This window comes from Bacteroides uniformis, from assembly GCF_025147485.1.
GTDB lineage: Bacteria > Bacteroidota > Bacteroidia > Bacteroidales > Bacteroidaceae > Bacteroides > Bacteroides uniformis.
The window spans coordinates 3,964,679-4,195,364 of the sequence record NZ_CP102263.1; the positions used below are offsets into that span (position 1 = coordinate 3,964,679).

General features: G+C 45.8%; 197 protein-coding genes, 3 tRNA genes, 1 other RNA gene and 5 pseudogenes (2 of these 206 cut by a window edge). 56 read left to right on the forward strand and 150 right to left on the reverse strand.

Annotated elements, in window-relative coordinates; all coding sequences use genetic code 11:
- Positions 1 to 200, reverse strand: partial view of a glucosaminidase domain-containing protein gene (locus NQ510_RS16070; RefSeq protein ID WP_005831167.1) — the beginning only. The gene continues 724 nt to the left of window position 1, outside the view; only the first 200 of its 924 coding nucleotides appear in the window; the start codon lies at positions 198 to 200; its stop codon lies off the left edge, out of view.
- Between the two features lie 101 nt (positions 201 to 301).
- Between NQ510_RS16070 and cdd the strand changes: the two genes are divergently transcribed.
- From cdd to NQ510_RS16105, 7 genes are all read left to right on the forward strand, one after another.
- Complete coding sequence (gene cdd / locus NQ510_RS16075; RefSeq protein WP_005831168.1) at positions 302 to 784, forward strand: cytidine deaminase; 483 nt, start codon at positions 302 to 304, stop codon at positions 782 to 784.
- A 357-nt stretch (positions 785 to 1,141) separates the two neighbouring features.
- The gene (locus tag NQ510_RS16080; protein WP_005831169.1) at positions 1,142 to 2,776 is read left to right on the forward strand and encodes an ABC-F family ATP-binding cassette domain-containing protein; all 1,635 of its coding nucleotides are present in this window, start codon (positions 1,142 to 1,144) and stop codon (positions 2,774 to 2,776) included.
- A gap of 105 nt (positions 2,777 to 2,881) precedes the next feature.
- Complete coding sequence (locus NQ510_RS16085) at positions 2,882 to 3,421, forward strand: flavodoxin family protein (RefSeq protein ID WP_022400806.1); 540 nt, start codon at positions 2,882 to 2,884, stop codon at positions 3,419 to 3,421.
- Between the two features lie 32 nt (positions 3,422 to 3,453).
- The gene (locus tag NQ510_RS16090; RefSeq protein ID WP_005831171.1) at positions 3,454 to 4,950 is read left to right on the forward strand and encodes a 4Fe-4S dicluster domain-containing protein; all 1,497 of its coding nucleotides are present in this window, start codon (positions 3,454 to 3,456) and stop codon (positions 4,948 to 4,950) included.
- A gap of 48 nt (positions 4,951 to 4,998) precedes the next feature.
- The gene (locus NQ510_RS16095) at positions 4,999 to 6,402 is read left to right on the forward strand and encodes an aldo/keto reductase (protein ID WP_005831172.1); all 1,404 of its coding nucleotides are present in this window, start codon (positions 4,999 to 5,001) and stop codon (positions 6,400 to 6,402) included.
- A 98-nt stretch (positions 6,403 to 6,500) separates the two neighbouring features.
- On the forward strand, positions 6,501 to 8,426 hold the full coding sequence (locus NQ510_RS16100; RefSeq protein WP_005831173.1) for a TonB-dependent receptor: 1,926 nt from the start codon (positions 6,501 to 6,503) through the stop codon (positions 8,424 to 8,426).
- A 14-nt stretch (positions 8,427 to 8,440) separates the two neighbouring features.
- Positions 8,441 to 8,950: a hypothetical protein gene (locus tag NQ510_RS16105; protein WP_005831174.1), complete on the forward strand. Its 510-nt coding sequence runs from the start codon at positions 8,441 to 8,443 to the stop codon at positions 8,948 to 8,950.
- A gap of 25 nt (positions 8,951 to 8,975) precedes the next feature.
- On the opposite strand, the gene NQ510_RS16110 is transcribed toward NQ510_RS16105, so the two are convergent.
- Positions 8,976 to 10,427 carry a vWA domain-containing protein gene (locus NQ510_RS16110; RefSeq protein WP_008664761.1) on the reverse strand — a complete coding sequence of 484 codons (1,452 nt, stop codon included), beginning with the start codon at positions 10,425 to 10,427 and terminating at the stop codon, positions 8,976 to 8,978.
- A 22-nt stretch (positions 10,428 to 10,449) separates the two neighbouring features.
- Positions 10,450 to 12,003: an AAA family ATPase gene (locus tag NQ510_RS16115; RefSeq protein WP_034526058.1), complete on the reverse strand. Its 1,554-nt coding sequence runs from the start codon at positions 12,001 to 12,003 to the stop codon at positions 10,450 to 10,452.
- Positions 12,004 to 12,531: 528 nt separating this feature from the next.
- Here NQ510_RS16115 and NQ510_RS16120 point away from each other — a divergent pair.
- Positions 12,532 to 13,170 carry an HU family DNA-binding protein gene (locus NQ510_RS16120; protein WP_005832241.1) on the forward strand — a complete coding sequence of 213 codons (639 nt, stop codon included), beginning with the start codon at positions 12,532 to 12,534 and terminating at the stop codon, positions 13,168 to 13,170.
- A gap of 105 nt (positions 13,171 to 13,275) precedes the next feature.
- Entirely contained in the window at positions 13,276 to 14,082 is an 807-nt protein-coding gene (gene nudC, locus NQ510_RS16125; RefSeq protein ID WP_016274387.1) for an NAD(+) diphosphatase, read from the forward strand.
- A 290-nt stretch (positions 14,083 to 14,372) separates the two neighbouring features.
- Here the strand turns inward: nudC and NQ510_RS16130 are convergent, their stop codons facing one another.
- From NQ510_RS16130 to NQ510_RS16140, 3 genes are all read right to left on the reverse strand, one after another.
- Positions 14,373 to 16,115 (reverse strand): phospho-sugar mutase, encoded by a 1,743-nt coding sequence (locus NQ510_RS16130; RefSeq protein WP_005831188.1) that lies wholly within the window; start codon positions 16,113 to 16,115, stop codon positions 14,373 to 14,375.
- Between the two features lie 81 nt (positions 16,116 to 16,196).
- Positions 16,197 to 17,840, reverse strand: coding sequence for a C69 family dipeptidase (locus NQ510_RS16135; protein WP_005831190.1), 1,644 nt, complete (start codon positions 17,838 to 17,840; stop codon positions 16,197 to 16,199).
- A gap of 36 nt (positions 17,841 to 17,876) precedes the next feature.
- Positions 17,877 to 19,544, reverse strand: a complete 1,668-nt coding sequence (locus tag NQ510_RS16140) for a M23 family metallopeptidase (protein WP_005831192.1) — start codon at positions 19,542 to 19,544, stop codon at positions 17,877 to 17,879.
- 198 nt (positions 19,545 to 19,742) lie between these two features.
- Between NQ510_RS16140 and ald the strand changes: the two genes are divergently transcribed.
- Positions 19,743 to 20,849 carry an alanine dehydrogenase gene (gene ald / locus NQ510_RS16145; protein WP_005831193.1) on the forward strand — a complete coding sequence of 369 codons (1,107 nt, stop codon included), beginning with the start codon at positions 19,743 to 19,745 and terminating at the stop codon, positions 20,847 to 20,849.
- 83 nt (positions 20,850 to 20,932) lie between these two features.
- Here ald and NQ510_RS16150 read toward each other — a convergent pair whose 3' ends face one another.
- The gene (locus NQ510_RS16150; protein ID WP_005831195.1) at positions 20,933 to 22,156 is read right to left on the reverse strand and encodes an MFS transporter; all 1,224 of its coding nucleotides are present in this window, start codon (positions 22,154 to 22,156) and stop codon (positions 20,933 to 20,935) included.
- Positions 22,157 to 22,358: 202 nt separating this feature from the next.
- Here NQ510_RS16150 and NQ510_RS16155 point away from each other — a divergent pair, with 202 nt between their 5' ends.
- The 4 genes from NQ510_RS16155 to gadC all read left to right on the forward strand — a co-directional run bounded on the left by NQ510_RS16155 (position 22,359) and on the right by gadC (position 27,426).
- Positions 22,359 to 23,795, forward strand: a complete 1,437-nt coding sequence (locus NQ510_RS16155) for a glutamate decarboxylase (RefSeq protein ID WP_005831197.1) — start codon at positions 22,359 to 22,361, stop codon at positions 23,793 to 23,795.
- Between the two features lie 122 nt (positions 23,796 to 23,917).
- The gene (glsA, locus tag NQ510_RS16160; RefSeq protein ID WP_005831199.1) at positions 23,918 to 24,883 is read left to right on the forward strand and encodes a glutaminase A; all 966 of its coding nucleotides are present in this window, start codon (positions 23,918 to 23,920) and stop codon (positions 24,881 to 24,883) included.
- A 109-nt stretch (positions 24,884 to 24,992) separates the two neighbouring features.
- Entirely contained in the window at positions 24,993 to 25,736 is a 744-nt protein-coding gene (locus NQ510_RS16165) for a potassium channel family protein (protein ID WP_005832258.1), read from the forward strand.
- A gap of 103 nt (positions 25,737 to 25,839) precedes the next feature.
- A complete protein-coding gene (gene gadC, locus NQ510_RS16170) occupies positions 25,840 to 27,426 on the forward strand; it encodes a putative glutamine/gamma-aminobutyrate antiporter GadC (protein ID WP_005831203.1) in 1,587 nt (528 codons plus the stop codon).
- A 93-nt stretch (positions 27,427 to 27,519) separates the two neighbouring features.
- Here gadC and NQ510_RS16175 read toward each other — a convergent pair whose 3' ends face one another.
- The 9 genes from NQ510_RS16175 to NQ510_RS16215 form a co-directional block, all read right to left on the reverse strand.
- Positions 27,520 to 28,470, reverse strand: coding sequence for an NAD(P)H-dependent flavin oxidoreductase (locus NQ510_RS16175; RefSeq protein ID WP_005831206.1), 951 nt, complete (start codon positions 28,468 to 28,470; stop codon positions 27,520 to 27,522).
- Between the two features lie 78 nt (positions 28,471 to 28,548).
- Entirely contained in the window at positions 28,549 to 29,211 is a 663-nt protein-coding gene (locus NQ510_RS16180; protein WP_008664780.1) for a DUF4858 domain-containing protein, read from the reverse strand.
- Between the two features lie 48 nt (positions 29,212 to 29,259).
- Positions 29,260 to 29,817: a DUF4943 family protein gene (locus NQ510_RS16185; protein ID WP_005831209.1), complete on the reverse strand. Its 558-nt coding sequence runs from the start codon at positions 29,815 to 29,817 to the stop codon at positions 29,260 to 29,262.
- Between the two features lie 19 nt (positions 29,818 to 29,836).
- The gene (locus tag NQ510_RS16190; RefSeq protein WP_005831212.1) at positions 29,837 to 30,937 is read right to left on the reverse strand and encodes a porin family protein; all 1,101 of its coding nucleotides are present in this window, start codon (positions 30,935 to 30,937) and stop codon (positions 29,837 to 29,839) included.
- Complete coding sequence (locus tag NQ510_RS16195) at positions 30,924 to 31,532, reverse strand: RNA polymerase sigma factor (protein WP_005831214.1); 609 nt, start codon at positions 31,530 to 31,532, stop codon at positions 30,924 to 30,926. Before NQ510_RS16195 ends, NQ510_RS16190 begins: the two co-directional genes overlap by 14 nt.
- 50 nt (positions 31,533 to 31,582) lie before the next feature.
- A complete protein-coding gene (locus NQ510_RS16200; protein WP_005831216.1) occupies positions 31,583 to 32,287 on the reverse strand; it encodes a hypothetical protein in 705 nt (234 codons plus the stop codon).
- A 6-nt stretch (positions 32,288 to 32,293) separates the two neighbouring features.
- Positions 32,294 to 33,004 carry a hypothetical protein gene (locus NQ510_RS16205; protein WP_005831218.1) on the reverse strand — a complete coding sequence of 237 codons (711 nt, stop codon included), beginning with the start codon at positions 33,002 to 33,004 and terminating at the stop codon, positions 32,294 to 32,296.
- A 230-nt stretch (positions 33,005 to 33,234) separates the two neighbouring features.
- Positions 33,235 to 34,083, reverse strand: coding sequence for a carboxylating nicotinate-nucleotide diphosphorylase (gene nadC / locus NQ510_RS16210; protein ID WP_005831220.1), 849 nt, complete (start codon positions 34,081 to 34,083; stop codon positions 33,235 to 33,237).
- The gene (locus tag NQ510_RS16215; RefSeq protein WP_005831222.1) at positions 34,076 to 34,468 is read right to left on the reverse strand and encodes a DUF4783 domain-containing protein; all 393 of its coding nucleotides are present in this window, start codon (positions 34,466 to 34,468) and stop codon (positions 34,076 to 34,078) included. The genes nadC and NQ510_RS16215 overlap by 8 nt, the downstream gene beginning before the upstream one ends.
- Positions 34,469 to 34,562: 94 nt before the next feature.
- Here NQ510_RS16215 and rlmH point away from each other — a divergent pair, with 94 nt between their 5' ends.
- Complete coding sequence (gene rlmH, locus NQ510_RS16220; RefSeq protein WP_005831223.1) at positions 34,563 to 35,036, forward strand: 23S rRNA (pseudouridine(1915)-N(3))-methyltransferase RlmH; 474 nt, start codon at positions 34,563 to 34,565, stop codon at positions 35,034 to 35,036.
- Between the two features lie 6 nt (positions 35,037 to 35,042).
- Here the strand turns inward: rlmH and NQ510_RS16225 are convergent, their stop codons facing one another.
- The 29 genes from NQ510_RS16225 to NQ510_RS16365 form a co-directional block, all read right to left on the reverse strand.
- Complete coding sequence (locus NQ510_RS16225; RefSeq protein ID WP_005831224.1) at positions 35,043 to 37,952, reverse strand: bifunctional fucokinase/fucose-1-phosphate guanylyltransferase; 2,910 nt, start codon at positions 37,950 to 37,952, stop codon at positions 35,043 to 35,045.
- A 159-nt stretch (positions 37,953 to 38,111) separates the two neighbouring features.
- Complete coding sequence (locus tag NQ510_RS16230; RefSeq protein ID WP_005831225.1) at positions 38,112 to 38,699, reverse strand: sugar transferase; 588 nt, start codon at positions 38,697 to 38,699, stop codon at positions 38,112 to 38,114.
- Positions 38,699 to 39,919, reverse strand: coding sequence for a DegT/DnrJ/EryC1/StrS family aminotransferase (locus NQ510_RS16235; protein ID WP_005831226.1), 1,221 nt, complete (start codon positions 39,917 to 39,919; stop codon positions 38,699 to 38,701). Before NQ510_RS16235 ends, NQ510_RS16230 begins: the two co-directional genes overlap by 1 nt.
- A 30-nt stretch (positions 39,920 to 39,949) precedes the next feature.
- Positions 39,950 to 42,850 (reverse strand): FAD-binding and (Fe-S)-binding domain-containing protein, encoded by a 2,901-nt coding sequence (locus NQ510_RS16240; protein WP_005831228.1) that lies wholly within the window; start codon positions 42,848 to 42,850, stop codon positions 39,950 to 39,952.
- Between the two features lie 25 nt (positions 42,851 to 42,875).
- Positions 42,876 to 43,946, reverse strand: a complete 1,071-nt coding sequence (gene wecB, locus NQ510_RS16245; protein ID WP_005831231.1) for a non-hydrolyzing UDP-N-acetylglucosamine 2-epimerase — start codon at positions 43,944 to 43,946, stop codon at positions 42,876 to 42,878.
- Positions 43,943 to 45,169 (reverse strand): glycosyltransferase family 4 protein, encoded by a 1,227-nt coding sequence (locus tag NQ510_RS16250; protein ID WP_005831233.1) that lies wholly within the window; start codon positions 45,167 to 45,169, stop codon positions 43,943 to 43,945. Before NQ510_RS16250 ends, wecB (NQ510_RS16245) begins: the two co-directional genes overlap by 4 nt.
- The gene (locus NQ510_RS16255) at positions 45,166 to 46,383 is read right to left on the reverse strand and encodes a glycosyltransferase (protein ID WP_005831235.1); all 1,218 of its coding nucleotides are present in this window, start codon (positions 46,381 to 46,383) and stop codon (positions 45,166 to 45,168) included. The genes NQ510_RS16250 and NQ510_RS16255 overlap by 4 nt, the downstream gene beginning before the upstream one ends.
- 23 nt (positions 46,384 to 46,406) lie before the next feature.
- On the reverse strand, positions 46,407 to 47,501 hold the full coding sequence (locus tag NQ510_RS16260) for a glycosyltransferase (protein ID WP_005831239.1): 1,095 nt from the start codon (positions 47,499 to 47,501) through the stop codon (positions 46,407 to 46,409).
- The gene (locus NQ510_RS16265; protein ID WP_005831241.1) at positions 47,477 to 48,934 is read right to left on the reverse strand and encodes an O-antigen polysaccharide polymerase Wzy family protein; all 1,458 of its coding nucleotides are present in this window, start codon (positions 48,932 to 48,934) and stop codon (positions 47,477 to 47,479) included. The genes NQ510_RS16260 and NQ510_RS16265 overlap by 25 nt, the downstream gene beginning before the upstream one ends.
- Positions 48,935 to 48,938: 4 nt before the next feature.
- Positions 48,939 to 50,207, reverse strand: coding sequence for an oligosaccharide flippase family protein (locus NQ510_RS16270; RefSeq protein WP_008664796.1), 1,269 nt, complete (start codon positions 50,205 to 50,207; stop codon positions 48,939 to 48,941).
- On the reverse strand, positions 50,200 to 51,858 hold the full coding sequence (locus tag NQ510_RS16275) for an asparagine synthase-related protein (RefSeq protein ID WP_117878504.1): 1,659 nt from the start codon (positions 51,856 to 51,858) through the stop codon (positions 50,200 to 50,202). The genes NQ510_RS16270 and NQ510_RS16275 overlap by 8 nt, the downstream gene beginning before the upstream one ends.
- Positions 51,859 to 51,887: 29 nt before the next feature.
- Positions 51,888 to 53,120 (reverse strand): glycosyltransferase, encoded by a 1,233-nt coding sequence (locus tag NQ510_RS16280; protein ID WP_005831256.1) that lies wholly within the window; start codon positions 53,118 to 53,120, stop codon positions 51,888 to 51,890.
- 472 nt (positions 53,121 to 53,592) lie between these two features.
- Positions 53,593 to 54,075, reverse strand: a complete 483-nt coding sequence (locus NQ510_RS16285; protein WP_005831258.1) for a hypothetical protein — start codon at positions 54,073 to 54,075, stop codon at positions 53,593 to 53,595.
- Positions 54,072 to 54,641, reverse strand: coding sequence for a Panacea domain-containing protein (locus NQ510_RS16290; RefSeq protein ID WP_005831259.1), 570 nt, complete (start codon positions 54,639 to 54,641; stop codon positions 54,072 to 54,074). Before NQ510_RS16290 ends, NQ510_RS16285 begins: the two co-directional genes overlap by 4 nt.
- Positions 54,642 to 54,721: 80 nt before the next feature.
- Positions 54,722 to 56,011, reverse strand: a complete 1,290-nt coding sequence (locus NQ510_RS16295) for a nucleotide sugar dehydrogenase (protein WP_005831261.1) — start codon at positions 56,009 to 56,011, stop codon at positions 54,722 to 54,724.
- A gap of 44 nt (positions 56,012 to 56,055) precedes the next feature.
- Positions 56,056 to 56,628: an acyltransferase gene (locus NQ510_RS16300; RefSeq protein ID WP_005831263.1), complete on the reverse strand. Its 573-nt coding sequence runs from the start codon at positions 56,626 to 56,628 to the stop codon at positions 56,056 to 56,058.
- An 8-nt stretch (positions 56,629 to 56,636) separates the two neighbouring features.
- Complete coding sequence (locus NQ510_RS16305; RefSeq protein WP_005831265.1) at positions 56,637 to 57,773, reverse strand: DegT/DnrJ/EryC1/StrS family aminotransferase; 1,137 nt, start codon at positions 57,771 to 57,773, stop codon at positions 56,637 to 56,639.
- 18 nt (positions 57,774 to 57,791) lie between these two features.
- Positions 57,792 to 58,757: a Gfo/Idh/MocA family oxidoreductase gene (locus tag NQ510_RS16310; protein ID WP_005831267.1), complete on the reverse strand. Its 966-nt coding sequence runs from the start codon at positions 58,755 to 58,757 to the stop codon at positions 57,792 to 57,794.
- 44 nt (positions 58,758 to 58,801) lie between these two features.
- Positions 58,802 to 59,287: a UpxZ family transcription anti-terminator antagonist gene (locus NQ510_RS16315; RefSeq protein WP_005831269.1), complete on the reverse strand. Its 486-nt coding sequence runs from the start codon at positions 59,285 to 59,287 to the stop codon at positions 58,802 to 58,804.
- Positions 59,288 to 59,361: 74 nt separating this feature from the next.
- On the reverse strand, positions 59,362 to 59,898 hold the full coding sequence (locus tag NQ510_RS16320; protein ID WP_034526121.1) for a UpxY family transcription antiterminator: 537 nt from the start codon (positions 59,896 to 59,898) through the stop codon (positions 59,362 to 59,364).
- 595 nt (positions 59,899 to 60,493) lie between these two features.
- Positions 60,494 to 60,850 (reverse strand): MarR family transcriptional regulator, encoded by a 357-nt coding sequence (locus NQ510_RS16325; RefSeq protein WP_005831273.1) that lies wholly within the window; start codon positions 60,848 to 60,850, stop codon positions 60,494 to 60,496.
- Between the two features lie 11 nt (positions 60,851 to 60,861).
- On the reverse strand, positions 60,862 to 63,336 hold the full coding sequence (locus tag NQ510_RS16330) for an FAD-dependent oxidoreductase (protein ID WP_034526071.1): 2,475 nt from the start codon (positions 63,334 to 63,336) through the stop codon (positions 60,862 to 60,864).
- Positions 63,337 to 63,514: 178 nt separating this feature from the next.
- The gene (locus tag NQ510_RS16335) at positions 63,515 to 64,729 is read right to left on the reverse strand and encodes a clostripain-related cysteine peptidase (protein WP_005831277.1); all 1,215 of its coding nucleotides are present in this window, start codon (positions 64,727 to 64,729) and stop codon (positions 63,515 to 63,517) included.
- 10 nt (positions 64,730 to 64,739) lie between these two features.
- Complete coding sequence (locus NQ510_RS16340) at positions 64,740 to 65,138, reverse strand: hypothetical protein (protein ID WP_005831279.1); 399 nt, start codon at positions 65,136 to 65,138, stop codon at positions 64,740 to 64,742.
- A 120-nt stretch (positions 65,139 to 65,258) separates the two neighbouring features.
- Positions 65,259 to 66,119: a sigma-70 family RNA polymerase sigma factor gene (locus tag NQ510_RS16345; RefSeq protein ID WP_002561589.1), complete on the reverse strand. Its 861-nt coding sequence runs from the start codon at positions 66,117 to 66,119 to the stop codon at positions 65,259 to 65,261.
- A 192-nt stretch (positions 66,120 to 66,311) separates the two neighbouring features.
- Positions 66,312 to 67,841 carry a Do family serine endopeptidase gene (locus NQ510_RS16350; RefSeq protein ID WP_005831283.1) on the reverse strand — a complete coding sequence of 510 codons (1,530 nt, stop codon included), beginning with the start codon at positions 67,839 to 67,841 and terminating at the stop codon, positions 66,312 to 66,314.
- Between the two features lie 347 nt (positions 67,842 to 68,188).
- Positions 68,189 to 69,523 carry a transglutaminase-like domain-containing protein gene (locus NQ510_RS16355; protein WP_005831285.1) on the reverse strand — a complete coding sequence of 445 codons (1,335 nt, stop codon included), beginning with the start codon at positions 69,521 to 69,523 and terminating at the stop codon, positions 68,189 to 68,191.
- Complete coding sequence (locus tag NQ510_RS16360; RefSeq protein ID WP_005831287.1) at positions 69,520 to 70,692, reverse strand: dipeptide epimerase; 1,173 nt, start codon at positions 70,690 to 70,692, stop codon at positions 69,520 to 69,522. Before NQ510_RS16360 ends, NQ510_RS16355 begins: the two co-directional genes overlap by 4 nt.
- A 131-nt stretch (positions 70,693 to 70,823) precedes the next feature.
- The gene (locus NQ510_RS16365) at positions 70,824 to 72,029 is read right to left on the reverse strand and encodes a C40 family peptidase (RefSeq protein ID WP_008664811.1); all 1,206 of its coding nucleotides are present in this window, start codon (positions 72,027 to 72,029) and stop codon (positions 70,824 to 70,826) included.
- A gap of 200 nt (positions 72,030 to 72,229) precedes the next feature.
- Here NQ510_RS16365 and rnpB point away from each other — a divergent pair.
- Positions 72,230 to 72,643, forward strand: an RNA gene (gene rnpB, locus NQ510_RS16370) — RNase P RNA component class A.
- A 30-nt stretch (positions 72,644 to 72,673) separates the two neighbouring features.
- Positions 72,674 to 73,993, forward strand: coding sequence for a YihY/virulence factor BrkB family protein (locus NQ510_RS16375; protein WP_008664813.1), 1,320 nt, complete (start codon positions 72,674 to 72,676; stop codon positions 73,991 to 73,993).
- 136 nt (positions 73,994 to 74,129) lie between these two features.
- On the opposite strand, the pseudogene NQ510_RS16380 reads toward NQ510_RS16375, so the two are convergent.
- From NQ510_RS16380 to pstC, 6 genes and pseudogenes are all read right to left on the reverse strand, one after another.
- Positions 74,130 to 74,210, reverse strand: a pseudogene (locus NQ510_RS16380) (nitroreductase family protein); the annotation flags it as partial.
- A gap of 12 nt (positions 74,211 to 74,222) precedes the next feature.
- On the reverse strand, positions 74,223 to 74,825 hold the full coding sequence (locus NQ510_RS16385; RefSeq protein ID WP_005831295.1) for a riboflavin synthase: 603 nt from the start codon (positions 74,823 to 74,825) through the stop codon (positions 74,223 to 74,225).
- A 352-nt stretch (positions 74,826 to 75,177) separates the two neighbouring features.
- Entirely contained in the window at positions 75,178 to 75,873 is a 696-nt protein-coding gene (phoU, locus tag NQ510_RS16390) for a phosphate signaling complex protein PhoU (protein ID WP_005831301.1), read from the reverse strand.
- A 60-nt stretch (positions 75,874 to 75,933) separates the two neighbouring features.
- Positions 75,934 to 76,689: a phosphate ABC transporter ATP-binding protein PstB gene (gene pstB, locus NQ510_RS16395; protein WP_005831304.1), complete on the reverse strand. Its 756-nt coding sequence runs from the start codon at positions 76,687 to 76,689 to the stop codon at positions 75,934 to 75,936.
- 17 nt (positions 76,690 to 76,706) lie between these two features.
- On the reverse strand, positions 76,707 to 77,567 hold the full coding sequence (gene pstA / locus NQ510_RS16400) for a phosphate ABC transporter permease PstA (RefSeq protein WP_005831306.1): 861 nt from the start codon (positions 77,565 to 77,567) through the stop codon (positions 76,707 to 76,709).
- A gap of 12 nt (positions 77,568 to 77,579) precedes the next feature.
- On the reverse strand, positions 77,580 to 78,764 hold the full coding sequence (gene pstC / locus NQ510_RS16405) for a phosphate ABC transporter permease subunit PstC (RefSeq protein WP_005831308.1): 1,185 nt from the start codon (positions 78,762 to 78,764) through the stop codon (positions 77,580 to 77,582).
- A gap of 191 nt (positions 78,765 to 78,955) precedes the next feature.
- Between pstC and NQ510_RS16410 the strand changes: the two genes are divergently transcribed.
- The 4 genes from NQ510_RS16410 to NQ510_RS16425 all read left to right on the forward strand — a co-directional run bounded on the left by NQ510_RS16410 (position 78,956) and on the right by NQ510_RS16425 (position 83,672).
- Positions 78,956 to 79,774 (forward strand): PstS family phosphate ABC transporter substrate-binding protein, encoded by an 819-nt coding sequence (locus NQ510_RS16410; protein WP_005831310.1) that lies wholly within the window; start codon positions 78,956 to 78,958, stop codon positions 79,772 to 79,774.
- A 74-nt stretch (positions 79,775 to 79,848) separates the two neighbouring features.
- Entirely contained in the window at positions 79,849 to 81,588 is a 1,740-nt protein-coding gene (locus tag NQ510_RS16415) for a glutamine--tRNA ligase/YqeY domain fusion protein (RefSeq protein WP_005831312.1), read from the forward strand.
- Positions 81,589 to 81,592: 4 nt separating this feature from the next.
- Positions 81,593 to 83,005, forward strand: a complete 1,413-nt coding sequence (locus tag NQ510_RS16420) for a tetratricopeptide repeat protein (protein ID WP_005831314.1) — start codon at positions 81,593 to 81,595, stop codon at positions 83,003 to 83,005.
- 28 nt (positions 83,006 to 83,033) lie between these two features.
- Positions 83,034 to 83,672, forward strand: coding sequence for a DedA family protein (locus NQ510_RS16425; RefSeq protein ID WP_005831315.1), 639 nt, complete (start codon positions 83,034 to 83,036; stop codon positions 83,670 to 83,672).
- Between the two features lie 90 nt (positions 83,673 to 83,762).
- Here the strand turns inward: NQ510_RS16425 and tpx are convergent, their stop codons facing one another.
- A complete protein-coding gene (gene tpx, locus NQ510_RS16430; protein ID WP_005831317.1) occupies positions 83,763 to 84,263 on the reverse strand; it encodes a thiol peroxidase in 501 nt (166 codons plus the stop codon).
- A gap of 126 nt (positions 84,264 to 84,389) precedes the next feature.
- On the opposite strand from tpx, the gene NQ510_RS16435 reads away from it, so the two are divergent.
- On the forward strand, positions 84,390 to 84,989 hold the full coding sequence (locus tag NQ510_RS16435) for an HdeD family acid-resistance protein (protein ID WP_005831320.1): 600 nt from the start codon (positions 84,390 to 84,392) through the stop codon (positions 84,987 to 84,989).
- A 63-nt stretch (positions 84,990 to 85,052) separates the two neighbouring features.
- Here NQ510_RS16435 and NQ510_RS16440 read toward each other — a convergent pair whose 3' ends face one another.
- The 19 genes from NQ510_RS16440 to NQ510_RS16530 all read right to left on the reverse strand — a co-directional run bounded on the left by NQ510_RS16440 (position 85,053) and on the right by NQ510_RS16530 (position 104,602).
- Complete coding sequence (locus NQ510_RS16440) at positions 85,053 to 85,646, reverse strand: master DNA invertase Mpi family serine-type recombinase (RefSeq protein ID WP_005831322.1); 594 nt, start codon at positions 85,644 to 85,646, stop codon at positions 85,053 to 85,055.
- Between the two features lie 229 nt (positions 85,647 to 85,875).
- Positions 85,876 to 87,117: a DegT/DnrJ/EryC1/StrS family aminotransferase gene (locus NQ510_RS16445; RefSeq protein ID WP_005831324.1), complete on the reverse strand. Its 1,242-nt coding sequence runs from the start codon at positions 87,115 to 87,117 to the stop codon at positions 85,876 to 85,878.
- A 143-nt stretch (positions 87,118 to 87,260) separates the two neighbouring features.
- Positions 87,261 to 87,899: an acetyltransferase gene (locus NQ510_RS16450; RefSeq protein WP_016274357.1), complete on the reverse strand. Its 639-nt coding sequence runs from the start codon at positions 87,897 to 87,899 to the stop codon at positions 87,261 to 87,263.
- 11 nt (positions 87,900 to 87,910) lie between these two features.
- A complete protein-coding gene (locus tag NQ510_RS16455; RefSeq protein ID WP_005831328.1) occupies positions 87,911 to 88,519 on the reverse strand; it encodes a sugar transferase in 609 nt (202 codons plus the stop codon).
- Positions 88,520 to 88,523: 4 nt separating this feature from the next.
- A complete protein-coding gene (locus NQ510_RS16460) occupies positions 88,524 to 89,726 on the reverse strand; it encodes a glycosyltransferase family 4 protein (protein WP_016274356.1) in 1,203 nt (400 codons plus the stop codon).
- 8 nt (positions 89,727 to 89,734) lie between these two features.
- Complete coding sequence (wecB, locus tag NQ510_RS16465; protein ID WP_005831331.1) at positions 89,735 to 90,919, reverse strand: non-hydrolyzing UDP-N-acetylglucosamine 2-epimerase; 1,185 nt, start codon at positions 90,917 to 90,919, stop codon at positions 89,735 to 89,737.
- 25 nt (positions 90,920 to 90,944) lie between these two features.
- Entirely contained in the window at positions 90,945 to 92,093 is a 1,149-nt protein-coding gene (locus NQ510_RS16470; RefSeq protein ID WP_005831333.1) for a capsular polysaccharide biosynthesis protein CapF, read from the reverse strand.
- Positions 92,094 to 92,138: 45 nt separating this feature from the next.
- Positions 92,139 to 93,212 carry a polysaccharide biosynthesis protein gene (locus NQ510_RS16475; RefSeq protein WP_005831335.1) on the reverse strand — a complete coding sequence of 358 codons (1,074 nt, stop codon included), beginning with the start codon at positions 93,210 to 93,212 and terminating at the stop codon, positions 92,139 to 92,141.
- 6 nt (positions 93,213 to 93,218) lie between these two features.
- Entirely contained in the window at positions 93,219 to 94,244 is a 1,026-nt protein-coding gene (locus tag NQ510_RS16480; RefSeq protein WP_005831337.1) for a glycosyltransferase family 4 protein, read from the reverse strand.
- A 3-nt stretch (positions 94,245 to 94,247) separates the two neighbouring features.
- Positions 94,248 to 95,444 carry a glycosyltransferase family 4 protein gene (locus tag NQ510_RS16485; RefSeq protein ID WP_016274353.1) on the reverse strand — a complete coding sequence of 399 codons (1,197 nt, stop codon included), beginning with the start codon at positions 95,442 to 95,444 and terminating at the stop codon, positions 94,248 to 94,250.
- A gap of 28 nt (positions 95,445 to 95,472) precedes the next feature.
- Positions 95,473 to 96,612: an O-antigen ligase family protein gene (locus NQ510_RS16490; protein WP_016274352.1), complete on the reverse strand. Its 1,140-nt coding sequence runs from the start codon at positions 96,610 to 96,612 to the stop codon at positions 95,473 to 95,475.
- Between the two features lie 80 nt (positions 96,613 to 96,692).
- Positions 96,693 to 97,382, reverse strand: coding sequence for a polysaccharide deacetylase family protein (locus tag NQ510_RS16495; protein ID WP_005831343.1), 690 nt, complete (start codon positions 97,380 to 97,382; stop codon positions 96,693 to 96,695).
- On the reverse strand, positions 97,369 to 98,535 hold the full coding sequence (locus NQ510_RS16500; RefSeq protein WP_005831345.1) for a glycosyltransferase family protein: 1,167 nt from the start codon (positions 98,533 to 98,535) through the stop codon (positions 97,369 to 97,371). The genes NQ510_RS16495 and NQ510_RS16500 overlap by 14 nt, the downstream gene beginning before the upstream one ends.
- 17 nt (positions 98,536 to 98,552) lie before the next feature.
- Complete coding sequence (locus NQ510_RS16505) at positions 98,553 to 99,566, reverse strand: glycosyltransferase (RefSeq protein ID WP_005831348.1); 1,014 nt, start codon at positions 99,564 to 99,566, stop codon at positions 98,553 to 98,555.
- 8 nt (positions 99,567 to 99,574) lie between these two features.
- Entirely contained in the window at positions 99,575 to 100,888 is a 1,314-nt protein-coding gene (locus NQ510_RS16510; protein ID WP_005831349.1) for a UDP-glucose dehydrogenase family protein, read from the reverse strand.
- A gap of 33 nt (positions 100,889 to 100,921) precedes the next feature.
- A complete protein-coding gene (locus NQ510_RS16515) occupies positions 100,922 to 101,860 on the reverse strand; it encodes an ATP-grasp fold amidoligase family protein (RefSeq protein WP_005831351.1) in 939 nt (312 codons plus the stop codon).
- A gap of 159 nt (positions 101,861 to 102,019) precedes the next feature.
- Positions 102,020 to 103,366, reverse strand: a complete 1,347-nt coding sequence (locus NQ510_RS16520; protein ID WP_259817211.1) for an MATE family efflux transporter — start codon at positions 103,364 to 103,366, stop codon at positions 102,020 to 102,022.
- 174 nt (positions 103,367 to 103,540) lie between these two features.
- Positions 103,541 to 104,023 carry a UpxZ family transcription anti-terminator antagonist gene (locus NQ510_RS16525; protein WP_005831355.1) on the reverse strand — a complete coding sequence of 161 codons (483 nt, stop codon included), beginning with the start codon at positions 104,021 to 104,023 and terminating at the stop codon, positions 103,541 to 103,543.
- Positions 104,024 to 104,068: 45 nt separating this feature from the next.
- Positions 104,069 to 104,602, reverse strand: coding sequence for a UpxY family transcription antiterminator (locus tag NQ510_RS16530; protein ID WP_034526078.1), 534 nt, complete (start codon positions 104,600 to 104,602; stop codon positions 104,069 to 104,071).
- Positions 104,603 to 106,008: 1,406 nt separating this feature from the next.
- Between NQ510_RS16530 and NQ510_RS16535 the strand changes: the two genes are divergently transcribed.
- The 3 genes from NQ510_RS16535 (at position 106,009) to NQ510_RS16545 (ending at position 108,214) form a co-directional block, all read left to right on the forward strand.
- Positions 106,009 to 106,473 (forward strand): DUF4494 domain-containing protein, encoded by a 465-nt coding sequence (locus tag NQ510_RS16535; protein ID WP_005831367.1) that lies wholly within the window; start codon positions 106,009 to 106,011, stop codon positions 106,471 to 106,473.
- Positions 106,474 to 106,552: 79 nt separating this feature from the next.
- Positions 106,553 to 107,218, forward strand: coding sequence for a YggS family pyridoxal phosphate-dependent enzyme (locus NQ510_RS16540; RefSeq protein WP_005831368.1), 666 nt, complete (start codon positions 106,553 to 106,555; stop codon positions 107,216 to 107,218).
- Between the two features lie 18 nt (positions 107,219 to 107,236).
- Entirely contained in the window at positions 107,237 to 108,214 is a 978-nt protein-coding gene (locus NQ510_RS16545) for a dihydroorotate dehydrogenase-like protein (RefSeq protein WP_005831370.1), read from the forward strand.
- Between the two features lie 94 nt (positions 108,215 to 108,308).
- Here NQ510_RS16545 and NQ510_RS16550 read toward each other — a convergent pair whose 3' ends face one another.
- Together NQ510_RS16550 and NQ510_RS16555 are read right to left on the reverse strand one after the other, a co-directional pair.
- Entirely contained in the window at positions 108,309 to 110,213 is a 1,905-nt protein-coding gene (locus NQ510_RS16550) for a polysaccharide biosynthesis protein (protein WP_005831372.1), read from the reverse strand.
- A 184-nt stretch (positions 110,214 to 110,397) separates the two neighbouring features.
- Entirely contained in the window at positions 110,398 to 111,723 is a 1,326-nt protein-coding gene (locus tag NQ510_RS16555; protein ID WP_005831374.1) for a PhoH family protein, read from the reverse strand.
- Between the two features lie 168 nt (positions 111,724 to 111,891).
- Between NQ510_RS16555 and NQ510_RS16560 the strand changes: the two genes are divergently transcribed.
- Positions 111,892 to 113,145, forward strand: coding sequence for a bifunctional folylpolyglutamate synthase/dihydrofolate synthase (locus tag NQ510_RS16560; RefSeq protein WP_005831378.1), 1,254 nt, complete (start codon positions 111,892 to 111,894; stop codon positions 113,143 to 113,145).
- Here NQ510_RS16560 and NQ510_RS16565 read toward each other — a convergent pair.
- From NQ510_RS16565 to dnaN, 7 genes are all read right to left on the reverse strand, one after another.
- Positions 113,113 to 113,487, reverse strand: coding sequence for a RidA family protein (locus NQ510_RS16565; protein ID WP_005831379.1), 375 nt, complete (start codon positions 113,485 to 113,487; stop codon positions 113,113 to 113,115). The two genes, NQ510_RS16560 and NQ510_RS16565, sit on opposite strands and share 33 nt — an antisense overlap.
- A gap of 225 nt (positions 113,488 to 113,712) precedes the next feature.
- A complete protein-coding gene (locus tag NQ510_RS16570) occupies positions 113,713 to 115,416 on the reverse strand; it encodes a tetratricopeptide repeat protein (protein WP_005831381.1) in 1,704 nt (567 codons plus the stop codon).
- A gap of 3 nt (positions 115,417 to 115,419) precedes the next feature.
- Positions 115,420 to 116,160, reverse strand: coding sequence for a 23S rRNA (guanosine(2251)-2'-O)-methyltransferase RlmB (gene rlmB, locus NQ510_RS16575; protein WP_005831382.1), 741 nt, complete (start codon positions 116,158 to 116,160; stop codon positions 115,420 to 115,422).
- A gap of 28 nt (positions 116,161 to 116,188) precedes the next feature.
- Positions 116,189 to 117,859: a DNA repair protein RecN gene (gene recN / locus NQ510_RS16580; protein WP_005831383.1), complete on the reverse strand. Its 1,671-nt coding sequence runs from the start codon at positions 117,857 to 117,859 to the stop codon at positions 116,189 to 116,191.
- 25 nt (positions 117,860 to 117,884) lie between these two features.
- Entirely contained in the window at positions 117,885 to 119,114 is a 1,230-nt protein-coding gene (coaBC, locus tag NQ510_RS16585; RefSeq protein WP_005831384.1) for a bifunctional phosphopantothenoylcysteine decarboxylase/phosphopantothenate--cysteine ligase CoaBC, read from the reverse strand.
- A complete protein-coding gene (locus NQ510_RS16590; protein WP_005831385.1) occupies positions 119,115 to 119,885 on the reverse strand; it encodes a 3'-5' exonuclease in 771 nt (256 codons plus the stop codon). It lies immediately after the preceding gene.
- Between the two features lie 138 nt (positions 119,886 to 120,023).
- Positions 120,024 to 121,148, reverse strand: a complete 1,125-nt coding sequence (gene dnaN, locus NQ510_RS16595) for a DNA polymerase III subunit beta (protein ID WP_005831387.1) — start codon at positions 121,146 to 121,148, stop codon at positions 120,024 to 120,026.
- A 187-nt stretch (positions 121,149 to 121,335) separates the two neighbouring features.
- Between dnaN and NQ510_RS16600 the strand changes: the two genes are divergently transcribed.
- The gene (locus tag NQ510_RS16600; RefSeq protein ID WP_005831391.1) at positions 121,336 to 121,704 is read left to right on the forward strand and encodes a DUF3127 domain-containing protein; all 369 of its coding nucleotides are present in this window, start codon (positions 121,336 to 121,338) and stop codon (positions 121,702 to 121,704) included.
- A 167-nt stretch (positions 121,705 to 121,871) separates the two neighbouring features.
- On the opposite strand, the gene NQ510_RS16605 is transcribed toward NQ510_RS16600, so the two are convergent.
- The 5 genes from NQ510_RS16605 to NQ510_RS16625 all read right to left on the reverse strand — a co-directional run bounded on the left by NQ510_RS16605 (position 121,872) and on the right by NQ510_RS16625 (position 127,245).
- Positions 121,872 to 123,506 (reverse strand): DUF3352 domain-containing protein, encoded by a 1,635-nt coding sequence (locus NQ510_RS16605; RefSeq protein WP_005831393.1) that lies wholly within the window; start codon positions 123,504 to 123,506, stop codon positions 121,872 to 121,874.
- A gap of 72 nt (positions 123,507 to 123,578) precedes the next feature.
- Positions 123,579 to 124,346: an MBL fold metallo-hydrolase gene (locus NQ510_RS16610; RefSeq protein ID WP_005832365.1), complete on the reverse strand. Its 768-nt coding sequence runs from the start codon at positions 124,344 to 124,346 to the stop codon at positions 123,579 to 123,581.
- A 70-nt stretch (positions 124,347 to 124,416) separates the two neighbouring features.
- Positions 124,417 to 125,403 carry a UDP-N-acetylmuramate dehydrogenase gene (gene murB / locus NQ510_RS16615; protein ID WP_005831398.1) on the reverse strand — a complete coding sequence of 329 codons (987 nt, stop codon included), beginning with the start codon at positions 125,401 to 125,403 and terminating at the stop codon, positions 124,417 to 124,419.
- Positions 125,404 to 125,419: 16 nt separating this feature from the next.
- Positions 125,420 to 126,268 carry a DUF4348 domain-containing protein gene (locus NQ510_RS16620; protein ID WP_005831399.1) on the reverse strand — a complete coding sequence of 283 codons (849 nt, stop codon included), beginning with the start codon at positions 126,266 to 126,268 and terminating at the stop codon, positions 125,420 to 125,422.
- A gap of 20 nt (positions 126,269 to 126,288) precedes the next feature.
- Positions 126,289 to 127,245 (reverse strand): NAD-dependent epimerase/dehydratase family protein, encoded by a 957-nt coding sequence (locus tag NQ510_RS16625; protein WP_005831407.1) that lies wholly within the window; start codon positions 127,243 to 127,245, stop codon positions 126,289 to 126,291.
- Positions 127,246 to 127,398: 153 nt separating this feature from the next.
- Between NQ510_RS16625 and kbl the strand changes: the two genes are divergently transcribed.
- Positions 127,399 to 128,586 carry a glycine C-acetyltransferase gene (gene kbl / locus NQ510_RS16630; RefSeq protein WP_005831412.1) on the forward strand — a complete coding sequence of 396 codons (1,188 nt, stop codon included), beginning with the start codon at positions 127,399 to 127,401 and terminating at the stop codon, positions 128,584 to 128,586.
- Positions 128,587 to 128,783: 197 nt separating this feature from the next.
- Here the strand turns inward: kbl and NQ510_RS16635 are convergent, their stop codons facing one another.
- The 9 genes from NQ510_RS16635 to purU all read right to left on the reverse strand — a co-directional run bounded on the left by NQ510_RS16635 (position 128,784) and on the right by purU (position 136,709).
- Positions 128,784 to 129,266: a ferritin gene (locus tag NQ510_RS16635; protein ID WP_005831414.1), complete on the reverse strand. Its 483-nt coding sequence runs from the start codon at positions 129,264 to 129,266 to the stop codon at positions 128,784 to 128,786.
- 142 nt (positions 129,267 to 129,408) lie between these two features.
- Positions 129,409 to 130,569: a diaminopimelate decarboxylase gene (gene lysA, locus NQ510_RS16640; RefSeq protein ID WP_005831416.1), complete on the reverse strand. Its 1,161-nt coding sequence runs from the start codon at positions 130,567 to 130,569 to the stop codon at positions 129,409 to 129,411.
- Between the two features lie 153 nt (positions 130,570 to 130,722).
- Positions 130,723 to 132,042 (reverse strand): aspartate kinase, encoded by a 1,320-nt coding sequence (locus NQ510_RS16645; RefSeq protein ID WP_005831418.1) that lies wholly within the window; start codon positions 132,040 to 132,042, stop codon positions 130,723 to 130,725.
- Positions 132,043 to 132,165: 123 nt separating this feature from the next.
- Entirely contained in the window at positions 132,166 to 132,873 is a 708-nt protein-coding gene (locus NQ510_RS16650) for a cell division ATP-binding protein FtsE (RefSeq protein ID WP_005831420.1), read from the reverse strand.
- A 23-nt stretch (positions 132,874 to 132,896) separates the two neighbouring features.
- Complete coding sequence (gene hisIE, locus NQ510_RS16655) at positions 132,897 to 133,502, reverse strand: bifunctional phosphoribosyl-AMP cyclohydrolase/phosphoribosyl-ATP diphosphatase HisIE (RefSeq protein ID WP_005831422.1); 606 nt, start codon at positions 133,500 to 133,502, stop codon at positions 132,897 to 132,899.
- 121 nt (positions 133,503 to 133,623) lie between these two features.
- Positions 133,624 to 134,379 (reverse strand): imidazole glycerol phosphate synthase subunit HisF, encoded by a 756-nt coding sequence (gene hisF / locus NQ510_RS16660; protein WP_005831425.1) that lies wholly within the window; start codon positions 134,377 to 134,379, stop codon positions 133,624 to 133,626.
- A gap of 49 nt (positions 134,380 to 134,428) precedes the next feature.
- Positions 134,429 to 135,151: a 1-(5-phosphoribosyl)-5-[(5-phosphoribosylamino)methylideneamino]imidazole-4-carboxamide isomerase gene (hisA, locus tag NQ510_RS16665; protein WP_005831427.1), complete on the reverse strand. Its 723-nt coding sequence runs from the start codon at positions 135,149 to 135,151 to the stop codon at positions 134,429 to 134,431.
- A gap of 20 nt (positions 135,152 to 135,171) precedes the next feature.
- Positions 135,172 to 135,762 carry an imidazole glycerol phosphate synthase subunit HisH gene (hisH, locus tag NQ510_RS16670; protein ID WP_008664882.1) on the reverse strand — a complete coding sequence of 197 codons (591 nt, stop codon included), beginning with the start codon at positions 135,760 to 135,762 and terminating at the stop codon, positions 135,172 to 135,174.
- A gap of 89 nt (positions 135,763 to 135,851) precedes the next feature.
- A complete protein-coding gene (gene purU / locus NQ510_RS16675) occupies positions 135,852 to 136,709 on the reverse strand; it encodes a formyltetrahydrofolate deformylase (protein ID WP_005831431.1) in 858 nt (285 codons plus the stop codon).
- Positions 136,710 to 137,068: 359 nt separating this feature from the next.
- Here purU and NQ510_RS16680 point away from each other — a divergent pair.
- Positions 137,069 to 137,142 (forward strand) — tRNA-Asp (locus tag NQ510_RS16680).
- A gap of 233 nt (positions 137,143 to 137,375) precedes the next feature.
- Here NQ510_RS16680 and istB read toward each other — a convergent pair.
- The 14 genes and pseudogenes from istB to NQ510_RS16750 form a co-directional block, all read right to left on the reverse strand.
- A complete protein-coding gene (gene istB, locus NQ510_RS16685) occupies positions 137,376 to 138,158 on the reverse strand; it encodes an IS21-like element helper ATPase IstB (protein ID WP_005824105.1) in 783 nt (260 codons plus the stop codon).
- Positions 138,145 to 139,726: pseudogene (istA, locus tag NQ510_RS16690) on the reverse strand (IS21 family transposase). Before istA ends, istB begins: the two are co-directional and overlap by 14 nt.
- A gap of 116 nt (positions 139,727 to 139,842) precedes the next feature.
- Entirely contained in the window at positions 139,843 to 140,448 is a 606-nt protein-coding gene (locus tag NQ510_RS16695; protein ID WP_005831435.1) for a ketopantoate reductase family protein, read from the reverse strand.
- Complete coding sequence (locus tag NQ510_RS16700; RefSeq protein WP_005831436.1) at positions 140,445 to 141,290, reverse strand: helix-turn-helix domain-containing protein; 846 nt, start codon at positions 141,288 to 141,290, stop codon at positions 140,445 to 140,447. Before NQ510_RS16700 ends, NQ510_RS16695 begins: the two co-directional genes overlap by 4 nt.
- A 975-nt stretch (positions 141,291 to 142,265) precedes the next feature.
- Positions 142,266 to 142,689, reverse strand: a pseudogene (locus NQ510_RS16705) (GNAT family N-acetyltransferase).
- A gap of 64 nt (positions 142,690 to 142,753) precedes the next feature.
- Positions 142,754 to 143,328, reverse strand: a pseudogene (locus tag NQ510_RS16710) (Crp/Fnr family transcriptional regulator).
- Between the two features lie 44 nt (positions 143,329 to 143,372).
- A complete protein-coding gene (locus tag NQ510_RS16715; RefSeq protein WP_005831449.1) occupies positions 143,373 to 144,155 on the reverse strand; it encodes a Cof-type HAD-IIB family hydrolase in 783 nt (260 codons plus the stop codon).
- 44 nt (positions 144,156 to 144,199) lie between these two features.
- Positions 144,200 to 145,099, reverse strand: coding sequence for a helix-turn-helix domain-containing protein (locus NQ510_RS16720; protein ID WP_005831452.1), 900 nt, complete (start codon positions 145,097 to 145,099; stop codon positions 144,200 to 144,202).
- Between the two features lie 156 nt (positions 145,100 to 145,255).
- Positions 145,256 to 146,566: a DUF58 domain-containing protein gene (locus tag NQ510_RS16725; RefSeq protein ID WP_005831453.1), complete on the reverse strand. Its 1,311-nt coding sequence runs from the start codon at positions 146,564 to 146,566 to the stop codon at positions 145,256 to 145,258.
- On the reverse strand, positions 146,563 to 147,537 hold the full coding sequence (locus tag NQ510_RS16730; protein WP_005831454.1) for an AAA family ATPase: 975 nt from the start codon (positions 147,535 to 147,537) through the stop codon (positions 146,563 to 146,565). Before NQ510_RS16730 ends, NQ510_RS16725 begins: the two co-directional genes overlap by 4 nt.
- Positions 147,538 to 147,548: 11 nt before the next feature.
- Positions 147,549 to 148,772 (reverse strand): DUF4350 domain-containing protein, encoded by a 1,224-nt coding sequence (locus tag NQ510_RS16735; RefSeq protein ID WP_005831455.1) that lies wholly within the window; start codon positions 148,770 to 148,772, stop codon positions 147,549 to 147,551.
- Positions 148,769 to 149,383: a DUF4129 domain-containing protein gene (locus tag NQ510_RS16740; RefSeq protein ID WP_005831457.1), complete on the reverse strand. Its 615-nt coding sequence runs from the start codon at positions 149,381 to 149,383 to the stop codon at positions 148,769 to 148,771. Before NQ510_RS16740 ends, NQ510_RS16735 begins: the two co-directional genes overlap by 4 nt.
- Before the next feature lie 9 nt (positions 149,384 to 149,392).
- Entirely contained in the window at positions 149,393 to 150,337 is a 945-nt protein-coding gene (locus NQ510_RS16745) for a hypothetical protein (protein ID WP_005831459.1), read from the reverse strand.
- Positions 150,318 to 151,281, reverse strand: a pseudogene (locus tag NQ510_RS16750) (stage II sporulation protein M). The gene NQ510_RS16745 and the pseudogene NQ510_RS16750 overlap by 20 nt, the downstream one beginning before the upstream one ends.
- A 100-nt stretch (positions 151,282 to 151,381) precedes the next feature.
- Between NQ510_RS16750 and NQ510_RS16755 the strand changes: the two are divergent.
- Positions 151,382 to 152,107, forward strand: coding sequence for an RDD family protein (locus NQ510_RS16755; protein WP_005831462.1), 726 nt, complete (start codon positions 151,382 to 151,384; stop codon positions 152,105 to 152,107).
- Positions 152,108 to 152,232: 125 nt separating this feature from the next.
- Positions 152,233 to 152,808 (forward strand): DUF4251 domain-containing protein, encoded by a 576-nt coding sequence (locus NQ510_RS16760; protein WP_005831464.1) that lies wholly within the window; start codon positions 152,233 to 152,235, stop codon positions 152,806 to 152,808.
- Between the two features lie 179 nt (positions 152,809 to 152,987).
- Here the strand turns inward: NQ510_RS16760 and NQ510_RS16765 are convergent, their stop codons facing one another.
- Both NQ510_RS16765 and NQ510_RS16770 read right to left on the reverse strand, forming a co-directional pair.
- Entirely contained in the window at positions 152,988 to 153,821 is an 834-nt protein-coding gene (locus tag NQ510_RS16765) for a DNA-formamidopyrimidine glycosylase family protein (protein WP_005831466.1), read from the reverse strand.
- A gap of 79 nt (positions 153,822 to 153,900) precedes the next feature.
- Complete coding sequence (locus NQ510_RS16770; protein ID WP_005831468.1) at positions 153,901 to 154,959, reverse strand: MBL fold metallo-hydrolase; 1,059 nt, start codon at positions 154,957 to 154,959, stop codon at positions 153,901 to 153,903.
- 144 nt (positions 154,960 to 155,103) lie between these two features.
- Here NQ510_RS16770 and NQ510_RS16775 point away from each other — a divergent pair, with 144 nt between their 5' ends.
- Positions 155,104 to 155,979 carry a PfkB family carbohydrate kinase gene (locus NQ510_RS16775; RefSeq protein WP_008664898.1) on the forward strand — a complete coding sequence of 292 codons (876 nt, stop codon included), beginning with the start codon at positions 155,104 to 155,106 and terminating at the stop codon, positions 155,977 to 155,979.
- Positions 155,980 to 155,996: 17 nt separating this feature from the next.
- Here the strand turns inward: NQ510_RS16775 and hcp are convergent, their stop codons facing one another.
- Positions 155,997 to 157,646 (reverse strand): hydroxylamine reductase, encoded by a 1,650-nt coding sequence (gene hcp / locus NQ510_RS16780; RefSeq protein WP_034526125.1) that lies wholly within the window; start codon positions 157,644 to 157,646, stop codon positions 155,997 to 155,999.
- A gap of 183 nt (positions 157,647 to 157,829) precedes the next feature.
- Here hcp and NQ510_RS16785 point away from each other — a divergent pair, with 183 nt between their 5' ends.
- Positions 157,830 to 158,468, forward strand: coding sequence for a Crp/Fnr family transcriptional regulator (locus tag NQ510_RS16785; protein ID WP_005831474.1), 639 nt, complete (start codon positions 157,830 to 157,832; stop codon positions 158,466 to 158,468).
- A 52-nt stretch (positions 158,469 to 158,520) separates the two neighbouring features.
- Positions 158,521 to 159,210, forward strand: coding sequence for a Crp/Fnr family transcriptional regulator (locus NQ510_RS16790; protein WP_005831477.1), 690 nt, complete (start codon positions 158,521 to 158,523; stop codon positions 159,208 to 159,210).
- Position 159,211: 1 nt separating this feature from the next.
- Here NQ510_RS16790 and NQ510_RS16795 read toward each other — a convergent pair whose 3' ends face one another.
- The 8 genes from NQ510_RS16795 to NQ510_RS16830 form a co-directional block, all read right to left on the reverse strand.
- A complete protein-coding gene (locus NQ510_RS16795) occupies positions 159,212 to 160,492 on the reverse strand; it encodes an alginate export family protein (RefSeq protein ID WP_005831479.1) in 1,281 nt (426 codons plus the stop codon).
- A gap of 7 nt (positions 160,493 to 160,499) precedes the next feature.
- A complete protein-coding gene (locus tag NQ510_RS16800) occupies positions 160,500 to 161,291 on the reverse strand; it encodes a cytochrome c biogenesis protein (protein WP_005831481.1) in 792 nt (263 codons plus the stop codon).
- Positions 161,288 to 162,532 (reverse strand): cytochrome c biogenesis protein ResB, encoded by a 1,245-nt coding sequence (locus NQ510_RS16805; RefSeq protein WP_005831483.1) that lies wholly within the window; start codon positions 162,530 to 162,532, stop codon positions 161,288 to 161,290. Before NQ510_RS16805 ends, NQ510_RS16800 begins: the two co-directional genes overlap by 4 nt.
- A 31-nt stretch (positions 162,533 to 162,563) precedes the next feature.
- On the reverse strand, positions 162,564 to 164,045 hold the full coding sequence (nrfA, locus tag NQ510_RS16810) for an ammonia-forming cytochrome c nitrite reductase (RefSeq protein ID WP_005831485.1): 1,482 nt from the start codon (positions 164,043 to 164,045) through the stop codon (positions 162,564 to 162,566).
- Between the two features lie 21 nt (positions 164,046 to 164,066).
- Positions 164,067 to 164,657, reverse strand: a complete 591-nt coding sequence (nrfH, locus tag NQ510_RS16815) for a cytochrome c nitrite reductase small subunit (RefSeq protein WP_005831487.1) — start codon at positions 164,655 to 164,657, stop codon at positions 164,067 to 164,069.
- A gap of 197 nt (positions 164,658 to 164,854) precedes the next feature.
- Positions 164,855 to 166,048 (reverse strand): PepSY-associated TM helix domain-containing protein, encoded by a 1,194-nt coding sequence (locus NQ510_RS16820; protein WP_005831491.1) that lies wholly within the window; start codon positions 166,046 to 166,048, stop codon positions 164,855 to 164,857.
- Positions 166,049 to 166,055: 7 nt separating this feature from the next.
- A complete protein-coding gene (locus tag NQ510_RS16825) occupies positions 166,056 to 167,459 on the reverse strand; it encodes a DUF4374 domain-containing protein (protein WP_005831492.1) in 1,404 nt (467 codons plus the stop codon).
- Positions 167,460 to 167,502: 43 nt separating this feature from the next.
- Positions 167,503 to 169,809 (reverse strand): TonB-dependent receptor, encoded by a 2,307-nt coding sequence (locus tag NQ510_RS16830; protein ID WP_009038190.1) that lies wholly within the window; start codon positions 169,807 to 169,809, stop codon positions 167,503 to 167,505.
- A 364-nt stretch (positions 169,810 to 170,173) separates the two neighbouring features.
- Here NQ510_RS16830 and eno point away from each other — a divergent pair, with 364 nt between their 5' ends.
- Positions 170,174 to 171,454: a phosphopyruvate hydratase gene (gene eno, locus NQ510_RS16835; RefSeq protein WP_005831501.1), complete on the forward strand. Its 1,281-nt coding sequence runs from the start codon at positions 170,174 to 170,176 to the stop codon at positions 171,452 to 171,454.
- A 355-nt stretch (positions 171,455 to 171,809) separates the two neighbouring features.
- Here the strand turns inward: eno and queF are convergent, their stop codons facing one another.
- The 3 genes from queF to NQ510_RS16850 all read right to left on the reverse strand — a co-directional run bounded on the left by queF (position 171,810) and on the right by NQ510_RS16850 (position 173,746).
- Positions 171,810 to 172,265 (reverse strand): preQ(1) synthase, encoded by a 456-nt coding sequence (gene queF / locus NQ510_RS16840; RefSeq protein WP_005831502.1) that lies wholly within the window; start codon positions 172,263 to 172,265, stop codon positions 171,810 to 171,812.
- A gap of 31 nt (positions 172,266 to 172,296) precedes the next feature.
- Entirely contained in the window at positions 172,297 to 172,953 is a 657-nt protein-coding gene (gene queC, locus NQ510_RS16845; protein WP_005831503.1) for a 7-cyano-7-deazaguanine synthase QueC, read from the reverse strand.
- Positions 172,954 to 173,065: 112 nt separating this feature from the next.
- Positions 173,066 to 173,746, reverse strand: coding sequence for a queuosine precursor transporter (locus NQ510_RS16850; protein ID WP_005831504.1), 681 nt, complete (start codon positions 173,744 to 173,746; stop codon positions 173,066 to 173,068).
- A 622-nt stretch (positions 173,747 to 174,368) separates the two neighbouring features.
- Between NQ510_RS16850 and NQ510_RS16855 the strand changes: the two genes are divergently transcribed.
- The 5 genes from NQ510_RS16855 (at position 174,369) to NQ510_RS16875 (ending at position 182,968) form a co-directional block, all read left to right on the forward strand.
- Positions 174,369 to 177,602, forward strand: coding sequence for a SusC/RagA family TonB-linked outer membrane protein (locus tag NQ510_RS16855; RefSeq protein ID WP_005831507.1), 3,234 nt, complete (start codon positions 174,369 to 174,371; stop codon positions 177,600 to 177,602).
- Between the two features lie 15 nt (positions 177,603 to 177,617).
- The gene (locus NQ510_RS16860) at positions 177,618 to 179,408 is read left to right on the forward strand and encodes a RagB/SusD family nutrient uptake outer membrane protein (protein ID WP_005831509.1); all 1,791 of its coding nucleotides are present in this window, start codon (positions 177,618 to 177,620) and stop codon (positions 179,406 to 179,408) included.
- A 27-nt stretch (positions 179,409 to 179,435) separates the two neighbouring features.
- Positions 179,436 to 180,371, forward strand: a complete 936-nt coding sequence (locus tag NQ510_RS16865; RefSeq protein WP_016274291.1) for a hypothetical protein — start codon at positions 179,436 to 179,438, stop codon at positions 180,369 to 180,371.
- A gap of 12 nt (positions 180,372 to 180,383) precedes the next feature.
- Entirely contained in the window at positions 180,384 to 181,511 is a 1,128-nt protein-coding gene (locus NQ510_RS16870; protein WP_005831514.1) for a glycosyl hydrolase family 18 protein, read from the forward strand.
- A 176-nt stretch (positions 181,512 to 181,687) separates the two neighbouring features.
- The gene (locus tag NQ510_RS16875; protein WP_005831518.1) at positions 181,688 to 182,968 is read left to right on the forward strand and encodes a hypothetical protein; all 1,281 of its coding nucleotides are present in this window, start codon (positions 181,688 to 181,690) and stop codon (positions 182,966 to 182,968) included.
- 80 nt (positions 182,969 to 183,048) lie between these two features.
- On the opposite strand, the gene NQ510_RS16880 is transcribed toward NQ510_RS16875, so the two are convergent.
- Positions 183,049 to 184,374, reverse strand: coding sequence for an OmpP1/FadL family transporter (locus tag NQ510_RS16880; protein WP_005831520.1), 1,326 nt, complete (start codon positions 184,372 to 184,374; stop codon positions 183,049 to 183,051).
- Between the two features lie 235 nt (positions 184,375 to 184,609).
- Here NQ510_RS16880 and NQ510_RS16885 point away from each other — a divergent pair, with 235 nt between their 5' ends.
- The 7 genes from NQ510_RS16885 to NQ510_RS16915 all read left to right on the forward strand — a co-directional run bounded on the left by NQ510_RS16885 (position 184,610) and on the right by NQ510_RS16915 (position 189,793).
- Entirely contained in the window at positions 184,610 to 185,611 is a 1,002-nt protein-coding gene (locus NQ510_RS16885) for a 2-hydroxyacid dehydrogenase (protein ID WP_005831522.1), read from the forward strand.
- Between the two features lie 99 nt (positions 185,612 to 185,710).
- Entirely contained in the window at positions 185,711 to 186,415 is a 705-nt protein-coding gene (locus NQ510_RS16890) for a pirin family protein (RefSeq protein ID WP_005831524.1), read from the forward strand.
- 82 nt (positions 186,416 to 186,497) lie between these two features.
- Complete coding sequence (locus tag NQ510_RS16895) at positions 186,498 to 187,232, forward strand: MBL fold metallo-hydrolase (protein ID WP_005831526.1); 735 nt, start codon at positions 186,498 to 186,500, stop codon at positions 187,230 to 187,232.
- 39 nt (positions 187,233 to 187,271) lie between these two features.
- Positions 187,272 to 188,417 carry a DUF4468 domain-containing protein gene (locus tag NQ510_RS16900; RefSeq protein ID WP_005831527.1) on the forward strand — a complete coding sequence of 382 codons (1,146 nt, stop codon included), beginning with the start codon at positions 187,272 to 187,274 and terminating at the stop codon, positions 188,415 to 188,417.
- 49 nt (positions 188,418 to 188,466) lie between these two features.
- Complete coding sequence (locus tag NQ510_RS16905) at positions 188,467 to 188,844, forward strand: VOC family protein (protein ID WP_005831529.1); 378 nt, start codon at positions 188,467 to 188,469, stop codon at positions 188,842 to 188,844.
- A 29-nt stretch (positions 188,845 to 188,873) separates the two neighbouring features.
- Positions 188,874 to 189,059, forward strand: a complete 186-nt coding sequence (locus tag NQ510_RS16910) for a hypothetical protein (protein WP_008664928.1) — start codon at positions 188,874 to 188,876, stop codon at positions 189,057 to 189,059.
- Positions 189,056 to 189,793, forward strand: coding sequence for a class I SAM-dependent methyltransferase (locus NQ510_RS16915; RefSeq protein WP_005831533.1), 738 nt, complete (start codon positions 189,056 to 189,058; stop codon positions 189,791 to 189,793). The genes NQ510_RS16910 and NQ510_RS16915 overlap by 4 nt, the downstream gene beginning before the upstream one ends.
- Positions 189,794 to 189,867: 74 nt before the next feature.
- Here NQ510_RS16915 and NQ510_RS16920 read toward each other — a convergent pair whose 3' ends face one another.
- From NQ510_RS16920 to feoB, 4 genes are all read right to left on the reverse strand, one after another.
- Entirely contained in the window at positions 189,868 to 190,404 is a 537-nt protein-coding gene (locus NQ510_RS16920) for a TlpA family protein disulfide reductase (RefSeq protein WP_005831535.1), read from the reverse strand.
- A 129-nt stretch (positions 190,405 to 190,533) separates the two neighbouring features.
- Positions 190,534 to 190,605: transfer RNA gene (locus NQ510_RS16925), tRNA-Cys, on the reverse strand.
- 68 nt (positions 190,606 to 190,673) lie between these two features.
- Entirely contained in the window at positions 190,674 to 190,889 is a 216-nt protein-coding gene (locus NQ510_RS16930; protein WP_369739527.1) for a hypothetical protein, read from the reverse strand.
- Positions 190,889 to 193,360, reverse strand: coding sequence for a ferrous iron transport protein B (gene feoB / locus NQ510_RS16935; protein WP_034526129.1), 2,472 nt, complete (start codon positions 193,358 to 193,360; stop codon positions 190,889 to 190,891). The genes NQ510_RS16930 and feoB overlap by 1 nt, the downstream gene beginning before the upstream one ends.
- 346 nt (positions 193,361 to 193,706) lie before the next feature.
- On the opposite strand from feoB, the gene tilS reads away from it, so the two are divergent.
- Complete coding sequence (gene tilS / locus NQ510_RS16940; RefSeq protein WP_005831546.1) at positions 193,707 to 194,975, forward strand: tRNA lysidine(34) synthetase TilS; 1,269 nt, start codon at positions 193,707 to 193,709, stop codon at positions 194,973 to 194,975.
- A 3-nt stretch (positions 194,976 to 194,978) separates the two neighbouring features.
- On the opposite strand, the gene NQ510_RS16945 is transcribed toward tilS, so the two are convergent.
- Complete coding sequence (locus NQ510_RS16945) at positions 194,979 to 195,812, reverse strand: 4Fe-4S binding protein (RefSeq protein ID WP_034526131.1); 834 nt, start codon at positions 195,810 to 195,812, stop codon at positions 194,979 to 194,981.
- Positions 195,813 to 196,104: 292 nt separating this feature from the next.
- Between NQ510_RS16945 and rho the strand changes: the two genes are divergently transcribed.
- The 7 genes from rho (at position 196,105) to NQ510_RS16980 (ending at position 205,631) form a co-directional block, all read left to right on the forward strand.
- Entirely contained in the window at positions 196,105 to 198,150 is a 2,046-nt protein-coding gene (gene rho / locus NQ510_RS16950; RefSeq protein WP_005831553.1) for a transcription termination factor Rho, read from the forward strand.
- A gap of 133 nt (positions 198,151 to 198,283) precedes the next feature.
- On the forward strand, positions 198,284 to 199,750 hold the full coding sequence (locus tag NQ510_RS16955; RefSeq protein WP_005831557.1) for a sulfatase family protein: 1,467 nt from the start codon (positions 198,284 to 198,286) through the stop codon (positions 199,748 to 199,750).
- Between the two features lie 193 nt (positions 199,751 to 199,943).
- A complete protein-coding gene (ffh, locus tag NQ510_RS16960) occupies positions 199,944 to 201,266 on the forward strand; it encodes a signal recognition particle protein (protein WP_005831559.1) in 1,323 nt (440 codons plus the stop codon).
- A gap of 11 nt (positions 201,267 to 201,277) precedes the next feature.
- Complete coding sequence (gene folD, locus NQ510_RS16965; protein ID WP_005831560.1) at positions 201,278 to 202,159, forward strand: bifunctional methylenetetrahydrofolate dehydrogenase/methenyltetrahydrofolate cyclohydrolase FolD; 882 nt, start codon at positions 201,278 to 201,280, stop codon at positions 202,157 to 202,159.
- 7 nt (positions 202,160 to 202,166) lie between these two features.
- A complete protein-coding gene (locus NQ510_RS16970; protein WP_005831561.1) occupies positions 202,167 to 203,312 on the forward strand; it encodes a CapA family protein in 1,146 nt (381 codons plus the stop codon).
- 90 nt (positions 203,313 to 203,402) lie between these two features.
- Positions 203,403 to 203,476, forward strand: a tRNA-His gene (locus tag NQ510_RS16975).
- Between the two features lie 460 nt (positions 203,477 to 203,936).
- Positions 203,937 to 205,631, forward strand: coding sequence for a B12-binding domain-containing radical SAM protein (locus NQ510_RS16980; RefSeq protein ID WP_005831566.1), 1,695 nt, complete (start codon positions 203,937 to 203,939; stop codon positions 205,629 to 205,631).
- A gap of 61 nt (positions 205,632 to 205,692) precedes the next feature.
- On the opposite strand, the gene NQ510_RS16985 is transcribed toward NQ510_RS16980, so the two are convergent.
- Both NQ510_RS16985 and NQ510_RS16990 read right to left on the reverse strand, forming a co-directional pair.
- Entirely contained in the window at positions 205,693 to 207,195 is a 1,503-nt protein-coding gene (locus NQ510_RS16985; protein WP_005831568.1) for a glutamine synthetase family protein, read from the reverse strand.
- 141 nt (positions 207,196 to 207,336) lie between these two features.
- Entirely contained in the window at positions 207,337 to 208,338 is a 1,002-nt protein-coding gene (locus tag NQ510_RS16990) for a beta-ketoacyl-ACP synthase III (protein ID WP_005831570.1), read from the reverse strand.
- A 306-nt stretch (positions 208,339 to 208,644) separates the two neighbouring features.
- Here NQ510_RS16990 and NQ510_RS16995 point away from each other — a divergent pair, with 306 nt between their 5' ends.
- Positions 208,645 to 210,558, forward strand: coding sequence for an LruC domain-containing protein (locus NQ510_RS16995; protein ID WP_005831574.1), 1,914 nt, complete (start codon positions 208,645 to 208,647; stop codon positions 210,556 to 210,558).
- 38 nt (positions 210,559 to 210,596) lie between these two features.
- On the opposite strand, the gene NQ510_RS17000 is transcribed toward NQ510_RS16995, so the two are convergent.
- The 20 genes from NQ510_RS17000 to NQ510_RS17095 form a co-directional block, all read right to left on the reverse strand.
- Entirely contained in the window at positions 210,597 to 211,229 is a 633-nt protein-coding gene (locus NQ510_RS17000) for a helix-turn-helix domain-containing protein (protein ID WP_005831576.1), read from the reverse strand.
- A 41-nt stretch (positions 211,230 to 211,270) separates the two neighbouring features.
- Positions 211,271 to 212,146, reverse strand: a complete 876-nt coding sequence (locus tag NQ510_RS17005; protein ID WP_005831578.1) for a helix-turn-helix domain-containing protein — start codon at positions 212,144 to 212,146, stop codon at positions 211,271 to 211,273.
- 402 nt (positions 212,147 to 212,548) lie between these two features.
- The gene (locus NQ510_RS17010) at positions 212,549 to 212,839 is read right to left on the reverse strand and encodes a helix-turn-helix domain-containing protein (protein WP_005831582.1); all 291 of its coding nucleotides are present in this window, start codon (positions 212,837 to 212,839) and stop codon (positions 212,549 to 212,551) included.
- A gap of 3 nt (positions 212,840 to 212,842) precedes the next feature.
- Entirely contained in the window at positions 212,843 to 212,998 is a 156-nt protein-coding gene (locus NQ510_RS17015; RefSeq protein ID WP_005831584.1) for a helix-turn-helix domain-containing protein, read from the reverse strand.
- A 143-nt stretch (positions 212,999 to 213,141) separates the two neighbouring features.
- The gene (locus tag NQ510_RS17020; protein WP_005831588.1) at positions 213,142 to 213,369 is read right to left on the reverse strand and encodes a hypothetical protein; all 228 of its coding nucleotides are present in this window, start codon (positions 213,367 to 213,369) and stop codon (positions 213,142 to 213,144) included.
- 6 nt (positions 213,370 to 213,375) lie between these two features.
- On the reverse strand, positions 213,376 to 214,098 hold the full coding sequence (locus tag NQ510_RS17025) for a DUF6047 family protein (RefSeq protein WP_171035088.1): 723 nt from the start codon (positions 214,096 to 214,098) through the stop codon (positions 213,376 to 213,378).
- A gap of 57 nt (positions 214,099 to 214,155) precedes the next feature.
- A complete protein-coding gene (locus NQ510_RS17030) occupies positions 214,156 to 214,485 on the reverse strand; it encodes a hypothetical protein (protein ID WP_005831592.1) in 330 nt (109 codons plus the stop codon).
- 11 nt (positions 214,486 to 214,496) lie between these two features.
- Positions 214,497 to 215,213, reverse strand: coding sequence for a DUF6047 family protein (locus NQ510_RS17035; RefSeq protein ID WP_005831594.1), 717 nt, complete (start codon positions 215,211 to 215,213; stop codon positions 214,497 to 214,499).
- On the reverse strand, positions 215,214 to 215,390 hold the full coding sequence (locus tag NQ510_RS17040) for a hypothetical protein (RefSeq protein WP_005831596.1): 177 nt from the start codon (positions 215,388 to 215,390) through the stop codon (positions 215,214 to 215,216). It abuts the gene before it with no gap.
- Between the two features lie 5 nt (positions 215,391 to 215,395).
- On the reverse strand, positions 215,396 to 216,430 hold the full coding sequence (locus NQ510_RS17045) for a DUF6047 family protein (RefSeq protein WP_005831598.1): 1,035 nt from the start codon (positions 216,428 to 216,430) through the stop codon (positions 215,396 to 215,398).
- Positions 216,431 to 216,541: 111 nt separating this feature from the next.
- Positions 216,542 to 216,745, reverse strand: coding sequence for a hypothetical protein (locus NQ510_RS17050; protein WP_005831600.1), 204 nt, complete (start codon positions 216,743 to 216,745; stop codon positions 216,542 to 216,544).
- 110 nt (positions 216,746 to 216,855) lie between these two features.
- Positions 216,856 to 217,485 carry an RteC domain-containing protein gene (locus NQ510_RS17055; RefSeq protein WP_011965502.1) on the reverse strand — a complete coding sequence of 210 codons (630 nt, stop codon included), beginning with the start codon at positions 217,483 to 217,485 and terminating at the stop codon, positions 216,856 to 216,858.
- 195 nt (positions 217,486 to 217,680) lie between these two features.
- Entirely contained in the window at positions 217,681 to 218,976 is a 1,296-nt protein-coding gene (locus NQ510_RS17060; protein WP_005831606.1) for a sigma-54-dependent transcriptional regulator, read from the reverse strand.
- Positions 218,948 to 221,314: an ATP-binding response regulator gene (locus tag NQ510_RS17065; RefSeq protein ID WP_005831608.1), complete on the reverse strand. Its 2,367-nt coding sequence runs from the start codon at positions 221,312 to 221,314 to the stop codon at positions 218,948 to 218,950. Before NQ510_RS17065 ends, NQ510_RS17060 begins: the two co-directional genes overlap by 29 nt.
- A gap of 169 nt (positions 221,315 to 221,483) precedes the next feature.
- Positions 221,484 to 222,299 (reverse strand): SDR family oxidoreductase, encoded by an 816-nt coding sequence (locus NQ510_RS17070; protein ID WP_011965499.1) that lies wholly within the window; start codon positions 222,297 to 222,299, stop codon positions 221,484 to 221,486.
- A 43-nt stretch (positions 222,300 to 222,342) separates the two neighbouring features.
- Positions 222,343 to 223,530 (reverse strand): mannonate dehydratase, encoded by a 1,188-nt coding sequence (gene uxuA / locus NQ510_RS17075; RefSeq protein WP_005831612.1) that lies wholly within the window; start codon positions 223,528 to 223,530, stop codon positions 222,343 to 222,345.
- A gap of 15 nt (positions 223,531 to 223,545) precedes the next feature.
- The gene (locus NQ510_RS17080; RefSeq protein WP_005831613.1) at positions 223,546 to 225,888 is read right to left on the reverse strand and encodes a glycosyl hydrolase 115 family protein; all 2,343 of its coding nucleotides are present in this window, start codon (positions 225,886 to 225,888) and stop codon (positions 223,546 to 223,548) included.
- Positions 225,889 to 225,893: 5 nt separating this feature from the next.
- Positions 225,894 to 228,287 (reverse strand): sugar-binding domain-containing protein, encoded by a 2,394-nt coding sequence (locus tag NQ510_RS17085; RefSeq protein ID WP_005831615.1) that lies wholly within the window; start codon positions 228,285 to 228,287, stop codon positions 225,894 to 225,896.
- Positions 228,288 to 228,292: 5 nt separating this feature from the next.
- On the reverse strand, positions 228,293 to 229,819 hold the full coding sequence (locus NQ510_RS17090) for a glycoside hydrolase family 30 protein (RefSeq protein ID WP_005831617.1): 1,527 nt from the start codon (positions 229,817 to 229,819) through the stop codon (positions 228,293 to 228,295).
- A 76-nt stretch (positions 229,820 to 229,895) separates the two neighbouring features.
- Positions 229,896 to 230,686 carry the 3' portion of a family 43 glycosylhydrolase gene (locus tag NQ510_RS17095; protein ID WP_167320996.1) on the reverse strand. It continues 2,029 nt past the right edge of the window, so only the last 791 of its 2,820 coding nucleotides appear in the window; the start codon falls outside the window, past its right edge; it ends in the stop codon at positions 229,896 to 229,898.

Below are 230,686 nucleotides of genomic sequence, written 5' to 3' on the forward strand. Positions count from 1 at the left end.
TATCCGGCACCGCTCTCCAACAGCCCTTGGGCCAGCGTGATGCTGGCAGGTATCTTATGACGTTGCATCTGCTCCACGGCAAGGGGAGCATACTGTTTGATATACTCATTGTAGCGGGCATTCCGGCGTTGTGCCTGCACTGTTGTTATGGAAATAAAAAGAAATGCTATGATAGCAGTCAGTCTGAAAATCCGTTTCATGCTTAAAATGTTGAGTTCTGCACAAAAGTCCGTAAAAGAATTGAAATAACCAATCTCTTTTCTATCTTTGTAACATTAATTACAATATAACCCTTTGCCTTATGAAAGAATTAAATATCGAAATCGCCGTCAAGATATACGACTATGAAGAACTGGATGCCGCCGACCGCGAACTGATGGATGCCGCCCGCGAGGCTACCAACCGCAGCTATGCCCCTTACTCCCACTTCTCGGTAGGAGCTGCAGCCAGACTGGCAAACGGTATTGTAGTGACCGGCACCAACCAGGAAAACGCCGCCTATCCTTCCGGGCTGTGTGCAGAACGCACCACCCTATTCTATGCCAACTCCCAACATCCCGACCAGGCAGTGACCACCCTCGCCATTGCCGCACGCAACGAGCACAACGAGTTCCTGGAGTCTCCCATTCCTCCCTGCGGCGCCTGCCGGCAAGTGATGCTCGAAACGGAAAAGCGCTTCAAGCATCCCATGAGGGTGTTGCTATATGGCAAAAAGGGAATCTACGAGCTGAAGAATGTGGGAGAATTACTGCCACTCTCGTTCGATGCTTCGGCCATGAAGTAACAGAACCAATAAAGTACTAACATCGTGTCTGCAGGAAGTTAATTTCTTGCAAACACGATATTAACTTCTTGCCGACACGATATTAATATCACAAAAAACCTTTGTTATTCAGTGGAAATCATTACCTTTGCACCCATTAACCAATTAATTCCACCGATGAGAATATCCGACTAAAGACAGCACATTCCGGTAAACATCACTATCAACATGCTTTTTCAGACTGAACGCTGAGCATCACCTATATAGATGTTTAGCCAATACTGTGTTTGTCTGTACCCTCCCCTTCGAGAATTTCAATTTCGGGGAATGCTTGCATCTCCCCTATCATTCTTACTTCTAAAAACACAGTAGAAACTTATGAGCTTTATCATTAAAGACCTTAGCTATATCCATGCAGATAAGGAAATCTTGTTTTCACACCTCCACTTGAGTATCAACTCCGGAGATAAAATAGCCCTGACCAGAAATAACGGTTGCGGCAAGTCTACCCTCATGCGTATTTTGGTAGGAGACTTGTCTCCAAGTTCGGGAACGGTGCTACGCCCCGAACATCTGTACTACGTGCCCCAGCACTTCGGACAATACGACCGGCAGACAATAGCACAAGCTTTGGGAATCAGCCACAAGCTATCTGCCCTGCATGCCATCCTAAGCGGTGACGCTACCGAAAAGCACTTCAATACGCTCAATGATGACTGGAACGTGGAAGAACGCGCCCAGACTTCTCTCGACAGCTGGGGACTGGACGGTATCCCACTCTCCCGTCCGATGGAAGGACTTAGCGGCGGCGAAAAGACCCGCATCTTCCTGGCAGGCATGGAGTTGCACAACCCAACAGCCATCCTGCTGGACGAACCGACCAACTATCTGGACGCGGATGGACGGGAACGTCTGTATAACTTGATACGACGGACATCGGCTACCGTGCTCGTCATCAGTCACGACCGCACGCTACTGAATCAGTTGCCTGCCATCTGCGAACTCTCCTCCCAGGGATTGACGTATTACAGCGGAAACTACGACTTCTACAAAAAACAGAAGGCCCTGCAACAGAAAGCCCTTACCCAACAACTGGAAGAGAAGCAGAAAGCCCTGCGCCTTGCACGCAAAGTGGCACGCGAAGTAGAAGAACGGAAGTCCAAACAGAATGTGCGGGGAGAAAAAAACTCCATTAAAAAGGGGATTCCCCGCATCATGATAGGAGCACTGAAAAACAATGCGGAAAACAGCAGCAGCAGACTCAGCAGCATTCATACGGAGAAAACGGAAAAATTGCAGGCAGAAATGTCAGGCATCAAAAGTTCACTGCCACAGACAGACAAACTGAAAACAGACTTCAATGCCTCTCATCTGCATGTGGGGAAAGTTCTGGTCAAGGCAAAGGACGTCAACTTTCATTATCCCAGCCTCGCGGCTTCTCCTATGGAGACAACCCGTCCGGAGGCAGTAAAGGAGCTCTGGTCTTCCTCCCTCACCTTCCAGTTGAGAAGCGGCGACCGCCTCAGCTTGAAAGGAAAAAACGGCAGTGGAAAAACAACCCTGCTGAAACTCATCATGGGCGAATTGCACCCCACCGACGGAGTGATGGAGCGTGCCGGCTTCACCTCCGTCTATCTGGACCAAGAATACTCCCTCGTCCGTAATGAGCGCAGCGTACTCCAACAAGCAGAAGCTTTCAACCACCGCCACCTGCCGGAACATGAAGTGAAAACCATCCTCAACCGTTACCTCTTTCCCCGCGACGTGTGGAACAAGCCGTGCGGCAAACTGAGTGGCGGCGAAAAGATGCGCCTCTCCTTCTGCTGCCTGATGATTGCCGACAATACCCCGGATATGTTCATTCTGGACGAACCCACCAACAATCTGGACATCGAGAGTATAGAAATAATAACGGCAACGATACGCGACTACGCCGGCACCGTAATTGCCATCAGCCACGACCGGGAGTTTCTGAAAGACACCGGCATCGAACGGGAGATACTTTTGGAATGAATCAGTAATTTAGGTAACAACAACCGTAATTTGTATACTGCCATTCTCATAAAACCTGCCTATTTTTGCAGCACGTAATCATTTACTAACTAACGAACAACGAATATGAGCAAAAAAGTATTAATCCTCTCCTCCAGTCCCCGCAGGAATGGAAACTCCGACCTCTTGTGCAATGAATTCATGCGCGGTGCCGCAGAGGCCGGACATCAAGTAGAAAAGATTTTCCTGAAAGACAAGCACATCAACTACTGCACGGGATGCAGCGTATGCAGCATGTACGGCAAACCCTGCCCGCAAAAGGACGATGCCGCCGAAGTGGTGGAAAAGATGATTGCCGCCGACGTCATCGTCATGGCAACCCCCGTCTACTTCTACACCATGAGCGCGCAGATGAAGACACTGATTGACCGTTGTTGCGCACGCTACCTTGAAATAAAGGACAAGGAGTTCTACTTCATCATCGCCGCCGCCGAAGAAAGTGTCCCCATGATGGAGCGTACCATCGATGGTTTCCGTGGCTTCCTCGACTGCCTGGAAGAGCCCAAAGAATGCGGCACCATTTATGGCGTGGGTGCCTGGAAGGTGGGCGAGATAAACGACAAGCCTTCCATGCACGAAGCCTACGAGATGGGAAAAAAGGTATAAAGAACGAATACTAATCGCTATACAATACATTTATGCTACGTACCATCAGACTGACCCTTGCCGTCATCTTCTTCGCACTCATCACGCTGTTGTTCCTCGACTTCACGGGAACACTGCATGCCTGGTTCGGATGGATGGCGAAGATACAATTCCTGCCGGCCGTGCTGGCACTGAACATCGGTGTAGTACTGTTTCTTGCAGTGCTGACCTTGGTATTCGGACGCATCTACTGCTCCGTCATCTGCCCGTTGGGAGTATTCCAGGACATTGTTTCCTGGCTCTCCGCCAAACGGAAGAAAAACCGTTTCCGCTACTCGTCCGCACTGAAATGGCTACGCTACGGTGTGCTGGGAGTATTCGTACTTGCCATTATCGGCGGACTGAACTCTTTTGTCGTGCTGCTGGCCCCTTACAGCTCATACGGGCGCATCGTTTCCAGCCTTTTCTCCCCACTCTACCAGTGGGCAAACAACGGACTGGCCTACCTGGCCGAACGTGCTGACAGCTATGCCTTCTATGAAACGGATGTATGGATGAAGAGTCTCCCTACCCTGCTGATTGCCACGGTCACTCTGGTGGTCCTCATCGTGCTGGCATGGCGAGGTGGACGTACCTATTGCAACACCATCTGTCCGGTAGGTACAGTGCTTGGCTTCCTCTCGAAGTATTCCTTGCTGAAACCGGTGATTGACACAAAGAAGTGCAACAGTTGCGGACTTTGTGCCCGCAACTGCAAGGCATCGTGCATCAACATCAAAGCACACGAAATAGATTACAGCCGTTGCGTGGCATGTATGGACTGTATCAACAAGTGCAGGAAAGGTGCCATCACTTACACACGCCGCAAGCCGGCCTCCGCTGCAGTCTCCCAGGAAACCTCCGTGGCACCGGAGCAGGTAAACGACGCCCGCCGCGCATTTCTCTCTACAACTGCCGTGTTTGCTGCTACGGCAGCCCTCAAGGCGCAGGAGAAGAAAGTGGACGGTGGACTGGCTGTCATCGAGGACAAAAAAATCCCCGAGCGCGCCACTCCCATCACTCCTCCGGGCTCACTGAGCGCCCGCCACTTTGCACAACACTGCACAGCCTGCCAGCTCTGCGTATCGGTATGCCCCAACCAAGTGCTCCGTCCTTCTTCGGACTTGACAAAACTGATGCAGCCGGAAATGTCCTACGAACGCGGTTACTGCCGCCCCGAATGCGCCAAGTGTGCGGAGGTGTGTCCTACCGATGCCATCCATCTGACGAGCCTCGCCGAGAAATCGGCCGTCCAAATCGGTCATGCCGTATGGATTAAGGAGAATTGCATCTGCATCACAGACAAGATGGAATGTGGGAACTGTACCCGCCATTGTCCGGCCGGTGCCATACAGATGGTTCCTTCAGACCCGGAAGACGAAGCCTCCATCAAGATACCGGTAGTCAACGCCGAACGCTGTATCGGATGCGGAGCATGCGAGAACCTTTGTCCGTCGCGTCCGTTCAGTGCCATTTATGTGGAAGGCCATGTGATGCACAGAACTGTCTGAAGCAACTTTATCACCCTAATATCCATTTATAATTTCAGTCCTATCACAATGAAAGAAGACAATAAGAACAAGATAAACCGCCGCGATTTCTTCAAACTCGCCGGTGCAGGAACGCTTGCCTCGGCAGCAGCCCTATACGGCTGTTCGGGCAACAAGAACAACGGGGAAAGCGAATCGGCCGCACTGGGCGAGATACCAACCGGCAAGATGACCTATCGTACCAACCCCAACACGGGCGACCGGGTTTCTCTGCTGGGATACGGATGCATGCGATGGCCCACCCGGAAACGCGCCGATGGGAATGGAGACGAAATAGACCAGGAAGCCGTGAACGACCTGATAGACTATGCCATTGCTCACGGAGTGAACTATTTCGACACCTCTCCCGCCTATGTGCAAGGTCTGTCGGAGCGCGCCACAGGCATTGCCTTAAAACGCCATCCACGGGAGAAATTCTTCCTTGCCACAAAGCTGTCCAACTTCAGTCCCAGCACGCACAGCCGCGAAGAGTCCCTTGCCATGTATCACCGCTCCTTCCGCGACCTGCAAGTGGACTACATCGACTACCTCCTGCTGCACGGCATCGGCATGGGCGGCATGGAAGCCCTCCGTTCCCGCTATCTGGACAACGGCATGCTGGACTTCCTGCTGAAAGAGCGCGAAGTCGGACGCATCCGCAACCTCGGATTCTCCTATCATGGAGACATCGAAGTCTTTGACTACCTGCTCTCCCGCCACGACGAACTGAAATGGGACTTCGTACAAATCCAACTGAACTACGTGGACTGGCGACATGCCAAAGAAGTGAATACCCGCAACACGGATGCCGAATACCTATATGCCGAGCTGGTGAAGCGCAACATTCCCGCCGTTATCATGGAGCCGCTGCTGGGCGGACGCCTATCCCGCCTGAACGACCACTTGATGGCACGTCTGAAACAACGCCGCCCGCAAGAGAGCGTGGCTTCCTGGGCCTTCCGATTTGCAGGTACTTTCCCCGATGTGCTGACCGTACTGAGCGGAATGACGTACATGGAGCATCTGCAAGACAACCTGCGTACCTTCTCCCCGCTTGTTCCATGTACGGAAGAGGAGTTTACCCTACTGGAAGATACCGCCCAGCGAATGCTGCAATACCCCACCGTGCCGTGCAACGACTGCAAATACTGTATGCCGTGCCCCTATGGGCTGGATATTCCAGCCATCCTGCTGCACTACAACCGCTGCATCAACGAGGGCAACGTGCCGCAGAACAGCCAAGACGAGAATTACCGCGAGGCACGCCGCGCCTTCCTGATAGGCTATGACCGCAGTGTTCCCCGTCTCCGCCAAGCCAACCGTTGCACCGGTTGCGGCCAATGCAACCCGCACTGTCCGCAAGGCATCGACATCCCGGCGAAACTGCAGGAAATAGACCGGTTTGTGGAAGCACTGAAGCAGGAAACCCTTTAACGGAGTTATCTTCCACATCCGTTTTCATTTCGAGGATTACCAATCATATACAGATTCTTCTTTTTGTATAACTTTGCAGAAAGAACCATAGATAAACGATGAATAAAAAGATTTTAACGGCTATTTTAATAAGTATTGCCCTGCCAGGGGGCATGCTGTCCGCACCTGCCGACAGCCTCCGGCTGAAAAGCTACAAGCTTGATGAAGTCGTGGTGACCGGGACAAGAAATGAAACAGACATCCGCCACCTGCCAATGACCATCTCCGTAGTGGGCCGCCAGCAACTGGAACAGACCTACCAGCCCTCCATCCTGCCTGCACTGACCGAGCAGGTGCCCGGACTTTTCACCACAAGCCGCGGCATCATGGGCTACGGCGTATCCACGGGAGCCGCAGGAGGCATGAGCCTGCGCGGCATAGGCGCCGGGGTGAATGCCGCCGGAGGACCTACAACCAGCCTGCTGGTGCTGATAGACGGACACCCGCAATACATGGGCTTGATGGGGCATCCCATCGCCGACGCCTACCAGAGCATGATGGCCGAACGGGTGGAAGTGCTGCGCGGTCCCGCCTCCGTCCTCTACGGGTCCAATGCAATGGGCGGGGTTATCAACATCGTCACCCGCAAGATGCAGGAGGACGGGGTGAAAACCAATGCGCAGATAGGATACGGTTCCTACAATACCCTGCAGACGGAAGTCTCCAACCGCGTGAGGAAAGGGCGTTTCAGCAGCGTGGTGACCGGCTCGTACAACCGTACCGACGGACACCGTGACGACATGGAGTTTGAGCAGTATGGCGGCTATGCCAAACTGGGATACGACTTCAGCGACACCTGGAAGCTGTGGGGCGACGTGAACATCACCCGCTTCAACGCCTCCAATCCCGGCGAAGCCGACAATCCGTATATAGACAACGACTCGCGCATCACACGCGGCATGACCTCCTTCGCACTGGAAAATCGTTACGACTGTACTTCCGGCGCCGTGAGCTTCTTCTATAACTGGGGCCGGCACAGAATTAATGACGGCTACCATCCCGGAGGAGAGCCCCAGAAGTCGCACTTCAACTCCAAGGACCGGATGCTGGGCATATCGTGGTATCAAAGCGCCACGCTCTTCACCGGCAACCGCCTGACCGTAGGTTTCGATTACCAGCACTTCGGCGGAGAGTCCTGGAACAAGGTTGTCGCCATCGACGAGGCAAAACCCGGACAGCAGATTGGTGACCGCATCCCCGGCGTGGACAAGCAGATGGATGAATTTGCAGGCTATGTGGATTTCAGGCAGGACATCAACAGTTGGCTTTCACTGGACGCCGGTGTCCGCATAGACCACCATTCGCACGTAGGCACGGAATGGATTCCCCAAGGGGGACTGGCTTTCCATCTGCCGCGGCAGGCAGAACTGAAAGCAATGGTGAGCAAAGGATTCCGTAACCCCACCATCCGGGAGATGTACATGTTCCCTCCACAGAACCCCGATTTGAAAGCGGAGAGCCTGATGAACTATGAACTCTCCTTTACGGGGCAGCTTTTGGGAGGGCCCATGTCCTATGGGGTGAACCTCTACTACATCAACGGGGACAACATCATCATGACGGACCCTGCCCTGCGCAAGAACGTCAACTCCGGCGAGATAGAGAACTGGGGTGTGGAAACCAACCTCGGATACCGCATCAACCGCCACTGGCAGATGAATGCCAATTATAGCTGGCTGCACATGGAGAATCCGGTACTGGCGGCTCCCGAGCACAAACTCTATGCCGGTGCGGACTTTACGCAAGGACGTTGGGGCCTATCTACCGGTATACAATACGTGAAGGGTCTCCATACCTCGGTCACCCCGGGTAAGGAGAAGCAGGAAAGCTTCGTACTCTGGAACCTGCGTGCCAACTACCGTCTGTGCAGTTTTGCCGACGTCTTCGTCAAGGGTGAAAACCTGCTGGCACAACGCTATGAAATCAATGCAGGCTTCCCCATGCCGAAAGCTACGGTGATGGGAGGCGTAAATATCAACTTTTAATACATTACAACTACATGGAAACAAAAACAGTTAAACTCTACTCGCTGGATTACAATAATGTGAAGACGTATCTGGCAGCCTCGCTATTCATTCTTGGCAATCTGGCTCTTCCCCAGCTCTTTCATCTCATTCCCCAGGGAGGGATAACCTGGCTTCCAATCTATTTCTTCACGCTGGTGGGCGCTTATAAATTCGGATGGAAAGTGGGGTTGCTGACAGCCGTCCTGTCGCCCGTCCTCAACTCCCTGCTATTCGGAATGCCACTTCCCGCAGCACTTTCCGCCATTCTGTTGAAGTCTGTATTACTGGCTGTGGCGGCGGGCTGGGCAGCACACCGTTTCCAGCGCATTTCCCTGCCTATCCTGCTGGCAGTAGTTCTTTTCTATCAGGTAGCAGGTACTTTGGGAGAATGGGCCATGGTGGGCAGCTTCTTCCGGGCTGTACAAGATTTCCGTATCGGCGTGCCGGGAATGGGATTGCAAGTGGCAGGCGGATATTTACTGCTGAAATATAGCCTTCAATAAGCACGCTTTCAGGGCAAACCTTATTTCAGTAATTCCGCAAAGGGGTGTATTCCGCCCGATAGATGCGGTCGAAGAACGGCGTCCACTCATTGTCCGTGATGCCAATCTGCAGACCGTAGAAGTGTGTACCGGCTTCCCGACAGCGACGAATCTCCTCCATAAAGGCAGGTGAAGAGTGAGGAATCTTGAAGTCGCTGACCCAAAGCACATCGGCATTCATATACTCCTTGCCTTCTTTGAGCAGGCGGAACGTGGCTTCCAGCATGCGGGTGGCATCCGTATCCCCGCAAGCTGTCTTTGAGAAGAATTCGAGCAGCCTTGCCCGTTCCTTCCTTACGTCAATCGGCTGGATGGAGACGGAAAAAGCTATCAGAAAGCAGTTCCGCCGTTGACGGTCGGCTATCTCCAGGAGCTTTATCAGCAGGGAGTGGGCAATCTTCTCCGGCTTGCCGGCCATGCTTCCCGAGGTGTCTAGACAGACAATCATCGGACCTTTGGGACGGGCAGGCTTGGTTTCGATGCGCCGGGCAGGCTGCATGATTTCCGATTTATAGCGGAAGGTCTGGAGCTTGCGGGTGAGGTATTTGTAGACGAACAAATCTTCCAGTTCGCTGTCTGCCGAATGGGCAAGCTCAATGGGAAGCAGGGCATTGAGGTCGTTGCCGGTACTGATGCCCAGGATGTCACATTTGGAGGAGTGCTCCATTTTGTAGACGTTTCCCTCGGCAACGCGGATTTGCTCACGTCCTTCGTCGTCTGCCATACGCCCCATCTTGCGGGCCACTTTCACTATCTCGGGGCAAGAGCGCTGGATGCGCACGATTTTCCGTATACGCTCAAAGTCGACAGTATTCCACAAGCCGCTCATCATGCCCCAGGTCTGGAAGAATTCGTCCTTATCCACCCGGTTCTGGCGGATGTACTCGGGGATGTCTTTCAGATTGGAACGGAGCCTGCGCTCGAGGGCATCTTTGCGGAAAGCAATCTCTTTCTCCTTTTCTTCGTGCATCTTCAGTTGGAAGGCGTCTTCCCAGTCGTCCACCATTTTCTCCCAGACTTCATCGTCCGCATATCCTCCTTCTGTACCGAAGTGGCTGCGGTAGAAACGGGAGTCGAAGCCGTACTCCCGGTATTTGTCGGAAATCTGCTGGAGCAAGGCTTGCCAGCCGTCTTTCCGCTTTGCCATGGACCATTCCAGCACGAGCTTCATCCCGGTCCGTTCCGACTGGCTTTTCCGGAGGTGGTACCTCTCCTTCTCCAAGTTCAATTGGATGAACTGAATCATGGTGTCGTAAAAGATACGTGCACAGACCTCATCGCCCAGCACCTGCACCTTGACCATGGAGTCGTTCATCACAGAGAGTAGATAGGCATACAAGGGCTCGGTATCCGTCTCTGCGCACTCTCCGGTGGCAACGAAACGGTCCAGTGCCTGCACATAGAAGGCGGTGTCATATCGGGTGACGGTGGTGTTCATCTTCTTCTTGGTTACTGGAGGATTATTCGTCTCCATATCTCAGTTTGCGCATGTCCACACGCGCCCAGGCTATTTCCTTGCGGACGATGGAGACGTATTGAGCTACGCTCTTTTTGTCTTCTTCGGAGACGAAAAGGTTGTCGGACAAATCTCTTACCAGGCGGTCTATGCTGGTGGCGGCGGCGTCCAGTTCCGTCTCGTAGTCACGGTCGGTGACGGAGAGGTTTCCCAGCCAGAGTTGTTGCTCCTCACCTCGTTGCAGACGCCGCATGGGGAAGCGCACACCGTTGATGTAGAGATGCTTGTCGTCGCGGTAGAGGGTGACGCGTTCGGTGCCTTCCTCTTTCACGGCGCCGGTGTCGGCAAAGGCGCGGATGATGGTACGCTTGGGATTGATGGGGTCGGCATACATTACGCCCAAGGTGGGGGCATCTTTGGCGCTGTACTCCTTCAGATTTTTGTAGTCCACGATAAAGATGTAGGTGTTGCCCGTACCATGTTTCTCCACCTGGTAGTAGAAGTGTTCCGTTATCAGCAGGTCATCGTCCCTACGGTCGCCGGCAAGGCGGGCTTTGTCGAGGGCTTCGCGCACACGGCTGACTTTCAAATCGGATTTCAGCGAGGAGGCGATACCAGCAATCTGTTTTGTGTGGGACACGAATAAGGCACGGATAACGATGTCACGGATGGCAACGCTCTCATCAGGCTCACTCCATAGGCAGTGGTAGACGGGAAGCAGGTCGGTCATGGAGACTTCCGTGCGGCCGTGGACGAAGGCGGAGGTCTTGAGCAGCTTCACGATGTTTTTCCAGCGGCGGTCGCTGACGTAGACATTGCGGCGCAGGTCGGAGTCTTGCATCTCTACGCTTGTCAGTCCGTGGCGAATGGCTGTGATGCAGGAAAGAACATCGAGAGGCAAGGTTACGCGGCGTATCTCAGCTTGCCATTCGGCATACTCGCGGTCGGAGATTTGCCATTCGCAGGCAGTCGTTTCCGGATGGTCGGCAGAATCGTCCAGCAGCATTTTGTAGAAAGACTCTTCCTGCTTGACGCAGGTGCAGAGAATGCGGATAAGGAAGCGGTCCCATAGGGCTTCCAGTCCCTCGCCTTGAGCGGGCAGTTCGTTACTGGCAGCTACGAGCAGTTTGAGGGGGAGATGCAGTTCCTTGTCGCCGTTGCGGAAAAGTTTCTCGTTGATGACGGTCAGCAGAGTGTTCTGTATGGCAGGGCCTGCTTTCCATATTTCGTCCAGAAACACGACATCGGCTGTGGGCAGATAGCCGTCGATGGCACGTTCATACTTGTCGGATTCTTTCAGTCGGCTAATGCTGACAGAACCGAAAATCTCGTCGGGCGTAGAGAAGCGGGACATCAGGTATTCAAAGGCACGGGCATCTGTAAAAGCCGACTTTAGCCGCCTGGCTACCATTGACTTGGCTACTCCCGGAGGTCCCAGGAGCAGAATGCTCTCGCCTGCCAGAGCTGCCAGCAGGGAGAGGTTTATTTCAGTTTCTTTTTCGTATACTCCCCGGTTCATTTCGGAAAGGAGGAGACGAATGCGTTGGGTTATTTCCACAATATGATTTATTTATAGTCAGTACTCATGTATAAAGAAAAGTGTGTAAAGATACAAAATAGTAGGGAAATCAGAGAGAGTCTTATTAAGATTCACTATCTTTGGAAAACAAATACACACAGACACGCACACACGTTGTGATTTGCTTTCATTTCCTATATCTATTACCATTTCTACCTGGAGACAAATTGTCCCCAGGTAAGTGACCAGTCCTTCATCGGGTCAGTCCCTATTATTGGGGATTTAACAATCCCCCCTCTTTTGCCGAAAACTAAAACTTTCCTCCCCAAACACTACCCTTCGTATCACAATATTTTATACCTTTGTTCACTAAGAAATAATCGTCCCATACCCATTTCTGTTTCGTCCGACAGCTGTCGGACGATAATTAAACAACTGTTGGACGATAATGCAACAGTTGTCGGACGATTAGTTTTTAGGAAGAGGAAAATTAATCCGCTTAGCGACAAAAATAATTCCCCGAAGCGACGAGAACTGTTTATCGCTATAAACAAAAATAAATATCTTATGAGCGCGTATTACGACCTTTACGAAACGCCTTCGCCCGACGGGAAAGAAGACAAGAAATCACTCCATGCACGTATCTGCCCGAAAAGGACTTATACCCAAAAGGAGTTTGTGGAACATATCGCAACTTTCCAACATCTGCCCAAGAATGTGATAGGGGCAGCATTGGATGCCTGCATTGACGAGTTGTGCGACCTCCTTGCCAACGGAAACATCGTGGAGCTGGGAGAACTCGGATTCTTCAGCACTTCACTGAAATGTTTGCGCGAGACCGACGACGAGAAAAAGAAAATCCGCTCCGAATCCGTCCAATTCCAAAACGTACACCTGCGCATCAGCAGCACGTTCCGCAACAACATCAAGAAGAAAATGACGTTGGAACGTGTACACTCCACTACCAAGAAATCGAAAAAAGTAGTAGAGACCACCGAAGAAACAAGAAAAGCCGAACTGGAACTGTTCCTCAAGCAGAATGTATGTATCAACAAGAACGAATACATCCAGCTAAGCGGACTAACCAGACATGCCGCCATAGACGAACTGAACAACTTCATCCGGCAAGGGTTCCTGCGCCGCCGCGGAATGGGAAGGTCAACGGTCTATGTGCGACAAGAAAAAGACACAGCAAACGAAATTTAGGGGGGCAAGCACAGAGACACAGAGACATAGAAATTAATTTGAAAAGAATCTCTGTGCCTTTGTATTTTCGTGTTCATCCCCCCCAAAATAATAAAACAACAAACAATGGAAAAATCAACAGAACCCCAACCCTCCACGCAGTGGTTCGTCTTCTTCAAAGACCAACTGCTGCTGAAAAAAGGATATACAGACAAAGGAGAAATAAAATACAGCGTACCCGTCAGTATAGAGCCTCCTCTGACACCGGAAGCCGGAAGTAATATACACGAAGTGTTCCCCCCCAACGGCAAGCAAGTACGTGCATTCGCCTTGGAACAGCCCGTGGCCGAAACCGACGAATGGGTCATGATAGGCCTGCGCGCATCGTACGACTACATCTCGCCGGACGAGTACCGTTCTGCAGGAAAGGCCTTCCAGATACTCTATTGGGACGAGCACAGCCACTTCTGCCCCGTGTGTGGTACCGCCATGGAGCACCAGACCCCCATCATGAAGAAGTGTCCCAACTGCGGCAATGAGATGTACCCTCCCGTTTCCACCGCCATCATCGTACTGATACGCAAAGGAGACGAAATCCTGCTGGTGCATGCCCGGAACTTCCGAGGAACCTTCTACGGACTGGTGGCAGGCTTCCTCGAAGCCGGCGAGACACTGGAAGAATGTGTGGAACGGGAAGTTTTTGAGGAAACGGGGCTGAAGGTAAAGAACATCACCTACTTCAGCAACCAGCCCTGGCCCTACCCCAGCGGATTGATGGTGGGTTTCATTGCCGACTACGAAAGCGGGGAGATAAAACTGCAGGAAGATGAGCTGACCGCTGCCGCCTTCTATTCCAAAGACAACCTGCCCGAAATTCCACGAAAACTGAGTATCGCAAGAAGGCTGATAGACTGGTGGATGGAGAACAATTAAAAATTAAAGAATTAAAAAGAGGGGGGGAAGAAATTTTAAAAAGCAGATTGCGGAAAACACACACTCACAAACGAACAACTACGAATGAAACGACTCTCATTCACATCAACCAATCGGTGTGTAACCGCAATCTGCCTATACTTAACTTCCCTGCAAACGTTTTGTTCATCAACCATCGGGTTTAAGTCTTTATTTAAGTTTTCTTTCAACACAGAAGCAAAAGGAAGAGGCGCAGCCCTCACGGGTTACGCCTCTCCGAACACTATATACACATTTTTTCCTCTTTCCTATCAAATGCCGAGTGACTTGCGCACTGCCTCCACTTTCTTCTCAGCTTCGGCATCGGCGCTGGTATAGCATTTCGGACAACCCATCTCGCCCTTCACCTCGATATAGAACTTAATCTTCGGTTCCGTACCGGAAGGACGGACAGAAATCTTCGTGCCGTCTACAGTGAAATATTGAAGTACATTGGAAGTCTCGGGCATATCCAGCTTGCTTACGTTGCCCTGGGCATCAGTAAGTTCCAGCGTCTTGTAATCCTTAATCAGACTGACAGCCGAACCGCCGATTTCCTTCGGAGGATTGGCACGGAAGTTATCCATCATCGCCTTGATTTCCTCGGCACCGCTCTTACCCGGTTTCACCACATTCACGGTGGTTTCCTTTGAGAATCCATATTCTACATAGATTTCCATCAATACGTCATAGAGCGTCTTACCCTGGTCTTTGGCCCAAGCACAGATTTCGGCCAGCAAGGAGCAGGCAGAAACCGCATCTTTATCACGGACAAAGTCTTCGGCCAGGAAGCCATAGCTTTCTTCACCACCACCGATATACTGCTGCTTGCCTTCGCTCAGACGGATTTCGCGAGCAATCCACTTGAAGCCGGTGTAGCAGTCGCGCATTTCAATCTTGTTCTTGTCTGCCACAGCCTTGATGAGTTCAGTGGTCACGATGGTCTTCACGATGAAGTCGTTCGGCTGCATCTTGCCCATTGCAATACGGTTCTTGATGATGTAGTACAAGAAAATGAGACAAGTCTGGTTACCATTAATAAGCACCCACTCGCCCTTATCGTCCTTGCAGGCCATACCGACACGGTCGGCATCCGGGTCACTTGCCATCACGATGTCAGCGTCAATCTTCTTGGCCAGCGCAATGGCCATGGAAAGGGCTTCGGCATTTTCGGGATTCGGAGAAACCACCGTCGGGAAATTGCCGTCCTTCACCATCTGTTCGGGCACGCAGTTGATATTCTCAAATCCCCACTCCTTCAATGAGTCCGGAATGAGCACGCGGCCTGCGCCATGAAGCGGAGTATACACAATGCTGAGGTCTTTCTGGCGACGGATGACTTCGGGGTCGATGGAGATGGAGTGAACCATGTCCAGATAAACCTTATCCACTTCCTTGCCGATAATCTGAATCAAGTCCTTGTTGCCGTTGAACTTGATGTCGGCCACCGTCACCTTATTCACCTCGTCTATGATGGCTGTATCGTGCGGAGCGAGCACCTGCGCACCGTCATCCCAATAAGCCTTGTAGCCGTTGTATTCTCTGGGGTTGTGGCTGGCTGTAATGTTGATACCGCTCTGGCAGCCGAAGTGGCGAATGGCAAATGAAACTTCGGGCGTAGGACGAAGGTCATCAAAAAGATATACCTTGATGCCGTTTGCAGAGAAGATGTCGGCAGAAATCTTTGCGAACTTGTCGCTATTGTTGCGGCAGTCGTGCCCCACAACAACGGAAATATCCTTCTTTCCGGCAAAACATTTGTTCAGATAGTTGGACAAGCCCTGTGTTGCGGCACCTACGGTGTAGATGTTCATGCGGTTTGTACCGGCACCCATGATGCCGCGCAGACCGCCCGTTCCAAATTCCAGGTCTTTGTAAAAACTGTCTATCAATTCGGTTTTATCTGGATTTTCCAACATGCGTTTCACTTCTGCCTGAGTTTCGGCATCATATGCCGGGGTAAGCCATTTTTCGGCTTTCTCAGTCACCTGCTTAATCAGTTCCTGATTTTCCATAAGACTGTTATTGTTTTAAGGGTTAATATAAACTTTTTTGTAAGACACAAATGTAGAAGAATAAGTTCAAATATCCTAATTTTATTCAGGCATTTTATATCTGTCTCCCGTCTGCTTAACATACTCTTCAAGGAACTCCTTCGGGTATCCCGGGCGGATTACGCCTGCCGGCTGGCCGATGGAATTACGTTCGAATTGACCGTTTTTCATACGTTTGACAACGCCGTCATTATACTTTACGACAAGAAACTCGCCAAGACGTTTCCAAGTATCGAAAGTGCTTTGGGCAGTCATGTTCGTATAGTTGGTAAGAAATGCCTTTGCTTTGGCAGGATCTTTTTCCAGCAGTTTGGCAGCAGCAGCCTCAACGCCTTCCTGCGCTTCGTTGAAGGTTGTCTCCAACTCTGTCTGAGTGGCACGCACGTCGCCCATCATCAAGTCATAACGGGGATAAACCATATTGGCCACCCAGTTGAAAATCCAGAAAGCGGAGTTCCAGGAGAAAGTGATGTAATCGGCGCCGTCCACACGGGTGTAGCATACGGGAACCTTGTCCGTACAGCAGTATACGGGCGTAAATACCGTCATGTTGGCATCATCTGTGCCGAACCACAATACTCCACCGATAGGATCGGGCAACTCGGAGCGCATCTGTGCCACGAATACGAAACCGCTCTGCTGGGTGGAGATGGGACGTTCATTGAAGTATTCCTGGTCACCCACCTTGAAAGAGAGTGGAGAAAGGCGGTACGGGGTATGATACGGGCCTGCGCCGAAATCTTTGCTGATGTCGAGAGGAGTACCTTCATAATGGTCGCGCATGGCGTTCTTCACATCCTGCACGGAAACCTTGCGGTTGGGCTTCACAAACAGAGGCATCGGAGTGTCCGTCTCACCCAATATATAAGGCAGGAACTCGTTGCCGCGGTCGGTAAACATATTGAAATAGCTCCATACGCGTGCCTCGCAATAGCGACGGGCACCGAAATCGAGCGGAGCATAGGCATCGGCAAAGCTGAAATCCTTGTTCACACCGTCAAAATAGCCCTTCTCGCGTGCAAAGGAGATGACATCGGGGGAGTACATACAGTTCTCCTTGTCGTTCATGTTGAACTGATGAATGCGGCTCTGGTTGGCATGAGCGGAGATACAATCATCGGGCACGCGGACAGCTACCCATACGGCACCGCGCACACCGGGTCCCTTGCCAATCATCTCCATAATCCATATTTCGTTGGGGTCGGCGATGGTGAAGGACTCGCCACTGCTGTAATAGCCATATTCCTGCACCAGTTCCGTCATCACTTTGATGGCCTCGCGGGCGGTGCGTGAGCGTTGCAGACCGAGGTAAATCAGGCTGCCGTAGTCGATGATGCCGGTGGTATCCACCAGCTCGGGACGTCCGCCGAATGTCGTCTCACCGATAGTGAGCTGGAACTCATTCATGTTGCCAATGACATTGTACGTCTGACGCGCCTGCTCTATCTGCCCAAGGTATTTGCCGGTGTCCCACTCGTGTATGTCAATCAGCGTACCTTTCTTGTGCATACCAGCAGGATAATGATACAACTCGCCGAACAAACCATAAGAATCGGCAGAATAGGAAACAATGGTAGAACCGTCCGCGGAGGCGTTCTTGCCTACGATAAGATTGGTGCAGGCCAGCGCATTCGCCACGGCTGCCACAACAAACAAGACGGAAAGAGTCAGTCTTTTACTTTTCATACTTCTAAATTATAATGTTACTAAATATTTCAGTCTTTACCATACAAAATCAAACTGTTCGGTAGTACGGTTGCCACAGCCATCCGTCACCGTCATCTCCACCACATGCTTGCCGCCTTTCTCCACATATTTCGGGTCGAGCTCGCACACCAGGTTACCACTGATGGAATTGGGCTTTCCAAACAAGGCATACTTCCCGTCAATCGTACCCCGATAGGTGTTGATGCCGGTTTCCTTGTCCTTGGCCTTGAAGATGATTTTTCCCGTACGTCCCCACTGAGCTTGGTTCACGGGAGTTATCACCGGCGGAACCGTATCCACTGCCACGGTATAAGTCCCCAAATCCCGTATACGCACTTTCATGACACCATCCTCATACTTACCGCCGATGCGGTATTTTCCACCGCGCGCCGTTACGCCCGCCACATAATATTTGGTCATATCCTCTACTGGACGCCGGCGCAAGCCGATACGCAAATCGCAGGCATTGTGCATAGGAATACGGGTATCGTTTAGTTGATAGGTGAAAGCGATGTCGCCACTATCAGCCCGCACGGAGTAGTTCAGCAAGACGTTATCGTAGAGCATTCCTTTCGGGATAACCAACTCCAGCCCCGGCTCCTGCAGATAGTTCACCTTGTCCCATTTGAGGGTATATTTCTCACGATGTTCCACCGGAGCAATTATCGTCTTCTGTCCCTGGACTGTAAAGCGGACTTTAGAGGTATTTCCCAGCGCATCGCTCAGTGTATAGACAAATCGGTAAGGGCGTTCTTCGTTGATTTCCACCAGTCCGCGATTGCCGTTGGATGCCTGCAGCATGCGAAGACGGTTGCCCGGCTCTATAAAAGACTTCATGTACTGACCGTGTGTCCACGAATTGATATAGCGGTTCTCCTCATAGGCAAAGCGGTCTATCGTACTGCGGAAGACTTCCTCACCGTCCACTTCGAGAATCACCGTCTTCACGCCATATTTATTCTGCACTCCGTCCATATAGTCGTAGGCACGGATGCCTGCACCAATCAGTCCCCAGGCGGTAATGGGTTTCGTTGGATGTGCCGGAAAAGCCCGTCGCGTCTGCTTGCCCTCCACCACTCCTTTTCCCGGCTGTGGAAACAGCATGATACCTTCGGCACGCGGGGCAGTCTTGTCTTTCACCTTGTTCATGAAGAAAGGCAGCGGGTCGATATATTCGTCCGTAGCCGTCTCTATCATATCCAGATGCAGGTGCGGACCGAAAGAGTATCCGGTGTTTCCGCTCAAAGCTATTATCTGACCGGCCTTCACGGGATATTCATCGGGTTCGGGAGTAATTTCCACCTCCCAACTTTCTTTCTCGTACTGCAAGTCTTCAACCCGGCGGGCCACATCGCCCACAAAGGCACTCAAATGGCGGTTTATCGTCGAATAACCATTGTCATAAGCCACATCGAGCACATAGCCCGAACCGTGGGTAACGCGGATACGCGAAATATATCCGTCGGCCAGAGCGCGTACCGGCTTGCCTATGGTTCCACCGGTCTTGAAATCCAGTCCGCCATGAAAATGGTTGGCACGTATCTCGCCGAAGTTACCGGAGAAAGTGATGGGAAAATCAAAAGGCGGGATGAAGGAGGGCTTGTCTGTACCGGTTTCTTGGGCATAGCCGCTTTGCACACTACCAATAAAGAACAAAAGAGAGAAAAATATAGAATATTTCATATTTTGTACAGTCAATATTATTTTAAATGCATGCAAATATAAAAAGAATAGTTCTCTCTACCTACAGAAAGCTACAATTATCATTGATTAAAACATGCATAAAAATTCTGTTGAAGAACATAGATGCACCGATAACATCCAAGCCGGGAAATCGCTATATTGCGCCATGTTTAACCCCCCAATTAAAACTTTAAGGTTATGATTATCGGAGTACCTAAAGAAATCAAGAACAACGAGAACCGCGTGGGAATGACCCCTGCCGGAGTAGCCGAATTGGTGAAAAAAAGTCATACGGTGTATGTGCAAGCCACAGCAGGCGTAAACAGCGGTTTCTCCGACGATGACTACATCGCCGTAGGTGCAAAGACTTTACCGACCATTGAAGACACGTATGCCGCAGCCGACATGATTGTCAAGGTAAAGGAACCTATTGCACCGGAGTACAAACTGATTAAAAAGGGACAAGTGGTATTCACCTATTTCCACTTTGCAGCCGATAAATTGCTGACCGAAGCCATGATTGAAAGCGGTGCCGTCTGCATCGCCTACGAAACCGTGGAAAAAGAAGACCACTCACTTCCGCTACTTACTCCTATGAGTGAGGTGGCAGGACGCATGGCTACCCAAGTAGGAGCCCGCTTCCTTGAAAAGCCACAAGGCGGCAAGGGAAAACTGATGGGCGGAGTAACGGGCGTACGTCCCGCACGCGTACTTATCCTTGGAGGTGGTATCGTGGGCACCAATGCCGCACAGATAGCTGCCGGAATGGGTGCCGAGGTACTGATTGCCGACATCAACCTTCCCCGCCTGCGCTACCTGAGTGAAGTGATGCCGAAAAACGTAAAGACACTCTATTCTTCCACCCATAACATCAAGATGGAATTGCCGAACATCGACTTGGTAATCGGTTCCGTCCTCATCCCCGGTGACAAGGCCCCACACCTCATCACCAGCGAAATGCTGAAGATGATGAAACCCGGTACGGTACTCGTAGACGTAGCCATCGACCAGGGCGGTTGTTTCGAAACCTCCCACCCCACCACGCACAGCGACCCTACCTACATTGTGGACGGAATTGTACACTACGCCGTTGCCAATATCCCCGGCGCCGTACCCTTCACCTCCACCATGGCACTGACAAATGCCACCCTGCCCTACACTGTTTCCCTGGCATGCAAAGGCTGGAGACAAGCCTGCAAGGACGACCCGGCTCTGGCGCAAGGATTGAACGTAGTGGAAGGCAAAGTAACATACAAAGCTGTAGCCGACGTCTTCGGGCTGAAATATGAGGCGATTGAGTTATAAGTTATAAGTTATAAGTGATGAGTGATTTGTTGGTATTTTCCTTTCAGCATGGTAGCGCAGCACAATTACCAACAAATCACTCATCACTCATAACTCCCCCCCAACAAAGAATCCTTCTTCCTCGCATACTCCCACCACATAGCGAGCAGTGTGATGCAGAGGTTGAAAATAAACGGAAATTCCTTGGAATTAGTGTGGAACAAGGTCTGAAAGAAGTCTGTAATGAACGGGGACAATAGAATCGCCAGATAATTCATTACCATTACAAAGGCCAGTGCCAAAGTTGTTTTTTCCGGTATAGCCGTATCTACTGTCTCGTCATAAATCAGCGGTTGAATGACACCATATCCCAAACCAACCAACATACATCCCGGTATTATCAGCCATTCTTTAGGCGAAATCCATATCAAAAGCAAACCCGCTGCAATGGACAAAAGGCTGTAAAACTTTGTGTGTTTCCCCATCCACTTCACGATATGCCCCAGGAAGAAACCCGGAGCCATAATGGCAAGGAAGAATAAGGAGATCATCAATCCGGAATTTCCGCTGGAGAAGTGATGGGCCTCCATCAAAAAAGGCAAGTCAAAAGTAACCGCCAGCACTACATACGTAGTGACGCCATAAAACAGCATCAACTGTAGCAGATGGCGGACATGGATGCCGTATTTACCGGGAATCGCACGCTTGGATTCCTCCGGAACAACGGTAGCCGTATCTTCTGTTTTCTGCGGCTGACCGGTATCTCCCTTCAAATACCCGACAAGCAGCAGAGAAACCAACGGAAGCAGATATACCACGAAAGGCAAGTGCCAGTTTACCTCTGCCAGATACCCAGTCACCGCCGTTGCCACAACCAGCGTCACATTGGTGATGGCAGAACTGTAACCAAACTGCTTTACCCTATACTCCCCCGTGAAATAACGTGAAACCAAACCGGTAGACAACGGGATTATCAGTCCCGAGCCAATGCCGAGCAAAGCACTGACCACCATCAACTGCCACATTTTGTCCGAAAAAAGATAAAGTACCCCACTGGCGGCAAACATCCAAAGTCCCACTTTCAGCAGACGCACAAAGTCACGTTTCTCGGCCAGCTTGCCCGCCAATAGCACAAAAGGAATTATCAGCAGCGAAGGCAGGGAGGTAAGCATCTGTATATCCAGTTCTGTAGCATATGGAAAAATGGTAGTAAGCTGTCCCAAAATAGGTGATACGGCCAATCCCGGCAAGGAAGTCAATGCAGAGACTGACCAAATGCCGACAAGCGTGATAAGGGGGATTGTACCCCTTCCGGTATTGATTTTCATATAGTAGTATATTAATTAAATGAATAATGTGGGAACAACAAACCTACCTTCAGAATGTTCGTTTTTTAAGATTTTACTACGCTGCCCTTTAATAAACGCCAAATAATGCAAAACCCCGGAACTTTCATCCGCAAACCCCGTTGTTGTGGGAAATTCGACGGGGAAAAGCCCCGCCGCCTAAACCTTTAAAAAACTTATTAATATGGAAGATTTGAATTTCAGAAAAGGAGATGCAAAAACTGAAGTATTCGGTTCAAACCGTATGTTACAACCCTCACCCGTAGAAAAGATTCCCGACGGACCTACTACCCCGGAAATCGCCTATCAGATGGTGAAAGACGAGACCTTCGCCCAAACGCAGCCTCGCTTGAATCTGGCTACATTCGTCACTACCTATATGGACGAATATGCAACCAAGCTGATGAACGAAGCCATCAACATCAACTACATTGACGAGACCGAATATCCGCGCATCGCCGTAATGAACGGTAAATGTATCAACATCGTGGCCAACCTCTGGAACTCTCCTGAAAAAGAAACCTGGAAAACCGGCGCACTTGCCATCGGTTCCTCGGAGGCATGTATGCTGGGTGGTGTGGCAGCCTGGTTGCGCTGGCGCAAGAAACGTCAGGCGCAAGGCAAACCGTTCGACAAACCAAACTTCGTTATTTCAACTGGTTTCCAGGTGGTATGGGAAAAATTCGCCCAATTGTGGCAGATTGAAATGCGTGAAGTGCCTTTGACACTGGACAAGACCACGCTCGACCCCGAAGAAGCCTTGAAGATGTGTGATGAGAACACCATCTGTATCGTGCCTATCCAAGGCGTTACATGGACAGGACTGAACGATGACGTCGAAGCCCTCGACAAAGCCCTCGATGCCTACAATGCGAAGACCGGCTACGACATTCCTATCCACGTAGATGCCGCCAGCGGCGGTTTCATCCTCCCGTTCCTCTATCCCGAAAAGAAATGGGACTTCCGTCTGAAGTGGGTACTCTCCATCAGCGTCAGCGGACACAAATTCGGTCTGGTTTATCCGGGTCTGGGCTGGGTTTGCTGGAAAGGCAAGGAATATCTGCCCGAAGAAATGTCATTCAGCGTAAACTACCTCGGTGCCAACATTACTCAGGTAGGCCTGAACTTCTCCCGTCCTGCCGCACAGATTCTGGGTCAATATTACCAGTTCATCCGTTTGGGATTCCAGGGTTACAAGGAAGTACAGTACAACTCTCTGACCATCGCCAAGTATATCCATGACGAAATCGGCAAGATGGCTCCGTTCGTAAACTATTCCGACGAGGTTGTGAACCCGCTGTTTATCTGGTATTTGAAACCGGAATATGCAAGAGCTGCCAAATGGACTCTGTATGACCTGCAGGACAAGCTGTCACAACACGGTTGGATGGTACCCGCCTATACACTGCCTTCAAAGCTGGAAGACTACGTCGTAATGCGCGTCGTTGTTCGCCAAGGATTCAGCCGCGACATGGCAGACATGCTGCTGGGTGACATCAAGAATGCCATCACGGAGCTGGAGAAACTGGATTACCCGACTCCTACCCGTATGGCACAGGAAAAGAACCTGCCGGTGGAAACCAAAATATTCAACCACGGATGCCGTACTCATAAAAAATAAATTAATTTACGATTAAACGATTTACGATGTACGATTAGAGTTTCTCTTGATACGGACTACGTTTAAAGGAGTAATTTCAATCGTAAATCGTACATCGTCTAATCGTACATCACAACGTGTTTATGGAAAAGAAAATATCAATTTCACAAATAAAGGAGGTTGCCCAAGAAGCCTACAATGAGGTGAAGGGCAGCACAGGAGGCAAGAATGCGGATTATATTCCCTACCTTGCCAACATAGACTCCAAACTATTCGGACTCAGCATCTGCCTGATGAACGGGCAGACCATCAATATAGGTGACACAGACTATCGTTTCGGTATAGAGTCCGTCTCGAAGGTACACACAGCCATCCTTATCCTGCGCCAATACGGTGCGCAGAAAGTGCTGGACATGATAGGTGCCGATGCCACGGGACTACCGTTCAACTCCATCATCGCCATCTTGCTGGAAAACGACCACCCTTCCACTCCATTGGTAAATGCCGGTGCCATTTCCGCCTGTTCCATGGTGCAGCCAGTGGGAAACTCCGACAAAAAATGGGATGCCATTGTACAGAATGTCACTGAGCTGTGCGGCTCTGCCCCACAACTCATCGACGAACTGTACAAATCGGAAACGGCTACCAACTTCAACAACCGCTCCATTGCCTGGCTGCTGAAAAACTACAACCGCATCTACGATGATCCGGATATGGCACTCGACCTCTATACCCGCCAGTGTTCTCTCGGCATCACGGCCCAGCAACTGGGCATTGCCGCAGGAACCATCGCCAATAACGGTGTGAACCCCGTCACCAAACAAACGGTGTTCGAAGCCAGCCTGGCACCGAAAATTACGTCGATGATTTCGACCGTAGGCTTCTACGAGCATTCCGGCGACTGGATGTACACCGCCGGCATACCGGCCAAAAGCGGTGTAGGCGGTGGTGTAATGGCCGTATTGCCCGGTGTCATGGGAGTATCGGCCTTCGCTCCTCCCCTAGACGAAGCGGGAAACTCCGTAAAGGCCCAATCGGCAATCAAGTTCATCATGAACAAGCTCGGCCTGGGTGTGTTCAACGGTGATAACGTAACGATTACAGAATAAGTTTCTCTTTTTAGTTATGAGTTATAGGTTATGAGTTATTTGTTGGTAGGCACCGTAATCAGCAAATGACTTATAACTCATAACTTATGACTTTATAATGGACTTCATCATGAAAATGGCTCTATCAGAATTTGTATTGCGGGAAAAAGGTATCTATGGCATACTGCATGTCATTATATTGATACTGTCGCTATTTTTAGTTATCAGCATCTCTGTCGACACGTTCAAGGGGATCCCCTTTTACGAACAGTCGGTCTACATGAAAGTACAGTTGTGGATATGTGCCCTGTTCCTGGCAGATTTTGTATTGGAATGGTTCCTGGCAGAGAAGAAGGGTCACTACGTGGCCACGCATTTCATTTTCCTGCTGGTAGCTATACCCTATCAAAACATCATTGCCTATATGGGATGGACTTTCTCACCCGAGATAACCTATATGCTGCGTTTCATCCCATTAGTGCGGGGTGGTTACGCCATGGCTATCGTGGTGGGTTGGCTGACGTACAACCGCGCATCGGGACTGTTCGTTTCCTACCTTACCATGTTGCTGGCCACTGTCTATTTTTCCAGTCTGGCCTTTTATGTCATGGAGCATGGTCCCAATCCTTTAGTCAAAGGATATGGAGACGCCTTATGGTGGGCATTTATGGACGTGACGACGGTGGGTTCCAATATCATAGCAGTCACTCCCACCGGACGGGTACTGTCCGTACTGCTGGCTGCGCTGGGCATGATGATGTTCCCTATCTTTACAGTGTATGTAACGAGCCTGGTCGAACGGCGCAATAAGGAAAAAGAAGAGTTCTACAAGAAAGTTGCACAGAAGCCCGCGCCCAAAGCCGACGCTTCCTGAATAGTTAAAACCGGAACTTTCACTTATCCGTTGGGAACAACTCTCCCCAAGTGTTGTTATAGACGCTGATTTTGAATATATTTTTCATCTAAAACCTTAACTTATGGCAAATATTAAACAAACAGTGAAGCTGGGTGTATTTACCCTGGCAATCATGAATGTGACGGCAGTAGTATCCCTACGTGGACTTCCTGCCGAGGCCGTGTACGGAATGAGTTCGGCCTTCTACTACTTATTTGCAGCCATTGTTTTTCTGATTCCGACGTCACTTGTCGCCGCGGAACTGGCTGCCATGTTTCAAGACAAGCAAGGCGGTGTGTTCCGCTGGGTGGGCGAAGCCTACGGAAAAAAACTGGGCTTCCTTGCCATCTGGGTACAATGGATTGAAAGTACAATCTGGTATCCTACCGTATTGACATTCGGTGCCGTATCCATTGCTTTCATCGGCATGAACGACGTACACGACATGTCACTGGCCAACAACAAGTATTACTCACTCGTTGTTGTCCTCATCATCTACTGGCTGGCTACGTTCATCTCCATGAAGGGCATGAGCTGGGTAGGTAAAGTGGCAAAGGTCGGCGGCCTGGTCGGGACTATTATCCCTGCCGCACTGCTGATTATCCTGGGTATTATCTACCTTGCCACCGGCGGACACTCCAACCTGGATTTCCACAGCAGCTTCTTCCCCGACTTGACGAACTTCGACAACGTGGTGCTTGCTGCCAGTATCTTCCTCTTCTATGCCGGTATGGAAATGGGCGGTATCCACGTAAAAGACGTGAACAATCCCTCCAAGAATTATCCGAAGGCAGTGTTCATCGGTGCGGCCATTACGGTTATCATCTTCGTGCTCGGTACTTTCTCACTGGGCATCATCATCCCGGCCAAAGACATCAGTCTGACACAGAGTCTGCTTGTAGGCTTCGATAACTATTTCCATTACATCCGCGCCTCCTGGCTGTCACCGATTATTGCCATCGCTTTGGCATTCGGCGTACTGGCAGGTGTATTGACATGGGTTGCTGGTCCGTCCAAAGGTATCTTTGCCGTAGGAAAAGCAGGCTACATGCCTCCGTTCTTCCAAAAGACAAACAAGCTGGGCGTACAGAAGAATATCCTTTATGTACAAGGCGGTGCAGTAACCGTACTGAGCCTTCTGTTCGTAGTCATGCCTTCCGTACAGAGTTTCTACCAGATTCTATCACAGCTGACTGTAGTCCTCTATCTTATCATGTATATGCTGATGTTCTCCGGAGCCATCGTGCTGCGTTATAAGATGAAGAAGCTGAACCGTCCGTTCCGTATCGGCAAGAATGGCAACGGACTGATGTGGCTCATCGGTGGACTTGGTTTCTGCGGGTCATTGCTGGCATTCGTACTGAGCTTTATCCCACCCAGCCAAATCTCAACAGGCAGCAACACAGTATGGTTCTCCGTGCTCATCATCGGTGCACTGATTGTAGTCATTGCCCCGTTCATTATTTATGCTTCCAAAAAACCGTCCTGGGTTGACCCGAACAGTAGCTTCGAACCATTCCACTGGGAAGAGCAACCCGCTGTGCAGACAGCCGGTAAAAGCGCAACAAATATGGCTACCGGTAGCGCCACTACCAGCAACAATGGCACAAGTAATTCCGCCACAAGTGGAAATATGGCAAAAGACACAACCAATATCCCCAAAGGATAAAAGGTTATAAATTGGAACTAAAAAAGGAATATCCCCGAAATCACCGGGAATATTCCTTTTTTAGTGTTATATGATACCAGAAGACGGGAATAGTCAGAAATCCAATTCCTGCATTCTCTCCCACGCCCTTCTGCTCTCCTCCACCAACTCTTGCATGACCGACGCCACAGACTGCACTCCCTTTCCATGCAGCAAGGCAGATACCTGCCCTATTTCCAGTTCCCCTTCTTCCAAGTCACCTTCAAAAATACCACGTTTGGCACGGCCGCGCCCTAAAAGGATACGAAGTTCTTCCTCTGAAGCTCCCACAGCCTCAGCAGCCTCTACGGCGCTGCGAAAGTTATTGCGCACCAGACGCACCGGAGCCAATTTCTTCAAAAGCAGACGGGTATCCCCTTCTTCCAAATGCAAGCAGTAATCCTTAAATACCTCGTTTGCAGAACTCTCTGCCGTCAAGGCAAAGCGTGTACCAATCTGCACACCTTCCGCACCCAGCACCCGGGCAGCCAGCATGGCCTCACCCGTTGCAATGCCACCGGCGGCAATCAGCGGAAGTGTAGTAACTGCACGTACAGCTGGTATCAGGCACAGGGTGGTAGTCTCCTCCCTCCCATTGTGCCCACCGGCTTCGAAGCCTTCGGCAACTATTGCATCAACACCCGCCTCTTCTGCCTTCACGGCAAAACGCGAGGACGAAACAACATGCACCACCGTGATGCCACGCTCGTGCAACCAACCAGTCCATTTCTTCGGGCTGCCGGCAGATGTAAATACAATCTTCACTCCCTCGTCGGCCACAATCTGCATTATCTCTTCTATCTGGGGATACATCAAGGGAATATTCACACCAAAAGCATGATGCGTAGCCTCACGGCATTTCCTGATATGCTCCCGCAACGTTTCGGGATGCATCGAACCTGCGCCGAGCAAGCCCAGCCCTCCCGCATTGCTTACAGCAGCAGCAAGTCTCCAGCCGCTACACCACACCATACCACCTTGAATTATCGGATATCTTATTCCAAATAGAGAAGTCACTCTGTTCATTATTACTTTTTTTAAAGGTTTACTAATGAAAACAAGAAGAGGAGAAAGAAAGTCCAAAATTTGACAAAAAGTGATAAATTACTGTTGTTCCAAAACAGTTATCGAATCTCCATACGCCTTCAATACTTCCAGCGTACGGGCACGGCGCTTGCGGCCTTTGAAATTCCAAAACTCACGGGTAAAAGGTGTCATCAGGTCTAAACCGGAAATTCCACCGCCACTGGCACCCTGCCAACCGCCCACAGCCATATTATTGGCCCGCTCCGTCACCCGGTAACGCAAACCGGTTGCTTCAATCTGCTCCACCGTCTCACGCGGACCGGCATCAAACGGATGTTTAGCCCAGTTCGTAGGAATCATCAGAATCTTAAGCGCATAGAATTCATCTCCTCGCCAAGTATCCTTGTCTACCTTGATTTTTTTCTGATAAATGGGGTCCCAATTATATTTGGTATTGGCTGTATAAGGACGTAAGGTAAGCACCACTTTTTTCTCGGGCGCTTTCGGCATGACGGGCAATGAATTATCAAAATCCATCCACGACTTGTCCATCACCGCTTTCGGAGTACCCAGAGAATTGTTCATTTCCAATTCCTGCAATACCTCCGGATTCAGTTTTACCTCCCCCTCGCCCTTCAGCAACCGGTTCAGCCTCAACGAGTCCTGAGGGGTCCAGTTTTGGGCATAACAAGGGAAGGCTACTGCACAGAGCAGCCCCATTACAAGTATAAATCTCTTCACCTGACAGTTTGATTACTTAATACCTAATCCTTAATCCCTAAAAACAGGTCACCACCACATATATCCGCTGCCACAAAGCGGTTCGTCATAGCAGGGATCAATCGTCCACATAGTCCGTGGATACTTACGGGTTTCCCACCAGCGGCGGTAGCGCGAAGCGGCATCCAGCACCTCTTCGTCCGAAAGGAAATAGATACCTTCATAATTCTCCGCATCCGTATGTACCATCTTGCATCCCATCGAAGCATTGTTCCCGAGACGGATAGTCTCTACCGTCCACAGGATGCATTCGCCCAAACGCAGCTTGCCACCTGCCGAATAGGATACCGGAGCCAGGGGGAAAGAGGGAATGACCGTCAAGTCCTCGGCATACTTCAGCAATTCCTCTATATCTTCGGAAGTGAACTTGGGCATGTTACTCAATCCATCCGGACTTTGGGTAGAATATTTGCCAGCCTTCAACTGCTTGACAAACAAGTCTACATCCGGATGGTTGTAGTCCAACGTTTCTTTGCTGCAAGAGCTCAAAGAGAGAACAGAAAGAGTAAAGAATACGAGCAGCATAGTCTGCCCGAATATATGTAATTTATTGTATAGAGTCTTCATATTTGTATGGTATTTAAGATTAATAAGTCATGCGCACGCCGCACAACAGATTCAGATTGGTGGGCCGTTCCGTACGCAAGGTTCTTGTCTGCGAGTCCGTATCGAAATGATGGGATACAGACGGCTCTGCAAACAAGGCAAAACGGTTGTTCATTTTATAGCGTACCCCTACTCCGGCAGCAACCGACAACTGTACCGGCTCTGCACCGAAACCATTGTCCGGAGCACCTGCAATGCATTTCTCGGCTGCTCCACCTACCATAGCATAGAAATCCACTTTCGGCGTACTGGCCAGCATCATGTTCAGCCTTACCGGAATTCCCAGCGTATGCAACGTATGGTCACCATCCAAGCAATTATACTGAAGACCGGCTTCCAAGGAGAAATGCTTGTTCAAACAACGTTCCACGCTTACCCCGACCGTGAACGGCATATGGAAATTCCCTTTCGGCAGGGAAGTGCCGATGCCTGCTTTCAATGCCCAATTACGGGGCTTAGATGGCGATACAGCCACAGACTTTGCCGGTTCTTCCTCAGAAGATGGCAGCATTCTATCTATATCAGCATCCTTATGGCCAGGATTTGAATGGTAGTTCCCGTTTCCGGCCGGAGTTCCGTTACTGTAATAACCGTTTCCCGGCTGCTGCTGGTTTCCGTACACCCGTTGGGTAATCCGGATGGAAACATGGACAGACATGGATTCATCCTCATCGGCCTGCGCCGTCAATCCTGCCGGAATGCCGTTGGCGGGATGCTGTGTACCGGACTTTTGTGCCATGGGGTTGGCCTGATGAATAGAGGGAAAACTTTCCTGCACCACATCCCCGTTCAAGTTACCTTCCGGCGTCATGGCCGCCACTTGTGTAAAGGCCTCCTTGATTTCCTCTTTCGGAGAGAAATACCAGAAAGCGGCAGAAGCAGCTCCCAGTACAAATACAACAGAGGCGGCTGCGGCTACGCGGTGAAACCTCGGAGAAAGAAAAAGCGGCCTCCTGCCTTTTGCGGCAACCGGTGACGGCAAGTCACGTTGCAACCCTTCCCAGAAGTCCTCCCGCACTGTCATCTCTGCGCCGGCAAGACGACTGCGGAACAAACCGGTTATTTCATCATTTTCTCTCATATTCAGTATATTCTTTAATTCTTTTTATCAACAAACACTTAGCACGATGCAACTGCGAGGTAGACGAATGCTCTTTGATGTGGAGGATTTCGGCTATTTCCTTGTGCGATTTCTCCTCAAAGACGTATAAGTTGAATACAGTACGGCATCCATCGGGAAGTTCCGCCACGAACGCCATCAGCATTTCTTCGGAAATACGGCCTCCGGTTTCGGCAATGCCTGCTTCATCCGGAATGTCGGGCAATTGTTCCTCATTCACCACCAGTTGGCTGAAACGTTGCTGTTTCCGCAGGTAGTCTATCGCCTGCGTCACCATTACCCTTGTCACCCAGGTACTCAATGCACATTCGCCACGGAAGGTGAAGTGGGTGAAAATTTTGATGAAGCCATCGTGCAATACGTCATGGGCCGCATCGACATCGCCCGTATAGCGGTAACATACCGCCAGCATCTGCTTGGAGTAGAGGGTGTATAATTCCTTTCGGGCGGAATCCTTTCCTGCCCGGCAGCCCTCAATCAGTTCTATCTCATTTTCCAATGTCAGTGCTCGTTTTACGGACGCCTCTTCGCGTCGTTTGTTAGTTAGACGCAGCATTTTTGAAAATGCTGCTGAATTAAATATAAAAAGATGTTAAAGAACGGAGATTACTTATATTTGGCTTTCAATACTTGAATCTGCTTGGCCAGCCTTTCATCCAATTCATCAAATTCATGCCAATACAGAAAACCGGGAACCATGTTGACGTAATTGATAAATTTCTTATACTGCACAAGAAACAAGGCCTGGTCCCGAAGACCGTCGCCACCGTCAAAAACATTCGCCCACTCCCTGGACATGGCAGCACTCATAAGAGCATCTGTTTTCGTTGCATAGTAATCACTGACATCCTTTTGTTTCCTGCCCAACTCAAAATAAGTCTGCAATACATCCTGCAACATACGTTTGTCCGGTATATACTGCATCAATGAAGAACCTTTCAGCACATCCAGCGCATCTGTCCTATAAGAAAATTCATCCATATTATTGAAAAACTTGCCATACTTCCACAGAGTATCTGTCGGTATCTTGGATACATCCATATCATGTTCCCTCAACAACAGACTCATGTGTATGTCAATATCCAACAAGTGCTTTATATTACGGAGCTCCTGCCTATTATATTCCAACTCTTCCGTTACCAACTGCATCGTAGCACGCACTTCCTTTTGGCGGGCATTCTCGGTAATCCGGTCATTTCCCCAGAAAGTGACAATGATGCCCGCAGCCACAATACTGAACTGGCGGAAATAATCACCTATGCGCCAACTTTTTATCTTATGGTTCAACCTGTTAAAGCTTGTCTTTCCCATATCTTTTCATTCTAAATGATACTTTTTCTCAAGCGCTTGTATTGCCTCGTCTATACGTTTTCCCACACGTTCTACATAGTCCGGCGTAAAATAGTTCCGCGCTACCCTGACAAAGTTCCGTACCGACCTGTCCGACAAGTAAATATCCCACGCCTCATATCCTCCACGATTTATCTGGTCCGTCTGTTCATCAGTCAATGCCAAATGGAAAGGAACCATAATTTCGTCCTTCATATCGTAATAGCCATTCATAGTCGCCCTAAATCCATCCAATACCTCATAGATTCCGGTCAACTGCAACAGTAGCTCTTTATCTGAAATCTTCTGCATCAACATGGAGTTTTTAAGTATATCCAATGCATTCTGACTATAATAAAAACTGCGGATATGCCCCATAAGAAAGCGGAACTGTATCAATGAATCTTCTGGTATCGTCCGATGCTTTAAGTCATACTCCACCAATAAGCTGGAAAGACGTTCATCCTCTCTAAACTCTGAAACGATACTCTCATAATTCTCCCGGTTGCTTTTCAGTTCATCCCTAATCAGCGACATGGTGGCTTGAATATCTTTCTTCTCGGAGTTTTGAGTAACCAACTCACTACCGGCAAAGGTAATCAGTACACCAATCACCACAATGGAAGTCTGCCGGATGTAGTCTCCCACTTGCCAACCTTTGACAGTTGTTTTTACTTTATTCCATGTTATGTTTTTCATATCTTCCTACGCTATTATCCATTACTCTGAAACACATCATCCGTTATAGCCAAACGCATCATCTATCCGTCCCCAACAGACCATCTGTTTCACCCCAATACACCATCTGTTTTTTCAGGAGTCATTACTCTGCTGGTTATCAAGAGAAAGCCTCTCATAAGTCTGCCGTAATGCAACATTCTTTATGAGAGGCTTTCCTTATTATTCTGCAATAATGCTTTCCGCCTTTGTCAACATGCTTTAAAGCTCATGTCCAATCCTTTCACAGAGTGCGTCAAAGCTCCTACGGAAATAAAATCCACACCGCATTCGGCATAGTCGCGGAGCGTATCAAACGTGATGCCGCCGGAAGATTCCGTTTCATAGCGGCCGCCTACCATCTCTACGGCCTTCTTTGTCATTGCCGGCGTAAAGTTGTCGAACATGATACGGTCTACACCACCCAAATCGAGCACTTGCTGCAATTCGTCGAAGTTGCGCACTTCTATTTCTATCTTGAGGTCCTTGCCTTTTCCCTTGCAATATTCCTTCGCACGGTTGATGGCCTTGTCGATGCCTCCCGCAAAGTCCACATGGTTGTCTTTCAGCAAAATCATATCGAACAAGCCGATACGGTGGTTTACGCCGCCACCGATTTTCACTGCCATTTTCTCGAGGATACGCATGCCCGGAGTAGTCTTGCGGGTATCAAGTACACGGGTATTCGTACCTTTCAGTTGCTCGGCATACTTATGTGTCATGGTGGCAATGCCACTCATGCGCTGCATGATGTTCAGCATCAGACGCTCCGTTTGCAACAAAGACTGTATCTTGCCTTCCACAATCATGGCCACATCGCCCGGCTTTACGGCTGTACCATCATTAATGAACACTTCCACCTTCATGGTAGGATCGAAACGGCGGAACACCTCCTTTGCTATCTCGATACCGGCCAGGATGCCCGGTTCTTTTATCAACAGTTTGGATTTGCCCATTGCCGTAGCAGGAATGCACGAAAGGGTTGTATGGTCTCCATCGCCTATATCTTCGGCGAAAGCCAGGTCTATCAGCCTGTCAATCAATTCTTCTTCCTTATTCATCTGTTTTATCTATCCTTATTTGATGTATGACATATTTGTTCTGTACTTTTCTGAAGAAACAATTCACCCGAAAGTTTCCATTTGCGGTCATCAAGATACCGATGACGAAACCGGACTCATCGCGCTTCCCCTGATGGTTCACATTAAAACTGCCGACCTTGTGGTTGGAGAAGAAAGCAGCCATTGTGCCCTCTGCCGTCCGCTTATCGGCGTGGGTCGACTTATTCTGAATGATTAAATCGACCTTGTCACCCAGATACTTGTTGAGCTCCTGAGAGTTTCCTTCCTTGAAGGCTCCAATCACTCCCTCGGGAACATTCTGGGCCAGCAGCACAGACGTCCAAATGAAGAGACCGGTCAACAAAAAGATTACCCGTTTTTTCATTTTCACAAGTATTTATGATAGGCAAAGGTAAGCATTTGTCTCAAAATACAATAAAAAAATGCTAAATTTGTGCGCTAATCAAAACAGAACCAGTATGAAAACTACTCTGCTCGTTGTAGGACGAACTGTAGAACAACACTTTATAACAGCCATCAACGACTATGTGCAACGTACCAAGCGTTATCTCTCATTCGAGATGGAAGTCATCCCCGAACTGAAAAACACCAAGAGTCTCTCCATGGAAGTGCAGAAGGAAAAGGAAGGGGAACTGATATTGAAAGCTCTCCAGCCGGGAGATGTGGTCGTACTGCTGGACGAAGGTGGAAAAGAAATGCGCTCCATAGAGTTTGCAGACTATATGAAGCGCAAGATGAATACCGTGAACAAACGGCTGGTATTTATTATCGGAGGCCCTTACGGATTCTCCCCCAAAGTGTACGAAGCGGCACACGAGAAGATGTCCCTCTCACGCATGACCTTTTCCCATCAGATGGTGCGCCTCATCTTTGTGGAGCAACTCTACCGGGCGATGACCATACTGAACGGGGGGCCGTATCATCATGAATGATGAATTTCAGCTCCGCGACACCTGGAATCCCTTATCCGAGAGTGACATTTCTACGAACCTGGCTCTCGGATTCGGTACATTCAGCGTCAAGGTCTCACGGATGCGCAGGGCTGCCTGCGGATCCTTAGCCACCATATACAGATAACCTCCCCCACCGGCTCCCGGCAGTTTATATCCTAAGGTATAGTCTTTTATCTGACAGATGATGTCCTCTACGGCAGGAGGATTTGTTCCACTGTCCAGTGCCTTCTTCTGCATCCATGTCTTGCCTACCAGTGTTCCGAAACTCTTGAAGTCATTCCGTTGAATGGCTTCGGCCATATCCAAGGCATGTGCTTTCATCTCTTCTAATAACCCCAGGTGCAGGGAAGAGTTGAGGAACATGGAGCGTACTATTTCTGCAAGGATGCCCTTGGCTGTACGCGTAATGCCCGTATAATACAGCAGATGGCAATCTCGGTATTCCGGATGGGTAAACAAATGCTCGGGCAACCAGCGTACCAATGGCTGCTGGGCAAATCCAGCCTCCGTCTGCAACAGTTTGATACCTTGCAGTACCCCACCGTATTGGTCTTGCCAACCGCCACCGGTCGTCAGCAACTGTTCCAGGGCAAGCGTACGGCGGCATATTTCGTTCTTATCCCACATCAGTCCGCAAAAGTCACTCAATGAACCCAAGACAGTAGAAGCCAAAATGGAGCTTGTGCCCAGACCGGAACCTGCAGGTATGGCAGAAAGCAATGTAATCTCTATACCTGTGCCGAAGGCTTCCAGTTGTTTTTCCAGCGAAGGATAAGCCGTTTCTGAAAAAGCCGGAACAAACCCGGCCAGCGCCAATGCTGCTTTGGGAATGGAAAAGGGGGAACCTATCATGCAATAGGATTGCAATTCCTCAAAAGTATTCACCACCTCCATGGCTCCCATATCAATGGAGCGCAACACGATGCGATGCTCCGCGCAAGGTTTGATGTACACTTGTAAAGGCGGCTGCCCGTTCAGTTCAATGGCAATATTCACCACACTCCCACCGGCAAACAAGGAGTAAGGCGGAGTGTCCGTCCATCCTCCCGCCATATCTATGCGTACGGGGCTACGCCCCCATACAATCTGGTCACTATACACATTCAGGCGAGGACTGCTCTTGCGTTCATACAAATCAGTCAGCAATCCTTCGCGCAACAAGTTGAATGCGGCCTGCTCATCTGCCTTGAAGTCCCTTCCGTCCAGCTTCTCAATCTGTGCACGCAGCATCCGGTTATGGATACGCTGCATCAGCGAGGCATCTGTCGGCAACACTTCCGGCTTGTCAATGCCGAATTTATGGAATTCACCGGCCACATCCATCAAGTCGAGTTGATAGAATACACTCTTTGCATGGTTGCGTGCCAGCACTTCCCAGTTTCCTTTGCAGAAGCTCTCCCGCTGTGCATACAGCAGACGCAAGTCGGCTTGTGCTGAAATTTCGTCGGCGGACAACCGACGACTTTCCAGCCAGACAGCCTTTCCTTCCGTCAAGCCCGGTTCGGAAACCATCCATCGAAGCACTGTCCCCATCTGCTCTTTATCTTCCACAACCGGGAAGATGGCAGCAGCCTGCAGGTCCTCTTTTCTGCCGGTGATGTCTTCCACCGACAATTCCCGTTCGACCAGCCATTCCGAAAACGACATTCCAAGGAACAGTGTCTTTTCATCCCGAATATCCCCCTTAAAAGTATCGTCAAAACCATAGGGGCGTACTGCCCAGCGCTGGTCGGCAAGCGGAACTATATCAATGCAGATACCGTCTGGAATGGTCAGCCTCCAGTCATTCTTGGGAACACCCGTGATAATCTGCCGTGCCCCCAGCCGCCAAGAAGCCCCAACAAAGCTATTTTCAATCCAAAGACTGTCGTTCTTCGGAGTAAGGGGGAGATGCACTTCTGCATTCTGCACAAAGATGGCCGGATTGGGCTTCAACTTCCGGTGCATAATCTGGCGCTGGTCGTAGACCTTATTCTGTAAGGTGACGGTTGAAGACAACAGTTCGCGGCTTGTTCCATAATGGTAGAATTCGCCTCCGGGCAAAGGCAATATGGCGACGGAGAGGCTATTCAGCTCTTCATCCTCAATACGGGGATGATTTCCTAAGGACAAGCCAAAGTCAGCATACAAGTCATAGTATTTCAAGTCGGAATATGGCGTATCCACGTCCAAAGCCCCATCTGCCTTCTGCGAACGTTTCATCAGCAAGTCAACGGCCCGGTCGCTCAATAGCCAGATGCCGATATCCATTAAAAAGAGATGTGTCTTGGAGAGGTTTTCCAATTCCTCCAGAGAGGGTTTCTGAAGCATGAAGTCCAAGGATTCCGGCTGATTCCGATCCGAGACAAACACACCATGATGTGTAGCGAGCAACGGGTCTACCCACAATCCGTAGCACACCACATCTGCATCGGGAATCTCTTGAAGCGGCTTTTCCGCACGGATATACACATCACCGCTGGCAATCAGCGTACGCAGCCTTTCGGGAGCACGCTCCATAATCTTTTCGTAAAGTGGGAGTTGAAGGGATAATAAATTCTGTCCCAGTTTTTGTCCACGCGCCCAGCGAAACACCGGAATCGGGGTCAATATCTTGCCCGACGGTGCATATCCCGGTAAACGACGGCTTTGTCCTCCGGCATGCAGCAGAATACGCTTCTCTGCTGGAAGGCTTTTCTCTGTTGGAATGCACTTTTCTGTTGGAATACGCTCCTCCGCCAAATACTTCCTATCCCGTTCCTTCTGCCATTCTCTCAAGAGCCAGGTAGTTCCCCCGCCCGAGCCAAGTTTCATTCCCACCGGGTCGGAAGTACAAAACCATTTCGTACGGTCCACATTTTCCAGTTCATAGAATGCCGACACCAGATTAGGCGGCAAAGACAATAATTTCTGCATATCAATTGCTGTATTGCTTACTATTTGACAGCAAAGTAAAACAATATTGGGCAATTGACATAAGTTCTAACAATTTTTTCCGAAAATAATTCCCTTATTTTGTTTTACGAACATAATGAGGAATAAATAACCAGTTTATAACCATGCACAATCGTCTTTTCAATGTATGATACTCCATATGGTCAAAAAGATAATTTTGAAATATTCTTTCACTGACCGATGATTGATATATTTCATATTATACTGTATCTTATCCGGTAAAATCCGTTCTACATACGCTTTATCCGCATCATCAGCCTGCCCAAGTATAGTATTCTCATCAACATATTCTATGGAAGCATAATCTGTTATTCCAGGACGAACAGAAAGTATTTTACGTTGTTCATCCGTATATAGTTCTACATACTTTCGGACTTCCGGACGTGGGCCTACTAAACTCATATCACCTTTCAGTACATTAAATAACTGAGGTAGCTCATCTAATTTATATTTGCGAATAAAATATCCGACCTGAGTAATCCGAGGATCCCGTCCACCTACAGTTATCAAACCTTGCTTATCAGCTCCTATACGCATTGAACGGAACTTATAGACGTAAAAATCCGTCCCTCCACGTCCCACACGTAGTTGTTTATAAAAACCACCACCTTTACTTTCCAATCGGACGGCGAAATATAACACAAGAAATACGGGGAAAAGTAGAATTATTCCCAAAAGAGAAAAGATAAAATCAAGAAAGCGAATCATCACTCAGTACCTGCAACTGTTATATATGCGGCCTTTACAACATTAATAATGAAGTTCAGCTGTTCCTCATCCAGCTGAGGATAAATAGGCAAAGAAATTTCCCCCTTAAAATTCTCATAAGCTTGAGGATAGTTTTTTATGTCATATCCCAAGGATTTGAAAAATGAAAGCATCGGCATCGGAATGAAATGCACATTGACCGCTACTTCCGCCTTGGCTATTTCATCAATCATACGGTCACGCTGTTCTTCCGTAAAATTCTTGATTCTTAATGCGTAGATATGATAGGAGCTTTCCTTTTCACCATCTACCGAAGGAGGAATTATAGCCCAATCGTAATCTGCAAAAGCTTTGGAATAAGTATTGAATACCCTTCTACGTTCCTTCAGAAGAGCAGGATACTCTCGTATCTGAGCCAGTCCGATAGCCGCATTCACATCAGCCATATTTATTTTCATTCCCAACCCCACAATGTCATAACGCCAACCACCGGCTTTCGACTTTGAAAAAGCATCTTTTGTCTGGCAATTCAGACTCATCATATGGAGCTCCTTATAAAGTTCCGCATTGTCAAAGGGAGCAGGCAAATTAAGGCAAATGGCACCACCTTCCGCAGTTGTAACATTCTTCACCGCATGAAGTGAAAATATAGCAATATCCGTTTCACAACCCGTTCTTTGATTCCTACTGTAATATGCTCCCAAAGAATGTGCAGCATCATTCATAACCAAGATACGCCCCAATCGTTCTTGTACTGACGATGTCGGTTGAAACATGCCACGTATATCCGGTTCATTCACCAACTCCATGATGCGCTCATAATCGCAAGGAAATCCTGCAATATCAACCGGGATTATAGCCTTTGTCTTTGAAGTGATGGCATTGCGAATAGCCTCTACTGAAATATTAAAGTCTTTTCCAGAGTCCACCATAACCGGTTTTGCACCAGCGTGGAGTACAGCCAGAGCAGTAGCACTATAGGTATAGGCCGGCACAATCACCTCATCCCCAGAATGAACACCCAGCCAACGAAGCATCATGATAGCTCCCGATGTCCACGAGTTCACACACAGCACTTCTTTTGCATTGGAGAAAAGTTTTATTTCTTCCTCCAATGCTTTTACTTTCGGACCGGAAGTTATCCAGCCGGAACGTAATGAATCAACCACCTCACTGATGACAGTGTCATCAATGTAAGGAGGCGAAAATGGAATTTTCATGATTAATGTATATTTAAATAGGAAAGAATGCTACAAAAGGGCATCATATAAGATTTCTATAGGATGATAAGCTTGCCTGCCTGTACCATCCTTTATCTGTTGCCTGCAACTCGTACCAGGAGCAGAGATACAAATTTCAGTTTCAGCTTGCCTAACAGCAGGAAATAATGACTGCTCTCCTATCTGCATGGACAATGCATAATGTTCTTTCTCATAACCGAAAGCCCCGGCCATGCCACAGCAACCGGAAGGAATTATATCAACCTGATAATTTTCAGGTAAAGCAAGCATCTCCTTGGAAGGTTCAATGGAAGCCAGTGATTTCTGATGACAATGTCCATGCAATTTTATGTGTAAAGGAAAATCTGTAAATTGTTCTTGTGTTATATTTCCCTTATGGATTTCTTTCACAATGAATTCATCATACAATAAACAATTAGCAGCCAGCCTACGGGCATCTTCCCGGGTATTTTCATTGACTAAATCCGGATATTCATCCCGAAAAGCCAATATACATGAAGGTTCTATACCTATTAAAGGAGTTTCTTCAGAAATAATCTCTTTAAGTAAAACTATATTTTTCTCAGCTATGCCTTTAGCCCTTTTCAAGAAGCCTTTAGACAACTCTGTACGTCCACTCTCCACATGCTTAGGGATAATCACCTCATATCCTAAAGTACGCAGCAGTTTTATGAACTTTATGCCAATCCCCACATCCGTGTAATTGGTAAATTCATCTGCAAACAGATACACTTTACCCTTATCATGGGTTTTATTATCCGGATGCTTTATCATCCAGCTCCGCAAAGTCATTTTATAAAGCTTCGGAATAGAGCGTTGAGGAGCAAACTTCAATATCCGTTTAATGAGTGAAGACGTAAATACATTTGAGATTATTGCATTATAGAGCCATGGCGCTGCCATACCCAGCTTTTGCATACTTGTCAGATTGGCAATTAAACGCGAGCGCAATGGAATATGGGCATTGTCATAATGATGTTGCAGGTATTCCGCTTTAAAACGGGCCATATCCACATTCGAAGGGCATTCTGACTTGCAAGCCTTACAAGAAACACAAGTATCCAAAGCGGTCAGAATTTCTTCCTGATTAAAAATATCCTTCTGGAGCGGATGTATCAAAAGTTCACGTAGTGTATTGGCACGAGCACGCGTAGTATTTCTTTCATCTCTTGTAGCGCGATAAGTAGGACACATCGTACCGCCCAATAAGCCTGATTTACGACAATCCCCGGAGCCATTGCACTGTTCGATGGCACACAGCCATCCTTTCTGCCGAGAATAATCAAAATAAGTATCTATTCCTAAATCCCACTGTTCATAACGCAAATTAGCATCCATCGGAGGAGTATCCACAATTTTGCCCATATTGAAAATATGCGGAGAATCCCATATTTCCTTTACCTCCTTCAAAAGACTATAAACTTTATCTCCCAATAATAAAGGAATGAATTCACCACGTAAACGACCATCCCCATGCTCACCACTCAAAGAACCTCTATGTTTCTTTACCAATTCAGCAGTTTTGGTAGCTACCGTACGGAATAACTTCCTATCTTTTTCTTCCTTTAAATTCAAAACTGGACGGAGGTGTAACTCTCCGGTACTGATATGGGCATGATACACACAACTCAAGCCATAACCGTCAAGCATCTTTTTCATATCTGCAATGTATGCAGGAAGACGCTGTGGGGCCACAGCCGTATCTTCTATAACAGATACAGGTTTAGCACTCCCCGGCATTCCGGAAAGTAAGCCCAACCCGGCTTTTCGCAAGCTCCAAACACGACTGATATCCTTCCCATAGACACGTGGGTAATGAGTTCCATAATTATGTGCTCTTAAATCAGCCTCTATTTCGTTAGCCTTCTTATCTACCTCTTCACGGGTATTTTCTGCTAACTCAATAATAAGTATGGCAGCCGGATCTCCCTGAACAAAGAATCTGTTCTTGTTTTGTGATATGTTCCGTTTACTTAATTCCAAAATTGTGCTATCCATCAACTCAATGGCTACAGGATTATGCTTCAATACCACAAGATTGGCAACAAATGCTTCCTCCAAAGTTGAACAATGCACACATACCACAGCTTTTTCTGTTGGTGGCAGAGGTACTAAACGCAATTTTAGCTCAGTAACGAAAGCCAATGTACCTTCTGAACCAGCCAGCAATTTACACAAATTGAATGGTTCCTGACTATTAGAGTCAAAATAATCTGAATGCAATAATTCGTCGATGGCATATCCGGAGTTCCTTCTGCGTAAAGAGGTATCAGGATAGTTATCCACGATTTCTTTCTGATTTTCCTTATCTGACAGCAACGTTATCAGCCGATCATAAATAGAACTTTCCAATGAAGCTCCTGCACGTATGCTATCAACTTCCTTGGGGGATACCCCTTTCAAAAGAGCCTCAGAACCATCACTTAATATGACTTTTGCCTCCAACAGATGATCACGTGTACTGCCATATACCAATGAATGAGAACCACATGAATTATTACCGACCATTCCTCCCAAACAACAACGATTGGATGTGGAGGTTTCAGGACCGAAAAACAGTCCGTATAGTTTACAATAAAGATTTAACTCATCCAATACCACTCCGGGTTGTACCCTAACCCAACGTTCCTCCGGGTTTATTTCCAAAATATGATTCATATATTTGGAAATATCCACTACCAGTCCTTTCCCGACTACCTGCCCCGCAAGAGATGTACCTCCTGCACGGGGAATCAAATTAATATGATTTCTGGAAGCGTAACGTACAATCTCCTGTACATCTGTTTCATCTTTAGGAAATGCTACGGCAAGAGGTGTCTCCCTATATGCAGAAGCATCGGTAGAATAAAGAATACGATGAAGTAAATCTGTCCTTACTTCACCATGAATATGTAAATCTTTAAAATTCATTCAAATAAAGAAGCTAAAAAAGCAATTATAAAAGTTGTAAACTTTCCAAGATTTTATTTCCTGCATCTCCATTTCCATAAAGTCTATTTTCAAACCCCGTTTTAGGAGCATCCACCAACAGAGCATACGTATCTTCTATCATCGCTTGATTGCTTCCTACCAATCTGTTAAATCCATTGTCAACAAGTTCCACCCACTCTGTTTCATCACGCATAGTCACACAATATTTACCAAAGAAATAGGCTTCTTTTTGCAATCCACCACTATCAGTCATTACCAACTCACAATTCTTTAAAAGCCAAACCATCTCCAAATAGCCAACAGGCTGGATAAAGCATATATTAGAACAGGAAAAATCATATCCTATTCCTATCAATTTGGCTTTAGTACGGGGATGCAGCGGCAATACCACCTTACATTTATCAGATATATTTTCTAAAGCCATAAAAATATTCTTCAGACGTCCCAGATTATCCGTATTTTCAGCACGATGTACTGTACATAAAACAAATTTATCCGGTAAGTTGCTGTTTGGTTTTCTGCATTTATCCGCATAAAACAATGCAGCATCTTGCATTACATCTCCATTCTTTACTATTTGGCATCTAATATTGCCATATCCTTCATTGACCAGATTTTCAGTAGCTTTATCAGTTGGACAAAATAGAATGTCACTGATACGGTCTGTCAAGATACGGTTTATCTCTTCCGGCATATCCATATTGAATGAACGTAGTCCCGCTTCTACATGAGCCACCTTGATATGAAGTTTCTTTGCGGCCAATGCACCGGCAAGAGTAGAATTTGTATCTCCATACACTAACACCCAATCCGGTTTCTCTTCTATCAGAACCTCTTCTATTCTCTCCAACATCTGCCCAGTCATAGCACCATGACCCAATCCATTTATGTTTAAATTATAATGCGGTTTAGGTATGCACATCTCTTCAAAAAAGATATCACTCATGTTAGAGTCAAAATGCTGACCTGTATGTACTATAATCTCTGTTACGTCTTTAGAAGCTGCAAAAGCACGACTCACAACCGCAGCTTTTATAAACTGAGGACGTGCCCCAATAATTGTTACTATTTTCATTTCTTTATAAGATTATTCATTATATCGAAAAAACGCTTTCCCAACACTTGATAAGTATGATTCGAGAGAACAAATTTTTTACCATTCTCTCCTAATCTTCTTCTTTCTTCTTCTGGCATGGATTTTAACGCCAAAATAGCCTTACTAATTTCACCGACGTTATCCGGTTCGACATCAATGCCACAATCAGCCTCTCCAACCAAATTGTTCCCGGCATCTATTGCCTGTATAATTGGTTTTGCAGCCATCATATAATCAAACATTTTATTGGGACTTATGCCAAAACGAAATAAAGACTGCTTTTGCAAGCCTATATAAAGCACATCCATTTCTTTCAGCAAATTAGGTATCGCCAATTTATCGATAGTTGGAAGAAAGTAAACATTTACAATTTCTTTCTTATGTGCATATTTTATCAAATTTTCTTTTTCCTGTCCTCCACCGACTAAAACAAGTACCACATTTTGCTCCGCGAGAGACGAAACCGCATCAATCACAGCATACAATGAATTTGCAATACCATGAGCACCGGCAAAACCAACTATAAACTTTCCTTCTTTCTGAAATCTACTCAATAATAAGCCATGTTCTTCCGGAATCCCCTTAGGGTTATTCCAATCAGATAAAACAATGCCATTAGGTACATAATGAAATTTACCTTTTCCCAATCCATGCTCTCTCATGTGCTCCTCAGCCTTAGGTAACATGGAAACGACAGTATCTACATATCTATAACAGTCATTCTCTGCCTTTTGCATAATTTGGATAAAGGGGTGCTTTTTAGAATATCCACCTAGTTCCATGGGGGATAATGGCCATAAATCATGTACTTCATAAATGAGTTTTGCATGATAATGCTTGGCTATTTTATAAGCAGGATAAATATCTAAAGGATAAGTAGAAGACGCTATTACAATGTCAGGTTCAAAATTCCTTAAATACTCTACAAAATAATGGTAAAGTTTGAATACAAACAAAAACATGGAAAAAATCCTTCCTACTCCATTCCCTTTATATCGATTAACCGGAATCCAACAATATTCAACATTATCTACGATTTCTCTATACTCACAAGGTTGTTTTTTTCTTAAATGCGAAAAAGAACCTCCTACAATTCGCACATGATGTCCTGCTTTCTGCCACTCCTTAGCCATATAATAAGGACGAAATTCCATGCCTAAATCAGGACTACCTGCATAATGATTAATAAGAAGAATATTCATAAAGTAATTTGATTATAAAAGCAATGGTAGTTTTTGTCTGCATTAAACTCATTCTGATAACATAAAATAGTAGATATTTTCAGAATATCCATCTTATTCATAATATCCGAAACTGTTTCATTAAAAGCAGCCTGATCAATATTAACTGGTATTAAGACACCAGTTTCATCATTTACTATTTCAGCATTTCCTCCTACATTTGTAGCAATAATAGGAATCCCAAAACTGATAGCTTCCATAATTGAAACCGGAATCCCCTCTGATAAACTCATATTAACAAACAAATCAAAATCATTCATCATATACAATTGTTTTACATCCGAATTACTGATATAACCAGTCAATATTACATTCAGGTTTTTCGATTTATTCTCTATTAAAGCCTGTAATTCCCTCAATAATGGTCCGCCCCCAATATGAGTCCAACTGATACAAAGCTGCGGATGAGCTACACAAAAAGAATTTATTCGTTTAAAAATGAAATCCACCCGTTTGACAGCAGTCAAACTTGAGCATGAAATAAAAGAAATATCTGCCACTTTCTTTACTTTCTTATTATACTGTTCTTTTGTCGATACTCCCAAATGACTTAAAAATATCTTTTCAGCATAATTTGGATAACATTTTTGCAAAAATATCTTACCTTCTTTCGCTACACAAAACACTCCTTTTAAATAGGCCAACGCTTCTTTTCTATAAGGAATATAAGAACCTATTTGTCGCTCATAAACATCATATCTATGAGCACGAGTGTAAAGCACAAAATCTCGATAATACTCATCTTTCTTTATTCTCCAACCTAATCCCAAAGGTGTATGATTAAACCAGTAACTATAAAAAACACTACCTTGTTTAAAAATATATTTATGAGATGATAAAAAAGAGCTTATCCAAAAAGAACCATACAGATACTTAATTCCTTGATAAAATTCATTGGGAGAACGTGGTCTATCTTTAATCCATAACATTTTCCAAAAATGCAGACTAAATAGCATCAAACAAGCGATATATATTTTCTTTATAAAACTCGTATCAGCCAATGAATTACAAATTTCGACATTTGAAGGTACACACCGACAAACCTTCTTTCGATGAAGAGGCAATACGACAATATGTAATCCCAAATTTCCAGCGACGCGCATCTCTTCCTCTATGAAAGTTTCTGAGTTTATTCCATAAGGAAAAGTATTAGTAAACAAATAAACCGTTTTCATCAAGATTCTCAATTAGCATAAACCTATGAATGTAGACTTTCAATCACAGTCAAACATCGTTTTTCCCACGTATGCTCTAAAGCTATTTGTTTTACCTGTTCTCTAAGCAAAACAAGATCTGTCTTATTATCCAGTATAAACAAAAGCTGTTTTTCTATATCTTTTGCCGTATAATTACAAGTATAACCTATTTTTTTTTCAGATATAAAATCTCCTGTCATCGTATGATTAGTTCCTAATAGTGGACAACCATATCCCAATGATTCAAACAATTTATAAGGAACTGCAAAATTTAAATATTCCACAGGATTTATTAATATACAAAACAAATCTGTTTGGGAAAACATTTTTTTAACTTCTTCTTTTGTACCATGCACTATTCGAACATTTAAAGGAAGTATCCCATATTGTGTTTTTTCCCTCTCCCAATCATCTTTCCTACAACATATTGTTAGATGAACTTCAGGAATATTACCAACAGCTTTTACGAATTGTTTCAAGTCATATACTCCTCCAATACCTCCAACATATAACAAACTCAATTTCTTGTCCTTGTGAGTAAGGTTTTCTTGCAAAAAATCAACGTTTAATCCCGATGGTAAAGCAAAAACAGGCATATTCAATTTTATAGGAATATAATCAAGCATCTTTGTTGAGGGAAGATATAATACATCAACCAATTGCTTATATCTCAACAAATCATAGCGATAAAAATATTTGGCGATATTTTTTTTTATAGAGGAGCCATAAAGTTCAAATTTCCAATAAATATCCCGATAAAATAAGCCAATTTTAATTCCGTGTTTTCTACAAAATGAAAAAAAAGAGAAATCTAAAAAGGGGTGAGTAGGACAATGATGCTTTTCAGTCAATAAAGTTGGCATTGTCGAGGATTCGCTATACAAGAAATCATAAGTTACACCTTTTCTAATATTGTGTTTTATTTCTTTTATTCGTTTTTTACGTTGAGAAGCATTTCCTTCAATTAATATGACTTCGTAACCTAATCTTTCAAATGCTTCAATCATCTTGACAGGACGAATTGAACTTGCAGAAGCCCGTTCCCGATTAATTCTCATGGGAATATGAAAAATCATCCTCTGTATACTCTTCTCCATTTCTTTTTATTTTTATAAAACGTTTTCAATATTAAATAAATGAAAACAAGCAAAAATGCATTTCTAAAATTTATAATCGGATATATACAATCCGATACTGATCCACGTGGAGCATATAATAACCCTGAAAACATTAGCATCCCCATCACGGCAATAAAACCACCCTGTCTAAACCATTTATGCAACTGTGACAAAAGGATTCCGAATACAAAATTCACCACAATAATTCCGACATATCCAAAATCAACCCATGCCTCTGCTATATATGAACTTCCCAACCCACCTCCACCTAAAAAACGTTGAGGATCTACCAAATAAGTAATCGTTGCTCCAAAATTATTATTATGATAAACAGCTTCTAATTCCTGTGACTTATAAAAAGGAAACAACCCGAAAAAATTGCTAACAGGATTATGTTTAAGCTCCTGTATAATAGGTCCGAATGTATAACTGATATTCGTTTCAGGATACGTCCCCTCACACTCTTTTGCATAACCGATGACATTTACACTAACCCCTTGACCTTGAAAAAAACTAATTGCCGAATCAAAAATATTTTTTGATTCATGATCTAGCTCATTTCGTATATACCCGAACGCAAGTAAAAAAGAAAGGGCAAAAGGAGTTATTATACCACAAATAATATATTCACGTTTGCCAAACCATACCTTACCACCAGAATTTACCGTATTTCTCAGAATCAAATAAGCAATCAAAAAGCAAAATGCTAAAACGACTCCGTTACGCTGTCCGTACCCTAATGATAAAGTATTAATTAATAGAAATACTAAAAAAGGATATTTCAATTCCCGTTTCGAAGGCATAGTCGATAAATACAAGAAAAAAAACAAATTAAATGAACTACCTATAAACCCAATGAAATGAGGAAGTCTAGAACTGAAATCTGTATAATAACTCAAATAAGAATTAGACAGAACAAACAACATTTTTTCAATATTGATACAACAAGCAGCAACTGCACATACATAAAGAAAAGGCAAAAACAGTTTTTTCCGGAATTTTACAATGTCCGAAGCATACTTAGTCCTTTCTTTTTGCTTAAACCACACAATCCGCTTATCTTGAAACATATAGAATCCAACAAATAAAAAAAATAAACTTAAATACAGGGAAAACAAAATATGATTTATAATCTGCGGAGAACTAAAATTTAATCCTTCTTCTGACTGTAATTCACCGAAAATGGGAGAAATAAACAATCTACTCAATAAAAAAGTAAAAAATGTAACATTAAACAGAGCAAATACATATCGTTTATTTAGGTCTGCTATTGCATAGATCATACTTAATATCCAAACCGAAAATATAGCTCCTAATGAAAAAAGATACACTTGATACAATAAACCTATTACGAAACTGAAAAGCCCGAGAAATAAGAAAAAGAAAAGATATGCCGTTCGTATTCTCCGCATATAATTACTTTGACAACAAATATCTGTACAAATAAAGATTAGACACAAGACCAGACAATAAAAACACCGACAACGTACTTATTGCCGCCCCGATACTTCCCATCCAATATATTAGAACCACATCTGCTATGATATTAAAAAGCCCCATAGCAACCGTAATATAAAAATTCACTTTAATTTTCCCTAAAGAAGCCAATACATTTCCTCCTGGAATCCGCAAAGAGGCTGTAAAGAAATAACCGATCGCCAAAACAATAAATATGGATACGCAGTCCAAATACTCTTTGCCAAAACAAATCTGAACAATCAACTTTGAGAAAAAAATAAGAAAAAGAGAAATACACAAATTTAATCCCAAACAATATTTTAGTAATTTCATATAATGGTTGCGCACCCAATTCTTATCATTTTGATGATTGGCAAAGTAAGGATAAACAAACGTCATTATAGTCGAAGGAATAAACGTCAAAGCAAAAGGGATAAGTGTAGCTGTCTTATAAGATGCTAGAACATTCATATCTTCAGTAATAACCCCAATAAGAAAAACATCAATAATATAAACCAAAAATGATACCCCATTATTGAACATTGAAACTAATGAAAAACGATTAAACTCTGATGCCTCCTCCTTTGTTATTACAACTCTTGCATCACACCATATCCACCCACCTCTTTTTAAATAAACCATTCCTGCCCCAATACAACCTAACAAAGCAATATAAGTAAAAGCAAAAATTCCCTTCACACCTAAAAAATATGCTCCAACTACAGTCCCTCCCATAACCAATACTGTATTCAAAGAAGTATATAAAGAATAAAATTTGTTATTTCGAAGTACTAAATTATAAATTTGGAAAATCTCATAAATAATTGTAAAGACAGGTATAAAAGAAATAATCACAAATAAAATACTTGTAGAAGAATCTTTGACAAATAACAAACCAAATAATCCGATTCCAAAAGCCAATATAATATTTGCGATCACTCCCCTTCTTAAACCGTATTTAAAAAATGCGTACATCAAAGGAGAATTCCTATACACTGAACCATATTGCAACAACCCTGAAACGACTCCCAAACCGTTCAATAACAAAAAAAAAGACAAAATATTTTGGACATAAGCATATACCCCATATTCTCCCTTTGATAAAATGCGGACTAACAAAATAGTTCCTGAAAAAGAAATGATTTTATTAAAGACATTCGCACCAAACATATGCATCAAGCCACGTTGTGCCAAATTCTTAATAAGAATTACCGTATTATTACGCATAAATCTTTCTCGCAGCAAGTATTGTCAAAACCTGTAACTTCTCAATCACACTCCCTTGATTAAAAAGCATCATAGAGTCCGCTTGTAACTTCTTGTATCCATCTAATAAATGAATATGTTCCTCATAATAAGTGTTAACAAAGTTCCTTATTCCAGGATTTGTAGCATACCAAAATTCAAAAGGATTCATATCACGCTTATTATGGCTAAAATGGCGACTTCCAATTATGTGCAAGCCTCTGCGAAATCCCCCTTGAACAAGCTGCATCAATTTCTGAAAAATAAAAAAACGAGTCCTTTGCTTACGAGTAGATTGAATTTTACCCGCCATCGGATATTTTTTATTAATCCATGTCCAATAAAGCCTGTTATATATACGCAAACATTTAGGGATAGAAAAACAAATATCTATAAACTCTGGATCAATAAAAGGAGAAACAGCATATGTATAATTCGAACGAATATAATGAGTTGATAATGCACCTTGAAAACCACGAAGATAAAGAGACATCAATTCATGGCCCTCATATCCCGAAACATTTATATCTTCACATGAAACCCTATTGGAATATTTAATTCCATTCACATCTATTGTATCTTCGCGTAAGGATTTTAAATATCCTCCTCCTACAATCAAATCCCCCAATTGCCCTGTATGTTCTAAACCCAAGACTCTAAAATTCAAAAATTTCAAAAACTGATTTCCCCCGGTAATTCCCGCATAATATCCCATGCCAAAATTCTTTTTCGTAACTTCCTCCACTTCTCGCACAAACGAAGCTTCATCCAAATACTTTACATAAAATTGGTTACCCAAAAAGTGGGCAACATCTTTTGCATATTGGCAATCCAGACTAGTTGATTGTGAATAACAGATATTAACAATATTTCTATAACCCATATCATGAGCAACCCAAGTTGTCATTCGAGAATCTAAACCACCACTTAAATCCACCAAATGATATTTATATCCATACTCCGTATCTTTGTCAAAACAACGTTTAACAGCCTTTCTGAAACCTTGATCAATTAACTCTATCGCCTCGTTCATTCCCATATCTATTTTTACTTTATAGGAAAAACGATGCCATTCCTTGATATTCATTCCTTTCTCACTCACAAACAAATACTTTCCAGCTCTCACCCTCTTCACCTCTTTTAAGAATGTAGAATCATCTACCATATAACCGAAAGAAAGCAATTGGTAAGCGGCTTTATCCGAAAACGAATATACCATTCCATTCCGCTTTAACTCTTCATATACCAAGTTAAATTTATTACTAACTACAACATTACCATCCACTCCTACATAATAAAAAGGAGCACTATCACCCGTCTGATTTCCCCAAACAATAAGCACTCCAGTTTCTTTATTACGATAAAATCCATTGAATGGGCCTATAAATTCTTTAAAAAAAGTAAATTCATCTTTTTTTAATAATAAAAAAAGTAAATCCTCAAGAGTTGTAACCTTATATTTTGCGAACAGCTCCGACTTATTTAAAATCACCCCATCAGAAACAATAGTAATCTTCTCGTTATCACAATAAAACTTATCATCCTTAAATCTATCATCAAAATTTACCTTCACCCGGACAATTCCATTTTTTCCCGACAACATAAACATCCAACCTATCGTCTGCTTTTCCATCTCTATATATCTTTATAAAGTCCTTAAAGTCAAAACAACTCATTCAATATTCGCACAAATTTGCTATAATTCACAGAAGAATTATATCTTTCTTCCCACATTTCTCTAGCATGTTTTCTTAAAGTCTGATAATCATTATCTACCATACAAGCAATAGATTTCAAACAAACACTCAAATCTCTATTCAAGAAATCTTTATTCAGTAATAAACCATTATACCCATTTTCTACAATTTCTCCCACTCCACCCACGTTGGTCGCAATCACAGGAATGCCAAAAGATGAAGCCTCCATAATAGAAACAGGAATACCTTCTGATTCACTAACATTCACAAAAATATGATAAGAGTTTTCCTTATATAATTTATAAATATCTGTAGATGTCAATTCCCCCAGCAAATTTACTTTTATATTCTTAGGTAGTTTTTCTATATCTAATTCCAACCTCTCTTTTAATGCTCCTCCACCAATATGTGTCCATTCAATATTTATATCAACTATTTGTTGCAATGTTTCTAATATCCTATGAACCCTCTTGACTGGCACAATCCAAGAACAAGATACCAATCGAAGTGTTCCTTCCAAATGTACATTACTTTTAATTCCATAATCAAAAGTGCCCAAACGAGAAACTTCTAGTTTACAACTCTTAGAAATAAAAATATTACCTTTTAAATAATCCAAGCCATGCTTAGATATTGGAAATATAACATCCAGGTAACTTGATAAATAGAATCTCAAAGGTAAATAATTAGAGATATACCTATCTGCATATAAATCATACCCATGACACCGAGCTACTGCTCTTGCTGAAAACTTTTTCTTAAAACGAACTGCAGCATAAGCTCCATGATGCAGCCAATAACTATAACAGACCGTATCATGTCCTTCAATTTTATTAGATATATTCTTTGTTAGAAAAATAAACACCCTTTCACCTAAACCAATAAATGCAATCAAAGAATGCAGTCTCGAAAAAAAATAATTTCTTTCTTTTAGCAAAAATAGTAATTCTTCATAAAAGACTTGCCTGAGAAGAGAACGTAGATACCAGATTATTTTATTACATCTACTCAATTTAGGCATTTGATAAATGCTAATATTATTAGGGATGTTCAAAAAGCGCTGTGGACAAACATTATCTATAGAAACAACGTAAACAGGATAAAACTTGCTATAATAGCGAATTTCATTATCTACAAAAGTTTCTCCTTTACCAAAAGGGAAAGAGTTAGTAATTAAAACTAATGCTTTTTTAGCCATTACAAGATAGCAAACTATAGAAAGATAAAATATTAAAATTAGGGGGACGTAATTTAAACTGTGTCAATCTTTGCATTTTTCTTTTTATCAGTAGATTACTACTTGTATTTATATTGATATTCAAGTGTTTATCCGAAGTAAAATATGATTTACTCAATGGATTAAGAACTGACACAGCTTGAATTATGACCTCTATAAATTATAAAGCAAAGCAAAAGTGCCCCCCTTTTTAAATATCACTAGCATTTATTCTGATAATCATTAAGCAGATTCTCATGGTCCCACATCTTTTGTCAAATCCATAAAAAAATCAAATACTCCAAAACAAACATCCTATCTAGTAGGTAGATTTCTCTCAAAGTTTTTCCCTCTCTTCCCGATTAGCTTTGCGCAATGCGAAAAATTCGTCAAGCAACATTAATTTTTCTATGGAACTCATATCAGAATAGTAATCAACAAAGGAAACACATACTTAAAGCAATAATCCAAAACGCCTTAACATTTTAGGCGAAGCATCTTCATAGCTAATCACAGCACCTTTAATCAGTTCGAGGTCATCTTGCATAATGATACCTTTAGCTTTATCGTTCCCAAACAGTTCTTTAAAACGCTTACCAGTAATCGTTTTCAAATCAGAACAATCTACAAAACGATCTTTCTCTTTTAGAAAAGCATATTTCTTTGCAGACAATTGATAGTGCATCTGTTGCCGTCTTAGAGGCAAATTAGGATTTATTTTTGTGTCTATAATAACAACTCCTATGGCATTTCCATCTAAATCATGTCCCAAGACAACAAAATATTTATTGCGGCCATCATCTCCCGGATTCTTACCCTTGATGTTCTCTTCTTTCCCCAAGTGCATTCTGAACACCTCACCAACAGATACATTGGACAGCAACATGCGTTCTACCGTTTCTTGCGGTAAAAGGTCTTCAAAGGTTCCTTTCTTCATCTGCCCTGCAAATAATCGTCAATCTCAGATTGTTCTTTCAGATATTCTACAAATCCGGAAGTTGCGCCTCCTGCCTGAGCCATCAATAGCGGATTCATAGGTGATGCACTCCTTGCATCCCATGCCGTTTGCCAAGCTACATCATGCGAATCTTTGGACAATTGCTTTGCATCCTTCTGCAAATTTTCTTTTATGGAAGCATCCAAACACGCAAGGTCAGCCTTACTCAACTCATCCATATCCGGTTCTTCGGCAGCTCCTATAAAATAGTAACATTCTGCATTTCCCGGTTTTAATGAATCCGCTAATTGCTGCAACAAGGAACCTTTTACAGCATGAGCCGAATTTGTTGCAACCTTCACGGCATCATACAAAAAAGAAGGAACAGGACCACGCTCCAACGCACAGAACGTATCCTTCACCAGATGCTTCCCGTAAGTAGCATAATGTTGGCGCTCCGCAAAATATAGAATTTTGAACAAATGGATGAAATCCAACTCGCCACATTGCTTTAAAATATAGAGAGTAACAGCTTTTAATTTCAACATGTCATCCGTAGTCATCATTATATCCTCCTATTTTTCACCAAAGAGCAAAGTTCACTCCTCTTTTTGTATTTATATCTACCGCAAAGATAGTCTTTTCACTACAAACTCCAATACTTCAACGAATGAATCTTATCTCTATACATTCCTTTAATATCCACAAGCACCGCATGATCGTACGTCATACCCTTGAAGTATTTATCATCCAGATTCTTGTATTCATCATGAGCCACAGCTACAACCACTGCATCATAATTATCTCGCGGTTTTTCCACCAATCGGAAACCGTATTCTTTCTGAACTTCATCACTGTCTGCGTGTGGATCAACCACATCTACATCGCACCCGAAGTCCCTGAGTTCATTAATAATATCAACAACTTTTGAATTACGGATATCCGCTACGTTCTCCTTGAAAGTAACCCCCATCACAAGGACACGGGCACCAAGTACACCCTTGCCTAATGATATCAAACGCTTTACGAGCTTCTTAGCGATATATCCGCCCATACTGTCGTTTATATAACGGCCCGCACTGATTATCTGGCAATGATATTTCAACTCGCTGGCTTTCTGAACCAAATAATAAGGGTCGACGCCGATGCAGTGCCCTCCTACCAAACCCGGATAGAATTTCAAAAAGTTCCATTTGGTTCCGGCAGCTTCCAACACATCGTAAGTATTGATACCTATACGGCTGAAAATAATGGAAAGCTCATTCATCAAGGCAATATTGACATCACGCTGAGTATTCTCAATAATCTTTGCCGCTTCAGCAACTTTTACATTCGGTGCACGATGGACGCCCGGTTTTACTACAAGCTCATATACTTTGGCCACAACATCCAAAGCTTCTGAATCGCAACCAGAAACAATCTTAATCGTGTTGGGCAGAGTATGCACCTTTTCTCCCGGATTGATACGCTCCGGAGAATAGCCGTATTTAAAATCTATGCCGGCTTTCAATCCGCTTACCTCTTCCAAAATGGGAAGGCAGTCGTCTTCCGTACAGCCCGGATAGACCGTAGATTCATAAACTACATAATCACCCGGTTTCAAGGCTTTAGCTACTGAACGGGAAGCACCTAACAACGGGGTCAAATCCGGCTTATTGTATTTGTCAATTGGAGTAGGAACGGCTACAATGAAGAAAGAAGCTTCCTTCAACTTCTCAATAGAGGAAGTAAACTCTATATCTACATTTTCAAAGGCTGAACCATCCAGTTCCCCACAAGGATCAATCCCCTCGCGCATCTTTGCCAAACGTGACTCATTTATATCAAAACCAATTACTGAAATCTTCTTTGCAAATTCCAGAGCAATGGGCAAACCTACATAACCTAAACCGACCAATGCCAGTTTAGCCTCTTTATTTACTAACTTATTATACATAACCTTCAAACAAAATTAAAAATTAAAAATTAAAGAACTAAAAATTAAAGTTTAGCAACCTTACCTTCTTTCAACCGATAACGTTCCTTACTCTCCGGACAAACTGCAACCCCATCTTCATCAAAGTCAAGCCTATGACCGTATTCACTCATCCAACCCATCTGACGGGCAGGATTACCAACCAATAAAGCATAAGCAGGAACAGTTTTAGTAACTACCGCACCGGCACCGATAAATGCGTATTCACCAATATCGTGTCCACAAACGATGGTGGCATTGGCACCAATAGTGGCACCTTTGCCAACATGAGTTTTGGCGTACTCGGATTTACGGTTGACAGCACTACGAGGATTGGTAACATTGGTAAAGACACAAGAAGGACCTAAAAAAACATCATCTTCACACGTCACACCAGTATAGACTGATACATTGTTCTGAACCTTTACATTATTCCCTAATACCACATCTGGAGAAATCACCACATTCTGACCGATATTGCATCTTTCTCCAAGCACACATCCGGACATGATATGACTATAATGCCATATCTTTGTACCCGCACCAATCCGGCAACCATCATCGATGGTTGCTGTTTCATGAGCAAAAAAATCTTGCATAGGTGTATTTATTTAAAGAAATCTTTTATGCTATCAATAACCAAATCCTGCTGCTCAGTAGTCAGTTCGGTGTGAACAGGAAGGGAAAGAACGGAATATGCCAATTTTTCAGCATTATCCAAAGACTCTGCAGCACGTGTTATTTTTTGGAATGCCTCTTGTTGCTGTAAGGGCAACGGATAATAAATCATACTAGGAATACCGGCATCTGCCAAATGCTGTTTCAAGGCATCACGTTTACCATCTAATACCTTCAAAGTATATTGATGATAAACATGAGTACTTTGAGGCAACTCTTCCGGCGTAATGATGCCTCGCACATCCTTCAAATGTGAAGTGTAATATTGTGCCGCTTCACGGCGAGCAAGGCAATATTCATCCAAATGTTTCAATTTGGCGTTCAAAACCGCAGCTTGAACAGTATCCAGACGAGAATTACATCCGATAACCGCATGGTGATACTTTATCCGCTGACCATGATTGGCTATCATACGAAGCTGTTCGGCCAATACATCATCATTGGTAAGGATTGCTCCTCCATCACCATAACAGCCCAAATTTTTTGAAGGGAAAAATGAAGTACATCCTATATGACCAATGGTACCGGTATGTTTCTTAGTGCCATCGGAAAAAGTATATGTAGCACCGATGGCTTGTGCATTGTCCTCCACAACATACAAGTGATGTTTTACAGCAAACTGCATGATAGGCTCCATATCACAAGACTGACCGAAAAGATGTACCGGGATAATAGCCTTTGTCTTCGGGCTTAGCGCCTTTTCCAAATTGGCAGCTGTCACATTAAAAGTGGCATAATCTACATCCACCATCACAGGAATCAAACCTAAAAGGCCAATCACCTCTGCAGAAGCAACATACGTAAATGCAGGCACTATAACCTCATCTCCCGGTTTCAAGCCTAAAGACATCAATGCTATCTGAAGAGCATCTGTCCCGTTACCACAAGTTATTACATGTTTACAACCGGAATAAGTTGCCAGATTGGAAGCGAATTCTTTTACTTGAGGGCCATTAATAAAAGCAGAAGTTTCAATGACTTGCCGAATACCCGTATCCACTTCCTTTTTTATCTTTAAATATTGACCATGAAGGTCAACCATTTGAAGTTTCATATCCATAACCATTTCATTCTCAAGAATTATTTACCACCCAAATGGATGTTTGGCTAAAGGCAGTTTTGCCAAAGGATGGTAGTCACCTTTCAAACCGATGGGTTCTGCATGACGAATATCATACACGATATTGATTGCATTACGTGCATCCTCAATACCAAAACCTTTACCGGCAAGAATATCCTTATAGCTTTCAGTGTGCAATTCCGTAAAACCTTTGCTGAATTCAAATTCTTCACCGTCAATATTGATTGTACGATAAGTAAGCTTCTCCCCTTGTACTGCATTTTCAGGAAGATTGTCTGAATTTATACTTAAAAAATAACGGACACGCGCTCTTTCCAACTCCAGATATCCTGCTGCACGGTCATGTGTATATACATGAACAATATTCTTCTTTACAGGACCAAACACCCATGAAAGCATATCATAAAAATGCACGCCGATATTGGTCGCAATTCCCCCACTCTTGTGTACATCACCTTTCCAGCTTGTATAATACCAATTGCCACGTGAAGTGATATACGTCAAGTCCACATCATAAATTTTATCTTTAGGACCGTTCTCTATTTTCTTCTTCAAATCAATAATAGACTGGTGCAGACGAAGTTGAAGTATTGTATAAATATGGTGTCCGGTTTCTTTCTCCACTTCTTCCAAGGCATCCACATTCCAAGGATTCAAGACCAAGGGCTTTTCGCAAATCACATCAGTCCCCAAACGCAACCCATAACGCATGTGTGCATCATGAAGATAATTAGGAGTACAAATAGAGACATAATCAACTTGCTTGTCAGTACCTTTCAGTTTCGTACAGTGACGGTCAAACAATTCATGTTCGACAAAAAAGGATGCTTCCGGAAAAAAACTATCCATAATCCCAACACTGTCAAATTTATCATAAGCCGCAACCAAGCGGTTTCCGGTGTCCTTGATGGCACGCAGATGACGGGGAGCAATGTAACCCGCCGCTCCAATTAATGCAAAATTTTTCATTGATTATAATTGTAATATTAAGAACCTGATAGATTTGCGGAAATTTATTCTTGCACTTCTTCCCACGGATATTGATTCTCCTCGAAATTTCTCAATTCTTCTATTATTTCCTTCTGTTCATCCGTTAAGTCTGAAATATTCCACGTTTCAATAAGTTGATGTGCTTCATGAGCCAATTCTTCATCATACGTTTCACTATATCCCCATGTCAGTAAACGCATTTTTAATAAAGATGCCGGAAGTTGACTCATAATATTGTAGATACGATCCAAAATAACCTGTTTTTTCCGCTCCTTATCTCCATTATCATAGATAGTGGCATTATACCCCATCAGCAGAGCAAGACACAGATTTCCCTCTTCTTCAATATCAGAGCTTTGTTCGGAAAATAAAGAATCGGAACGGGTCAGAACTTCTTTATTTAAACGACAGAATTCATCAGAATAAATAGGACTACCATTCGTATCCAAATACATAAGTTCATGAGCCATCCGTTGAAGCTCAAGAGCACGGGAAAGTAAAGAATTCATCTTTATATTGATTTTTTATTATTTATCGGGAAGAAAAAATATCTTTCGAGAAGATTAGGATGACAGAGAGTCGCTTAGTCATTAATTGCCTTCAGATAGGATTTGGGTACTTTAATGCTTGCTACTAAAACACCCGTAATGCGGATAACAACATAAGTCTTGTTGGCTTCTGTGGCGATTTCACCTTCAATGCCGCTAAACTCCCCTTTGACAACTGTAACCTTTTTGCCAACGGTAAGAGGTTCATTGTCAAAACAAACACCTTCGGGATTCAAATCCATGACGAACATGAAATCCTGCATTTGTTTATCGGGAACAACCAGCATGGAATGAGTGGAAAAATCCTTCATATAGAAAACCTGAACACCATAAACATTATGTATGTCACAAGCAGACTGTTTGGTGGCATGAATAAAAATCAATCCACGGGCAACCGGAACCACGCTACGCTTCCGACGGTACTTCAACTGTGAGATTACAGTTCGAGTGGGAAGATAACACTCCACATCAATACCTTCCTCCAAATTAAGATTTTCGATACGCTTCTTAACTGCAAATTCTTGTTTGCTTAGTGTACGGGCTGCGAACCAATATTTCTGTGTTTCAACCACTTGGAGAAGTTTAATAAATAATCGGAAGTTTGTTTTGGGGTACGCTTCGCGGTCCGATTGAGTCATTTACTCTTTCGAACCGTATCTGCAGACAAGTGCTTATAAAACGTTGTCACCGAACGAATTAGAAGTAGAAAAGCGTTCAATAGACGTTCGTTTAATGAACGTCTATTTTTAAGAAAATAAGTAGAGGCATAAAAGTTAAAAAGGAACAAAACTTTAAGATGTTAAATATTAGATTTATATTATTGTAAATCAATACATTAATATGAAATAAAAATTACTTTGGAAATATTTTTATTAAACATTTTGTTAGTTCAAAAAATACGGCTTATCTTTGCGTTTATTAAACGAACGTTAAAAAAACTCCTCCAGCATCTCCTCCATCTTTCTGTGTTACAAGCAATTACACAGTTTATTCAAGCAAAACAAAAACAGTATACATGAACAGATACAAACAATTTATAGCATGCAATACACGATACTAACAACATGTCGTGCAAGAAGTTAATAACGTGTCCTACAAAAAACAAATATCGTGTCCGCAGGATATTAACTTCCTGCAAACACGATATTAATTCGCTTTTACACAAAACTATACGAGGCTAACTACCTGCTGCAACAACCCCGACAATTCGAAAGTAGCATTCTTAATATCCGAAATCCGGTTCTTGCCTTCTGTCGTAAGAGAAAAACGCATCTGACGCTTATCTTCCTTACCTATCAGACGGGTAATGAGCTTCTTTCCCTCGACAGAGCGAATGACCTTTGAAGTGTTGGAGGCAGACAAACCCAGTGCCTCGGCTATCTCACTGGAGGTAAGCTTAGGAGTATTGAGCAGCGTGCACAACAGCATTCCTTCATTCAGCGATAAATCATACATCTGCGTAAACTGCACCTCGAACTCGGCAATAGCCCGATAAACATCACGGATTTTACATAAAGTCTCCATATCTTGTCCTCCTATATAAATAAGTTCACATTTGCCTTGTCCGCACGTTCCATATAGGTAGCCACGCCGCCGATGGTTACTTCATCCAGAAGTTCTTCGTGCTGGATGCCCATCATATCCATAGACATCTGGCAAGCAATGAATTCCACTCCCTGCGCCAATGCCTGCGAGCGCAACGACTCCAAAGAATCCACTCCCTTGCGCTTCATCAAGAAGCGCATCATGCGGCTGCCCATGCCAAACATATTCATCTGCGACAACTTCAGTTTCAAAGAGCTGGACGGCAGCATCATGCCGAACATCTTGCCGAAGAAGTCCTTCTGCACACTGGGTTTCTGCACTTTCTTCAAGACGTTCAGTCCCCAGAAGGTGAAGAAAATGGTTACTTTCTGTCCCGTTGCCGCTGCTCCGTTTGCTAGTACGAAGGTTGCCAGCGCTTTGTCCAGGTCGTCACTGAACAGAATCAGCGTCTTTCCCCTACCCCCGGCTGCGGAAACATTGGAAGCAGATGTACAAGCCGGAGCACCTTTCTCGATGACTACCGTATAGCGTCCTTTCTCGTCATGCTTCTCTATCAATTTATTTCCCGTCGTATCACACCAGGCAGAAGCATCGCGTGCAAAACCGGCATCGGTTGCCACAATCTCCACACGCTCGCCCACAGCAATGCTATCCATCGCCTTTTTCACCTGCATGATAGGTCCCGGACATTGCAAACCGCAAGCATTTATCTTCAACGTTTCCTTCTTGGACACTGATGCATCCGCAGGAACATCATCAGTAGCAGCCTCTACCGAAGAAGAAGAAGAGCCGCCGCCTGCCGGAGCAGATGGAGACGGCAGAGGTGCTGTTGCCGTGGAGTAGGTCTTATAACCACCTATCAGATTGCGCACATTGCGATAGCCGCACCCCATCAGGATGCGCAGGGACAGATAACCGCGCAGACCCACAGCACAGAAAAGCACTACCGGCTTGTCTGTAGGTATCTCTGCCAAATGCTCGCGCATTTCGTCCAACGGAATATTGACGGCTCCCGGAATGGTGCCGAAAGAGAATTCCTCGGGCGTACGGGTATCTATCAGCATCACTTTATCCTTCTCTTCCACCAGCTCGCGCCAAGAGATGACGGGCATTGCACCGCTGATAATGTTCGATGCTACATAGCCGCCAATAGCGATGGGGTCTTTGGCCGAGGAGAAAGGAGGCGCATACGTGTGCTCCGTCTCCATCAAATCGTAGACTGTGCCACCCCGCTTGATGAGTCCGGCTATCTGGTCGATTCGCTTGTCCACTCCCTCGTAACCGATACATTGCGCACCATAGAGTTTACCGGTTTTGGGATGGAAAGTCAGTTTCAAGGTCAAAGGTAGGGCATCCGGATAGTAACCGGCATGAGATGCCGAGTGAGTCACCGAGCTTTGATATTCCATGCCCCACTGCTTCAAGCGTTTGGCTGCAAGGCCCGTAGAGGCTACCGTCATGTCGAATACTTTGGCAATGGAGGTGCCGATAGCTCCTTCGTAGGAAACAGTATTGCCAAACACCATATTATCAGCAACGATACGTCCCTGGCGGTTGGCAGGATTTGCCAGATAATTGAGCCAGGGCTTTCCGGTCAGCGGATGAGGATATTCGATGGCATCGCCCACAGCATAGATGTCTTTTTCGGAAGTCTCCAAGTGTTCGTCTACCCAGATACCGCCCATCTCGCCCAGTTTCAAGCCGGCTTGTTGCGCCAATGCAGTGGCAGGACGCACACCGATGGAGAGTAACACCATATCGGCAGGAATGGCCTTTCCGCTTTTCAGGAATACGGTGATTCCGTTGTCCGTACGTTTGAAATGGGTTACTCCTTCTTCCAGATAGAGAGAGACGCCTTTCTGCAACAAATGCTGATGAATAGGTGCCGCCATAGAGAAGTCGATAGGCGCCATCACCTGATTACCCATTTCGACTACAGACACATGAACACCGGCATGATGCAGGTTCTCCGCCATTTCCAATCCGATGAAACCGGCACCTACCACCACGGCGCGTTTCACCTGCTTGTCCGAGATATAAGCCTTGATATGGTCGGTATCTTCTACATTGCGCAACGTGAAGATGCCTTCGGAATTAATGCCTTCCAAGGGGGGCTTCACGGGGTTGGCACCGGGAGAAAGCAAAAGTTTGTCATAGCTTTCGTCGTACTCCTTGCCTTCCACATTGCGTATGGTAACGGTCTTGTTTTTGGGATGGATGGCGATTACTTCATTCTGCACACGCACATCAATGCGGAAGCGCTTGCCGAAAGATTCGGGTGTCTGTACCAACAGCTTCTCGCGCTCTGCTATCACTCCACCTATATAATAAGGTAAACCACAATTAGCATACGAGATGTAAGGGCCTTTCTCCAATAAAAGGATTTCAGCCATTTCGTCCACTCTTCTCAGTCGGGCGGCTGCCGTGGCTCCACCTGCTACACCGCCAATGATTACATATTTCATAATTCTTCGTTTTTTAAGTTTGACGATGCAAAGAAAATAATTATTTTCAATAAAATATAATTTCCAAAGGAAAATATTATTAAAAGACTCATTTTTAATAAGAATAGGCATAAAAAAACGGATTATTACAAGTTTTTACACCTATAATAATCCGTTCAGTATGCAAGTTTTTATAAGCTTACCAACCAAGCCGAGCAAGACCGACAGCACTATACCATAAGGTAGAACGATAAGCGGCATTAGCAGCTTGAGCAGCAGCAGAAGTGGCAGTGGAAGGTATATAATGGCTAACCCCATTTGCCCGCTTCATGGAGAACATACCAACAGACATCGAATAAATCATCGGCGTTTTTTTCCAACAGACAGAAGCTGCATCATATGCTTGCTTCCATTCATCCAAGGCAACTTCATCCACAACGAGTTTTTCCATCATTTCTACGAAATCATAATAGCCTACATAATAAGACGATCCTACTTTACGCTGATCATAATCAAAGACCGATGACCGAAGAACTTCTCTATCTGCTGTCACTCCCGACAAAGCATTTGCTGTAGCAGCAGCTAAGTTCTCAAGCTCAGAAGATTTCAGCACATCTATAGCAGTGCCCATTGTCCAATTGCTATTACTTCCTATTTTTCCAGTATAAATTTCATCATAAGCAGCAAAAGTCCCAATAGCCATTTCTACCGCTGCACCTTTCTGAAATATAAATGGAAACATTCTATCATAGGCAGCACCAGGACCAGGATTCTCAGCAGGGAAACCAATATAGTAATCGCAACAATCACGCAACTCATACGCGACTTCCACCGACTGCATAAAGCAAGCATCAAACATAATAAAATCAAAATGAGGAGCGTTCTGTAATACTAACTTCAAGTCCTCAATATTCATATAATGCCCTCCTCCAGTCTTATCATTTCCTATCCAGCGAGTAGAAGGCAATGGAGTAGGTATCCATCCTTCCCCATGCGACCAATAAATCAAACCATAACTTTCCGCTTTATATAAAGAATTCCCAAACACATCATTGAATACCTCTTGCGTCTCAGCGACTCCGCACGAATTTCTATCTTCGTATTCTTTGACTATTGTTTCAACAACAGTACCACCTTTATTTTCAATTTCAATCAAACGAGGAAATCCCGTATCTATATACACCAATAAATGCATATCAGATGTATTATCAATTGAAGCCATCCCAGCTTTCAATTCCTCCAAATCCCCATCCGTAAAGCTAGCCAATGGATTTATACTATTATCCGCTGCCATATATACCAGCACAGTACGTTTCCCATCAACCGGAGGATCAGGTATCGGGTCATCACCACGACACGCCGACATGAACAAGGGGAAAACGAAGAAAAAAAGAAGATATAGTTTTGTTTTCATACTTGAAATCTTATTCCTGCGGTTTTGCAAATGTGAAAGCCTCAGGCTTCACCACCTGCAAAACCATATTCTTACTCTTTTTATACTTGCCTTTTACCTTTACAGCCTCTTTTTCCAACTTTTTCTTGTTTTCAGCGAAATAAATCATGCAAGTATAATCAGGTTTCTTCAGATTGTACTCCAGATAGTTCTTAAGCTGGTAAGTGTATAAATCACGCTTGGGCAAGAATCCATTCTTATCCAGCTCTACGCTGTCCAATACCTGGATGTCTGTATAATATACGATGGAGTCATTGAAAGAAGCCGCCACCCCAAAAGCATATACAGCCTTTTCCTTATCTTTCATTGTAAAAGCCGAACACAACGCAAAAACCAAAGCTACGGCACAAAGTATACGAACGTATTTCATTGAGTTATGAGTTATAAGTTATGAATTATCAATGGGGCAAAGATATAAAAAAAACCGCACGCCTACTAAAGACGTACGGTTTTTAATTCCTTCTATTTGTCGGAAACTGATATTTCTTATTTATCCCAAATAAGATTTGAGCAATTTACTACGATTACTTTGTCTTAATCTTCTGATTGCTTTTTCCTTAATCTGACGCACACGCTCACGGGTCAAGCCGAATTTGTCGCCGATTTCCTCTAATGTCATTTCCTGCTGTCCGATACCGAAAAACATCTGTATGATTTCTTTTTCCCTATCGGTTAACGTAGAAAGAGCTCTATCAATTTCCCTCGCAAGAGACTCGTTCACCAAAGAGCGGTCAGCCATAGGGGAGTCATCGTTGACCAGTACATCGAGCAAGCTGTTGTCCTCTCCTTCTACAAAAGGTGCGTCCACCGAAATGTGACGGCCGGACACCTTCAGCGTATCAGAGATTTTGTCAACAGGGATTTCCAGTTCATCGGCAAGCTCTTCAGGAGACGGACGACGTTCGTTTTCCTGCTCGAACTTGGAGAAGGCCTTGCTGATTTTATTCAGCGAACCTACCTGGTTCAACGGAAGACGTACAATACGCGACTGCTCTGCCAAAGCCTGCAGAATGGACTGACGTATCCACCATACTGCATAACTGATGAACTTGAAACCACGTGTTTCATCGAACTTTTCGGCAGCCTTGATCAGTCCTAAATTACCCTCGTTAATCAAGTCGGGCAAACTCAAACCTTGGTTTTGGTACTGCTTGGCCACAGATACAACGAAACGCAGATTGGCACGTGTCAATTTCTCCAGTGCAACACGGTCACCCTTGCGGATGCGCTGAGCGAGCTCCACTTCCTCTTCAACAGTAATGAGGTCTTCGCGACCGATTTCCTGCAAATACTTGTCAAGAGAAGCGCTCTCTCTGTTAGTGATACTTTTTGTAATTTTAAGTTGTCTCATTCTTATAATACAGATTTGGGTTGCAAAGGTACGACAAATTATTTTGTTACAATAATTTCATCCCAACTTTTTCACCTTATTTATATCTTATCCTATATAACAAAAAGGATGCCGGTATGTATTGTACCGACACCCCCTTTTTCGCTATTGTTAGCTAATATTACAATCTTCTTACCTAACTATCCCTATTTTTTATTCTTGAGTCAAATCAACGGCATACATTGCACGTTTTCCTGACGGGAACATACCGGTGATGAACAAACCTTGCTCAGGAGACTTTCTTGCCTCTTTCATCGCCTTTTCCAAATCGTCTACCGTCTTCATCGGCACTCCGTTGGCTTTCAGAATGATGAAGCCCTTGCGGATACCTGCATCGGCCATCTTGCCATTGGTAACCCCGGTAACTTCCAGACCGTAACCCAGGTTCAACTGCTTCTTCAGCTCGGAAGATACGGGCTTGAAGGCTGCACCCAAGATTTCCATTCCGGCATCCTTCACTACCTTCGTAGTGCCTTGCTCATTCTTCAGCGTGATTTCGAATTCCTTTTCCTTCTTGTCACGAACCACTGTTACCTTCACTTTGTCGCCCGGACGGTGTTTTGCCAGCATTTCCTGCAAATCCGAGAACTTGTGAATCTTCTTGCCGTTCAATGCTATGATTACATCATTTTCCTTCAAGATGCCGGCAGCGGAACCACCTTCAACAACTTCGGCCACATAGATACCCTCTTTCACACCAAGTTCGTCGGCCTTCTTCTTCAGTTCTTCGGTCCAACGTTCGTCCATCTGCAGGTCTGTGCTCAAATCACTACCCTTGATGCCAAGGAGCGCGCGCTGCACGGTACCAAACTGTTTCAAGTCGGCTACCACCTTTGTCATAATGCTGGTAGGGATGGCAAAACCATAGCCGGAATAAGCACCCGTGGGTGAGTAAAGCATGGCATTGATACCAACCAGCTCGCCTTTGGCATTCACCAACGCACCACCACTATTACCTTGGTTGATGGCAGCATCCGTCTGAATGAAAGACTGGATGTTTGCAGCTTGTCCATTGGAGGCAGAAGAGCCAATGGAACGGGCTTTTGCACTGACGATACCAGCTGTTACGGTAGAGTTCAGGTTGAACGGATTACCTACTGCCAATACCCATTCTCCCACCTTCAACTGGTCGGAGTCACCAACCGGAATTGTCGGAAAGTCATCCCCTTCAATCTTAATCAATGCCAAGTCCGTGCTGGGGTCAGTACCGATGATGCGTCCTTTCAGCTCACGGTCGTCATTCAGTTTCACAGTGATTTCATCAGCACCTTCCACCACGTGATTGTTCGTCACAATATATCCGTCTTTGGAGATGATGACACCCGAACCGAAACCTACACGCGGCTGGGTCTGTATCTGGCGCTGGCGTCCACGACCGTCTCCAAAGAAGAAGTCAAAAATATCCGGCTGTTCTTGTACCGTCTGGGTCTTACTCAACTGAGTGGCACGTATATGCACTACAGCATGGAGCGAACTCTCCGCTGCTTGTGTCAAATCCACAGGCTGGGCATCCGTTGCATGGAAAGCCGCCGGTAGCAGATTATTGGGGTTCTGTTGGAACAACTCGCTGAATGCGGCAGGCTTTTCCTTATTCAGCATCTTATAAGTGGTCAATCCAGCCACTCCAGAGCTCAGGAGCACGATAGCCGCAACTCCAAGGATGTTTTTTGTTGTCTGTTTCATACTATTCTTCCTATTCTTTAAATTGTTAATATTCAAGTTTCGTTTAACATTACGACGTTAAAATAACGACAAAAAACGTTCAGTTATTCCGCTTGTCACTCTTTTTTGTTCTCTTTTAACAGAGGATATTTAGGGCTTAACAGCGGTTAACGGCAAAGACTGACAAATTAGCATTTATGTACGATTGCTGACTGTTAAAGAACTGACAGATAGGGTATAAAAAGACGCATCACCCGTTGCGGCCGAAACGGATGATGCATTTGGGGTAAACAGATGATGCGTTTATACCAAACAGATGATGTGTTCGGGCTGAACGCATCATCTGTTTTTAGAGGGCAGATAGCACCTTAATAATTCAAGTAATCAATGTCCATGTGGTAGCCCCACTGCGGGAAGTAGAGGTTACCTCCCTCCCACTCCACCTCGCCACGCTGGAAGTCGACGGTCTCGCTGCGGGGATACTGCTTTTCGGGCTGTAGCGGCATGCCGTAATCAGTGTTCACAATCATGCGCCAAGAGTCTATACCACCCAGGAAGAAATATTCTTCGTCGGCATTGCGGGCAAAGGCAGGAATGCCGAATGACTGGTCGACAGGCACCCAACCCACACCCTCGAAGTAGACTTCTGCCCAATCGTGCAGATTCCATGCACGGGGATGCATCATGAAGCCGCTCTGGAAATGTGCGGGAATACCACTGATGCGGCAAAGCGTAATGAACAGCAGGCTGACTTGGCCACAGTCTCCGTGACGGTTGTCCAACACATATTCCGGGATATTCTCAATGGTGGAATATTCGCGTGCAGAAGCCCACGGGAAGTTGTCATTCACCCAACGGAAGATACGTTTGGCTTTCAGGTAGGGGTTGGTTTCACCGGCTGTCAATTTGGCAGCAAGTTCGCGCAAGCGCGGGGAAAAGACGATATGCTTCTCACGCTCGGCAGTATATTCCTTATAAAGGGCGGTCGTCGTATCATAGGGCTGCACATCTTCCGGCTTCAGATTATGCCATTCGCCGTTGGCGGTAAACTCAAAGGTTTCGGAGAATACGGTCGGTTCGCCTTCGACAGCACGTTTCTCCATGTACAATGTACTGTGACGGCACTCGGGCGACGAAAAGGTGTATTGCGGTTCGCTGGCCGAAATGAACTTGACATCCTGCTGCCGGGCCTGGTCCTGACGGGGATAGGGTAACCAGCAACGGATGATTTTCCCGGCAGGCACGGCATTGGTATCTACGGTCAACGTGTAGGTGACGCGCATGCGCTTCGGCGCAACAATGGCCTTGCCCTCTTTCTTCACAGCAGAAATGATTTCGGGCAGGTTCTCCATATTCACTTTCTCGCTGCCACTCGGCGAAGTGCCTTCCTTGGCTATCTTGATGTCATAGCAAGTGGAGTCCACACGAAACAGATTAGGTCCGGCATTGCGGAAATAGCGTTTCTCTCCATCCAGCATCATGCACTCCAAAGCTTTGGAGGCTTCCCACTGGCGCATCTGCTCATCGGTCACGTCGGGAATATACTTGCGGATATAGTCCTTCACCTGGGATTCCGTCATACAGAAATCCGTAAGCAGACGTTGGTACAGGTCGTCCTCCCAATTATAGGGCTTGCTCTCGGGCTTCGTGCTGCATGCAGAAGCCATCACAAACAGAGCGACGGTATACAATAGCTTTCTCATAACTTCACCACTCCAATACCCGGCAAATCGGGCAACGTTATCTTACCTTTCACAACCTCCATACCCTTGAAACGGTCGTTCGCAATCAGCAGACTACCGTCCAAGTCGGCAAAGTCCACTGCCGGAGAGAATTGGGAGGCAGCGGTAATGGCACAAGAGGTCTCGGTCATACATCCTACCATCACTTTCATGTCCAATGCACGTGCCAAAGTCACCATCTTCCAGGCTTCGCGCATGCCGGTACACTTCATCAGCTTGATGTTGATGCCCGTAAAGGCACCCTTCAAGCCTGCCACATCCTTCAGACGCTGAATGGACTCATCGGCAAATATGGGCAACGGGCTTTGCTGGGTGACCCATGCAATATCGTCCAGTTGTTCCTTGGGCATCGGTTGCTCTATCATGACAATTCCTTTTTCGTGCAGCCAATGTATCATATCGAGCGCATGATGTTTGTCCTTCCAACCCTGGTTGGCATCAATGGCAATCGGAAGGTCCGTCACCGAACGGATGGTCTCTATCATTTCCTTGTCGTTCTCCCGCCCCAGCTTCACTTTAAGGATATTGAACCGGTCGGCACACTCTTTCGTCTTTTCACGCACCACGTCGGCCGTATCAATACCGATGGTGAAAGTTGTAGAGGGAGTCTTTTCCTTGTCCAAACCCCATATCTTATACCAAGGGGCTTGCAACAGTTTGCCCACAAGGTCGTGCAAGGCGATGTCCACAGCAGTTTTAGCAGCGGAATCCCCTGCCGAGAGGCTGTCTATATAAGCCAGTATATCTTCCAGCTGAAAGGGGTCTGAGAATTGGCCGATAACATCCTGCACCTTCTTCAGAAAAGCCAGTACACTGTCCATCGTGCCTAGTTCGTGTTGCAGGTACGGGGGCATGGAGGCTTCACCATAACCGATAATGCCATCATATTCTATCTCGACTTGAACGTCGGGAGTGGTAGTACGCGAGTAGGTGGCCACTGTAAAGACATGGCGCAATTTCAGTTCATAGGGGAAGAAACGCAGTTTCATTTTGGGGGTTACACCTGCCCTACTGTTCACGTTGAACAAGGAAGGAGCGTCATTTCCTCCGGCAAATACATGATTGATTGCCATGCCTGAGCCGAGTGCGGCAAAAGCGGCGGTTTTCAGGAAATCTCTTCTGTTTGACATAATTGTGTGTGTATTAAATGTGCCAATATGCTAATGGGCTAATGTGCCAATGGGCTGCGCTATGTATATGCTACGTTATGTTTGCACCGTCACGCCGCAGGTCATTGGCATATTGGCACATTAGCACATTATTACATTGAATAAAATGGATTCGTTTCCGTTGTATTGAGCGACGCCTCCTTATTTATATAAGGTAACACGCGCGTAGCGAACAACAGTCTACCGAGGTTGTATTCATCGAACAGCTCGTCGTCGGGGCTGAAGCTATTGACGCGCACATCGCCTTGCGAATGGATGAAACGCTTGTTGCCGATATACATGCCGACATGTACCACACGTTCCTTGCGTTCCGGCGTCGCCTTGCGCCCGAAGAAAATCAAATCGCCCGGCTGGAGGTTACTGAAATCAGGAGTGATATCGATATGCTCGCCCACGTATGCCTGCTGGGAAGCATCCCGCGGAATGATGATGTCGTGCATGAAAAGAACGGTGCGCATGAAGCCGCTACAATCCACCCCTTTGGAGGAAGTGCCAGCCCAAAGATAAGGGATGCCCATCATGCTATGCGCCGTGGCTATAATGCTGGCGGCATCCTGCTTCAAGGTGGCACGCCATTTCTTCTCAGGCATGGAGATGGATTTGGAGATATATCCCTGACGGCCGTCGGGATAAGCCACCTTATAAAAGGCACCTTTTGTCCCCTCCCACTTCAGGCGGTTTCCTGCAGCAACATCAGAGACGGTCTGCGATGCCTGGCTGGGCTGTGAGTAGACAAAGCCATAATGCGAAGTCACCACTATTTTCTCTGCATTGCTCCAAGCGGTCAGCTCTTCCCGCGTGACGGGATGTATGCCTACTCGGTGTACCCATGCAATGTAGTTGTCCGGTGTCTGGATACGGTACCAGCCGTCGCGCTGCAACACCCGCACCGGCATACCCATCAAGCCTTGCGTCATCATTTCTGAAGAGAAATCCGGGGCTACCCGAAGATTGCACACAGACACATTGACAATGCCATACGTCTTGCCTTCAAGTCCGGCCTCATCCGGAAGCACTTGCAGACAATCCATCACCGCATATCCTTTCTTTGCCAAACCATCCAGCAAAGCCGTCTTTGCCTCTGCCGAAGTGGTGACACCACGCAACATCACATTCTTTCCGGAGAAAGAGTAATCCACATCGAACAAAGCCACGCGCTTGTCCGGTGCAAACTTTTGTTTCAAACTGTCAGCGAGTTGCGCCACTTCTGCAGGTATTGTACGGTCACCCACTTCCGAAGCAACAGCAAAAAGCGGGATTAACAGAAATAAAGAAAAAAGAGAGGATAACTTTTTCATTGGCCAAAAGGATTTGGGGGTTATTACTAATAGCAAAGTTACGAATTTATTCCGAAATAGATACATGTTTTTAAGATAATTAAGGGTAAAGAATGAAGAATGAAGGATTCATCCGTACTGCATCCGCACACTGCACAACAAATTCTTCATCCTTCATTCTTCATTCTTCATTAATATTCCGTATCTTTGTACCCTATAAAGCAGTTGGTCGGTCTGTCGCTTGCGCCTCGTGCGTATGAGGAAAGTCCGGGCAACACAGAGCGTCCCACTTCCTAACAGAAAGCTGTCCGTGAGGGTAGAGTAACGTAGAAGAAAATAACCGCCGTCGCCCTTGGGCTACGGTAAGGGTGAGAAGGTGGGGTAAGAGCCTACCAGTCTTGTGGCGACACAAGGGCTGTGCGTCTTGGGAGTTGTAAGGTCATGTAAACCGACGTTATGAGAGTTGCTCGCTCCATGTCGGAGGGTAGACCGCTAAAGCTTGTATGGTGACATGCGGCTCAGATAAATGACAGACACTTCTTTAATGGAGAATGGATAATGAAGAATGGATAATTCCTAATTAGGCTTTTTCAGAAACAGAAGAACAGAACCCGGCTTACAGACTGACTGCTTTTTTATTGACAATGGATAATCGAGATAATAGCATGAACAAGCGTATTGCTGCCCTTTGGAAATTCCTCACCTACGACATCTGGCGTATTACGGAAGATGAAGTCACGCGAACGACCTTTTCCGTATACAATATCATCAAGACGATTTATCTTTGCATCAACCGCTTCACCAAAGACCGGATAGTAAACAAAGCCTCGGCGCTGACTTACAGTACGCTGCTTGCCATCGTGCCTATTCTTGCCATTTTGTTTGCCATAGCCCGCGGTTTCGGATTCGATAATCTGATGGAAAGCCAGATTGTCAACGGTTTCGGCGGTCCTACGGAAACCACGGAAGTCATCCTGCAATTCGTGAATTCGTATTTGTCTCAGACCAAGAGTGGAATATTCATCGGAGTGGGTCTGATTATGTTGCTGTGGACAGTCCTGAATCTAATCAACAATATGGAAATCACCTTCAACCGCATCTGGCAGGTGAAAAAGGCGCGCAGCATGTACCGCAAAATAACGGATTACTTCTCTATGCTTCTGCTGATGCCCATTCTGCTGGTGGTGTCCGGTGGTCTTTCCATCTTCATGAGTACGATGGTGAAGAACCTCGAAGACTTTACCCTGCTGGCTCCCGTCGGCAAGTTTATGGTGCGCCTCATCCCCTTCGTGCTGACCTGGTTCATGTTTACAGCACTGTACGTCTTTATGCCGAATACAAAGGTCAAGCTGAAACACGCACTCATATCCGGTATTCTGGCAGGTACGGCACACCAGGCATTCCAATTCCTTTACATCAGCAGCCAGTTGTGGGTTTCCCGTTACAATGCCATCTATGGTAGTTTTGCCGCCCTTCCGATGTTTCTGCTATGGTTGCAGGTATCCTGGACCATCTGCCTATTCGGTGCCGAACTGACCTACGCCGGACAGAATATCCGGAACTTCAGCTTCGACAAGGATGCGCGCAATATCAGCCGGCGCTACCGCGATTTTATCTCCATCCTGATAATGTCTCTCATAGCCAAGCGCTTTGAACAAGACGTCCAGCCCTATACAGCCGAAGAGATATCCGAAGAGTGCCAGATTCCCATCCGGCTGACACACGAAACCCTTTATGAATTGCAGGAAATCAACCTCCTACATGAAGTGGTGACCGATGAAAAGAGTGAAGACATCGCTTACCAGCCTTCCATGGATATCAACAAAATGAATGTGGCCCTCCTACTGGACAAACTGGACACGCACGGCTCAGAAGATTTCAAAATTGATAAGGAAAATGAATTCAACAACCAATGGGGAGCATTGCTGAAGGCACGGGAGGAATACTACAAGAATGCAAGCAAGGTGCTGCTGAAGGATTTGTAAGCACGCGGAAGTCTTTCCGGAAACTCCGTATCTGCTTTCTTTTTGATTATTTTTTAGACGCGGATGACGCGGATTGGAATATTAAAAAAATCCGCGTCATCTGCGTCATCTGTGTCTAAAAAGTAAATCACCGATATTTCTCAGGCTCCACGGCACGAGTCATATCATAGGCACGGTCACTCTGACGGGATGCCACTAATTGCAGGAAATCGTCCATAGTGCCGTTACCTTATTTATATTGTATCATGCGGCTGATGTACTTACCAATGATATCGAACTCCAGATTCACCACACTGCCCACTTTGAAAGCATGGAAATTGGTATGCTCAAAGGTGTAAGGAATAATGGCCACCTGGAAAGTATCGTCGGTGGGATCGCACACGGTCAGGCTGACACCATTGACCGTTACCGAGCCTTTGTCTACCGTGATGTAGCCGCGCTTTGCCATCTCCTTGTCAAAAGCATACCGGAAAGTAAAGTAATAGCTTCCTTCCGCATCCTTTATATCGATGCAAGTGGCAGTCTGGTCCACATGTCCTTGAACGATATGGCCATCCAGCCGGCCGTTCATCATCATACTACGCTCCACATTCACTTCATCTCCCACCTGCAACAAGCCAAGATTGGAACGGTCCAGCGTTTCCTTCATGGCCGTCACGGTATAGGTATCATCTGTCAGACTGACTACTGTAAGGCAAACACCGTTGTGAGACACACTTTGGTCTATTTTTAATTCACTGACGAATGAACACTTGAAAGTAAAATGTACATTCTCCTGGTCTTTGACCATCGCCACCAATGTGGCACATTCTTCTACTATTCCGGAAAACATGGTTCTATATACTTTTAGGTTATACACGATTTATTATTAATATGCGCAAAGATACAAAAAGCCCTTCGTATAGGTACAAAAAAAAGGAAGCTTTTCACAAAGCCTCCTTTTTCAGTTTTCAATAGGTATTAGTTTTTTTTTAAGGTAAAAAGATTGTTTTCAGGATAACGATGCAAATATAGGCGCTTTTCGTGATACTAACCAAATTAAAAAACATGTCTTATAACATCTTTTTGAAAAATCATTTAAGTTTATTATCATTTCAAAGCATTTTTCTACACCTGCAATCGTTTTCAATGGACAAATATAAGGCTATTTTCCATGAAACACTGAAATTATCCTAAAATTTTGTTTATTTCTTATCATTTAAGTAGTGTTCGTCTGTCTGCCCGCTATGTTTTAACACTTTTGCGTCGATAAAGAACACTATTTCTTCGGCAATATTCGTGATGTGGTCGCCGGAGCGCTCCAACTTGCGGAACACGCTCACCAGGTTCAGACAAGAGAGTGCACTCTCCGGATGCCGGCTGATGTAGTCGGCAAGAATGGCAGTGGCCTCCGCATTGATTTCGTCCAGCATATTGTCCTTTGCAAACACAGCGGTAGCCAATTCTTGGCTCTCCTCCTGAAGTGCCTGCTTGGCAAGCTCGAGCATGGAGAGCACCTGGGCTATCATCTCTTCGAGACGGAGTTGCTTGACCAGCTCAGTGTCCAATGCCGGTTCGTGGCAGTTGAGGGCAAAGCGGGCGATGCCTTCTGCAAAGTCGCCCAGACGCTCCAGGTTCGTATTGATTTTGAGCATGGCAAGCACAAAGCGCAGGTCGATGGCAACGGGGTTGTAAAGGGCAATGATGTCCTCCACGTCGCTGTCTATTTTCAGTTCGAAAGCATTGACGCGACGTTCGCGCACCAATACCTGCTGGGCCAGTTCCCGGTCCAGCGTAAGCACGGCATCACCTGCACGGTCGAGCTGATTATATACCAGGGTCCACATTTCGTCTATTTCCTTTTTCAGCAAGACGAGTTCAGATTCGATAAACTTCACCATAATGTTTCTATTTTAAGATTACTTTTGTACAACTTATTTTTGCTTGTATGGAACAATCCGCTACCCGAAGCGTCCCGTGATGTAGTTCTGCGTCTCCACCTTATCGGGATTCGTAAATATCTTCCGGGTATCTCCAAACTCCACCATCTGCCCCATATAGAAGAAAGCCGTATTATCACTGACACGCGCTGCCTGTTGCATGTTGTGGGTGACGATGACGATAGTGTACTGCTTCTTCAACTCGTGGATAAGCTCTTCCACCTTGGCAGTGGAGATGGGGTCGAGGGCGGATGCCGGCTCATCCATCAGCAGGACTGAAGGAGACACCGCCATGGCACGGGCTATGCAGAGACGTTGCTGCTGACCGCCGGAGAGGGCGTAGGCAGAGACTTTCAGCTTGTCCTTCACCTCGTCCCAAAGAGCGGCGCCTTTCAGGGTTTCTTCCACCCGCTGACGGATGAAGGCGTTATCGGTGATGCCATTCACACGGAGTCCGTAGGCAACGTTCTCGAAGATGCTTTTTGGGAAAGGATTGGGGCGCTGGAACACCATGCCCACGTTCTTGCGGAGTTCATCCACTTGCACTCCTTTTCCATAGATGTCTTGTCCGTCAATGCGTATCTCGCCAGTCAGACGGGTGTCGGGAATCAAATCGTTCATGCGGTTCAGCAGGCGCAGGAAGGTAGACTTTCCACAGCCCGAGGGACCGATGAAGGCTATCACAGACTTCTCCTCAATGTCCATGCTGATGCCTTTCAGGGCATGGAAATCGCCATACCAGAAGTTCACGTCAAGGGTTTCTATCTTGTTCTTCATACCTATTGTATATGTTTTCAATTCGTCTTAATCTTCTTCTCAAAGTATTTCCGCAGGGCGTTCGCCAGCAGGTTCACCAGGAGGATAATGAGTATCAGCACCAGTGCCGTGCCGTAGGCAATGGGAAGCTGCGCTTCCATATCGGTGCCGCTGGTAGAGATGACGTAGAGGTGATAAGGAAGCGCCATGCACTGGTCGAAGATACTTGTAGGCAGCTGTGGCAGGAAGTAGGCGGCACAGGTGAAAAGGATGGGTGCCGTCTCGCCCGAAACACGCCCCAGCGCCAGAATCAGTCCGGTGATGATATTGGGTATCCCCATCGGCAGGATGACATGCCAGATGGTCTGAAGCTTGGTAGCTCCCAACGCGCGGCTTCCCTCACGCATGCTGTCGGGGATGGCTTTCAGCGCTTCTTCCGTGGTGCGGATAACCAAAGGCAGACTTAGCAGACCCAGCGTCAACGAACCTGCCAGGATGCTGTCTCCAAAATCCATATAGTTGACAAACAGCGCCATGCCAAACAGACCGAACACGATAGAAGGGATGCCGCTCAGATTATTCGTCATCATCCGTATGAAGCGTACCACCCAGCCTTTCGGCACATACTCATTCATATAAATACCGCTCATCACTCCCACCGGAAAGGCAAATAAAGCACTGCCCGCCATCAAGCAGAACGTACCTACAATGGCAGGAAGGATTCCACCGGCAGTCATACCGTTGGTAGGAGCCGTAGTGAGGAACTCCCAATTGATAACTCCTATACCTTTATATATAATGAAACCGAGGATAGCAAAAAGAATCCCCACCACACTCAGGCTCAACAGACGGAACAAGCCGAATGCCATGTTTTGCGAAAGATGCTTTCTATTGACCATATCTACCTTCTTTTATTTTCGTCTTGGCGAAACTGCTTCCACCGTGAAATTTATCAATAAACTGATGAAGAACAGCACGACACCCAGTAGGAACAATGCTTCGTAGTGAGGTCCGCCGGCAGGTGCCTCGCCCAGCTCCGCGGCAATCGTTGCCGGAATGGTGCGCAGCGGTTCCAGGATGGTATGGGGAATGACGGCGGCGTTGCCCGTCACCATCAGCACAGCCATCGTCTCGCCCACCGCACGGCCGATGCCCAACACCACTCCGGAGGTGATGCCCGAAATGGAGTAAGGAATCACCACCTTATATATAGTCTGCCATTGCGACGCTCCCAGCGCCAGACTGGCTTCGCGCATGGCACGAGGGCAATTTCTCATCGCATCTTCCGTCACCGTAATGATGGTGGGCAACGCCATAATGGCAAGCACAATGCTGCCCGCCAGCCCGCTCTCGCCTACCGGCAAGTTGAACACCTGCTGCAAAAACGGCACAATGACAATCAAGCCGAAAAAGCCGTAGACCACCGACGGTATGCCACTCAGCAACTCAATGATGGGCTTCAGCAGATTCCTTACCCGGGAATTGGCTACCTCCGACATATAGATTGCCACCGACAGACCAAACGGCAATGCAAAGAGGATGGCAAACAGACTGACCCACAGCGTCCCCGTAATGAGCGGCAAAAAGCCGAACTGCGCAGCAGGTGTTGCCGTGGGAAACCATTCGGCACCGGCAAAGACGTCCTTCACCGAAATGGTGTTGTCTTTCAGCAGATGCACCGAGTCCGGACGGACAATGAACTGCTGCGGTACAAAGGCTATAATGCCAGGCGTACGCTCCACCAGCTCCGTAATACAGGCACCTGCATTTTCGTAGGAAGCGCCCAACTGCTCTTCCGTATAATACAGTGTGATGTCCTCCAAACGGAAAAGGCGGATAGGAAGGTCCTCCCCTCCCACTTCGTTCCAGTTTGTCAGCTCTTCATCAAAAACATTCTTTATCTGTGCCGGAGTCAGTTCGCCCACCCGGTTCTCCTTATTCAAGGCCAATACATACCCTTCTTCTATCACCTTGCTGCTGAACAAGCCCAGCGCTTCGGAAAAGAGGAACACGACGATAAGTACGATGGTAAGACTCGTCACAAAGCCGCTACAAGCCAGTATACCTTCTACAATCTTCTCAAAAATCTTTTTCATGTTGCCTATTGATTTCTGTATGCAAAGGAACGGGCCGGATGTTAAGGCAGTGTGACTAACGTTTGAAAGAAATGTTTCAAAGGTGTTACAAAACTATTACAACGACTCAAAGCACATTCCATGTAACACATTTGTAATATCCATTACCTTAATTTGCATCATGTGTTTACCCAATTTGCATCATGTGTTTTATGAAGACAAGAGAATTACTTCTACTCCTCGCACTGACAGCCACCACCGGCATGCAGGCGCAACGCATCAAAGGCAGCGACACCGTGCTCCCCATAGCGCAGCAGACCGCCGAACGCTTTATGATCTTAAACCCGTCTGCCCGTGTCACCGTGACCGGCGGTGGAACAGGTGTCGGTATTTCAGCCCTGCTGGACCAAACCACGGACATCGCCATGGCTTCACGCGCCATCAAGTTCAGCGAAAAGATGAAAGTCAAAGCTGCCGGAGAAGACTTGGCAGAAGTACCCATCGCCTACGACGCCCTTGCCGTAGTGGTTCACCCCTCCAACCCGGTGAAACAACTGACCCGCCAACAACTGGAAGATATCTTCCGGGGCAAAATCACCAACTGGCAGCAAGTGGGCGGAGACGACCGCAAAATCGTAGTCTACTCCCGAGAGACTTCCTCCGGTACCTACGAGTTCTTCAAGGAAAGTGTACTGAAAAACAAGAACTACATGAGCAGCAGTCTCTCCATGCCTGCCACGGGAGCCATTATCCAATCCGTCAGCCAGACACGCGGTGCCATCGGATATGTGGGCCTAGCCTATGTATCGCCGCGTATCAAGACACTCGCCGTTTCATACGACGGGCAGCATTATGCCGCTCCCACGCTGGAGAATGCCATCAATAAGACTTATCCGATAGTACGCCCGCTATACTATTATTATAACCGAAAAAACGCCTCGATCGTAGCCCCTCTGCTCGATTTCATCTTGTCTGCCGCAGGACAGAAAATCATCAAAGAGAGCGGATATATCCCGGTACATAAAGAATAAATCTTCATTCTTCATTCTTCATTCTTCATTTTTTTACCCTATCTTTGTCCCCACGATACGAAAATAGTAACATTATGGCAGAAATAAAGAGCGAAGAAACAAGCGAAAAAAAGAGCTTGAACTTCATTGAGCAAATAGTAGAAAACGATTTGAAAGAGGGTAAAAACGGGGGAAAAGTACAGACACGCTTCCCGCCCGAACCAAACGGTTACCTCCACATCGGACACGCCAAGGCCATCTGCCTTGATTTCGGTATTGCCGCCGCACACGGCGGTGTCTGCAACCTGCGTTTCGATGACACCAATCCCACCAAAGAAGATGTGGAATACGTAGAGGCCATTAAGGAAGACATCCAATGGCTAGGCTACAAATGGGGTAACGAATATTACGCTTCCGACTATTTCCAGCAATTGTGGGACTTCGCTATCCGCCTCATCAAAGAGGGCAAGGCATACATCGACAAACAGACTTCCGAGCAGATTGCCGCCCAGAAAGGCACCCCCACCCAGCCCGGTGTGGAAAGCCCTTACCGCAACCGCCCCATTGAAGAGACACTGGATTTATTCCAGAAGATGAACAGCGGCGAGATTGAGGAAGGTGCCATGGTGCTCCGTGCCAAGATAGACATGGCAAGCCCCAATATGCACTTCCGCGACCCCATCATCTACCGTGTAGTGAAGCATCCGCACCATCGCACGGGTACCACTTGGAAGGCTTATCCGATGTACGACTTCGCCCACGGACAAAGCGACTTCTTCGAAGGCGTGACACACTCGCTCTGCACACTGGAGTTTGTGCCCCACCGTCCGCTCTACGACCTCTTCGTGGACTGGGTGAAGGAAGGCAAAGACCTCGACGATAACCGCCCCCATCAGTATGAGTTCAACAAACTGAACCTCAGCTATACGCTGATGAGCAAGCGCAACCTGCTGACTCTAGTCAAGGAAGGCTTGGTAAACGGTTGGGACGATCCCCGTATGCCGACCATCTGCGGTTTTCGCCGTCGCGGTTACTCTCCGGAGTCCATCCATAAGTTCATCGACAAGATTGGCTATACCACATACGACGCCCTTAATGAATTCGCCCTGCTGGAAAGCGCCGTGCGCGAGGACCTGAACGACCGTGCCACCCGCGTATCCGCCGTACTGAACCCCGTGAAGCTCATCATCACTAACTATCCCGAAGGACAAGTGGAAGAGATGGAAGCCGTCAACAACCCCGAACATCCCGAAGAAGGCAACCACGTCATCGAATTCAGCCGCGAACTTTGGATGGAGCGCGACGACTTCATGGAAGATGCTCCGAAGAAATATTTCCGCATGACACCGGGACAAGAGGTACGTCTGAAGAACGCGTACATCGTGAAATGCACCGGCTGCAAGAAGAACGACGCCGGTGAAATCACCGAAGTATATTGCGAATACGACCCCGATACCAAGAGCGGTCTGCCCGGAGCCAACCGTAAGGTGAAAGGCACCATCCACTGGGTAAGTTGTGCCCACTGCCTCGAAGCAGAAGTGCGTCTCTACGACCGTCTGTGGAAAGTGGAGAACCCGCGCGATGAGCTTGCCGCCATCCGCGAAGCGAAGAACTGCGACGCACTGACAGCCATGAAAGAGATGATCAACCCCGACTCCCTGAATGTGCTGCCCTGCTGCTACATCGAGAAGTACGCTGCCGGCATGCAGCCCCTCTCCTACCTGCAGTTCCAACGTATCGGTTATTTTAATGTTGACAAAGATTCTACGCCAGAAAAAATGGTATTCAACCGTACTGTAGGTCTGAAAGACGTTTGGGGTAAAATCAATAAATAAGAATATGAGTAAAAAAAACCTGCTGTCCGGAAGAGACAAAGAACTGCAAGAAATGGCAGAACAATATGAAGCAGCCAAAGCAGAGAACAGAACCATCTATCTGGACGCAGACGACTTAGCCGACCTCGCAGACTGGTATGCCGTGCATCATAAATATGCCATGGCTACCGAGGTCGTAGAGTATGGCTTGGGAATACATCCGGATAATACGGCTCTGCTGGTGGAACAGGCATACTTGTTCCTCGACACCCAGCATAAAGAGCAAGCCAAAGATATATTGGAACGGATTGCCGAAGAATCTTCCGAAGTGAAAGTGCTGAAAGCCAACCTACTGTTGGGCGAAGGCAAAGAAGAAGAAGCAGAAGCGATACTCGACAGCATAGACGATAAGGACGACCTGGCCAATATCGTTGATGTATCCTATATGTACATCGACATGGGATTCCCGGAAAAAGCATTGACATGGCTGACGCGCGGACTCGAAAAATATGCCGAAGAAGAAGCCTACCTTGCCGTCACCGGCGATTGTTACTATGCCCAGGGACTGTTTGAAAAAGCCACCTTCTTCTTCAATAAGCTGATTGACAAGAATCCGTATTCGGCTCCTTACTGGTTTGGACTGGCCCGTTGCTACTTTGACCAGCAGATGTTCGACAAAGCAATCGAAGCATGCGACTATGCCACGGTGGCCGATGACGAGTTTGCCGATGCCTACCTGATGAAAGGACATTCCTTCTTCCAATTGGGAAATGAGGAAAGTGCCATGGAGAACTACCTGCAAGCCGAAAAGTTCCATCTCGTCTCCCACGGTTTCATCAACACCTTCATCGGCCTGAACAAAACCTCCAAAGGAGAGTGGAAAGAAGGATACGACTATCTGGAAAAAGCCATAACGGCCGAAGACAGCCATGACTTCGCCTTGCCTTCTCTTTATGCCAATGCAGCCCTATGCCTGCACAAGATGGGAAAGAAACGCAAAGCACACCAGTATTGTAAAAAAGCATACGACCTGGCACCCGAAGAGATAGACCCGTACCTGATTGAGGGACGCATCTACATGGAAGAAGGTGAGTATGAGAAAGGTGTGAAGAGATGGGCCAAAGCCTTAGAGTATGCCCCCTATGCGGATACCTGGCACGAAATAGGCATGTGTAGCATGGAAATAGGACAACTGAGCTATGCCAAGCTGGCCTTTGAACATGTCAAAGAGATGGAGCCGGACTTTGAAGGTATCAACGAAAGGCTGACCTCTCTGTATATGCTGCTCAAAGACAAGGAGAACTTCATGAAGTACAACCAGCTGTGCGAACATCCGTTCAGGCTGGAAGAGTTGGACAAATTGCAACAGATACTACAAGAAGATAACCAGGAAGAGCTGGCCCTAGTGATGAAGAATATTTTCAATGCATTACAATAACAGTAATTATATACCACTAATCTAGCAAATGGAATCAGTAGCCTTTATCCAATGGTGTCTCGACCACCTCAATTACTGGACCATCACTTTATTGATGGCCATTGAAAGTTCGTTTATCCCCTTCCCTTCGGAAGTTGTAGTCCCTCCTGCCGCTTGGAAAGCCGCCAACAATGACAACATGAATATATATCTGGTGGTATTGTTTGCAACCATAGGGGCAAATATCGGAGCCTTGATAAACTACTATCTGGCAAAATGGCTGGGACGCCCCATCATTTACAAGTTTGCCAACAGCCGTTTCGGGCACATGTGCCTCATCGACGAAGCCAAAGTGCAGCATGCGGAAGAATATTTTGACAAGCATGGAGCCGTATCAACCTTTGTCGGCCGCCTGATACCTGCCGTACGCCAGTTGATATCCATCCCTGCCGGTCTGGCACGCATGAAACTGGGAACTTTCTTGCTGTACACTACCCTGGGTGCGGGCCTTTGGAATTCCATCCTGGCTTTCATCGGATATTACTTGTCCACAGTACCCGGCATCGAGAACGAGGAACAGCTGCTTGCCAAAGTAACGGAATACAGCCATGAGATAGGTTATGTATTTATCGGCATCGGTGTACTCATCGTGGCATTCTTCATCTATAAAGGAATGAAGAAGAAATAAAAAAGAAAACGGCATGATAATAAAAAAGCGGTGGACAGCATGATAAATTCTGTCCACCGCTTTTTATTGTTTATCCCAAATCCAAACTTTCTACTTTACAGCTGCAATAGCTTTATCATAATCTGGTTCTTGCGTAATTTCAGGTACCAATTCCGTATAGGCAATCTTACCATCCTTACCGATAACCACTACCGAACGCGCCAGTAGACCTGCAAGCGGTCCGTCTGCCATGCGTACCCCGTAGTTTTCATCAAAATCGGAGAAACGGAAATCAGACAAAGGAATCACATTCTCAATACCCTCCGTTGTACAGAAACGTGCATGTGCAAAAGGTAAATCCTTGGAGATTGCCAACACTACCGTATCGGGCAGGCCGGCAGCCAGTTTGTTGAACTTACGTACAGAAGTAGCGCACACACCAGTGTCAAGGCTGGGGAAAATATTCAAAATAACATTCTTCCCGTTCAGTTCCTTCAAAGAGAATGAAGACAAATCTGTTTTTACCAATTCGAAATCGGGGGCAACAGAGCCCACCTTTATAAATTCACCGATAACCTTTACCGGTTGTCCTTTAAATTTTGTTGTAGCCATAGTTTTATCAAATTATATGTATACATAACAAATTACATACAGAAAAAGTTCACCCGAAACTTTTTTCCAGATAAACTGTTATTCTACGGACGAATTAATGATAATCACTTAAAAAATTAAATTCACATGAAAACTATTTTTGACGAACTTCAGCAGGAAGTAAAGAATTGGTGGATTTCACTCATTCTTGGTATTCTTTATGTAATAGTGGCTATAAGCCTGATGTTCTCCCCTCTCAGCGGGTATGCGGTATTGAGCATTCTGTTCAGCGTCTCCATGTTGTTCAGCGGTCTGCTGGAAATATCCTTTGCAGTAAGTAACCGTAGAAGGGTATCCAGTTGGGGATGGTATCTGGCTGGAGGCATCATCGACATGATTCTGGGATTCTACCTGATAGCCTACCCGATGCTCAGCATGGAAGTCATTCCATTCATCATCGCCTTCTGGCTGATGTTCCGCGGCTTCTCATCCGTAGGCTATGCCATGGACCTCAAAAGATACGGGACAAGAGACTGGGGATGGTATGTTGCTTTCGGTATTCTTGCCGTCATCTGCTCGCTCATCATCTTGTGGCAACCGGCAGTAGGCGCCCTTTACGCCGTGTACATGATTTCGTTTGCATTCCTGATTATAGGTTTCTTCCGTATCATGCTGTCATTTGAGCTGAAAAACCTGCACAAGCGTGGGAAAGAGTGGAAGGAAAAGAAAGAAGTATCAGCCGAATAAGTAGCCCACACGAAGCGTGTCAAAAGGAATCCCACCTTTGACACCTTCGTTTAGCCGAATTGCTCAATAACGTCTCAGAAAACGGAACATCGTAGTCCGTGACACTCCCATCTGCCGGGCAAGTTCGGCACACGACTCTCCTCTTTGGTGCTCCCTCACAAGTTTCCTCTTGTTCGCATAGAGTATCTTCATTTTGGGTGTGTCCCCTTTCTTCCTGCCCAGATGTTTTCCTTCTTTCCTCCGTCGTTCCAAGGCTTCTTTGGTGCGCATGGAAATCAGATTACGCTCTATCTCGGCCATCAGTCCAAAAGCAAATCCCAGCACTTTGCTGTTGATGTCATTCTGAAACACATACCCCTCTTTGGTACTGTACAGCACCACTCCCCTTTTGATGCAGGAGTTAAGAATGGTCATTATCTCCAGCAGTGTCCGGCTAAGCCGCGAAATCTCCGTTATAATCAAGGAGTCTCCCGGTTTCATCCGGTCCAACAAGCCCGCCAGTTTACGCTCTTTGCTACTCACTTTTCCGCTGACCGTCTCCATGTACCATCTGTCGATGCTCAACCCATTCTTTTCCGCGAAGCGTATAATTTCCTCGCGCTGATTCTCTAAAAACTGTTTTTCTGTACTTACTCTTAAATAAGCTACTACTGCCATAATTGATAAACGTTTATTGGTTATTATTCACCACCAAAGAACGGTTATTCAAGTAAGAGTGGCAACACACAACTATGACTCTCTATCACAGAGGATCACATTATGGACATCCCCCAAAGCCAGGGAAGACTTCTCGGTAACCATCTTAAATATGCCTATAAACAAAGAAAACAGCCCCACTGAAGCTGTTTTCTGAAATTAGTTCATAAAAAATTGATACTATGTAGTTTCATAGTATACTCTTCTTCATTTCATTCACTATGTATCTCACATCCTCATCCGTCACATAAGGACCGCTCGGCAAGCAAAGACCACGTTTGAACAAGCCCTCACTGACACCATTCACATAGGCAGGATTAGCCGCATAAACCGGCTGGAGATGCATGGGCTTCCATAAGGGACGGCTCTCGATACCGGCTTTATCCAAGCAAACACGCATGGCCTCCACATTACGGTTGGGCTCGCAAGAGGTATGGGCACTCACCGACTCATGCGTAACACCCGCAGCACCACCCACGGCACCTTTCACAGTCTCACGGTAGGCATCTTCCTCACCCTTCACATGCAGATTCTCGTCAAGCAGTACCGTGTTCAGCCAATAATTGCTGTCATAGCATCCGGAAGGATTCTCATGAAGCGTGATTCCCTCCACATCGGCCAACAGCTCACGATACAGACCGCACAGATGCTTATGGTGCGCTATGTGCTCATCCACCACCGTCATCTGGCCGCGGCCGATACCCGCACAAATGTTACTCATCCTATAATTATAGCCTATACGCTCATGCTGGTAGTAGGGATAGGACTCACGGGCCTGGGTAGCATAGAACATTATCTCACGCTTGGACTCTTCATCCGGGCAAATTAGGGCACCGCCACCGCTGGTGGTTATCATCTTGTTACCATTGAATGAAAGCACACCGTATCTGCCAAAAGTTCCGAGGACTTGCCCGTCAAACTTGCTTCCAAAGCCTTCGGCAGCATCCTCTATGACCGGAATATCATATCTATCTGCCACCGACATGATTTGGTCTGTCTTGTAGGGCATTCCATACAAAGCCACCGGAACAATCGCTTTGGGCTTCCGGCCGGTCTTGTCGATACGCTCCCTGATAGCCTGCTCCAGAAGAACCGGGTCCATGTTCCAGGTATCAGCCTCAGAATCCACGAATACCGGAGTAGCACCGAGGTAGGTCACCGGATGGGAAGAGGCACAAAAGGTAAAGCTCTGTACTATCACTTCGTCGCCCTTCCCCACTCCACAAGCCAGCAGAGCCAAATGCACAGCGGCAGTACCTGCACTTAAGGCCACTACCTTCTTGCCCTGACCCACGAAGCGTTCCAAATCCTGCTCGAAGGCATTCACATTCGGGCCGAGAGGAACAACCCAGTTGGTATCGAAGGCTTCCTGTATGAAGCCCATTTCCTTGCCGCTCATGTGAGCGAGGCAAAGATAAATTCTCTTATCCATAAAAGTATGTGATTAAAAGAAAACGATAAATAGAAAAGTAAGAGTATAAAAAGAAAGGCTATTTACACCATAGGTAATAAGGCACAAATAACCAACGCAACAACTTACCTAATCTCACAACAATCATTAGGAATGCAAATTATCTATTCCTTATATTTTAAAACCTTTGCAGGTATTCCTGCCATTATAGCATTTTGGGGTACATCCTTAATAACTACGGCACCAGCACCAATAAGACAGTTTTCTCCTAATTCATGTACACCAGTCATTATAGTAGCACTAATGCCAATATATGCATATTTATTCGCAATAATTGATGCACCAAAATTCACTCCCGTAGAAAGGAAAGTACCTTCGTGCAATATAGAATGATGAGCAACATTTACTCCCATACTTATCATTACAAAGTTTTCTATTTTTGTGTATGGCATGATATGAGCCCCCAAAAGAATATAAACACCTTTTCCTATTTCAACATTTGGAGATAAGCATACTGTAGAATGAATAAAATTAGGAACCTCATATCCCAGACTTAACGCACGTTTTAATATTTCAACCCGCAATTTATTATTTCCTAAAGGACAATAAACAGCTTCAACATCATATTTATCTTTCAAACATGCAAGAAAATCCAATTCCCCCAACACAGGAATACCACATACCTTTTGGTTGATATACCTAGGATTGTCATCCAAAAAACCTACAATTTCAATACCTGCTTCTTGAAGATAAGCCAAATAGACTTCGCCATAAGTACCTGCACCAATAATAACACTTTTCATATTCATTTCTTTCAATTATGCCCATTAAAAGGCACAGTAGTAGCCTCTCCTTCTCTTGATATTCCTTCCCTAATAAAAACTTTTCTTATTGTAGCAAATGCAATTTGCATATCTAAAGAAAAAGAACAATGATCCACATACCAAACATCCAGTTCAAACTTTTTTGTCCAACTCAAGTTATTTCTTCCATTAATCTGTGCCCAACCAGTTATACCTGGACGTACTTCATGCCTTCTCATCTGCTCTTTAGAATATAAAGGTAAATAATAAGTTCTTAAGGGGCGAGGACCGATCAACGCCATATCACCTTTCAAGACATTGAGCAACTGTGGCAACTCATCTATCGAAGTGGAGCGCACGAAACGTCCCACTTTGGTCAGCCGATTGGCATCCGGTAATAATTTGCCTTCTGCATCCCGCTCATCCGTCATACTTTTAAACTTTATCACACGGAATATTCTTCCATCCTTTCCAGGACGCTCCTGAGTAAAGAATGCTCCTGCACCTTTATTGGCAAAATGCAACCAAATAGTAATAAGTAACAAAATGGGCCAGATAACAACCAATACAATAAAGACCAGAATGAAATCAATCACTCTTTTCAAACCATATTTATACATACTCTCAAAAATGCTTCATTATAGCCTTATAGCTCTTATCCACAGTATAATTCTCACACAAAAATCTATACCCCCTTTCTCCCATCTCTTTCATTCGTTTATCATCCTCTACCATAAACTCAATCATCTCCATAAAAGTATCTATATTCCCATTCTCTGTCCACAGACCGAAACCACTTTCTTCAGCTATCCGTCCGATGTCCGTATTCACATCCGTAGCCATTAACACCGGCATCCTACATTCCAAATACGAAAGCAGACGCGATGGGAAATTGGGTATCGTAAACCGCTTGTCCAGAAATATCAAGCCTACATCACACAAGCTCACCAATTCATCATATTTTGCTTTCGGCAATGCAGCAAGAAGACAAGCGTTTTGGGGCAAGTGCGTATCAAACCATAATTTAACCCTCATATACTCTGTACCACTACCTACAATTACAAAATACGAGTCATCCCGCTTTTTATTCTCCTCAATCACCTTCAATAAAAAATCTATCCCCTGGGGCTTTCCCAAATTACCCCCATAGATGAAAATCCTTTTTGATGCAGGAATATTCAATTCTTTCAGCAGTTCACTCTCTTTCCTATCTCCTTTCAACCTTTCCTGCAACTTCACACTGTTCGGACAGATTTCCACCTTTGCCGCATCAATGGCAGGATTATGCTTCAACACATACTCACAGTTGGCAGGTGACATACAACCGATAAAGTCTGACAATTCATAAAGTTTTTCTTCTTTACTCCTGAACATCCTATAAAGAAAACTTTTCTTGGAAAACATACCCAAATCCACCGCATTCTGCGGAAAAATATCCTTCAGCATCAAATAAGTTTTCGCATTCCAGCGTTTTTTCAAGGTTCGGATTACCTTATTGAAGGTGATGGGAGGAGTGGAATAAAGAATAAGATCGAACTTCACATCCCGCCAGTATTTATTAATGGCATGCAGATACTGGCTTTCCAACAATAAAGTGCCAATCCCCTTCTCCACAATATTCGTTTTCTGGATATTGAGTGTCTTTACCTTCAATATTCTTGCACCGCCGTTCTCCATGACTCCGGTAGGCTGATGGAATCTCCGCTCATAAGGAGATACTATATACATGGCATGCCCGTTCCTGATAAATTCACGCATCAAGTCCGTATAGATGCCACGCTCTTCCAAACCATTGATACGGGATATTGTCAAAAAAAGAATGTTCATCCCAGCAGTCAGAATTTTCTCCAAACCATCTTGTTCACCACCCCCGTATAGCTCTGAATCAACTTCACAACCTTGGCCGATACATTCTCATCCGTATAATTGGGCACCGGCAGACCGTGATCCCCATTCCTATTCATCTCCACGGCAGTATCTACAGCCTGAAGCAAGGATTTCCCGTCAATGCCGGCAAGGACAAAGATACCCTTGTCAAGAGCCTCGGGACGCTCCGTACTGGTACGGATGCATACAGCAGGGAAAGGATGCCCCACAGAAGTGAAGAAACTGCTCTCCTCAGGCAGGGTACCGCTGTCACTCACAACGGCATAGGCGTTCATCTGCAGGCAGTTGTAGTCGTGGAAACCGAGAGGTTCATGCTGAATCACACGTCTGTCAAGTGCAAAGCCGCTTGATTCCAGACGTTTCCTGCTACGGGGATGACAACTGTAAAGTATGGGCATGTCATATTTCTCGGCCATAGCGTTAACCGCGCTGAAAAGGGACAGGAAGTTCTTCTCCGTGTCAATGTTCTCTTCCCGATGCGCGGAGAGCAGGATGTATTTACCTTTCTGGAGATGCAATCTCTGGTGAATATCGCTGGACTCTATTTCCGTCAGGTTCTCATGCAGGACTTCCGCCATGGGCGAACCGGTTACGTATGTACGTTCTTTCGCCACGCCCGAAGCGTTCAGGTATCTGCGGGCATGCTCCGAATAGCAGAGGTTCACATCGGAAATGACGTCCACAATACGGCGGTTGGTCTCCTCAGGCAGGCACTCGTCAAAGCAGCGGTTGCCTGCCTCCATATGGAAGATGGGGATATGCAGACGTTTCGCGCCTATCACGCTCAGGCAGGAGTTCGTGTCTCCCAACACCAGCACGGCATCAGGTTTCACCTGCACCATCAGCTTGTAGCCGGCGTTGATAATATTCCCCATCGTGGCACCGAGGTCATCACCGACGGCATCCATATACACATCGGGGTCTTTCAGCTTCAGGTCACGGAAGAAGACACCGTTCAGGTTATAGTCGTAATTCTGGCCGGTGTGGGCCAGCAGACAGTCAAAATAACTGCGGCATTTGTTGATGACAGCCGCCAGGCGGATGATTTCCGGACGGGTGCCCACTATAATCAGAAGTTTCAGTCTGCCGTTCTCCTGAAACCTGACTTGCGAATAATCCAATTTTATATCCATCTGTTCCTATATTCTTTAACTCGTTTCAGACTTTTTCAGAATAAGTGTCCGGACGTGCCGGGTCGAAACACTCGTTGCACCACATGAAAGTCACCAGGTCTTCCGTTTCCGAAAGGTTGACAATGTTGTGCGTATAACCGGGAATCATCTCCACGACCTCCATCCTCCCGCCGCTTACCTCGAAGCTGACAACCTCCTCCGTACCTATCTTGCGGAGCTGTATCAGACCGTGTCCGCTCACCACCACAAACTTCTCGTTCTTGGTATGGTGCCAGTGCTGGCCTTTCGTAACGCCCGGCTTGGAGATGTTCACCGAGAACTGCCCGCGGTCGGAAGTACGGATAATCTCCGTAAAACTGCCGCGGTCGTCCACATTCATCTTCAGGGGATAGCTGAACCGTTCTTCAGGCAGGTATGAGAGGTATGTGGAATAGAGTTTCTTTGTAAAGGCATCGCTCAAATCCGGAACGGACAAGGTACCGGACATTTGCCTGAAAGACCTTATCAGTTCCACAATGCCGCCCAAGGTAATGGTATGTACTACGGGCACTTCGCAATAATCACCGTTGCGGTGTTCCCTGCCGCTCAGGGCAGAGATAAGCTCGTCCACCACATCGTCTATGTAAACCAGATGCATCACCACCGAAGGGTCGTTTACCCGGATGGGCTGGTCATGGGCGATGTTGTTGCAGAAAGTGGCCACCGCGCTGTTATAGTTGGGGCGGCACCATTTGCCGAAAACATTCGGGAAGCGGTACACCAGTACCTTTGCACCCGTTTCCCTGGAGTACTCGAACAACAGTTGCTCCCCTGCCCGTTTCGATTCACCGTAAGGGTTGTCGAGTGCGGCCTGCGTGGAAGAGGAAATCATTACCGGACAGGTATTGCCGTACTTCTTCAATGTATCAAGCAGCGTGGAGGCGAAGCCGAAGTTCCCTTTCATAAACTCAGACGCATCCTTGGGACGGTTCACGCCCGCCAGATTGAAGACAAAGTCAGCCTGTTTGCAATAGACATCCAGTTCGGCAGGGTCACTGTCCATGTCATACTCGTAAATAGTAAGTTCCTCACCTGCAATGCCGTAATTGCGGGCTTTCCCGTCACGGATGTTGTGCAGCTGGGATACAAGGTTCCGGCCGACAAACCCTCGGGAGCCGGTCACTAAGATTTTCATAAACTAATGGGATTGGATAGGATGGAAAAGTTAACAATGGCTATACTATTCGCTCTTGATTTCCGCGCTCTTCGCCTTTTCCTCCATCCCGAGGTCTTCGCGGATGAAGCGGAGTTTCAAAAGAAGCTTTTTCATGCCCTCCACATCCAGGCGGGCGGTGTTATGGCTGTGATAGTCCTCTATACGGGCAATATCCTCATTGCCTTCCGTGAAGAACTTGTCATAGTTCAGGTCACGGGTGTCGCAGGGAATGCGGTAGTAGTCGCCCATGTCGACAGCCTTTGCCATCTCCTCGCGGGTTACCAGTGTCTCATACAGTTTCTCGCCGTGGCGCGTGCCGATGGTCTTCACCTCCGTCTCAGCGTATTTCGGATCAACCTGCGCGTATGTTTCCTTCAAGGCCTGCGCCAGTACATCCAAGGTAGCGGCAGGAGCCTTCTGCACGAACAGGTCACCGTTATGCCCGTGCTCAAACGCATAGATTACCAGATCCACGGCATCGTCCAGCGTCATCATGAAACGGGTCATGTTGGGGTCCGTTACCGTAATGGGCCTGCCGTTCTTTATCTGCTCCACCCACAAGGGAATTACAGAACCGCGGCTTGCCATCACATTGCCGTAACGGGTACAGCAGATGGTTGTACCGGCTTCCTCACCCAACGCACGGCCCTTGGCTATGGCAACCTTCTCCATCATGGCTTTGCTGATACCCATGGCATTGATGGGGTAAGCCGCCTTGTCGGTAGAAAGCACTACTACGTTTTTCACCCCATGCGCTATGGCTGATTCCAGCACATTGTCCGTACCGATCACATTGGTCTGCACAGCCTGCAACGGGAAGAACTCGCAACTGGGAACCTGCTTCAAGGCGGCGGCAGAAAACACATAATCCACTCCCACCATGGCACCGTCCACAGACTGGCGGTCACGGACATTACCGATATAAAATTTCACTTTCGGATTCTGCAGGTGATGACGCATGTCATCCTGCTTTTTCTCGTCACGGCTGAAAATACGGATCTCTTTAATGTCACTATCAAGAAAGCGACGAAGAACAGCATTACCAAAAGAGCCTGTTCCACCGGTAATCAACAAAATTTTATCTTTAAATCCAGACATAATATCTTATATTAATTCAATCTTATAATTACTTTTATTATCAGTTATAATAGCTTTAAAATCTTCTTTTCTTCTTTGAATATTATAATAGTCTAGTAGCTCATCATTTGAAGTTATTGGAACAAAAGAGGTTAGCTTACTAATTAATTGCGAGAACTCACTATCGAAATCATTGTCTATGTTAAATACAAGTTGCTCTTTATAAATAGGATTAGCCAAACCACCCTTTCCTGAATGAATTAAAATATTACTGGCACATAAAGCCTCTAATGCAGCCAATCCAAAACCTTCATATAATGAAAGTTGAAAATAATATTTGGAACGTTTTAAAAAGGCTATCTTTTCTTCTTCAGATACTTCCCCTATCAATTCTATAGAATCATTCAAACCATATTTATTGATTATAGATTGGATAAAAGCCACTCCTTCCCCTTTCCTTCCTATAATAATAAATCGATAATCAGCAAATGCAGGTATTTTCTTTAATTCAGCAAAAACCTGCAAAGCCTTATCCACCCCCTTCCTTCTCACATTACCTTCATTCCCCATCCATACAATAGAAGTAAATAGATTCTCTTTCGGAATATCAGAGATAAACAGTCTTGTATCAATAGCATGCTCACTATAACTTAACTTCTTCCTCGAGGAAAGGCATTTAACGATATTCTTTAAATCAGATTGTGATACAACTATACAAGAATTAGAAATCCAATAACAGAGTTTAAAAAACAACACTTGAATTCTATAACTGCGAGTAGAAACATAATCTGCATCCAAAGAATCAATACCTCCAGTAAAATAAGTTTTTTTACCCAAGCATTTCGCAAACAATGCAGCAAAAAACGAGTATCGATAAAAATAGGAAAATAAAATATCATATTTCCAAAATAAAAGGCTATCCAATATCCGATTAGACAGCGAAACATCATATCCTAAATCTCCTAACAAAGCAATATCTATCTGATAAAACTTTTGAGTTTTAAATAATTCAAGGGAACCCACACTTGAGTAAAACAAGATTCTTTTTTTCATATTTTAGTGCTGCATTATGAAATTCATTAACCGCTTTGCCTGAATCTCTGAATTTTTATTCTCTAATATGAACTGTCTTGCATGTTTGCCAAATTCATCCAATTCCACTTGTTCTTTATTTCCCCATTCTTTTAAAACAGCAGTAAATGTCTCTCGTGAATTATCTGGTATCAACACCAAATGCTCTTCGTAATCAGCAGGAAGTCCTGGAAGCTTATACATAACCGTTGGCGTCCCTGAAGCCATATATTCCATTGTCTTCGACGGAAAAGAGTACTTGGTAAATTCTGCATCTCCTTTACGAGGATTAACCAATAATGTGGCTTGTTGTTGCATTTCGAATACACGGTTTTGCTCCACAAGTCCCCAATATATTATACGAGAATCATTTTTAGCAGCTACTTCAACAAAAGGTTGATCTAAACCAAAACCGCATATCCATAAAGAAAATTCTTTATCATCAATTTCATTAAACGCTGCTATTAAATCTCGAATACCAAAACGGGTATCCAACTTACCTGTATAAAGAATTACTTTTTTCCTCTTCTTTTGAGAAGTAACTTCTATGGGATTATATACACCTTCCAAAAGATGCCATGGACGAAATCCAACATTTAGCTTATCTTTCATGTGCTCAGTAAGAAGAACGAAAGAGTCAATCTCAGGAACTAATGCATAAATCTGATTAGTAATTTTCTTGCCCAATATCCTACAGAACCAAGATGTATTATCTCCAAAATATTCAGGCAAATCCAAAACAATACAACATACTTCTACATTGGGATATTTATATTTTAAATCAATGGCAGCCTTCAAATAGGGATAAATCACAGAATAAACCAATATTGTAACCTTTTCCTTACTATGTAAATCCAACCATTCAGTAGACTCCTTAATGATAGAACGATAAATGCTGTATTTTTTTATATAAGTAAAATTAAAGAATGCACCATTCACACCTTTCATTGAAGCAAATTCAAATTTTGAACGAGGAAAAAAAGGACTACTGCATCGCATTGGAAAACTCCCTATATCAGGAACATTAACTATATAATTAGGCTTATACTCTAATTTATCATAACCATGCAAAAGTGCTCTCTGAAAGGTTGTTGCACTAACAGATATACGACCTTTGGTTCGTTTATTTATAAGTGGCATTGTAGTAGGTTCACAGAAACAGCCCAAATACAAAACTTTCATAAAATAATTTATAAAGAAATAATTATTTTCAAATATATGATTTAACAAATGTGCCTTTAGAATACTCATTTAAAATGCCGAACAATAGACAGAAAAATGCAAAAAACATTGGAATACCTTCAAGAATAGGTTCAGACACAAACCCGACAAGCATTATAAACGAAAGAAAAGTAAAAGCTAAACGTAATATCGGATTAACAGACTTTAGTTTATAAACTCTAACAAAAGAATAAAGATATTGGCATGTCAAATAAAACAATAACAATAATGGAATGATGCCTGCCACTCTCCCACAGTCAAGCCATAAATTATGTGCATGACCAATTTTATTATTCATATTCATTCCTCCCAATGGATAATCCAACAATTTTGAGCCAACTATCATTAATCTATCAATTCTACCTCCTCCGGTTTCAACTTCATCTGTTTCAAACCGATCAAAGACAATCAATAAATCCCCATATGTCGTATAAATATATGACACAATTCCAATGAGAAAAATTAGAGATATTAACAACAACCTGATTTTTTTTATAGACATACCTTTAAAATTAAATATCAATGACATCAGCATTAATATTAATATAGCCACAATACAAGTTCTACTTTGGACGCGAACTGCACAATACACCGAGAGGAAAGAACCTATTAGAAATAAAAATTTCTTTTTTCTTCCCAATGGAATAAAAATAAACCCTAAGAACGACAAAAGGAACAATAATTTTGTCGTTATTAGCGTTGCAGAAATAAACCCTTCTTCATTATCAATCCCTATTAAAGGAATATTACGCCCCATTCCTATCACAAGAAAACCATTTTCCAATACATCTTTAATTACCGAGACAATAGCTACGGCAGACATAGACAATGCCATAATATACAATAAATTAATTAATGACACATCATCACTTCTCCGTACTAAAAACTTACCTAAAAGATATATAAAGGGGAAATTAATGAAAAAAATAAAAGTCGTAACATACCCAAATCCATCTGAAAATATAAATACAGACAATGCATACAGCATTCCCCACATAAAAAGGACACAAAAGGTTTTATCTATTAATTTATATCCTTTATGAACAAGAAGATAAATAAATGGTAAATAAAACATGTAATATCCATAGCCTGAATAATCTAAAAACATCAAAGCTAATAGTATACTCAAAAAACAATACTTATTCTTATGCAATATCTTCATGTATCATTCCCCAATATCTCACCTGAATTATATTTTCAGAGAATAAATCAATAAATAACTTTACGCGGCAAATAATACCTAAACAACATAGAAAAACATGTCAATGATGTATCTATCGTCCCTACAGCATTCTTATAATCAGTTTTTTGTGTAAAAAAGATACTTCTAAGTCCAATGGTATACAATTTTCCATAAGGATAAGCAAAAAAAAGGATTGCTTTTCCTACTTTTTTCTCAAGCTCTTTCCTTGATAAAAATATTTCCTTCTGCATATTATTTTCATATCGCAATTTTGAATGTGACTGAGTATGAAAGCCTATGGTTACCAAAGGATCCTCACTATACACTTTCAGTTCACTATTCCCAATATATCCCTCTTTTCCAATAAAATTAGTAGTAATATATACGGTAAAAGGGATATTATATCTCTTCAAGAAAGGATAAGCATTCATATATGCATCCATCCAGCCATCATCAAAAGTAATAACAGCTTTTTTCTTTTCCGTCTTTTCATAAATATCATCAATACTTACAATTTGATAATTTATCCTTAATTCATCTATTATTTCTTTAAATCTTTCGACCTTACAAAGACACGCAGGAATCTCATCTAACTCCTCATTCGTAACATGATGGAACATAACAATCACACCTTTTTCGCAAAAAAATGCATTAAACCATACAAAAACTCTTTCTATAATTATGTAGAAGCAAGTAAGTACTTTATTTACAAACATATTTTCTAAATTTTCTTAATATTAGATCTTTGAAATATTGAAGAATCATTGAACGATTGAAACTCCTTAAATAATACTCGGATAAGAACTGAATTGTTCTTATCCCAAATTTATTATCGCTGAACTCTGACATATCATAAAGATAAATACCATTTCCCTCAATCTCTTGCAAAACATTCAACTCAATAGGTCGCAACCTCATACCAAATGTTCTAATTATCTTATAGGGCATATTACGGCAACTCAACAAATAACGGGCCTCATCTATATTTTCACGATTACCATTCAAATCAATGATCACATCTTTAGATGGAAACTTTGACTTCAATAATAAACACTGAGCATAAGTATCATAATGCACTAGATCTCTAAATAATGGTAAAACATATTTTTTTCGTCCGTATATAAGCTCAACCTGATAACTATTGCTTATTTGTCCCTCATTAGTATGTACCCCTACGTCACTAAAGTTAGTAGAAAGTGAAGTGTAAGGATAAATAAAGAATTTATTGGTTAAGATAAGATATGCCTCGAAGTATTTAGACCAAGCCTTATCCCACCCTTTTATTATCGAATAGGTATCTACCTCATCAAAATTACAGTCCCATTTTTCCAGCCATTTACGAAACGGCTTCCACATACTGTAAGTAAACGTTTCTCCCCAAGTAGAAGTTGATTGATAAGCAAAAACATCATGCCCTATATTCAAAAAATAAAGGGGAAGATTATTAAAACCATTGTGTTCATTTCGATATAATGAAATACCAGCAACATTTACATCTTCTCCATAAGCACTCACAGTTTGTTCAATGTAATCATAAAAAAAAGGAGAGACATATAAATCATCTTCCAAAATAGTAACAGATTTAAAGAACTTACTTAAATCACCGCATCTATATATATGTTCTTTCAATCCCCTCTTTTTCTCCTGAATAATCACATATTTGTTCCCATGAGTCCATTCGAAATTTTCTACAAAATCATAAAGTTCTGTACAGTCACTCTTGTCTATACTTACAACTAAGGGAACAGCTATGGAAGCATAATAAGCCTCCTGCAAACTTTTAAGTAATCGTTTTATAGATACAATGCGGTTATAACCTACAACTACAATAGCATTGTGGTTAATTTCACAATCTGGAATCTGTAACATAATTTACAAATGTTTATTCAAGAGGAATATTTAACAAACATAAGTCTATTAAAGAAAAGAAGAAATGGATAATGTGGAATCACCTTAAAAAGGAGAAGAATTATCGCAATTTTGGAAAAACCGGCATGAATGATACTTTTCCAAATATACGGCAACGAAGCAATCTCTTTTATTCGCAAAATACTCTCATTTTTATCTGTTCGTACATGCATAATCTCATTAAACAAACAGCTATACAAATCCAATGCTAAAACTCTATAATATTCGTGATTTGGGAAATTCTCACCATACACCTCTTTTAACAGATTATATTGCTGCATATGTAGATATTTTTTAGACATAGGATAATTATGCATATATTTAGTCATCAAAGAATTTGGATTCACAAACATGTAACAATAAAGAGGCTCATTAATATAAAATAATTTGCGTACATATTTCAGATAAATAGTTGTAAAGCCTACATCCTCACAATACGAAATATCTTCGTTAAAGCGAATATTTTTATCTTTCAATATGGATGTGCGATACAATTTTGTACCAATACAGTTAATAATACTAGTTTTATGAAGTACGCTAAATGGCATTAACCATTGTTCTATAGTATATAGTCCAGACTTCTTGTACAATTTTGTATCAAAAACAAATAGATTTGGTTTACAACACTTATAAGTAAATACAACACAGTCTATATCATTATTTGCATGATAAATATTCAAGCATTTTTGAAGTGTACCCGGCTCTAAAAGATCATCACTATCTACAAATATTAGAAATTCGCCTTGTGCAACTTCTATAGCATGATTTCGAGCCGATGAAACTCCTTGATTAGTCTGATTAAGTACTTTTATACATGAATACTTTTGAGCATAATCATTCAGAATATTCAGACTATTGTCAGTAGAACCATCATTTACCAATAATAACTCTTTTTCTACTTCTTGTGCTAAAAGATTATCAATAGTATTGGAGATAAAAGCAGAAGCATTGTATACCGGAATTATGATACTAATTAAATTACGTTTCAACATACAGTTTATTATTTCCCTATGCAGTAATATTGAATTCCTAATTGCTCCAACTCGTCAGAATCATAAATATTCCTGCCATCTACCACTACACAATTTTTCATACTTTTGACAATAACGCCCCAACTTGGTAAACGAAACTGCTTCCATTCTGTAAGTACCAACAATGCATCGGCGTCAAGTACAGCATCATACATATCATTAGCATATGTAATTGCATCACCAATACGACGTTTACATTCATTCATGGCCACAGGGTCAAACACCTTAATAATACAGCCAGCTTCTAACAACAACTTTATGGTGACAAGTGCAGTGGCCTCACGCATATCATCAGTTTCCGGCTTGAAAGCAAGCCCCCACAAAGCAATAGTCTTTCCTCGCAAATTGTCTCTATAATACTTCTTCAGTTTATTATAAAGAATAGTTTTTTGACTCTCATTCACAGCTACCACAGCTTTTAACACCTGCATCTGATAACCCTTCTTCTCAGCCGTTTTAATAAGTGCTTTCACATCTTTAGGAAAGCAACTACCTCCATAACCACAACCCGGATAGAGAAATTTACTTCCAATACGGCTATCACTGCCAATCCCTTTACGTACCATATTCACATCAGCACCTACTAACTCACAAAGATTCGCTATATCGTTCATAAAAGAGATGCGAGTAGCCAGCATAGAATTTGCTGCATATTTAATCATCTCCGCACTAGATATATCAGTAAAGATAACACGAAAGTTATTAAGCAAAAAAGGACGATAGAGTTTGGTCATCATCTCTTTTGCCTTCTCCGATTCTACCCCCACTACTACACGATCAGGACTCATAAAATCTTTAATAGCTGCACCTTCCTTCAAAAACTCCGGGTTACTAGCCACATCAAACGGTATTTCTACACCACGGCTATCAAGTTCTTCACAAATAACAGCCTTTACTTTCTGAGCTGTACCTACAGGAACGGTAGATTTAGTAACAAGAATAGTATATTTCTTAATATTCTGACCAAATAAACGAGCTACAGATAAGACATATTGGAGATCAGCAGAGCCATCACTATCAGAGGGTGTACCTACAGCACTGAATACAATATCAACATTATCAAGACAAGAAATCAAATCAGTAGTAAAATTTAAACGACCTTCACGATGATTACGAAGTACCATTTCATCCAATCCAGGCTCATAAATAGGTAATTGGCCAGACTGTAATAATTTTATTTTCTCTGCATTTACATCTACACAAGTGACATTTACCCCCATTTCGGCAAAACAAGTCCCTGATACCAAACCTACATAGCCAGTACCAACAATTGCAATATTCATAAAAGCTAAATTAATTTAAGGAATATCTTATCATTATAAATGAATCAAACTACCCATTTCGTCTAGATATTTAGGGGCAATATAGCTCATATATCCCCCTAAAGAAGTAAACGTCATTTCACCAAAATACAATTTGCCATTTGTAATATAAAAATCAATCCGGACTTGATGATGGCCTTTTGACAAAATTTCAGCAGCTTGTAACATATCAGACAAACATGTAGGTTTTTCAATCGTCACACAATCCTGCTTATGACCACCTGACAGCATATCTGGTTTTGGATTCCATTCTAAATCATACCATGCCAAACAACAACCTTTATATAATACTCTGTCAGCACATACCAAAATTGAATAAGGTTTCCCTTCTAAACAAAATACCTTATAATCAACCAAAGAGGTAGAATTAGCATTATCATTCTTTAAATACTCCTCAGCTATAATCTTAGGTTTTATACTATTATAATGAGGTTCTGCGTAAATTGTTCCGAATTTCAATTGAAGCCAAGTATTCAGTTGTTTTCTTACTTCATCCTCATTTATACTATTTTTATTCTTAACAACAATAATAGTACCACAACCATGATTTGTCTTAAGCACAAATGATGTCGGTAATAGGTTGAAATCAATATCACAAGCATCATCCCAAACACCGTAGAGTTCCACTAAAATACTGGAAAGGCCACGCTCTTTCACATAATCTCGTACTAGATATTTATCAGCAAGCTTTGTCCAAACAGAAGTGTCAGAATTGAATTTCAACCAATTGATTTTTTCATTCAAATTTTTCGGAGAACTCCAATTGATTTTTTTGTGAGAAATATTATAATATAATAAAGAAGCAAGTTTTTTTAAGTCACGTTTCCTATAATACTCACATAAATAAACAAAAATCTTGCGACGAATGAGTACAAGAGGATAAAAAATAACCCTCAATACATTCTTAATTTTTTCACAATTTTCATCTTTCATTATTTTTTAATTTTATAAATATTTTCTTTATTATACTCTTTTCGTCTTCTCTCAAACCAAACAGAAAAGCAAAAAATAAAGTTTGAACAGCAGATAAAAATATCAACAAAAATAACCAATTTATAAAATATCTACTAATATAAAAACAAATCAATGCATTTAATATAAAAACAGGAATCCCCCAAAACAAACGTTTCTAAGATACTGCATAATTGAAAGATTTATATTTATATGTAAAAACAAAATACGTCCGACAGCACAAATTGATTCAAACAACACATATACCAACATTACCATTTCGGCTGAGTACCCCATTTTTAAAATAATATAAACTATAGGTAAAGTTAGAATCTTTATAGTATTAATACATATACTATAGACTTTAACATTACCCACAGCTTGATTAGCCACTGCCATATTCATAGTTAACAAATCAATCTGAATAGCCAAAAGAAACATCCTACAAAACATCGTTGTATAATCAGGAACTTCCCTTAGCCAAATAGCAAGCAACTTATCCATAAATATAAATGCAGGTACACTTATCATTGACATCAACAAAAAAGAAAACTTACATGAGATTTCTGCCAATCGAAACATCTTCTGTCTATCACCTGCACCTTCAGCTTTTATTATTTGAGGATTAATAGCTGTAGTTAATGCATTAGATAAAAAATTCAACTGTCCAGCTACTTGATTACCTATTCCATAGGCAGCATTAATCGCAGCTGAATAAAAATTATTCAAAAGTATTGCCACACCTTGCCCACGACCTACAATACAACAAGTCCCATATACATTCCATCCCATAAATGAGAACATCTCTTTAAACAAAGAATATTCAAAAGTTCTAAAATTAAAATGACGGCATTCTTCATATTTCTTTCTGCAATAAATATAATATAATATAAAATTAAATATCACAAGAAATAAAGAGCCACAAGAATACCAAATTAATTTATCAAATGTAACATAAATTAAAGAAACAACAATGGGTACTTTAAGAATGGAATCGACAATCTGTACCATAGATGAATAAACAAGATTCTCATGAGATATAAGAGATGCAAAATATGGAGTACTAACAAGATTAAAAAATAGAGAGCCAATCATTAGATAATATACAACCTTTGCCACAGACAGTCTTTCCATGCTTATATTTAACATATTGGCAAACACAAAATCAGTAGCACAAACTAATAGAACACATATAACCAATCCAAAAAAAAGTTGTATACAAAGACTATTATTAAAGATTTTAATCACCATTGGCATATCATTTTTCCCATGATGATATGAAAGATACCGTATAGTGGTATTAGCTAAATTTATCTGAATAAAAGAAAGCATAGCTATAACTCCTCCTACAAGATTGTATATTCCATAATCTTCTACTCCAAGATTATCAAGTACAACTCTTGAGGTATAAAGCATTATAGCCACTTGTACCACTGTACGCACGTACTGAATACCAGTATTAACAACAACACGCGTAGAAGAATCCATTAAAATACATTATTAATATATGTATAAATAAGTAATTATTAAGCAAAGAACTACTGTTCTTTAACCTTAAATCCTAAATAATCAAGATTACATGAGAAAAGGGTTAGAGTCTGAATTTTACTATTTTTATATACTCGGAAATTATATCACAGTTAACACTAAGTTATACCACTATTACTCAATGATTTCTAAAGGATACGGATTCTCCTCAATATTTTTCAAAATATCTATTACCTTCTTTTGCTCAGTAGATAAATCTAACATATTCCAGTTTTTCATTATGTTATAAGTTTCGCATCGCATGGATTCTTCATAAACCTCACCATAGGTATAAACCAGTAAATGGACCTTAAGCAAAGAAACGGGAAGCTTCTCCAGAACATTATAGATACGCTCTAAAACCACCTGTTTTTTCCGCTCTTTATCTCCATAATCATAAATGGTAGCATTATACCCCATCAAAAGAGCCAAGCACAAATTCGCCTCCTCCTCAACATCGGAACTCTGAGCAGAAAAAAGAGAATCGGACTTAACAAGCACTTCCTTATTCAACCGGCAAAAAGTGTCGGAATAGACCGGCTCACCGTCCATACCAAGATACATCAGCTCATGAGCTGCATGTTGAAGCTCAAGAGCACGGGAAGTTAAATCATTCATTATTATGATATATGATTAAAATATAAGATTATACTTATTTAGAAGTCACCCGATTATTTTCAGATAAGATTTGGGGACTTTGACACTTGCCGTCAAAAGATCTTTAATACGGATAACGACGTATGTTTTATTGGCTTCGATGGCAACCTCACCTTCAATACCGCTGAATTCGCCTTTGATAACTTTTACTTTATGCCCAACAGTAAGAATTTCGCTATTAAGGCTGACACCGTCAGGATTCAGATCCATCACGAACATAAAATCCTCCATTTGCTTATCCGGCACCACCAGCATGGAATGCGTGGAAAGGTCCTTCATATAAAAAAGGGGGACATTATAGATGTTGGATATATCGCAGGCTGTCTGCTTGGTGGAATGAACAAACACCAGATTACGGATTACTGGAACTTCGCTACGCTTACGGCGATACTTCAATTGCGAAATGACAAAACGCGTGGGAAGATAATAGTCAAGGTCCAAATGTTCTTCCGATTTAAGTCGGTCCAGAGATTTCCGGACTGTGAATTCCTGCTTGTCACGGGTGCGGGCTGCAAACCAATATTTCTGTTGTTCAGTCACTTAGGAATTTTCTTTCGAATGAATCAGCTCAGTTCCGGGTGCGCTTCGCGGTTTGAACGAGACATTTTCCCACCCAAACCGTATTGTACACTTTTGCAATGATAATAAGCTATTAAAGAAGATATTAGACCATAGAAATGTCCAATAAACGTTCGTTTAATAAACGTCTATTTTTAAGAAAATAAGTAGAGGTATAAAAGTTAAAAAGGAACAGAACTTTAAGATGTTAAATATTAGATGTATACTACTAAATTTCAATGTATTAAGATGAGACAGAAAACACTTAGGAAATATTTTTATTAAACATTTTGTTAGTTCAAAAAATACAGCTTATCTTTGCGTTCATTAAACGAACGTTTAAAAAACACCTCATCATTTCCAATATATCATTCTACATTCCAACATCTTACCCTCATAAATGCATTATTGAAGTTTCGCAAAGATGCCTGCTGATAAATGGGAATTTATCGCACAAAACGCAAGTGAAATAAAAGCCCACTTCTATAATCTATTATAATCTATGAAAAGAGAGTGAAAGCCCGTGGATTTCTATCTAAAACACAAGCATTCCTTTGCTTTTCACCCTTGCTTGGTCTACTGTTGCATAAGGAATTAATAACGCCTAACGGCCATGAACACCCCTGCTAACGGCCATGAAGCAATCGTTTAACGACCATAAGCAGGGTTGTTCATGGCCGTTAGGCGTCACTAACTCCAAGGCTTTTACAGATGAAGTACGTAACCCACACTTGTTGCGCACAAGGCGCAAACGTATTGTACAGTAACTTAAAAGACATTAGACGGGCATTATTCATAGTCGGGCAAACTCGAAAATGCAGGAAAACTACACCGACCGATTTATGTAACCCACGCGCGGTATTATATTAGAAAATAATAAGTTACGGCAAAACTCAGACGTTTTTGGCAGGTGGAAGCAAATTTTGCTTCCACCTTTTCAGGTTGCTTCCACCGCAGGGTAAATGCCGATGGATAGGGAGATACAGGAGATGGGTGGAAGTGTGGAAGCAAAGCAGATGCAAATTTATGTTTCAGCAACACGCCTTAAGTTTTAAAAAAGATGTAGTACAAAGGCATAAAATATAATAAGTGTTACAAATACACACTTTATGCCCCGACACTCTTGCAAATGTCGAAAAAGTCCGTACCTTTGCAATGTGTTTTTCATAGTATTAGATTTAAGGTTAACAAAGGTTGGAGTACAGCGGTACTCCTTTTTTTATGCCCATACGTACCGTCCCGGTTCTCCAATAAAATTTTCACATAAAATGCAAGGCAACTTTTTATATCCATTTAGTTTTTGGCTATCTTTGCACTGCTTTTGGCGGGCATAGGCACGCATAAAGCAGCTTAACTAACAATAAATCAATAATTAAAAACAGAAAATTATGGCAATGCATACATGGTTTGAATGTAAGATCCGTTACGAGAAAACAATGGAAAATGGAATGAACAAGAAGGTGACCGAACCGTACCTGGTAGATGCCCTCAGTTTTACGGAAGCGGAAGCACGCATCATCGAAGAGATGACGCCGTTCATTTCGGGAGAGTTCACCGTATCGGACATCAAACGTGCCAACTATAGCGAATTGTTCCCCAGCGAAGAGGAAGCTGCCGACCGCTGGTTTAAATGTAAACTGGTTTTCATCACACTGGACGAGAAAAGCGGTGCGGAAAAGAAAACCTCTACCCAGGTATTGGTGCAGGCTGCCGACCTGCGTGATGCAGTGAAGAAACTGGATGAGGGCATGAAAGGCACAATGGCCGACTATCAGATAGCATCTGTAGCGGAAACCGCCATTATGGATGTATATCCGTACAGTGCAGAGCCCGACGACAAACCGGAAGTTTAATTTAAGTTATGAGTTATAAGTTATGAGTTATTATTGCGACCCATAACTTATAACTCATAACTCATAACTCAAAAAAAAGATGATTGCAGAGAATTTAAAACAAGTACTGAGCGAACTGCCTGGAAAGGTACGGCTGGTGGCTGTTTCCAAATTTCACCCCAACGAGGCGATAGAAGAAGCATATCGTGCCGGCCAGCGTGTGTTCGGAGAAAGTAAGGTGCAGGAAATGACTGCCAAATACGAAAGTCTGCCCAAAGACATAGAATGGCATTTCATCGGGCATCTGCAAACAAACAAAATAAAATATATCGTTCCTTACGTAGCGCTGATTCATGGCATAGACTCCTACAAGCTGTTGGCCGAAGTGGACAAGCAGGCTGCCAAAGCCGGAAAAACCGTCAACTGCCTGCTACAGCTGCACATTGCCCGGGAAGAGACCAAGTTTGGATTCAGCTTTGACGAATGCCGGGAAATGCTGGCAGCCGGTGAATGGAGAGAGCTCAAGCATATCCGGATATGCGGATTGATGGGCATGGCCACGAATACGGACAATGACGAACAAATCAAAACTGAGTTTTGTTCTTTAAGTAGCTTCTTCAATGAAGTGAAAGCCAAGTGGTTTGCCGATGCAGAGTCATTCCGGGAACTGTCCATGGGAATGTCTCACGATTACCACGAGGCCATTGCAGCCGGGAGCACCTTGATACGTGTAGGAAGCAAGATTTTTGGAGAAAGAAACTATTAACCATAAAAAATCATTATCATGGCAACATTAGAAACTACTTTTGCAGGGCTGAAACTCAAAAACCCCATTATTGTCAGTAGCTCCGGACTGACGGACAGCGCCGCCAAGAACCAGAAACTATCTGAGGCCGGCGCAGGTGCCATTGTGCTAAAATCACTCTTTGAAGAGCAAATCATGATGGAGGCTGACTGGATGGGAGACCCGAACATGTACCCCGAAGGCAGTGACTACCTTGTAGGATATATCCGCGAACATAAGCTGGGTGAATATCTGAACCTGATTAAGGAAAGCAAAAAGGTTTGCAATATCCCCATCATAGCCAGCATCAACTGCTATCAGAATGCCGACTGGGTGGAATTTGCCACCAAAATAGAAGAAGCTGGTGCAGACGCACTGGAAATCAATATCCTTGCACTGCAGACGGATGTACAGTATACGTATGGAACCTTCGAGCAGCGCCACATCGACATCCTAAGCCACATCAAGAAGACGGTCAAGATACCCGTCATCATGAAGCTGGGTGACAACCTGACCAATCCGATAGCTCTGATAGACCAGCTGTATGCCAACGGTGCCGCCGCAGTAGTGCTGTTCAACCGCTTCTACCAGCCGGACATCAACATTGAGAAAATGATACAAGTATCCGGTAACGTATTCAGCAATGAATCCGATTTGTCTAAAGCCCTGCGCTGGATAGGCATCGCTTCGGCAGCCGTAAACAAGCTGGACTATGCCGCTTCCGGTGGTATTCACTCGCCCGAAGGCGTTGTCAAGGCAATATTGGCAGGTGCTTCGGCCGTAGAGATATGCAGTGTGCTTTATCAGAATTCAGCTACCATCATTGAGGAGTATATCCGTTTCCTCAACTTGTGGATGGACCGCAAAGGTATGGAAACCATCAGCCAGTTCAAAGGTATTCTGAACGTAAACGACCCGAAGGGGGTCAATACCTTCGAACGTACACAGTTCCTGAAATACTTCTCTTCACATGAATGAGACAAAAGACTGACAAGAAGACAATAAAATTGAAAGGGTGATAACACTACAATGACGTTATCACCCTTTCATTTTATACTATACCGCTATCTTTTTATTTCTTCTTATCCAGCGCCTCAAAGCAGGAATTCTTGCTTACGAACTCCGGAACAATATCCTTCATGGCAGCAACAATTTTCATCTGGTCATAGGTGTAACTTACATCAATCAGTTTCTGGATACGCTCCTTCACCTCGTCATAGTCATACTCACGCACCGTAGCAATCATAATCTTCTCATGATAGGTGGGCTTTGTAAGCTCCTTCACATTCAAGAGTTCTTCGTAGAGCTTCTCGCCATGACGGAGACCGGTAAATTCAATCTTCACATCCGTACGTCCAGAAAGGCTGATCATACGCTTGGCAAGGTCCACAATCTTCACCGGCTTACCCATGTCGAAGATGTAGATTTCACCGCCGTTGCCCATACTGCCGGCCTCAAGAACAAGGCGGCAAGCTTCGGGAATGGTCATGAAGTAACGGATTATCTCAGGATGGGTCACCGTCACCGGACCGCCACGCTGAATCTGGTCGCGGAAACGGGGAATGACAGAACCGTTGGAACCCAGCACATTGCCGAAACGCGTAGTGATGAACTGAGTGGCATGGCCTCCCTCCTTCTGCAACTTCTTCGCAAGAGACTGCACATAAATCTCGCAAATACGCTTGGAACAGCCCATCACGTTTGTAGGGTTAACAGCCTTGTCCGTAGAAATCATCACAAACTTCTCGGCACCGTATTTCACGGCAAGATCGGCAACGGTGCGCGTGCCGAATACGTTCACCTGGATGGACTCGGAAACGTTGTCCTCCATCATCGGCACATGCTTGTAGGCGGCCGCATGGAAAATATACTGGGGCTTGAACTCCCTGAAGATATCCTCCATGCGCGTGGCATTGGAGATGTCGGCTATGATGGTCTCGGCATCGATGTCGCGCCAACGGTCCTGAAGTTCCAGACGGATGTCGTGCAGAGGGGTCTCGGCCTGGTCCACTAAAATAAGTTTATAGGGATTGAACGAAGCCACCTGGCGCATGATTTCACTGCCGATGGAGCCGGCGGCGCCCGTAATCATCACACGCTTGCCCTCCAGATGAGAGGCAACCTTATGGATATCTATCTCGATAGGATTGCGCTGAAGCAGGTCCTCAATCTGAATTTCCTTCAACTGTGTGCGGCTCAGCGCCTGACCGTTCCACTCGCTCAAAGGAGGCGCAGTCATCAGTTTGATGTTGTGCACCAGCAGGCGGTCAGCCATGTCGGACTTCTTCAGTTCCTCCATCTTGGCAGGAGAAATGATGATGGTCTGCACATCGCGGTCGTTCAGCACATCAATCAGCGTATCATCGTTGGGGAACACCCTGACACCCATCATCACCTTGTTGATAAGCTCAGGTTCGTCCGCAATGAATCCGCGCAGACGGTAGTGGTTGCGCAGATTGACACGCAATGCCTTGGCAATGTTGACCCCGGCTTCCTTGGCACCGTAAATGAACACATTGGCACTATGGGTGCCGTCGAAGTTCAGCGCCTCGAAGAAAGTCTTGACAATCACACGGGAGCATGCCATCATGGCAAAGCTGATGATATAAGACATGAACAGCACGCTGACCGGAGCCAGGTTGAACTCCAAATAGCTTTCCGTCAGGACGCTCGTTATCATCAGCAGTGCATACGACACCGTCAATGACACAAAAATGCGCATGATATCCACAAAGGAAGAGAAGCGCAACACATTGGAATACGTACGGAAAACACGGAAGAAAATCAAGTTGACAACAACCGTCCATAAAATGGTCTTGTCAATGGTAGAGGATTCCAAAAAAATGCTTCTGAAATCATATCGGAGAGCATAGGCCAACAGACTGGATATGACGATGATAAATACGTCAATTAATAGAATAGTCCATATCGGAAGCACTTTCGCGGAAAGATACCGATGAAAAAAATTTCGCTTCATTTCGCTTGACAGTTTTGTTTTAGGCGAGGCAAAGATACACTATTTTAGTCAAAACGGACAAGAAATCGATAAAAAAATGTTATAATAATTATTTATCGTCTATAAAGAAACTATCCCGCCTCCCTCGTTTTAACAGTTGGAAAGCGGGATGGAAATAATTTTACCCCAGAAAATGCGGTATCCGCTACATCAGATTACTTGCCAACTCGCTCAACTGGCTACGTTCTCCTTTCACCAGATTGACATGGGCAAACAAGTTCTGGTCCCTCATACGGTCTATCATATAAACAAGCCCATTGGACTGACTGTCCAGATAGGGTTGGTCTATCTGCTGAATATCACCGGTAAACACCATTTTTGTGCCTTCACCGGCACGGGTGATGATGGTCTTAATCTCATGCGGAGTCAAGTTTTGGGCTTCATCAATAATACAGTAGGTCTCGCTCAAACTGCGCCCGCGGATAAAGGCTAATGCCTCGATGACCAATTGTTCACTTTTTTGCATATCCTCCAAGCGTTTCACTTCAGAGGAATTGGCAGCGAACTGATGCTTGATTACATTCAAATTATCGAACAAAGGCTGCATGTAAGGAGCCACTTTCTCATTGGCATCACCGGGAAGGAATCCAAGGTCTTTATTGGATAGGGCCACGATGGGACGTGCCAGGAGAATCTGCTTGTAGTCGGTAAGTTTTCCCAATGCGGCGGCCAATGCCAGCAGGGTCTTGCCGGTTCCCGCCTTGCCGGTCAGGGCAACCAACTTGATGTTCGGGTCGTTCAGCACCTCAAAAGCAAAGCTCTGCTCGGCATTGCGCGGCTCAATGCCATAATTCTTTGTCTTGTGGACCCGGCAAATCGAATGGGCAAAGGGATTATAACGCGCAAGCACACTGCTGCGGTCACTCTTCAGCACAAAACATTCGTTGGGACGAATGATGTCCTTAAAATCGAACTCGTTGATGTCCAGTCCTTCTTTGGAAGAATAAATGCGGTCTATCAGCGCAGGGTCAATACCCTCGAACACTTCATTCGACTTTTCGAATATATCCACATTGATTACCTTATCATTGATGTAGTCTTCGCACAGCAGACCGATGGAACGCGCCTTCATGCGCAGATTCACGTCTTTCGTGACAAGGATGGTTTTCATTTTAGGCTTTTTGGTGGAAAGCCAGTCCACTACCGACAGAATCTGATGGTCGGGGATGCGTTCGGGAAAGGAATCACGTACTCGGGGAGAGTCCACCATGCCTGCCACCACAAACAGACGGCCTAAGCCCTCTCCCAATGGCGCCCCTTTGGTGAACAGATTATCATCGGTAATCAAATCAAGCTCACGGACGAACTCACGCGCATTGAAATTAATCTGCTCATTACCTTTCTTGAATTTGTCCAGTTCTTCAAGGACTACGATGGGAAGATAAATGTCATTCTCTTGAAAATTCTTCAAACAGTTATAATCGTGAAGAATCACATTCGTATCAATCACAAAATTTTTCTTAGCTCCCATACACGTTAGATTTAAATTGTTAATACCTTTGCACAAGCTTAAGATAAGCTACACTGCAAGCAATTTCAAGCAAGCTTGATTGCGTTCGGTCTGCATTATCTTTGTCGCTTTTAAAGATAACAAATTAATAGGGAGAAAGGATTGCTTCTCCGTTAAATATTATAAAAGATGGATTATCAGGACACTTTAACTTACTTATATAACAGTGTGCCCATGTTTCAGCAAGTGGGCGGCTCAGCATACAAGGAAGGATTGGAAAACACTCTGACCCTGGACGCACACTTCGAACATCCCCACCGCAGTTTCCGCAGCATTCATGTGGCCGGTACCAATGGAAAGGGTTCCTGCTCGCATACGCTTGCCGCCATACTGCAAGAGGCAGGATACAGGGTCGGGCTCTATACCTCGCCCCATCTGGTGGATTTCCGGGAGCGCATCCGGATTAACGGACAGCCTATACCCGAGGAATACGTCATCCGTTTTGTAGAGCAGGAACGTGGCTTCTTCGAACCCCTCCATCCCTCTTTCTTTGAGCTGACCACCGCCATGGCCTTCCGCTACTTTGCCGATGAAAAGGTGGATGTAGCCGTAATCGAGGTGGGACTAGGCGGACGCCTGGACTGTACCAATATCATCCGTCCGGATGTATGCATCATCACCAACATCAGTTTTGACCATACCCAATTCCTGGGGGACACCTTGGCAAAAATCGCAGGAGAGAAGGCAGGAATCATTAAAAGCGGTATCCCCGTTATAATCGGCGAGACCACTCCCGAAACGAAACCGGTATTTCTGGAAAAAGCACAGACAACGGGTGCTCCCATCTACTTTGCCGAGGAGAATGACCGTGAAGACTATCCCGGAATAGAATACGAACTGAAAGGGCTCTACCAGCAGAAAAATGCCCGGACCATCCTCACCGCCCTCCCGCTACTGAAAGAAGCCGGCTACCGGCTGGACGGACAAGCAGTGCGCAGTGGCTTTGCCCGTGTGGTGGAACTGACAGGCTTGATGGGACGCTGGCAAAAACTGCAGGAGTCGCCCACCCTGATTTGTGACACCGGCCACAATGTGGGAGGCATCACCTACATTACAGAACAACTGAAACAGCAGGCTTACCGCCAGCTACACATCATCATAGGCATGGTGAATGACAAGGATATACGGGGGGTACTGGCCCTGCTGCCCCGGGAAGCGACCTACTACTTCACCAAAGCCAGCGTGAAGCGAGCATTGCCCGAAAGCGAACTACAGGAGCTTGCCGAAGCAGCAGGTCTGGAAGGACATTGCTATCCTGATGTACCTGCCGCCGTGCGGGCCGCACAAGAAAAAAGCCTCCCGGAAGATTTCATCTTCGTGGGAGGCAGCAGTTTCATTGTGGCCGACTTGTTAGCGAACCGCGATGCACTCAATCTCTACTAAGGCATCTTTGGGCAACGCCTTCACTGCCACAGCCGAACGTGCCGGGAAAGCACCGTCAAAATAGGTGGCATATACCTTGTTCATATCAGCGAACAAGGACATGTCTGCCAGGAAAACGGTTGTCTTCACAATATTTGCCATGCCCAGGCCTGCCTCTTCCAGAATATGCTTTATATTCTCCAAGGACTGGCGGGCTTGCGCTTCAGCACCTTCAGCCATCACTCCGGTAGCTGCGTCAATAGGCAACTGACCTGATACAAATACCATTCCGCCGGCTTCGATAGCCTGGCTATAAGGGCCTATGGCGCCCGGTGCCTTCTGGCTGCAAATCACTTTCTTCATGATTGTCAAAGTTTGTTTTTATTAATAATCGGGTCTATTTTCTTTTTTCTCATAAAAAAATCCGAAGTATATGCAGTATTCCGGAAATCCACGCATTTTATAAATAAAACAACGTAATTTCACTCATAACCTGTTATACCTAGACTTAACTCATTTAACACGGGGGAGTTCCCCAAAACAGAGGCTCTGCTTGCGAAAGCAGAGCCTTTATTCTATCCCATCCCTTTACTTGCAATGCTTCTCAATCAAAGCATCCACATTGGGGTCACCCAATTCCTTTGCCTTGGCAAAGCTGGCACAAGCTTCCTTGTCCTTCTTCATCTGCAGCTGGGCGATACCCATCAGACGGTAGGCCTCGGCATACTTAGGGTCTTTCTCCAGAGCAGCCTTCAGCACATTCAACGCCTCTTCGTAACGTCCCACGCGAAGATTCACCACTGCCAGTTCGGCACGGTAAGTCAAATCCTCCGGATTCAGTTCGATGGCTTTCGCCATATCGTCCAGCGCACGCTGGTACTGCTTGGCCTTCAAAGCAGCCTGCTCACGGTAATAGTAGAACATGTCGTTCACTTTACCGTTCACGGCATTGTAATAGGCGTCATAATCCAGCATGGCATTACGCGCCTGGTCTGCATTCATACGGGCTTGGGCACGCTCCAGCAAGTAAGGGGCGGCTTCCTCCGTATAGGGCTGGGTAAAGCGGGCCACACAACTGTCCATCAGAGCCAGTACCTCCTCGGCAGGCGCCTGCATCAATTCCTTGGTCTTGGCGGCACTGAAGAAGGTAGCCGGAGAGGCCAGAATGGTCTTATTCACTTTATCATAGCTGGTAAATGCCGACGGATAGTCCTGCTTGGCAAACAGGATGTCACCCTCCAACTGGACATAAACCGGAAGCTCGTCAATGGCTATCGCTTTCCGTACCTCGTCCAGAGCCTTGTCGAGCGACCAGTCCTTATAAACTTTCTCGGGCTTGCCCAATGCATAATTATAGATTATCTTGGCCCGGTTGTAATACACATCATCTTTCTTTGCGGCAACCTCCAAAGCCTTATCCATATCTGCGGCGACCTTATCCATGGAAGCATCTTCACGGGACATGAACAGATGCTGGGAAGCACGGCGCAGATAACCGTCGGCACTGGCAGGATATTGTGCAATGAAATCGTTCAGAGTCTCCATATACTTCTCCGGAGACAGTTGGGAAGAAGCCATGTAGAGGAACACCAAAGCCTGCTCTTCGGTATCGGGCAATGCCTTCTTGATACCGATGCCCTTTAATGACATATCTCCATAAGACAATGCGGAGATATTCTGTGACATGGCGAAATTGGCATCAATGGCATAGCAGATGGTAGCCGTGTCTTGTCCGGAGGACTTCTGCGCAAGGCCGAAGACCTGCCCGTCCACAGTCATCAGCGGACAACTCACCATCTTGTCCTTCAGACGCATATCGAGCGTATAATAGGAATAGTTGCCGGAAATCTTATCAGCTTCCTTTACTTTCCCGGCAGTGAAGGAACGGTCCTTTTGGGTGGAATAAGGCAGCAGATATACATCCGCACCGGCAGCCGGAGCCACAGCAGCCAAAGTGAGTGCCGTGACTTTCTTTCCGGAGATGCCGACACGGAACTTGACAACATCGTACATGTCATCGGCCCCCATAATGGCCTCCACCGGCATCTGTGCCCCGTCCGAGCTCATCACAACGGCGCGCTGGGCACCTTTGAACAAGGTGTAGTCAGAAAGCGCAACGCCATCTTCAGTGACAAAAAAGCCGTTTCCAGTATTCAGTATCTTATCGTCCTGGTCGTAGGTCACCACCGAAAAAACGGCACGTTTGGCTTTGTCTACCCACTTCGGGGCTTGTGCCACACTCCACTGAGCCAATAAACAGAGAGTGAGCATCAACAGCAATTTCTTTTTCATATCTTAGTTGGTTCTTTGTTTTACCGCTTCATAAATCAAAATGCCGGCTGCAACGGAAACATTGAGGGACTCGATGGTTCCCAACATGGGAATTTTCACCCACTCGTCACACAACGCCAGATTGTCATAGGACACCCCCTTGTCTTCGGCACCCATAATGATGCACATCGGACCGGTATAGTCGGCTTTGGTATAGTCGTAATCGCCTTTCTCCGTGGCTGCCACGATATGGAAACCACTATTCTTGAGGAATTGCAGGGTCTCTTTCAGGCTGTGTTCGCGGCAAACGGGCAAAGTGTGCAAGGCTCCTGCCGAAGTTTTCATGGCATCTGCGTTGACTGATACACTGTTCCGTGCAGGGATAATCACGGCATCTACCGCCGCACACTCGCAAGTACGGGCAATGGCGCCGAAATTGCGGACATCCGTGATGCCGTCGAGCATCACAAACAGAGGATTCTTGCCCTGCTCGAAAAGGAAAGGTACCAAGTCCTCCGTCTTCTGGTAAGTGACTGAAGAGATGAAGGCAATCACTCCCTGGTGATTCTTACGCGTCACGCGGTTGATGCGTTCCACCGGAACGCGCTGTACCGGTATCAAAGTCCCTTTCAAGACAGCGAACAGCTCTTTTGACAAATCACTCTGAATGTCCTTCTTTACCAATATCTTGTCTATCTCTTTTCCTGCCTGAATGGCTTCTATCACGGCACGGACGCCGAAAATCATTTCACTGTTATCAACCATATATGGGTATTTACTATTTGACGATTTACTATTTACTATTTGATACTTCCAGCAATGCTCTGGCATTGTTCAGTGCGGCTTCGGTCAGCTTAGCACCACTCAGCATATGGGCTATTTCTTCCACGCGTTCATCGTCGGTCAGACGACGGATGTGACTGTTTGTTTCCGTTTCGTTGTCCTGCTTGTACACCTTGTAATGGGCGCGTCCACGGGCAGCAATCTGGGGTAGATGGGTAATGCTGATTACCTGGCGGTCCTGCTCGCCCATCTCCTGCATGATATCCGCCATGCGGTCGGCTATCTCGCCGGAGACTCCGGTATCTATTTCGTCGAATACAATGGTAGGAAGCTTGACGGCACCGGCTATCATTGCTTTGATGGAGAGCATGACGCGGGCTATTTCACCACCCGAAGCTACGGAGGAGACGCTTTGCAATGCCCCGTTCTTATTCGCGGAAAACAAGAAGTTCACAGTATCCGCCCCGTGTATGCCCGGCTCTTTGCGGGCACCTATCTCTACCTGGAAACGGACATTGGGCATGCCCAACGGAACCAGCCGCGCAGCCATCTGCTTCTCCACTTCACGGGCAGCGGCAGTACGCGCCTTGGTGAGGACGGCAGCCTGCTTTTTCACCTTATTATATAAAGCGTCGCAACGCGCTTTCAGTTCCTCGATGTGCTCGTCGGACGAAGTGATGGCTGAGAGTTTGGCGGCGTATTCATCCGTCAGCGCCAGAAGTTCACCGACAGTGGAAACGCGGTGCTTCTGTTGGAGCGTATAAATCAAGTTCAGACGTTCGTTCACTTCATCCAGACGTTCGGGGTTGAACTCTATTTCATCCTCCTTACCCGACACTTCCTGCGAAATATCCTTCAACTCGATATAAGTGCTTTCCATGCGTTCGGCAAGTTCCCCGGCAACCGGATAAACCCTCTGCAGGCCGAGCATCGTGTTCAGGCATTCCTTCAGCCCGGACAACAAGCCTCCTTCGTCCGAGTAGAGCGTCTGCCCTACCCGATAGAGTCCGGCCTTTATCTCTTCCGCATGGCTCAGCGTATCTGCCTCTTGCTCCAGCTCCTCCTGCTCACCGGCAGACAAGTGTGCCTCTTCCAACTGTTCCAGTTGGAAACGGATATAGTCTTCGTCCGACTTATCCTGATTGGCACGGGCAACAAGGGCCTCCAAATCCTGCTGTGCCTGCTTCCATGCTCCGAAGATATGCTGGTAAGCAGACAAGGCCTCTTCGTTATGCGACAAGATGTCCAGTACATTCAACTGAAATCCTTCCTTGTTCAGCAATAGGTTCTGATGCTGGGAATGCACGTCAATCAGCAGTTCTCCCAACTCCTTCATCTGAGCCAATGAAGCAGGCGTGTCATTGATGAATGCCCGGCTCTTGCCCGAAGCGGACACCTCGCGGCGCAGGATGCATTCTTCCTCGTACTCCAACTCATTCTCCTCAAAGAAAGGCTGCATACCGTAAGCGGAAATATCAAAACGGGCCTCGATAATGCACTTCGAAGCTCCTACACGAATGGCTTTCACATCGGCACGCTGTCCCAGCAGCAGACCGATGGCACCCAGAATAATGGATTTTCCAGCACCGGTCTCACCCGTTATCACCGAGAAACCGCTGCTGAAGCTGATATCGAGCTTTTCAATAAGCGCATAATTCTGTATGTAAAGCGAACGCAACATAAGGATATTGACGATTTACGATTTACTATTTACTATTTAAATCTTTCACCAGACGGTCTACGATGTCGGCAGCCACTTCGGCTTTGGACTTCAAGGGGTAGTCCGTCTTTCCCTGGTGGTCTATGATACTGATTTTATTGGTATCGCAACGAAAACCGGCTCCCTTGTCGTTCAGGGAGTTCAGCACGATGAAGTCCAGATTCTTGCGGTTGAGCTTGTCTTCCGCATTCATCTGCTCGTTATGAGTCTCAAGGGCAAAGCCTATGAGGAGGCGTTGACAGTGCTCCGCATCGTTCTTCAGATTGCCTAAGAAAGCGGCTATGTCGCGGGTAGGTTTCAAGTTCAAACTCATCTCCCCGGTCTTTTCGCGCTTGATTTTCTCATCCGCCACTTGTTCGGGGGTGTAGTCTGCCACGGCAGCCGTCAAGATGGCGGCATCGGCATGGACAAAGGCGGCGGATGCAGCCTCGAACATCTCCTGCGCCGACTCTACCGCATGGTACTGGTGCATCGGGAAGTAAGTGCCTTGCTGCACCGGACCGGCAATCAGTATCACCTTGGCCCCTCTGGCGGTACATTCATCTGCCAGGGCAAGTCCCATCTTGCCGGAAGAATAGTTGCCGATGAAGCGCACCGGGTCTATCTTCTCATAAGTAGGTCCTGCGGTTATCATCACTGTCTTGCCCACCAGGTCGCCATCTTTGGCAGCAAAGTACATTTCCAGGTGGCGGATGATATTCTCCGGCTCCTCCATACGGCCTTTCCCCACCAGATGGCTGGCGAGTTCTCCCGTAGCAGGTTCTATGATGTGGTTTCCATAAGAGCGGAGTGTATCCAGATTCTTTTGGGTGGAAGGATGGGCATACATGTCCAGGTCCATGGCAGGCGCCACAAACACCGGAGCTTTGGCGGAAAGATAGGTGGTAATCAGCATATTGTCTGCCACGCCATTCGCCATCTTGCCGATGGTGGAAGCCGTAGCCGGGGCTATCAGCATGGCATCTGCCCACAGACCGAGGTCCACATGGCTGTTCCAGGTGCCATCGCGTTGGGCAAAGAACTCACTGATAACCGGTTTGCTGGTCAAGGCAGAGAGCGTGATAGGGGTAATAAATTCTTTTCCGGCAGGCGTAATGACCACCTGCACCTCTGCACCACGCTTAATCAGTCCGCGAATAATATAGCATGCTTTATAGGCGGCAATGCTGCCCGTAATGCCCAATACTATTTTCTTCCCTTTCAGTATATTTGCCATTTATTTCTGAGTCATTTCACGCAGACGTATCTTGGTCAGCGTGGCTTTGGTATTCAGGGTAAAATCACTGTTCAGAATCCAGCTGTAATAGCCGGGGTCGCGCTTCAAGACATCGGATACCGACATGCCTTTGTACTTGCCAAAATTGAATACTTCCACACCTTTATCGTCGTAGACCATACGGCCGGCAAAGTCCACATTCTTGTTGAAGCTGGAATAGTCGGCAAGGAAAGCCACGTCATTCTGCAACTCCGGATAGCGGTCCAACTGAGACATCAGCACCTCGTAAGTGGCACGTGTATCAGCCTCTGCCGTATGGGCGTCTTCCAGATTCTTGCCGCAATAGAATTTATAGGCAGCAGACAGCGTGCGTTGCTCCATCTTGTGGAAAATGACCTGCACGTCCACAAACTTGCGGCGGCTCATGTCAATGTCCACACCGGCACGAAGGAACTCTTCCGCCAGGACGGGGATATCAAAACGGTTGGAGTTGAAGCCCGCCAAGTCGCATCCTTCAATGTCATTGGCAATGTTGCGCGCCACTTCCTTGAATGTGGGGCAGTCGGCTATATCGGCATCGTAGATGCCATGAACGGCAGATGCTTCGGCAGGAATGGGCATTTCGGGGTTGATACGCATGGTTTTGGACTCCTCATTCCCGTTGGGATATACCTTGAGGTAACAAATTTCGACAATTCGGTCTGAGTTGATATTGGTACCCGTAGTCTCCAAATCAAAAAAGACTATCGGATTTTTCAGATTCAATTTCATTGTTTTTTCGTTTTATAAGCTCTGGCTATGAGCTATAAATTATAAGTTTAACTTACAAGCCACGAGCTACAAGTACCGTGCGGCATAATTGCGCAGCCACTTGTAGCTCGTAGCTCATAATCCGATTGCTAATATTCATCAGTCATTCAGCATCATCGGCATCAGCAGCATCAGCAAGTCTTCGTTCTCTTCCTGCTCTACCGGAATAATGACACCTGCACGTGAAGGATCTGCCAGTTCGATAACGATTTCATCGGCAGAAATGTTATTCAGAATGTCAATCAGGAAAGTGGACTTGAAACCGATGCTCATCGGATTGCCCGCATATTGGCAAACCAGTGTTTCTTCGGCCGATGTAGAGAAGTCGATGTCCTGTGCGGAGATGACAATCAGATTCTCCTGCATACGGAGCTTGATAAGGCTGCTTGCCTGCGAAGAGAAGATGGACACGCGGCGCAAAGCACCGAGCAGTTGCAGGCGGTCTACCGTCACTTTATAAGGGTTGTTCTGCGGAATCACAGAGTTGTAGTTGGGATAGCGACCTTCGATAAGACGGCACACCATGCGGTAGCTTTCCAGTGTGAACACAGCGTTGCGTTCGTCGAACTCGATAGTCACCATGCCTTGCTCTTTCGGCAGCAGATTCTTCATCAGCGAAGCCGGCTTCTTGGGCAGGATAAAGGCGGCACGTTCGTTACCTTTGGCGGCCAGTGTCTTGCAGCGCACCAGCTTATGACCGTCTGATGCCACCATCGTGATGTCCTCCGTTGTGATATCGAAATAGATACCGTTCATCACGGGACGAAGCTCGTCATCAGCCGTAGCAAACACGGCACGGTTGATACCACCCAGCAACACTTGTGCATCCATTTCCACACGTACGGCATTGTCACCCAACATGGCAGACTGCGGGAACTCGTCCGCATTCTGCCCCATCAGGCTGTATTTACCGTTCTGATACTGTACCGTGATTTCAAGGGAATCCGTATTGATTTCAAAAGTCAACGGTTGTTCGGGAATTTCCTTCAAAGCGTCCAAAAGGGTTTTGGCTGTGACGGCAAAACGGCCGTCCATATCACTTTCATTCACTTCGACCGTAGTGACCATCGTCGTTTCACTGTCGGAAACAGTTGCAGACAAGGTTCCGTCTTGCAGTTCAAAGAGGAAACAATCCAAAATAGGCAACGCATTCTTCGAATTAATCACACGGCTGATAGCCTGCAAATGACTGGAGAGCGCAGTACTCGAAACGATAAATTTCATATCTTCTGTATATTTAAGTTTTTTATTTTGCTAACGTCTTAGAAACCGTTTTTATCTTTTTCAAACTGACGGACAAAGTTAAAAAAAGAATTCCCTACGACAAAGAAATAGCAAGAAAAAACAGCCGAATATTCGTCTCATATTCCTAAAAAATTGTAACTTCGCCGCATCATTTAAAAAGAAAACAATGGAATTTACAGGAAAAATCATCGCTATACTCCAGCCCAGAGGCGGAGTTTCCAAGTCAGGTAACGAATGGAAATCACAAGAATATGTGATTGAAGACCATGGCCAATATCCGCGCAAAATGTGTTTTGACGTATTTGGAGCGGACAAAATCGAACAGTTCAATATTCAGATGGGCGAAGAGCTGACAGTATCTTTTGATGTAGACGCACGCCAATGGCAAGACCGTTGGTTCAACAGTATTCGCGCATGGAAGGTAGAACGCGTAAGCACTGCCGCACCCGCTCCGGGCGCTCCCGTTCCACCGCCGGCTCCCACTGCCGCACCGGAATTCCTCGCAGGGGATGCAAAGGATGACCTGCCGTTCTAAGAATATGTTATAATTCACCACAGATTGCACAGATTAACACAGTTCATTCTAGAATTTTGATAATCAAGATTTTTTAGCTGTTTTAATCTGTGCAATCTGTGGTGAGTGTGTATTTTGACTTTCCTCGTGCTTATTTTCCCTCAGCACTCTACAGAATGACCGATTAATCACCCTTTATAAAGCAATACGATATTCGGATAAACCACCCCTTCTGTACAAGTGAATTGTACTGCAAGCATGAAATGACGGAAGAAGTTGGATTGACGGAAGAAGAAGTTCGGTATCAGACGCACATACGTTTCAGGCTGGCTCAGCATCATCTCCATATCCACCATCATCACAAAATTATATATGGGTGAAAGACTGCCTATACCCTCTTCGTACACCGGTGTTCCGTCTAACACATCTCCACTCTCCACCGCCTCAATATAGGCCGAAAGGCTCAGTGCATCGGGAGCCAGCAACAGACTACCCCGATAGAAACAGGCAAAGGTATAAAGGGCAGACTCCGTGATGCCCGTCAGCTGGGTGAGCAGCGTGTTACGGGGCAACACATATTTAGGGAACTTCCTTGCTTTGGGATACAACGAATTATTTGAAACCACCTTCGGCATAAGCGGAGCGTCCTCTTCCTTGGGGGTACTGTAAAGCAGAGACTGCAAGCGGCGTTCCGCTGCCAGTTCATCCTTGAGAGGGATACACATCACGGCGCAAGGCAGCTTGTCCAACGTGTCTTTAGACTGGAACAAGCAAGACATCACGCTCTCGCCCGCATGCTCATTCAAGTAAGCAATCCACTCCTCGTCGCGCTGCTTGATATAGTCTGAATAGGTGGCCTTGGCATACTCCTGACTGGCAGTAAAGCCAAACCAGGAATTTCTGTCAGACATTGCCCAGCGATCGTAAAAGAAAGTGGAAGACGGAAGCAGAGCCCCGGAAAATCCGTCCTCTACCGGCTGCTGCACCCGCAAGGCATTGATAAACGTCTGTGTGGAATCCGACCCATGGCTGATGCCGGAGCAATAAATGGCATCTTCATTGAACTTCATGTCAAACTCCGCCCAACTGCCCAGCTGCGTCTGCGAACGGATACCATCCGTAGGCTTCCCCATATCCACTCCTTTCATACGCACATAGACCGTGGCAGCCACGTTACTCTGCTTGCCCGCGTACATAGTGCGGAAAGAAGGGAGGTTCATCAGGGACTTTTTGCTGCGCCGCGCATCAATCACATGTTCTATCAAACGCTTCTGGAAACTTACAACCAGAAAATCGGGAGTGAAGTAGGCAGCCAGGAAACGACCGTCTGCCATGGGATAGATACGTATCTCCTCTCCCTTGTAATCGAAATACTTGGAAGGAAACGAACTGGAGCAGTACTTCTCCACAAAAGATTCCACCAACTCATAATCACCCGAACCCAAACTGCAATACAATACTTGGTTCATCGGTGTATCCGGCTCGTGAAAGCTAATCAGCATCTTGTTCATCTGTTTACTCAGTCCATGCGGAGTATCCTCCACCAAAGTATACAAATACTTCTTCAAGTAAACAAAAAGCTCCGATACGTATAGAAAATGATTGTCTTTGCTGCAATTCAGTTCATTGATATCCTCCACGAGGTCTGCCATACGGTCGGTTTCGAGTATGGCTGTGGCATCTTGCGGCACCAAAGTATAAAGATTGAAATCCTGCCGGTTCTCCACCGAATTCAACCGCAGGAAAGAATACACACCAAAACCGGTACATAGCAGCACTATGGACACAACGACAGCTATCTGTATGAGGAGTCGGAGTTTCATGGCATTTATTCATCAACTTTTGGCAAAAATAGCATTTTCTACTAATAAAACAAAACAAATGTTTCAAAAAGTTTAGAAATCTATTTCAAGTCCATCGTAGGCAAAGTGTACATGGGGTGGCAGCTGCTTTTCGATATCGGCATGAAGCCCTGCATGATGGCTCATATGGATGAAATAGGTCTCTTTGGCACCAATACGTCCGGCAGCCTCCAACGCCTCCGAAATACTCTGGTGCGTAGGATGCGGCTTTGGCCGTAAAGCATTCATTACCAAAACATCCAAGCCCTTCAATTGTTCATAAGATTCCTCAGGCATCATGTGCATATCCGTGATATATCCCAGCCGGCCGCCAATGCGGTAGCCCAGGATGGGAAGCCTGCCGTGCATCACCCGTAAAGGCAGCACTTCCGTCCGGTTGATGTGGAACACCTGCCCCGCCTCCACTTCCTGCAGATAGATACGCGGAACTCCCGGATATACCTTATCGACAAAGCAGTAAGGCATCCTTGCCCGCAGATGGGCAGCAGTGTAGGCATCGGAATAGATAGGAATATCGGCAAAACGACCGAACGGGCGCAAATCATCCAGACCACCCACATGGTCATAGTGTTCGTGTGTCACCAGTACGCCGTCTATCTTCTCAAAAGAAGAAGCACGCAGCATCTGTTCCCTGAAGTCAGGACCACAATCTATCAATATCACCGCATCATCCGTATGCAGCAGGGATGACGCACGCAAGCGGTTGTCCCGCGGGTCAGTGGAAGTGCAGACCGGACAAGTACAGCCTATCTCAGGCACACCGGTCGAAGTTCCACTTCCTAATATTCTGAGTTTTCCCATTGACTAAATCAAATAAATTTCTAAAATTAGGTTATATACAACAATGTTTGGGTGTGTCAAAACTCTCTTACTATTTTATCAAACAAACTTCCGGGTGAATATCAATGCCGAATTTCTCGCGGACAGAAGCCCGCACGGCATCCGAAAGAGCGACAATATCCGCTCCCGTGGCACCACCCGAGTTCACCAGCACCAACGCCTGCCGGCCGTGCACCGCAGCAGGCCCCAGCGCCTTGCCTTTCCAGCCACACCGGTCTATCATCCAGGCAGCCGGTATCTTTACCCGACCGGCATCCACATCATAGTGGGGCATGTCCGGATATTCCCGTTGCAAAGACTCGAACTGCCGACGCGGCACGATGGGGTTCATAAAAAAACTACCCGCATTGCCCAGCACCTTCGGGTCGGGCAACTTGCTTTGACGGATGTCTATAATCACGCGGCGCAAAATTTCCAGATTCAGCACCGGATATTTCTCCAGCTCCTGCCGGATAGTACCGTAATCCAATGTATAATGTTCCCGTTTACCCAGGCAGAAGTTCACGTAAGTCACAAACACGGTCTTCATCTCCGGTTGCTTAAACAAGCTCTTTCTGTAGGAGTAGCCGCATTCGTCCACCCCGTAGATACGCTTCTCCCTTGCCATGTTTATGGTTTCCACGGATGTTATCAGGTCCTTTACTTCCACACCATAGGCACCGATATTCTGTACTGCGCTCGCCCCCACCTCACCCGGTATCAGCGAAAGGTTCTCGGCACCATACCAATGCCGCTCCACACAGTAGGCCACAAAATCGTCCCATACCACACCGGCGCCCACACGCACCGACACGTGCTCCTCATCCTCTGACGTCACCTCCAGGCCACCGATACGTGAATGCAGCACCGTGCCTTCATAATCCTTAATAAAGAGCAGGTTGCTCCCTCCACCGATATGCAGCCAGGGCGCAACGACCTGTCCTGCTGCAATCAGCTCCCGCAGTTCATCCTCCGAACCGTATTCCAGAAATCTTGCAGCAGTAACATCAATTCCAAATGTATTGGGTATCTTCTTCAAACCTTTCCTCCTTTATTTAAATGCTCGTGTCTTCATATTTGTACAGCTCCCATCCTTTACTGCGTTTGCGGAAATAGAAGATATTGGAGTATCCGTTGCCTATACCATTTACCTTCAGTATTTTGGTATCCGACAAGTCCTCATTCTTCTGTCCGTAATTGATATTAGACAATCTGTCGGTAGGCATTACCGGACGAAAGGCATACCACTGGTCCACATCCAAAGTAGTTTCCAGAATAGAAAACTCGTCATCAGGGTCTATGGTGATGAATTGTAGCGGATGCCTGATATGCTTGCTCTGATAGACACTGTCCGTCACAAAACGGGTATAGAATTCCACGAAGTCCTCATTTTCACCTTTCTCCATCTCGCGCAGGTTAATGGCCTCGAGCATCCACATTCCCCGCTTCCGTTCAAAATAATAACGCTTCACCATACGCGTTTTCAAGAAAATCCACTCCACTTGCACCGATGTCAGCGTAGTATCGCCCACCATGTCCATATCCTCTTCCTTATCAAAAAGCAAGGTGTAATAGTTCTGCTTGGTAAACAGATAATCATGCTTCCAAAACTCTTCCTCTATCTTTGACGGCGTGTCACGATTGTAATAGGGCAAAGGGAATACCGTCCTCTGCCTTTGCAGGGCATCATCCGAAGCATAATTGAAGATAAAATCATCAAACAGCTCGTCTGCCTCCATCGGCTTCGGTTCTTCCTTCACTTCTGCTTCCAGCAGCGTATCGGCCTTGTGACCGGCCGAATCCACCATTTCCGTAATGGTAGCAAAGGGATCCATTTTCGCCTTTTTGTTTCCGCACGAAATCAAAAAGGTGAACAACAAAAATCCCAATAAAAGTTTTTTCATTCTTTACGGACCGCTTACGGTCACTTGTTTAATTTAGCTCTTAATTTCTCAAGCATGTCTACGGTCATGGACTCCAGGTCGTACTGCGGCATCCAGTCCCATTCCTCGCGTGCACAAGAGTCATCCAGAGAGTCGGGCCAGCTGTCGGCAATGGCCTGCTTCAGCGGATCAATCTCGTATGCCATCTCAAAATCAGGCATATGCTTCTTAATTTCCTGATAAATCTGTTCCGGGTCAAAACTCATGGAGGCGATGTTGAAAGCGTTGCGGTGCTTCAGCCTTGCCGGTGCCGCTTCCATCAGCGAGATGGCCGCGTTCAGTGCGTCGGGCATATACATCATATCCATATACGTGCCGGCCTTCACCGGACATACGAATTTTTCTCCCTTCACGGCAGAGTAGAAAATATCCACCGCATAGTCCGTAGTGCCGCCACCCGGAGGGGTCACGTTCGAAATGATTCCCGGAAAACGTACCGAGCGTGTATCCACACCATATTTTGTATAGTAATAGTCACTCAACAATTCAGTCGTCACTTTTGTCACCCCATACATGGTACGCGGACGCTGGATAGTGTCCTGCGGTGTCTTCACATGAGGCGTAGCTTCGCCGAACGAACCGATGGAACTCGGAGTAAACACGGCACAATTGTACTCACGTGCCACTTCCAGTACATTCCACAACCCGTCGATACCGATTTTCCAAGCCATGGCCGGACGGCTTTCGGCAACTACCGAGAGCAAGGCAGCCAGGTTGTAGATAGTATCAATCTTGAACTGACGTGCCACCACCTCGATGGACTGACGGTCTGTCACGTCGGCAATGGCCGAAGGGCCGGATGCTTTCAATTCTCCCTTGGGCATAGCACTCGGAATGTATCCTGCCACAACATGGTCATCGCCATAACGTTTGCGCAACTCCAGCGTGAGTTCCGACCCAATCTGTCCGGTAGCTCCAATTACCAAAATATTCTTCATACGAGTTATTTATAAGGTTTCGTTATTATATATGGTGCAAATATACATACTTTTTTTTCATATTTCTGCCATATTGATATTGTTTATTCCAAGAAAAATGATGTTCTTTGTGGGAAATGTAATGACAACGTATTACCTAAAAAATAAAATGCTATGTACGGTAAAATGAAAGACCATCTCAGCAAGACACTTGCTGAAATAAAAGAAGCCGGACTCTACAAGGAAGAGCGACTGATTGAGAGTGCACAACAAGCTGCCATCAGCGTAAAAGGCAAAGAGGTGCTGAACTTCTGTGCCAACAATTACCTGGGACTGTCCAACCACCCGCGGCTGATTGCCGCCGCCCAGCAGATTATGGAACGCCGCGGATACGGCATGTCGTCCGTACGCTTCATCTGCGGAACACAGGACATCCACAAGGAGCTGGAAGCAGCCATCTCCGACTACTTCAAGACTGAAGACACCATTCTCTACGCCGCTTGTTTCGACGCCAATGGCGGTGTGTTCGAGCCCCTCTTCACCGAGGAAGACGCCATCATCTCGGACTCCCTGAACCATGCTTCCATCATTGACGGCGTACGCCTCTGCAAAGCCAAACGCTATCGCTACGCCAATGCCGACATGGCCGACCTGGAAAGATGCCTGCAGGAAGCCCAGGCACAGCGTTTCCGTATCGTGGTTACAGACGGGGTATTTTCCATGGACGGCAACGTTGCCCCGATGGACCGGATTTGCGACCTTGCCGAGAAATACGACGCGCTGGTCATGGTGGACGAATCACACTCCGCCGGCGTGGTAGGCCCTACGGGACACGGCGTAAGCGAACAATACGGCACCTACGGACGCGTGGACATCTATACCGGAACCTTGGGCAAAGCCTTTGGCGGCGCTTTGGGAGGATTCACTACCGGACGCAAGGAAATCATCGACCTGCTGCGCCAACGCAGCCGTCCGTACCTCTTCTCCAACTCATTGGCTCCGGGCATCATCGGCGCCAGCCTCGAGGTATTCAAGATGCTCAAAGAGAGCAATGCCCTGCATGACAAACTGCTGGAAAACGTGAACTACTTCCGCGACAAGATGACCGCCGCCGGTTTCGACATCAAGCCGACACAAAGCGCCATCTGCGCCGTCATGCTGTATGATGCCAAACTCTCCCAGATTTATGCCACCCGCATGCAGGAAGAAGGCATCTACGTCACCGGCTTCTACTACCCCGTAGTGCCCAAAGACCAGGCACGCATCCGCGTACAAATCTCTGCCGGACACGAAAAGGAGCATCTGGACAAATGTATCGCTGCATTTATTAAGGTGGGGAAAGAGCTGGGAGTGCTGAAATGAGTGATGAGTTATAAGTTATTTGCTTGTGCTTTCCCTTGCGGATATAAGCCCTTCATCAACAAATAACTCACAACTTATAACTCATAACTTATAACTCATAACTTATAACTCATAACTTATAACTCATAACTTATAACTCATAACTAAAAAAAATCCCGCGACTAAAATTAGCCGCGGGATTTTTTTTAGTTTCTCTCTTATCTACGTTCTCCCAGTTTTGAGTCAACGAAGAAGATTCCGGCATCACCGGCTTTCTTTATCATATCTACAATGCCGTCGGCAGTAGCTTCTTCTTCTACCTGCTCGCGCACGAATCCCCAAAGGAAGTCTTGTGTAGCCTTATCTTTTTCGGCAGAGGCAACATCTACCAATTCATCAATCATTTTGGAAACACGGCGTTCGTGCTGGGCTACCTGCTCGAACACTTCCAGTGGAGTACCGAAGTCATTGGGAACAACATCAATCTTGTCCAGTTTGGCCTTACCGCCACGCTTGATGATATAAGAAGCCATTTCACAAGCATGAGCTTTTTCTTCAGAAGCCTGCTTCTTCAACCAGGAAGCCATGCCGTTATAACCTTCTTTCTCCATATAGAAAGACATTGCCAGATAAAGGTTGGAAGACCACATCTCAGCCGTAATCTGCTCATTAATTGCATTCTGTAATTTTTCTGTAATCATAATCGTATTTATTTAAATTGAAATCATTACAAAAGTAACAAGAAACCTTAAAAGTTGTTCACGCAATAACATTTTTTATATAAAAACAGAAGCCTTGGTATAATAAATGCTTCGCCATTCATGCAACGCATCTCCAGCCTCTCTATACCAGCTCGTCCGACGTATATCCTTGAGGCAGCTCACGGCAGTTATAGCCCGAAGCCATAATTTCGCCATAAGCCCCTGCCGAACGGAGGGCGATAAGGTCGCCACGCTTCACCCCATTCAAATCAATAGCCTTACCGAATACATCAGAAGACTCGCAGATGGGCCCTACGACATCATAAGCCTGAACCGGCGCATCCGAAGTGATATTCTCTATCTTATGGAACGCTTGGTAGAGTGCCGGACGAATCAAATCCGTCATGCCGGCATCCAGAATGGCAAACTGCTTGTTGGTGCCCTGCTTCACATAAAGCACCTGCGAAATCAATGAACCGCATTGTCCCACTACCGCACGTCCCAGCTCGAAGTGGAGCGTCTGGTGGGGACGGAGTTTCAGATGGCTGTTGTAAGTCTCGAAGTAGCTTTTGAAGTCGGGTATCGGCTGACGGTTGGGGTGACCGTAGTCAATGCCGAGTCCGCCCCCCACATTGACGTGCTCGATGCGGATATGGCGAGCTTCCAGCTTATCCTGCAATTCGTTGACGCGGTTACACAAAGCCACGAAATCGCCCATATCCAATATTTGGGAACCGATGTGGAAATGCAGTCCGATGAATCTCAGGTTCTTCATATTCTGCGCAATGTCTATCACATGGTCCATATCCTGCATGCTGATACCAAACTTGTTTTCGGCCAGCCCAGTGGTAATATTGGCATGGGTATGGGCACCTACATTGGGATTGATACGGAAAGCCACATTGGCCACCTTACCTTTAGCGGCAGCCAGCTCGTTGATAATCTCCAGCTCGGGGACAGACTCCACATTAAAGCAGAAAATGTCATAATCCAGCCCCAGATTGATTTCCCAATCAGCCTTGCCCACCCCTGCAAAAACAATCTTGCCAGTGGGAAAACCTGCCTTGATGGCTGCACGGATTTCACCGCCACTTACACAGTCGGCACCCAAGCCGTTCTCGCGGATAATGGCAAGCACCTTGGGATTGGCATTGGCCTTCACAGCATAATGCACCGAATAGTTGCCATATCGGGCAGCTTCCGTACGGATGCACGAAAGTGTGTCGCGCAAGACCTTTGTGTCGTAGTAATAGAAGGGAGTACGCAATTCGCGGAATTTATGGATAGGGAATGTTCCTTTCATATAATAATCGTAATCTTTGTTTAGTTTAAAAAAAGGAAGATGAAAGAGGTGTCTACAAATAATTTTTCAGACGCAGATGACGCAGATTACACAAATAGGAAGCAAAAAGAATCTGCGTCATCTGTGTAATCTGCGTCTGAAAAATATCAAGAGTTATTCCTCATTGAACAGCGCATCACTGAGTGACTGCAACGCTGCCTTCTTGTCGCACTCGCGGATGAGGAAAGAAATATTATAGTTGCTACCACCGAAAGAAATCATACGTACCGGTATGTCGCGCATGGCATCCAATGCCTTGGCTTCGAAACCGACGTTTTCCCATTCGAGGTCGCCCACCACGCAGATGATGCACATGTCCTTGTCCACCGTCACTGTGCCATACTTCTTCAAGTCATCCAGAATTTCATTGAGATGCTTCACATTATCGATAGATACGGACACACCCACTTCTGAAGTACAAATCATATCGATGGAAGTCTGGTAGCTCTCGAATATCTCGAAAACCTTACGCAAGAATCCGTGAGCAAGCAACATGCGGCTGGATTTTATCTTGATGGCCGTAATGTTGTCCTTGGCAGCCACCGCCTTAATCTTACCCTTCTCCGTATCATTGGAAATCAGCGTACCCGGAGCAGTGGGGTCCATCGTATTGAGCAGACGGACGGGGATATTGGCATACTTGGCAGGCTGGATGCAGGTAGGGTGCAGAATCTTGGCACCGAAGTATGCCAGCTCGGCGGCCTCTTCGAAATGCAGATGACGCACCGGCGCAGTCTTGTCCACAATACGGGGGTCGTTGTTGTGCATGCCGTCGATATCCGTCCAAATCTGGATTTCGGAAGCGTTGATGGCAGCACCAATCAGCGAAGCCGTATAGTCGCTTCCGCCACGCTGCAGATTGTCTATCTCGCCGTAGGCGTTGCGGCAGATGTACCCCTGAGTGATATAAATCTCAGCATCCGGATGCAGTTCCAGCTGAACCTGGAGCTTGTCCTTGATATAGACCGGATCGGGCTCGGCATTCTTGTCCGTACGCATGTATTCTAAAGCCGGAAGCAACACAGACTTCACGCCGCATTCCTGCAGATAGTAGTTCATCATGGCGGTGGAAATCAACTCGCCCTGAGCCAACACCACTTTCTCCTCAAACAGAGTGAAGAGGTCTTTGGTATAAGAACGGATATAGTCAAAATGTGATTTGATGAGTTCCAGGCCTTTCTGTTTATACTCCGGAGTAGCAAAGAGTTCATCAATGTGCTGGCGATATTTACTTTCCAGCTTGTTGATAATCTCGTTGGCACCTTCCGGATTCTTCTTGTACAGATAGTCCGAAATCTCAACCAATGTGTTTGTGGTACCCGACATGGCAGAGAGAACCACAATCTTACGTTCACCATCGGTAATCAATTTGGCCACTTCCTTCATTCGCTGAGCCGAACCTACTGAAGTACCTCCAAACTTTAAAACTTTCATTTTCGTTCCTGTATTAATTAGTTTATAGTTACAAGCTACGAGCTACAAGTAGGCAGCTGCGGAGCTTTATCGTTAATTTCTGTTCTTTATAAGAATCAGTAGTTAGAGATAACTACTTAACTACTAATCATTGGTTATTGCAGGGGCGTATTCTGCTGTAACATCAGTCATCAGATGGTCTGCGCACCGGTACACCTTGCCGGGAAACTCTCGCAGCAGCTGCAGGTTGTGCGTGGTCATCACCACCAGTGCGCCGGCTTCACTGATGCCGTGCAGAAGTTCTGCAATGGCATGTCCGGTTTCCGAATCCAGGTTTCCGGTAGGCTCATCCGCAAGGATTATCTCCGGAGAGTTGAGCACTGCACGCGCAATCACAATGCGCTGTTGCTCACCACCCGACAGTTCATTAGGCAGCTTATATCCTTTGTTGCTCATCCCCACCAGGTTCAACACCTCTTCTATTTTGTCCTTAATCTCCCCTTTGCTCTTCCAACCGGTAGCACGGAGAACAAATTCAAGGTTATCGTACACCGTACGGTCTGTCAGCAACTGGAAGTCCTGGAATACGATTCCCAGCTTACGGCGCAACTGCGGGATGTGCTTACGCTTAATATGGAGCATGTCATACCCCAATACTTCAGCCTCGCCCGATGCAATATCCAGTTCGCCATAGAAAGTCTTGAGCAGGCTCGTCTTGCCGGAGCCCACTTTACCTACCAGGTACACGAACTCCCCTTTGTGAAGTTCCAAATTCACATCGTTCAGTACGCACAACTCCTGCTGGTGTATCTCTACGTCCGTATATCTTATCAGCGCCTCGCCCACCCCCATTTTAATTATTAATTTTTAATTACTTAATGTTTCTTCCACGTCGCACTGTGACGTTCCTCCAATTCACGCGCAAGGTCTTCAATGCGGTATCCTTTGGATGTGAGCAGCACGATGAGGTGATACAACAAATCAGCTCCTTCATAAATCAGGCGTTCGTCCGTACCGTTGCAAGCCTCAATGACGGTTTCCACAGCCTCTTCGCCTACCTTCTGTGCCATTTTGTTGATACCGGACTGGAAAAGACTGGTCGTATAGGAACCTTCGGGCATTTCATCATAACGCTTACAGATGAAATCCTGAAGAAGCTTTAGAAACATAACCGGCTGTTCGTTCTTCTCACCCCAGCAAGTATCTGTACCGGTATGGCAAACCGGGCCTACGGGATGTACCTGCACCAGTAACGTATCCCGGTCACAGTCTTCCTTTATGGAAACCACATTCAGGAAGTTGCCACTCTCCTCGCCTTTCGTCCAAAGACGGTTCTTGGTACGGCTGAAGAAAGTCACCTTTCCAGTTTCCACCGTCTTGTCATAAGCCTCCTTGTTCATGAAGCCAAGCATCAGCACCTTAGCGGTATCTGCATCTTGTATAATCGCCGGAACGAGTCCGTTCATCTTGTCAAAATCCATTCTATTTACGATTTAGCTATTTACTATTTACGATTGATATTACTTTAAGTGACTGGAGACTTATGATTTGCTTGAGTAATCCCAATCGTAAATCGTAAATCGTCCAATCGTAAACTCACCTTCATCTTCTCATCGCAATTCCTTGGGCACAAAGATACGATTTTAATTCGGGAATTTTGATTTCTCCGAAATGAAAAACACTGGCTGCCAGGGCAGCATCTGCTTTTCCCTGCAAAAAGACGTCACGAAAATGTTCTTTGGCACCTGCCCCTCCCGATGCAATGATGGGGATGGACAATCCGTCGGCAAGGCTGGAAAGCGCTTCATTGGCATAACCGGTCTTGACACCGTCGTGATTCATGCTGGTGAACAATATCTCGCCCGCACCACGTTCCTGGGCTTCTTTTGTCCACGCAAACAGTTCCTTATCCGTTTCCACACGACCACCGTTCAAGTAGCATCGCCATCCCTTCTCTGTCTGTTTGGCATCAACTGCCAGTACACAAACCTGAGAACCGAAGTTCTTCGCAATCTCGTCTATCAATCCGGGACGGCGGATAGCTGAGGAATTGATGGAGATTTTATCGGCACCTGCATTCAGTAGCCTATCCACGTCACCCAGTTCATGAATGCCTCCACCTACAGTAAAAGGAATGCTGATATTCGCAGCTATGCGTTTCACCAATTCAGTGAAAGTCTTACGGCCTTCAAAACTGGCTGTGATGTCGAGAAAAACCAGTTCGTCGGCACCCTGCTCACTATAAGCACGCGCCAGTTCTACCGGGTCGCCGGCCTGGCGGAGGTTCACGAAATTGGTACCTTTCACTGTCTGCCCATCTTTAATGTCGAGGCAAGAAATGATTCTTTTTGCTAACACGGCGGTTTGAGTTATAAGTTATGAGTTATAAGTGATTAATTTTCACCTTTCAACTAACAAAATTTTCCAGTTCTTTGAAGGTGATGCGGCCTTCGTACAGAGCCTTACCGAAAATAACGGCAGGTATGCCGACAACTTCCAAATGGCGTATATCATCGGCACAGCTTACGCCTCCACTTGCTATCAGATAGAGTTCAGGATGGTGCTCCAGTATCTCCTTATACAACGCTATCGATGGTCCTTGCAGCATTCCGTCACAACTGATATCAGTACAGATAACCTTACGGACCCCCTTCTCTACATAGTCTTTCAAGAACGGAAACAGTTCGCAGCCACTCTCATCCTTCCAACCATTGACGGCTATTTTATGCTCTTTCACATCAGCGCCAAGAATAATTTTCTCGGAACCATACATTTGAAGCCATTTGCAGAACAATTCGGGATTCTTCACAGCAATGCTGCCACCGGTCACCATCTGCGCACCGTTCTCAAAAGCTATCACCAAATCTTCATCACTCTTCACCCCACCTCCAAAATCAATAATAAGAGACGTACGCACAGCTATCTGTTCCAACGTACGGTAGTTTACCACATGATGGGAAGCCGCACCGTCCAAATCGACCACATGAAGTCTGCGGATACCATGAGCCTCCAGCTCCAGGGCCACTTCCACGGGATTTTCGTTGTACACCTTCTTGCTGTCATAATCGCCTTGGGAAAGGCGTACACATTTTCCGTCAATAATGTCAATAGCGGGAATCAGTTCTATCATTTTATTTACGATTTGACGATTTACAGTTCCAGGAAATTCCGCAAAATACGCTCTCCCACACTTCCACTCTTTTCCGGATGGAACTGTGTGGCGTAGTAATTGCCTTTATGCAAAGCGGCACTGAACGGATGAATGTAATCCGTCACGGCTGCCGTACAATCATTGACTGGCACATAGAAACTATGTACGAAATAAACAAACTCTTCTTTAGTAAAGCCTTTAAAAAGTCCGCTATTCGTCCGGGCAATGGTATTCCATCCCATATGAGGTACTTTATCCTCGTGCCTCTGCGAAATGAAACGTTTCACATCAGTATCAAAAATACCCAGGCAATCCACATCCCCCTCTTCAGAGTGGCGGCACATCAACTGCATGCCCAGGCAAATGCCCAATACCGGCTGGCGTAACTCCTTTATCAGCCTATCCATACCACCGGCACGCAAAAAGTCCATAGTGGTTTCCGCCTCTCCCACACCGGGAAAGATAACCTTATCGGCAGCACGTAGCACAGCCTCATCCGCCGTAATCACTGCCTCTACTCCCAGACGCTTCAAAGCATAATCCACCGAACGGATATTGCCTGCATTATATTTGACAACTGCAACTTTCATTTTTTTAATTGAGAATTGACCATTGAAAGGTAATAATTGAAAGGTAATGACAAGTTCCCCACCATCAACTATCAATTATCAACTATCAACTAATTAAATATTACCGTTTTGTTCTTATATGCCAACACCTTGCGTTCAATATGCTTCTGAACAGCACGAGAAAGCACAATCTTTTCCAAGTCCTTACCCTTGTTCACCAAATCCTGCACAGTGTCCTTGTGTGTAATACGCACCACATCCTGCTCTATGATGGGACCGGCATCCAATTCTGTGGTAACATAGTGGCTGGTAGCTCCAATAATCTTCACTCCACGTTCAAACGCAGCATGATAGGGCTTCGCTCCCACAAATGCCGGAAGGAAAGAGTGATGGATATTGATTATCCTATTGGGATAAGCGTTTATCATTTGCTCGGAAATGACCTGCATGTAGCGCGCCAGCACTATGAAAGTTATCTTATGCTTTGCCAGTAACTCCATTTCCTTCTTCTCTTGTTCCTCCTTTGTCTCTTTGGTAATGGGGAAAAGATGGAAAGGAATACCGAAACGCTCGGCCACGTGCTGCAAATCGGGATGATTGCTTATAATAAGAGGTATCTCCACATTCCACTCACCAGCGGTGTAACGCGCCAACAAGTCGAACAAGCAATGGGACATCTTTGAAACAAAGATAGCCATACGCGGTTTTGTATCGGAGAAATAGAGACGGAAATTCATCTCATATTTCTGTGCATACAAAGTGGCAAAATAATCCTCAATCTTTTCCTGAGGCACCAGAAAATCTTTCAATTCCCATTCAATACGCATAAAAAAGATATTCTCTACATGGTCTACATACTGATCCAGATAGATAATATTACCTTTATTCACCGTTATAAAGTCTGTTACTTCTGCCAATATGCCTGGTTTGTCAGGGCAGTGCAGCAACAGTTTGGCTGTTTTCATCATCCTAAAATGTTTTTTATCATTTTTCAAATTACAACATTCTCGTTTTGAGTCCGCAAAAATAACGATTTATTGCAAAACAACGAACTTTTCGAGCAAGAAGTTTAAAACAAGCTCCGAAATGTTTCGTTTTCTCCAGGAAAGGTTTTCATATCAAGAATAAAACAGTGCATAAACGTATTTCTAAACAGTTGTTAAATTTACTTTTCTCTTATTTTTCCAATCTTCTCAATATGAGGATATAAAGCAAATACAGCACAAAACGCTTGGAAAAAAGTTCGCCATAGCTATTGCAGATATCAAAGAAATGCCTACCTTTGCAACCGCAATCAAGAGAGATAGCAACGAAAGAATGAAATAATGGTGCGTTAGTTCAGTTGGTTAGAATACATGCCTGTCACGCATGGGGTCACGGGTTCGAGTCCCGTACGCACCGCGAAAGCAAATAGCGAATTAAAGCAAAGCTCTGAAATTCAAGGATTTCAGAGCTTTTTCTTTTTCTCTACTTCGGCAAAAAATAGCAGTTTCAGGCAGTTCTCACGTGGCTTATTCGTGGGATGGAAAATCCAGTGTAAGCTGCCCCCTAAAACCAAGCGATTCTGCCCCCTTAAAACATTCAACAATGCCCCCTTAAAAAGTCTTGACCGATGGGGTTATTATTATTTTAGTTTATTTCCCTCTGTATGCAGCCATTTTACGGACACTTTCTCCTGTCAGCTCAATCCGGTGCGCCGTATGTATAATACGATCCATAATGGCATCTGCTACTGTAGGGTCTCCGATTGCATCATACCAATTGTCCGTTGGCAGTTGCGAGGTGATGATGATGGACTTGCGCCCATGTCGGTCCTCTATTATATCGAGCAGGATGGGTCGTTCCTTGGCATCAAGGTTCACAAGGAAGAGGTCATCCAATATGAGCAGCGTGCTCCGTTCGATTCTCTTGAGTTCCGATTCCAGTGTGCCTTTTACTTTTGCCACCTTAAGCGTACCCATAAGTTTCGGAGCATTCGCATAATATGTCCGTATGCCCTTCTTGCAGGCTTCATACCCCATTGCTGTGGCAAGGAAGCTCTTCCCGGTACCGGATGACCCTGTGATGAAGAGGTTCTGTCCCTTGCGGATGAACTCCAGCGATGCAAGCCGCTCCATCTGATTGCGGTCAAGGCCACGCGGGATTGCATAGTCTATCTGCTCGAGGCAGGCCTTGTAGCGGAACGCCGCCCCGCGTATAAGGCGTTGGATGGCTGCATTGGCACGGTAGTCCCATTCCCTGGCAAGTAACATGTGCAGGAAAGAGTCGATTGTCATTGTTTCTGCCATAGTGGAGGTTAGGCTTTCAGTGAAGGCGGCGGCCATGCCGTGCAGCTTCATACGGTTCATCAGTTCGATTGTCAACGTGTTGCGGTCTTTTTCGACAGCTATCGGTGCGGTAAGATTATTTGTTTCCATTGTTGTCTCTATTTAAATGTTTTAATTGTGCGAAGTAGGCTGCTCCGCGGATGTTTTTGTGGATAGATGTTACGGGGACCTCATCGTCAATGTCGTCTTTTGACAGGAAGTCTGCATCATCCCCGCGTTCAAGGATCCGCCTTATCTCCTGATATCCGTATAGGCGCAGTTGCGTGGCGCATGCGCTTGCCGCCACCAACCGTTCCAGCCCGAAGGTCTTCTCCAACGCCATGATGCCTCTGCATGAACGGAACGCCGCGGGAGGATACTTCTTGAGTTCCGCCACCTTGCGCAGATACAGCAGCAGGACGTTATCTGTCTGGCCGGCCCGTTCGTAAATCTGTTCCAGATCCTTTTCATAACTTCCATGACGTCCGGGCAGTCCGTGGGCATCCTTGGTCGTATAGGAGTATGGCGTGTCATCGCGCTGGTGTGTGGTCACCAGACGCAGGCCATGATATATTTCCAGCGTGTCCGCATCATAGACAATCTCGACACGTTTGCCTATATACTCTTTCGGTACGCTGTAATGGTGAAGCCTGAAGGTGACATAGCCGTTACGCATTACTGTTGCGGAGCGTCGCTCTTTCATCTGATGGCGTATGGCGGGAAGCGGGCGGAGGCAGTCGGACTCAATCTGCTCGAACTGTTCCCGTCTGGACTGGGGACGCCCGCTCATCCTGCGTCCGTTGAAGGCCGAGAGCGATTCGGATATGGCCGCATTCAGAGACTCCAGCGAGTGGAATACAAGACCCTCGATGTCAGCGTAGACGGATCGGTAAAGTAGCTTCACGGCATTCTCCACCAAGGCCTTGTCCTTTGGATGACGTACCCGTGTGGGGTATACGGTACATCCGTAGTGTTCGGCAAATGCCGCAAACTCCTCGTTGATTACCGGCTCGTTACGGTCGCTGCGGGTTACCGCCGATTTGAGGTTGTCTGGTACGATCGCCATCGGAACCCCGCCGTAAAAATGAAGCGCGTTCTCACACGCCTTAATCAAGTCCTGTCTTGACTGGGACCAGACCGCCTCACAATAGGTATAGTGGCTGCACGGAAGTATGGGCCACGAACACTTCAACGCTGCGACATTCACCGCTTTCACTGTCAACGACTTCCAGTTTGTCACCGGCGAAGTCGATATACATCTGGTCTCCGGCATAATGCTCGACATGGCCTACGACATGTGTCACCATACGGTAACGCATGAGATAGTTGCCGAAACTGGCATGTCTGTATCCGTCAGGATGGGTCTCGCGGTACTCTTCGTACAGGGTTTTCACTGTTACGCCTCGGCGGCTAAGCCGGGCAGCATACTCAGGAAGGAGTGCCTCAAGCTCAAGCTGGCGTTGTGACGGTTCCCTGTTACGGCCAACACCTTCAGAGAACATTTCCTGGATGCGAGCGGAAGGCATGGCGGCCAACTCCTTTATCGGTATACCACACTCTTGAAACAGGCGCACATATCTGCGCACCGTGTTGCGGGAAAGCTCAAAGCTCCTGCTTATCTGCTTTATCCCCATCCCCAATGCGTAACATTGGAGGATGTTTGCTATCTTTGTTGTCATAGTAGAAATGATTTTATCCCACCGGTCAAGACGGGAATCAAATCTACGAAAAATCCCCTGCCGGGCATTGCCAAGCAGGGGTATTTTTATATTGGAATCAAGGGGGTAGGATTATTTTAGCACAAGGGGGCAGAATCGCTTGGTTTTAGGGGGCAGCTTACACTGGATTTTCCAACAGGCTTTAAGTTTGCTTTATCCAGTATTATGGAAAGTTTTTCTACTCGTGGAGTTGTCCGCCCGTCTTTTTCACCTAACGGAGTATTGGAATATTTTAGACCTGAAATGGCACAATGTATGCTTTTATCTTCTTTTCCGCCCCCGACCATAAAGGGAAAGGCAAAAAAGTATTGTTCAGGTTTTAGATATTTATCTATTTCAGTAAAAACATCCCAGTTATTTTGGAAAAATACAACATTTGCTTTTCCTGCTGACTTTGAAAGACTTGGCAATATAGTTGATAATTGCAATTTATTGGTGGAGACAATAATGTATTCAAAATCATTGTTTGACGAAAGTTCGTCTATTACTGTAGGCTTAAAGATTATATCTGTATCTTTTCTTGCTTTCTCTCTAAAGTCAGAACAGATAATGCGAATACCATCTTTTTGTACAAGTTCTTTTTGCTCCTTACGCACCAATACAGCAACGTCACATCCTGCTTTGGATAATTGCCAGCCATAAGAACAACCCACTACGCCAGCACCGTATATCAATATTTTCATAAAGCGATGTTATTAAGTTTTTTATTGTCGTTGATAAATACAGAGTTGAATACCGATAGATTTTCGGTATAAGTATCACAAATATCAAGTAGTTGTGTAGGGGTATAACCCGTGAACATTTTAAACTCTTTTATTAAATGTGATTTATCATAATATCCACAATCATAGGCAACTTTACTTATACTGATTTGTGGAGTTGATTGCAAAATATGGAATGTCTTTCTAAATCGTGTGATTTGGATAAAATCTTTTGGATTTAGTCCTACATATTCAGCGAATATCCGTTTGAATTGCTTATATCCTAAACAAGCCGTTTGAGATAAAACGGATATATTTCCTTCACCTTCATTGATATTGTGTATAGTAGCCATCATCCTATTAGCGTTGCATGATATATTTTCGCATAGTCTATTTAATAAATATTCTTCTATCAATCTGACTATTTGATAATTATCTGATGCTTCATTTATTTTCTCTTCCAATTCTACTAAACAGGTGTTATCTAACAAATCAATACCTATATTCTGATTAGTAAACTCTTCCATAGGATATGGAAAAAACATCCTGCATCCGATAGGCTGGAATAAAATAATGACCATATCCAAGAAAGAAAATTCTATGTCTGAATAAGTACTGATTTGCCCGCTTATATAGGATTGTGGTTGCGTTCCCTTATGAAAAGAAGAAATAATTTTATTTCCTTTATGAAAAACAAGTGCTACACAACCCGCCGGGATAGAACGCTGAAAGCCTTGCTTTACATCATCTATCCTTAAAAACCAATATTGCTTTATATAAGGAGCGAGCAATTTGGTAGGTTGTATTACTTGAATTTTCTCCATTTTGCCTTAACTATCAGGCAAAAGTAAGATTTCTTAGATTGATAATAGGTGTAAAAAAGGGACATTCTAACAAAAATGCAAAAAAACACAGTAGAGAAGTTAGAAGCATGATACTCTGTTAATAAATCTTTAGATAATGTTCCAAATGAACTATTTTACTATTTTTGCACCAACTCAAACAACCACCGCAACACCAAGCAATCTAAAGAATTGCACACGTGGGGTTATTAGTGGGAGAAAGAATTAAGAGCTTGCTAAGAGATTGAGTACGTGAGGAATAGAAATAAGGTTCATCTTCCGTACGCACCGCGAAAGCAAATAGCAAATTAAAGCAAAGCTCTGAAATTCAAGTATTTCAGAGCTTTTTCTTTTTCTCGCTCCGGCAAAAATGGGGACCCGAAATATCCGGTGCATAAGCAATTTTCGAGTTTCAGCTTTCTCAGACTTACATCACAAGAATAAGAAACTGAGCAGCAATGAATGGGCAGACCGTCCTCCGGATAGGGACAAAACTGGAAGAAGGTATAGGCAGAATCCACGTATGTCCCATGCTTTTTATTATGAAGGTTCATGTAAACCCTCGTCCCACGCACGTGGGCTCGACGGTTCACGCAGGCAAACCGGCGAACACACATGCGTGGGACGAAGTTTTGTAATAAGGTTTCGGGAATTATGCGCCAAGCTTCTCTGCATTACACACAGGACATGAAGGGAAAAAGTGCCCATATACGGGGAGCAAAAGCCATACTTCCGGCACTATAGACAACGGAGTTCGCCCCTTAATCACCATATTTGCACGAAGAAAACGGAAAATAAGCCCGAAATAGACATTAACAAATGTTATTTATTATAAACGAGAAACAAAAAAAAACACGTGGTTAAATTCTTGCTGTCAGATAGTTAAAGCCGAATATGAGAAGAAAAAGTAGTGCTGGCAAAAATGATGATTTTTAAAATCGGGGTCTGACTTACGAACTACAACTGCATGTGTAAAATAGGATATTCTTTACCTTCTCCGTCCAAATCGGACCTTTTGTATACGCTAAAGCCTATATATTTATAAAAACCGACAGCTTGAATATTCTGCTCGTTCACATCGACTTTCGTTACCTGCAAATGATTTATGGCATAAGTAACCAGTTTTTTACCAATTCCTGTGCCTCAATAATTATTGGTAATAAACAACATTTCAAGATTTCCTTCTGCAATTCTCATAAATCCGATTAAGATTCCCTCCTGTTCAAACCCGAATAGAGCGACATACTGAAAATATACCGAAAGCTGTTCCTTATAGTAATAGAAAATCTTCCTCTGTAAGAAAATCATGTGTACTCAATACTGCACTTTCCCAAATTTCTATCAAACGTGGATAATCCGTAACTTTAATTTTTCTAATCATAATTGTAATTGCTATTTAAAACCGCAAAGTTCGGAACTTATACATTCAATACACTGAACCCAAGTTAAAAAATACGTTTACGGATTTTGCTTAGTACTTGTGGCATGATACCCAAATAAGAAGCTATATCTTTGAGTGGTATATAGTTTAATGTAATACCATATTCTTCAATCATCTGTAGATAATACTATTCAGGAGAATATTTAATCAAGTCGATATTTCTTTTCAAGAGTTTATTCAGTAGTATATCAAATCTTCAAATACAGTTTTCACCTTAGGAATAGCTGTATACAGTTCATCTACTCGCCTCTTGTCTATTCGGTAAATAACGCTATCTATAATTGTCTACACATTAAATGTAAATCTTGTTTGTAAGGTAAAAGATATGTTCGACATTGAAAACGTACCTTCTTTACAAAACCAAAAAATTTGCTTTTCCCCTTTATGATTCAAAAGCCAAAAACGCAACATCCCATCAAAAACGAAATAACTATATCTTTCTATTTCTCCTTCCTTAATCAATAATGTATCTTTACTAATCAATATCCGCTCAAAATATTGGTCAAACAACTTAGATTCCTCCAAATTAAAAATATTGATGCTAAAATTAGCTCCTTTAAGTAATTTTTCTAAAAGCATAATATTTACAGACTATAGTTTTCATCAGTTTTGATAGCCGATTTTTATTCCAGAATACCGAAACGAACCAGAGCGTTCCGGATACCATGCTCATCCACTGTCTCCGTTATATAATCGGCAACGCTTTTCACAGCCTCGGAAGCTCCTCCCATAGCTATTCCCATCCCGGCTGCACGAATCATGGAAATATCATTCCCACCATCACCAAAAGCGATGGTTCCTGAAACATCAAATCCATAATAGGAAGCAAATTCATTGATACCCATAGCCTTGTTTACTCCCGCCACATTGACATCCGCAAAGAAAGGGTTCCATCTGGAAACAGAAAGTCCGGAAAGTTGTGCCATAACTTCTTTTTCCATTTCTTCATCACAATATATACATAACTGACAACATTCGCCTCCCATAAACTCCTTTTCAATGTCTGCCACTGGCGGTGTAGGGTGATTGACCAACCTGGCCAATTCGATGACGGTCGGATTGAGTTCGTTGACAAAAATACCTTTATTTGTTTCGATAGCCAGAGCAAACCCATAATGTTGAGCCAATACCAGTACCATCTGAAAATCCTTTTCGGGAATCTGTTTACGAGATATAGGAGTGCCATCTCTCAGTACACAATCGGACCCATTCAAAGCTATCACTGCATCGTATGGAATCTCTTCAAGCTCGTGAAGATCGGTAAACGCCCTCCCAGTTGCTATTATGATTTTTATACCGGATTCATGAACTTGCTGCAACGCTTCGATAGCCGACTGCGGAACGCGGTGAGTGTCGAAACTCACCAATGTTCCGTCTACATCTAAAAATATAGCTTTGGTCTCCATTATAAAATATTTTGGTCTAATAAATTCATTCTATCTGCATCATCTCAATTTTGTGAATATCTATATTCATTCGGTGCAACTCCCGTTGCTTTCTTAAACACCAGACTGAAATATTGCACACTCGGATAGCCCAGCCGACGCGCTACGGCAGCAGGTGTATTACCGCCTTCCGATAACATTTTCTTGGCCGTGTACAAGCATTTGAACTGGAAGTATTCAGCCAATGTCTTACCCGTCTCAAACCTCAGCAAATCATCAAAGTAAGCCGTCGAAAGATTCAGTTTTTCGGCACAGCATCCGGAAGTGGGCAGCTTCCCCTCCTGCAACTTTCCGGAAGTGATATACTCGTCCAATATCCCTTCCATTTTCCCCAGAATCATCTTGTTCTTATTCTCACGGGTGATGAATTGCCGCTCATAGTAACGTGAGCAATAATCCAGCAGCAATTCGATGTGACGGGACAGGATGGTATTGCTATGCGTATCAATGGAATGATGAAGTTCATCATCAATATTCTCAAGGCAACACGTCACTTTGGCCGTTTCGCGCTGTGACAGATGCAACGCCTCCTCCTTGCGGTAGAAAAAGAAAGTATAGTTGTCGATATGATTCTTTAACGTAGTACAAAGCAATAAATCGGGATGAAATGCCAGCAGCCAACCTTTGTCCGGAAGCGTATTGTTCTTGTTCATCCGGAATATCTCGCCGGGAGTAAGAAATACCATCGTAGCATTGGAATAATCATAATATTTCCGTCCGCAGCAGTCACAATCCCCTTCACAGTCCTCAATCAGTAGGATGGCATAGAATTCAAACTTCACAGCATCCTGATACACACTAGGATTTTCCAGATTAATAATGCTTACCTGAGGATGCAACGTTTTACATCCCAGGCACCGGTTACATTCACATACGGTCTTTATGTCCAATGTATTGTCTTTCATCACCTATAAAGTCATTCTCATTATTGTAACTTCAGATATATAAAATCTTAAGGATATGTTTTCCACACCTTCACAATATACCAATTACAAAATTAGAGGAAAATCCAGACATCTTCACTACCCTTATTACGGATTATATAACCTTAGTTACTGTTTTTATATCTGGCTACGTGACTTCATCTCCAGATACTTGTTTATCACGTCCACAGAAAGATTTTCCGGTGTAGTCAGCACAGAACTGATGCCGTGCTGCTTCAAGGTGGAGACTATCAGCCGTTTCTCGAATACAAATTTCTCGGCAATGACATGGCGGTAATACCCTTCCGTATCCCTCGCAGGAGTGGCGACGTACTCTTTCAGAGCGGCATCTTCGAAGAAGATGACCAGCAACCGGTGCTGGCGGTTCAACTGCTGCAAATAAGCCAACTGGCGATTCAAGCTGCCGATGCCGGAAAAATTGGTATACAGCACCAAAAGACTGCGTTTGTTGACGCGCTTGTTCAAATGTACGCACAATGAGGAAAAGTCGGTCTCCCCAAAAGTAGTCTGCTGGCTGTAAAGGTTCTCCAATAACGCCTGCATTTGTCCGGGCTGTCGGGAGGCGGGGATAAATGTATCAAAGTGCTCATTAAACGTTACCAGTCCGGCTTTATCCTCCTTCCGCATGACAACGTACGAAAGAACCAGGGAGGCATTAATAGCATAGTCCAGCAAGGTCATCCCGCGAAATGCCTGCTGCATAATCCGCCCCTTGTCTATCACGTTATAGATTTGCTGGGAACGCTCGTCTTGATAGACATTTACCATAAGTTCGTGCCTCCGGGCGCTTGCTTTCCAGTTTATCGTGCGGTAATCGTCGCCTTTCACATACTCCTTTATCTGTTCGAACTCCGTATGATGCCCCACCCTGCGGATACGTTTGATGCCCAATTCCGTCAAGTTGTCGCTGATAGCAAGCAACTCATACCGATGGAGCATCAGATAGGACGGATATACCTTGACATCCAGCGGAGCATCGCAAGTATATCTGCGGGAAAGCAATCCCATTCTGCCTGCCACAAACACCCGAATCCGTCCGAAAGAGTAAATCCCCCGCCGCGTGGGACGCAGATGATACGTAATCGTCCTGCCCTCATTCGCCTGGAGCCTCATCCGGAAATCAATATTCCGCAACTGGAATGCAAAAGGAATCTCATCCACCACTTCCACAGCCACCGGATGCGGATAACTGCTCTCCACACGTATGTTCACGGTGTTCTCATCTCCGTTGGAGAAGCGGGTAGCACACTGGCGGAATGCCCGGATGCCGCGAATGCGATAGAGCATCACCCCATCCACCAGCGCCGACACCGCCAAAACAAAAAGCGCCCACTGCCCGATTGCAAAGAATGGAGCAAAGACGTACCCGATACCCATCAGCAGGACTATCAGAACAAGAGCAATATAGAATCGGCGGCCTAATCTCATTTCGGCACTTCCACCTTATCAATCAGACGTTGCGTCACCTTTACCGGCGAATAGCCTTCCATCTCGGCTTCCGCTGTCAATATCAAGCGATGCTGAAGCACATACGGAGCAACGAACTTAATATCCTCCGGTGTCACAAAGTCACGTCCCTGCAACAGTGCATATGCCTTGGAGGCCTGCATCATTGCCACGGACGCACGCGGAGAAGCTCCTAAATATACAGCCTTGCTGGTACGCGTCTGCTGTACAATCAACGCGATGTACTGAAGCAGCGTGCGGTCTACAAACACGTGTTCCATCAGCCTGCGCAACGAAAGCAGTTCTTCTTTTGTGAGCACGGGCGCCAGGCTCTCCAACTTCACCAACGAAGCATTGGCGTGGTGGCGCTCCAGGATGTCCACCTCCTCCTCCAATGAGGGATATCCCATGGTTATTTTCATCAGGAAGCGGTCCAGTTGCGCTTCAGGCAACTTATAAGTCCCCTCCTGCTCCACCGGATTCTGGGTTGCCAGAATCGTATAGAGTTCTCCCATCTGATGCGTGGTACCGTCAATGCTGACCTGCCGTTCTTCCATAACCTCGAACAAGGCTGCCTGCGTCTTGGCGGGAGCGCGGTTTATCTCGTCCACCAGCACGAGGTCGGCAAACACCGGTCCTTGATGAAAGTCAAAGTCATTGGTTTTCATGTTGAAGACCGTAGTACCCAACACGTCACTCGGCATCAAGTCCGGAGTAAACTGAATGCGGCTGAAGTCCGCCTTAATCAAGCGTGCCACCAGACGGGCAAGCAGTGTCTTTGCCACCCCCGGCACTCCCTCCAGCAACACATGACCGTTTGCCAGGACAACCGTCAGCACCAGGTCCACCGTCTGCTCCTGCCCCACTATGACCGTAGCAATCCGGTCCTTCAACGCTTGTATCTTCTCGGAAAAGAGAGTCAAGTCCACCCGTTTTTCTGTGTTCTCTTCCATAAATATCTTCTTTATATATGATTGATTATTTCATTCATTCTATCAATAAGCCGTTTCATCTCTTCCTCAGAGATACTGCGCCCTCCGTACACCACCGGCCTCACCTCGCGGATGAACGCGGCTATTTCCCCCGCTTCCATACCCGTCTTCCGGGCAATCCTGCCGAAAGAGCGCTCATCCTCTGCCACTTCCTCCACATCCACTTGTATTTCCCTCCTCAGTTCCTCCGCAAAATAGAGATATTTCTTGCGGACTAAGTCAGCATGGTCCTTCTTCTGATAATAAAGAGTACCTATCAACTCTGCAAACTCCAAAGACTTATTTTCCGGTTCGCGGATAACCGGAATGGCGCGCTGCTTCCTGCGGGCTGTAAATATCATAAAGAGCAGGATGGAAACCATACTCAAGTACAATGCCCAGCGAAGCGGCGGCTGCGAAAGGAAATAGCGAAAAGGAGACATCTGTACCTGGGCTGTTTCTTTCATATAGCCTTCGGTACGGACAATGGGAAATCCACCCATCTGGGACAATATACGAAAAAGATAAGCCGCATTCTTCCCATCCAGCACACCATAGTTCGTAAAAAGCAGGGGAGTGGAAGCCAGTATAACTTCCCCTTTTCCCCAAGAAACCGACATGGCAACCGGATGAGCAGCTTCTCCGGTAACAGTTTTTTCCGCCAACACTTTACTAGAAATGGAATCTGCAAAGAAATAAGACTGACAAAGTTGGGGATAGAAACAGAAAGTCTGCTGCGGATAAACCGCCGAATCCCCCACCCAGCACAAACTGTCTTTCGAAAGCAATGCAGTGGCATATTTTTTCAAAGCCGACGGACTGAAATAGGAATAGCTGCACTCAAATCCCAGCGTATCTTTCAAAATACGGCTGAAAGAGCTCCCCACCAGCATAATCCGGTCTCCCCGTCCCGCCATCTTCAACATCGCCTCCACATCTACATCCGTCAAATGCAGGTTATCGGTAACAACCAGTATTCCGCGGCGGAGCGTCGTATCTTCCTGCTCCAGTTCATAAAAAGTCTTTCTCGACAACGAATATCCCTTCGGCAACGATGAAGACAGCAGGCTATCGAACACGGCACAGCCGAACGGTTGCTTGTCATAATGGCTGAACGTAGGGTTCCAGACAAACTTCTTTGGCAGACGGCACTCTATCGCAAACATCAACACCAGAAAAACAATGATACCGGCTATAAACCAATGGTTCCCCTTCATGCCGCCCCTCCTTTCTCCACTTCTTTCTGCAAATCCCGCATCGCATGGAACAAAGTTTCGGTCGCTTCAAAATTTCCGTAACGTACTCGTAGAAAATGGTTGGTCATTTGGCGGAAAGCTGGCAGACGGACTTCATAGATATATTGTGTTGGCGTTTTATATAACTGCCAGTCTATACGTTTTCCATCGCTGAGCTGTTTCAGCGTCTGCAGATAGAGCAAACGCACCGCCTCCCGATAATCCGTCCGGACAAGCGCATCGGCAATTCCCTCCGCAAAATCCACTCCATAGATGGTGTCCTCCCCCACTGTATAGGGCAGGGTACTCTTGCGCGAACGCATGAACAGTTCCGGACGCTTCTTGTACACAAACCAAATGACCAATACCAGGATAAGAACGGCAATGCATATCAATACGACCTCCGAATATTCTGCCACCAACGTATTCCCGAATATCTTGTCCAGCAGCTTGCCGAACCATCTGCTGAACCACTCAAGTACATTAATTTCGGGAGCTATCAACTCACGACTGTAAGCAAACGCCGGGTCAGACTGCCAAGCGGCAACCTGTGCAGTATCACAAACCAGTGTATCAGCCGGAGCCATATTCATAGTCCGTTATCAGAGTTTATCAAAATTGTCAATATCACTCTCCACCATCACATAATCTATCTTTTCCGAAGCATGACCGTATTGATAAGCCAGTCCCAGCAATGAGAAAATCATGGACATATAAACGCCGAATGCCTGGACCACCGCCAGCAGATAAAGCACAAAGCTATAGGCTGCCGATACAGTGGCACCGCCACCTGCATCAGTCATTGCAAAGATATATTTCACAATAGTCCCGATATACCATGGAATCATCGTCACTCCCTGCAAGATGGCGGCGATGAATCCCATAACAATGGAAATCAGTACGATACCTCCCCAGGTAGCGAAACCCAGTCGGTAGGCCTTCTTCAAGGCATCTATGATATAGATATCTTCGAACAGATAGACTGGAGCCCAAATAGCAAGTGGCACAGACACCACCACAACGAGCAGAACGAACAAGAACGCAATCGCCATGAACGGAATGACGGTGGCTATAAAACCAACAATAAGCCCTACAAACAGCACCAAAAGCACACCGATAATCATTATCAGAAATACCCTTCTGACATTACGGAACAACAAGGGCTTCAGCATCCCTAACGTCACTCCCTCCAAGCATTCTTCCCGTTCATTGTAAGTACGGACCAATGCGTAGACCAAAGAGGTCAGCATGACAGTTCCTAGCAGATAGAGAACGGCATACAGACTGTAATAAGTCACCAGTGCCATGATGGACGCTCCGACAACAGAAGAGTCGAACGAGCCTCCGGTCATATCACCCAGAGCCATTGTACCGCTCATCAGCCCGTTCAAGCTCAGTCCCTGAAGCAGACAAAGCGGCAACATCAGATATGTGGTGAATTTCATCAACGGCTTCCAATTCTCTTTGATAAAATCAAAGGTAGCAGTTAGTTTCTCTCCAAAAGAACGTTGTACATACAGTGCGATTTTAGGTTTCTGTGCTTCCATGCTTCTTTCTGTTTAGGTAAATAAATATAATAAAAAAAGATAAACGACAAAGAGAGTAGAATAAAGCCGAACCTCAAAGCATCCGGAAGTTCGGTATGGCGGGTAACGAATCCTTCTATAAATCCTGCCATGATGAATACGGGTACCGTACCCACCACTATTTTCAGTCCTTTTTTGGCTCCCCGTTTGAAAGATTCCAGCCTTGAATAGGTTCCGGGAAAGAGCCATCCGTTGCCCAGGGCAAGACCGGCGGCACCGGCTACAATAATCGCCCAGATTTCGAGTGTCCCGTGCAGCCAAATGGCAAGGAAGGACTCCCAAAGCAAGTCGTGCTGATAAAAGAAGGTTTGGAAAGCCCCTATCATGATACCATTGTTAAGGAGCATGTATCCGGTGCCAAAACTGGTCAGCAACCCCATGGCAAAGCAGTTGAAGGAGACCATGATATTGTTCAGCGTGATACTCAGAAACATGGGGAACTCGGAGGAACCGTTATATACAGCCATAGGTTCACCATTAGCGATATTGTTCAAAGTCATATCCACATAGGAGTTTCCTAAAATCAAACGCACAAAATCGGGGTCTCCGGCAGCGGATACCACTCCTATCAATGCGCTGACCACAAATATAATGAAGGAAGCCACCAGCTCACGGCGTGCATCGTGCATGGCCGAAGGCACTTCACGGGTCCAGTAGGTGATAATTCTTGACCATTTCTCGCGCTTGTTTCTATAAATGCGGTTGTGCAATGCCGAGGCAAGATTGTTCAGATAGATAGTGATGCGGGAAGCGGGGAAATGCGTTTGGGCAAAAGCCAGGTCTGCCGTAAGCTCCGTATATGCGTCGGCAAGCTCATCGGGAGACAGACTGTCCGCCTGCTCCACTATTTTTTCTGCTTGTTTCCATTTTTCGATGTTCCGCCGGATAAACGTCACTTCTTTCATACCCCATGAATATTTCAGAGAAGTTTTGTCTGAAATCGGTAACAAAAATAAGAGAATAATGATATATTTGCAATGAAATACTAAAAATGTTTTATCAGGAATGGCAGAATCTACAATTATCACCGGGCAGTTTGTCCGCATCAGTCAAACGCCTGCCAGTATCGGTGAACGGCTCATTGCACTGGTCATAGACTATATTCTGCTCGGATTCTATGTATTTTCTACTTTGGCCTTGTTTTCACGGATTCATCTGCCCTCTGATTTCACGATGCTTTTCTTCCTCGCTATCGTCTACCTGCCGGTCTTGTTTTACGCATTTCTCTGCGAAATGTTCAACCAGGGACAAAGTCTCGGCAAGCGGCTGATGAACATCCGTGTCGTAAAAGCAGACGGTTCCACGCCCGGCATAGGCTCGTACCTGCTCCGATGGCTTCTCTTTCCTATCGACGGACCGGTGACCGGTGGCCTGGGACTTCTGGTCGTCCTTTTGACCAAAAACAGCCAGCGAATGGGCGACCTTGCTGCCGGCACCATGGTAATCAAGGAAAAGAATTACCGCAAGATACACGTCAGCCTCGATGAGTTCGACTACCTGACCAAAGACTACCGGCCTACCTATCCACAAGCTTCCGACTTGTCATTGGAGCAAATCAACGTCATTACTCGGACCCTGCAATCGGGTAAGAAAGACCGTACACGACGCATTGCCTCCCTTGCGAAAAAAGTGCAGGAACTTCTCTCCATCACTCCTCATGACGGTAACCCGGAAAACTTTCTTCAAACCATTCTCCGGGACTACCAGTATTATGCCTTGGAAGAAATTTAATACAAACTTCCAACAAAACCCAAGAAGTGTTAAGTCTTACGCTTATTTAAAATTCAAGCTGCATCTTTTTGGCTTTTCATTTGTTAATTAGCCAGAAGGTCTTAACTAAATAACAAAGAACAATTATGAAACGAATCATTACATTAATCACACTGGTATTGGTAAGTGCATCTACCTTGATGTATGCACAGAGTAGTAACGAAACGCGCCGTGCAGAGCGTAAAGCCCAACGCGAAGCCCAGAAAGCACGCGAAAAAGCGGAAAATGAAAGGAACTATGCCATTGCCGTCCAGGCATTGAAAGAGGGCAAGTTTGTATTGGAAGCAGACCAGCTGGTATTCAAGAGAGGAAGGAGTGCATTTGTTTCATCGACAACAAACTTCGTTATGATGGACGGTGAACACGCATCTGTACAAATAGCTGCCAACAGTGCCCTTGCAGGCCCCAACGGAATAGGCGGCATCACAGTGGACGGCAGCAGAAAGGAAATGAAAATCACGACCGACAAAAAGGGAAACGTGAATTGCAGCTTCAGCGTACAAGGCATCGGAATATCCGCACAAGTGCATATCACACTGACCAACGGCGGCAATAATGCATCAGCAAGAATCAGCCCGAACTTCAATTCGAATACCCTGACGCTGAACGGAGTCCTAGTTCCATTGTCCCAGTCAAACGTTTACAAAGGGCGGGCTTTATAAAACGCTCCTTTTGTCCGTACAAAGTATGAAGAAAAGAAGATATTCATATCGTGTTCGCAGGATATGAATATCATGTAGACATGAAATTAATAGAATGCAATACAAGGAATTAATGTTCTGTATAACAGTTTATTAATTCCTTGTATTGCATATAAAGGATTCTAAGAAGATGTGAACATTTATTCTTTTATCTGTTGACACGTTGGGCAATAATATACCGAACCACCCATATAAGCCTCTTTTATGATGGTACTGCCACAACGGAGACAAGGATTCTTCCATGTTTTGGCAGAAAGAATGGTTTTGTAGCCTCCGGCGTTGCCATAAAGATCTGTTTGCGTATCGCGTCCGCCCTCAGAAGTCATATCCACCAATGTTTTTTTTAGAGCATTAAAAAGAACTTCTTTCTGATTATCCGACAGAAGTAGCACTTTCTGTTTGGGATTTATCCGTGCATTGAACAGAATATCCTGCGTTACGCCGTTACCGACACCGGGAATATGCTGATTGGTTGCCAATAGAGCTTTAGCAGAGAGGGTCTTCTTTGCTTCGGCAACGAGTTTCTCAAATTCCGCTTCGGTGTATTTATCGCTCAACGGCGAAATGCTTTCCCGACTCAATTTATAGTACTTATTGTCGATATAGCTATCAGGATAAACATTGATAAAACCATACATTGCAACCGTGAAGACAAGGAATGAATCATCATTAAACGTCAGCAACAACTGGTAATTGGCAGGAATCTCATCTCCCGCACTATAATAACGGACACTGACTCCGTCGCCTATGTTCATGATCACATTATCCGAAAGATTGAAATTGACAAACATGCCATATCCTTCGGATGAAAGGATGGTTTTGCCTACGAGCAGTTTACCATACTCCGACGGATTGCCGTTATAGAACGTAAACTTATGCGGTTTGGTGGCATTGAATACCTGCGTGATTGTTTTACCGCTCAAGGCGTTGTTCACTTGTTTGCTCAGGGTGATAACTTCGGGTAATTCCAACATATTATCTTACTTTTATTTTCGATAGGGATATATATTTCCGTTAATAACTCGTCAATAGCTAAATAATCAATATCGTTCATTATTTTAACCGGACCACTTCCCCTATAATAGGCATCAACACGTTCAAAGAGTCTTTCTCTTTCAGATTCATGGCATTCTTCAACGGTTCGTCCCAGCGGTGTCTAGCCAAAGCATATTTGGAATGATGGACAGTCAGAATCTTTTCCGCATTCAAGTCCCTGGCCACTTGTCCCAAATATTGGGGCATGGTATGGATATATTTCCAATCTTCGTTATACTGCCCATTCTCCAATATGGCAAGGTCAATGCCGGGATATTGCTTGCCTATTTCGGCAAAATGCGTATCATATCCACTATCACCGCCCATATAAATCTTCTGCGAAGGGGTTTCGATAAGGAAAGAGGCCCATAGTGCCTGATTCGCTTTCAACGAGCGGCCCGAAAAATGCCGGGCGGGCAAGCAATGAAGCAGAAATCCCTTATCCAGTACAGTATCTTCAAACCAATCCAGCTCAACCAGGGATGATTTCTCAAATCCCCAATACTCGAAATGTTCACCTACCCCCAAAGGACAGACCACCTTATCTACCCGATTTTTCAGCTGCATCACCGTTTCATAATCCAGATGGTCCCAATGGTCATGTGATATCACCAGATAGTCAATCTCCGGCATATCGGCAGGCTTGTAGGCATCCGCCCCCTTGAACGGCTTGTTTACAAACGAAACCGGAGAAGCCCCACAAAATACGGGGTCTACCAGTATACGCTTTCCGTCTATCTGGATAAAATAGGATGAATGTCCGAACCATACCAATACATTCTCGTCCTTGCTTATCTTGCTGAGGTCCGTCTTTGTAACCGGAATCTCTTTTTCAGGACGTAAATCGGTTTCTTGCTTAAACAAGAATCCCCAGAAAGCTCCCAAACGTCCCTTTTGGGAAGTCATCATCATCGTACTGTGCAGATTCCGGAATTCTCCGTCTTTGTAATGAGGCGACTTCTTAATCCTCTCCAACCGTTCTCCTTGAGGAGCCCTCCCGAAACTCGGCTGATTGACAAAAACGAATCCCACTATGACCGCAACAGCCACAATACCCACTATAATGCCAACTATCATACGTACTCTTTTCGTTTTTAATGAATTCATATTCAATGAGGCTACATTTACAGCTGCAAATATAGTCGAATTGTTATTAAATCACTATCTTCGCGCCCAATTTACGGAATCAATACAATAAAGCAATAAAAAGCCAACAAAGAAATGAACACACACAGTCTATGTTGCATCGGTTATATTACCCAAGATAAAGTCGTAACCCCTAAAAATACCATATATATGCCGGGAGGCACCTCCTTCTACTTCGCACATGCCATCAAGCACTTGAATGCTAACGATTTTTTATTGGTAACAGCTTTGGCTGATACTGACATGGGCATTGTGGAAGACATTCGGAAAGAAGGTATTTCCGTCAAAGCCTTGCACAGCACACATTCCGTCTGTTTCGAGAATATTTATGGAGAAAACCAGAACGAACGTACACAACGTGTCACGGCAAAAGCAGACCCTTTCACCGTGGAAGGTTTGAAAGATACCGATGCACGGATTATCCACTTGGGCAGTCTGCTTGCCGACGACTTCTCTTTGGAGGTCATCAAGTTCTTGTCCGGCAAGGGACTCCTCTCGGTAGACGTGCAAGGATTTCTCCGCAAGGTGGAGAATGAAAAGGTGCTGGCCGTAGACTGGCCGGAAAAGAAAGAAGCATTGAAGTATATCCATATCCTGAAAGCCAACGAAGCTGAAATGGAAGTGCTGACCGGATGCAGTGAACCGCACGAAGCTGCATTGCTGATTGCAGACTGGGGCGTGAAGGAAGTGCTGCTGACCCTGGGAGATAAAGGTTCGCTGATATATGCCCAAGGAGAATTCCACGAAATACCCGCCTATCCGGCCCTTCAGATAACAGATGCAACGGGATGCGGAGACACCTATATGGTGGGGTATCTGTATATGCGCAACAAAGGCGCATCCCACCGGGAAGCGGGATGCTTTGCCGCCGCCATGTGTACCATAAAACTACAATCACACGGGCCATTCTGCGGAACGGAGGAAGCGATAAATAACGTGATAAAAGGATAGTTTCAGTACCCTTTCATCTATAACCCGAATTTCTTCAAATCATCTTCCACGCTACCGATACCTGCAATATGGAACATATCAACCAGTACCTTGACGACATTTGGAGAAAGGAAAGCGGGCAATGTAGGTCCTAAGTGAATATCCTTCACACCGAGGCTCAATAATGCCAATAATACAATAACTGCTTTCTGTTCGTACCACGCTATGTTGTAGACTATGGGAAGTTCATTAATGTCGTTCAGCTGGAATACTTCTTTCAGCTTCATGGCTATTACCGCCAGTGAATAGCTGTCATTGCACTGCCCGGCATCCAATACACGGGGAATGCCGTTGATGTCTCCCAAACCAAGTTTATTATAGCGGTATTTGGCACAACCTGCGGTCAGGATAACGGTATCTTGCGGCAAGGCTTTGGCAAATTCCGTGTAGTAGTCACGGCTCTTCATACGTCCGTCACAACCTGCCATTACGATAAAGCGGCGTATGGCCCCGGTCTTCACGGCATCTACCACCTTGTCTGCCAGTTGCAGCACCTGGTTATGGGCAAAACCGCCGATAATTTCTCCATGCTCTATCTCCACCGGAGGCTGGCATTGTTTGGCAATCTCTATGATTTCAGAAAAGTCTTTCCTACCTTCAGCATCCTTATCAATGTACTTGCAACCCGGATAGCCGGTAGAGTTGGTGGTAAACATACGTTCTTTATACACAGCATTTGCCAGAGGAGGAACGATGCAATTGGTGGTAAACAGAATCGGTCCGTTGAAGGAAGTGAATTCTTCGCGCTGTTTCCACCAGGCATTGCCATAATTGCCTACAAAATGGGAATATTTCTTGAAAGCCGGGTAATAGTGAGCAGGTAACATTTCACCATGTGTATAGACATCTATTCCTGTGCCTTCAGTCTGTTTCAATAATTCTTCCATATCCTTCAAGTCATGGCCGCTAATCAAAATTCCCGGACGGTTCTTCACACCGATATTCACCTTTGTAATTTCAGGATTACCGTAAGTACCAGTATTGGCTGCATCCAATAGAGCCATTGTCTTTACTCCAAACTCACCAGCTTCGAGAACCAGCTTCACCCACTCCTCTGCCGATAGAGACTCAACCGCAATGGTAGCCAGTGCGCGTTGCATGAAAACATGAACCGTATCATCATTGAATCCCAGACGCATGACATGCTCCAGATAGGCAGCCATACCTTTCAAGCCATAGACAAGCAATTCTTTCAACGAGCGGAGGTCTTCATTCTGTTCACGCAGAACACCTACTGTCTTCGCTTTTCCGGCATAGTCATCACGCGTTCCCTGCCAAGTCAGTTCATCTACTTTGGGTAAGAGCACTTTGTTATGCTTGGCCTCTTGAATCAATCCATTACGCATGGTGATTCCTTTATCTACCCGCTTCAAAATGCTTTCATCATCGAAATTTGCATTCGTAATAGTGCAGAACAGAGCATCCGTCACAAAGATATTCACTTCTTCGGAGACCGGACAATCTGCCTTGCGCAAAACATCGGCAACGACAGAGACACCTCTAACCACAAACAGCAACAAGTCCATAGCTTGAGCCGTATGACTTTCTTTTCCACATACACCTTTCAGTATACAGCCGGTTCCTTTGGCTGTCTCTTGACATTGATAACAAAACATGTTCGGTTCCATATTCTTATTCATTTAAAAGTTTACATCATCTTTCCATAAGATAAGCGGCACCTCAGCAATAAAAATAAGCAAGCTTATTTTCTATTACTTTCGGTTTGCATTATCTTTGTGCAAAGATGAGAGTTCTACAACGCGAAAACTGTCACGAATGTTACATCGAATCACAAAAAAGTAAAAAAGAGAATGGAAATCCATACATTATTGAAAATGCCTCCTTTTCAAGGCATAACAGAAGAAGAATTATTATCCCTCATCCTGGCACCCGAACATGCACGCAGGCAATGCAAACCTGCTGACTTTATTGCCATGCAGGGAGAAGCATACCGTTCTCTATTCATATTGTGCTGCGGCAGTGTGCGTACCCAAATGGTCAGTGCAGAGGGAAAGCAACTCACCATAGAAACGCTGAAAGCCCCGCAACTACTTGCCCCGGCTTTTGTCTTTGCCTCCGAAAACCGCTTCCCGGTAAATATCGAAGCAAAAGAGAAATGTGAGATACTCATCATAAACAAGAATGTCTTCCTGGAATTCCTGCATCGACACCCCACTGTGATGCGCAACTTTCTGCAACTGGTATCGGACAGAACTCTGTTTCTCTCCAAAAAGCTGAATGCCTTTGCCCTGCAAAGCCTAAAATCGCGCATACTGAACTATCTACGCATGCATGGCACGATACTCAACCAGCAGGAAGTGGCACAAATACTGGGAGTGGCTCGTCCCTCGCTGGCACGTGCCTTATCGGAGCTGGCAAGCGAAGGATGCATCCGGATAGAAAAGAAGGAAATGCGGATAAATGAAATCTCTGCCCAAAAGTATTTATAAAAAATGCCCGCACTTATATATTATTCTTACCTTTGTCCAAGAATAAAAAGCTATGGAAAAGATTCTACTGGATGAAAAGTACGAACAGTTATTGTTCCAAATCCCTCTACTAAGGGATTTGCCACATAATATCAAGCAATCGCTGCTTGAGAAACTGGAATATTCAGTCTATTCTATAGACAAGAAAGATATAGTTGCCCGGCAAGGCACCCCCTGCAAGAAGCTATATATACTATTGGAAGGCAAATTGCGTGTAGATATTATAGACGGCCTGGGCAATAAGGTTATGGTAGAATACATCGTTGCCCCCCGGGCCTTTGCCACTCCCCATCTCTTCGGCAGCAACACCACACTGCCGGCAACTTTTACCGCCATTGAAGACTGTATCCTATTCACTGCGACCAAAGAATCCACCTTCAAACTTATCAGCCAGGATCCCAAAGTGCTGCACAACTTCCTTTGCATAACGGGAAATTGCAATGCCTGCACGGTTTCGCGATTAAAAGCCCTTTCCCGCAAAACAGTCCGCGAAAGGTTTGTCGTCTATCTGTTTGAAAACAGAATTTCCAACTCTACCAGCATCACCATAGCGCATACCCAATCTGAGCTGGCAGAATACCTCAATGTAACCCGCCCGGCACTTTCAAAGGAAATCAATAAGATGACCAAAGAAGGTATTATCCTAATGACGGGTAAGAAAATTGAGGTATTGAATGAAGCAGCTCTGAAAGAGTATATCTAAACTACCATTTTACAAACAAGATTCTCGGATTGATGTTGACAGATACCCAGCCCCAATCCTGCCAACGTTTATGGTCGCCGCCTTTCGCCACGCCCATGGACTTCGTACCCCGCATGATGGAGTAACCGGCAGAAAGCTTCACGCCCTTCATCACATTCCAGTCAAGCTGATAGTCTATCTCCGAACCCAATCCCTTTTTTACATCATCCAGCTTGGCAGCAGTAGCAAAATAGTGATAATTCAATTGCATACTCACCTGCTTGGATGTCTTGAAGTTAACACCCAACTGGGCATCCTGCAAACCGGGAGCGACTCCCTGCCAGGCAGAAGCATAGAAATAATCCATCGCTCCATAGAACTTATGATGTGTTCCGTAAAGGGGATCGAAAGCCTTGAACTTGTCACCCTCCCCGTCACTTCCACTCAGATAATCATAACCCAAGCTCACACTCCATTGCTTGTCTATGGCATAGGCAGCCTTCACGCTTGCCATAAAGGCAGATACACTCTGCGCATTCTTGTTCTTTCCGGTCTGGTAATAGAAAGCAGCCTGCACGGGCAGCCAGTTTCCCGATTCCGGTTGATAAGTCACGTAAGTACCAAACGTCTGCAAATAGCGGGTACGGGAGGTCTCGGTCTCCGCATCACCGGTTTCCAGCCCCAGATTCATGAACAATAAAGAGACATCAAGATTGGAAGCTTGCGCCGCATAATGATACCAAAGGGTCTGCATATTCTTGTAAGGTTGCGCGCCGTCATAATAATAGGTACCGCCTTTTGACTTTTCCTTGTTTTGGTTGAAGGCAAGAATGAAATGCAGTTGGTGGGCATTCTTGGCATAGCCCAGCTTCAAGGCATCATGATAGCGACCTGCGACATTCCAGTCCAGTCCTCCTAAAATACGTTCGTCATCATAAGACAAGGTCTGGCGTCCCAGTTGTGCAAAAAAACCGGCACCGAAATCGAGCTTTGCCCATGCTTCGTTCATGATGAAACGCCCGTTAGTATCTATCTGCGGGTCTTGTCCCCACACCCCTACATGCTGGGCGGAAATCTTCATGCTCAAGTCCGAGCGTTTGTACTCCATGGAAAGGCGTGCACGGTTGTTGATGAATGCAGCTGCTTTGTCTCCCTCGAAACGTGGGAACTGTGCACCGTTACGGTATTCTGCACGGGGTCTGATTTGCATCGACATGGTGAATTCGTTCTCTTTCTCCGCACTTTGCGCCCACAACATTCCGGGCAACAGCCATAAGCCTAATGCCAAATAAACTATCTTCATAAGTATTTTAATTTAAGTTATACGTATGTACACTCACTCCTTGTGCCGAGGGCAAATAATTGATGCCGTACCAGCACATTTGCAACAGCAGAAAAGATACAAGCAGGCCGACCAATGCCTTGCGATGTGCCGCGGGACGCCCCAGACGGAAATGGATATATGCCAGATAGGAAAACCAGGTAGCCGCCGCCCAAGTCTCTTTAGGGTCCCATGCCCAATAGTGTCCCCAAGCAGCTTTTGCCCAGACGGCACCGGACAGCATACCCAGCGTCATGAAAGCAAGCCCTACATAAGTCAAGTTATCGCACAGAGCCATCTCATGCCTTTCAATCCCCTTCTTCTTGAACCACAGCAGGTAGACAGCCATCACCGTAGCGGCACCCAGCATGGCGTAGGCAAACATATAAACAATGACATGAGGAGTGAACCACGGGCTCTGCAAGGCGGGCATCAAAGTCTTATTGTGTATTTCGGGCTTGAATATATTGATGCAGACAAACACCAGTGACAAAATGGTACTGAAACCGAGAATCCATTTATACTTCCAACGGCCGTAAGTGATGATTCCCGCCAACGGAAGAAAAAACGAATACCACAGACGGGTCTCTCCCATCGTCCGCATCGGAGGACGTTCCAAAGAAATCCACATACCGACAATGAAACTGAAAAAGACAACCAGTCCCAGGCAGGTAAAGGTATATACCACTGCCGGGCGTTTTCCACGCCATGCAGCGAAAGCTCCCCATCCCCAGAAGAGTAAAGCGACAATGGCAAACAGAGCAAAATAATCCCAACTCATACCGTCTCCTCCTTTCTTTCTTCTTTTCCTTTTGGTGCATTGACAAACAAGCAGACTGCTCCCAGCACCATCATTATAATGCCGGCATATACAGCCGGGAGCCAGGGGTCGCGCACCAGTTCAAAGACACTGACATCACTCCACCGTCCCTTCGTCTCGTCATAGCTCAATTGATAAATATTCCACCCGGATATCTTCAACGGACGATTCACCTCGATAGTGTCTTCCACCACATCTCCCGCCTGCGTATAAACCGTAACAGCAGACACAAACCGTTGCGGCTCACGTTCGGGCATCACCAGACTGGTCTGCTCCGACAAACGCAATGCCTTATAGGGGAACATGAAGCTGCCGCAACTCACCCATCCCTCCTTCGACTGTCCGGAGGCGGTGTTCACCGCTTTCAGATAAACGGCATAGGCAGCTCCCATCGAATGGAATTCAGTAAACTTTAAGGTATCTTCCGTAGCCACGGAGGCAGCCATAGGAATGGTTTGAAAAATGGAGATGTCCCAATCCAGCAATTTTCCCCGTTCCACCTTCTCTTCCAGCAACAAATGTTCCGGCATATCCTTCGGCAGTGCCTGCCCCGTCTCATTGTCTATCAGCATCAGTTTGGGAGGATACTCGTGTATAGTAAATTCTTTCAGCTCAACAGCAAGCGGAAGTTCCGTCAGCTTGCCGCCCTCATCTATGGCACGCCATTCGGTCTTGCCCAATTGGGTAATCATTTTAAGACGCTGCATATCCGCATTGCCCAGCGTTGCCGTCAGAAGGGCAACAAACAAGCCGGCATGATTCAGCAGAAAAGGAATCTTACGCACATTGAAGGGGATAGCGGCACGGAGAATAGTCATCCCTAAGACAGCAACCAGCCAGACATAAAGTAACACAAACGGCCCAAAAGAAAGCATTTTCGAAAAGCCGATGACATCTGCCGAAGGATGGGTGGAGGGAACCTGCCGTACCAACCCCATAATGACAGTGATAGCCGCCACACAGACCAGGGAAGAAACTGCAGCCGTATAATGACTGAGCCATCCGAAACAATACACCCGTTTGCGAAGCCCATGCATCCCTGCCAGCAACAGCAAGAACAGCACCAGAACAATGATATTGACCGGCCATGCAAACAAGCCCCAACGAATGCCTCCAACGCTCCACTGTAACAGCAAGCCCGTGACAAACAGTCCTGCCCCACAGATAAAACCTTCCTTATACCCCCACGGTTTCTTCCACATCTTCTGATTTATGATTTGACGATGTACAAATTTATTTTAGTGCTAACCGGTTGTTAGCTTTCGCTTTTTCCAGCCAAGCCGGTGCTGTAGTCTTCAGGAAATTGTCCTTTGCAGCTCTTTCGGCATCCATATCGAGCCCGATATATTCCTGCGCCTTGTCTTTGGTGGAGATATCCGGCATAGGAACATTGTCTGTATATCCATGCTTCGCCAGCACCTTGGAGATAGCCAAACGCGCCTGCATGGCTCTATCCAACCCATGAGACAAGACACGCTGGATTTCTTGCGGTGCGTGGAAAGAGCCACCGTGAGATGCCACACCGAAGTCCCAACGCCATTGTGCCTGACGAATCAGCGCCAACACATCTTTCATCTGCTCTTCCGTAGCTCCCTTATCCCAAGCAAATTTAGCTTCGATATGGGCTTTGGCAAGTTCCTGCTCCAAGCGGTTACGGATTTCATTGGCCTTGCGCTGGCGTTCGTAGACGTTGTTGCGCAAAGTTTCCTCACTTTCGCGGTGGCAGGTTTGGCAGGTACGGTCTATCATAGCCAACGGACTCTGTATATGGTGGTCGCTGAACTTCACGCCACCTTCACTCTTATAAGGCATGTGGCAGTCCGCACACGATACGCCACGCTGGCCGTGAATCCCCATCTGGGCTATTTCAAAATCGGGGTGCTGCGCTTTCAGGATAGGGGTACGGCTCAACTTGTGTATATAGTCGTAGAAACCAGCCTCATCATAATAGGCTTCCATGTCTTCCACCGTAAAACCTTTGTCCCAGGGGAAAGTCAGGTACTTGCCGTCGCCCTTGAAGTAATACTCCACATGGCACTGCGCACATACCAGTGAACGCATCTCCTGCGGAGTGGCCTTGGTAATATCCTTGCCTTGGCGTTCAAAAGCCTCTATCAAAGCCGGACGGCTGATATGCAGGTTCATGTTTTCCGGTTCGTGGCAGTCGGCACAACCAATCGGGTTTACAATTTCATCGCCCAAAGCGCCCCACTTATTGTTATAGAAAGCATCCACACCGATAGCTTCCATCATGCGGGGCACATCGGGGCTCTTGCAAGTCCAGCAAGTAGAAGGCTGCGGGCCATCCGTAGCAGTGGCAGGCGCACCGGTACGAAGAGTTGCCGTAATGTCCTCGATGGCATGCATATGTCCGCGCGGAGTGGAATAGTCCTTGGAGAAGGCATATCCCGCCCAGAGCACTACCATCTCGGGACGCTGTTCCAATACATCCACAGCCACATTTCCATTGAATTCACTCTGGAAGTCGGTCTTGGCAGTTTCAGTCCATGTCTGATACTCACGGGGGAAATCACTCTTAAAGACTTCGTTGCGTGCCTCAATTCCCTCAATCACTGTTTTGCGGTTATTGAATACACTTGCCAGCTCGGCCCTGCGCTCCATCAAGGCAGAAACACATAGCCCCAAGACAAATACAACGACCATTGAACCACCGAACAACAGCCATCCTTGCCACGATTTTAATCTCTTTTCCATATCTATGAAGATTTATTGTTATTATTCCTTTATCAGTTTCTGCAACCACTCCGGCACGGGAGATTCCGGATAGGGTACCAATGCAGCGGGTGTAGACGAAAGACTGTTCATTCCACCATGAGGCACGTCGCGGTGGCAATCCCAGCATGCCTTTCCGTCGCCGGTGAGGGTCATCATGTAGTCTATTTTACCAGCATCCACAAACTCGTTGGTCAGTTGCGTATGGCAACGGATGCAATTATTCATAATGACCTGCGCACTTGCTGCCTCGGCTTGGATAGCCTGCGGTTCGCTTTTAGTGAGAAAGGCACCCACGTGCTTCATGCCGTCCATGCCTTTGAAAGCCCATTTCTTTACTATATTTTCATGAGGGACATGGCAATCGTTACAAGTGGCATCCCGGCTGTGGGAACTGTGCATCCAGGTTGCATAATAAGAAGCCATGATGTGGCAGTTGACACATGCCGCAGGGTCATCTCCCAGATAAGTGTGCGCCCGGAGAAGATACATAAACAAGCCTCCGCCGCCGACGAGGACACCGCATACAATGAGTGCCGTTACTTTCCATCTGTAGGACGGAAATAGTTTACTTATGATTGGTAACTTCGCCATAAAATGAATATTTTCAGCAAAAATAGGCAGTTACAATCTAAAAAAGTGTAATCATGATTACATTTTTCCATTTATTTTTCAGTATTTTTAATAAAGCATTCATTCTCCAGACATACCTATATGAAAACGTCCACAAAACACGCACGCCTGCGCATCTTGTGGACATCTTCATCCTTTTATAAAACTGCCTGCTTTTTCTAAGCAACTTTCTTTAATTGTATGTTCGCTTTCCTACTGCCCTTCCGAATCAATCTGCGAATCCAAAGATAATAGCCCGTCAGCGGCAAGCTGGCCCCTACCAAAGCGGCAAGGAAACTCAATATGCGGGTGGTCAGCCCTCCCCAACTGCCTACATGAACGGAGAATATCCAGCCACGGATTTTTCCTGAAGCGTCGGCATCCTTATATAAGGTAGCCCCGGTGATTTCACCGCTACGGGGATTGAACGTATAGCGGTCGGCAGCACGCTGGTTGCCCAACCGATTGAAAGAAACCGTAGCAGAGCCTTTGAACACGGTAATCTGTTTATAATCAGGATTGAGTTCCTTCAGTTCTTCGTAAACCTTCTGCCAGTTTGCAAAGGGAGAGAAGGGCTTTCTTTCACGATTCTCAGTTCCCGGTCTGCCATCAGACCGACCTTGTCCCCCATCTCCTCCGTGGGCAGCAGTTTGTGCCGGAGCACCGTGTCCCCCACCTCCTTGCGCAGTTTCCACTCCGAAGACCTTGTAGAAACCGGTACGATACCAGGAGAAAGACCATGTCAGTCCCGTAAGCGCCATTGCCAGCAGAAAAATCAGCGTGTACATACCGCCTGCCACATGCAGGTCGTAGCAGAAGCGGCGCCAACCTTTATTGATAACAATCTTCAGACTGTTCTTCAAAACTTTCTTTGTACGGGGCCACCAAATGACAATGCCCGATATCAGGACAAAGACAAACATCAGCGTGGCAGTGCCCACAATCATTTTCCCCCAGAAGATGCCTCCATCGGGCTTCATGCTGTCCAGCAACCAGCGATGCAGGCGGAACATGGTCGTGAAAAACGGCGCACGCTCATACTTGCCCTTTATCTCACCCGTATACTGGTCTACATAGACGGAAGCACGACGAGGTTTGGAAAGGTTCACCTGCCAGGCACGCTCCGGAGCAGACGAGGCTGTGACACCCGTCACAGAAACACTATCCGGCAGAGTAGCGGCCACTTTTTCGGCCACCTTGCCCATGGGAAGCGGTGCCGGCCCGACTTTCTCCACATAGTAGAGGTCGCGGTGGCAGAGCTCCATCACCTCCGTCTCGAATACCAGCATGGCTCCGGAAAAACAGATAAGGGTAATCAGTAGCCCGAAGGGGACTGAAAGCCATAAATGTATCTTACGAAAAACTTTCTTCATAGGAGCTTTATTCCAGTTTACCTACACCGTTCAGTTGGGTTGCATTGACAACCAGACCTTTGGTAGCTGTTGCATTGGCAGGGTCTACCTTATAGATGGCAGGATAGCCGGAAGAGGTAGTGACTGCCACATATGCGTTGCCATTTTCCATGTACGGGGTATTACCAAAGCCAGAGACATCGCTTGGAAGGCCGTTCACATAAGTCAAAGCTCCAGTGGAGGCATTGAAGACGGCAAGTTGGTTGGCAACCTTGTCTGATGCCGTAATTGCCTTATCATACATCAGCAGCAGGAAATAATTACCTGAAATATACCAAGTCCGCAAGAAAGAGGCGCCATTGGCTTTCTCTTCAAGATTATAGTAATAAGCGGCATCAAATTCTTCTGCTTTGGTATCGATGCGTACAACTCCAGCAGGCAATGTAGTCTGCTGACGCGAATCACTCATGGTCTTGGCATAGCTCGGAGAAAATACATATACATAGCCGTCGTCGGCAAGCCAGTTCATCTGGTAGTACTGTGAACGGTTACGTCCGGCAGCATAACTGATTTTGTCTGTAGTGATGACCTTATGAGAGTTCAGTGTCTGATCACCAAAGATAGCGATATGGCATTCATTAGGATACTGGGTCCATTGCAATTCGTCCTTCTCATAGGCACCGCTACCCTGCCCGCCGGATTCTGTCTTTATTAAATCCTCATTACCGGAAAGCACCCACTTGTAGCTACCGTCTTCGTTCTTCTGCATGCAACCATACTGGCTAAGCCCCATGGGAATGGCTGCTGCATAAACCTTACTGCCCACTTGTTCTATACCGGCCAGTGTTACGTATTCACCATTTTCAAGGAAATTTTCGGCAAGAAATGGAGTATCCTTTGTTACCGAGTTCTTTGTATAAGTCTGTTTCTCGACATCCAGATAGGAAATCAAAAAAGATTGGGGAGTATATCCATTTGCATCATTCAGTTCCGTAGGGCCGTCGCCGGTAGAAGTCGTCATTATAAATTGGTCATAATAGCCGTAGGTAGTGAAACGATTGACGTTATACTCCTGGCTACGTTTTTCCAGTTCACCGTTTGTATTCATAATGAACGACTGGGTAGTGCCTGCATTTCCCTGGTGATAGTTCAAGGCATACAGATATTTGTTTCCGTAGAACACCCAGTAAGTAGCCCCATCGTTCACAAGGCCATTGCCGGCAGCAGTAATTTCACCGCTTTCCAGTGACTCGGCTGTCAGCAGGACAGGAACGGAGCTACCTGAAACTGTAGCCGTGGCAGCTATCACATAGTTACCCTTTGAACCGGAACCGGAGCCGGAACCCGGTTCGTCTGTGTCTGTACAAGAAATTAAAGCCATTCCGGTCATTGCCATTGCCAAGAGGCCGGACAAAAGATAATTCTTCTTCATTTGTTCTTCTTATTAATTACACCTATTAAAACCATTATATTTATTAATCACCAAAATGTACACGTACCTTGCCATAGAACGCACGCCCGGCTTTCTGAAGACTGAAATTGTCGTACAAATCCTCGTTCGTGAAGTTGCGGCATTCAAACGAGATATTATAGCGGCCATTCTTCAGACTATAGCTCAATGTCAGGTTATGGGAGAACTGGTCGGGTACCATGAAATCCTTGTTCTTGCTACCGATGGCCTGCGAATAGTAGGAGAAGCTGTGCATGTACTGGTTGTCGTAAGTCACGGACAGCATATTCCCTTTCTTCCAGAGGTCGCGCCAATAGAAGTTTACGTCAAAATCAGCAAACTGATAGGGCACATTGGGAATGCGTGCCTTGTAACCGAGATTTTCCACAGAGTTGCCGGTACTGCCGATTTGCATCTTCTCATTGTCACGCACATTCATCTGCGTGAAGTTGCCGCCCACACTCAGCCAGCGTCCGAAGCCATAGCGTGCCGATACATTGTATCCCTTCGTCAGCACCTTGCCGTAGTTGGTATAAGTGGCCCCTTCTTTTCCTCCGCTCAAGTCCTGGATATTGCGCTGGATATAATCCTTCGTATTGCGGTATACCACACCGCCTTCCACGTAGACAGAATGTTTTCCAAAACTCCGGGAATAACTCAGGTTCAAGTTGATGTTGTCACTTTTCTCGGGACGGATGCCGATGTCTCCACTCTCCAGGTCTTCGTCACCAAACATCTCTTCGATAGTGGGCAGGCGGTAAGCTTTTTCATAAGAGAGCTTCGCCTGCAAGCCGGGCAGGATGAAGTAGGTTCCGGCAGCACCATATCCCCAAGAGTCTACCGTACGGCTGGTGCGTACATAATTACTACCGGTATCATCCTCGGCCATAGGTCCTGCCACATACTGGCGGTAGTATTTGCCGAATGCCGAGAAGTTCCACTTTTCGGAAGGCATCAGGCGGTATGACAAACCGGAGATATTCTTGCGGGTCTGCTTGGCAATGGCATCCGTCTGTTCTTCCACCGCCAACAGTGAAGTATTATCACGCTGGAATGCACTCAACACATGATTGAAAGTCAGCATGTGGACTCTGGCAATGCGGTAATTCAAGGTCAATGTACCGTTCCAATTGTCATTATCGGCACGGGAATACTGGCGGGACTGTTCGCCGGGACTGTTCAGCGGATGTTTCTCACCAAGCCAGTTGTATTCATAGCGGGCAGTATCCACATTCGTAGTGGCATTGCGATTGTAGTTGGCTGTCAACACCATATCCAGCCCCTTGATTATCAAGTTGCGTTTGCTGTATTCCATCGAAGGCATTAGTGAATGGCCGAAGCGGTGCTTTTCTCCGAAGACTGTCTTCTGGCGTACACCGGTCTGTATGTCCTTGTACATGTGCGAATAGGTGAAACCGAACATCAGCCGGTCTGCCCAACTTTTGTCCACAATACCCGCTTTGGCCACAATGGCTTCGTTGTGGTAAGTATCATTGAAACGCTTCACGCGCACCTTCTCACTTTCGTTGAAACTGCCCGTCTCAAAATCCTTTACCGGCGCATCTACATGATAATCGTTGTCCGAGTAGTTTTGAAAGGCATTGATTTCATAGCTGAAACCGTTCTTGAAAGTCTGTCCGAAGTTAACGTATGAGCGGTGGGTATTGAACGAGCCGTAAGAATAAGAAGCATCCAGGAACCAGTTCCGGCGTTTCTTGTTGGTAACAATATTGATGACACCGCCAATGGCATCCGTACCGAAGCCCACGGGAACTACACCCTTATATACCTCTATACGGTCGGCAAAGCTCACCGGAATATTGTTCAGGCTGAAGGAGCTTCCCACACCTTCCTGCGGCACACCGTCAATGAACACCTTGACGTGCTTTCCGCTAAAACCGTCCAGCATCAACTGCATGTCCGAACCTACCCCACCCGACTCACGGAGTTTCATGCCCGGAGCCTTGGTCAAGGCATCGCTCAGATTCTTCGTGGTGTTCTGGAGTTCCTTTGTATCGACTGCCACAGCATTGAATGCCGACCTCTTCACCCGGCTTACTCCGGTAGAAACGATAGTCACCTCGTCCAGCTGTTGCGTTTCGGGAGCGATGGTTATGTTCAGCTTCATCCGCTCATCATTGACCAGTTTCACCTTTTTCTCCACCTTTGTATAACCTACGGCAGACACCACCAGCGTATAGTCGCCGGCAGGCGCCTTGATGTGATAGAGGCCTTCCTGATTCGTGGTTCCTCCATAACTCGTCCCTTTCAGATAAACAGTCGCAAAATCCACCGTTTCTTTTTCCGTAGAAATGATTCTACCCGAAATCATCCCTCCTCTCCTCTGCGCATGTACAGACAGAGAAGCCAACAGAAGGAAAAACAGCAGCGAGAATTTAAGTGTATATGCTTTCAATTTTATAATAATTATAATGTTGTTAGTAAACCGGTGCAAAGGTCATTATTAACAGCCAGCTGTGCAATCACTTATTGTAGGTAATTATATGGAGTGGATTTATCGTATATATCATATTATGCAATCACCATTGATAGGTATTATCAATAATAAATCTAAAAAAAGAGGAGCCGGGAAATGAAAAACCCCTATTTATAGGTATTGCCCAATATGCCTTTTTGTACGACCTTTGCTGCAAATTAAAACAAGACAACGGACAATAAATTATTAAAGTTTAAGTATGAAAATTGAAAAGATTGTAGCCCGTGAAATCCTTGATTCACGCGGCAATCCCACAGTAGAAGTGGACGTTATTCTGGAATGTGGTGTTATGGGACGCGCAGCAGTGCCTTCCGGTGCTTCTACCGGCGAGCACGAAGCGCTGGAACTTCGCGATGGCGACAAGCAACGCTACGGTGGTAAAGGTACACTAAAAGCAGTAGAAAACGTCAACAAGATAATCGCACCGGCACTGATTGGCTGGTCGTCACTGGAACAGCGTACCATCGACCACAAGATGCTTGAGTTGGACGGCACGCCTACCAAATCCAAGCTGGGTGCCAACGCCATTCTGGGTGTCTCACTGGCAGTAGCCAAAGCCGCCGCCAATTATCTCGATATACCTTTATACAGATATATCGGTGGAGTAAATACCTACGTAATGCCGGTCCCGATGATGAATATCATCAATGGAGGTTCACACAGCGACGCTCCTATCGCTTTCCAAGAATTTATGATTCGGCCGGTAGGCGCCTCTTCCTTCCGTGAAGGCCTGCGCATGGGAGCCGAAGTATTCCACGCCTTGAAAAAAGTGTTGCACGACCGCGGCCTCAGCACTGCTGTAGGCGACGAAGGCGGTTTTGCACCGGCACTGGCAGGAACAGAAGATGCGCTGGACTCCATCATGAGCGCCATCAAGGCTGCCGGCTACGAACCGGGCAAGGATGTGAAAATCGGTATGGACTGTGCCTCATCCGAGTTCTTTAAGAACGGTATCTATGACTACTCCATCTTTGAAGGCGAAAATGGTAAAAAACGTACTGCCGACGAACAAATAGCTTACTTGGAAGATTTGATTAATAACTACCCGATTGACTCCATCGAGGATGGCATGAGCGAAAACGACTGGGAAGGCTGGAAGAAGTTGACCGAACGCATCGGCAACCGTTGCCAGCTGGTTGGCGACGACCTGTTCGTGACTAACGTGGAATTCCTTGAAAAAGGTATTGCCATGGGCTGCGCCAATTCCATCCTTATCAAAGTCAATCAAATCGGTTCACTCAGTGAAACGCTGGATGCTATCGAAATGGCACACCGCCACGGTTATACCACAGTGACTTCTCACCGTTCCGGCGAAACCGAGGACGCCACCATTGCAGACATTGCCGTTGCCACCAACAGCGGACAAATCAAGACCGGTTCTCTGAGCCGCTCCGACCGCATGGCGAAGTACAACCAACTATTGCGCATCGAAGAAGAACTGGGTAACCTTGCTGTCTATGGCTACAAAAGAATAAAATAACCCTTTGTAGTGAATAAGTCATAAAGAGGGAATAGCGTCTTTGGGAAAAGGCGCTATTTTTATTAAAGAATCGTCTATATCTTTGCAAAAGTCATCCCCTACTATCCTCTATAGGAAAGATTCTTTCCAAGATGGTAGCAGGTTAATGTTTCATTGACTAAAGACTATTCGTCCGACAGTCGTTACATTATCGTCCGACATATGTTTAATTATCGTCCGATAGCTGTTGGACGATAATTAAACATATGTCGGACGAATAGTTTTTAGTAAGCAAGAATATAAAATATAGCGGCGCAACAATCATTTGCTCCCAAAGCCTCCCTTTATTATTTACGGAGGCCTTCAAAAACAGTCCTCATTCACGGTTCATCAAACGATGCTCTGCCATCTGCTCGAACTTCGTGCCGGGACGTCCGTAATTGGCATACGGATAAATGGAGATGCCTCCGCGCGGGGTGAAGATACCCGTCACCTCAATATACTTAGGGTTCATCAAATGAATGAGGTCTTTCATTATGATGTTCACGCAATCCTCGTGGAAAGCACCATGATTGCGGAAGCTGAACAAGTAGAGTTTCAAACTCTTGCTCTCTACCATCTTGACATCGGGGATATAGCAAATACGGATTTCTGCAAAGTCCGGTTGCCCCGTGATGGGACAGAGGCTGGTGAATTCGGGGCAGTTGAAACGCACCCAGTAGTCATTGCCGGGATGCTTGTTATCAAATGCCTCCAATACTTCGGGGGCATAGTTCTGACGGTATTCTGTCTTTCTCCCCAAAAGGGAAAGTTGGTCTTTCAATTCTGTCATAGCCATATATTTTTAGTGATACAAGTGTGCCTCATTTAGTAGAAGCCAAAAACTTTTCCAATCCTTCTCTGCGCAACGTGCATGCCGGGCAGTGTCCACAACCATCTCCCGGGATACCGTTATAACAAGTCAGCGTTTCGTGACGTATAAGTTCGAGCACTCCAAGCTCGTCTGCCAGCGCCCAGGTCTCCGCTTTGTCAATCCACATCAGTGGTGTGTGCAGTACGAATTGCTCGTCCATAGCCAGGTTCAGCGTCACGTTAAGCGACTTGATGAAAGCATCCCGGCAATCGGGATAACCGCTGAAATCGGTCTGCGACACCCCCGTCACAATATGATTAATCCCCCGCTCGCGGGCGTAAACGGCGGCTATACTCAGGAAAAACAGATTGCGTCCCGGCACAAAAGTATTCGGAAAGCTGTCTGCCGGCTTCTCCTGGTCCATCTCCATGCCGGCATCTGTCAATGAGTTATGTCCCAGCCGGCCGATAAAGGAAACATCCATTACTTCGAACTCCACACCTGCCTTACGGGCAATGGCCCTCGCCAAGTCCACTTCCTTCTGATGTTTCTGTCCATACAGAAAACTCAGCGCATACACTTTCTTAAATTCACGTTTTGCCCAAAAGAGGCAAGTGGTCGAGTCCTGCCCGCCACTGAATACCACCAAAGCAGTGTCCCTATTCATCTTGTTAAAAGCCTCTCTGTTTCCCTCCCCCGTAGGGAGGGAAACAGAGAGGGCATTGCTAATTATTTGTTTGACATAATAACTGATTTCCCCTCACTACGGGTAAGGGGCTTTAAATATCGCCTATTTTCCATACTTTATAGGAGATGCCTTCATCATAGACATCACTACCGTCTATCCGCTTAATAGCTTTTACCACACGGATAGTCACAGGCAGTATCAATACCTCGTACATGGACTTCAGCAGAATCTGGATACACATCATCACCAGCAACTCCCGCCATGCAATGATTCCTCCGAACGCCACCGGAAAGAAAATCAACGAGTCTGCCGTCTCACCAACCACCGTCGACCAAATGGCACGTGCGGAGAAATTACGCCCGTTGCTTGCCAGTTTCATGCGGCTCATTACGTAGGCATTCAGAAAAGAGCCCACCAAGAATGCCGTCAGACTGGCTATGACAATACGGGGCGCCATTCCAAAAACGAAATTGAAATGCGCGGCACCATCCCAGAAAGGGGCGGCAGGCAACGCCACGGCTATCAGTCCCAGCATTACCACAAAAAAGTTCATGGCAAAACCGCTCCAGATAATCAGGCGGGCTTTACGAAAGCCCCAAACCTCGGCTATGCAATCGTTGATAATATAAGAAATCGGGAAGACCAGCAATCCGGCTGTTACGGTAATACCAAAAACCTGGATAACTTTAGTCTCAAGAAGATTGGCTGCAATCAAGCATACATTGAACAGAATGCCCAGCAACATAAAAGGTACAGATACTTTTTGTTTCATACTCCTGTTTTTTACGTGGTGTTCTAGAATACACGACCGCTATTCACGGCATCATACATTTTAAATCCGGTTGCAAAGGTACAACAAGTTTTGCAAATGAACAAACAACATATATTTTAACTAAATCCCAAGCAAGACAAAGCTCCTTTTTTTTATTCGAAGTAATTACAGACAGTGCATATTTAGTTAACGAGACTTAAATAATATTTCCAAAACCAAGAATATTATTTACAATAGTTTTAAAAAACATAAACCAATAGCATAAAAATCAATATATTAACTGATTTTAACACAAAATCAAAAACATGCAACCAAGTTTGCTCTCAAACAAGATTTCATTCACGCAAATTTCTTAAGCAAATAAAATAATGGACAACATATTTTAATACATACGATTCTATATTTTAAATAATGAAAATTAGGATTATATTTGATAACAACAATCCGGAAGCTCTGGAAAGCACATTGATATTAACCAAGAATATACCATATTATATATAGTAACCTTAGAAAAACAATGAATGCCTATGATTTACCCGAAAGCCCCAAGACACTATTAGTGTCATCTTCTATTCAACCTATTTATTTTGAGATCCATTAGCTTAAACAAAAAACATCTATTATGAATGAAAATCGTAAACGAGGAACATCGAACAACAAAATCCTCACAGCAATTGCCATCGCCTCCCTATTTATAGGAAGCAGCAAAATCATGGCAATAGAGACCTACTCGGAAAATTCATTCGGAGTGACAGAACAGATGCAGGCACAAACAGCCCGCGGTATTGTTGTCGACCAGAATGGAGAGCCTATCATCGGAGCAAGTATCTTGGAAAAAGGTACTACCAATGGAGTTACCACCGACTTATACGGTAAATTCTCGCTAAACGTAAAAAGAGGTGCCACCCTGGTCATTTCCTACATCGGTTATAAGACGCAGGAAGCCAAAGCAGATGCCAACATGAAAATCACCCTTACAGAAGATTCCGAACTACTGGATGAAGTAGTTGTTGTCGGTTACGGTGTACAGAAAAAGAAACTTGTCACCGGCGCCACTGTACAAGTGAAAGGAGAAGACATAGCCAAGCTGAACACTGTGGATGCCCTGGGCGCTTTGCAGAGCCAGTCACCGAGTGTCAACATCACGCAAAACAACGGCTTCCTGGGTTCGGGCTTTAAGGTGAATATCCGCGGTATCGGTACTACCGGAACCTTCTCCCCGCTTTATGTGGTAGATGGAGTTGCCAACGGTAGCATCGACGGGCTGAACCCGAGTGACATTGAATCTTTGGACGTCTTGAAGGATGCCGCTTCCGCCGCCATCTATGGTGCGCGTGCTGCCAACGGCGTTATCCTGATTACCACCAAACGAGGTAAAACCGGCGTTGCCGAAGTCAGTTACGATGGCTATGTCGGTGTGCAGAACCTCTACAAAATCCCTACTATCCTCAATGCCCAAGAGTACATGATGATGCAGGATGAAGGCCGTGTAATGGACGGATTGAGTCCGTACAACTGGGCGACCTATATTCCGGAAAGGGATTTGCAGGCCATACAGAACGGAACATGGAAAGGGACAAACTGGCTGAAGGAAGTGCTGAATGAAGATGCATTGGTACAGAACCACGCAGTCAACATCACCGGAGGAACAGACCGTTCCAGATATGCCATAGGTATTTCATACACCAACCAAGAAGCCACCATGGGAGTTCCCGGCGAATTTCCAGAAATGAACCGCTACAACTTCCGCGTCAACTCGGACCACGTAGTCATGAAAAAAGGCAATCTTGACTTCCTGAAAGTAGGCGAAACCATCAACTACAAATATTCGCAAACGCAAGGTTCATTCGGAACCGGCGGCATTTATTGGAACGGAGTGCACAATATGCTCATCATGAGCCCGTTGATGCACCCTTACAATTCAGACGGGGGCTACTACCTCTATGCAGACCAGGAAAAGGATAACTACAAATGGGATATCTCCAACGGAGCCAATAAAAACCCGATAGCTTATCTGGACTACTATATGAACCAGAACCTAAGCAAGTCCCATTACATGCAGAGCAGCTTCTATGCAGAACTGCAACCCATCAAGAACCTGCGTATCAAGAGCCAGTTCGGTTACATCATGGGAGCCTCCAGTTATCGTTCCTATTTGCCGAGATTCGATTATCTGAGTGCGTCACTCAACAACGCAGAAGACAAGGTTACCCAATCCATGTCTATGTATAACCGTTGGTCATGGGACAATACAGCCAACTACATCTTCAATATCGATGACCACAACATCGACGTCCTGGTAGGTCAGAGTATTGAAAAATGGGGTATGGGAGAAGAAATGAGCGGTTCAGCCATAGGCTCAAACTTCTATGATTTCAAGCACGCTTATTTGTCCAATGTTCCATTGACCGCCAACAGTGTGTCCTCCTTGACTGGCAAGCCTAACGGGGAAGGTTCCATCGCCTCCTTCTTCGGACGTGTCAACTACAACTATCAGGAGAAATACATGGCTTCTGTCATCATGCGTGCGGACGGTTCCTCCACTTTTGCCCGCGGACACCGCTGGGGATACTTCCCTTCAGTATCCGCAGGATGGGTTATCAGCAACGAGTCCTTCATGTCAGGAATCAAATGGCTGGACTTCTTAAAGCTACGCGCTTCCTGGGGGCAAAACGGTAACTGTAATGTATCTACTTTCCAATATCTTTCACTGATAACTTCCAACAACGGATATGGCGGTTATACGTTCGGCGACTCCATGGACCTCATCAGTACCGGTTCATACGCCTACCGACTGACCAACCCGGACCTTACCTGGGAAACACAGGAGCAATTGAATTTCGGTATCGATGCACGCTTCTTGAACAACCGCCTGGGCTTTGAATTCGACTGGTATAACAAAAATACCAGAGACTGGCTGGTTACGGCTCCGGTACTCTCTTCCTTCGGTGCCAATGCAGTGTCCGTCAATGGCGGTAATGTAAAAAACACGGGTATTGAAGTAGGACTCCACTGGAACGACAACATCGGAAAGGATTTCCAATATGGAGCCAACCTGACCCTTGCTCACAACAAGAATGAAGTGACCAAGATTGCCAACAAAGACGGAATCATCCACGGTAGCGGCAGCGTTCTGTGGGAAGGAGCCGAAGAGTGCTTCCGTGCTGAAGTAGGCAAACCCATCGGCTACTTCTACGGCTACAAGAGTAACGGCATATTCCAGAACCAGGAACAGATAGACAACTACAAAGGTCCGAAACTGAACGGCGACAAGACACAGCCGGGTGACGTAATCTGGGCAGACACCGACAATAGCGGTACGCTCGATGCCAATGACCGTACTATGATAGGTAACCCGAATCCCGACCTGACAATGGGACTTTCCCTGAATGCCAGCTGGAAGGCCATTGACTTCTCAATCACTACTTACGGCGCATTCGGCCAGCAGATTCTGAAGTGTTATCGTGACTTCTCCTCCTCACCCTTGAATAACTATACAGCAGAGATATTCCAACGCTGGCACGGCGAAGGTACGTCCAACAAGTTCCCGAGACTGTCCAGCGCTTCCAGCTCCAACTGGAACAGAGTATCAGACATTTACATCGAAGATGGAGACTATCTCAAGATAAAGAACATCACTGTGGGATTCGACTTCAAGAAAGCATTCAAGAAGTTACCGGTACAACAGCTGCGCCTGTATCTGACCGCACAGAACCTCTTTACCTTCACCGGCTATTCCGGTATGGACCCGGAAATCGGTTACGGTGGCGACGATTATGGTTGGGCATCAGGCATCGACCTGGGCTACTACCCCAGTGCACGTACCTATATGATAGGCTTAAATGTAAAATTCTAATTAACCGAAGAAATTATGAAAAAGATATTATTCATAGCATCAGCAATACTGATTCTTCTTTCAGGATGCGAAAACTTCCTCGATTCGGAACTTTTGACCGAAAAGACAACCGCCAACTTCCCGGAGACAGAAAAGGATGCCCAAGAGATGGTGACGGCCATATACGCCCATCTGTTGTTTGAAAGTCCTGAAACCTCTTCCCAGTATTACATTGCCCAGTTGGCAGGTGACGACTGTCTGGGAGGCAACCTCTCCTACTCCAACAACTGTGCCACCAACTTCCTTATGTACAGTGGCAATCTGAATACATTTGCCGGTATCTGGGACCGTTGCTACACCCTTATCAACCGTGCCAACAATGCCATCAACACAATGGAGAATGTGAAATCATGGTCCAGCGAGAGCGAACGTAACCGACTTTTCGGTGAGTCCTACTTCCTGCGTGCCATGGCTTATTATGAGCTGGCACAAGTCTTTGGCGGAGTTCCTTTACGCACCACACTGGAAAGTACCAACCTGCCGCGTGCATCCGTAGACGAAATCTACGCCCAGATTGCAGCCGACTTGAAAAACGCCATTGAAATGATGCCGGCAAAGATTTATCCGAAAGGCTCAGACATGACCGGACACGCTACAAAATATGCTGCCGAAGCCATGATGGCACGTGTATTCCTTTTCTATACCGGACGCTACGAAAAAAACGAGCTCCCCAACGGAACTACCAAAGAGGAAGTCATCTCTTGGATAGATGACTGTGTAAACAACTCCGGTCATAAACTGGTGTCCGACCAACGCAACATCTGGGCCTACACCAACGATGCTACCGAAGACAATACCGAAGGGTTCCGTTACCAATACGTTATCAACCATAACCTGAAATGGGAAGGAAACAGTTCCGACGAAACTTTATTCGCCAACAAGCATAACCTGAAATCCGACTGGACCTATACCTGGTTCTCCAACACATGCGCGCAATTCTATTCACCGTCTGCCGACAACTATTCCAACAAAGACAGTTATCCCTTCGGCACCGGTTGGGGAGCTGGCCCTGTATCTCCGGCTATGGTCAACGAATGGAAAGACTGGGCCGCCAAGCAGACCTATACGGACGGTTACAAGGAGGATCCCCGTCTGACCGGTTCCATATGGTCGTACAAAGCACTTGATCCGAATGTTGCCGGCAATGTACTGATGGACTGCACCATGGACGAGGGTGAACCGGAATATACCGTATCCTATCGTTACTATGAACAAACCGGCTATTTCCAGAAAAAATACATCAATATCAATTCCTACAATGAAGGCAAAATCGAACCTTTCGGCAAGCAGATGTTCCCCGGAATATCTTCGCAGACATCCCAACAGCTACTCCAAATAGCCGACTTGATTCATATCCGTTTTGCCGACGTTCTGCTCATGCAGTCCGAGCTGAAACAAGACGCTACGGGTCTGAACAAGGTACGTGCCCGCTCCCACTTGGCTCCGGTGGCCTACTCCCTGGAAGCCATCAAGCAGGAACGCCGCTGGGAACTTGCATTCGAGTCCATCCGCTGGTGGGATATCCTTCGCTGGTCGGGTCCTTCGCTTGAGGAAGCCGGTGACATACTCAACAAACAGACCGGGTTCAATATAATAAATGCCGCTACGGTGGTACCGATGGTCAAATTCGACTATAAGAAACGCCTACAAGCAACCCAAGGCTACTGGCCCATTCCGCAAGACGAAATCGACATCTCCAATGGAGTCCTTGAGCAGAATCCAGGCTGGGATGCATCTGCCCAGTTCTCGGATTGGAACAATATGTAAGAGTATTAACCTATAAATAAAGACAATATGAAAGTAACAAAAATATTGATAGCAATGCTTGCTTCAGCCTTCATCGTTACTGCATGCGATCCTATCGAAGACGAAGACTTGCGAGACAAATATGTGACTGATGCCGGTACACCCATAACCAAGGAGGCATTACAAGCCGCCATATCCATTACCCAACCCTTCCCCAACCAAGACGGAGTAGTGGAAGGCGACCAGTATATCGCCCTGAAAAACTCCCGCCCGGACATTGGCGGTTCATGGCACATAGAATGGGGGGGCGAAGGAAGTAAACAAAGTAAGACTCTGGTCACGGACAACGCTACGGTCATCATGGAGTCCAATGCGGACTATTCCATCTACTATATGGGCATTTCCGCCAATCAGATTATCAAGACAGATCCGGTTGTAGTGACTGTGACCAATGTATTCGACGATTGGTCCACTTACTTCACCGGTGCAACCGACAAGAGTGACAAATCTGCCAAGAAGACCTGGAAATTCCGTGAAGTCAGCTGGGGTTCCGTCTGCAATATGGGGGCTCATGGAGGCTGGAAATATACCAGTGCAGGCTATACTCCCGAATCAAATTTTGCCTGGTGGGCCAATGTCACTGCCGCCGAAGCGGGAGACCAGTCCATGGTATTCGAATTCGACGGAAACAAGATGAAAACCTATGATGCCAGCGGAAACCTGAAGGCAGAAGGTACTTTCTCCTTCACACACGAAAAACCGGAAGACGGAGTACTGGGTGAACTGATAACAAGTATCCCCACCATCGGAGGAAATTATGACGACAACGGACAAAGCGTAGGCAGCAACAAATTCTGGCTGCTGACACTGGATGAGAACTATATCACAATCTATCATCCCGGCAAGTATAGCGGTGGTGTGGATTGGGACGACAGCGGCTGGTATGCTTATTTCAAGACTGAAGCAGAAACCGATTCTGAATAATATGCACTCTCTATGAAAAGGAAACTGCTATTTATAATAGCTACTGTCTTTCTAGTAGCTGCATGTCACAATGACGACTACATGCCCGGACTGCCAGCTCCGGGAAATGAAGACAACGAGACCGAAATGGCCGAGCAGGTTGCAGGCCGGGTTGCATTGGGCTACGTCACTTATTATGGCACATCCATACCCGATGCCAAATACCTGACCCACATAAACTACGCTTTTGCAGAATTATATGTTAAAAACGGAATTTATGAAAAGTTTGGCCTGCAAGGTGATAAATCCCGTTTTGATAAGGTAAAGAAAATAAAGAGCCAGTATCCACATGTGAAGATATTACTCTCTTTTACCAATAGCGTTTCCAATACTGACAATTCCCAGGACGGAGGTTTCTCCGCCCTGGCGAAGAGTCCGGAAATGCGCAAGCAATTCGCACAAGACTGCAAAGCCTTTGTTTCGAGTGAGGGCATAGACGGTATTGACATTGACTGGGAATTTCCCGGTATGACTTTCAGCAGCAATGCCTATGACGAGTTGGTAGATGTGGAAAACTTCACCCTATTGATGAAAGACCTGCGTGCAGCGTTGGGGCAGTCCACCCTATTGACCTATGCAGGTTATTGCATGGACAAGCGTCCCCAAGGCGAAGGCTATAAATATATTGATGTAAAGGCCGTAGACCCGTATGTAGATTTCGTCAATATCATGGCCTATGATCTGGTTGATGCCCCCCAGCATCAATCAGCATTGAACAAGCCAAGTAATTACTGGGACTGCCAGCGTTCCGTAGACGAATACCTGAATGCAGGGGTATCTGCCGACAAATTAGTGTTGGGAATTCCGTTCTACGGAAGAGCCGATTTCAATGCCGGCGGCAGCATCAATTATCGGGATATTCTCAACCTGAGTAAGGATGACGGCTATGTCATCGAAAATTGGGATACAGAAGGCAATGTCCCCTATGTCACCAAAAACGGCAGTTTCTACTGTGGTTACGACAATCCCCGCAGTATTGCCGCAAAAGGTGAATGGATATTAAAAAATGGCATGAAAGGCATGATGTTCTGGGATTATGAAGGCGATGACACCATGGGAACCCTACGCAAAGCGCTGTGGAATGCCGTCATGAAAAAATAAGTAACTTAACACACATTCTCAGGAGGTTATTCCGGAAATTAGGGTAAGGGTAATTTTGCATACGATCTTCATTCAAGGCAAGAATACTGACGGAATAACCTCCTTTCCTCCTCCAAGACTACAAAACCTTTTTTCATTTAAGTTGTTGAAAGCACATTCATCAAAACCTAACTTAAATGAAAACAATCTTAAAAGCAATGTTTCTGTTGTGCGTAGCCGGACTTCCCTTGTCCACTATCCATGCACAAAAAAAAGAGATTATCGATGACGAAGCCCCCAACGGCATTGTCATAGTTACTATCGACAAAGCGGGCGACGAGATTATCCGCATCATGAATGAGTCACAATTGCCTTACATCCATGACCCGAAAGCTCCCCGCTTCTTATTGATGGACAAACAAGGCAAATTCGCCCTGGGTATCGGAGGGTATGTCCGTGCCACCGGCGAGTATGATTTTGGAGGTATTGTGGATGATATTGACTTTGTTCCTGCCAACATTCCAAGCAGTAGTAAAATCAAAAATCAATTTCAAATGGATGCCAGTACGGCCACTATCTTTCTGAAATTAGTCGGACACACCCGGCTATTGGGTGACTTCACAGTCTATACAGCCGGAAATTTCCGAGGAGGAGACAAAACATTCCAGCTACGGAATGCTTATATGTCATTCCGAAATATAACGGTGGGATATACTTACGGCGGTTTCATGGACTTAGGCGCCCTCCCCTCCACCATTGACTTCCAGGGGCCCAACGGTGCCACGTTCTACCGCGCTACACAATTGTCATATACTTATAAAGGGCTGAAAGACTTTCGTTTCCAAGCTTCCATCGAGGCGCCTGCCGTTGACGGCACAACAAGCAGCCAATTCGAAATTGCCCAGCAACGCATGCCGGACTTCACAGCTTCGGCACAATACAGTTGGAACAGCAGCAGTCATCTGCGTATAGGAGGTATCATCCGCAGCATGACATATACCAGCACGAAAAGGGACAAGGCTTCCAGCGTCACCGGATACGGTGTACAAGCCTCAACGACCTTCAACCTCGGTAAAAAATGGCAGGCATTCGGACAAGTCAACTATGGTAAAGGTATCGGGCAATACCTGAATGACATCAGTAATCTGAACGTCGATATTGTCCCCAATCCCGAAAAGGAAGGCAAAATGCAGGCATTGCCCATGCTGGGCTGGTATGCAGGTCTACAATATAACATTTCTCCAAAGATATTCCTTTCAAGCACTTACAGCATGTCCCGCCTTTACTCTGAAGACGGTTATCCCAACGACCTGCCAAGTACCTACCGCTACGGACAGTATTTCGTAGCCAACGTATTCTGGAACGTAACCCCGAACATGCAGGTAGGCGCTGAATATCTGCGTGGCTGGCGCACCAACTTCGACAATTCCACCAACCATGCCAACCGTATGAACCTGCTTGTACAGTATTCTTTCTAATCCAATATAAAATAAGAAAGAAGCCGCCTCAAATCGATATTTGAGACGGCTTCTTAATATATAAAGGTAGGATTGTGAAATCAGAACTTATAGTCAACACCAAGACCAAACACTTTATTAGTACGGCTATAAACATTCTTGGTGGTTTCACTTATCTTCTTTGTATAATCATCATAGTTTGTCCAAAAATAGGCTATATTCATAGTCAAATGCTTTGTCATTTTGATGGCAGCACCAAACCCCAGTGAATAAGAGTCACATGAAAAACTTATATCACTCTGAAAATCATCAGCCAAGCCATAATCTGTACGCTGATAACCACCACTGATGGTCAGCTGTTTAGCTATATCCCATTCTGCACCAATCAAAATTTCATGTGTGCCATGCTTCAACGCTTTCTGCTTATCATTGGCCATCCCTGCCGCTTTATCAAAAAAATGGTGATATTCCAGCGTTGCACGAAGCGTAGGAAGGAATTCATAACCAACAGCTGCAGTCAATAATGCAGGGATATCACTCGGAGTATTCACACCATCCTTATAGTCAGCCAAAGGATTCCCTTCATCTCCCATAGCAGTTCCCATTGCACGCACTTCAGCTTTTTTGGTTTTATTTTCGAGATTAAGACTTGTCATAAACTCGTACTTCAACCCAATATTCCATTTGCCCAACTTCACATCAGCTCCCAAGATAGGGGTCAATCCCCAGCCGGTCTGGTCGCAGTCTAAATCGATACCAACCAATTCCATGCCACCATAAGTAGGAATATTACTGTGTGCTGTTGCAGTCAGAAATCCTTCATACCCACCGGTAAAATAATTCATACGTCCACCGGCAAACACACCTAACCAATCATTAACTTGATACGACAACCCCAATTGCACACCATAAATAAACTGGCTTCCATCCATTGCACTATTGATAGAATACATATTGGGAGTGATTTGACCACCCGAAATAGTATGGACTTGTCCCATCACCATTGAATCGAACATACCCAAACCATCATCAAACGATGCCTTACCGCCACCACCTACAACAGCAAAGCTACCGGAAATAGTCCAGTCTCCTTTTTTATATGCACCTTGAAAACTAGGAATGAAAGGAGCAGAAGCTTTTCCTTTATAATAACGTGTATTCCCATCTTCAATAAACAAGGGAAATGTCGCCTTTATGTTACGGGTCTGATAAGCACTTTGTCCATTCAAAGACAAATAGAGACCATCTTCCGGCAAGAAGGCCAAACCGGCCGGATTAGAATAGACACCGTCAATATCAATGGAAGCACCACGCGCTAACATTCTAAGAAAAGATACATGCTGATTTGTATTTGTTAGGATACCACCCGCAAAAGTTGGAATTGAAACGATTAACATCGCAATGCCAATCAACGAAAATTTTCTCATCTAAATCTTTTTTAATTGTTTTCGGGCGCAAAGGTACAATAATATTGCACATGAAAAAGAATTTTGTGCATAAAGTTATCCTAATATAGAACTTTAATTGAAATACCAAATAGTTTCTGATGAAACAAATAGAAATAATTATCATTTTATGAATCCTTCCGGCCACTGAACCATATCAACTTTCCACTTGTTATCTCCCTATAATTATGTAACATTTTAAAAAACAACAAATCCCATGGCATACACTATCGCATTTTTTGGCAGCAAACCTTATGATGAAGCGTCTTTCAACGAAAAAAACAAGGAATATGGTTTTGAGCTCCGCTACTATAAAGGGCATCTTAACAAGCACAACGTTATTTTAACCCAAGGAGTAGACGCAGTCTGTATTTTCGTGAACGACACGGCCGATACCGAAGTTATCCGTCTGATGGCAGACAACGGCGTGAAATTATTGGCGTTGCGCTGCGCCGGCTACAACAATGTAGATTTAAAGGCAGCTGCCGACCGTGGCATTACCGTAGTGCGTGTCCCTGCTTACTCCCCTTATGCCGTAGCAGAATATACCGTTGCCCTGATGTTATCCCTCAACCGTAAAATTCCACGTGCTACCTGGCGGACACGAGACGGAAACTTCTCGCTGCACGGACTTCTGGGCTTCGACATGTACGGAAAAACTGCAGGCATCATCGGCACGGGAAAAATAGCCAAGAAACTGATATGTATCCTGCGTGGATTCGGCATGAATATTCTTGCCTACGACCTCTATCCCGACTATAATTTCGCCCGTGAACATCAAGTGGTATATACCAGCCTGGATGAGCTATATCACAATTCGGATATCATCTCCCTGCACTGCCCGCTGACTGAACAGACCAAATATCTCATCAACGACTATTCCATCAGTAAAATGAAGGACGGAGTAATGATTATCAATACCGGACGTGGACAACTCATCCATACCAACGCCCTGATTGAAGGACTAAAAAACAAGAAAATCGGCTCTGCCGGCCTGGATGTGTACGAAGAGGAAAGCGAATACTTCTATGAAGACCAATCGGACAAAATCATTGATGACGATACCCTGGCGCGGCTACTGTCCTTCAATAATGTCATCGTCACTTCGCACCAGGCCTTTTTCACACGCGAGGCACTGGCAAACATTGCTTCGACAACCTTGCAGAACATCAAAGATTTTATGAACCATAAGCCACTGGAGAACGAGGTCAAGGCATAGTCCCCACTCATTTATAAATTCTTAGACATCGGTTTTTAAACTTTATAGCTTTCCAAAGCGTTACTAGTACATAAACCATTTTAAGAAAAGGAATAAATTATGAAAAAAGTTATAGACAAATCAGACAGCAGAGGTCATTCCCTATATGATTGGCTTGACAGCCACCACACCTTCAGTTTCGACGAGTATTACAATCCCCGCCGGATGAATTTCGGCGCCTTGCGTGTACTGAACGACGACCGTGTGGCTCCGGGAAAGGGCTTCGGCACACATCCTCATAAAAATATGGAAATCATCTCCATTCCCCTGAAAGGGAAACTGAAACATGGGGACAATCATCAGAACAGCCGCGTCATCACTCCGGGAGATATACAAACCATGAGCGCCGGCACCGGCATCTACCACAGCGAAATGAACGGCAGTGACACTGAAGCGGTAGAATTCCTGCAAATCTGGGTGATGCCCGAAAAGCTGAACACACCACCCGCATACCAGGACTTCGACGTACGTCCACTCCTGCGCAAAAATGAAATGGCACTAATAGTATCCCCTGACGGCGATGCTCCTGCCAGACTGCTACAACAGACCTGGTTTTCTATCGGTGAAATAGAAGCCGGAAAGAAGATTGACTACCACATGCACCAATCGCATTCCGGTGCATACATCTTCGTAATGGAAGGTGAAGTCAAAGTGGACGGCACAATACTCTCACGTCGTGACGGAATGGGAGTATACGAAACCGGCAGTTTTGAGCTGGAAACATTGAAAGACTCTCACATTCTCTTCATAGAAGTACCGATGTAGCGTGCTTTTGCATAAAATAACAGCTTAAACCGGAAGTTTGTGTAGCGTTTTTTGTAATATTGCGCTATAATTCAATCCGTAAATGAAACTTGATTACATCTACCATAGCGGCTTCGCGATTGAAGCGGACGGAGTGACGGTCATTATCGATTACTATAAAGATTCCTCGGAAGAGGTTTTCAATAAAGGTATCGTGCACGACTATCTCTTGGAAAAGCCGGGCGTACTCTACGTACTATGCTCGCATTTCCATCCCGACCACTTCAATCGCGAAGTTCTTTCATGGAAAAAACTGCGGCCCGACATCCGCTACATATTCTCCAAAGACATCCTGAAGCACCGCCGCGCCTCAGCGGAAGATGCCACCTACATCAATAAGGGCGACACCTACGAAGACGAACATATCCGTATCCAGGCCTTCGGTTCTACCGATGTGGGTATCTCCTTCCTGATAGACCTGCAGGGCAGACGGCTGTTCCATGCCGGTGACCTGAACAACTGGCACTGGAGCGAGGAATCCACTCCGCAGGAAATACGCAAGGCCGAAGGTGACTTTCTGGCCGAAGTGAGAGAGCTGCAGCAAACTGCACCTGCCGTAGATGTAGCCATGTTTCCGGTGGACAGCCGTATCGGAAAAGATTATATGCGTGGAGCAGAACAATTCGTGGAACGAATAAAAATCACTATATTTGTACCGATGCACTTCAGCGAAGATTATCAGGGAGGCAACGCATTCCGGCAGTTTGCCGAGAGCAAGGGATGCCGCTTTCTGAGCATTGCACACCGTGGTGAAAGTTTCGAACTCCCCAACTTGTAGCCCATAATTCGTAAATTAATAATTAAAACACATACTATTATGAAAAATTTGACACAACTTCTTTTTACACTGTTTTGCCTTTGTCTGCCGGCCATGCTGCAGGCGCAGGATAGGGACGACAGTAAATATCTGGCCGGTGCTGTTCCCGAGGTGGACGGCAAAGTGGTATTCACCAAAGAATTCAGCATCCCCGGCATGTCTCAGGATGAAATCTACGAACGTCTGCTCGGCTGGATGGATGCCCGTCTGAAAGAGAATGAAAATACCAGCCGTGTAGTATTCTCAGACAAAGAGAAAGGACAAATTGTAGGTATCGGGGATGAATGGATTGTATTCAGTTCTACGGCTCTGTCATTAGACCGTACCAAAATCCTTTACCAGCTGACTGTGACCTGCCAACCCGAAAAGAGCGTGCTCGAAGTAGAAAAGATACGGTTTAACTACCGCGAAGGAAAAGAAAAATATACCGCCGAGGAGTGGATTGTAGACAAGTATGCCTTGAACAAGGCGAAGACCAAACTGGTACGCGGACTTGCCAAGTGGCGCAGAAAAACCGTAGACTTCGTTGATGACCTTTGCCTGGGAGCAGCAGAAGCATTGAGCGCCACCACTGCCAAAGCTCTGGTAGAAGAAAAGAAGGAAGAAAAGAAAGAGGTGAAGGCTGTCGTCAATTCCGGTCCGACGGTAATCACCCCGAAGAAACAAGTTACCGTGGAACCTGCCCAGGCTGCTGAAAAGGCATCCGAAGGCATCGTGAAAGATGCCCAAGTCATCGAAGTGCCCCAAGTCAAGAAACCTGCCGCACTGGTTCCTGCCCAAAAGAGCCAGCAGCAAGAATACAAAACCATAGCCCCCGAGCAATTGTCAGCCGATGCCATCCAGACCGGAGCAGGCAAATTGGTTATCGTCATCGGCCAAGAGCCTTTCAACATGACCATGATGACAGCAAACTCCGGAGGTTCTTTGGGCAAAGTCAACGGCAAACCAGTTGTATTCAGCATACTGTCGCCCGACCAGCCGTATGAACAAATGGAAAAAGCAGAAAGCTATACCATCCGTTTCTATCCTACGGGACAGACAGAGCCTACGGTCATTCTGGAATGTAAGAAGCTGCCTTCACCGGCAACGATGGAAGGTATGCCACGCACGTATGTAGGCGAAATTCTGAAAGCAATGGTCAAATGACCGCACACGCAGACTGTAAATTGTAAATAATCAAATCAGAAATAAACAAATGGAAATAAAAAGTAAATTCGACCATTTTAATATCAATGTCACCAACTTGGAACGTAGCATCGCATTCTACGAAAAGGCACTGGGGCTGAAAGAACATCATAGGAAAGAGTCGTCCGACGGCTCTTTCACTCTGGTCTATCTGACCGACAGCAGTACCGGCTTCCTGCTGGAACTGACCTGCTTGAAGGAGCATCCACAAGCCTACGAATTAGGGGAGAACGAGAGTCACCTCTGCTTCCGCGTATCCGGTGATTACGACGCCATACGCCAATACCATAAGGAAAACGGATGGGTATGTTTCGAAAACACAGCAATGGGACTGTACTTTATCAATGACCCGGATGACTATTGGATTGAGGTACTGCCGGAGAAATGATATTTTACATCACTAAAACAACGAAATATATGAGTATAGAAGAAGCGATGATGGGTGGTATTGTCTTCAAAGGCAAAAAGGACAAACCTAAAGAAGAAAACAAGATAAAGACCAAAGCCAAGAAGAAAACCTACATTACCGGGCAACACGGTTCCGCCTCAGCCAAAATGAAAGCAGAAATCCGCCGCAAACGCGCTAACAGACATAAGAAATGATAAATACAGCCTTATTGCCTGCCGACAAGGACCCGATGGGCGCAGCCATAGCCGATTACTTTAAACGGCATAAAGCCGACCGCCTACGCGTGTTCTCTTCACAATTCGATGAGGACGAAATTCCCGTCGAAGAGCTATTCCGCACAGAAAAGCAAATGCCCTTGCTGGAGCGTACTGCTCTGCAAATGGCGACCGGAAAGATTCTGGATGTGGGTGCCGGTAGCGGTTGCCATAGCCTTACCCTGCAAGAAGCCGGAAAAGAGGTCCATGCCATCGACATTTCCCCGCTTTCCGTGGAAGTGATGAAGCAGCGAGGTGTGCGTAGCGTATCACAAACCAATCTGTTCAATGAACAGTTTGCCGATGAATACGACACTATCCTGATGCTGATGAACGGTTCCGGCATTATCGGAAAGTTGGAGAATCTGCCTGATTTTTTCCGGAAGATGAAGCTACTGCTCCGGCCTGGAGGCTGTGTTTTAATGGATTCCAGCAACCTGAGCTATCTGTTCGAAGAGGAAGATGGCAGTATTGTTATCAACCTTGCCGGTGATTACTACGGAGAGGTAGACTTCCAGATGCAATACAAGAATGTCAAAGGCGACTCCTTTGACTGGCTCTATATCGACTTTCAGACCCTGAGCATCTATGCTGCCGAAAATGGCTTCAAAGCAGAGCTGGTGAAAGAGGGTACACATTATGACTATCTTGCCAAACTATCCCGACAAGCATAAAAGTGAAGTGCCCCCTAAAAGTTAGACAAAAACTTTTAGGGGGCACTTCCTTTTTTATATCTTGCCTATTCCTACTATTCAGAAAGCATTCCGTCAATCTCCTTCACCAGAGAAGCAAATTCTTCAGGGTTATACAGACGTGTCAGCTTCACAATACGCCCTTCCTTATCAATCAGGACATTGCGTGTGATACCTGCCTTGCGGAGCGCATACTTCGCAAATATATCCGCTCCCGGGTCCAGACCCAAAGGATAGGTCACTCCGGTTGACTTACCAAAAGCAATCACTTTCTCCAACGGCTCGTCACGGTCGATGCCAATCAGCATAAAATCCGGATTCGACTTATGCTTCAGCCATATATCCTTCTCAATGAAAGGCATCTCCTTACGGCATACCCCACACCAGCTCGCGGTAAACTGCAACATGACCACCTTCCCACGAAGTCCCGAAAGGGTAATGCTTTTCCCATCCGTCAGCTTCACTGTAAAATCTGGAGCCATCTCCCCTACCTTAACGATGTAGCCGGTACTGTCCGCCACTACATCCTGCGCCTTGCCTGCCATGCTGCACATAGCAAACAGACAGAAAATCAGAAATCCAACTTTTTTCATTTTATTCAATCTTTAATAAGTAAGCTGTAACTATTCAGCGAATGATATTTTATAGAATGGGCAAACAATTCCCTATAACAAAAAACTCCGAAACACTTTTAAAAAGCAGTTTCGGAGTTTTATTCTTCGAGGTACCTGGCAGATTCGAACTGCCGTACACGGTTTTGCAGACCGCTGACTAAGCCACTCATCCAAGGTACCGGTTCTTACAAGAACTCTTTATTTCTCGTTTGCGGATGCAAAGGTAGCACTTTTTTTGAAACTACCAACTATCCGCAACAACTTTTCTTCTTTTTTTTCGTCACTCCACTGCACTCCGCACGCTTCTTATCATACAAATTCTTTAGTTCACAGCCACTTGCACAACTATCACACGGATTACCATTTTCTTTGACCCGATGAGAAAAAGAATAAATACTCATGCCAATCCGCACAGCGCAGAGCAACAACAATAAGGCTACTACCCACTCCTGCCAACTATTCATCATAAAAACAGACCTCCTATCTGATAAATTGCGAAAGACATCAGCCAGGCCAGCGCAGTAGTATAAAGCCCCGCAAACACGGCCCACTTCCAACTGCCCGACTCCCCTTTAATGGCTGCCAACGTGGCGATGCACGGAAAATAAATCAGCACAAACACCATGTAACCGAAAGCCACCAGGGGCGTTATCGGAATGCGTTCACCCAAGCTTACGGCATCTGCCTCGGCATCGTCGGCATAAAGCACTCCGAGCGTGCTTACCACCAGTTCCTTGGCGCCCACGCCGGAAAGGATGCCGATGCCCAGCTTCCAGTCGAATCCCAACGGTTCAATGACCGGTTCCATGGCTTTACCAATCCGGCCGATGTAGGAATTCTCCTGCTGTTCCGTCACACTTTCATATTCATCGTGGTTGGGATAATATCCCAATGCCCAGATAACGATGGATGCCACCATAATGATGCCTCCCATCTTGCGGAGATACTGCGCCCCCTTCTCCCACGTATGGCGGAAGATGGCCTTGGACGTCGGCATACGATAAGGCGGCAGCTCCATGACAAACGGCGTATCGTCTCCTTTCACCAGAAAGCGGCAGAAAAGACGTGCCATGACCACTGCCAACAGAATGCCGATGGCATAGATTACTAACAGCACAAAGCTCGCATTGTTCGGGAAGAAGGCGCCTACCAGCAATAAATAGATGGGTAGACGAGCGCTGCACGACATCAGCGGATTGATGAGCATCGTCACCAGACGGCTCTTGCGGTTCTCGATGGTACGCGAAGCCATAATGGCGGGCACATTACACCCAAAGCCCATAATCAGCGGAATGAAAGACTTTCCATGCAGCCCCATTTTATGCATAATCTTATCCATAATGAAAGCGGCACGTGCCATATAGCCCGAGTCTTCCATCAAGGAAATAAAGAAATAGAGCAACAGAATATTCGGCAGGAAAACAATGACACCGCCCACACCTCCGATAATACCATCCACTAGAAGGTCCTTCAGCGGTCCTTCGGACATGTTGTTGCATATCAGGTCGCCCAATTCGCCTACCAGCCATTCAATCCCCTGCATAGGATAGTCGCCCAGCACAAAGGTGCCTTCGAACATCAGATAAAGGAAAAGGAAGAAAATGGGATAACCCCATACACGGTGAGTAACGATTGAGTCTATGATTTGAGTAGTGCGCGACGTATCCTGATGATTGTCCACATAGGTCTCGCGCAGGGCACCGGCTATAAAACCATACTTGGCATCGGTGATGGCCTGCTCGCTCTCCTCGTTCACCACCTCGGCAATCCGTGCCTCTTCCCGGTCGCGGACAGCAAGAATCTCCTTTCCATTGGGCAACTCCTCCACAATCTTTTTCAAGTCTTCGTCGTTCTCCAGCAACTTGATGGCAAGGAAACGCGTGGAATATTTGTGACGGATGTTCTCATTGACGCTGATGACGCGCTTCACCTCCTCAATGCTACGTTCCAGCTCGGGACCGTGATTGATGTGGATATGGCGGAAAAAGCCGCGCGGCTGTTCCACCTCTTCTTTATGGCTGCCGAAGTCATGGTCGGGAACATACTCCTGATGCCAGCTGCGAAGGTCACTCAATATCTCGCTGCGCATCCTGCCCTTATGGTCGAGGAAGTCGCCGCCTTCGTAAATATTGATAATCACATGGAACAGCTGTTCAATGCCTTTTCCGCTACGGCTGACCGTAGGCAACATCGGAACTCCGAACAACTGGCTGAGCTTTACATAGTCCAGCGTGTTTCCACTGGCTTCCAGCTCATCGTACATGTTCAGTGCAATCACCATGCGCACGTTCATGTCAATCAGCTGGGTGGTGAGATAGAGATTGCGTTCCAGGTTGGAAGAGTCCACAACATTGATAATGATATCCGGCGTTTCATTGATAATGTGCCGGCGGACATAGATTTCTTCAGGGGAGTAGGCCGAGAGGGAATAGGTTCCGGGAAGGTCGACAATACGGAAGTGGTAACCTTGGAAATCAAAATACCCCTCCTTGGCATCTACCGTAACGCCACTGTAATTGCCCACATGCTCGTGCGAACCGGAAGCGATGTTGAAAAGAGAAGTTTTACCACAGTTGGGATTTCCCACCAAAGCCACATTTATGGTGCGGCGTTTGCCGAGGGCCAGTTGCTTCAGCTCATCTTCGCCCAGATGCATGTTTTCGCCCAACCCCTCGTGGTAATCGGGCTGCACAGCCTGCTCCTTAGCTTCCTGCTCACTGATAATCTCTATCATCTCAGCCTCCTGCCGACGAAGAGAAATCTCATATCCCATTACTTTGTATTTGATAGGGTCGCGTAGTGGGGCATTCAGCAAGACCTCCACTGTTTTACCTTTAATAAATCCCATTTCCACAATCCGTTTGCGGAAACCACCGTGTCCCAGCACTTTTACGATTACACCTTTTTCACCGGTATTCAATTCGGACAAACGCATAGTCTTTCTGCCTTTCTTTTCTATTTTGGGGGCAAAGATAATACTTATGTCCGCAAGGCACAAATAATTTAGAATGTTTTTAAATAAGAGACACTAAACAATAATGCCCAGAAGGCAGAACACTACTTCCAGAGATACTAAATCGTAACTTCACCACACCTTTGTTCTTTTCTTACCACAGCTGTGGTAAGAAAAGAACAAAGGTGTGGTATGCATAAAACACAGCTGTGGTAAGATTAGCTTTTAGCAAATACGACCTTAGCCGATAGAGATTCTGAAAATAGATACTTGCAGATATGGCAATAAAAATCGTTTGCACTATCTTTGCACCACTCTATAGTTGAATATGCAGAAGGTAGTACAATACATCGAGCGCCACAAGCTCTTCTCGCTGGACGACAAGATACTTGTGGCACTGAGCGGCGGGGCGGACTCCGTGGCGTTGCTGCGCCTGCTCCTCAGCCTGGGATACACATGCGAAGCCGCCCATTGCAACTTCCATCTGCGCGGAGCGGAATCCGACCGCGACGAGCACTTTGTACGCCAACTCTGCCTGGAGCACCGGGTGACGCTGCACACCGTCCACTTCAACACGGAGCAGGAAGCAAAGGAACGGCATATCTCCATCGAAATGGCTGCAAGGGAATTGCGCTACGCGTGGTTCGAAAAAACAAGGGAAGCATGCAGTGCAGCTGTCATTGCCGTCGCCCACCATCAAGATGACAGTGTAGAGACATTGCTGCTCAATCTGATTCGCGGTACCGGCATCAACGGATTGCGGGGTATACGCCCCCGAAACGGACATATAGTCCGCCCCTTGCTCTGCCTGGACAGAAAGGAAATCGTCGGTTATCTGGAAAGTATCGGGCAAGCCTACGTGACGGACAGCACCAATCTGCAGGACGAATATACCCGCAACAAAATACGCTTGAACCTGCTTCCCATGATGCAGGAGATAAACCCCTCCGTCAAGGAAAGCATCCTCAAAACGGCAGAGCATCTGGACGATGCCGCCTCTATATATAATATAGGTATAGAAGAAGCCAAACTGCGAGTCAAGACACCGGAAGGCATAAGTATCGGCGCCCTGAGGCAAGAAGCGGCACCGGAAACGGTCTTATTTGAAATTCTGCATCCGCTTGGATTCAACGCCGCACAAGTAAGGGACATCTGCCGGACATTGGACGGACAGCCCGGCAAAGTCTTTGCCACCCCCGGCTGGCGTGTCATCAAAGACCGCGGCTCGTTGTTGATAGAGCCCGTACAGGAAGCCGTAAAGCCCTTATTGGAAATAAAAGAACATCCTTATACACCGGATTTCATGATTCCACGCAACAAAGCCACCGCCTGCTTTGATGCCGACAAACTCCAGCATCCCCTCTCGCTACGCCTTTGCAGGCAGGGAGACAGCTTCGTGCCCTTCGGCATGAAAGGCCGGAAGAAGGTAAGCGACTACCTGACCGACCGCAAGTTCTCCCTTCTGCGCAAAGAACGGCAATGGGTGCTTTGCTGCGGAGATGACATCATCTGGCTGGTGGGAGAACGGGTGGACAACCGTTTCAGAATAGACAAAAAAACCCGGAAAGTGCTGGTCGTATCAACCATCGACCAGTAGCCATCACAGAATAATTCTGTCCTCCTTCTGTTTCTTGAAGCAATCGGAAAGCAATACGGCAAACGGCGTGTCATACGTGCGCGCCTTCTGCGGACAGCCTTTCACACAAGCACAACATTTGATGCATTTCTCTGCAACCGTATTGCACTCGTCTCCTTTTATAATGGCTCCTGCAGGACAATGCTTCACGCAATATCCGCAATGCGTACAACGTTCCGCATCCACTTGCGGAGTACGGGGCATAGGCACCCCACTCTTACGCAACTTGACGACTCTGCGCAAAAAGCGGAGCAACGGGAAGAAAGGCTGGCGCGGACGCTGGATACGGGTCACATCCACCCCATACAGTTTCTCCATATCTTCGGCCGCCGCAATTTTAGCACGTATTTTTTCACCAAAAAGCTTTGCATACTCCAAGTCGTCCGCATCCGGACGTCCGGCTGCCACCGGATATTTCTCACTGCTATAAGAGTGCTCTCCTACAAACGTAGCACCTGCAATTACCTTGAAGCCCAACCTCGTGACAAAAGCATCCAATTCCACCAAAGCCTTCTCATAGGCCCGGTTGCCGTACACCACCACAACCACGGCAGGTGCACCGTCAGCATGAAGCTCCTTCATCCGCTCCAATGCCAAAGGAGCCACATGACCGCCATATACGGGCACCGTGATGACCGCCAAAGCATGGGAAGGCACCTCCCTTTTACCCGCCGCCTCCAAGGTGAGGTCCACTTTGGAGACAGACGAAATTCCCGTTCCGTGAACAATTGCCTCTCCCACTTGTTTAGAGGTACAAGTAGGTGAAAAAGTTATCAACTGTACTTCATCTATATTCATAAACCAATCCTTCATGTTGTTGTTAATACAGCAAAGATAAAGTTTTAAATTTAAAAAAAAGATGATTTGTTTATGAAACCAAAAATATTTATTACCTTTGCACCGTTGAAACATTCTGCGACTTCTTGCTGTGGCAAGAATTGTTTATCAGATTTCCGGTTCAATAATAAATATCCCATATAAATCATATATCACAAGGTAAACTTGCCCAAGTTGCTTCCTACAACAACTGCAACTGTGCACTTATGCCTTTCAATAAAAGTAAATTTTAAACCATTCACATATATACTGTATGTATAACATCATTCAACTGAACGACAAAAATTTGTCGGAACTACAAACTATTGCCCAAGAACTGGGTATAAAAAAAACAGACTCACTCAAAAAAGAAGAACTTGTTTACAAGATACTTGACGAACAAGCTATCGCAGGCGCTACCAAGAAAGTTGCCGCCGACAAGCTGAAGGAAGAGCGTAAAGGGGAAAAGCAAAAACGCTCGCGCGTCACTGTAAAGACCGTAAAAAAGGAAGGTGCCGACAAAGTGTTCTCAGCCAATAAAAACGGAGACCTCACCAAAGCCAAAACAGAGGAAGCACCGGCTGCGAAAGAACAACCCAAAACTGTGGAAGCACCCCAAGAACCGACCATAGAAGCTGCAACGCCGGCGCCAGCCAAAGAAGCCGCCGTACCCAAACGCAAACCGGGACGCCCCCGCAAGGTAAAGGAAGAGACTGCTGCACCCCAAGCAACAGAAACCCCGAAGGTTGCCGAACCGGAATTGAACTTCGAGGCTAAAGCTCCGAAAACAGAACCTCAGGCAGAAGCCAAAGCAGAAAAGAATATCGTACCGGACGAAAGCCCTATCCTGGCCGAAGCGGCAGATGACTTCATCCCCATTGAAGACCTCCCTACGGAAAAAATAGAATTGCCATCCGAACTTATCGGCAAATTCGAAGCGACCAAAGCGGAAACTCCCGCCACTCCCACTCCTGCCGCTGCCGCTGCCCCAGCCGAACCGCAACAGCCACAACGCCCGCGCCTCCGCGCCCGCGACAACAACAACCCATACAATAACAACAACAATAACAACCGCAACGGTGGCTATAACCAACAGCGCCCCGTGCAGCAGCGCCCTGCACAACCGTATAACAACGGAGAGAACTATCCCGCCGCTCCGGAACGCAAACCCGTAATAGAACGCGAGAAGACGTACGAATTCGATGACATCCTCACCGGAACCGGTGTACTGGAAATCATGCAGGATGGCTACGGCTTCCTCCGTTCCTCCGATTACAACTATTTGTCCTCACCGGACGATATTTACGTATCACAATCACAAATCAAATTGTTCGGCCTGAAAACCGGTGATGTGGTAGAAGGCGTAATCCGTCCCCCGAAAGAAGGCGAAAAGTACTTCCCGCTGGTAAAAGTATCCAAAATAAACGGACGTGACCCGGCTTTCGTACGCGACCGCGTACCGTTCGAGCACCTCACCCCCCTCTTCCCGGACGAGAAGTTCAAGCTTTGCAAAGGTGGATACTCCGACTCTATGTCGGCCCGTGTCGTAGACTTGTTTGCCCCCATCGGTAAGGGCCAGCGTGCCTTGATTGTGGCACAGCCCAAAACCGGTAAGACCATCTTGATGAAAGACATTGCCAACGCCATTGCCGCCAATCATCCGGAAGTCTACATGATTATGCTGCTCATCGACGAACGCCCGGAGGAAGTTACCGACATGGCGCGTACCGTCAATGCGGAAGTAATCGCCTCTACCTTCGACGAACCGGCAGAACGCCACGTGAAGATTGCCGGCATCGTCCTTGAAAAAGCAAAACGCATGGTGGAATGCGGACACGATGTTGTCATCTTCCTCGACTCCATCACCCGCCTGGCACGTGCCTACAACACCGTATCCCCGGCTTCCGGCAAAGTGCTTTCCGGTGGTGTGGATGCCAACGCATTACATAAGCCCAAACGCTTCTTCGGTGCAGCACGTAACATCGAGGGCGGCGGTTCACTGACCATCCTTGCCACTGCCTTGATTGACACTGGCTCAAAGATGGACGAGGTTATCTTCGAAGAATTCAAGGGTACGGGTAATATGGAGTTGCAGCTCGACCGCAACTTGTCCAACAAGCGTATCTTCCCGGCTGTCAACATCGTTGCCTCCAGCACCCGCCGCGACGACCTGCTGCAAGACAAGCAGACACTGGACCGCATGTGGATTCTCCGCAAGTACCTTGCCGACATGAATCCGATAGAAGCCATGGACTTCGTAAAAGACCGTCTGGAGAAGACCAAAGACAACGACGAATTCCTGATGAGCATGAACAGTTAACAGCAACTGCATACAGATATTGTACAAAAGCTTCCATTTACGTTCATAAACGTAGGTGGAAGCTTTTTTTATATCCGTTTTTTCATACATTTGCCACCATACAATAACCTTGAACAAATAAAATCCAAATCTGATGAAAACGATTCACTCTTTTATGGGAATGGCATTGTGCAGCTTTCCGGTAATGGCACAGCAATCGCCCAATTTTCTTATTATCCAATGCGACCATCTGACCCAGCGGGTAGTAGGCGCATACGGTGCCGACCCCAGCTGCACTCCACCTATAGACCGAATTGCCTCCCAAGGTGTAACATTTGCCAACGCATACGTGGGATGCCCCCTCAGCCAACCGTCACGCGCTGCCTTATGGAGCGGACTGATGCCGCATCAAACCAATGTACGTTCCAACTCGGCCGAACACATCAATCCTCCGCTGCCCGACAGCATTCCGACCCTGGGAAGCCTCTTCACCGCCAACGGTTATGAGGCCGTCCACTTTGGCAAAACCCATGACATGGGTTCCCTAAGGGGATTCCGCCACAAGGAACCGGTTGCCAAGCCCTTCACCGACCCCGAATTTCCCGTCAACAATGACAGCTTTCTGGATGTAGGAACCTGCGAGGATGCCGTGGCCTATCTCAGCAATCCACCGCAAGAACCTTTCATCTGCATAGCCGATTTCCAAAACCCGCACAATATCTGCGGATATGTAGGCGAAAATAAAGGGGAGCACATAGATAGCCCCATCAGTACCCCACTCCCGCTACTACCCGAAAACTTTGAAGTGGAAGACTGGGAAAAACTTCCGTTGCCCATTCAGTACATCTGCTGCAGCCACCGGAGGATGATGCAAGCCGCCCACTGGAACGAGGACAATTACCGGCACTACGTCGCCGCCTTCCAGCATTACACGCGGATAGTGGCCAGACAGATAGAGAGTGTACTGGAAGCCCTCTACTCCACTCCCGCCGGCAAAAATACAATTGTCATTGTACTGGCAGACCACGGAGACGGAATGGGGTCACACCGCATGGTAACCAAGCAGGTCAGCTTTTACGAAGAAATGACAAATGTGCCCTTCATCATAGCCGGTCCCGGTATTCATCCCCGTCAAAAACCGGTGGAAGATTTACTGACCCAACCCACTATCGACCTGCTGCCCACTCTCTGTGAACTGGCAGGCATTCCGGTGCCTTCCTCCAAGCCCGGCATCAGCCTTGCCCCTTTCCTGAAAGGCGAGAAGCAAAAGAGACAGCACCCCTATGCAGCCTCCGAATGGCACAGTGAATACGAAGTGACCGTCAGCCCGGGACGGATGATACGCAGTCCCAGATACAAATACACACACTATCTGGAAGGCAACGGGGAAGAACTGTATGATATGCTGAAGGATAAAGGAGAAAGACGAAACCTTGCCCATGACCCCAAATACTCAAAGATTCTGGCCGAGCACCGGGCACTGCTGGACGACTACATCCGCCGCACACAGGACGACTACCGAAGCCTGAAAGTTGAAGCCGACAAGAGATGGCGCAGCCACGCACCGGGATATCCCAACCACGAAGGACCCTGCGCCAGAGACATTATCAATAGAAAGTAAGCAAAAAGAACTAAAAAAAACAGAATAATATAGATGATTATCAGTGCCTTGACCGGCACTTCCATTCTTTTCGCCCATCCCGCTGCAAGTCTTCAATAATATTCTGCTTCAAAAGAAGGCAGTTAAAGGGATTTTTTGTACTTTTGCGCCTCAATAAGAGTAATTTGTAATTTAGTAATTGTAATTAGATACTATGTTCGATAATTTAAGCGAGAGACTTGAAAGGTCGTTTAAAATTTTGAAAGGTGAGGGCAAAATCACCGAAATCAATGTTGCGGAAACCCTGAAAGACGTACGTAAGGCACTTTTGGATGCCGACGTGAACTATAAGGTAGCCAAAAACTTCACCGATACCGTTAAGGAAAAAGCCTTGGGACAAAACGTGCTGACAGCCGTTAAGCCCAGCCAGCTGATGGTAAAAATCGTACACGATGAACTGACCCAGCTCATGGGCGGCGAGACTTCTGAAATAAACCTCGACTCCAAGCCTGCCATTATCCTAATGTCCGGTTTGCAAGGCTCCGGTAAAACAACTTTCTCCGGAAAGCTGGCCCGCATGCTGAAGAGCAAGAAGAACAAAAAGCCGTTATTGGTGGCTTGTGACGTGTACCGTCCTGCCGCTATCGAGCAGTTGCGTGTACTGGCTGAACAGATTGACGTACCGATGTACTCGGAACCGGACAGCAAAAATCCGGTAGCCATTGCCCAAAATGCCATCCAAGAAGCCAAAGCCAAAGGTTACGACCTTGTAATTGTCGATACAGCCGGTCGTCTGGCAGTGGATGAGGAGATGATGAACGAGATTGCCGCCATCAAGAAGGCCATCAATCCGGACGAGATTCTGTTCGTAGTGGATTCAATGACCGGTCAGGATGCAGTGAATACCGCTAAGGAATTCAACGAACGGCTCGACTTCAATGGTGTAGTATTGACCAAACTGGATGGTGATACCCGCGGTGGTGCCGCCCTTTCTATCCGTTCGGTGGTAAACAAGCCCATCAAGTTTGTAGGTACCGGTGAAAAGCTGGATGCCATCGACCAGTTCCATCCCTCACGTATGGCCGACCGTATTCTCGGTATGGGTGACATCGTATCTTTGGTGGAACGTGCGCAGGAACAATATGACGAGGAAGAAGCCAAACGCCTGCAAAAGAAGATTGCCAAGAACCAGTTCGACTTCAACGACTTCCTGAGCCAGATTGCACAAATCAAGAAAATGGGTAACTTGAAGGAACTTGCCTCCATGATACCGGGCGTAGGCAAAGCCATCAAGGATATAGACATTGACGACAATGCCTTCAAGAGCATTGAAGCCATCATCTACTCCATGACTCCGGAAGAACGCAGCAATCCGGCCATTCTGAACGGTTCACGCCGCCAGCGCATTGCCAAAGGTAGCGGTACGAATATTCAGGAAGTAAACCGCCTGCTGAAACAGTTTGACCAGACCCGCAAGATGATGAAGATGGTCACTGGCAGCAAGATGGGTAAGATGATGCCGAAACTTAAAAGATAAGATAACAGCCTATGACACTGATTGATGGAAAAGCAATTTCAGAGCAAGTAAAGCAAGAGATTGCAGCAGAAGTAGCCGAAATAGTGGCTCGTGGGGGTAAACGCCCGCATCTGGCCGCCATTCTTGTAGGACACGATGGAGGTAGCGAAACCTACGTTGCCGCCAAAGTAAAAGCATGCGAAGTTTGCGGATTCAAGTCCTCACTTATCCGTTACGAGGCAGACGTTACCGAAAAGGAACTGCTCGCCAAGGTACGCGAATTGAACGAGGATGCGGATGTGGACGGTTTCATCGTACAGCTTCCCTTGCCCAAGCATATCTCCGAGCAGAAAGTGATTGAAACCATCGACTACCGCAAGGATGTGGACGGCTTTCATCCCATCAACGTGGGACGGATGTCCATTGGCCTTCCCTGCTATGTATCCGCTACTCCCAACGGTATCCTCGAACTGCTGAAGCGCTATCAGATAGAGACTTCAGGCAAGAAATGCGTGGTATTGGGACGCAGTAACATTGTCGGCAAACCCATGGCTGCCCTGATGATGCAGAAGGCTTATCCCGGTGATGCCACAGTGACCGTATGCCACAGCCGCAGCAAAGACCTGGTAAAGGAATGCCAGGAAGCGGACATCATCATTGCTGCGTTGGGACAACCGAACTTTGTTAAGGCGGAAATGGTCAAGGAAGGCGCTGTCGTTATTGATGTAGGTACTACCCGTGTGCCCGATACCTCCAAGAAATCCGGGTTCAAGTTGACCGGTGATGTGAAATTCGACGAAGTAGCTCCCAAATGTTCATTCATTACCCCCGTACCGGGAGGCGTAGGTCCCATGACCATCGTTTCCCTTATGAAGAATACATTGCTCGCCGGCAAGAAAGCAATCTACCAATAACAAGGCGATGAAAACGCTCGCCGTCTTCATTGTTGTCCTACTGTATAGCGTAACCCTTTCCTCGCAGGAAAGGATTACGCTATTATTTGTCGGCGACCTGATGCAGCACCAGGCACAAATAGACGCTGCACATGTATCTGAAGGAAAATATGACTACTCCTCCTGCTTCTCCCTCATAAAAGAGCAAATATCCCAGGCAGACCTCGCCATAGGAAATCTGGAAGTCACATTGGGGGGCAGGCCCTATCGGGGCTATCCAATGTTCAGCGCCCCCGATGAATATCTTCAGGCCATAAAGGACGCCGGATTCGATATTTTACTGACAGCCAACAACCACTGTCTGGACCGTGGAAAAAAGGGAATGGAGCGTACCATACAATTGCTTGACTCCTCCGGTATTCGTTACGCAGGCACCTACAAGAATCTGTCGGAGCGCAGGCAACGCTATCCCCTGTTCATCAACAGAAACGGCTTTCGCATTGCCCTACTCAACTATACTTACGGCACCAATGGTATCAAGGCTACCTCTCCCAATATCGTAAACTATATTGATAAGAATACCATCCTGCAAGATATCCAAAGTGCCAAGGCACGCCAACCGGATGCCATTATTGCCTGCATGCATTGGGGAGAGGAATATCAGTCCCTTCCCAACCGTGAGCAACGCGAACTGGCCAACTGGTTGCTCCAACAAGGCGTAACACATATTATCGGTTCACACCCTCACGTCATTCAACCGATGGAACTACGTACCAACGGTACCGAACAGCACATCATAGTCTACTCCTTGGGAAACTTCATTTCCAATATGAGCAAGGCCAACACTGACGGCGGCCTTATCTTCACTTTGCAGTTGGAGAAACATCCTCTCCCCCAACCCATCCGTCCCTCTTACACCGGTCAGAGTCAGACGCCCCTGCCAGACTCCAATCCTCTGCCTTTTCCATACTGTCGTGTTTCCTATTGTGGATATAATCTGGTCTGGACCGGCCGGCCGGAACTTACTAAAGAAAAAAATTACATTCTTTATCCTGCCAGTTTTCCTACAGAACATTTAACGCCGGAAGCTCGTAAACACCTGGAAATCTTTGTCAAAAGCTCTCGAAAGCTGCTCCAGCAGCACAATATAGGTATCTACGAGAAGAAAAAATAATGCAGAAATCTCAAAAATTTTCGTCTCATTCTTTGCAATATTAAAGATTATCCCTATCTTTGCACCGCATTTAAGAAATGCACTAACATGGTGGCTGTAGTTCAGTTGGTTAGAGCGTCAGATTGTGGTTCTGAATGTCGTGGGTTCGAGTCCCATCTGCCACCCGCAAAGAAGAGGAAATTCGAAAGAATATTCCTCTTTTTTTGTTATTGTCCAAACAATCCCCCAAAGGGAGGCAACGTGGAATCAATGTAAAAAATTGTAGGGATACTCCTCACAGAGTATCCCTACATCATAGGAAGGAATCAATTACCTAAACCAGTCCTTGTACAAAAGAGTTTACTTTCTCAAAATGTTCAAAATAGCTGGAAACTTATTCCGATATTTTGCATTCTGTATCAATCACACTTAATAGTACTTCCTTCCTTACTTTATCAAGCCAGTGATAAGACAACCCGTTATCACCTTATAGAAATAAGAATACAAAAAGAATATTTCATCTTTCAAAAAACATTCTATACCAATAACTCTACTATTTTCGATTTCCGACATGCAAATATAACCCTTTTTGTTTATACGAAAAGCAAAATCAGTTATCTTTGCAAAGATGAAATTCAATCAAATATGAAAATTCTCTGGATAGACCTCAATAGCTCGTATGCACACTCTTCGTTGGCACTCCCTGCACTGCACGCACAAATAGCAAAGAACAATTCCGTAAAATGGGAAATCGTATCTGCCACCATCAATGAAAACGTAGGAATGATTGTCGACGAAATATACCGGCACCAACCCGACATCATTGCCGCAACGACATGGTTGTTCAACCACGAACAACTGTTGCACATCACAGCGAGATTAAAAGCATTGCTTCCCAATAGCTGCTTCATCTTGGGTGGACCTGAATTCTTAGGAAACAATGAAGACTTTCTGCATAAAAACCCTTTCATCGACTGTGTATTCAGGGGAGAGGGAGAAGAAGCATTCCCCCAATGGCTGTCTTGCTGGAACCAGCCGGAAAAATGGAACAGTATTCCGGGACTCTGCTATATGAATCCTCAAAAGCAATATATAGACAACGGCATAGCCCGTGTACTTAACTTTTCACGGCTCGTACCACCGGAAAACAGCTGTTTTTTCAACTGGAGCAAACCATTCGTACAACTGGAGACTACCCGAGGCTGTTTCAACACATGCGCATTCTGCGTCAGCGGTGAAGAAAAACCGGTGCGCACACTGTCCATTGAAAGTATCCGTGAACGCCTTCAAATTATCCACAGTCATGGAATAAAAAACGTACGCGTCCTCGACCGGACCTTTAATTATAATCCGCGCCGTGCTAAAGAATTACTGCAACTTTTCCTGGAATTCAACCCGGACATATGCTTTCACTTAGAAATACACCCTGCACTATTATCCGAAGAGCTGAAAAATGAATTGAAAAAGCTACCTAAAGGATTGCTCCATCTCGAGGCCGGTATTCAAAGCCTGCGCGAACCGGTCCTCCAGAAAAGCCGTCGGATGGGAAGCCTGGAGGACTCACTGCAAGGTCTTCGTTTCCTATGTTCCCTACCCAATATGGAAACACACGCCGACCTCATTGCCGGCTTGCCTCTATACCGCCTATCCGAAATATTTGAAGATGTGCGTACACTTGCCGGATACAATGCCGGCGAGATACAGCTTGAATCCCTGAAGTTACTTCCCGGCACAGAAATGAGAAGAAGAGCGGAAGAACTAGGCATCCGATATTCTCCTCTCCCCCCTTATGAAGTGCTTCAAACAAATGAAATCAGTGTCAACGAGCTTCAAACAGCCCGGCAACTGTCACGTCTTCTGGATGGATTCTATAACACAACTGCTTGGCAAGCCATCACCCGCAAGCTGATTCTGGATGACAACGACTTCCTACGTCGCTTTCTGGAATTTTTAATCGATAAAAATCTTATAGACCAGCCCATGAGCCTGGAAAAGCGAGGCCTCGTACTCTATGAATTCTGCAGTATGCATTATCCGGCCTATAAAATCATGGTCACCATTGCCTGGATAGAGGCAGGCATGTCATTAAAGAAAAAACCAGCAGAGAAAGTCAAGACCAAGCGCCAGATGCCACCGGAATATTGGGAAGTCATCTATGGAAACTACAAAGAAAGCCTCCGCTTATGTTTTCTACCCATTGACGACAATACCCAAAATGGTTATTGGTTCGGCTTCGAATCGGAAATACAAAAAGCAGAACCAGTATTCAAAGCCAAAGGAATAATGGAGAGGTATCAAAATACACAATCACCGCAGATTAACACAGATAAAAGTTCTTGATTATCAGAAATTCTATAGCAATCTGTGTAACCTGCGGCGAGTTATGCCCTCATTTCTTCTCCTATCCGCAGTGGAAATACTTCTCGACCAGTTTCAGCATCTCCTCCGGACTGTCTTGTATCTCTGCACGCAAGGTTCTATCCTCGTAAGAACGCAGTTTGGAAATAACCCCATCAACCATTGCAGGACTGAACACATGATATTGCTCAAAGACAGCACGCTGTCTTTCCAAACAATCGGCAGAAGCGGCACAACTGTCAGGAAGCTGTTCCAGTTGTTTCAACTTATCTTCATTTCCTTTCTTGTGGATATTTACATTGACATATGTTTTTTCTGCAATTCCTAAAGCATCGTCTATCTCAAATCCATAACGGCAAGCTACAGCAAGTCCGGCAATCAATTGATACAAATCGGCCGAACCGTCAGGCGAACGCATTTCCACCGTCTGTTTCTGTGTAGTATCATAATGACTTGGGGTCTCCAACGGATTTGCCAACATGCACATATCCGTTTTTGCCGACCAGCCCAACGGAACGCGTACCAATACCGAACGGTTGCGGTCGCCCCAGCAAATGTTGGTCGGTGCTTCCTGATGAGGAACCAGACGAAAATAGGAAGTAGGATTTGTATTACCGAAAGCTGTAATGGAAGAAGCCAGCTTCATCATGCCCGCAATGGCCTTACGGGCTGTTTCAGAAAGTGCCCCATCTTTCAGCATCTGGTTCTGCCCGTCCTTCATGATACGCATATGTATATGTAATCCGGAACCGGCTTTTCCTGCCGTGATTTTCGGTGCAAAAGTAATGTTATATCCATACTGGCTAGCCAGATTACGAATAACCCATTTTGCTATCACCAGTTGGTCAGCAGCCTCCTCGGCACGCACCGGCAGGAATTCTATTTCATTCTGCTCATAAATCTTATCGTCCAGCGTAAAATTACCGACTTCAGAATGCCCATACTTTATCTGTCCGCCTGCCTGCGCAATATATGACATACATTCCGTACGGAAATCATTGAACTTGGCATAAGGGGCCGATTCGTGATAACCACGCTGGTCGGTAGCCGGGAACAATCCGTCATTTTCAGAAATGACATAATATTCCAATTCTCCCATAGCCTGAAATTCCATCCCCGTAACCGTAGTGAATGCCTGACATGCCTTACGCAGGGTATATTCCGGAGAACTTTCCAGCGGTTCACCATCCTTATTGAAATAAGAACAGAGCATTGACAGTGTGGGCAATTCAGAAAAAGGGTCTATAAAAGCGGTCCGGAAACGCGGCACTACATACAAATCACTGCTACCGGCCTCTATAAACGGAAACAAGCTGGAACCATCTACGCGTTCACCACATGTAAGTATGGCATCAAGGTATGCTTCATTATTGATGACAAAGTTCAGTGTCTTCAGTCTCCCGTCTGCCGCAGGATACATGAAGTTCACCATACGAATGTCGTTCTCCTTTATATAGGAAACAATGTCTGCTTTCGTAAATTCGGAAGCCGGTTTTTGAAGGGCAGCCACCAATAGATTGGGGCTCATGGATAATTCCTGGTTCATAATACGCTGATTGTTTTTAGTTTTCTATATGGTTAACAAAACACATGCAATTTTCTGTCACAATAAAAAACTGCTGTTTCGCAAAGATACTAAAAGCTGTATCAGAAAAAAAACAAACAACCTAAATCTTATCAGTGAGCCTCAACCTTTTCCGTCGTATCCCCACTTCACGTAAATAGCTCCCCAGGCAAATCCTGCTCCGAATGCTGTAAAAATCAGTTTATCCCCCTTTTTAAGCTTATCCTCGAAATCCCATACACACAACGGAAGCGTGCCGGCACTTGTATTTCCATACCGTTCTATATTGACCATTACCTTTTCGGGAGATACTCCCAAGCGTTGCGAAACTGCAGTAATTATACGCATGTTTGCCTGATGGGGAATCACCCAGTCAATGTCCTCCTTCGTCAAGTGATTCCTCTCCATGACCGCCTCACAAGCATCCGCCATATTGGCCACAGCATATTTAAAGACTGTACGTCCTTCCTGATAAATATAATGCATCCGATTGTCCAGTGTATAGTAAGATGGAGCACATACGGAACCTCCTGCTTTGATATGTAAAAAGGGCAGACCTTTCCCGTCTGTTCTCAATACGGCATCCATTACTCCCATATCTTCCCGGGTGGGTTCCAGCATGAAAGCGGCAGCACCGTCACCAAAAATCGGACAAGTGGCACGATCGGTATAATCAATCACCGACGACATTTTATCAGCCCCTACTACAATGACCTTCTTGTATTTTCCCGAACGGATAAAATTGGCTCCAGTTTCCAATGCATACAAAAAGCCACTACAAACAGCCTGCATATCAAAAGCAAAAGCATTCTTAAGCTTTACTCTCTCACATAATATGGATGCTGTTGAAGGAAAATGATAATCGGCCGTTGTAGTGGCCACAATCACCAAATCAATATCATCAGGATTAGATTTTGTACGTTGCATTAATTGTTTTACAGCTTTACGGGCCATAAACGAAGTCCCCAATCCTTCTTCGTGCAAGATACGTCTTTCCTTTATACCGATACGCCCCATTATCCACTCATCTGTCGTATCTACCATTTTGGATATTTCTTCATTGGTCAGAATATAGTCAGGAACATACCCTCCCACTCCCGTAATTACTGCATTTATTTTCTCCATTAATTCTATCTAGTTTAGTATTGGAATCGGCTCAAAGATAATATTCTTAAAACGCCGAGCGCAAATATACTGAAAAGAGGGTAAAATCCAATAAAGGAAGAACAAAAAGACACTCCCGACAAACTATCACATGGATATACAAAAAAGATCAACTGTCCTTTTTCTATCATTCTTTTGTCAATTTTGTATCAATGAGTTTGAGCAATACAGACTAAATTTGCATAATAAAATGTATCGGGTATTTAAAGAGCAAGTAACTAATCAAAAATACATACAAATAAAATTAACATAACATTTTTATATCTTATGAAACAAAACCGCTTAATTAGCATTGGGGCTTTCATTTTAGTGCTTGCACTTTCAGGCCTTATGACAGGTTGTATGGAGAAAGACGTATACGACCCGAATCGTGAAAAAGAACCTCTTCCTGACCCGGATAAATATTTCGGCTTTGAGATGCGCAGTGATGTCCGGCTTTCTGTCAACTATGACATTTACGGGTTTACTCCTTTGATAGAAATTTACGGTGAAAATCCGATGGAAACAGTGGAAGGTACGCCGATAAAGAAAGAGGGTATAGAAGCCTTGTTCAAAACCTATACCGACAACAGCGGTAAGTATGAGGGAAAAATGCAGCTTCCTACCTATCTTAATAAAGTTTATTTATATACTGCGACATGGGGATTGCCGGGATGCATAGAACTTGAAATTAAAGACAATGCTGTCATTTTTGACATGTCGGCAAAATCAAATCCTAAAACAAAGTCTGTCACTCGCGCTTCGTCTGATGTACCTTATTTAGTAAACAAATCCCAAAATCTATACTCACTGTGCTATTGGGGAGAAGGAGGTCAGCTGAACAGCCAATATATGACAAAGGAAAAAAATATTGGTAATGAAAGTATTTTGGATTTGACAGACCGGATGAAAACATTCTTCAATAAAGGAGGACAAGACAATTCAAAATTACTTGGTAATGGAAAAACTATCAATATTTCGATAAAGGAGGACAACACCGCATTGAATCTCATTTTTCTCAATCGAAGTGCAAGTTATAACAATACTTTCGGATATTATTTTTATAAAACCGGAACGTCCGTCGATGTAGACCAAGTGAGGAAATACATTATATTCCCCAATGTGTCTTTTGACTGGTATGGCGGCCAAATATTGATTTTAGAATCCGGGAATAAAGTTCGTCTGCTTTACTTCGATGAAGACGGCCAAGCCCATGATACATTCCCAGCAGGATATACAGTAGGCTGGTTTCTTTATGCCGACGGTTTTAAGAACGGTTATGGAAATAATTTAGAAGATTATCTTAAATTGCCTGATTTATATAATCCATACAATTCAAATCTTCGCACTTCCAATCCCCAAAACAACATGTCGGCCTTTGTCTCTGTTAAAGACCAAAAAAGCGGCAAGACGATTCTTGGAGCAGAAGATGGTGTAAATCAAAGCTACTGTGACCTTTTATTTTATGTAGATGCTACTCCGGGAAGTTCTATTGACGATCCTGAAAGGCCGTCTATTCCCGATGAAGGTGATAAAGAAGAACCCAAACCCGATGAAGATGAAAATGTTACCGGCACACTGGCATTCGAAGATATTTGGCCTTCCGGTGGCGATTATGACATGAATGACGTAATTGTAGAATACGAACGCAAAGTCTATTTCGACAAAAAGAATATAGTAACGAAGATCGTTGACGAATTCACTCCGGTACATGATGGCGCTACATATGTTAACGCATTTGCCTATCAGATAGATGCAGCACAAATTGGCGATAAAATCACTTTGCCGGAAGGTGCAATATTGGAAAAAGAGACTTCGTCCATTATCGTAATGTCCAATGCCAAACAGAATATAGGCAATAAATATGTAGTCACCAGAGAATTCAACGGTTCTTTCCTAAAGAATCAGCTATTGTCCTATAATCCATACATCATCGTAAAATATTCACAAGGAGAACAGAATCGCACAGAGGTTCATCTGCCCAAACACAAAGCTACAGCTTATGCCAATCAGTCATTGATTGGCAGCAATGATGATGCTTACTATATCGACCGTAAAGGAGCATATCCATTTGCTATCGATATACCGATGCTAGGGTTTACCCCGGTAACAGAAAGGAACAGAATTGACAGCCAATATCCCGGTTTTGCTACATGGGCAAAATCAATGGGAAATGACTGTAAGGATTGGTATAAAAAATAACAGAACAAAAGACAATGAATCATGTGTGGAGTGCCCCCTTATTCGGACGCTCCACCTGTTTTTTTTTGAATTATTGCATATTGACTTGGAGAAATATTATATTCTGCCATGAAACACCTGGAAAAATAAGAAGGATTGGAATAGCCTACCATATACATTACTTCCGATACAGTGAATCTGCCTTGTAATAAAAGTGTAGCGGCTCTTATCATCCTAACACGCCGAATAAGGCTTACTGGAGTAACCCCCGTCAACTGTTTAATCTTTCGATACAACAGTTTTCGATTCATTCCCAACAGTTGACAGAGCATAGCAACATTAAACTCTGTATTTTCCATATGCTCTTCCAACACTGAAACAAGCTTGTTAAGCCAAATTCGTTTCAATTCCAGTTGTCTGTTTTCCAATGGTTTGCATGAATCCATTTTCTCCAATTTTAATATTCCTTCTAAGATCTGTTTGGCTTGTAGTGAGTCCATACCAACTTGATTTTGCAAAGCCTGCAGTTCATTTTTATCTGGTAAAGACACAATAATATTAATTAAGACTCCAGTATCATTTTCCTCACATCTTATGTCAACCTGGCCTTGATATAGATTAACAAATTTGGGAATTAAATGTAACCCCACAAGAGCGATTATTTCATCTATTATTTTAAGATATTCTTTCATATCTTTCTTGCCTTTTGGTATAAGTACAAATTATCCAAATATCAGACAAACATTCTCTCACGGTATTCTGACGGAGTAGTGCCTGTATGCTTACGAAAAAAACGTGTCATCGTAGAATTCGATTGAAAATTAGTTCGTGAAACCACTTCCTTTATTTCAAGATTGGAGTCTTTCAATAAGACTTTTATCTCAAGTATGGTATATTCCACAATCCACTCTTTAGCCGAACGACCAGTATTATCTGTTATTAACATTGTCAGATATTTAGGTGAGATACACATCTTATCTGCATAAAATGCCACATCACGACTTATAGTATGATACTCTATAACCAAATAAAAGAATTCAAAAACCTGCTTCTCTTTACGTACAAACTTCACGGAAGCCATAGCCTTGGGGTTACTCTTATAGCCCACATACAAGTCCCAATAATAAACCCTCAATAAATACATCACCGATTCCCTCCTAAGAAAGGCACAAGATAAATCTACACGGCATGACAATATATGACAGAAATGAACAAAGCGCTTATACTCTTCTTCACTGAGCGGAGAGCTATAATATTTCCTCATATAGAAAAAATAGTCAAGTGTAAGCCTACCCAGCCCATTAATGGTATCCATAAACAATTTCTTTGGTACTTTAAAGAAAATAACGGCAAAGTCTGTACTGATTTCGGTTATACTTGCCAACTGATAAGGAAAAATAGTTATCAAATCATTCTTCACAACCCTGCGTTTATTAGAAAACACATTAAAAAGAGCAGAGCCTCCGGTACAAACTCCATTTATCCCTTCTTCTAGATATGTCGGAATCCCGTCAAGAGGCAAATCAATTACCTTTGTATAAATATTGAACTCCTCTAAATCAAACACACCACTTGAAAAAGGCCTATTATCTTTTGTAGCTTTTACCATATTTGTTTTAAATATTATGCTAAGTTACAAAAAAAAATCATTTTTAGATTATTTGTTCTAAAATTGCACATATATACTGAAGTTCAGTCAAAACTAAAGTATAAATTCTTATTCTATAAAGGGCTAAATAATATCCGATAGGGCAGAGATAATGGAATAAAAAAAGTCCCACAAATCGTTGAATTTATGAGACTTACCTATTCATTATCCAGTTAGTTCAGCGGAGAGACAGGGAACGATTAACTTTCATCTCCCCTACTCATTATCAGCATCTTACCAAAAGACTCTACTCCTATGACACCGAATAATTCACCGCGTATATGCTGCAACTTTCTTCCTGTTACACTCTTACTTTTACAAAAGTAGTAAAAAAGGGGCATAAATACAAATCAAACGCTTGATTTAACGAACATAACTTCTATAATTTTCTTCCAATAACAATTGCAATTTTGAAAGAGGATAAAGAAACTTACCACCTATGGCAGTATAAGCTATCCCCTTTTCATCACGCAACTTTTGCAAGGTTCTGCTCGATATATGCAACATGGCACATACTTGTTCACCAGTCATATAGACCTCATTGGCTACAGGAACAGGCAAATCCTGAATTGCAAAAATCTCCTTGGAGCATTTCTTGAGCATCTCCATCATCCCGATATACTCTTCTGACTGTTTTGTAATTACCCCATCCATATCCTATTTGCCTTTTTGAGTTAATATCCTAGCCAGATCACTTTCCTTGTACACATATTTTCCACCTATGAAAGAACACGGAATAATGCCATATTCCCTATAACTTTGCAAACTCCGCTTGGAAATATTCAGCACCAGACAGACTTCTTGGGCATCCATTCATTTTTCCTTTTCAACAGAGCCAAATTTCTTTTTAACGGCTTCAATCTGTGTGGACAAATCTTCAATCTGCTGTTTTAACCGCAAATACGCACTTTTTTCAATTACAACTAATTCCATAACAAATCTGATTTATAATTTTACTATTTGTGAAGCAAAGTAAAGCACATTTCCATGTCCGGAAAAGCCTCCGGAATCAAAGTCACCCATTGGCGCACATTGTCCCCCAAAACATACCAGAAAGTATTGCTATCCAATTTCTTTTCTCCATATTTACTCAAACCAAAAGATTTCAGAAGCCCAATATAGAAGTGAAAGGCGCACCACTTGCATCCGCTGGCAATGCGCCTTCCCCCCTGCTTGTCTTCCATTGTCTTCTACATCTTTATACTTTTACTGTTCCGTAAAACTTCTTTTTCCTTAGTCGCCACTTTCTGCCATGTATTGGGGAAATGCTCACGCAACAGCTTTCCGGCCAGTTTTCTCGCCTTCTCCTGCATCTCGTCATAAATGTTCCATCTGTTCCGGCCCAGCAGTGTTCCTTCTATCTTTTCAAAATTTTCATGAAAACTGAAATTGTCCGGATACTCATTTGTCAGCCCGTCCATTGGATAACCCTTGTCCATAATATACAGCAATGTCATCCGGTCATAATTGTCCATGCTTCGGAGCAGGCCAAGCCCCTTCTCACTATCCGTCAGCCGGGCGTAATTCTCCCATGTGGGTGAAAGGTCATACACCTCTTTGTCCGTAATGCTTTTAAGAGCCGATTTATCAAGGAAGGCATCTGACGGAATCTTCTCCAATGGTAACAGGTTATCGTAATCATCATAACAGCGGTTTATCTTCCCCGCCATCAACGAAGGCCATCCCCGAAGTTCATATACAGTCAGCGGCCTGCCTTCAAAATCCGGCTCAAAGAAATGCCTCTCGATATTCGCCTCCATAAAGGCCCCGTATTGGTGGTTTCCCTCATAATTCCGGCTGAAAAGCAATACCCCCTTGTCCGTCTCAACACCCGTATAGAACTTATTCCCGTGCTTCAAATCATCCAGCATATCCGCCACCGCTACGGGTGACGACTTTATTTCCGTCCATATCTTCGGCGTGAGCAGGCGAATATAAGTCTCATCCTTCGAAAACGGGTCTATTTCATTTCACAGGCAATACACCACTTCCGACAGACGTTGGTATCTCTGCAATATGATTCCATGCTCGTCCATTGCCTTTTCCAGCCTTTTCAGGTAATCCTCATTGTCCCCTTCCTCCAATGGCGGCACGATACCCATATCGGGCACATTATAATACATCAGGCCCATATCCGGCATTTCCCCGCTTTTCAATGCTTTCTCCACATCTTCCTGCATGAACTCCTGGTAACCCTCTTCTCCCGTACCCTTCATGCTGATATGCACGGGATTGAAAAATTTGTCCACAGTTATATATACGCTGCCGCCTTTTGTCGTTCCGTTCTGTTTATTCTCCATATATCAAAGAATTAAATGTTTATACTCTGTCCCTTCTTTTTAAATGGCATACTCGTCTTCACTTCCGTCTCCGGGAACCGTACATTATCCGGCCGTGTAACCAGCAGCGAGACAATCCGCTGCTGCTCCTTTGAGAGTGGCGCACGCATCAGTTGCAGGTTTCTCAACCGGTTAAAGTTCCTCAGTGTGGGGGCCATATCGCACCGCTTCGTACAAATCCCGTATCGGAGTATATCCGGCGAAGTAGTCTTGCAGTCTCCGATTTCCGCCCGAAATTCCGCATCCAACGGTGCCACCTCATGGAATCTCAATTCCTCCGGCTTTCGTTTCCCGTCGAAAAAGTGTCCGGTCAAACCGTTCAGAAACTCTTCCAATGCCTTGTCCCCTTTGTCCGTTTTTCCCAGCAGCAACACCTTCTGTCCGTATTCCACTGCTGTGCAAGTAGGAAAAACGGCCAGTCCGTTCCTTATCACATCCCCGTCCATTCCGAAACGGTGCCCCAACCGCTTGTAGTCATCATTTTCCAATAAGGCCGTATGTTCCGCCGATGATGACAGTTGCACGATGCCCCTTTCCTCACAGAATGCCGCATCCCTCAATCTTACCACCCCCGAAGGATGAATCCTTTCCCGTTCCAATACCGGCATGAGTCGTTCCAGATAATCCGCATTATCCGTTCCGAGTATGGGGGGAATCAGACTTTTGTCTCTGAAATCGAAACGGAACATTCAGTGGTCGGGTACAAGTTCCCTGCTTGCGGTATGAAACCGTACGTTATTGCTGATATATCGGGAGAATCCTTCTTCTCCCTGTCCCCGCATACTTAAATAAACGGGGCGGTAAAAAGCATCCAGCGTCATATACAGGCTGCCGCTTTCCCCCGCTTGCATTTTCTTTTCTTCCATAAATCCTATATGATTAGTTGTTTCTTTTCCTTTTTATCGGGAGTAATGGAAGCAACATGCTTCGCTTGCCGCTGACTGTTATTCAGTGTCAGTGTCGAAATCTCTCGTATATGGTCTGCCCCGGAAGATTTACCCCTCTTTTGTTCTTGGGAATGTTGACAAGAGGTGGGGTGTATTCTTTCCGTTTTTTCCACCCGGTTGATACTTCCGCTCAACTTGAATTCTCCATCCGTTATATGGAACTCCGATTGCAAAATATCTCTTGCCATTGCTTTCGCTTCCATCTGCAAGGCTGCATAACCGAAATCATGTGATGACATCGGTGCCGATTGCCGTGCCTTGATGCTGTCACCCAGTTTTTCTGCCAAGTCCCTGAACTCATATTCGTAACTGAACGGATGAAAATAGTCCGCCACTACATGACCGGCATACCCGTTTTCCGAAATATAAAGCAGAGAGGCAACATCATAATTGCGTGGAGAAATGCCCAGATTGAAATCTTTGGTTAACCGGTCAAAGTTGTTGTAATCCGGTCTTAAGTCGTATTTATCCGTACAGACAGCACCTTCCAGCATTTCTTTTCCTGCCTGTTTCTCAGAAGTGAAGCTGAACTCCGATTTACGCAGTTGCGTATCGGCACTGCGCAAATCGCTTTTCGCCAGTTTGTCGATGCAGTTGTCCGCCAGTTCCGCCACTTGTCGGGAAGGTGTCTCCATCTCATACATTTTCAATGTTTCCGTCCCTTTGGCCATATTGAAAAATCCGTCTGCCAGATGTTGCAGATAGCTGTTACGTACTTTCATTCCTTTTTCACTGTCCGAAAAAAACAGTACGCCCTCATCCGTTGCCACGGCATACACCCGCCCCTTTTCACCGGCCAGTCTTTCATTGTTCCAGCCTTTAGCCTCGTTATGCCGGATAAACTCTTTATATTGCTTGTCTTTTTGCAGTGCTGCGGATGATGCCCGGCGGCTGAACAGTTTCAACCCCGTTTTTAGCGTATAGGCCGCATCCCTCAAAGGAATCCGCCTTCCCGTCACTGCCTTATGGCTATGGATAGCCGGAACCAGAGTATGAAAATACCAGTTCGCCAGTTCTCCCCGTCGGGAAGGTATCTTCCCTTTATCTGCGAAATCCGCTTTTAGAATCGTTCAGCCGGGTAGGTAGCCCCGTTTGTCAAAGTTCCTCACCGTCTTCCCGATATAATCCTCATACGCTTTCGGTGTGGCATCACCCGTGCGTACATCCACCGGAGTATTCTTTTCGTCCAGTGTGATGAACACGCTACCCGGTTCGGCCGCCTTGCCCGTAAGACGAACCAGCCAGCGCTTTGTCCAGTCATTCAATAGTCCCATAGCTTGATTTGTTTACTGAAGTTTTTGACTGCAAAGAAAACATTCCGGTCGTCAATCCACAACAAGACATGCTTGCAAGTCGCCCGTTGGCGGCTGTTGGCGGACAATCCTTACGCCAGCCGCTCGTCCAGCATCCTGATATAGCTTTTACGCAGGGAGTCGATGAAGGGCGTGGAATCCGTACAGCGGTCAAACACCTTGCCGCGTTTGGTATACAAGGCGTTTATCTTGATATTGAAGGCGTCCTCGAATACCCTGATGACATCCACAATGGTCAGTTTCTTTCCCTCCGCACAGTCCACCGATCCGGCTGCCATCAATGCGGCCACGAGTTCTATCAGGTCGCTGTCCGTACCGTTCCAGCGCAATGCGGATTTACGCTTGCAGCCCTGCGGGCGGATCTCCATTCCCATACCGGCATCATCTGTATAGTGACGCAAACACTCTTTCAGCATTTCTATCTCCGCATCCAGCAGGGAAAGGACCTTGTCGATGAACACGTCATAGAGCACGTGTCGTTTCTCCTTCAATACATCACTAGTCTGCCTCATGAAGGAAAGTTCTATTCTTGTGTAATTCAAGCGTCTTAATTGTCCTACCGTGTCCCCGTCCTGCGGCAAATTGGTAAGCAGTCCTACAAAATCATCATAGGCGGCAGGCAAGTTTCCCGGCATGAGCTCCGAACCTTCCACGTAAGAGGTGAACATTCCGAACAGCGGTGTATTTGTCAATGTTCTCATGGTATTGATATTTAAAAATTAAAACTGTTTCTGTTTTATTGTCCGCTATCATAACCATAAGGGCAAGAGATGTGCCATACCGGAACGCGTGAAGCAATCTTTTGAAAACGTGAATGTTATAATATCAGTGTATGATTGTGTGTCCATGTCCGTAATCTCCCGTCGGACACGGTGTGTCCAGAAATGTGGACAGTTTCAAATCAGGCCGTACTTTTTCAATTTCAGATAAAGCGTGCTCCGGGATATGCCCAGCAGCCGTGCGGCTGCTTTCCGGTCATTACCTGTGGTTTCCAGCGCCTTCTGTATCGCCTCCTGTTCCGTCCGCTCCATATCCAGTCTGTAATTGTTCGAGGGGGGGACATTCACCGGAAGGCTAATCTCCTTGAGAGTGATCCAGCCCCCCTGCGCCAACACACATGCACGTCTCACCACATTTTTCAGCTCGCGGATATTGCCGGGCCACGGATAGGACACGAAAGCTTCCCTTACGTCCCGGTCAAATCCCCTTATTTTCTTTTCCAATTCCTCATTCGCAAAAGAGAGGAAGAATCCGGCAAGCGGTATGATATCCTCCCGACAATCTATTAGAGGCGGAACATGGAGCGGGAACTCGTTCAGCCGGTGGAAAAGGTCCTCCCTGAACCGTCCCTCGCTTATCGCCTGTTCCAGGTCCTCGTTGGTGGCCGCCAACAGCCGGACATCCGCATGCATCTCCTCCGTTCCACCGACAAGTTTGTAGCGCTTCTCCTGCAGGGCACGTAACAGCTGCACTTGTGTCTCCATGTTCAGGTTGCCGACTTCATCCAGAAACAATGTCCCGTGGTCGGCGGCGGCAAACACGCCGCTCTTGTTCTCCACCGCTCCGGTAAAAGCCCCCTTCTTATGCCCGAACAGTTCCGATGCGGCCAGTTCCCGTGGAAGGGCTCCGCAGTCCACTGCTACGAAAGGGGCGGCCGAACGCTTGCTGAAAGCGTGTATCTGCCGTGCCACCCGCTCCTTGCCCGTACCCGACGCCCCGCGTATCAGCACGGACAGACCGTCCGCAGGAGCCACCAGACGTACCATCTCCTGAAGTCTTACAGCCGGCGGGCTTTTGCAGATGTAGAAGTTCTGTTCCATCGTCCTTTTCCTCCCACGCCCCAACAGTCCGCGGATGACACCGAGCACCTTTTCCGTTTGCACGGGCTTGGGCAGATAATTGTCGGCCCCTTTCTTCACGGCCTCCACGGCACCGGATATGTCCCCATAACCCGTCATGACAAGAAAGGGCATACGGTAGCCGTGAGCCCTCATCCATTCGAGCAGTTCCACGCCGTTGCAGTCACCCAGACGGAAATCCGAGAGAACCAGAGCCGCTTCATGGCTGCCCAGAAACTCCTTTGCGGCGTCCGCCGAGAGCACGTAACGGGTGTCCATGCCGTTTCGAGCCAGCCAGTTGGCGGTGGCGCGTGCGTATGTACGGTCATCCTCCACTATGAGTATTGTCTCCATTCATTTTCTCCTTTAATGTTACGGCCTTCCTTACAGCATTCTCTACAGCCCTGACCAACCTTCCGATCCGCTCGTCCGACATACCGGCCCATTTTTCAGGCGGCAGAGAGCCCATATATGCCAGTTCCTGCAGGGGGATGTCTATCCGTATCGTCTCCCATACGGGGACGGCCTTGTGTATGATATTTCCGAGTTTTTTATAATCGCCCGAACTGACCGCATCGCGTATGCCGGCAAGTCCGGCCTCCGTGTCCTCGATGAAAATATCCAGCAGCTCGTCCGCGTGTTCCTCGCCCTCCATGACGGATGTAAAGTCAGGACGTTCCACACCCCGTGTGGCCGCCATCAGTTCGTCCCCGGAGAAGGGTTTGTGCAGGCATCCGGCAAAACCGGCCTCTCTGAAACGGGCGGCATCGCTGTCGACACGGGCGGTCACGGCCAGTACGGGGAGCGTTCCGGACTGGCCTATGTTACTGTTGCGGAGCAATGCCAGCACACCATAACCGTCCGTATCGGACATCCTCATGTCGGTCAGGACAAGGTCATGCCGGTTCCTCCGCAATGTCGTGACCATCCCGTCGATGTCCGTGCAGCAGTCACATTCGATGCCGTGACGGAGATACATCCTTCGGACGGCATCCAGCTGCATCCGGTCGTCATCAATGTACAATACCCTGATATTGAGCGGGAGGCCGTCACCGGAGGCCGCATCCCGCATATCCGGCATGTCGGCCTCACCGAGGGGGAGCCGGACCTCGAAAGTGCTTCCACGTCCCGGCGTACTCTCCACACGGATGTCTCCCCCGAGCAGGGAGACCAGTCTTGAGGTGACTGCCAGCCCCAGCCCGAAGCCGCCGTCCGTGGGGAAGCCGGCCTGTTCAAAGTCGGAGAATATCAGCTGCTGCCGCTCCTTGTCTATACCTGTGCCAGTGTCCCTCACGAACAGCAGGAGCCTGCCGTTTCCGTACGAGGCCCCCACATGGATGTAACCGGTACGCGTGAACTTGACCGCGTTTGACAGCAGGTTGCCGAGAATCCGGACAAGCCGTCCGGAATCGCCCCTGACAAGCACATCACACGATTTTATTTCCGTTGTCAGTCCGAGCCCCTTCTTTTCAGCGGAGGGAAGATAGACACGCACGGCATTCCCGATAGTCTGCCCCAGATGGAATACGGCATTCTCCGGCTGTTCCTTACCCTCTTCCAGCCTGTAGTAGTGCAGCAGGTTGTTGGCCAGTCCGATGACATGACGGGAGGCGTGCAGGATGTTGGCGGCGAACTCCCTTACAAGCCCGGCATCCTTCTCATGCTGCATCAGTTCCGCAAACTCGCAGACCGTACCGAGAGGCGCCCGCAGGTCATGGCTCACCGACAGCATCAGGTTACGGCGGGACACCAGCAGCTCTTCATTCCGGGAGCAGGCGGCCTCAAGTGTCATCCGGTACTTCTGCCTCTTTCTGATGTCGGCATGGATAAGAAGATAGAGCAGGATTATCAGAAGAACGGAAATGACGGCTATAGAAAGGATGATACGGAACGACTGCCTTCTCAATGCCGCCGTTTCTTCCATATCCTCCGTATATTGCATATCGGCTGCCCGTTCGAAATCATGTATCAGGCCGCTGATACGTGCGTCCAGTTCCCGGTTGCGGCACCGCAGGCTGTCCGAGCAGGCCTCCAGTCTTTTCCGGTAGTCAGCATACTGGCTGTACATGTCCTTTTGCAGCCGGATGAACTCTCCGTTTACGGAGGACTGTCTTTTTCGGTTCCGCATCTCCTTCTCCTTCCGATTGGCATAAGCGGACTTCTTGTTCCTGCCTCCTATAAGAACATTGAGAAGGCCCCGGCCTTTCTTTGCCGACGGTGTATCCGGCTGTCCGGCATCCCGCACCTGCCGCACGATTCCGGGAGCCTTTCTCAGAAGAAGGCTGTCCGCACGGGGAAAACCGGAAAGGGTGTTCGTCAACTCATACAGCAGCCGCTCCTTTTCCAGCAGGAGCATGGATACGGTGTCTATGGCCGGATGCTGTTCTGCCGCATAATAAGGTTTCAGTCCGTTCAAGGCGTCCAGAGCCGCCGCACAACTGTTCCCACATTCACGGATATCCGCACTGTCCTGCATCAGCAGGAAATGGTCATGGAAGGAGAATTCCAGCAGTTTTTCAAAGGTCCGGTTGACGGCCTTCCTTCTCATATTGGTCGAATGTTCCCTGGAATCCAGTTCCTCCATCTTTCCATGCTCCAGCCGGACAAGAAAAACCACAGCACAGAGCAATGCCAGCAGCAGAATGTATCCGCCGGCTATCTTCAACTGGAGTATGGAAAGAAAAGATCTCATCTTGGAATAGGCTAGTATCAATTAAAACAAATAACAATTGCGTGACACAATATTTGAAAATTAGTAGATAATATATGTACAGCTAAAAGTACGACCAACAAGCCGACATACACAACCGGGCAACAAATGAGTCACCCCATTATCACCCGGTCAGCCTCCATATCCCCCTTCACACTCCACTGTAAGCACTGAATCCGCCGTCAACAGGCAGTAATGCACCGGTTATAAAACTTGCCGCATCACTGCATAGGAACTGAACCGCACCGTTGAGTTCGGTAATGTCCCCAAAGCGTCCCATCGGGGTTTTGGCCAGTACCTTGCGGCTTCGTTCCGTCAAAGATCCGTCAGGATTAATTAATACCCTCCGGTTCTGGTCGCCGATAAAGAAACCGGGAGCGATGGCATTGACACGAATGCTGTCACCATATTTCAAAGCCATTTCAGAGGCAAGCCATTGGGTAAAATTAGCAACTGCAGATTTTGCAGCCGAATAGCCGGGTACACGGGTAATGGCACTATAAGCGGCCATCGAAGATACATTGACAATACAACCTTTCTTTTGTTCCGCCATCACTTTGCCGAAGACCATTGACGGATACACAGTACCGTTCATATTCAGGCCGGTCACCTTCTCCCAGCAGGCTATATCCATATCATAAAAGTGTTGCTCCGGTTCAAGTGTGGCTCCCGGCATATTCCCCCCTGCAATATTCAGAAGTATATCAATCTTCCCCCATTGAGAAAGTACTTGTCCGGCCAGTTTTCCCAGGCTTGCCACATCAAGTACGTCGCCAACAACGCCAATCACCTCATTTCCATATTGTTTCAGTTCGGAAACCCGCTTGTCCAGTTGTTCCTGACGGATATCAACTGCAACGACTTTTGCACCCTGCCGCATAAAATGTTTTGCGATATTACCGCCTAAAACTCCACCGGCTCCAGTGATAACGGCTACTTTTCCTGCAATTCCAAATAATTCATTCATTTCAATCGGCATATAATTTAATCGGTATAATCCATATTACTATTTAAAATCTCATTCGCTGTTCCTGCAATTCATCCTGCACAACGGACATCATCCCTTCCACTTGCGCCAATGCCAGCATACGTCCATGAAACGAATATCCCGGATTGTATCCAAGTTTCTCATCCCCAAGCATCATGCGGCCATGATCCACCCGCATGGGCAAGCCGGGATTTGAGGATTCGAAGACACGAATCAGTTCTATCAGATGTCCCCGGCCGGACAGGTGCGAACTCTCTATGAAATCCCCACCGGACAAAGTCTCTGTGCTGCGAAGATGGACAAAGCGGGTACGACCGGCAAACCTGCGTGCCAGCCCACGGGTGTCATTGTGTACACCGGCACTGAGTGAACCGGCACAGAATGTCAGCCCATTGTGTGGATTGTCCACGGCATCCAGAATCCAGGCAATATCCTCCTCACAGGTCACGATACGGGGAAGTCCAAGCATCTGAAAGGGTGGGTCATCGGGATGCACGCACATGTCAATGCCATATTTCTCACACACCGGCATGACGGCTGCAAGAAAATAACGCATATTCTCGCGCAACATGCCCTTGTCCACACCTTCATAAAGGGATAGAAGCCTCCTGAAAACCGAAACGGGCTCAGTCTCCCCTTCCCGTATATTTCCATTCACAAAACCTTGTGTCTTCACAATGACCGTATCTATCAGCTCCAGTTCTTCCTCCCCAGTGATGCGGCTGCCTAATTTTTCCACCTCCATCAGTTCCTTTTCGGAATAATCCTTTTCCGCATGTTTCCTTTTCAGGATTTTCAAGTCGAAATAGGCAAAACGTGTTTTATTGAAATAAAGTGATGTGGTGCCGTCCGGCCAGGGATGGTTCAAGTCCGTACGAATCCAGTCAATGACCGGCATAAAGTTGTAGCACACAGTTTTGATGCCCGCCTTGCCGAGGTTGGTAAGGCTTTGTATATAGTTTGTTATCAACCGGTCTCTGTCAGGGCCTGCATACTTGATTGCCTCACATACAGGCAAACTTTCCACCACCGACCAGCGAAGTCCGGCAGATTCTATATACTCTTTCATTTCCTTGACAGTTTCCAAGGGCCAGACTTCACCGTTAGGTACATCGTGCAAAGCAGTAACAATCCCTTCTACTCCTATCTGACGCAACATGGTAAGTGTAATCTCATCTTTCTTGCCAAACCATCTCCATGTTTTTTCCATCCGTTCTATGCAATATTAAAGTGGATAAACCGATACTTGATCCAGTATGACACCTTCATCAAGAGCCTTTATCACAAGTTTGTTTAGTTTCTTTTTCCGGGCAGGCAAAGCCACTCTTCTTATCGCCTGATTCCTGAGTACATTCTCTTTCCATTCCTCACTGCGTCCTTTAGTCTCGTAATGGATAGGCAGAGTTTCCTCCTTATCCAATGCAATAGTGAAACGCAACTGTGTCCCCTCCACGGGATGGGAAGGCAACAAACGGACTTCTACCTCTACAGAATCAGACGGACAGTCTGGCAATTCAAATGTGACCTCTTTCTCCTTAGGAATGACAGCCGCCTTCCCTTCATATCCCAAACCTTCACAAGGGACGAAATCCCCCTTTGCACATTCTACCGCATTCCAACGACGGATTGCCGCACGCTCTTCTTTCATGGGTTTCATCGTGACAGAACGGTCTACCGGTTCGAATACAGGTAACCGACGCGGCTGGTGATCCATCATACGATGCCATTTCCCATTATTCCTTATACCTGTATTATATATGCGAGTCAATGAAACGATGCTGTCGTAGGCCGCATCACTCCGCCCCCAGTCGGCTTCGCCATGACGGGCAAGTTGGGCGTAGAGCATCTTCTTGTTCATCTCAGCAGCAGCCTGTACGGGATATTTCACCAGTTGGAAATAAACATCTTCACGTCCATCACATATTTGCGCAGACAGCCGTTCAGCCTCATCCGAAACAGTCTGATAATCCGACAACCGTTGCAGGATATACTCTTTACTCCACGGCATATCCTTCACAATGCGGTAATCATTCGTATGATATTCCTCCTCCCGTGTATTCCCCATGAATTCCGGTTTGCGGATATGGGCAAGACAATAATGTTCCTGCATGACAGGGAGCAGTTCTCGACCAACCTTTTCACCAAATTCCCGACAAAGAAAATTGCTCAAATGAGCAGAAACTCCTTCTTTATTCACTTCTTCTATATTCCATGCCATATCCAAAAACAACTCCGTCTGATATTCTATCGGCTTTATGTCACCCACATTCAAAATCCATATCTTACGCACATCATGGTCATACGCCTGCTTCATCTGTTGATAGAGCAGATACGGGCTGAATGTACCTAACCAAAGATAATCGTGCGGACGTCCCCAGTACGAGACATGATAATAGATGCCGTTACCGCCTTTACGGGCACGTTCTGCTTCCGTCGGAAAATGCTTGATATAGCCGTAATTGTCATCACACCACATCAACGCAATATCTTCGGGCACCTCCAATCCGGCATTGTACACATCAAGTACTTCCTTATAAGGAATAAACACCTGTGGCACCTTTGTCACATCTTTGTTGACATATTGCTGCAATAAACTCCGTTGGTCGGCAAACACACGTTCGAGTACACGCTTCTGTTCTTCCACCGTTCTGGCACCATTCATCGCACCATCATGCACACCTCGCATACCTACCGTATATAAAATCTCCTGCCCGTCAACCTCTTTCACACGTTCTTCCCAGAAGTTACGGACTGAAGTACTGTTGTTCACATAATCATACTCCCCTTTTCCTCGGCGGCTCCATTCACCGGCGGTGCTCGAAGCCATCGGTTCACAGTGTGACCCTCCGATGTAAATGCCGAATTTCTTTGCTACCTCACGATTGCCTTTTGTCAGGAAGAAAGGTTGCGTGCATTCGTGCATTGCCGGCCAATAAGTGTTGGCACGCAAGCGGAGCAGCAATTCAAAAATACGTTCGTTGGTTTTAGGACCGATGCGTCCCGGCTTGTACCAAGGCTCGTAATGCAAACTGCTCCACGGCATCAGCCCCCAGTCCTCATCGTTGATAAAGATACCCCTATACTCCACGGACGGAGCCTGTACATTCCGATAACCGGAAGGCAACTCAAAAGATTTTCGTTTCATAGGAGTGGCATCCGCCCACCACTTCCAAGGAGACACGCCTATCAATCGCGAAAGTTCCATGATGCCGTATGCAGTACCATGACTGTCACTTCCGGCAATCAATAACCGCCCGTCAGGTAACACAGTCAGCAAAAAGGCTTCTCTCATACCTTTCAATCCAGAAAGATCGGCTTTAGATTGCTCAACCGCATTGTTTACTTCCAAAGTTCCAACAAGGATATTACCACGCGTTTCTTCGCAATGTAAAGAATCGGAGAAAACAGCCCGATAATCCCGTTGAAGCAATTCCAAGGCTGTATGCACCACCGGAGCTTCCGATTTGTCACAGTTCACTGTAACCGTCATACCTGAATGCACACGGAACTGTCCCCATGCCGTCTGTACGACAAGGAAGAGTAAAATTGTTAGGAATCCTATTTTCATATTATTTATCTTTTAGTTTTAATTATTACTGAAGCCGGAGAAAGTCCTTTTGACGCCACCTTCAGTTTGACTTTACCGTTTTGTTTCGTACTTCTGATTACAGCGATGGCACGACCTTTCCAGACCTTACGTATGGGAGCCGTATATGATTTTTCGTCTTTCAAATCCGCACTGCCCGTAGCCTCCAGCATACCGGTTCCACGAACGGAAAATTCCACTTCATTAGCAGCATCAGGTACTACGTTTCCATTTTTGTCCACGACCTCAATGATAACAAAAGCCAAATCTTGTCCGTCAGCCTTTATGGTTTGATCTTGAGTGGTAAGGCGTAGAGAAACAGGAGTTCCGGAAGTCTTTAACACTACGGTTTCCTGCTCTATACCGTTCTCATCCACACCTACCGCGCGCAGTGTACCTGCCTGATAGGGCAATGTAAAGACAGCCTTGAACTGTTGTACATAGCCTGCCGGGCGTTCGTCCACAAGTGAATCGTTCAAGAAAAGCCGCACACGGGGATAGCGGGAGCAGACCTCTACTTCTATCGGTTTTCCTTCATGCCCGCTCCAAGTCCAGCTTTCGCTGGTAGGCCATACACCCCAATCAGTTACTTTTATTTCTCCCCGGTAACCATTGGGTTCACGTACGGCCATATAGAGTTTCTTATCGGGGTTGTAGAGCATGTCACGATAATGGGATATGGGTTTTCGCAGCCCGGTCAGGTCGATGTCACCACAATAGGCACCATGCCAAGGATAGAGCTGCCCGGTATGGAAACCGTCTTTCTCCCTACCTTTGTAATAGGCACGCCCGATGCTCGATTCTCCCAGATAATCCAATGCCGTCCATACAAAGTCGCCGATGATATAGGGATGCTTGTTTACCAAATCCCAATTGCGGAAAGCATCGCGTGGATAGGATTCCGTCTGCATGATGATGCGGGAGGGGACACGTTCGTGGTCAGATTCTGCACGATGCAACTGGTAATTATAGCCTACAATGTCATGTACGGCTGCCAACGGGTCGAATATCTCCCAGTCTTTGTCCCAAGTAGTTAGTGCAGAAGTGACCGGACGTGAAGGATCCAACCGATGTACGTGTTCGGCAAGTCTCTTTGCCGTAGTGATTACTTCCAGTTTCTTGCGCTCTATCACCTCATTGCCGATGCTCCAGCAGAATACGGAGGGGTGGTTGCGGTCGCGAAGCACCATCGCTTCAATATCACGTTTCCACCACTTGTCAAAAAGCACGGAATAGTCATGTTTGTTCTTGGCATCACGCCATCCGTCAAAAGCCTCGTCGATAACGAGCAATCCTTGACGATCGCATTCATGCAGAAAGGCTTCCGAAGGCACATTGTGCGAGGTACGCACGGCATTGAAGCCAGCTTCTTTCAACAATCGCACCTTGCGTGCTTCGGCTGCATCGAAAGAACACGCACCTAATATGCCGTTGTCGTGATGCACGCATCCGCCATTCAGAAGTATAGGTTTACCATTCACAAACAAGCCTTTTTGACTGTCGAAAGTTATGTTTCGGAATCCGGTCATATTCGTTACCTCATCTACCACTTTGCCTCCAACAATCAGTTGCGTACATACCTTATAAAGATTTGGGGTATCCGGCGACCATAGTTTCGGATGACTTACAGAGAGCGATTGCTTCGTGTGTCCGCTTGCGGATGTTACTAGCACTCTGCCAGCCTCATCATAAATCGTATGCTTGATTTCCGGTTTTGTCCCGGTCCGGGCATTGTCTATATAGCGCATGGCAATGTCCAGATTCCAATCATCGCTGCCTTCTTTTTGAGTCGGGCGAATATAAACGCTCCAGTCATCAATGTATATCGCCTCTGTAGTCAGCAGCCACACGTGGCGATAGATGCCTGAACCACTATACCAACGACAGTTCTTCTGTTGGGAGTTATCCACACGTACGGCTACAATGTTCTCCTGCCCGAAATGCAGGTAAGGAGTAATGTCACAGAAATAGGATGAATAACCGTATGGATGCCCTCCAGCACGCTCTCCATTGACAAATACTTCCGAATTCATATAAACACCCTCAAAATAGAGGCGCAGTTCCTTACCCTCCATCACCTTATCTACGTGGAACTTCTTTCGGTACCATCCAATACCCGTAGGCAGATAGCCACCATCGTTTCCGGCAGGAACCTCCGCATCAAAATCGGCTTCAACACTCCAGTCATGAGGCAGATCCAAGCTTCGCCAACCGACATCGTTATATGCAAGTGAAGGGGCATCGGGTGTATCGCCGAGTTTAAAACGCCAATTGTCATCAAACAACTGTTTCCGCTCTGGCATAGCAGCCTCTACAAACAGAGGATAGCTGAACATTACAAACAGCCAGGTGAAGAAAGATATAGATATAAACTTTTTCATGAGAATTACTTATGATTTATACAATAGGTATTGAATGAATGGGGCTTTACCACTGTATTGAGGAACTTTTTTCCAAAGCCTATGGAGATGGATTGTTCCGCGTCACCAAAGTTACCGATGACCGTCACATAATCCTCTGCCGGAGTTTGCCATACCACAGTGTACAGCTTTTTCTCTTTCTGCGGATAGTAGTTTATCATCCGACTGCCCGGTATTACATAATGCGTAAAGTGCTTTACCGCATAATACTCCGCCGTATAGCGGAACTTGCGTGTTTTAGAGTCCACCTGAATCAAAGCATTTTGTTTCCATCCCCAGGGGCTGGTTCCATTGTCGGGCAGAAGGAAGTTCCAGTTGAACCATTCGTCGCATCCGTTGCCGGCATTGTCGCTGATCAGGAAAAAGGTGTGCTCGCCCGCTTTCCAGTCCATGCTGCCGTTGCCGCATTCGCTCTCCGAGCAGATGTAATGGTAATCGGGATATTGACGGCGTATTTCCGGCAATATCTCACGGCCTTCCCATTGGAAAGCGATGCCGTCTATGCTCTTACGCAACTCCCCGTCGGATAGTATCTTCTCCACATGGTCCCGACGATTGGTATTGAACGTACCCAAATAGAGTTTCACTTCAGGGTGACGTGAACGGAGTGTCGGAGCCAAATAATCCCGGTTGAAACATACGGTTCCCTCTGCCGTCCAGGCACAGCCCGGATAGGGCGTATAGCTATAAGCCTCGTTCTGGTAGATAATCATATCAATATTTACGCCCTGCTCTTTGTAAGCATCGATAAACTTGCAGAAATAGTTGGCGTATGCCTGTAAGTAACGCGGGTCTTGAATGAAATAGTCCTGCGTGGCAAGCCGACGCGGAAACTTACCTTTGCGTTCTCCCAAGAATTGCATTTCGTTTTCATCAATACCTTCCACGCTACCGTAAAGCAGATAGTCTATGTTCGGATTGGCATGATTATGACGGCTGCTCACCACCGGATAGTCATTGTTTATTTTCATCCAGCTTGGCGGACTCCAGGGAGAAGCCCAAAAGGTGAGAGCCGAATTGTACTTCTGTGCAGCACGAATCAAAGGGATGATACTACGCTTGTCGCGTTCAATGTTAAAATAGCGTAGTTCCAAGTCACCTTGCACTTCATCACAGCTATACCATGAACGGCCATAATCATTACAGTTCATAGAAATACGTCCACGTGTGAACTTCAAATCACCTTGTGGAGCGAAAAGATTGTACATAATTTCTTCCTGCTCGTCACGTGTCAGCATCAGCAACGCATCCCAATCCAGTTCATTAAAAGTCGTTCCCCATGCTTTCCATTCGGTACCTTTTTCATTTCCCGTTATAGAGAATATTGGCGATACTTCCGCCGTGCTTTTCAACCTATCCTTAGACTGCTGCCAGACAGCCTTCTCGGTACTGCTGGTTCTTATTACAGACTGTCCCCAAAGCTGAAAACTTCCTACCCAAGCCACAGTTGCGACCACAACAAGCTTTCTTACATTAAAATAATCCAAAATCATAAATCTGCTTTAATTAAAAGATTTCATTCATACGATAAATTCATGACAAAAGTAATCATATTCACGATAAGATGCATCATTCCAGCTCTTTATATTGAAAATCAGTGAACTGTGCTTTCCCCTTGCCATATACGAACAGGCCGGGCAACACACTCTGAAAATCATCCAGCGTATTATGGTTGTAACCGGAAATTTCCATGCCGAATGTCTCTTTCATCCACTTTTTGCCATCGTAGCTGTAATAGCCGGTCACCACATGGTCTTCGTTGCGCAGTTTCAGCCAAAGAGCAGTGTAATCACCTTGTCCCGATCGGCCACGATACTTACCCCGTCGCCACTTGTGTCGGTTGTGCCGATCACACCCCGTGCCTACATAGAAGCGGTCATTATAGTAGAGGATAAGTCCGGCAACGGCAGCACTGTCGCACTCGATACGAGCACTGATTTCATACTTATGTGCTCCCGTAACGAACATCATGGGCGATGATTCCGCCGGATTACCACCTTGTGCTTGCAACACAAGCGTGTCGCCTTCCACACGTACACGTCTGGGTTGGTAACGCTTGTAGAATTTCCAGTCGAAGCCAATGCGAAACTCATCCAATCGTGCATGACGGTCTGCCGCACCGTTCAGTGACAAGGGGGAAGGTATTTCCTCTTCTACTTTCTTCTCCAAAGGAGCTTTCAGCCAACCGTCTTCCGTAATCTCTATCGGTTCCAACAAAGTTTGCCACCCCAGCGTAAGATAATCCTTTTCGTAGGCATGATACACAGCCCACCATCTGCCATCGGGTGTGTCAACGAGCGAGGCATGCCCTTTCGACCACCATTGTTCCTCACCGCTGTAAGTGTGAATCAACGGATTGC

Bases quoted from the DNA above. Each gene is read 5' to 3' on its own strand.
- cdd (WP_005831168.1), top strand. From the start codon at position 302: ATGAAAGAATTAAATATCGAAATCGCCGTCAAGATATACGACTATGAA.
- NQ510_RS16080 (WP_005831169.1), top strand. From the start codon at position 1,142: ATGAGCTTTATCATTAAAGACCTTAGCTATATCCATGCAGATAAGGAA.
- NQ510_RS16085 (WP_022400806.1), top strand. From the start codon at position 2,882: ATGAGCAAAAAAGTATTAATCCTCTCCTCCAGTCCCCGCAGGAATGGA.
- NQ510_RS16090 (WP_005831171.1), top strand. From the start codon at position 3,454: ATGCTACGTACCATCAGACTGACCCTTGCCGTCATCTTCTTCGCACTC.
- NQ510_RS16095 (WP_005831172.1), top strand. From the start codon at position 4,999: ATGAAAGAAGACAATAAGAACAAGATAAACCGCCGCGATTTCTTCAAA.
- NQ510_RS16100 (WP_005831173.1), top strand. From the start codon at position 6,501: ATGAATAAAAAGATTTTAACGGCTATTTTAATAAGTATTGCCCTGCCA.
- NQ510_RS16105 (WP_005831174.1), top strand. From the start codon at position 8,441: ATGGAAACAAAAACAGTTAAACTCTACTCGCTGGATTACAATAATGTG.
- NQ510_RS16110 (WP_008664761.1), bottom strand. From the start codon at position 10,427: ATGAACACCACCGTCACCCGATATGACACCGCCTTCTATGTGCAGGCA.
- NQ510_RS16120 (WP_005832241.1), top strand. From the start codon at position 12,532: ATGAGCGCGTATTACGACCTTTACGAAACGCCTTCGCCCGACGGGAAA.
- nudC (WP_016274387.1), top strand. From the start codon at position 13,276: ATGGAAAAATCAACAGAACCCCAACCCTCCACGCAGTGGTTCGTCTTC.
- NQ510_RS16130 (WP_005831188.1), bottom strand. From the start codon at position 16,115: ATGGAAAATCAGGAACTGATTAAGCAGGTGACTGAGAAAGCCGAAAAA.
- NQ510_RS16135 (WP_005831190.1), bottom strand. From the start codon at position 17,840: ATGAAAAGTAAAAGACTGACTCTTTCCGTCTTGTTTGTTGTGGCAGCC.
- NQ510_RS16140 (WP_005831192.1), bottom strand. From the start codon at position 19,544: ATGAAATATTCTATATTTTTCTCTCTTTTGTTCTTTATTGGTAGTGTG.
- ald (WP_005831193.1), top strand. From the start codon at position 19,743: ATGATTATCGGAGTACCTAAAGAAATCAAGAACAACGAGAACCGCGTG.
- NQ510_RS16150 (WP_005831195.1), bottom strand. From the start codon at position 22,156: ATGAAAATCAATACCGGAAGGGGTACAATCCCCCTTATCACGCTTGTC.
- NQ510_RS16155 (WP_005831197.1), top strand. From the start codon at position 22,359: ATGGAAGATTTGAATTTCAGAAAAGGAGATGCAAAAACTGAAGTATTC.
- glsA (WP_005831199.1), top strand. From the start codon at position 23,918: ATGGAAAAGAAAATATCAATTTCACAAATAAAGGAGGTTGCCCAAGAA.
- NQ510_RS16165 (WP_005832258.1), top strand. From the start codon at position 24,993: ATGAAAATGGCTCTATCAGAATTTGTATTGCGGGAAAAAGGTATCTAT.
- gadC (WP_005831203.1), top strand. From the start codon at position 25,840: ATGGCAAATATTAAACAAACAGTGAAGCTGGGTGTATTTACCCTGGCA.
- NQ510_RS16175 (WP_005831206.1), bottom strand. From the start codon at position 28,470: ATGAACAGAGTGACTTCTCTATTTGGAATAAGATATCCGATAATTCAA.
- NQ510_RS16185 (WP_005831209.1), bottom strand. From the start codon at position 29,817: ATGAAGACTCTATACAATAAATTACATATATTCGGGCAGACTATGCTG.
- NQ510_RS16190 (WP_005831212.1), bottom strand. From the start codon at position 30,937: ATGAGAGAAAATGATGAAATAACCGGTTTGTTCCGCAGTCGTCTTGCC.
- NQ510_RS16195 (WP_005831214.1), bottom strand. From the start codon at position 31,532: ATGCTGCGTCTAACTAACAAACGACGCGAAGAGGCGTCCGTAAAACGA.
- NQ510_RS16200 (WP_005831216.1), bottom strand. From the start codon at position 32,287: ATGGGAAAGACAAGCTTTAACAGGTTGAACCATAAGATAAAAAGTTGG.
- NQ510_RS16205 (WP_005831218.1), bottom strand. From the start codon at position 33,004: ATGAAAAACATAACATGGAATAAAGTAAAAACAACTGTCAAAGGTTGG.
- nadC (WP_005831220.1), bottom strand. From the start codon at position 34,083: ATGAATAAGGAAGAAGAATTGATTGACAGGCTGATAGACCTGGCTTTC.
- NQ510_RS16215 (WP_005831222.1), bottom strand. From the start codon at position 34,468: ATGAAAAAACGGGTAATCTTTTTGTTGACCGGTCTCTTCATTTGGACG.
- rlmH (WP_005831223.1), top strand. From the start codon at position 34,563: ATGAAAACTACTCTGCTCGTTGTAGGACGAACTGTAGAACAACACTTT.
- NQ510_RS16225 (WP_005831224.1), bottom strand. From the start codon at position 37,952: ATGCAGAAATTATTGTCTTTGCCGCCTAATCTGGTGTCGGCATTCTAT.
- NQ510_RS16230 (WP_005831225.1), bottom strand. From the start codon at position 38,699: ATGATTCGCTTTCTTGATTTTATCTTTTCTCTTTTGGGAATAATTCTA.
- NQ510_RS16235 (WP_005831226.1), bottom strand. From the start codon at position 39,919: ATGAAAATTCCATTTTCGCCTCCTTACATTGATGACACTGTCATCAGT.
- NQ510_RS16240 (WP_005831228.1), bottom strand. From the start codon at position 42,850: ATGAATTTTAAAGATTTACATATTCATGGTGAAGTAAGGACAGATTTA.
- wecB (WP_005831231.1), bottom strand. From the start codon at position 43,946: ATGAAAATAGTAACAATTATTGGGGCACGTCCTCAGTTTATAAAAGCT.
- NQ510_RS16250 (WP_005831233.1), bottom strand. From the start codon at position 45,169: ATGAATATTCTTCTTATTAATCATTATGCAGGTAGTCCTGATTTAGGC.
- NQ510_RS16255 (WP_005831235.1), bottom strand. From the start codon at position 46,383: ATGAAAACGGTTTATTTGTTTACTAATACTTTTCCTTATGGAATAAAC.
- NQ510_RS16260 (WP_005831239.1), bottom strand. From the start codon at position 47,501: ATGGAGAAGAGTATACAGAGGATGATTTTTCATATTCCCATGAGAATT.
- NQ510_RS16265 (WP_005831241.1), bottom strand. From the start codon at position 48,934: ATGCGGAGAATACGAACGGCATATCTTTTCTTTTTCTTATTTCTCGGG.
- NQ510_RS16270 (WP_008664796.1), bottom strand. From the start codon at position 50,207: ATGCGTAATAATACGGTAATTCTTATTAAGAATTTGGCACAACGTGGC.
- NQ510_RS16275 (WP_117878504.1), bottom strand. From the start codon at position 51,858: ATGGAAAAGCAGACGATAGGTTGGATGTTTATGTTGTCGGGAAAAAAT.
- NQ510_RS16280 (WP_005831256.1), bottom strand. From the start codon at position 53,120: ATGGCTAAAAAAGCATTAGTTTTAATTACTAACTCTTTCCCTTTTGGT.
- NQ510_RS16285 (WP_005831258.1), bottom strand. From the start codon at position 54,075: ATGAAGAAAGGAACCTTTGAAGACCTTTTACCGCAAGAAACGGTAGAA.
- NQ510_RS16290 (WP_005831259.1), bottom strand. From the start codon at position 54,641: ATGATGACTACGGATGACATGTTGAAATTAAAAGCTGTTACTCTCTAT.
- NQ510_RS16295 (WP_005831261.1), bottom strand. From the start codon at position 56,011: ATGTATAATAAGTTAGTAAATAAAGAGGCTAAACTGGCATTGGTCGGT.
- NQ510_RS16300 (WP_005831263.1), bottom strand. From the start codon at position 56,628: ATGCAAGATTTTTTTGCTCATGAAACAGCAACCATCGATGATGGTTGC.
- NQ510_RS16305 (WP_005831265.1), bottom strand. From the start codon at position 57,773: ATGGTTATGGATATGAAACTTCAAATGGTTGACCTTCATGGTCAATAT.
- NQ510_RS16310 (WP_005831267.1), bottom strand. From the start codon at position 58,757: ATGAAAAATTTTGCATTAATTGGAGCGGCGGGTTACATTGCTCCCCGT.
- NQ510_RS16315 (WP_005831269.1), bottom strand. From the start codon at position 59,287: ATGAATTCTTTACTTTCCCGTGCTCTTGAGCTTCAACGGATGGCTCAT.
- NQ510_RS16325 (WP_005831273.1), bottom strand. From the start codon at position 60,850: ATGGAGACTTTATGTAAAATCCGTGATGTTTATCGGGCTATTGCCGAG.
- NQ510_RS16330 (WP_034526071.1), bottom strand. From the start codon at position 63,336: ATGAAATATGTAATCATTGGCGGTGTAGCAGGTGGAGCCACGGCAGCC.
- NQ510_RS16335 (WP_005831277.1), bottom strand. From the start codon at position 64,729: ATGAAAACAAAACTATATCTTCTTTTTTTCTTCGTTTTCCCCTTGTTC.
- NQ510_RS16340 (WP_005831279.1), bottom strand. From the start codon at position 65,138: ATGAAATACGTTCGTATACTTTGTGCCGTAGCTTTGGTTTTTGCGTTG.
- NQ510_RS16345 (WP_002561589.1), bottom strand. From the start codon at position 66,119: ATGAGACAACTTAAAATTACAAAAAGTATCACTAACAGAGAGAGCGCT.
- NQ510_RS16350 (WP_005831283.1), bottom strand. From the start codon at position 67,841: ATGAAACAGACAACAAAAAACATCCTTGGAGTTGCGGCTATCGTGCTC.
- NQ510_RS16355 (WP_005831285.1), bottom strand. From the start codon at position 69,523: ATGAGAAAGCTATTGTATACCGTCGCTCTGTTTGTGATGGCTTCTGCA.
- NQ510_RS16360 (WP_005831287.1), bottom strand. From the start codon at position 70,692: ATGTCAAACAGAAGAGATTTCCTGAAAACCGCCGCTTTTGCCGCACTC.
- NQ510_RS16365 (WP_008664811.1), bottom strand. From the start codon at position 72,029: ATGAAAAAGTTATCCTCTCTTTTTTCTTTATTTCTGTTAATCCCGCTT.
- NQ510_RS16375 (WP_008664813.1), top strand. From the start codon at position 72,674: ATGAACAAGCGTATTGCTGCCCTTTGGAAATTCCTCACCTACGACATC.
- NQ510_RS16385 (WP_005831295.1), bottom strand. From the start codon at position 74,825: ATGTTTTCCGGAATAGTAGAAGAATGTGCCACATTGGTGGCGATGGTC.
- phoU (WP_005831301.1), bottom strand. From the start codon at position 75,873: ATGGTGAAGTTTATCGAATCTGAACTCGTCTTGCTGAAAAAGGAAATA.
- pstB (WP_005831304.1), bottom strand. From the start codon at position 76,689: ATGAAGAACAAGATAGAAACCCTTGACGTGAACTTCTGGTATGGCGAT.
- pstA (WP_005831306.1), bottom strand. From the start codon at position 77,567: ATGGTCAATAGAAAGCATCTTTCGCAAAACATGGCATTCGGCTTGTTC.
- pstC (WP_005831308.1), bottom strand. From the start codon at position 78,764: ATGAAAAAGATTTTTGAGAAGATTGTAGAAGGTATACTGGCTTGTAGC.
- NQ510_RS16410 (WP_005831310.1), top strand. From the start codon at position 78,956: ATGAAGACAAGAGAATTACTTCTACTCCTCGCACTGACAGCCACCACC.
- NQ510_RS16415 (WP_005831312.1), top strand. From the start codon at position 79,849: ATGGCAGAAATAAAGAGCGAAGAAACAAGCGAAAAAAAGAGCTTGAAC.
- NQ510_RS16420 (WP_005831314.1), top strand. From the start codon at position 81,593: ATGAGTAAAAAAAACCTGCTGTCCGGAAGAGACAAAGAACTGCAAGAA.
- NQ510_RS16425 (WP_005831315.1), top strand. From the start codon at position 83,034: ATGGAATCAGTAGCCTTTATCCAATGGTGTCTCGACCACCTCAATTAC.
- tpx (WP_005831317.1), bottom strand. From the start codon at position 84,263: ATGGCTACAACAAAATTTAAAGGACAACCGGTAAAGGTTATCGGTGAA.
- NQ510_RS16435 (WP_005831320.1), top strand. From the start codon at position 84,390: ATGAAAACTATTTTTGACGAACTTCAGCAGGAAGTAAAGAATTGGTGG.
- NQ510_RS16440 (WP_005831322.1), bottom strand. From the start codon at position 85,646: ATGGCAGTAGTAGCTTATTTAAGAGTAAGTACAGAAAAACAGTTTTTA.
- NQ510_RS16445 (WP_005831324.1), bottom strand. From the start codon at position 87,117: ATGGATAAGAGAATTTATCTTTGCCTCGCTCACATGAGCGGCAAGGAA.
- NQ510_RS16450 (WP_016274357.1), bottom strand. From the start codon at position 87,899: ATGAAAAGTGTTATTATTGGTGCAGGTACTTATGGCGAAGTCTATTTG.
- NQ510_RS16455 (WP_005831328.1), bottom strand. From the start codon at position 88,519: ATGTATAAATATGGTTTGAAAAGAGTGATTGATTTCATTCTGGTCTTT.
- NQ510_RS16460 (WP_016274356.1), bottom strand. From the start codon at position 89,726: ATGAACATTCTTTTTTTGACAATATCCCGTATCAATGGTTTGGAAGAG.
- wecB (WP_005831331.1), bottom strand. From the start codon at position 90,919: ATGGATATAAAATTGGATTATTCGCAAGTCAGGTTTCAGGAGAACGGC.
- NQ510_RS16470 (WP_005831333.1), bottom strand. From the start codon at position 92,093: ATGAAAATCTTAGTGACCGGCTCCCGAGGGTTTGTCGGCCGGAACCTT.
- NQ510_RS16475 (WP_005831335.1), bottom strand. From the start codon at position 93,212: ATGTCTGGATTTAAAGATAAAATTTTGTTGATTACCGGTGGAACAGGC.
- NQ510_RS16480 (WP_005831337.1), bottom strand. From the start codon at position 94,244: ATGAAAAAAAGAATCTTGTTTTACTCAAGTGTGGGTTCCCTTGAATTA.
- NQ510_RS16485 (WP_016274353.1), bottom strand. From the start codon at position 95,444: ATGAAAGTTTTGTATTTGGGCTGTTTCTGTGAACCTACTACAATGCCA.
- NQ510_RS16495 (WP_005831343.1), bottom strand. From the start codon at position 97,382: ATGTTTGTAAATAAAGTACTTACTTGCTTCTACATAATTATAGAAAGA.
- NQ510_RS16500 (WP_005831345.1), bottom strand. From the start codon at position 98,535: ATGTTACAGATTCCAGATTGTGAAATTAACCACAATGCTATTGTAGTT.
- NQ510_RS16505 (WP_005831348.1), bottom strand. From the start codon at position 99,566: ATGTTGAAACGTAATTTAATTAGTATCATAATTCCGGTATACAATGCT.
- NQ510_RS16510 (WP_005831349.1), bottom strand. From the start codon at position 100,888: ATGAATATTGCAATTGTTGGTACTGGCTATGTAGGTTTGGTATCAGGG.
- NQ510_RS16515 (WP_005831351.1), bottom strand. From the start codon at position 101,860: ATGAAAGATGAAAATTGTGAAAAAATTAAGAATGTATTGAGGGTTATT.
- NQ510_RS16520 (WP_259817211.1), bottom strand. From the start codon at position 103,366: ATGGATTCTTCTACGCGTGTTGTTGTTAATACTGGTATTCAGTACGTG.
- NQ510_RS16525 (WP_005831355.1), bottom strand. From the start codon at position 104,023: ATGAATGATTTAACTTCCCGTGCTCTTGAGCTTCAACATGCAGCTCAT.
- NQ510_RS16535 (WP_005831367.1), top strand. From the start codon at position 106,009: ATGGCAATGCATACATGGTTTGAATGTAAGATCCGTTACGAGAAAACA.
- NQ510_RS16540 (WP_005831368.1), top strand. From the start codon at position 106,553: ATGATTGCAGAGAATTTAAAACAAGTACTGAGCGAACTGCCTGGAAAG.
- NQ510_RS16545 (WP_005831370.1), top strand. From the start codon at position 107,237: ATGGCAACATTAGAAACTACTTTTGCAGGGCTGAAACTCAAAAACCCC.
- NQ510_RS16550 (WP_005831372.1), bottom strand. From the start codon at position 110,213: ATGAAGCGAAATTTTTTTCATCGGTATCTTTCCGCGAAAGTGCTTCCG.
- NQ510_RS16555 (WP_005831374.1), bottom strand. From the start codon at position 111,723: ATGGGAGCTAAGAAAAATTTTGTGATTGATACGAATGTGATTCTTCAC.
- NQ510_RS16560 (WP_005831378.1), top strand. From the start codon at position 111,892: ATGGATTATCAGGACACTTTAACTTACTTATATAACAGTGTGCCCATG.
- NQ510_RS16565 (WP_005831379.1), bottom strand. From the start codon at position 113,487: ATGAAGAAAGTGATTTGCAGCCAGAAGGCACCGGGCGCCATAGGCCCT.
- NQ510_RS16570 (WP_005831381.1), bottom strand. From the start codon at position 115,416: ATGAAAAAGAAATTGCTGTTGATGCTCACTCTCTGTTTATTGGCTCAG.
- rlmB (WP_005831382.1), bottom strand. From the start codon at position 116,160: ATGGTTGATAACAGTGAAATGATTTTCGGCGTCCGTGCCGTGATAGAA.
- recN (WP_005831383.1), bottom strand. From the start codon at position 117,859: ATGTTGCGTTCGCTTTACATACAGAATTATGCGCTTATTGAAAAGCTC.
- coaBC (WP_005831384.1), bottom strand. From the start codon at position 119,114: ATGGCAAATATACTGAAAGGGAAGAAAATAGTATTGGGCATTACGGGC.
- NQ510_RS16590 (WP_005831385.1), bottom strand. From the start codon at position 119,885: ATGAAATTGAATCTGAAAAATCCGATAGTCTTTTTTGATTTGGAGACT.
- dnaN (WP_005831387.1), bottom strand. From the start codon at position 121,148: ATGAAATTTATCGTTTCGAGTACTGCGCTCTCCAGTCATTTGCAGGCT.
- NQ510_RS16600 (WP_005831391.1), top strand. From the start codon at position 121,336: ATGGAATTTACAGGAAAAATCATCGCTATACTCCAGCCCAGAGGCGGA.
- NQ510_RS16605 (WP_005831393.1), bottom strand. From the start codon at position 123,506: ATGAAACTCCGACTCCTCATACAGATAGCTGTCGTTGTGTCCATAGTG.
- NQ510_RS16610 (WP_005832365.1), bottom strand. From the start codon at position 124,346: ATGGGAAAACTCAGAATATTAGGAAGTGGAACTTCGACCGGTGTGCCT.
- NQ510_RS16620 (WP_005831399.1), bottom strand. From the start codon at position 126,268: ATGAAAAAACTTTTATTGGGATTTTTGTTGTTCACCTTTTTGATTTCG.
- NQ510_RS16625 (WP_005831407.1), bottom strand. From the start codon at position 127,245: ATGAAGAATATTTTGGTAATTGGAGCTACCGGACAGATTGGGTCGGAA.
- kbl (WP_005831412.1), top strand. From the start codon at position 127,399: ATGTACGGTAAAATGAAAGACCATCTCAGCAAGACACTTGCTGAAATA.
- NQ510_RS16635 (WP_005831414.1), bottom strand. From the start codon at position 129,266: ATGATTACAGAAAAATTACAGAATGCAATTAATGAGCAGATTACGGCT.
- lysA (WP_005831416.1), bottom strand. From the start codon at position 130,569: ATGAAAGGAACATTCCCTATCCATAAATTCCGCGAATTGCGTACTCCC.
- NQ510_RS16645 (WP_005831418.1), bottom strand. From the start codon at position 132,042: ATGAAAGTTTTAAAGTTTGGAGGTACTTCAGTAGGTTCGGCTCAGCGA.
- NQ510_RS16650 (WP_005831420.1), bottom strand. From the start codon at position 132,873: ATGGGGGTGGGCGAGGCGCTGATAAGATATACGGACGTAGAGATACAC.
- hisIE (WP_005831422.1), bottom strand. From the start codon at position 133,502: ATGGATTTTGACAAGATGAACGGACTCGTTCCGGCGATTATACAAGAT.
- hisA (WP_005831427.1), bottom strand. From the start codon at position 135,151: ATGATAGAACTGATTCCCGCTATTGACATTATTGACGGAAAATGTGTA.
- hisH (WP_008664882.1), bottom strand. From the start codon at position 135,762: ATGAAAGTTGCAGTTGTCAAATATAATGCAGGCAATATCCGTTCGGTG.
- purU (WP_005831431.1), bottom strand. From the start codon at position 136,709: ATGATGAAAACAGCCAAACTGTTGCTGCACTGCCCTGACAAACCAGGC.
- istB (WP_005824105.1), bottom strand. From the start codon at position 138,158: ATGGAAACAAATAATCTTACCGCACCGATAGCTGTCGAAAAAGACCGC.
- NQ510_RS16695 (WP_005831435.1), bottom strand. From the start codon at position 140,448: ATGAAAATATTGATATACGGTGCTGGCGTAGTGGGTTGTTCTTATGGC.
- NQ510_RS16700 (WP_005831436.1), bottom strand. From the start codon at position 141,290: ATGGAGAAAATTCAAGTAATACAACCTACCAAATTGCTCGCTCCTTAT.
- NQ510_RS16715 (WP_005831449.1), bottom strand. From the start codon at position 144,155: ATGGAGACCAAAGCTATATTTTTAGATGTAGACGGAACATTGGTGAGT.
- NQ510_RS16720 (WP_005831452.1), bottom strand. From the start codon at position 145,099: ATGAAAGACAATACATTGGACATAAAGACCGTATGTGAATGTAACCGG.
- NQ510_RS16725 (WP_005831453.1), bottom strand. From the start codon at position 146,566: ATGAGATTAGGCCGCCGATTCTATATTGCTCTTGTTCTGATAGTCCTG.
- NQ510_RS16730 (WP_005831454.1), bottom strand. From the start codon at position 147,537: ATGGAAGAGAACACAGAAAAACGGGTGGACTTGACTCTCTTTTCCGAG.
- NQ510_RS16735 (WP_005831455.1), bottom strand. From the start codon at position 148,772: ATGAAGGGGAACCATTGGTTTATAGCCGGTATCATTGTTTTTCTGGTG.
- NQ510_RS16740 (WP_005831457.1), bottom strand. From the start codon at position 149,383: ATGAATATGGCTCCGGCTGATACACTGGTTTGTGATACTGCACAGGTT.
- NQ510_RS16745 (WP_005831459.1), bottom strand. From the start codon at position 150,337: ATGGAAGCACAGAAACCTAAAATCGCACTGTATGTACAACGTTCTTTT.
- NQ510_RS16755 (WP_005831462.1), top strand. From the start codon at position 151,382: ATGGCAGAATCTACAATTATCACCGGGCAGTTTGTCCGCATCAGTCAA.
- NQ510_RS16760 (WP_005831464.1), top strand. From the start codon at position 152,233: ATGAAACGAATCATTACATTAATCACACTGGTATTGGTAAGTGCATCT.
- NQ510_RS16765 (WP_005831466.1), bottom strand. From the start codon at position 153,821: ATGTTGGAATTACCCGAAGTTATCACCCTGAGCAAACAAGTGAACAAC.
- NQ510_RS16770 (WP_005831468.1), bottom strand. From the start codon at position 154,959: ATGATAGTTGGCATTATAGTGGGTATTGTGGCTGTTGCGGTCATAGTG.
- NQ510_RS16775 (WP_008664898.1), top strand. From the start codon at position 155,104: ATGAACACACACAGTCTATGTTGCATCGGTTATATTACCCAAGATAAA.
- hcp (WP_034526125.1), bottom strand. From the start codon at position 157,646: ATGGAACCGAACATGTTTTGTTATCAATGTCAAGAGACAGCCAAAGGA.
- NQ510_RS16785 (WP_005831474.1), top strand. From the start codon at position 157,830: ATGGAAATCCATACATTATTGAAAATGCCTCCTTTTCAAGGCATAACA.
- NQ510_RS16790 (WP_005831477.1), top strand. From the start codon at position 158,521: ATGGAAAAGATTCTACTGGATGAAAAGTACGAACAGTTATTGTTCCAA.
- NQ510_RS16795 (WP_005831479.1), bottom strand. From the start codon at position 160,492: ATGAAGATAGTTTATTTGGCATTAGGCTTATGGCTGTTGCCCGGAATG.
- NQ510_RS16800 (WP_005831481.1), bottom strand. From the start codon at position 161,291: ATGAGTTGGGATTATTTTGCTCTGTTTGCCATTGTCGCTTTACTCTTC.
- NQ510_RS16805 (WP_005831483.1), bottom strand. From the start codon at position 162,532: ATGTGGAAGAAACCGTGGGGGTATAAGGAAGGTTTTATCTGTGGGGCA.
- nrfA (WP_005831485.1), bottom strand. From the start codon at position 164,045: ATGGAAAAGAGATTAAAATCGTGGCAAGGATGGCTGTTGTTCGGTGGT.
- nrfH (WP_005831487.1), bottom strand. From the start codon at position 164,657: ATGGCGAAGTTACCAATCATAAGTAAACTATTTCCGTCCTACAGATGG.
- NQ510_RS16820 (WP_005831491.1), bottom strand. From the start codon at position 166,048: ATGAAGAAAGTTTTTCGTAAGATACATTTATGGCTTTCAGTCCCCTTC.
- NQ510_RS16825 (WP_005831492.1), bottom strand. From the start codon at position 167,459: ATGAAGAAGAATTATCTTTTGTCCGGCCTCTTGGCAATGGCAATGACC.
- NQ510_RS16830 (WP_009038190.1), bottom strand. From the start codon at position 169,809: ATGATTTCGGGTAGAATCATTTCTACGGAAAAAGAAACGGTGGATTTT.
- eno (WP_005831501.1), top strand. From the start codon at position 170,174: ATGAAAATTGAAAAGATTGTAGCCCGTGAAATCCTTGATTCACGCGGC.
- queF (WP_005831502.1), bottom strand. From the start codon at position 172,265: ATGACAGAATTGAAAGACCAACTTTCCCTTTTGGGGAGAAAGACAGAA.
- queC (WP_005831503.1), bottom strand. From the start codon at position 172,953: ATGAATAGGGACACTGCTTTGGTGGTATTCAGTGGCGGGCAGGACTCG.
- NQ510_RS16850 (WP_005831504.1), bottom strand. From the start codon at position 173,746: ATGAAACAAAAAGTATCTGTACCTTTTATGTTGCTGGGCATTCTGTTC.
- NQ510_RS16855 (WP_005831507.1), top strand. From the start codon at position 174,369: ATGAATGAAAATCGTAAACGAGGAACATCGAACAACAAAATCCTCACA.
- NQ510_RS16860 (WP_005831509.1), top strand. From the start codon at position 177,618: ATGAAAAAGATATTATTCATAGCATCAGCAATACTGATTCTTCTTTCA.
- NQ510_RS16865 (WP_016274291.1), top strand. From the start codon at position 179,436: ATGAAAGTAACAAAAATATTGATAGCAATGCTTGCTTCAGCCTTCATC.
- NQ510_RS16870 (WP_005831514.1), top strand. From the start codon at position 180,384: ATGAAAAGGAAACTGCTATTTATAATAGCTACTGTCTTTCTAGTAGCT.
- NQ510_RS16875 (WP_005831518.1), top strand. From the start codon at position 181,688: ATGAAAACAATCTTAAAAGCAATGTTTCTGTTGTGCGTAGCCGGACTT.
- NQ510_RS16880 (WP_005831520.1), bottom strand. From the start codon at position 184,374: ATGAGAAAATTTTCGTTGATTGGCATTGCGATGTTAATCGTTTCAATT.
- NQ510_RS16885 (WP_005831522.1), top strand. From the start codon at position 184,610: ATGGCATACACTATCGCATTTTTTGGCAGCAAACCTTATGATGAAGCG.
- NQ510_RS16890 (WP_005831524.1), top strand. From the start codon at position 185,711: ATGAAAAAAGTTATAGACAAATCAGACAGCAGAGGTCATTCCCTATAT.
- NQ510_RS16895 (WP_005831526.1), top strand. From the start codon at position 186,498: ATGAAACTTGATTACATCTACCATAGCGGCTTCGCGATTGAAGCGGAC.
- NQ510_RS16900 (WP_005831527.1), top strand. From the start codon at position 187,272: ATGAAAAATTTGACACAACTTCTTTTTACACTGTTTTGCCTTTGTCTG.
- NQ510_RS16905 (WP_005831529.1), top strand. From the start codon at position 188,467: ATGGAAATAAAAAGTAAATTCGACCATTTTAATATCAATGTCACCAAC.
- NQ510_RS16910 (WP_008664928.1), top strand. From the start codon at position 188,874: ATGAGTATAGAAGAAGCGATGATGGGTGGTATTGTCTTCAAAGGCAAA.
- NQ510_RS16915 (WP_005831533.1), top strand. From the start codon at position 189,056: ATGATAAATACAGCCTTATTGCCTGCCGACAAGGACCCGATGGGCGCA.
- NQ510_RS16920 (WP_005831535.1), bottom strand. From the start codon at position 190,404: ATGAAAAAAGTTGGATTTCTGATTTTCTGTCTGTTTGCTATGTGCAGC.
- NQ510_RS16930 (WP_369739527.1), bottom strand. From the start codon at position 190,889: ATGAATAGTTGGCAGGAGTGGGTAGTAGCCTTATTGTTGTTGCTCTGC.
- feoB (WP_034526129.1), bottom strand. From the start codon at position 193,360: ATGCGTTTGTCCGAATTGAATACCGGTGAAAAAGGTGTAATCGTAAAA.
- tilS (WP_005831546.1), top strand. From the start codon at position 193,707: ATGCAGAAGGTAGTACAATACATCGAGCGCCACAAGCTCTTCTCGCTG.
- NQ510_RS16945 (WP_034526131.1), bottom strand. From the start codon at position 195,812: ATGAATATAGATGAAGTACAGTTGATAACTTTTTCACCTACTTGTACC.
- rho (WP_005831553.1), top strand. From the start codon at position 196,105: ATGTATAACATCATTCAACTGAACGACAAAAATTTGTCGGAACTACAA.
- NQ510_RS16955 (WP_005831557.1), top strand. From the start codon at position 198,284: ATGAAAACGATTCACTCTTTTATGGGAATGGCATTGTGCAGCTTTCCG.
- ffh (WP_005831559.1), top strand. From the start codon at position 199,944: ATGTTCGATAATTTAAGCGAGAGACTTGAAAGGTCGTTTAAAATTTTG.
- folD (WP_005831560.1), top strand. From the start codon at position 201,278: ATGACACTGATTGATGGAAAAGCAATTTCAGAGCAAGTAAAGCAAGAG.
- NQ510_RS16970 (WP_005831561.1), top strand. From the start codon at position 202,167: ATGAAAACGCTCGCCGTCTTCATTGTTGTCCTACTGTATAGCGTAACC.
- NQ510_RS16980 (WP_005831566.1), top strand. From the start codon at position 203,937: ATGAAAATTCTCTGGATAGACCTCAATAGCTCGTATGCACACTCTTCG.
- NQ510_RS16985 (WP_005831568.1), bottom strand. From the start codon at position 207,195: ATGAACCAGGAATTATCCATGAGCCCCAATCTATTGGTGGCTGCCCTT.
- NQ510_RS16990 (WP_005831570.1), bottom strand. From the start codon at position 208,338: ATGGAGAAAATAAATGCAGTAATTACGGGAGTGGGAGGGTATGTTCCT.
- NQ510_RS16995 (WP_005831574.1), top strand. From the start codon at position 208,645: ATGAAACAAAACCGCTTAATTAGCATTGGGGCTTTCATTTTAGTGCTT.
- NQ510_RS17000 (WP_005831576.1), bottom strand. From the start codon at position 211,229: ATGAAAGAATATCTTAAAATAATAGATGAAATAATCGCTCTTGTGGGG.
- NQ510_RS17005 (WP_005831578.1), bottom strand. From the start codon at position 212,146: ATGGTAAAAGCTACAAAAGATAATAGGCCTTTTTCAAGTGGTGTGTTT.
- NQ510_RS17010 (WP_005831582.1), bottom strand. From the start codon at position 212,839: ATGGATGGGGTAATTACAAAACAGTCAGAAGAGTATATCGGGATGATG.
- NQ510_RS17015 (WP_005831584.1), bottom strand. From the start codon at position 212,998: ATGGATGCCCAAGAAGTCTGTCTGGTGCTGAATATTTCCAAGCGGAGT.
- NQ510_RS17020 (WP_005831588.1), bottom strand. From the start codon at position 213,369: ATGGAAGACAAGCAGGGGGGAAGGCGCATTGCCAGCGGATGCAAGTGG.
- NQ510_RS17030 (WP_005831592.1), bottom strand. From the start codon at position 214,485: ATGGAGAATAAACAGAACGGAACGACAAAAGGCGGCAGCGTATATATA.
- NQ510_RS17035 (WP_005831594.1), bottom strand. From the start codon at position 215,213: ATGTTCCGTTTCGATTTCAGAGACAAAAGTCTGATTCCCCCCATACTC.
- NQ510_RS17040 (WP_005831596.1), bottom strand. From the start codon at position 215,390: ATGGAAGAAAAGAAAATGCAAGCGGGGGAAAGCGGCAGCCTGTATATG.
- NQ510_RS17050 (WP_005831600.1), bottom strand. From the start codon at position 216,745: ATGGGACTATTGAATGACTGGACAAAGCGCTGGCTGGTTCGTCTTACG.
- NQ510_RS17055 (WP_011965502.1), bottom strand. From the start codon at position 217,485: ATGAGAACATTGACAAATACACCGCTGTTCGGAATGTTCACCTCTTAC.
- NQ510_RS17060 (WP_005831606.1), bottom strand. From the start codon at position 218,976: ATGGAGACAATACTCATAGTGGAGGATGACCGTACATACGCACGCGCC.
- NQ510_RS17065 (WP_005831608.1), bottom strand. From the start codon at position 221,314: ATGAGATCTTTTCTTTCCATACTCCAGTTGAAGATAGCCGGCGGATAC.
- NQ510_RS17070 (WP_011965499.1), bottom strand. From the start codon at position 222,299: ATGAATGAATTATTTGGAATTGCAGGAAAAGTAGCCGTTATCACTGGA.
- uxuA (WP_005831612.1), bottom strand. From the start codon at position 223,530: ATGGAAAAAACATGGAGATGGTTTGGCAAGAAAGATGAGATTACACTT.
- NQ510_RS17080 (WP_005831613.1), bottom strand. From the start codon at position 225,888: ATGAAAATAGGATTCCTAACAATTTTACTCTTCCTTGTCGTACAGACG.
- NQ510_RS17085 (WP_005831615.1), bottom strand. From the start codon at position 228,287: ATGAAAAAGTTTATATCTATATCTTTCTTCACCTGGCTGTTTGTAATG.
- NQ510_RS17090 (WP_005831617.1), bottom strand. From the start codon at position 229,819: ATGATTTTGGATTATTTTAATGTAAGAAAGCTTGTTGTGGTCGCAACT.